The organism is Streptomyces xanthochromogenes, from assembly GCF_014650455.1.
Lineage (GTDB): Bacteria > Actinomycetota > Actinomycetes > Streptomycetales > Streptomycetaceae > Streptomyces > Streptomyces xanthochromogenes.
Genome location: NZ_BMUZ01000003.1, coordinates 171535 through 400247, shown reverse-complemented (window position 1 = coordinate 400247; position 228713 = coordinate 171535). Strand labels below are relative to the sequence as shown.

Sequence of the window (228713 nt, the reverse complement as noted above, 5' to 3'; positions counted from 1 at the left end):
GCAGCGCCCTGGCCCCGCCCTCACGGCCGAGGGCGACGAGAGTTCCGGGCGGAACCGGCCCGCTGCCCGGAGTGGTGCTGGTGTGGAGGACGCGCCCGTGACGGATGGTCACCTCGAAGACCTCGTGGGTGCAGGGGGCCGCCCGGTTGTGGTCGGTTCCACAGACGGCTCGGGCACGTGAGGCGCTGCCCCACTGCGAGGTGAACAGGCCGATCGCCCCCTCGGGGAGCGCGTACTGGTTGAGACCTCGCACGGGCAGGGTTGTCCGGACGGTACGGAGATGACCGCGCAGGGTGAGGCGCGCGGTGCGGGCCCTGCCGTCCGTACCGACACCGAGCACGTCCTCAGCACTGTCGCCGGCGGGCAATGCCCCGCCGAAGCGCTGGCCTTCGGGGACGGCTGCCTTCAACGCCCGGCCGTCGAGCACGGATGCTCCGGAAGCGGCGCCGGTGGCGGGGACACCGGGGTGCTGGTCCTCGGTGATGTTGAAGAAGTCCCCGTTGACCGCGGCGACGGCTCCTTGGCGCTCGGCCATGACGGACACGGGCGCCCGGTCGGCGACCGCCCCCGGATACAGCAGACCGGCCCGTACCCCGGGCCGGCGAAGGTCGGCGGTCAGTAGATGGATGCGGATCGGGCCGTGGGCAGTGGCCAGGGAAAACGCCCGGTACTCGACCCCCGGGGCGATGCGCTCGACGACGCTCGCGTCAGGGGGAGCGGTCGCCTGTGCGGGGCGACCGGCACACAGGGAAAGGGTGAGAAGAAGGACGGCGACGACGACGCGGACCCGGTTCATGCGCCCAACATCCCGCCGGCCGGGGCCCCATGACTACAGGCGTGATGTAGGGCTGGCCGATACCACCCGCATGGCACGGCCCTACCACGCGTTCGGGCCGACCCGTGCCCGAGAGGCACGGCACGCGGCTCGGCCCCCGAGCCCAATCAGGCTGTGCGCTAGGGGCTTTGCTGACGCGCACTGTCCGGGGCGCGGGCCGGGCCCGTAAAGGAAGGGCGTGGCAGGGGCCGGTTGGCGAGCCTCGGCACGACAGCCGGCGCGGCCGCTCGACAAGTCCTGGGCGGTCGGCCGACGGCTCGCCGATACCTCCGGCGCCGGTCCCTTCCGCGCTTGGCCGGGGCGCGTGTGCGGCCGAGGTGCGGGGGGTGTGAAAATGGCCCCATGCAAGAGGCTTCCGATGGCAATATCCACGTCATCCGGCATGGAGAGGTCTTCGTGATCACACTGAGAGGAGAGGTGGACCATGACGACGCCCCGACGTTCCAGCAGGCCTGGGACGCGGCCGACCGCGCGATGCTGCCCACCACCGCCGTGGACCTCTCCCAACTGGTCTTCGGCGACAGCCTGCTCCTGAGCGCTCTCCTCAAAGCCAAGCATCGCCATGAAGCCGACGGCCGCGACCTCATTCTCGTGGGCCCCTTGCAGCCGGCCGTCCACCGTCTCCTCGACATCAGCGGCACGCTCGAGTACTTCACGATCGCCGACACCGGCCCCGCCCCGAACAGCTAGCTGATGGCTCTCATGGACGGCGCGGTAGGGGGTAGGCGAATGCATGCGAGAGACGACAGCTTGTGATGAAACATCGATCAAGGATTTACGGAAAGAGCTCCATGGTCGCTGCCCTCGAAAACCGCGCATCAACCGAACAGGACTCCGCGGTGCCCCTGCGATACAGCGCCGCCTGGCAGACGACCGAGTTCTCCATCGCCGACGCCAGAACAGCCGTGCGTACGCTGCTCGTCCAGGCCGGTCACCGGCCTGACGGCCAACCCTGCCAGGATGCCCAGCTCGTGGTGAGCGAACTGGTCACCAACGCGCTGCGCCACGCACCGGGGCCGGGGAGCCTCCTGCTGGAAGTGAGCGCGGGCGCGGACCTGTTGGAGATCGTCGTGCGCGACGGCTCTCCGAATCCGCCTCGACCGCAGGCGGCCGATGCCAGGCGGATCGGTGGACACGGCCTGCTGCTGGTGACCAGGCTGTGCAACCAGCTGCACACCAGGACCCTGACGTCCGGCAAGCAGATCATTGCCCGGCTGCATTTGGGCAAGTCCGCCGCAGACGACCCGACAGTGAAGAGCTGATTCGTTTCGGCCTGTCCACTGCTCGTCCTGGGGATGCCCTGGGGATGAACCGGTGCGCGGGCGCGTAAGGAGTCCGTCAGGACTGACAGCACCGGGCAGCCGTCTTCCCCGCGCGGGAGCATCGTGGAAGACGAAGCAATGGAGGTGGCCATGTCCGCGTTCACGCTGCCGAGAGTCCCCGGGCGGAGTTCTGGGCCCGCGACGATCTCGTACCGAGGGCGCGACCGGTTGGCGCTGATGGCGGCCGTGGCCGTGCCCTTCGTCGTCGCGGTGGCCCTCATCCCTCTGCGCGCGCATGTGGCCGGTACCAATCTGGCGCTGGTCCTGGTAGTGGCTGTGGTGGGGGTGGCGGCGAACGGCCACCGCGGTGCCGGTGCTCTCGCAGCCCTCTCCTCGGCCGCTTGGTTCGACTTCTTCCTCACCCGCCCCTACGAGCGCTTCGCGATCTCCAGTGGCGACGAGATCACCACAGCCCTACTGCTGCTCCTTGTCGGACTCGCCGTTTCGCAACTTGCCGCACGGGCAAGGCGGTTGAAGGACATGACGATCACCGATGAGGGTCATCTCGCCCGCATCCACGAGACCGCGCGGATCGCTCAGCGGGCCACTTCCGCGGATGTCGTCGTGGTCCACGTCCGCGCACAGCTCACCGAGCTACTGGCCCTGGACAGCTGCCGCTTCGAGTACGGAACGCTGCTCGGCCACCCGCCGCAACTGGGCCAGGACGGAGCGGTCACCATGGCACGCGGCAGGCGGGACGAGGAGCGCCATGGCTGGCCGCAAGGCGAGGAGATCGAACTCCGGGCCTTCGGTAAGGGGCGCTACTACGGTCGGTACATGCTGAGGCCGGGTGGCGCCGAGGTCCCCCCGCTTCCGGCCCGGATGGTGGCGGTGACCCTCGCGGGCCAGGCCGGGGCGGCACTGGCTGAGGCGGCGGAAACGATGCCGCATAGGAGCCACTGAGCGTCGAGCGGCGTACAAGCGGCATGCATGCGCGCGCGGGTTCGTACGAGCGGCCCGTGCGCGAGGCGCAGTCGAGCCGCCGACCTAGCCGGGCCCTGCATCCTGGCCCTGCCGGCACTGGCAGCGACAGCCCCGCAATCGGGCGTACGAGAGAACGCATCGGAACGAGTGAGCTGCGGGCGCCGGCTCTCACATCAATGGTGCCCCGTCAACCCTGCTGTGCCGCAAGGCAGTTGAGCGATGTATCGCGCTCGCGAGAGTCCGCTTCTTCCCTCTCGAGCCCTTCGAGCCCATCGAGCCCGTCAAGCCCGCCGAGCCGGAACTGCTTCGGCCCGGCGTGCCTGGATCGGAGCAGCTCTGCGCACCTGCCGGGTGGGCGGCGGGGGAACCCCCTATGGCTTTTCGCGACTACCTGTCGTAATGTTTACGACAGGTAGTCGTGAAAAGCCGGGCAAGGGCAGGCGCGCCCCGCCGTGACGCAGGAGAAAGGGCTCTCGTGATGGACGCTGACGATCGTGCCGATGTCATCCAGCTGCTCGGCCTGTATGCCGACATCGCAGACATGAAGGAGTTCACCGAGCTGCCCGGCCGGGTCTTCACCGATCCGCTCACTCTCGACTTCTCGTCGATCGCAGGCATACCGCCGATGAAAACGTCGCTCGGCGACTACGTCGGGATTCTGCGCGGTACGTTCGCGGCCTTCACCGCCACGCACCATGTCATCACCGGGCACGTCGTCGAGGTCGACGGCGATCGTGCGACGGTCCACGCGCACGTCCGTGCCGAGCACTGGGTCCCGGACGAGGTCGCTGACGGTGGGCCCAACCGCTGGTTGGTCGTCGGCTTCTACGACAACGAGGCGGTGCGCACGGCGGAAGGGTGGCGACTCAATCGCGTGAAGCTCACCGCGACGCACCAGGAGAACGCGCATCTCGCGAACGCCGCCCTGCCCGCCGAGTAGGAGTCCCCCAACCACGGGTAGGCGGGCTCGGCGCGCACGCCTTGCACCGGCCTGCGGTGCCGCGCCGACCTGGGGCCCGGTACGTGCGGAAGCCGATGTGCACAACAGCGGCCCCGAGGGCTCAAGGCGGCCGTAGCCGAGGGAGAATGGCCGAATGCCACGGATCCGGGGAGCCAATATCGAGGAACACCACGAGATGGTGTGGACCGACATCGAAGAGGCGACGCGGCAACTGTTGTTGGAACGTGACTACGACTCGATCAACATGGGCCACATCGCGGCCCGAGCGGGCCTCGCGCGCAACACGCTGTACAACTACGCCCGGGACAAGAGCGCCCTGGTCCTGGCGCTGACGCAACGGGCGAGTCGGCCTGCGGTCGAGCGCGTCGCCACGATCGCCGCGCGATCCGCCGACTCGGCCACGGAACGGATGCGGGAGATCATCGACGCGGTCCTGGAGGCGTCCATGGATCAGGCCATGCAGCCGATGTTCCGGCCGGGTTCCGACAAGCTGGTCGCCGAGGTGCCGAAAGGACCCGACAACCCGTTCCAGGCGATCGTGGTCGAGGTCGAGAACGTGGTCCGGGAAGGCGTCGCGCGCGGTGAGTTCCGCGATGTCGGCGACGTGCGCCTGACGGTGGAGTTGCTGTCGGGTGTCATGCGGGCGGGAGCCGAACGCATCGGCAGGGACGCGTCCGCCCTCGCTGAAACGGGTGCCGAGGCGCGGGAGATCATCCTTGCGTCGCTGGTCCGCCGCCCGGGGTAGCCGAGCGGAGGCCGCCACCGGAGTCCGGGCGCGCGACGGGCGTCTGGTCGCTGCCTGTGAAAGGCGGGCAAGATCGTCCTCCGTCCGGCCTTGCCCGTTCTGCAACGGGGCGTCGTAGCAGGGCCGGACCCACCGCCGACGTGCTCCCGCTCCAGCACCGGGCGCCGGTCACACCTCTCGGGCGGTCACTTCGACGGCCCGCTCGCCCCCGTCCCCGTAGCGTTTTCCGTCCCCGTCCCCGTCCCCGTCCCCGTCCCCGTCCCCGTCCCGGTCCGCGTTTCCGCTTCGGTGAAGCCCTGCTCGACGAGTGCCGCCTCGTGTGCGATTCCAGTGAGCCAGGCTTCGACGTCGGCGATCAGGAGCAGCTCGGGGCCGCTGTGTGCCGACGGGTGACGTGCGCCGTAGCGCAGCGCCGCCGACTCGCCCGCGGCGTATTCGTCGGCGGCTCGTGCGCGGGCGGGCGGCCTGATCACCGAGGTGCCCGAGCCGGTCGCCGGCCGGCCGCGTCCGGCCCGCGCCTGCTGCCGACGCACCGTCTCGGCCGCACGGGCGAGGTCGGCGGCGACCCGGCGGGCCAGCGCGGTCAGTTCGGTGACCGCTGCCTCGGGCAGCGAAACACCGGAGGCGGTGTTGCGGCCGAGCAGGAGCTGACCTCCGCTGACCGTCGTGTGGCCCGGGGACATGGCCAGCTCCCAGGGCCACGACGGCGTGTGCGGGGCTGCCTTCTCCGTCCGGTGCTGGGTGTACGCGGCCTGGGCGAGCTGCATGGCCCGGACGGCGGGGCGCAGCGGCTCCTCGCCGGACGTGCGCTGTCCCAGTCGTTTCGTGACGGCCAGACATCCGTCCGCGCTGCGGTCGAGCAAGTCGGCCGCGCAGCGCCGCAGTTCGCCGCGAGCGCCCCGGGGCCAGGCGAGCATGCTGGCCACCGCACCGATCGATCCGCCGATCACGACGTCCATCAGCCGAACTGCGGGCAGTCGCACATCGGTGGGGATGACCTGCGCGAAAATGACCACCAGCGTCACGGTGAGGGCGGCTTGTGTCCAGGCGGGGCCGAGCAGGGGACCCACCGCGAAGCCCACGAGGAAGACCACGGGGGTGACGGCGATGTAGAAGGAGGGCACGTCGCCGACCAGCATGACGACGGCTGTGGCCACGGCCGCGCCCGCAGCCGTTCCGAGGAAGGCGGGCAGCAGGGCGCCGCGGGTGTCCGATGCGGAGGTCCGCATCAGGCTGAGCGTGGTGAGCAGGGCCCAGAAGCCGTGGGGAAGATCGAGGGCGCCGACGATGAGGCGCGCTCCGGCCAGGGCGATCGCGCCGCGCAGTGCGTTCTGGAACAGGACCGAGTGCGGGGTGAGATGCACGCGCAGCCTGCGCCACCAGCGCGCCGGGCCACTGATCACCGCGTAAGGGAAAGGACCTCCCGGCCTGCGCCAGTGCTCGTCGAGCGGGGCCCCGCAGGAGAGCCTGGCGCCTTCGGCCAGCAGCAGGGTCGCGCCTCCTGTGGCATGCACGACGGCGTCCCGCCGCAGGTTCCGGGGCGAGGTGGCGGCGAGGTCGCGGCCGCGTACCTCCCAGAAGCCGGTGAGGGCGGCGGACAGTTCGCTCTCGGGCTGTCCGGCCCTGCCGTCGGTCAGTGCCTGGGCCGCGCGACGCAGGGAGGCGGCGGACCGGTCCAGGATCATCGCGGCGTCCGCGTCGGTGCCGTGAGGGCGGGCGGCGAGCCGGTCGAGCTGACTGGCGATGTGCCGCAGCGCCGCGCGGGTGTCGATGAGGGCGCGGTCTCGGAGTGAGGCGGAGGTGGGGCGTTCCGTGGCGTCGACGCGCGACAGTCGGGTGGTGAGGAGGGCCTGCCCGGCGGCTGCCTTGCACCGGGCCACTTCGTCGCCAGGTGCCGCGCCCGCGGTGACGCGGGCCATGCTGTCCGAGTAGTCGGCCACGGTCACCACGGCGTTCGACAACAAGGACCGGTAGGTCACCGGCAGCGGTCCGGGCGGCAGCAGGCGGTCCACGAGCGCGGTGAACAGGATGCCGAAGGCGAGGCCGCTCAGGCGTTGGCCGAGGGTATCGGGCGCGTAGGGCGGGAAGCACGGCAGCAGGTAGTAGAGCTGGAAGGAGGTGGCCAGACCGCCGACGCCCGGGCCGCCGACCCCGAGGTAGGACACGGTGAACGCGACGACGAACAGGCCGACGGCCGCGCTCCAGGAGTGCGCGGCGAGCAGGGTGCCCGCGGTGACCAGCACGAGACCTGCCGGCAGGGCGGCCAGGAGAATGCGCGAGCGGTGCCACCCGCGTCCCGGGATCTGCGAGAACAGGACCAGGGGGAGGGCGCCGAAGAGGGCGTACAGGGCCATGACGTGCTGCTCGAAGCCGTATCGAACGACGGAGAAGCCACCGAGGCCCGCGATCGCGCCCCAGAGCGCCCGACGCCCATACTGCACCGCCTCCGGCTGCTGCCGGAGCGACTGCCACGGCCCCACCCGGTTCATCGGGACGCCCTCGCGCGGTGGCTGCGGCCTGAGTGCGGCCGGGGCGCGGCGGCACGGCGGGCACAGTGCCTGGTCATGCTGTCACCCTAGGTCGGCCGCGAAGCGACGCAACCGGAGCCTTCGGGTCTCGGCTTCGTTCGTGCGCGGTGCGGCGCGGGGCGGTGCGGCGCGGTGCGGGGCGGTGCGGCGCGGTCTAGCGCGGCGGGGCATGGCGTGGCGCGGTCGAGGCGGTGCAGGGGTGCTGCGCCGGCGGTGCCGAGGGGGCGGCGGGTCGGGGTCGCGTGACCCGTAACGCGTTCCCTTCGTGGATTCGCGGATACGCGGATACGTGGATTTTCTGCGGATTCGGGGACGCACACGACGCAGCGTCGCGGTCCGCGTACTGAGAAGGGTGCCGCGACAGCTGTGCCGGGACGCGGTGGACGGCCTTGGTGGCGGGTAGCCGGTGGAGGGTGGCGAGCGACGAGGGCCGGCACATGTGCTGGCTCCCGGCGGTAGCGCCGACGGTGCCGTCCGACAGAAAAGAGGGCAGCCATTGCGAGGGTCGGAATGCCATATTCGGGGGTGAGTTGATCGCCCGCGACCGCACAGCAGAGAGGTGGCACTGCATGTTCACGACCCGCCCCACCCTTCAGGGAACCTTCGGGATGGTGTCCTCCACGCACTGGCTGGCTTCTCAGTCGGCGATGGCCGTCCTGGAGGACGGGGGCAACGCGTTCGACGCTGCCGTCGCCGCCGGGTTCGTCCTGCACGTGGTCGAGCCGCACCTCAACGGTCCGGCGGGCGAGGTCCCGATTCTGCTCGCCCCGGCGGGCGGTGAGGTCAAGGTGCTGTGCGGGCAGGGCGTAGCTCCGGCCGGGGCCACGATCGCGCACTACAGGGCACTCGGCCTGGACCTCGTGCCGGGCACGGGCCCACTGGCGGCCGCGGTGCCGGGCGCGTTCGACGCGTGGATGCTTCTGCTGCGCGACCACGGGACGAAAACGCTCGCCGACGTGTTGAAGCACGCCATCGGCTACGCCGAACACGGGCACGCACCAGTGGAGCGGGTCGGGGAGACGGTCGAGACCGTGCGGGCCCTGTTCGAGACGGAGTGGCGGTCCTCCGCGGCGGTCTACCTGCCGGACGGGAGCCCGCCGAGGCCGGGCGAGTTGTTCCGCAACCCCGCCCTCGCCGCGACCTGGAAACGCTTGCTGGCCGAGGTTTCAGGAGCGGGGGACAGGGCGTCCCAGATCGAGAAGGCACGGGAGACATGGCGCTCGGGCTTCATCGCCGATGCACTCGTACGCCAGGCGCAGCAGCCCACCGTCGACACCAGCGGCGAGCACCACTCCGGAACCCTGACGGCCGCCGATCTCGCGGGCTGGTCCGCGACCTACGAGGCTCCCGCGACCTACGACTGGCAAGGGTGGACCATCTGCAAGCCCGGCCCGTGGAGCCAGGGCCCCGCTCTGCTGCAGCAACTCGCGCTCCTGCCAACAGAGTTGCCGCCTTACGGCTCTGCCGCTTACATCCATGTACTCATCGAGGGCTGCAAGCTGGCAATGGCCGACCGCGAGGCCTGGTACGGCGACGGAGCCGCGGTACCGCTGGACGACCTGCTGTCCTCCGCGTACAACGAACGGCGCCGGTCACTGATCGGGCCGGAGGCATCCAGCGAACTGCGTCCGGGACGTCCTGCTGGGCAGGCGCCCCGGCTGGCCCGGCACATACGCAACCCGGGGGCCGCGCCGTCGGGCTACAGCTCCCTCGGAGCGGGCGAACCCACCGTCAACGCCGGACTGCGTCGCCGAGACTCCGGTGAGGCGGCGGTTACGAGGGACGGCGTCACCTCCGGCGACACATGTCATCTCGACGTCGTGGACCGCTGGGGCAACATGGTCGCGGCCACGCCCAGCGGTGGGTGGCTCCAGTCCAACCCCGTGGTTCGCGAACTTGGCTTTCCGCTCGGCACGAGGCTTCAGATGGCCTGGCTCGACGAAGGACTGCCGAACTCCCTCGCCCCCGGCCGCCGCCCTCGAACCACGCTCAGCCCGACCATCGCGTTGCGCGACGGAGTACCCACGTTGGCCTTCGGAACGCCGGGCGGCGATCAACAGGACCAGTGGCAGCTGCACTTCTTCCTCGCGGTGGCGTTGCGCGGCGAGGTCAGGGGCGGCCTCGACCTCCAGGGCGCCATCGACGCCCCGAATTGGCACAACGAGAGTTTTCCGAGCTCCTTCCACCCCCGTGCGACGCATCCTGGCCTGGTGGCCGTCGAGTCACGGATGAAGCGGGAGGTGATCGAGGACCTGAAGCGACGCGGTCACGACGTGCTGGTGGGGGAGCCGTGGTCGGAGGGCCGACTGTGCGCCGTCGCCCGCGATGTGCGCGCGGGAGTCCTGTCGGCGGCGGCGAATCCACGCGGGATGCAGGGGTACGCGGTCGGTCGCTGACCGGCGTCGGGTGCGACGGGGCCGGGCCGTGAGGAGATGCGCGAGTCTCTCCGGGCTCGGCGCGTTCCCCCGAGGAGAGGGCGTCAGGATGCCCCCAGTTACGCGGCCCGTTCTCCGAGCGGTCGGATCGGATTGCCCGGTTGGAGCAGGCCGAAGCGACCGCAGGAGCAGACCACGCAGGCGTGGCGTGCAGTGAGCGGGTGCGGTGGACGAGGCTTGATCGGTGCGCCGAGCGCGGGCGTCAGCGGATGCCCAGGACCGTCAAGCACTCCTCGACGCCGCTCAGTTGGATGTCGTCCCGACGGACTCGTCGTTCCCAGGCGTCCCGAGTGAGTCGCCACTGCTGGATACGTGCGGGTTCTCCCCGACGGGTGTCCCAGTCCGTGCCGTTCGGTTCGTAACCCAGGCCGCGGGAAACGCGGTTGGACGCTTCGTTGTCAACGAAGGCGTCGCTGCCGGCCTCGCGTGCGTCAAGTCCCGCGAAGGCCAACTGCAGGATGGCCGAACGCATTTCCGTGCCGAGCCCCCGGCCGCGGCTGCCGGCGGCCAGCCACGAGAAGCTGGACACCGTGCCGAAGCGCGTGAAGTTCGTGCCGATGAGGTCCTGCATGCCGACCGGTTCGCCGTCCACGAGTACGGTGAAGTACAGCCGCCAACAGTCGGCACTCACACGGGAGCGACCGGCCCAAACGGCGCGAAGCCATTGCCATTCGCGTTCGGGGCTGTCCGCGTAGAACGAGCTCGGGTCGTCGAAAGGCCACGGCTCGGCATCGGCCACCCCGGCCCGGACGAGCGGCACGAGACGTTCCAGCAGTTCGTCGGTCGCGCCGGCCAACGTCAGGCGCGGCGTGCGGACTTCGACGTTCAGCGGGGGATAGGTGTGAGGCACGCCCGGACCCTAGCCAATCGGTCCGTGTGTCGCATCCCGTTTTCCTCCGGCCACTCCGCCGTGGCGTCCGGTCCGGGACCGACGGCCCGATCCGTGCCGTGTGCGCGTCGGTCGACGACGCACCCGGACCGACGCCGGCAGATCCAAACGAGAACGTCTAGTCGTGGAAGGCCGTGGTCGACGCGACTGGAGCCCGCTCGGTCCTGACTCGATTCACTGGTGCGGCCTCGTCGGCATGGCCGAAGGAGACGCCGACGAGCAACTTACCTCCCGTGACGCCGAGTTCGGCGCGGACGGTGTCGGCGTAGAAGCTCAACAGCCCCTGCGGGCAACTGTCCACGCCGTACGCGGTCATCGCCAGGAGCAGCGTCTGCAGGTAAGCGCCGGCATCTGCGGCCAGCCGCGCCTCCCCGTCGCCGTGGACGAAGAGGAACGCCGCGTGTGGCGCGCCGTAGAAGCGCAGGCTTTCCGCGTCGTAGGCCGCACGTGCCGCGTGATCGTCGGGGCCAATGTCCAGTGCCCCGTACAGCTCGGCACCGAACGCCGCCCGACGTGTCCGGTGCACCCGCGCGTACATCCCCTCGGAATAAGGGAAGTCCACCGAGGTGCGCATTGCCGCGTGGGCCACCTGCAAGGCGTCGGCCAGGCGCTGACGTGCTGCCCCGCTCACCACCTCCAGCTGCCACGGCTGGGCGTTGGAGTTGGACGGCGCGGTGCCGGCCAGCGCGAAGATCCTGCGCATCGTGTCCTCGGGTACGGCTTCCGGGCGGAACGCGCGGGTCGAGTGGCGACCGCGTATCAACTTCTCCGCGCAGCCGCTCAGTTCAGTGGGGCCGAGCTCGCTCATGTAATTCCTCGATGACGGAAAGCCACGTGATGTAAACGGAAACGTTTACATTGGCGTCACCCTAACCCGGGCACTGGATTAAGTAAACGAGTGCGTATACTTCAGTCATGGATACGACCGCGCGTGCGACGGCCGAGACATCCCAGCGCCGGGGGCGGGGAGGGCGGGAGCGCATTCTGGCTGCCGCCGGGGTGCTGTTCGCGGCCCAGGGCATCAACGCGACCGGCATGGAGCAGATCGCTGAGGAAGCACCGGTGTCCAAGCGGACGCTCTACGCGCACTTTCGAACCAAGAACGATCTTGTCATCGCCTACTTGCAGGGCCTCGCGCTGTCGGGCGCCACGTTGGAGGGCGTACTGACCCGCGAGGGCATTCCGCCGCGCGACCGGATTCGCGAGCTGTTCCACCCTTCGGTGCCGGACGCGGCTCCGGTGCGCGGGTGTCCGTTCATCGATGCCGCGGCGGAGTTCCCCGACCCGGAGAGCGCGGTGCACTCCTACGCCCGGGAGCAGAAGCTGCGCATGGTGGAACTGATCGTCCCTTTGGTGAGGGAGCTGGGCTGCCGCGAACCCCTGGCGCTGGCCCACCAGTTGGCCACCCTCGCGGACGGAGCGGCCAGCCGTGCCATGGTGCTGGACGAAGCGGACTATGGCCGACACGCGTGGGCGGCAGCGGAAGTCCTCCTCGATCGAGCGCTGCCCGGAGCGAGCTGACGCGGACGGGAGGAGCGGGCGCAAGCGCCGGTTCCACCTATCGACAGGGACCGAAGGGGCATGGCCTGGCCCTCGCGCAAGGCGCCGTGGCGCCGACACCGACGGGGTCCGCACGGCGAGATCGCTCAGCTGTAGGCGATGCGTTCGACTTCGATCAGCTGGGCGGCTCCGATGCGACCGTCCTCCAAGGAGAGGAGCCAGGGCAGCAATGGGGGTGTGGCGTGCAGCTCGTTGCGGAAGCCGAGACGGAGGTCGGCTAGTTCGTCCTGGAGGAGCCAGCGGTCGAGCGCATCGCTCAGGTGCAGGTCCGATGCGTCGGTGCGGACGTCTGCCCACACGGTCAGCCAGGGGGTGAGGGTGTTTGTGGTGACGGAGAGCGTTTCGAGTACGTCTGTGATGTGACCGTTGGTCGGATGAGTGTGCAGCGCCGCATACCACCAGGCGTGCCACAGCTCCTCCAGCGCTGCGCGCTCCGGCGCGGGCCAGGTGTGCCACTCGGCGGCGAGGAGTTGGGAGGCGATCCATGCGTGGTCGAGCTGGTCGGCGACCAGGAGACGAACGATGCCGGGGATCAACCGGCGGTACAGGCCGGGAAAGTCGTCCCAGTGATCGGGCGTCGAGTACGCCACGGACGAAAGTAGTGGTTCGGTCACCTGGCAGGCGGGACCTGCCAGGGCCTTGAGGTCCGCATCGGTGTAGCAATGAGTGCAGCCGTGCACGGGAGAGGGCAGCCCGGAGAGCGGTGCGAACGCAGCGTCCAAAGCATCGAGTGCGTCTCGGAGCCGCTGAGGTGAGTCGATCATGTGGTACCTGCCGTGCCTTTGTCCGGACATTCCCAAAAATATGACGACGCTACCACGGCGGGTTCGTGGGACGACCGCCCGAAGGTCCCGCCTCCAAGACCCCGCTGCAGCGGGCCTCGAAGGTGCACGACGACCATGGGAAATCGGTCCCCTTCGGCGTGAGCCGAGGCGTGCCGGTTCCCGCAGCGGCGCGAACTCCCTTTCCAAGGCGGGGGGTTGGGCGCAAGGGGCGGCGTCGTGACGGCCGGATCGCAGCCGATGGTCTACCTTTCACTGCCGGTCCGGGACGCGGCCGGTGACCTCGTTGGGCAGGTCCACGCCGGTTCAGCGTTTGATCAGGCAGAAGGGGTGCCCGGCCGGATCGGTGAGGACCCGTGCCTTGGCCTCGTCGTGCGGTTGGTGATCCGGCTTGCCCGCGCCCCACTCCAGCAATTGGGCCTCGGCCCCGTCCAGGTCGTCCTCGGTCTCCACGTTGAAGCAGATGTGGAGCTGTTGGGGAACGGTCTGGTCGGGCCAGGTGGGAGCCCGGTAGTGGTCGACCCGCTGGAAGCCGATGAAGAGTCCGTCCGCGCGGTTCAGCCCGGCGAAGTCCGCGTTCGACTTCGGATGCGGTTCGAGGCCGGTGGCCTTCTCGTAGAACTCCGCCAGGGACAGAGGATCGGGGCAATCGAGTGTTATCGCACCCAACTTCATCTGCAAGGACATGGCATCTTCGGGCCGATCGATGGATCTTCTCGCTGCATACCCTAGAGCTGCTGTACGGCTCGCCGAACTGTCGCCGCGAACCGTCCCCTTGAGGGCTGACGAGGCCAGTGCCGGCGGGGCGGGGAGCGGACGCTTGTGGCCCAGGGCCCCGCAGCCCCGGCGAACCGGCAAGGCGCCCTGACCGAAGGTGAGGAGCATACGGCAGGGCGCCGCATGGCAGATGCCGACGTCGAATAGGACCTGCTGCCGCCATATGCCGGTTAATGACATATGGTGGTGTCATGACTGACCGTGCAATGCAGGAACCGACCCTGCTTCTTCTCACCGCGCTCGCGGACGAGCCACGTCACGGCTACGCGATCGCACGTGAGGTGGAGGCTATTTCGAGCGGGCGGGTGAAGTTGCGGACCGGCACCTTGTACGGCGCGCTGGAGCGGCTGTTGCAGCAGGGGCTGATCGAGGTACACAGCGAGGAAGTAGTCGACAGTCGACTGCGCCGCACCTACACGCTGACCTCGCCCGGGCGCACCGCCCTGGCCGTCGAGGCGGAACGGATCGCGGCCACCGCACGCGAGGCCACTCGGCGCCTGGGGGCCGGTAAGGCGGCCACCGCGTGAACCCCGTACTGCTGCATCTGTACCCCGCCGGCTTCCGCCGGGCTTTCGGTGACGAGATAGCCGACTCCTATCGGGAGGCAACCGCGGGCGCAGGCCCGCGCGCCCGCCTTCGTGAAGCCGCTGACGTAGCCGCACACGCCCTGCGGCTGCGCCTCGGGATCGGCTCCGTACACGCGGGCGGTCGGCTCTTGGCCGCCGCGGCGCCTTTCGGCCTGGCCGCGACGGCCGGGTACGCCGCGTTCAACCTCGTCGGTAGCGTGAGCGACTGGTACGTCATCCGCTCCGCAGGAGTCGCCGCTGATGCCGGGACGCTCGCGACCCTCATGAACGCCGGCTATCTGCTGACCCTGATCGGCGCGGTCGTCGCACTGGCCGGACGTCATGTACCCGGTGTGCTGTGTGCGATCGTCGGGACCGTGGTCAGTTCGGTGAGCTTCCTCTACCCGATCTGGCGGATGCCGCCCGACCTGACGTCGGCACTCGTAGGCTTCCTCCTGATGCCGGTCCTGATCGCGGCACTTCCACTGGCCTGCCCGCCGGACCTGCGCCCTTCCCGGCGTGTGCGTGGGGCGGCGGGAGTGTTCGCGCTCGTGGCATGGGCCGCTCTGCTGGTGGTGGCCCTCTCCGTGATCGACCCGCTCGGAATCGGCTTGCTCACTCCCTGGCGTTTCGGCGTCCCCATGATCGCGGCCCTGGCCCTGGTGGGCCGCCGGGCCTTTGCCGAGATCCGTACCACGGCTCAACTCGCCTTTGCCGGTGCCCCGTTCATTGCGACGATGCATTTCTCCGGGTGGGTGCGTACCGAAGAGGTCGTCACCGTCGTCGGGGCCCTCGCTGTCACTGCCGTGGCCCTACGGATTCGGCGCCGTAGCGACTCCGATCGGATCAACCCCGCCTGAAAGTAGGCCTGTTGATGGCCTCCGGAGGTCTTGAGCGGACTTCGGAGGCCGTCGACGGCCGGCCTGCATGGCGCGAGTCATGTCGCGCAACGCAAGAGCTCCGGGGCCCGCGCTTGACGGGCTACGGAGCCAGTGCCTCAGGTTGTAGCAGTAGCAGTAGCAGTAGCAGTAGCAGTAGCAGTAGCAGTAGCAGTAGCAGTAGCAGTAGCAGTAGCAGTAGCTGTGGGGTTGCGTCGATCTGAGCAGGTAGGTCGTGAACCTCCCTGCCGATGCGCCCAGTTGGCGCGCCCAGCTCTCTCGATCGCGGCCGAGCGGGCCGCGTCGGCACCGAGCCGGACCACTGGCCCTGCACAGCCCACCGCCTCAGAACACACCCGCACTTCCACCCTTTCGGGCCGCTTTCCCTCCGCGGTCAGAAGCGGCATGCCCACATCTTCCCCCTACCCGCGGCCGCACTTTGTTCAGCCGCCCCGTCACAGGAGCCCTCGATGCCCGCGTCCGCGTCCGCGTCCGCCGCCGATTCTGCGTCCGTTCCCGTGCCCGTGTCTGATGCGGAACTCGGCGCAAAATCCGGGCGGATGAACCGTCTTCCCCGGGCCCTGAGGCATCGCGTGCCCAGTGCGCAGGGCCCGGCAGGGCGACTGGCCGCGGTCGATGGGCTGCGGCTGCTCGCCGCGGTAGGCGTGGCTGCCTACCACTACCTCGGCACCCCCACTCCCCGCTTCTGGGGCGAGAACCACGACCTGCCACGGGCGGCGCCGCTCCTGCATGTCATCAGTGGCTACGGCTGGCTTGGCGTCGAGGCGTTCTTCCTGATCAGCGGATTCGTCATCTGTATGAGCTGCTGGGGCCGCACCCCGGCACAGTTCGCCGTCTCCCGTATCGCCCGGCTCTTTCCGCTGTACTGGGCGGTCGTCCTGATCATCGTCGTGATGGGTACCGTCACCGTGTTCATTGGCCAGCGTTCGGGCGCACCCACCGACCTCCGCACCACACTCGGCAACCTCACGATGATTCCGCACCCGCTCGGCGTGGACTTCACCGCGGGTGTCGCCTGGACGCTCTGGGTCGAGGCACGCTTCTACCTGCTCATGGGTGCACTGCTCCTGGTCGGTCTGACGTACCGGCGAGTCGTGGCCTTCGGGTTCCTCTGGCTCGTGCTGGCATCCGTCGGCCGTGAACTGCACTCCACCGTGGTGGACGAGATCCTGCTCAGCCAGTACGCCGGGCTGTTCGTGGCGGGCATCGCGCTCTACCTGATACACCGCTTCGGCGCCAACCTGCTTCTCTGGCTGCTGCTGGGCTTCTCCTGGTGCTACACCCTGACCGTCCTCGAAGACCGTGTGGCCACCCACTCCACCTCCAACTGGGGCCTGAGTGCGGCTGTCCTCACGAGCTTCCTCGTCCTGCTCGGCCTGGCCTGCGGCCCGCTGCGTCATCTCCAATGGCGAAGCCTCGTCTACGCGGGCGCCCTGACCTACCCCTTCTACCTGGTCCATCAAAGCCTCGGCATACCCGTCACCCGCGGCATCCTCAAATCCGTGCCGGGACTCGGACTGCTGCCCTCGATCGGCCTCGGTCTCTCCTTCTCCTTACTGTTGGCCGCCGTACTGAACCGTCAGGTCGACCGGCGGTTCGGTCGTCTCTTCCGCCGCCATCTCACCCATGCTCTGGACCCTGCACCGGCCGAAGTGACCGGCCGAAGTGACCGGCCGAAGCGACTGCTGAAGTGACTAGTGGAGCGGGGCCTCGGAGTCCTCACCGAAGGCGGGCCATCACTCAGGCGGTGCACCACGGGACACGGCACAGGTGGGGTGCCATACCCTCCGGGCACAACGTCCTGAGGATTTCCTTGCGGATCGCTCGCCAGGTTCGCAGCGAACACACCAGACGGACGCGCAGCTCGACCGGCTCCCGCGCGCCGCTGTCCTCGCCCTCGTGCTCGATGACCCACTGCTCCGCCAGCAAGTCGTACATCTCGGCGGTCGCCAGGCGGCCCCCCTGAAGAAACCGCGCAATGTCCACTTCGAGGGTCCGCGGGCTCCGGGAACGATGAAGACGCCGAGTGCTCACGGCCTGATGGACGAGTCCCCTGACCCACACCAGCCCGGCCTCGTCCGCGTACAGGCCGATCCTCAACTTCCTTGTCCTCATGGCGGGGCAACCTAGCGTTCGTCGGCCTTCGGCGAAACGGATTATCCCGGTGCTGGTGGGTGTCACGGGCGAGAGCGGGCCGGTCGCTGTCGGCCGGCGAGGGACCGGACGCCCGTGTCGGCGCGCGAAGCCGACCCGCACCGCAGGCGAATGCCGACCCGCACCGCAGACGAGTCTCGTCGCACCCGGTCGACGCCGCGATAGCCCCGAAAGCGGGTCAGCTACGGCGGCAGTGGAAGATTCCCCAGCGCAACTGACCTCGGTCCGCGGCGTCCACCCACAAGGTCAGACTGGTCAGCAAGGCGGTGAGGTAGTCGGGGCTGATGACGGCGCGCAACTCCCGCTCATGTGCCCGTACCTCCTCGATGAGGCGCTCGTAGTGATGCCCCATCTGTTCGCTGAGATCGTCGAATTCGACCCGCGCCATGCCGGACGCGGCGAGGGAACGGAGGTAGAACTCGGGCGTTGCCAGGTCGTTCGTCCTCAGTCGGGACACAACGGCTTCCAACGTCTTGGCGGGAACGCCGTCGGCGGCCATCAAGTCCGTGAAGACGAGCGCTCCGCCCGGCCTCAGGATACGCACGGCCTCGGTCACGGTTCGTGCACGGTCCGGGCTGTGGCAGAAGGCTTCCTGGGACCAGACGACGTCGAAGTGGCCGTCTTCGTAGGGGACGTTCTGGAACGACCCCGTGACCACGTCGATGAGACTGGCCAAGCCCCGTTCGGCGTTGACGTCGCGGTGATGCCGGTTCTGGGCCTCGCTGATGTTCAGGGCGGTCACCGTACAGTCGAAGGTGGCAGCGAGGTAGCGTGCCGGTCCGCCATATCCGGAGCCCATGTCCAGCACGGCGGCCCCGGGCTTGAGGAGGTCCGCCACCTTCCCGGCCACCCGTTCCACGGTACGGCGGGAAGCGTTGGCGACGGCTTCGCCCGTCTCGGCATAGATGCCGTTGTGGATGTCCTCGCCGCCCCAGACGTGAGCGTAGAACGCGTCGACATCGCTCGTCTCGTAGTAGTCACGTGCCACGTCCTCGCCCCTCGACCCGCCCTTGAACGTCATGAGTCCGCCTCCCTGGGTGAGTTGTACAGGCCTGCCGGGAGATCAGTCTCGTGTCGCCGCCGGGCGCGTGCCTAGGGACCGAACGGGCCACAGGCGGATACGCGACCGAGGCACGGACGTCGCAATTCGGCCCAGGCCCGCCGCGGCGCTGGACGCTCCACCGGCAAGCCGCTGGGGCCCATCCCCGAGCAGCCCGCTCGCCCTGTCGTCACGGCGCAGGGGACCGCTGAGGGGAGCGGAGCACGAGAAGGGTGATCTCGCTGGGTGCGAAGACGCGGAACGGCGGGCCCCAGAAGCCGGTGCCGCGGCTGGTGTACAGGAGGGTGCGGGTGCCGTGGCGGCTGAGACCGGCCAGGGCGGGCTGGTCGAGGCGCACCAAGTGGTGGAAGGGCCAGATCTGTCCGCCGTGGGTGTGGCCCGAGAGCTGGAGGTCGACCCCGCCGGCTGCCGCCCGGTCGATGAACTTGGGCTGGTGGGCCAGGAGCAGGATGGGGTGGCGGGGGTCGGCGCCCTGCAGGGCGCCGGCGAGATGGGCGCGGTGGCCGACGAGACCGGAGGACTCGGCGGTGACGTCGTCCACCCCGGCGACCACGAGGGTGTCGCCGCCGCGTTCGAGCAGCAGATGACGGTTGCGCAGCGGCTCCCAGCCCAGTTCGTCCATCAGGTCGACCCAGCCCTGGGCCTCGCTGTAGTACTCGTGGTTGCCGGTGACGTAGACCCGAGCCCGGGTGGCCCGGACGGTGCCGAGAGGGGCGGCTTGGGCGCGGCGGCGTTCGGCCGTACCGTCCGCGATGTCCCCCGTGTGGCACACCAGGTCGGCCTCCAGGGTGTTGACCGTCTCGCAGACCCGCGTCGACCAGCGTGCGCGGTCGAGTGGGCCGTAGTGGGTGTCGGTGATGAGGACCACGCGCGTGCCGTCCAACCCGGCGCCCAGGCGCGGAAGTTGTACGTCCAGACTCCGGACCCGGGGGACCCGGCGGGCCTCGGCGTACCCCCAGGCGAGCAGCACCGTCGCTGTGCAGAGGACGGCCCAGGTGACGATCCGCGCCCGGTCCTCGCCGTCGCCGACGTCGGCCAGGACCAGGGCGAGCCGCAGCAGGACGCCGAGGACGACGGACCAGGTGAACAGGACCCAGATGCCACCCAGCAGGGTGTCCCCGACGATGGCCGCCCGGTCCTGCTGTCGGCGGCCGTGGCCGCGCACCATCGCGAGCGGCATGCCGACCAGGCCGAGGGCGAACAGTGCCGTGCCGGCCAGCGTGACCGGCAGGGGCCAGTGCTGTCCGGCGTGCAGGAGCAGCCAGCAGGGCACGGTCCACAGCAGGACGGGGGCGATCACGGGGAGCAGGCGCATCAGCCGGCGCAGCAGGCTCCGCCGAGTCCCGTGCGCTGCACCGTCGGCGGGTCGGGTCTCGCTGGTGTCGGTCACGCTTCCCCTCCGTAAGGAACCAGGCTGCCGTTGCGCGCACTGTAGCCGGTCGTCCTCGCCCGGTCGGACGGCCCGGGTACTACGCGTGGTCTGCGGGACCATGCGGCGAAGGGGGTGCCTGGGGGAGTCGGTTCGTTACGGCGCCGACGGACGCCTCGGATGCCCGGGGTCACGACCGCGGAGCGTCTCAGCCGTGCCGGGTGAGACGCTCCGGGCGGTTCGGGCCTGAACCGTTTCCCTCGTGCGTGGGTCGGCCGGGACTACCCGAGGGCCGACTCCAGCTGGGCGGCGAAGTCCAGCACCGCGGCGGCGCGGAGGGACCAGGCACGGGCGGTGGGGCGGTGCAGGGTCTGGACGAGCAGGACCGAGCCCTCGGGGCGCGGTTCGATCGTCATCCGGCTTGCGGCCTGCCAGGTGTGGTTCCGGTCGGGGCCCGCCGTGGCCGGCGTCAGAGTGCGGGCCGCGTCGACGAGGTGCGGGTGCCGGTTCAGGCGCACCGCGACCGTGGGGTCTCCGTCGAAACGGGCGGGGACGGACCCGCCGGGCGCGCTCAGTTCGAGGGGATCGGGAACCCGTGGTGCCAGGGGCACCGCATAGAGCAGGTGCCCCAAGCCCAGGCTCCGGCGGAGTCCCGAGCGGCCGGTCAAAACGGAGGCGCGGAGTTCGAAGGGCCTGGGGGACTGGGAGTCGACGTAGAGGAAGCAGTTGGTCGGGGCGGGCATTCCGCTGAACCGTGGGCGCTCCGGCAGAAGGCTTCCGGCCGGTGCACCAGTGCTTTCGGGTGGCAGGACCACGACCAACGGCGGTGCGGTGAGGCCGAGTTCACCCGTCAGTGTCGCGGTGAGGTCGGTTGCGGCCTGCTCCGCGGTTGCGTTCCGGCCGGTCCAGATCGCGGCGGGCATGGGAGGTCTCCTCTGCTCGGTCAGGAAAGGCCGGCGGCTTCCTGGCGGACCTGGGCCGCCTGCTGCCCCTGCCCCCCGGCGTCCAGGAGTTCGCCCAGCCGCCCCAGCGCTGCCCTGCGCTCTGCCCGGAACCGTCCCGGCCGAGCCTCGGTCAGCCTGCGCCACGCGGCGGCGGCCTCCCTTGCTCGGGCCAGCGCCTCGGGCATCCGGCCCTGCGCGGTCAAGTCGTTACGGCTGGCGTCGAGTTGCTGGGCCTGCCGCAGCAGAACCTGAGTCGGGTCCGCGACCGGGGCCGGCGCGGCGGCCTCCTCGCGGGCGACCCTGCGCCTTCGTACAGTCACGCTGATGTATCCGACCAGGGCGATCAGCGCGCCGGTGAGGACGGCGGAGACCAGCTTGTGCAGGAGATCGTTCATGGGGAGACCTGTTCACTCGATGAGGGTGCGCACCTGCCGACACGCACAGGCACGCGATGGGCACACGACCGGCTGTTCGGCGCCCCCGGCCCACTGTGCCGGGAAGCGTTGAAATGGCGGTGAAACCTCGCTGACGTGGGTCCCGCGCGAGGCTGCGGGGGATTCGACGAGCGAGCGGGTCCTGTTCGTGACCGCTCTGCTGCGACGACGTACGGGCTGCCCACATTGCCGGCGTCAACGGGCTTCCCCGCTGCGGCAGTGTTCGACTAGGGCCCAGAACACGAAGACGTTCGGGATCCTGGAGGCCGTCGGGCCGAGTCTGTGCTGCCGGCCGTCGGCCGTGACCGTGAGGAACCCCTCGGCCACGCCGATCCGTTGCACGCGTGGCCACGGCAACGACACCCTTGTGGAACCGACCAGCTCTGTGGTCAGCCAGATGTCACCGAACGAGATGCGCTCCCCGCGGTGGAGCGCCGCCAGGGCGCCGGGCAGCCGGGCACGGGTGACGGCCTGTCGGACCAAGCGTGCCCACGCCTGCGCGTCACCGCCTTCGGGCTCGTCGTACAGCACCAGGCGCTTCTGCTCGACGTCGGTGAGCGTGTGGATGTGGGTGGTACCGGATGGGGAGGAGCCGCGGGGTGCGGTGCTGTGCCGGAACACGGACGTGGTGTCGTAGCGGACGACGTGGATGCGGCCCTTCACGGCAACGGTCATCCCGTGCTCGTACAGGTCAAGTCGTGCGTTCGGGCTCGCCATCCGCAAAGGGGAGCGGCCGTGGTGGGATCGGACCGAGAGGCGACGGATCGCCCAGTACAGGCCGGCCCGGGTACGGGGGCGGTACGCGGTCGACGTACGGCTGGACAGTCTTCTGCCCAGGCGCGCGCGGCCCGCTGCTGCGGAGATCCGCGCCAGCAGCAGCTCTTCCTCACGGGTGCGCGGCACGGGACCGGTCACGGCGTCGCCGGGGGGCGGCCGACATCGGCCCCGTGCATGATCGCCCGGTGCGTCCGATGCAGGAGACGGCTCGGCGCCACCCCCAGCTCGTCGGCAAGTCGGCGACGGGTGCGCTCGAACACGCTCAGCGCGTCGGCCTGCCGTCCACTGAGGGACAGCGCGCGCATCAGCATCGCGCCGACCGGCTCGTCCAGCGGCCGGGCCGCGGCCAGTGCCGACAGCTCGCCGACCGCCTCGGAGTGCCGGCCGAGCCGCAGTTGCAGGTTCAGTTTGCGGAGGGTGAGGCCCGTCTTGTGCTCGGCGAGCCGCAGTCGCTCCAACTCCGCGAACGGGCCCGGAAGTCCGGCCAGCGGTTCGCCACGGAACAGGTCCTGTGCCTGGGCGCAGACGCGCACCGCCTCGGTCAGGTCCCCGGCCCGCTCGGCCGCACCGGCGGCGTCGGCCAGTTCTTCCAGGCGTGTCACGTCCACCTCGACCACGCCGGGGACCAGCCGGTAGCCGCACCGGTCGTGCCGGATCACCGACTCCGTACCGCTCTCCGCCTGGAGGACCTTGCGCAGCCGATAGATGTAGACCGGCACGACTTTGGTGAGGGGCGGCTCCATCCCCCAGATTCCGTCCAGGAGTTCGTCCTTGCTGACGGTCCGGTCCCGGCACAGCGCCAACCTCGCCAGCACGGCCTGTTGTCGGAGGTGACCCAGGTCCACCGGCCGGCCGCCGCGCCATGCCCGCAGCGGGCCGAGCAGGGAGATCCGCACCGGATGTTCGCGGACGGTCGCCCGTTGCGCGGGGAGGGCCGGCACGCGGGGGCCCCGGCCGGGAACGACCAGCCCGCTGTCGAAGGCGAGGACGATGGCAGCGGCCCGGTCGCGGAGCCCGAGCTTGGCGAGGAGCCCGGTCACGAGGACGTCGACCGCGCTCTCCGAGAGGGTCAGGGCGCAGGCGATCTCCCTGTCGGCCAGGCCGCAGCCGACCGCGCGGAGCAACTCGCGTTCTTGGCACGTGAGCTGGGGGTCGGCGGGACGGCCGAGGGCCACGGTCGTCGGCATGCGGGCTCTCCTGGGGTGAGGGGGCGGGCTGTTGCCGTCGACGCTGGTCGTGGGGTGGGGAAACGGACAGGCCGACCGACCGGCCGTATGCGGCCGGTGGCCGCGCTAGAGTCCCTCACCTGGGGAAATCGACATGCCGGGGGGAAGGCCGAGACCCGTGACCAATGAGTTCAGCGCGCTGTTGAAGAGGTTTCGGCGTGAGGCGAACCTGACACAGGAGGCACTGGCGGAGCGTGCCGGAGTGGGCGTCCGCACCATCCGCGGCCTGGAGACCGGCGAGCGCGCCGACCCGCGGATGACCACGGTGCGGCTCCTGGCCGACGCGCTGGAGCTGAGCTCCGAGGGACGCGAGCGGCTGTTGGCGTCCGCCGTCCGCGGGACCGCGGACGGCGACCACCGGGAGGAACCGCCCCCGCAGGCCGGCGCCCCCGGTCCGGTCGCGGGCGGCCTGCCCGTATCGCCGTTGCACCGGGCCCTTGCCGACGTCTGTGACCAGGTCGCGCAGACGGTGGCCGCCCGGTGGCAGCGCGAGGAGGAGCAGCGGCAGGTGCACGACCCCTATCCGCTGCCGGTGCGCTGGCGGCCGGTAGCGGAGGAACTGACCGACCACTGGGCCAACATCCGTCGTCTGCCCCCGGGCAGCAGCCACGGTCCCCTGGAACTGAGTGGGCACGTGGACACGATCGTGGACGTGTACCGGCGAATCCCTTCCGGACGGCTGGTGGTCCTTGGCCGTTCGGGCTCCGGCAAGACGGCTCTCGCCGTCCGGTTCGTCCTGGACCACCTGAAGTCCAAGGGCATCGACGATCCCCTACCGGTGATCTTCAGCGTCGGCTCGTGGGACCCGACCGCCGTCGCGTTCCGGGACTGGCTCGCCTCGCAGCTGATCCGTGATCACCCGGGCCTCGCCGCCTCCGGTCCCGGCGGGGGGAAGCTGGCGGACGCCCTCGTCGAGACCGGCCGAATACTTCCGGTCCTCGACGGCTTCGACGAGATCGCCGACGGCCTGCGCCGACCCGCACTGGAAGCCCTCAACGCCACCACGCTGCCGCTGCTCCTGACGAGCCGTCCGTCCGAGTACGCCGCCGCGGTGGCCGAAACCGATGTCCTCACCTCGGCCGCCGCGGTCGAGCTCTCCGACCTCACCCTGGACGATCTGGCTGCCTACCTGCCGCGCACCACCCGCAAGGCCCGCGCCGGCCATGGCGGTTCGACCGCCTGGGAGCCCGTCCTGAGCGAACTGCGCGAGCGGCCGCACGGCCGGGCCGGTGCCAACCTCGCCGCAGTGCTGACCACCCCGCTGATGGTCACCCTCGCCCGAGCCGTCTACAGCGACACCCCGGGCAGCGACCCGGCATCGCTGCTGGACACCTGTCGCTTCGGCACTCCCGAGGAGCTGGAGGACCACCTCCTCGACAACTTCGTCACGACCGCCTACCGCCCCCGTCCCGAGCAGCGCCTCAACAGCCTGCTCCGCAGCTGGGACCCGGAGCGCGCGCGGTACTGGCTCGGTTATCTGGCCCACCACTTGAACGGCCTCGACACGCCCGACCTGGAGTGGTGGCGCCTCGGCCACGGGGCGGGCCGCGGTACCCGCACCCTGGTGACCGCGCTGGTGATCGGCGTGGCCATCACCCTCGTCGACGGCGTCGCCGGCATCCCCTTCGACCCACTTGCGTACCAGCTTGTGGACGCCCCGGTGGCGGGGCTGTTGGCCGGGCTCCTGTTCGGGCTCGCGTACTGGTTCATGGTCGCGGCCAAGGACGCCGTCGTGGAGCCGTCGGTCGTCCGCGTGAAGCTGCGCGGCAGGCAACGGAGAGCGGGCCGGCGTCCCCTCCGTCGGCTGGTGACCGGGGGGCTCTGCGGCCTGGTGTTCGGCTTCGGATACGGCTTCGTGCGCGGGATGATCAACGGCGTCCTGTTCCACGCCGACCTCGCCGACATCCTGGCCGGCAGCGTGACCGACGGCGCCATCTACAGCCTGATATTCGCCCTCGCGGCCGGACCCACCCTGGGTCTGCTCAGCCTCTTCGAAGCACCTCTGGACATCCGTTCTGCCGTCAATCCACGCAGCCTGCTGCGGACCAACGGACGCACGGCCGTCACCCAACTCCTGTTCTGGGCACCCGCCTTCGGCCTCCTCGTGGGCCTCGGGTCCATGGTGGTGATCCGGCTGGCCGCGGCCGTCCTCGGACCGGTCGTCTGGAACCTCACGGCCGCGCTCAAGCTCGGAGTCATCAGTGGGCTCGGCGGCGCCTTCGGCTACCTGTTCAGTCTGACCTCCTGGGGCCAGTGGACGGTCTTCTCCCGGATCTGGCTGCCGATGACCGGGCGCCTACCCTGGCCGGTCGTCGCCTTCCTCGAAGACGCCTACCAACGAGGCGTACTGCGCCAAGCCGGCGCGGTCTACCAGTTCCGCCACGCCCGCCTCCAGCACCACCTGGCGGGCGCCTACCGCTCACCGCGCCCCGCCAGGGCGGAGCAGGAGTAGGCGACAGCCGCGTCGATCCTGAAGTCCACCCTGAAACCGGGACGTCGCGACGAGGACGCTGCCGGTCGCATGCCAAGCCGGGGGCGGGCGCCGGCGCCCGCCGGTGGCGGAGGCCGACTAGCGTCGTACGTTGAAGCGCAGGTGCAGCACCCTGTCGCCCTGGATCACCAAGTGGGGGTCCTCCAGCAGATGCTCCTCGGCGATGGCGCCGAAGAAGCGCCGGCCCGCCCCGAACACCACCGGGACCACGTCCATCGCCACCTCGTCCACAAGACCCGCCGCGAAGATCTGGGAGCCCGCGTCGCCGGCGTTCACCGCGACGATCCGGTCCCCGGCGAGTTCCTGTGCCTTCCCGATCGCGGCCGTCACATCGTCGACGAAGTGGTAGGACGCCTCGGGGTGCCAGCCCTCCGGCTTCGGCCGGTGCGACACCACCACCACATGATCGCCCGCGGGCGGCCTGCCCTCCCAGCCGTTGACCTGGTCGAACAGGTTGCGGCCCATCACAATGGTGCCGATCGACTCCCACGTCGACCGCACGTAGTCCGCCGAGGCGCGAGACACCTTGAACGGACTTCCCGACCCGGAGTGGTCGAACTCGTCGCCCTTGCCGACGACGATCGGCACGTCCCCGCTGAAGTACCACTCGTGCAGGGGGCCCACCTCGCCCTTCTCGTCGGCGATGAATCCGTCCACCGACACCACACTCTGCAGGATTACCGTGCCCACGGGGGCCTCCTCGTCATCTGCTCGCGATTGCACCGCAATTCTTGCGTGGCGCGGCGGCCGCGGCATGTAAGAAATCACTCGTCGGGTATCGGGCCGAAATCCTGTGGACCTTGCGGCTCGGTGGGAAATCTACGCCGCAGGGCCAGGTACTCGGTCGGCGTGTACCCGGTGAATTCCTTGAACTCCCTGCTGAAGTGCGCGTGGTCGAAGTACCCGGCGGACTGGGCGAGTTCCGACCAGTCGACGGGGCGCAGCGCGTCCACGGACACGATCAGGCGGGCGAACCGGTAGATCCGCGCCATGCGCTTCGGGGTGACGCCGGTATGGGCCTTGAACATGCCGGTCAGATGGTTGCCGCTGACCCCGGCCCGGTGGGCCAGCGCCCCGACGGGGAAGGCGCCGTGCGACGCCTCCAGCAGGGCGCCCGTGTGCTGGACCAGGTCGAGCCCGCGGGGCGGCGCCTCGGCGAGCAGCGAGCACAGTTCCTCCTCCACCATCCGCAAAGTCGCGGCGGCCGGAGCGACGTCCCCGGCCCGCTCGCGGATTCGGTTCACCGACCGCTGCCAGGGGGCGTCGACAGGTGCCCATCGATCGCGGAGTTCGGCTGCCGACATGCTGGTGAACGGGGACATTCCCCATGGTTTGAAATGCACCCCGAGGAGCCGAACCGACTCCGGGTACTCGAAGAAGAACGGCCGGGTCCACATGCCCATGAACCATCCGTCGGTGAGCACTGCCGGTGCCATCGAGAGGTCGGAGTCCCACAGGCGGACCGGCGCGCCCAGGTGAAGGAACAGATGTGCCGACGGCATCGGCGGTACGCGCATCAGCCGGTGGCTGGGCCGGCCGGTCAGGCAGTAGATGTCGTCGATGAACCGGTCGAGCGGCGCGGCGGGCGCCCGGCTCACGTATTCCATGGCTCCAGTGTCGCCGCCGGACAGGACGGCCGCCATGGTTCTGGTCGCCGGTACCTCGCTTCGATCAGCGACGACCGCCCGATGCCCAACCCCGCTCGGGCCCCGAGCGGCACCCTCAGCCCGATCTCGGGCTTCCGCGACGCGAGCGCCCCCACTCGGGCTGTCTGCAACGCACGCCCGGTCTTGCGGCGGGCTCAGGCATTCGATGAGCGCCGGGTAGCTGCGCACGTCGGCGTTCACAGCTCTCAGGGGCCTAGGGCGCCGCTCAGTGCTCGTGGTCCGCGGTCGCCCGACGGATGTGTGACGTGCGGGGCGGGTCGGCTGATCAGAGACGGGCGGCCCCGAGCCCGGCGGCCTGAAGGGCGTCAGGCGACCGGTGGAGCGCCTCGTTCCGTCCGCTCGATCAGGAGAGCCGCACGGAGCTGCCGGGCCGCGACAGCGGGTGTGAGGCCGATGAGGTTCGCGGCTTCCTGATACGTGTGTCCGCCGAGCAGCGTCAGGCCCAGGAGCGCCTCACGGGGTGCGGGTGGGCGTGTCGGCAGGGGCAGCACTGCTGGTGGCCGCGTGGCGGCGCGGGGCTCGGATGCGAGCGGAGTGCATGCCGCCCGCCACAGTCCGGCGGCCAGATGCCTGCGCTGGGCGCGCGGGTCCTCCTCTGCGGCGCCAGGGAGATTTCCAAGGCGGCTCATCGCGACGACGAACACGTCGTCCGCCGTGGAGGCGTCCTGACACAGAAGGTGGGCGAGCTCGTACAGGGGGTGAGCATGGCGGTCGTACAGAGCGCCGAGCTCGGTGGTCGTCCGCCGCCCCCGGTCGCCCCTGCGGGGGGCGGAACGGCTGTGCTCCCGAAGGGGCACCGTGTTCGGGAGGATGTGATTCATGATCTGCACCGCCTCGGGCCGTAAGAATCGGGCGGCCGGGGGCTGGGGCGCTTGACTCCACCCTAGACCTCCGTGTCCAACGCTGCCGGAACCCCGCTGCGAGCCTGATGGCTTGAACTGGCTAGGGCCGTCGCCTCCGCTCGATGTGACCACCCCCACCCGTCGTTCCCGTAGGGAGGGGGTGCGCGCATCGCGCCTTCTTCCGGAACCAGGAGTTGATTGCGGGTCCGCTGTGTCGGAGGTGTCCCGTACGACGTCAACGGCCGCCTTCGTGATCGTCAACTCGGCTTGCGGGGCGGCGTGTTGACGCCATCCGATACGTCGGCTCCTTGAAGGGTCCTGGCCGTGCCGACCATGCTCCCGCCGCATGAGAGCGCTCTCAGGCAGGGGGCGCCGCAACGGGAACGAGGCATCACCTCATGAGACTTGCGCGATGGAGTGGAGTCGTGACCGCCGCTGTGGTCGGTCTCGCGTTCGGCAGTGGTACGGCGCACGCGGACATACCCATCGGCCAGCCGATGTCGGGAAAGGCCACGTACTACAACGACAAGGGTTACGGAGCGTGCGGCACGCTCATCGACGCGTCGAATCAGGACCTGGTCGCCGTGTCGCCCGCCTGGTGGACCACCGCGAACCCGAACAACGACCCACTGTGCAAGGGTATTTCGGTCCAGGTGACCTACCAGGGCAAGACGATCAGGATTCCGGTCCGGGACAAGTGCCTGTCCTGCGACTCGACCCACATCGACCTCAGCCAGACCGCGTTCCGCAAGTTCGCGCCGCTGGACGTCGGTGTGATCAACGGGATCACCTGGAAGTTCGTCAAGTAGCCCTTTGCTCAACCCTGTTGATCCCCGCCGGGGCCGCCGGGCGTGCCGGCCCTGCTGTACGCGCACCTCGCACGCCGGATGCGACGCCCGTTACGCCGGAATCACGCGATAGCTGAGCATGGCCCACGGGAGGTCGGACTGTGCGAGGGATCCGCTGGCCCACGGGTAGGTGCCGGTGCAGTGGGCCCCGGAGTACAGCAGCAGGGACGCGGAGCCGTTGACGACCTGTACGGAGCGGGAGGGCTCCGACAGCGTGTGACACGTGCCGAGGTCGGTGAGGTCGACCGTCGACACCGTGCCGGTGCCGTGCGTGCCCGTATAGAGAAAGGCGCCCTCCTGCAGCGGAGGCCAGCCGGCCGCGTCCGCCGTCCCCGCCCCCAGACCGGCCAGGGCCGCGGCCAGGGTGGCGGCGGCCATGGCGCTACGGATCTTCGCCTTCGGGATGAACATGCGGCAGCCTTTCGGGTGGGGTACGAGACCGGCCGCGTCTTGGGTCGACCCGTTGATCGAGCGTGACCAGTGGCGCGCACTCTTGCATGTTCAACGATGTGTCGGTGAGAGCGAATTCAGTCACAGGTGCTGTGACGGAGCGGAGAGGCCGATGGTCGAGCGCGCTGAACTCGCTCTCCAGGCAGACCCCTCGCGTCGGAAGATGACGGAGGTGGAGCTCCCGGGATCGCAGGGATACGCGCCGCTACCTTTTCTGCGGTCAACTCTCAGGAAGGCAGGCTCCGTTCGGGCGCTCGGGCGCTCGGGCGTCGGCAGAAGCCAGGACGAACCACCGTGAGGGCACTTCGATGCGCAGCCCTTCGGCGGTGTGCTCCGTGGTGACGAGTGGGAGGGCGCCCTCGGCGAGCACGTCCAGGCCGGCGTTGCTGAGCAGCTCCACCAGGCCGGTGTCGGAGACCTCGCCCGGCGCGATGCCGTGCGCGAAGACGGGGCGGAGTTTGGGCGGCGGCCCCTGTGGATGCCGGGCCAGGTCGGTCAGTACGCGCTTGGCGCCCTCGGCGAGTTCCACCACGAATGCCCGGCCCCGCGCACCGAGGAGCGTTGCCACGGCGTCGGCGACCGGCTGGCGGTCGGCCGGGTCGCACTGGTGCAGGACGCCGCGTACGTACACGTTGGCATCACCGAGCCGGGCGTGCAGATCGTGGACGGCTCGCGTGTCGGTGGCGTCCAGTTGCTCGAAGCGGGCCGTACCGTCCGTGTCCTGGCTGCGGGCGCGCTCCACGGCGGTGTGCGAGAGGTCGACCCCGATGACGTCGGGATAGTGGGCCGCGAGGTAGCGGGTCTGGGTGCCGTTGCCGCAGCCGAGGTCCACCAGGGGCAGCTCGGGCCGGTCGATGCGGGCGGCGAAGCGGGTGAGGTGGGGAGCGACGGTGAGGGCCGGGTCCGCGTCCCAGAGGACCGCGCCCGTCTCGTCCGGCGCTTCGCGCCAGAAACCCTCCCACGAGTCCCGGTACTTGCTCGTCACGCTCATGGCGGCTCCCAGGGCAGTACGCAATGTCAAGATCGGTGTACCGCGCGCACGCATGCCGGACAAGCACCCGCCCGATACTTTCACCGGACGTTCGAGCAGGGTCCGCCGAACGGGGTGTGCCGGGCCGTGACGGGCGGACCGGGCCAGCCCCCTGCGCCGAATGACGACGCGGCCTTCTGCCGGGCAGTGCAGCCGTGCCGCGTGCGGGTGACGGACATGAGCTGTTCGTCCTCGCCATGCTGACGCCGAAGCGGCGATACCGGGAAGGTCATCGACACCGGTACTCGGAAACCGAGCGGTGATCCAACGCGTCCCGTGGCTCGTAGGATCGGTCGCTGTACTGCACGGACTAGGGGGATCGGGCCAAAGTGCTCTACACGGAACGGTCGTGGAATCCGCTCGCGCGGACCGTCGAGCTGACGGACGACGAACTGCGTCGCGGCGGCAGAATCACACCGCTGAGCGAGCTGAACCTCCCGGCCATGGCGGAGGCGTACCACCGCGGCCACTGGCTCGGCGGTGGCGGAGCGGAACGCCCACTGGAGCGGCTGGCAGCGGGCAGCGGAGTCGTCCCGGTCACCCGCGTGACCGGCACCACGGCCCTCGTCAAGGTGCGCCAGGCGGCCGACTTCGCCCAGGCACTGGGGGAGTTGGCGGTGCGGCAGTGTGGTGGACCGGCGCAGATGAACGCCCTGACGGAGCGGGCGCGGGCGGAGGGAGTGCCGCTGTGGATGGCCCGGAGATGCGCACAGGGGCCCGCGGGACCGGTGGCCGTGGCGGTGGACCGCCGGCTGGTGCGCGTGGACGTGTGGGGGCCGAGCGCTCCCGTCGTACGGATACGGGCGCCGCACGGATTCCTCGGCGCCACGGCCGACCAGGGGCCGGGACTGCGGATGACCGTCGGGGACGTACCCGCTGCCCTGGTCCTGAGGACGAAGCTGCGCAAGTCCAAGAGCTACGTGCAGGCCCGACTCCCAAGGGAGGTCTGGGAGTTGCGACGGGCGGACCACGAGAGCTCCTGGTTGCTGCGCGGCGAGCGCAGAGTCGCCCGCATACAGCGGCCGCCGCGACGCCCGCACCGCGATCCCGACGCGGTGCTCGTGCCTCTGGCACCTGTGCACTACGAAAGCCAGGACCCGCTGGACGCGGTCATGGCCCAGGCGTTCGCGGTGTCCTTCGCCGTAGGCGACACCACCGGCGCGGCTCGCTTCCGGCTGCCGGGCCGGCAAGCCCGATCCGGCGGCGAGCCGGTCGCCACCGACGAGGGCTGGGACCGCCCGTGGTTCAGCAACCTGGGCCACAGCGGCGACGACAACGAACCGGGAGGTTCGGACGGCTGGGGTTCGGACGGAGGAGACGGAGGCGATGGAGGTGGGGGAGACAGCGGGGGCGATGGGGGTGACTAGGGGCTGCGTGGCGGGTCGGTGACGAACCGAGCGGTGAACTCGCTCTCGGGCAGGTGGCACGCGGGGGTCTCAGTGACTACGACCGGCCCCTGGTCTGCCGCCCCGGGCACCCGGCGCGGCAGACCCGCCGCCTACGGGGCGATGATCACCTGGAAGGGCTCGCCGTCGAGGATGCGGTCGGACCGCACCGCCGCGCCGAATTCCTTACTGCCCGCATCCACGTTGTCCTTGTTGGTGACGTGGCCGCGTACACAGGGCGCGTTTGCTTTGACATTGCCGTTGCGCAGGACCTTGACGTTGCTCACGTCCCATACGTCGCCCACTTGTTGGGGGAGGATGTCCACGCACATGGTGCCCGCCTTGCCGCCCTCCTGAGTCGCGGCGAAGGGGAACTCGTCACAGGAGTCGTCCGGCACCGAAGGGTCTTTGACGAATTTGTCCGGCGCCCGATTGCAGGTGAGGTCTCTGCTGCGATTCTTTTCCTCTTCGGTCATTTTCTTGTAGTGCAGTGGTTTGCTTTTGGTGCCCATGCTGAGGGTGGTCAGGTTTTTCTGTGCCCACTCGTAGGTGATGGCGGCGGCCCGGTAGAGGGACCTGCGGACGGTCACATTGGCCATGTGCTCCGGGATGACGCAGCCCGTCCATTCGCCGGTCTTGCCGTCACAGCGTATCTGGGGGCCGACCCAGTCGGTGTTCTTGGGCGGCAGGACCTCCCCGGGGACCTGGAGGTTCATGACCACGTGGTATTGGATCTGGACGAGCGCTTCGGCGTCCGGGCCGACCGGAGAGTTGTAGTCGATGGTTCCGCCGACGTGTTCATCGACTTTCGACAGCTTCGCCACGAGGGGTGCCGACGCAGAGCACTGTCCGGTGCAGATGGTCTGCAATGCCAGTTCCACGGCGGGAATGTTGTCCGTCTTGCTGTCCAGGGTGACGATCACGCTCTCTTTCCAGTTGGAATGCGGCACGGCCTTGAGTTTGGAGTAGATGTAGAGCCTGCCCTTGGCGGAGCCGATCTCCTCCTTCTGGTCGGGGCCGTAGTAGGTCCACCTCAATTCTCTTTCAATGCAGTAGACGAGGCGGGTGGAGTTTTCGGGGGGCTCTTTGCCGCACAGGGCTTCCGGGCTTTCCGGGTCCGGTGGGTCGTCGAGGGGAGCGGGGGCGAGAGCATGTGCGGTGGCGGGGGCGGGGGCAGCCGCCCCGGGCTTGGCCTCGTAGCAGGCCCACGCCGCGCCCTTGGGAGCCTCGCTGCCGGAGGGGACGGCCGTGCAGGTGCCGTGGCCCTGGGGGGCGGGCCGGGCCGTGGTCCGGGCAGCGGCGGCCGAGGAGGTTCCCAAGGCCAGCAGGGCGGCGGTGAGGGCCAGTGAGGCTATCGTCGCCAGTAGTCGTCCGACGTGTTCGTGGTGGCGATGTAAACGCCGCAAGGGCATGTTCGTTTTCTCCTTGTGCTTCCGATTGGCGCGGTTTCGTGCCTGCGCTGGATGCGCTCGGGGCTCGTGCGGACGCTGCCGGGTCGAGCGCTGGGACCGCCGTTCCCGCTTCGGGCTCTTCGCCCGACGCCGTCCGGCTCGATTCGCTGAATCCCCTTCTGCTGACCCGACTTTGGCTGTGCCCAAACGTTCATAGGGTCGTTCACGCCGACGCGCAAATATTCAAGGCGCCCCGGCTGCCGGAGGTCATCGGTTTCAGAATGGGCAAGTTGACCGAATGTCGTGACGGCATGGTGGCAGTCGGCTGCATCGACGGATGAATGAGAGGCCGGTCCCGCGGTCCCTGGTCGTCGAGGTGACAGCAGCAGAATCACGACCGAAACCGTCAATATCCGCGGCGCCGAAGGGGGATCTTAGTCCCGCGGATGAAATCCTGATGAATCACGGGCACGTCAAGGCATCCCTACAGCCCATCAAGGGACATGCATTTCGCCTCGGACCGGCTGATTCCGTCATCGTCACCGCATCGCCGCCGACGCTAAATTCGCACTGATCGACCACCAGTCACCACCACACAACTGGCAGAGCTCCGGCTTGGGGTCGACATGACGCCCGGCCAGGGAAAGGGCATGATGAGCCACTTGAGATCTTCCGGCCGCTGGGCCAGAGGGCTGGTCGCCCTCACCGCGACCGCCGCATCGACGCTTGCCGCCATAACTGCCGTGGCCGGCCCCGCCGCCGCGGCAGGGCATCTGCAACCCGCCACAACCGCGGGCCAGCCGAAGGCCGGCGACGCCTGCACCTCCGCCGATCTCGGTACCCGCCACCCGATCATCAAGACCGCCGAAGTCACCCCCACCATCACGCACTTCAAGGGCTGGTACGTCACCCAGGGCTCGACCGGCAACCAGAGCGTCAGCACGAACACCACGGAGACCATCTCCGTCTCCGTCGGCCTCAACGGCACCGTGCAGGGCAGCTTCGCCGTCGAGACCCTCGGCTCTGTCGGTGCAAGCCTGGGCCTGAATGTCCAGGTCAACTACACCCAGACGTCCAGCACCAACAAGACGATCTCGTGGAACTTCTTCCAGCCCGGCTACTACGGCCTGTACGAGGGGACGAAGAAGGTCACCGGCACCTACGGCAGCCTCAACTGCAACCGCTCGAATGCGGGCGGCCTCAAGTGGACCGAGGGCCCCGACACCGGCAGCTACACCACCTTCACCACGCTCGAAGAAGGCGCGGTGCGCTGCGAGGACAAGGTCCCCGCCAACAGCATCATGGCCAAGGCCCAGGGCCTGCTGGACTGCGGATCCCCCGCCGCCGCAGCGAAGCACCCGGCAGGTCCCGTCCCCTCGGCCAAGGCCGACCAGGCCAAGCGCGACGCCGACAGCGCGGCCGCGGCGGCCAAGGCCGTCCAGAGCATGAAGGCCGCCCAGGCGGCCAAGCCCGCCATGCGGGCCGCCGCCCTGAACTGCCAATCCGCCGTCTACCGGATCGACGTTCCCGGCAAGCCGTTGAACTGGAGCGCACCGCTCCTGGCCAACGATGGCATCCGCCTGCGCGAATCGAACTTCTTCAGCGCCCACCTCGACAACTGGCGGCTGTGCAATGTGACGGAGAACAACGGAGTCATCGAAGCGTCGCTGTGGAACTGGGGCAACGGCGGTTGTGCGACGATCCCGGCTGACATCGCCAACCTGGAGCAGGCCTACCTGACGACGGCCACCTGCGGGGAGGACGACCTCCAGCGGTTCTACATCTACCGCGACGTGCCCGGCAGCACGAAGATCGGTCTGCAGAACAAGTACACCGGCTCCATGATGGGCCACGACCGGTACGCGGACGGTGAGTTGATCCGTCAGTACTCCAGCGGCAGGCAGGACGGCACCGGCACGTACACGCTGACCGCAGTCTGACGATCCCCACCGAGTGAGCGCGGCTCCGCACGTGAACCCCGGCCTACCCGGTTCCGTGCGGGGCCCTGCGCGTCTCCACCCCGAGCCCGGCCTCGGAAACCGCCGCCCGCGGCCGAACGTCCCCCCTCTTCATGCGGCGAACGCCTGCCAAGGTGGTTCGCGCTTCGACCCGACGACAGAAGCGAGCTCAACTCATGCGTATGCGGGGCCTGTTGGCGGTGGCCGACGAGTTCCCGACCCGGTTCGTCGCCTACCCATCAGGCAGGCACCCTGGGGGAGGGGAACTGCGTCCGGTCCTGAACGGTTCTCTTCCGGGACGCCGACCGGAAGCGCTGCCTCCGCAGGGGTGGTTCCTTGCGTGGCGGGCCATGCGCCCGATAGGTGTCCGGGGCGTGCTGGACCCGGCGCGGTCGCTGACGGAGACCGCGCCGAGCGCATCGTGTGGTCCGCCCGCCGCACCTGACCTGGAACCTTGCGCCCGGGATACGCGCGAGCGCCGGGGACGTCTGCCTTTCGGACGCCACGCGGCCCTGTGGTCCGCCCGCCCCCGGCACGAACGGACCCGGAGATGAATCGGAATAAGTGGGTATGAGTTCCAGCGCAGTGGTTCGCAGAAGCAATCGCGCTTCGGCGACCTGACACCGAAGACCTGGGAGCGATGTATCCATGGCCGAATTCCTGACCGACATCAAGACGATCCGGGACCGGGCGCGTCAGCAGATCGACCAGGGACCTGTGACCGATGCCTACGGGGCCGACCTCGAACGCGTACTGGTCGTGCTCAACGAGGCGCTCGCCACGGAAATCGTCTGCACCCTCCGCTACAAGCGGCACTACTACACGGCCTCCGGGCTCTACTCCGAGCCGGTCGCCGCCGAGTTCCTGGAGCACGCGCAGGAGGAACAGCAGCACGCGGACAAGCTCGCGGAGCGCATCGTGCAACTGGGCGGCGAACCCGACTTCAACCCGGACACGCTCACCTCGCGTTCCCACGCCGAGTACGACGCCAGCACCGACCTGATCGAGATGATCAAGGAGGATCTGATCGCGGAGCGCGTCGCCGTGGCGTCGTACACCGAGATCGTGCAGTGGCTCGGCAACGGGGACGTGACCACCCGTCGGGTCTTCGAGGAGCTGCTGGCACAGGAGGAGGAGCACGCGGACGACCTGCGCGGCCTCCTGGAGCGCATCCCCGGCGACCGCCGCTCCTGATGCTCGCCGGGCGGACCCGTCGTCGTACCCCGAAGCACCGCGGGCACGTCGAGGGTCCGCCCGCAGCCGAGCCCGCCCATCCGGCGGAGCTGCTGTAGCAGCGCGCGCAGGCGGGCCCGGGCGGGACGTGGATGGGGTGGCCGGGACGGGGCAGGTGCGGGGTATGGGCGACGAAGCCGCGACACGGCAACACGATGGACCGGGCACGGACTACCGCTGCGCATTCGTCCTGGGCGGAGGCGGGGCGCTCGGCGCCTACGAAGTCGGGATGCTCAGGGCGCTGATCGAGGCCGGAATCCGCCCGGACCTGGTGGTCGGGACGTCCGTGGGCGCGATCAACGGCGCGGCCATCGCGGCAGAGCCCACGATGCGGGCCGTGACCCAATTGGGTGAGCTGTGGGGGAGCCTGGGGCGCTCGGGCGTCTTCTCCGGCTCGGTGCTCCAGCGCCTCCGGCTCGCCGCCCGCAACCGGACCCACGTCTACTCCTCCGCACCCCTGCGCGAGCTCCTGGAGACCTGGCTTCCGGCGCGGCGCATCGAGGACCTCGATGTGCCCTTCCAGTGCGTCGCGGCCGGCATCGAGAGCGCCGCCGAGCACTGGTTCACCCAGGGTCCCCTGGTTCCCGCGGTGATGGCCTCGTGCGCGGTACCCGGCCTGTTGCCGCCGCTCGAAGTCGACGGCGAGCACTTCTTCGACGGCGGTCTGATCAACAGCATCCCCGTGGGCCGTGCCGTCGCCGCCGGAGCCCGCACCGTCTACGTGCTGCAGGTCGGGCGCATCGAGCAGCCGCTGCAAGTTCCCCGGGCACCCTGGGAGGTGGCCTCCGTGGCCTTCGAGATCGCCCGCCGCCACCGTTTCACCCGGGACATGACCGACCTGCCCGAAGGCGTCGAGGTGCACCTGCTGCCCACGGGGGCGGCGTCCGGCAAGGGGGAGGACCTCGCGGGCCGGAAGTTCCGGCACCGCGACTTCGGCCTCTCCGGGCGGCGCATGGATTTGGCGTACGAAGCGACGGCCGCCTACTTGGAAGCCGCCGGCAAGTCCGGCGCAGAGAGGAAGCCCCGTACGGACGAAGCGCGCGGAGGCGGCAGCGGAGTGGATGAACCGCGTACGCACGAATCGCGCGGGACCGGAAGCGGCCTGGTCGTACCGCGTACGGACGAAGCCCCGTGAGCGGCGCCGTCGGCCCACGTGATGTGGCCAGACGATGTGTCAGCGTGCCGGCGCTCGTCATCCTGATTCCCGTCGCCGCGGCCCTGCTGATCGTGACGGTGGTGCTCGCCCCGCTGTCTCTGCTTGCCGGACGTTCCGGACGCAGATGGCAGCCACAACGGCTGGCTCTCTACGCCCTGATGTACCTCGTAGCCGACCTTGCCGGAGTGCTCGCGGCAGGCGTGGTCCGGCTGCGCTGCCTGGGTGGCGGCCGGGAGCGGGACGAGCGGCTGACAACGCTCAACTACCGTGTACTGGAGCGGCTGTTGGCGTTCCTGGTCGCATGCTCGCGTCAGCTCTTCTCGCTGCGGGTGGAGGTCGACCCGCCGATCCCGTCGATGACGGACCGGCCGCGCGACGGCATAGTGGTCTTCGCGCGTCACGCCGGACCCGGGGACTCGATCCTGTTGGTGCACGGCCTTCTCTGCGGGGCCGGACTGCGCCCCCAGGTGGTCCTCAAGCAGTTCCTCCGCTGGGACCCGTGCCTGGACATCGTGCTCAGCCGGTTGCCGCACTGCTTCGTCCCGCGTCGGGCGGAAGCGGGAACCTCGGACGCCATCGGAGCGTTGGCGGCCGGGTTGCACCCGGGAGACGCGCTGGTGGTGTTCCCCGAGGGCGGCAACTTCACCGAGCGCCGCAGGCGGCGGGCCATCGGCTGGCTCAACCGCACCGGCCAGTTCCGCCGAGCGGCTCGTGCCCGGCGCCAGCAGCATGTGCTGCCGCCGCGGATGGAGGGCTCGCTGGCGGCGCTGTCCGGGGCGGGCGACGCCGGGGCCGCTGTCGTCTTCGTCGCGCACACGGGCCTCGACCACATCGACTCGCCGACCCGACTGTGGCAGTCGATCCCTCTGCGTGAGGCGGTAAAAGCCACTTGGTGGAGCGTGCCCGACCACGCGATACCGGCGGAACGGCCGGCCCGCGAGTCCTGGCTCACCGACCAGTGGTCGCGCGTGGACGCCTGGATCGCCCACGAGTGGAACGAACCCGCTCCGGCTCCGCCCGCCGTGCCCTAGCCGAGCGTCCGACAGAGAGTGCGCCGTGAAGTACGGGGCTGCCTCCCCTCGGCCGCTCCGGCCGAGGGGGTGGGCAGGCGTCAGATGCGCCGGGCTCCGTAGAAGCTGCCCAGGTAGCTCATCTTCTCGTAACGCACCGACGCTCCGGGCTTCGGTGCGTGCAGCACCATGCCGTTGCCCGCGTAGAACCCGACGTGCTGAAGGTTGTTGAAGAAGACCAGGTCGCCGGGGGCCAGTTGACTGAAGCCGACCGAACTGCCCTCGTTGATCTGTGTGAAGGTGACGCGCGATATGTGGACGTTCACCTGGCCGAAGGCCCACTGGGTCAGGCCCGAGCAGTCGTAGGAGTCGGGGCCCTCGTGGCCGGACTGGTACGGCTTGCCTATCTGCGTAGCGGCGGCCTGCAAGGCGGCGTAGCCGCGCCCGGAAGCGGGCTTCTCCTGGCCCAGGTCGACGCGCTCGCCGGCGCTGCGGCTGGCGCGCTTCTCCTCCTGCTGCAATTCGGTGCGCTCGGCGGCGGTGAGGCTGTTGAGGAGCTTCTGGGCCTCGGCGAGCTTGCCCTGGTACGCCTTCTTCCGCTCGCCGACCGTCTTGCGGACGTCGGAGAGTTCAGCCGTCTTTCGGGTGGCCTCGGCCCGCTTCTGCGCCAGGACCCGCTGCTTGGCCTGCAGCGTCCGCAGTGCTTCCGCCTGTCTGCCGCCCAACTGGTCCATCGAGGACGCCTTGTCGAGATAGGTGTCCGGGTTGGCGGAGAGGAAGAGGGCGACGGCCGGGTCGATGCCGCCCGTCCGGTACTGGGCACTGGCGAGTGAACCGATGCTGGTGCGCAGGGAGTTGAGATCGGCCTGTCGGCGTGCCGCCTCCTCCTGGAGCGAGGTCACTTCCTTCTGTAGAGCGGCCTGCTTCTCGTTGGCCCCGTTGTATTCGTCGGTGGCCTTCTCCGCCTGGTGGTAGAGCTCGTCGACCTTCGACTTCACTTCGTCCTTGCTCGGTTTGGCAGGCGCGGCCTCGGCGACCTGGGAACTGAGCGCGACGGCTGCGGCGGCCGTCGCCGTGAGAACGGTGACACGGGCGCGGCCGGCTTGTCTGGGACGGCGATGAGACCCCACGGGAGGCAGCTCCTTCTTCTCAGAGCCGCCGAACTACCCTGCCATGGCGGCCTCTTCGCCGACACCCCTGCTGGGTGGCTGGTCGCGCGAAGGTTCGAGACGTGACCTTAGTGACCAGGTTGTGATCTGTTCAATTTTTTGTGGGCAAAATTTGAACGGCGGACACGATTCTCACACGGCCCGCACGGGTAGTGACCGCCCGCAATCGCCAGGGCCTCAACGGCGTTGTACAGAAGTGCTGTTGAGGCGCTCGATGGCGTCCCGAAGGTCCCGTCGTTCAGTTCTGCCGCTCGAATCCCGCCAGCAGTCCGCGAGGGTCGAAGGTCACTCGGATCCGGGCGACCTTCCCGTCCCGGATGTGCATCCAGTTCGCCGTGGGGGTGGGCGGCGCGACGCTTGTGTGCAGGTCGAACCAGGTGATCGCCTCGTCGCCGTCCGCCACTCGCACCTTCACGTCGATCTTCTCCAGGACCTGGCCGAGCCCCTTCAGTCCGGCGAGCGCCTCCTCCACCCCGGACGCCGTCCCGAGCGTCCCGGCGAAGTCGACATCCTCGGCCAGCACCCCCCGCAAGGTCTCGAAGTCGCCCGCCTCCCAGGCGGTGAAATAGGCCTCGGCAAGCTCTCGTGCACTCTTCGTCGTGGTCATGGGTCCATCCTCCAGCCACCGCATCCATCCGTCCAACAGATACCTGATATGGCACCTATCATTATTGGTTATGGAGATACATCAGCTGCGCTACTTCGCCGCGATCATGGACGAGGGCACCTTCACCGCCGCCGCCCAGCGCCTGCACGTCAGCCAGTCCGGTATCAGCACCCAAGTGGCCAAGCTGGAGGCCGAGTTGGGGCAACAGCTCCTCGACCGCTCCGGCCGTCGAATCCGCCTCACCCCAGCAGGCGAGGCCGTACTGCCCCTCGCGAAGAACGCCCTCGCCACCCTCGAAGCCATCCAGCACACCGCCGCCGAGTTCGGCAACGCCGTCCGCGGCAGGATCAGGCTCGGAATGATCATGGGCTGCTCGATCTCGCCGTTCCTCGACACCGTCGCCGACCTCGGCCGCACCCACCCCGGTATCGAGCTCAGCCTCCACGAGGACCACTCCGACGAGCTCCAGACCCGGGTGCTCTCCAGCTCCCTCGATCTGGCCCTGATCGGCTACGCGGGCGACGTCGCCCCGGGTCTTGAGGTGAGCGTCGTCCTCGACGAGCCGATCACCACCCTCGTCCCGGTCGGCCACCCCCTCGACCGGGCGGAACTGCGCCTCGCCGACCTACGAGGTCACAAGATCCTCTCTCTGTCCTCCGGCACCGGCATCCGGTCCGCCTACGAGGACTCCTGTCGCAGAATCGGCCTCGACCCGCGCGTGGACATCGACGCCAGCTCCCCGGCCACCCTGCTCCACCTCGCCGAACGCGGTGCCGGTGTCGCCGTTCTCAGCTCGTCCTCCACGCAGGGCACCGGTCTGCGGAGCATCCCGCTCGCTGACGCCGCCACCCACGCCCGGCTCGGACTCATCGCCCGCCGGGGCCAGCACTTCCCAGCGGTACAACTCCTGCGCAGCAAGCTCCTCGCGGCGTTGCGGCCCGACTAGGAACGCACGCGTCGCGTCACGACCAACTGCTCGGACCCGCGCCCCAGTTGGAACCGATCGGATCTGATCCGCTACGCCGACGCCGCATCGGCGGGCATCCGCCGGCCGACACAGGGAGGCTCACTGCTACGGTGTCTTCAGATTCAATGGAACGCGCAAAAAATCGCTCCTGAATGGTGTTTCTGAGCGGCGCCCTCCCGGTGTTTGTTCCCTTCGCGGAACCCAGTGCTTCCTTCGTGACCACAACGAAGGCAGAAGACTGTGCACCAACACCGTGTCATCATCGTCGGCGCCGGACTCGGCGGCCTCACCCTCGCCCACGGTCTGCGCGCCCGCGGCTTCGACGTGGCCGTGTACGAGCGGGACCCACACCCGGACGCCCGACCGCAGGGCTACCGCGTGCAACTCGACGAGCCGGGGCTCGCGGGCCTGGAAAGCTGCCTGCCGGAGCACCTCTTCCGGCTGGGCCTCGCCACCGCGGCCGCGCCGCCCGCTCGCGTCTCCGTCCGCGACCGACACCTCGGCGTGCTCACCGACCGGCCCACCGGGCCGAGTTCCAACGCGTCCGACGGTACGGCGCGCCCCCACCGCTCGTACGCGTTCAACCGCCCGACTCTGCGCCAGATCCTGCTCTTCGGCCTGGCGGACACCGTGCACTGCGGCGCGGAACTGCTGAGCTGGGAGAGAAAACGGGACGGGACGGTCATCGCACGGTTCGCCGACGGCCACGAGGCGAGTGCCGATCTCCTGGTCGGCGCGGACGGGGTCGGTTCGAAGGTGCGTGAACTGCTGCTCCCACAGGCTGTGGTGGAGGACGCAGGGCTGCGCCTGATCTACGGGAAGATCTCGCTGGACACGCCGTCGGTAGCGACCGAGTCGCGTGCGCGGGGTCCCGAAGCCAACGGGAGCACGGCCGCACTGCCACCGTGGGTGTTCGACAGCATCTTCACCGTGGTGACCGGCGGGCAGGGGAACCCGCATGTGGGCTTCGGGCCCGTGCGGTTCGCGCACTCGCCGGGCCTGGCCGGTCCGGCACACACGCCGGCCGTCCCGCTCGACTCCGTCGGCGACTACATCGCCTGCCTGGTAGGAGCGCCGGCGGACCACCCCGACATGCCCTCCTTCCCGACGCTACGGGGTCTGGGCGGTGCTGCCCTGCGAGAACTGGCCGGACGTCTGGTGGGCGACGACTGGCACCCCGATGTGCACCGTCTTCTGGAGCGGTGGGACCCCGACTCGCTCTTCCCCTTGCGGATTTCCACGGCACGGCCCGTTCCGCCCTGGGAGGCGGGCCCCGTCACCCTCCTCGGTGACGCCATCCATGCCATGAGCCCGGTGCTGGCGATGGGCGCGAACACCGCGATCCGCGATGCCGCCGAGCTGACACGCACCCTGACCGAAGCCGCGGACTCCGAGTTGCCGCTCGTGGATGCCGTGCGTGTCTATGAGCTCCGCATGAGGGAGTACGCCTTTCCCGTCGTGGCCGCCTCCCGGCGAACGGGCCGACAGCGAATCGGGCAGAAATAGATGTCCGAACAGCTGGGACCGACTGGGCCGAGACCAGGAAATGCGGCCTCCGGCATGACCGCGGTGCCACAATCCTGGCCAGTCGCGGACTCGGCGATGAGTTTGCGCGGCCCCGGGAGTCATCTCGTCATCACCGCCCACGCAGGAGGAAACAGATGGCCCAGTTGTTGAGAGTCCAGAACTTCACCGTCTCAAGTGAAGGCATCGGTGCAGGTGAGGACCAGACCCTTGAGAACCCGTTCGGCCCTGGCATCGATCCCTCGAAGCTGTTCACGTGGGCCGGTGCCACGGCCAGCTGGCCCATGCGTACCGACGGCGGGGGCAGCCGGGGCCTCGACGACTATCTGACGCGGGACTACCCCCGCAACATCGGCGCCGAGATCATGGGCCGCAACAAGTTCGGGCCCCAGCGCGGGCCCTGGCAGAACCACGAGTGGCGCGGCTGGTGGGGCGACGAGCCTCCGTTCCACACTCCGGTGTTCGTCATGACTCACCACGAGCGTCCGTCGCTCACACTCTCCGACACCACGTTCCACTTCGTCTCCGGTGACCCGGCAACGATCCTCGAACAGGCGCGGGAGGCGGCTCAGGGCAAGGACGTCCGGCTCGGCGGCGGAGTCTCCACCGTCCGGCAGTTCCTCGACGCCGACCTCGTCGACACCATGCACGTGGTGGTGACACCCGTGAAGCTCGGTTCCGGACTGCGCCTCTGGGACGCGCCCGATGAGTTGCTCGACCGCTTCCACCTGGAGGTCGTGCCCAGCCCGAGCGGGGTGACGCACCACCTGTTCTGGCGCAAGTAACACGCTCGCACCACGAAGTGCCTTTATCGAGGGCGGCCGAACAGCACGGTCCGTCGCGCACCCGCGCGGCGGACCGTGCTGTATCGGCGGGGCGGCCCTACAGGTTCACGGTGAGTGTGAAGGGCTGGGTGGTGGTGCCCGCCGAGTTCTTGGCGGTGAGTGTGAGGTGGAAGGTGCCGGGAACCAGGGTGGTGCCGGTGATGGTCGCCGTTCCATTGCTCGCGGGGGTGAACTTGAAGCCCGCAGGCAGGGCGCCGCTCTCCGTGAGGGTCGCGGCCGGGCTGCCGGTAGTGGTCACCTTGAAGGTGAACGGGGTCAGGAATGTGGCGACGGCGCTGGACTTGCTCGTGAAGGCGGGCGACTCGGTGACGGTGAGCGTCAGCGCGCTGGTGGCCTTGCCCGCGCTGTTGGCAGCGTTGATGGTCAGCGGATAGCTGCCGCCGCTCCCGGCGCCAGGGGTGCCGGACACCGTGGCGGTCCCGTTGCCGTTGTCCTTGAAGGTGAGCCCGGACGGCAGAGCTCCGGTCTCCGTGAGTGTGGGAACGGGGGTGCCGGTGGTGGTGACGGTGGCGCTGAACGCGGTGCCCACCTTGGCGGACGCGGTGGCCGGGCTGGTGATCACGGGTGCGGTGCCGGGGGTGTTGCCGTCGGCGGGGACGGTGACCGTGACCGAACTCCCGGCGCCGACCGGCGTCCAGGCCGATCGGGTGCCGCCGTAGGACTCGCCGAAGTCCGCTCCGTTGACCGTGCTGCCCGCGGGGACGGTGACCGGCACCGACACCGCGGAGCCGCCGGCGTTGCTGATCACTACGGAGCCGTTCTGGACCGAGGCCGTGACGGTGGCGGCCTTCTTCGCGGTGGTCCAGGCCGCGGACTCGGCCAGCACCTGGGACTGCGTGGCATCGGTCATCTGGACCAGCGGTGCGGTGGACCAACTGCCGTACTGTGCCTGCATGTTGCTCAGCAGCGTAAGCAGCGTGTAGCCGTAGTCGGAGGTGACGCCGCCCACGGTCTTGGAGGCCGGTCCGATCAGGTTGGACTGGTGGGCATAGTTCATCCGCGGGTCGTCGGCCAGCACGTGGCCGAGCATGATCCGGGACTCGGAGGCGAGCACGGAGGCCTCGGTGGCGGGAGTCGTGGTGCAGGTGGTCGACGGCGTGTCGGAGCACTTGCCGGTCTCGGCCGGATACTGGCCGTCGCCGATCGAGGAGCCGGAAGCGACGTAGGCGGTGTTGTACTCGTTCAGCTCGTCGGCCCAGTTCGCCGCGTTGTAGTAGATGTTGCTGGGGTAACGGGGCGCCGAGGCCGCGCTGTTGGCGGTCCCGCCCGAGCTGGTGCCGTCGATCGTGTACGACTGGGGCTGGCGTGAGGCATCGGCGCCGAAGACGCCGACACCGGTATCGGCGAAGGCCTTCGGCATGTTGGGGTTCTCCAGGCCGGAGTGCTCGCCGGTGACGACGGAGTGGGGGGAGAAGCCGGTCAGGCCGTTGTTGGCGGCGAAGGCGTCGTTCAGCCCGATCTCCTGCTCGATGCTGGAGTCGGCCGTGGTGCCGACGGCGGGCACCCAGCCGGCGGCGTTCGCGCACCCGATACCCGGGTCGGTCGCGGTCGGGTAGGTGGCGGTGCTGCCGGGGCCGCCGCCCGGGCTCGTGGCTCCGGTGTCGGTGAAGGAGTAGGACGTGGCCGCGCCGGCCGGGTCCTCCTTCACCTGGCCGACCAGACCGAAGCCGGTCGATCCCGCGGGGGCGCGGTAGACGTTGTAGCCCCAGAAGCCGGTACCACCGGAGTACCGCGACTCCAGCTGTGCCAGGCTCGGGCCGCCGCCGTTGGGGGCGTCCGGCCAGGACAGCGCGACCGATCCGTTCGCCGCGACGGTGATCTGCTGCGGAGTCGACGGCTCCGATTCGCCGTAGGCGGTGGCGGCGGTGACCTCGTAGCTGTATCCGCCCGAGGTGAGTGAGCCGCCCGTTCCCGGGACCGGGACGTCCGCGGGCTGCGGGGCCGCGACCGTGCAGCCGAGGAACATGTGGGACCAGGTGTGGTTGATCCAGTTGAACGACGCCTGCTGCTTGAGGAGTTCGTTCACGAAGGCCGCGTCGTTGGGGTAGGCAGGGTCGACCGTCTGTCCCGGGTCGGTGTAGGTGGTGCCGTTCACGGCGGTGCTGCCCGAGCAGTTGGCGTTCGAGGCGTCAGCCGCCGTGGGCGTGGTGCACGCGCCGATCGCGTTGAACGCGAGCTCCAGCTTGATCCCCGTCTGCTTCTCCCAGTTGGCCACGTAGTCCACGTCCGCGGCGCTCATCTGGGTGTCGGGCGGAGCGTCGGCCGCGTTGCCGCCCACGCCCGGCGGGCACAGCACGTCGTTCGGGTCGGTCGCCGCCGGGGTGCACTGGTGCTTGTTGCTCCACTCGTTGTCGGCGATGAACACGTCGTCGACATCCTGGCCGAAGTAGTTCCGGTACAGGCCCAAGTGGGTGTTCTGCGTAACCCAGTTGATCAGCCCGGGGGCCAGGAGCAGCCACGGCAACTGGGTGGCGTTGTAGTTGAAGGCGAGCGCCAGCTCGGCGACGCCGGACTGGGCGTCCGTGGTCGGATGCTGGTAGACGGCGGCCAGCGTCTGACCTGCCGCGTTCTGCAGCCAGGGGGTGACGGGCGCACCGCTGACCGGGGCGGCCGGATAGCCGTAAGACCCGGCCTCGAACGGGACCGGCCCCTTCAACTGCGGCAGCGCCGTCAGGCCGGACGACGTCAACTGCGCGGTACCGCTCATCGCGCCCGAGCCGACGGGGGTCAGTCCTACCGAGGCCGAGGGATATACGTATCCGTCGACCTGGCGGACACCGAAGCTCGCTTCGTAGCCGTCCAGGGCCGTCAGCTGACCCGAGCTGAACCAGGCCGGCGAATCCGCGAACACCACGCCGTTGTAGTAGCCGTGCGTGCCACTGGACAGGGTGGGCAGCGAGACCGTTTCGCTCCCCACGTCGCCGTTGGCGCTCACCACGCTGTAGGCGACCCCTTCGGTGTCCAACGCGTTCTGCCACGCGAGTGTGGTCGGATCGCCCGGGCTGCCGCCGATCAGGAGGACCTTGAGATCCAGCTGCGGAGGCGTGTCCGCGAAAGCGGGCGCCGCCGATGCCTGCGTGGATATCGATAACGCGAACGCGGCTGCCCCGGCAACAGCCCATCGTGCTGCACGTCTTATCACTGTGTGTCTCCCCAAAGGCTCGTGTGCCCCGCCCGCCCCGTCAGTCCGACCGGGCGGCTAGCGCAGCATCCGGCGCTTTCGGTGCAGTGAGCATGGACATGGGGATATCCAGAGAAGAACTTCAGCTGCCCTTGCCGGACCGGAGTGCCTCCTGCCCGGTGCCGCGGCGCAGGCGAAGCCGGGGGTTGTCCTCCGATAGGTTCCGATATATCGTTAACGTGTCGGTTGAGATGAGCCGACATCCACCTCACGCATCCGAGAAGGAGTTCGATCATGAACACGCATCCCATGAACCCCGAATTCACCCGGTTCGGCAGTCGCGGCACGCGGCGCGCCGATGTCCGGACGGGCGACCGCCAGGACGCCCACTCCCGATTCCTCGCAGGCTTCGCCGACCAGGAATCCCCGTACGACCACCTCGAAGAGGGGCGCCCCGATCGATCGCGTCGGCGTCCTGGCCGGGGCCGTCGGCCCGAGGCTGAGGGCCACCGCCGCGATGGCCGACGGGTCGACTCCGACCCGCGGTTCGGCGGGCGGCCCGGGACCGATGGCTCCCGCGGCAGGGGCCGTGGCGCGGCGGTACCGCGCGGTATTCCGCGCGAAGGCGTCGGCCGCGGCCCTGGCCGTAGCTTCGACCCGTTCGGCCCGCAGGCCGGGCCGCTCGGCCGTCCGGGGGAGCGCCGGGAGCGCCCCGAGGGGCACTGGGCCCGCCCGGCGCGTCCCTCCTCCGGTCCCGAGCGCGGATACCGAGGCCGAGCCGCTGACGGTGGCGGTGGCGGGCGTGGTGAACGTCCGGCCGACCGCAGGGGACGACCCGCGCGCCGTCACCGTACGGACCGGTGGAGCCCCGCCTTCGCCGACGCACCCCTGAGCGCCGACCGCGCGCTCCAGAACGCGGCTCGCCAGGTATTCGCCGCCACCCGCTGGATCGCCAACACCGGAACCGAGGCGCAGCGCGCCCGAGCCGGACGACTGCTCGCGGACGTCGACAGGGACCTGTCCCAGCTCCTCGCCGACGGCGCGCGAGCTGCTGATGTGCGGTAACCCGGCATCGGCGAGGCGGGACACCGCATGACGCGGACGAGAAGCGGGACACCGCACAGCGCAGACGAAGGGTCCGGTGCAGCCGGGCCCTTCGTCGTGTCCCCTCACGGACAGCGGAAGCACGGCCCTTCTCGCCTCACCGACGTACCGCTGGGCACCCCGCAGTGGATGATGGAGCAATGCTCGTTCGCATCGAAGGATCGGATCTGCCCGGCCGGGGGTTCGGGCCCGCATGCCGCAATGTCCACGTCGCGGTGCAGCGCCGCGATCGCCCCACCGAGCTCCTGGGGCCGCGCCCGGCCGATGTGCCGTCGGTGGCATGGGAGTTGGAGGTGAAGGCCACGCCCGTCGAGGGCGGATGGGACCTGACGGGGCCGTATGTGCAGGGCCGTCCCGGTGGCCGGTTCGTGTATCTGTCCTGGGGAACGGTCGACGAGCAGGGGGAGTTCACGATGTTCCGGCGGGCGAAGCTGTGGTTCGACGGCATCGCGCCGGGGATTCTCGCGACGGCCGTCGAAGGCGGCCTGCTGGTAGGCAGGTTGGGGTTGACGGACGCACAGGGAAACCCTTTGTGTGCCGCAGTCCGACCACCTCTGATCGAGTGGTCCAACGCCTAGTTCCAGGTGCCGATCGGCGTCTGCAATGCGGCAATCCGCGTCGCTGCCCACGTGATCAACCCCGGCGGCGGTGGCGACGGCCGGGCCCTTCGACAGGGCGGGGCCGCCGCCGTCCCAATCCACCCCTCGGGCTCTCGGAACTCCACCTCGCCGCCCTCTCCAACGGGTCGGCGAGGTGGGCGGACCGAGCGACTTAAATGACGCCCTGGGCCAGCATCGCGTCGGCGACGCGCTCGAAGCCCGCGATGTTGGCGCCCGTCACGTAGTCGCCGGGGGCGCCGTAACGCTCGGCCGTCTCGTGGGAGACCGCGTGGATGGACCGCATGATGCCGGCGAGCTCGTCCTCCACCCGCTCGCGGCTCCATGCCACCCGGCTCGCGTTCTGAGCCATCTCCAGCGCGCTGACGGCGACACCGCCGGCGTTGGCGGCCTTGCCCGGGCCGAAGGCGACACCGCCCTCCTGGAAGAGGTGCACGGCCTCGGGGGTGGTGGGCATGTTCGCCCCCTCGGAGACCGCCTTGACGCCGTTCGCGATGAGCGTGCGAGCGTCCTCCACGTCCAGCTCGTTCTGCGTCGCCGACGGGAAGGCGACGTCCGCCGGTACCTCCCACACCCGGCCCTGGCGCACGAAGCGGGCGGACGGGCCGCGCCGGGTCGCGTACTCGCTGACGCGGCCCCGCTCGACCTCCTTGATCTGCTTGAGCAGCGCCAGGTCGATGCCCTTGTCGTCGACCACGTAGCCCGAGGAGTCGGAGGCGGTCAACGGGTTGGCGCCCAGCTGCTGGAGCTTCTCGATCGTGTAGAGGGCCACGTTGCCGGAGCCGGAGACGACCGCGCTGAGTCCGTCGAGGGCTTCCCCGCGCGCCTTCAGCATCTCGGCTGCGAACAGCACGGCACCGTAGCCGGTGGCCTCGGGACGGATCACGGACCCGCCCCAGCCCTGGCCCTTGCCGGTGAGGACGCCGGCCTCCCAGCGGTTGGTGATGCGGCGGTACTGGCCGAACAGGTAGCCGATCTCGCGGCCGCCGACACCGATGTCTCCCGCCGGAATGTCGGTGTGCTCACCGATGTGCCGGGCCAGCTCCGTCATGAACGACTGGCAGAACCGCATGACTTCGGCCGCCGACTTGCCGTGCGGGTCGAAGTCGCTGCCGCCCTTGCCGCCTCCGATGCCGAGGCCGGTCAGGGCGTTCTTGAAGATCTGCTCGAAGCCGAGGAACTTCACCACGCCGATGTCCACCGACGGGTGGAAGCGCAGCCCGCCCTTGTAGGGGCCCAGCGCGCTGTTGAACTCCACCCGGTAGCCGCGGTTGACGTGCACCCGGCCGTGGTCGTCCGTCCACGGCACCCGGAAGATGATCTGCCGCTCCGGCTCCAGGAGCCGCTCGACGAGGCCGGCCTCGGCGTACTCAGGCCGGGCGGCGAGGACGGGGCCCAGGGTATCCAGGACCTCCCGTACGGCCTGGTGGAACTCGGGCTGCCCGGGGTTGCGGCGCTCGATGTCTGCCCGCAGTGCGTCCAGCCTGTCCTTGGGGTCGGTCACAATCGGTTCCTTTCCGACGTCTGTTCCGGCGGGCGTGCGGGCCCAGATCACAGTGCCACACCTTGGTCGGCGCAAGGTCGCCGGTCCACCCTTTGGCACGACGCCGCCTTCGCGCTCAGGCGCGCCAAGTCCGCTGGTGGGCGGCCGATCCGTGCCGTCTCGGAACCTCGGCCGCGGTCAACGGGCTTTCCCGAGCCTTGAATCATCCGCCCCGATGCACGCAACAAGGCGTCGGGCAGGCAACACCCGGTGCGGGCCGGTCCGTTGCCGGGGCGTCTCGTCCTGACGGTTCAGGCTCCTGCCTGCAGGCGCAGGCCCGCCAGGGTCAGTTCCAGCGCGGAGCGGAACTGCTCGATGTCGTCGTGGCCGTCGAACTCGTCGACGATCTCGTGCACGAACGGGAAGTCCGCGGGGTCGAGCTCCCGCCAGGCCTGGGCGTAGCGGCCGAGGAACTCGTCGCGGCCCACCGCGCCGTCGAGCACCTCCTGGGGCGGCTCCTGCCCCAGGTCGACGGCGGAACCGACGACGACCCCAACGATCGCGGACACGGCGTGGAACCGCTGCCGCGCAGTGAGGTCGAGGCGGAGGGTCTGCTGTCCGAGCTTCTCGTAGAGGCGCAGCGCGTTGCCCTGTACGTCGGTGTTGCGCATGAAGTAGGCGCCCAGCCAGGGCCTTTCCATGATCGCGTCGAAGAGCGTGACAGCCATCGCGCGCAGCTCGTCGATCGGGTCCTCGTGGGCCGGGAGTGCTTCGACGTCGGCGAGCGCGGCCCCGATCACGTGGTCGGTGGCACGATCGAGCAGCTCGTCCTTGCTGGCCACGTACCAGTAGATGCTGGCGACGCCGCCTCCGAGGCGCTGGGCGAGTGCCCGGAAGGTCAGTGCCTGCTCTCCCGCCTCGTCGAGCAGGGCCACGGCCTCGGTGAGTACCGACTCCATCGAGTGCGAAGCCCGTCGACGTCCTCCGCGGGAGCGGTCCTGCTGCGGAGCCATGGCTTCATCCTCTCGTTTGCATCGTATCGAACGTTGTTCTATCTTAGCTCATCGTACGCCGTTCGATAACGGAACGCTGTTCGATGAGAAGGACTGCCATGACCACCGCCCCGCCTTTGACGCCGTCGCGCGCCTATCCGTCGCTGCGTGCGGCGTGGATCCCGCTGGCCGCCCTCTGCCTGGCCTTCTTCGTCGAGATGGTCGACAACACGCTGCTTTCGATCGCGCTGCCCACGATCGGCCGCGACCTCGGCAGCGGCACGACCGCACTGCAGTGGGTCACCGGCGCCTACTCCCTGACCTTCGGTGGGCTGCTGCTCACGGCGGGCTCGATGGCCGACCGGCTCGGCCGCCGCCGGGTGCTGCTGATCGGCCTCGCCGTGTTCGGCTCGCTGAGCCTGTGCGTCGTCCTGGTCACCACGGCCGGCCAACTCATCGCGCTGCGTGCCCTGCTCGGCATAGCCGCCGCCGCGATGGCCCCGATCACGAACTCACTGGTCTTCCGCCTGTTCGACGACAAAGCACTGCGGATGCGCGCCATGACCGTGATGATCGTCGTCGGCATGTCCGGCTTCGTTCTCGGACCGCTGCTCGGCGGCACCGCGCTGGCCCATGTGCGGTGGGAGTGGCTGCTGGTCGTCAACGCCCCGATCGCCCTGATCGCCTGCATCGGTGTCCGCCTCGGCGTTCCGGCGGACCGGCCGGAGGACCTCACCAAGGACGCACTCGACCTGCCCGGCGCCGTCCTGAGCGTCGCCACCATCGGACTCGCCTGCTACTCGCTGACCAGCGGTGTCGACCACGGCTGGCTCTCCGCCGTCACCCTCGCCTCGATCGCGGGCGCGGTCGTGGCCGCGATCGCGTTCGTCCGTCATGAGCGCGGCAGCGCGGCACCCATGCTGGACCTGCGCCTCTTCTCCAACGGAACCGTCCGCGGCGCCGCCATCGCGCAGATCGGTACGTCCATCGCGATGGCCAGCGTGATGTTCGGGCTCATCCTGCACTTCCAGTACGCCTACGGATGGAGCCCCGTGCGGGCCGGTCTGGCCAACCTGCCCATCATCGTGACGATGCTCGTCGCCACCCCTCTGTCCGAATGGCTCGCTCGCCGCTTCGGCCACCGCATCGCCTGCCTGGTGGGCGCCGCCTGCCTCGCCGGTGCGCTGGCCGGTCTCTCCTGGGGCGTCTACCACGGGTACACCGCCATCGCGGTCTGCATGGTCCTCATGACCGTGGGTCTGCGCACCGTCATGACGATCTGCGCGGTCGCCCTCGTCGACGCGATGCCGAGCAACCGCACCTCGATCGGTGCCGCGCTCAACGACACGGCGCAGGAGGTCGGGTCCAGCGTCGGCACCGCCGTGGTCGGCACCCTGATCGCGGCCCTCGTCACCACCCAGCTCCCGGCGGGGACTTGGAGCAGCGGCCTCGTCACGTCGTTCTTCCACGGCGAGCGGATCACCTACGCACTCCTCGCCGTGCTCGTCGGCCTGATCGCCGCCGGCGGAGCGCTGAGCCTGACCAACTCCCGCACCGTGGAAGAGCCCGCCGCGGAAGAGCTCGCCTGACGGCCACCGTCGCCGGACGCCACCGCCCGGCTCCGGGCTCGACGGCAGGCGGCTCGGGGCAGGCGGCTCGGCGGCGGTGCAATGGCTGGTGTGCGGGGCTGTCGGAACCGGGTAGTGTCTTTGTCATGTTCTTCCAGACGCCGATTTACGAGTGAGAGCGTGACGGGCCCCCGCTGACGTACTCGAACGTCACCGTCCGACCTCCACCGACGCATCCGTAGATCACCCCACATTCATTACCGGGAGAACCCGTGACCGTGAGCAAGAACATCAACAACCCCGTGGGCCAGGGCGGCGGCCAGCGCAAGAGGCTGTCCCGCGCCGAACGGCAGAACAACGGCCCGCACCGCAACCTCGACCGCCAGAGCGCCGCCGAGCAGAAGGCGGAGCTGGTGCGCAAGATGCGCGAGAAGGCGGGCGCGGCCGAGGACACCGCGCAGTCGGGCGACGAGACCGCACAGAGCTGAGGCACCGCCCGTCACAAGGCGGCACCGCACACCAGCAGGGCCCGGGCCACGCGTCGTGGTCCGGGCCCTGCTGCCGTGTTCGGGCTCTGCCGGCGTACCTGGTGTGGCAGAGGGCCGGCCCGCGACAATGATCGTCATGGCTTCCCTCCACTCCAACCCGCTCTTCGCCCGCCTCGCCGATGCCGAACGGATCCTCGTCGCGGGCGCGGGCGGCGGCTTCGACATCTATTCCGGCCTGCCATTGGCTCTCTCGCTCCTGCATCAGGGCAAGCAGGTGTATCTCGCGAACCTTTCCTTCAGCGCACTCGACGGTCTACCGCTCGATGACTGGGCCGCCCCCGACCTGGCCGCCGTCACTCCCGACTCCGCTGTCCACCAGAGCTACTTCCCCGAGCGGACCCTCGCCCAGTGGCTGCGCCGGCACGGCTACCCGTCCACGGTGTATGCCTTCCCTCAGACCGGAGTGCGCCCCCTGCGCGCCGCCTACCAGGCATTGACCGAACTGCACGACGTCGATGCCGTGGTGCTGGTCGACGGCGGCACCGACATTTTGCTGCGCGGTGACGAAGCCGGGCTCGGCACTCCGGAGGAGGACATGGCCAGCGTGGCGGCGCTGGCCGCGCTCGACGGCATCCCGACGCGGCTCGTCGTGTCGGTCGGATTCGGAGTGGACGCGTACCACGGCGTGAACCACGTGCAGGTACTGGAGAACATCGCGGCGCTGGAGCGCGACGGCGCGTACCTGGGTGCCTTCTCGATACCTCGGGCCACCCGGGAGGGCGCCCTCTACCTCGACGCGGTGACGCACGCCCAACAGCAGACCATCGAGCGTCCCAGCATCGTGAACGGCTCCATCGCGGCAGCCGTCGGCGGCTCATTCGGCGACGTTCAGTTCACTGATCGCACGCGGGGCAGCGAGTTGTTCGTTAACCCGCTGATGGCCCTGTACTTCGCCTTCGACCTGCGGGGCCTGGCAGCCCGCTGCCTCTACCTGGACCTGATCGAGGAGACCTATCTGATGCGTCAAGTGGGTTCACGGATCGCGGAGTTCCGCGAGTCCGTGGTGACCCGCCCTCCCCGCCGCTTCCCGCACTAGGCTCCGTCCGGGGAGCCGGGCACAGGCGGTGGGCTCGCCGCCCGGTGCGCGAGCCAGTGGCCGCCCGGTGCGCGAGCCGCTCGACGCTCCGTGGGCGGGTCAGCGGGCGATCGAGATCGCGAAGGGGGCGAACCCGCTGGAGCGGATGACGTGCGGCACGAACAGTATCGCCGCCTCCGTCGCGCGGGCGGTCTGGATACCGCCCAGATCGGTGATCCACTCCTTCTGCCAGCCGAGGTCGACGAGCAGTTCACGGACGGTCTGCTTGGCCTGCGGGTCCTCGCCGGAGAGGAACGCGTCGGGCGCCTGGGTGAGAATGGCCGGCGCGGTCATCACCGGGAAGAGCATGGTGTTGAGCGTCTTGACCACGCGGGTGTGGGGGAGCGCTTCCTGAAGTTGCTCGGCGAGACTTGAGCCGGGGTAGATCAATGCGCCGGGCAGGCCGTCCGGACCGTCGACGGTGGCGTTGGAGACGTCGACGAGGATCTTGTCGCGCAGTTCTTCGCGCAGGCCAACGAGCCGGTCAAGCGAGCCCTCGCCCGGGGTGGCGTTGATGACGATCCGGGCGTCCCGTGCGGCGCGGGCGGCGGCACCCGGTGTGCGGTCCACCGCGGTCACCTCGTGCCCTGCCCGAGTGAGGGCCGCGGCCAGGTTGCCGCCGACGCGGCCGTTTCCGAGAACAGCGATCGTGGTCATGAGGAGATCCGGTCCTTCCGTACCTACGGGATGTGGTGGTGTGCGGTCAGCGCGAGAGAGTGGCGGCGGCCTCGGCGTGGACGCCGGGCGCGGCGGCCAGGAAGCTCTCGCTCTGCGGGGTCCAGGGGCGGCCCTCGGCGTCGGAGATGCGTCCGCCGGCCTCGGTGACGAGCAGTGCCCCGGGCAGCAGGTCCGCGCGGGCGCCGGCGAACTGCCAGAAGGCGTCGATCCGGCCGGCGGCCACGTTCACCAGGTGCAGCGTGGCGGGCACGGAGGTGCGGACGACGAGCGCGTCGAAGAGCATCGCGGTGATCGAGGAGCCGACGCGCCGGACGACCTTCTCGTCCTCGTCCGGCCGGGCCTGGCTGGTGGCCACGATGCTCAGGCCGAGGTCCGCACTCGCGGAGACGCGCAGCGGCTCTCCGTCGAGGTGGGCGCCCGCGCCCTTGAGCGCGGTGTAGGTCTCGCCCGTCAACGGCAGGTGGACCACGGTGAGCACCGGCTGGTTCTCGCGCACCAGCGTGGCGGTCACCGCCCAATCAGGCAGGGCGTGCAGGTGGTTGACGTTGCCCTCGGCCGGGTCGACGACCCACCATTCGCCGGCCGGCAGCGCCCCGCCGTTCAACTCGTCCTCCACCCAGCCCGCTTCGGGGCGCAGCTTCGTGAGGCGGGGGCGCAGGATGTCGAGAGCGGCGTTGTCGTTGGCGGCGAGTGCGTCCATCAGCTCTTCGCGGGTCTGGTAGCCGACCACCTCGCCGAAGCGCTCGCGCAGCGCCGCACCGGCCGCGCGCACGGCGCTCGCGGTCTCGGCGAGCAGATCGGCGTCGGCGGCGGCGATGATGTCAGTGGTCTGAAGCGTTTCGGACATGGTCGAACTCCCTTGTATAGAGCGGTGGTTGAGGCCGTTGCGGTGAGCTGCGTGTTCCGTGCTGCGCTCTGATCTAAAAGGTATAGAGCCCATCGATTAACTTCAAATGCATGTTGGGCACGCGTAGGATTACTCGTATGCAATTGGATTTGAACCTGCTCGCCGCGCTCGACGCGCTGCTGGAAGAGGGAAGCGTGGCCGGGGCGGCCGCGCGGCTGCACGTCACCGCCCCGGCGATGAGCCGGAGCCTGGGGCGGATCCGGCGCACGACCGGGGACGAGATCCTGGTGCGCACGGGCCGCACGATGACTCCGACGCCGTACGCGATCGCCGTCCGTCAACAGGTGCACGAGCTGCTGCACGAGGTCCAGGGCGTACTGGCGCCGAGCCGCGAACTCGATCTGGCGACGCTGGAGCGCACTTTCACCCTCCGCTGGCACGACTCCCTGGTCGCCTTGAGCGGGCCCGCCCTGCTCGCCTCCGTGCGCGAACAGGCGCCCGGCGTCCGACTGCGATTCGTCGCGGAATCCAGCATCGACAGCCCCGAGTTGAGACGCGGAGAGGTCGACCTGGAGGCGAACGCCGGCCGTCCGAGCGCACCGGACATCCGTGCCGAGTCCGTGGGGGAGACTCGCCTCGTCGTCGTCGTGAGGCGCGGACATCCCCTCACCCGCGTCAAGACCGTCACCGCCAAGCGGTACGCCGCGGCTGAACACGTCACCGTCTCGCGCCGCGGAAACCTCAGCAACGGTCTCGACGACGCCCTCGCACGGCTCGGCCTCACGCGCAGCGTGGTGGCGACCGCGCCGACGGAAGCCGCCGCGCTGGAGTTCGCGCGCGGCTCCGATCTCCTGGTCAGCGTGCCGGAAGCGACCACGCGGTCGATCGCCGACCTCGGCCTCGTCGCCCTTCCGCTCCCGCTGGAGCTGCCGTCGGCGACGGTGTACCTGTCGTGGCATCAGCGCTACGACACCGACCAGGCCCACACCTGGCTGCGCGAGCTGGCGCGAACCGCGCTGGCCGTGAGCGGAGAGTCGTAGGCGCTGCTGTCCGACCACGCCACAGGGAGGCGGGCCGACCGCAGTCCGCCTCCCCGCACGTAGGGAGATGCCCCTACCCGCAGACAGGATGGGCGCACCCCCCCGCACGTAGGGTGGACGCATCTGACGAGGAGGGTCCGACCCGTGGTTTCGATTCCGCAGCAGGGGCAGGCAGTTCCGGATTTCCAGCTCCCCGGAGGTGTCCTCACTCAGGAACGCTTCGAACGGGGCGAGTACCGGCTGCGCGCCGACCGCAGCCGCCCCTTGGTGCTCGCCTTCTACCCGGGCGATGACACTTCGGTGTGCACCCGCCAACTGTGCTCGTACTCCAGTGGGTTGGAGGCGTTCGCCGACTGCGGCGCAGATGTATGGGCCATCAGCCCGCAGTCGCTGGACAGCCACGAGGCCTTCGCCCGCAAGCACCGGCTCGGCATGCCGCTGCTGGCCGACACCGACCGGACGGTGGCCCGTTCCTTCGGCATCGCCGCTCCCGGGATCGGCCTGCGCCGGGCCGTCTTCCTCGTTGCCCCCGACGGCACGCTCTTCTGGAAGCACGTCGCGCTGCTCGGCGCCACCTTCCAGAGCGTGGACACCCTGACGCGCGAGCTCACCCGGCTCCAGGCGAGCTGAGCCGGGCGCGGCCGCCCGAGTGGCTCCGACCGGGTGGCTGCTCGGTTCGGCGGCCGGGAGCGGGGACGACGCCGACCGTTTGTGTTGCCCGAAGGCAGGTACTCGGCCCCTGAACGCGTGCATGCGCCCTTTGTCCGGGTATGGGAAGAAAGAAACCATCACTGGGTAACTCGGGTAAGGAGCGTGACGCGATGTCCACGACGGTTCCGGCGCTGTCCACCAGCAAGGCCGGCTCTCCGTTCGAGAGGATCACTCTGGAGCGCAGGGACCTCCGGCCGAACGACGTGCGGATCGACATCCGCTACGCCGGTATCTGCCATTCGGACATTCACCAGGCCCGCGACGAATGGGGCGTCGCGCTCTTCCCGATGACCCCGGGCCACGAGATCATCGGCACCGTCGCCGAAGTCGGCCCGGACGTGACCGCCCACCGGGTCGGCGACGTGGTCGGTGTCGGATGCTTCGTCGACTCCTGCCTGGAGTGCGAGGCGTGCCGCGACGGCGAGGAGCAGTTCTGCTCCCGGGGTGTCGTCCAGACGTACGCCCAGAAGGACTACCAGGGAGACGTCACCTACGGCGGCTACAGCCGGGGGATCGTCGTACGCGACCATTTCGTCCTGAAGATCCCCGACGGGGCGGACCTGGCCGCGACCACCCCGCTGCTGTGCGCGGGGATCACCACGTACGCCCCTCTGAAGCGGTATGGCGTGGGGCCCGGCGTCAAGGTCGGGGTGATCGGGATGGGCGGCCTGGGGCACGTGGCCGTGAAGATCGCGGCGGCGCTCGGTGCCGAGGTGTCCGTGCTGAGCCGGACGGACTCCAAGAAGGAGGACGGCCTGGCCTTCGGTGCCGAGCACTACTACGCCACGGAGGACGGGAGCGCCTTCGACCGACTGGCGGGCCACTTCGACGTCCTGGTCAACACGGTCGGCGCCGGCATCCCGCTGGACAAGTTCCTCGGCACGCTCGGCCGGGGCGGCACCATGGTCAACCTCGGCGCCCCCAGCGACGCGCTGGAGATCCCGGCGTTCGCGCTGCTGGCCATGCGCAGGGCGGTGGCCGGTTCCATGGTGGGCGGTCTTGAACAGACGCAGGAAATGCTCGACTTCTGCGCCGAGCACGGCATCACCGCCACCATCGAGCTCATCTCCGCCGACCAGGTCGACGAGTACTACGAGAAGGTCGTCAGCGGCGCGGTCCGCTACCGCGCCGTCATCGACACCGACACGCTCGGCACCGCGGCGTCCTGACACCGCACGGAACCGCGGCCCGGCCCCGCTCCAGGGGCCGGGCCGCGACACGAGCCGAGGCCGTCGCATGGCCTCCAGGGCGAGGCGCGCGGCTTGCTTCGTGGACATCGTCGAGCAGAGGGCGACACCTTCCTCCTCCGCGGCACCCTCCTCCTCCACGGCGCCTCCTCCTCCGCGGCGAGCGGGACGAGTAGATTGCGGGGCCCTGACCGCCCTCGCCTCGTCCGCGGTCGAGCGCGCCTCGGGGCGACTGCCCGGAGCCTGCCTGCTCGGCCCCGCAGGACCTCGGCCCATTCGGCGGACGAAGCCGGGGTCAGCGAAGACGGGATCTGCTCAACCCCGTGCCGGAGGAGTACTTGGCGCGGGCCGGGGTGGCTTCAGACCCTCCGCACGCGACAAGATGTGCGGGTGCCCAGCCCCCGCACACAGGAGAGAACCGCATGTCCCAGACCCCTCGCAGTCCCGCCCTTCGCGTGCACCAGTACGCACGGAACGACAGTTGGGTGGTGGCGGCCGAGGGAGAACTGGACGCCGAGACACTGGCCCCCCTGCAACAAGCCCTGGAGGAAGCCGCAGCCACGCGGCCGGTCGTCGTGTTCGACGCTTCCGCAGTGCCTTTCGCCGACTCCTCCACTCTGAACCTCCTCCTGCGGATCCACCGCACCACCACGCTGCGGATCGCCGCCGCGCAGCCCCAACTCCTGCGGGTGCTGGAGATCACGGGCGCCGACATGGCCCTCGCCCTCTTTCCGAGCCTGACCGACGCCTGTAAGGCCGCCGCCTCGTGAACCGCTCCCGGCGCTGCCCGGCGAACTGCCGCCCGTAGTCGGGAATCAGGGAGCGACTCTGCGTCCGATCCTCTGCGGCACCGACTTCTTCCACTACTCGGTGATACCGTGTACTAGTACTCGGTATTACGTAGTACTGGGTGAGCGGCTGAGGAAGACCGAGGAGGACCGGCGATAGACGACCTGACGGAGATGTTGAAGGGCACGCTCGAAGGCTGCGTGCTCGAAATCATCGGCAACGAAGAAACCTACGGGTACGCCATCACCCGTCGGCTGAACGAGCTCGGATTCACCGATGTCGTCGAAGGAACGGTGTACACCATCCTGTTGCGGCTGGAGAGGAACCAATTCGTCCACGTGACGAAGCAGCCGTCCGGAGTCGGCCCGCCGCGCAAGTTCTACACACTCAACGACGCCGGCCGCGATGAGCTCGCGACGTTCTGGGCGAAATGGCAGTACGTCTCAGCACGTATCAACAGGCTCAAGGGGGGCGGGAGATGAACTTCTGGGAGACCATCACGGGCAGCGATCTCACCAGGGAGTGGAAGGCTTTCGAAGCCCGGGCCGAGGCTCTGCCGCCGGACCACCGGGCGGCGTGGGAAGAGATCAAGACCCACCTTCTTCCCCAGGGGAACTTCACCGGTCGCAACCTCATGCCGATCCTCGACGCGGCCCTGGGGCTGCTGGAGGAGACAGCAGCTGACGGCCAGAGCGCCCACGAGGTGCTCGGGGACGACGTCCAGGGCTTCAGCACGGCCCTGGCCGGTGGAGAAGGGGCTCGTACGTATCGCGACCGGTGGCGCGAGCAGCTGAACAGGAACGTGGCAAGGAAACTGAGCCGGCTGGGAGGCTGACATGGGCATCCAGGACATCATCGAGGGCAAGAAGCAGTGGCGGGCTCACACGGCCCGGGTCAAGGCGCTTCCGCCGGACTACCGGATCGTCTACAGGGAGATGCAGAAGTACTTCTTCAAGGTCGGGCCGATCGACCTGCCCGACGGCCCCCTGCTCCCCGGGATCGTCGACTTCTTCGAGACGGGTGCCGCCGCGGGCAAGGGGGTTCTGGAGCTCATCGGCAACGACGTCGCCGCGTTCTGCGACGACCTCGTCAAGGACGCTTCCACTCATGCGGACGCCTACCAGGCCTCCCTCGACGGGGGCCCCGGCACTGCCGTGTAGTAACGCGCGCGCCCCGTGCTCGCGGCACAGCCCGCACATCCGGTTTCGTTCACCCCGGCGCACGGCGCACGGCGCACGGCGCACGGCACCGGCACATGCACCGGTCGGCCGCCGTGCTGACTCATCGTCAGCGTCGCTTCAGGTCGCCGACGATGAGCACACGGCGGCTGCTAGCGTTCGGCCGTGTGAACGACAGCGTGTATGTGGGAAACGCGGGCAAGGACGCGGCACTCGACCGGGGCTGGCTTCTCGGACACTTCAAGGAACCCGGCGATCCGCGCCACAGTGAGGCACTGGAGATCAAATGGGGTGTCCACCCCCGTGCCGACGAGCGAGCGCAGTGGGTGAGGGGCGAGGAACGCACGGCTCTGCTGGTTCTGATCAGTGGTCGCTTCCGCGTCGAACTGCCGGGCCGCAGCGTTCTTCTGGCGGAACAGGGCGACTACGTCGTGTGGGGGCGCGGAGTCGACCACTCGTGGTTTGCCGAGGAGGAGTCGGTGGTGCTCACTGTCCGGTGGCCGTCCGTGCCCGGCTATGCGGTGGGGGAGACTGACTGAAGCGCCCCCGAGAGGTGTCTCGCAGGGCGCGGGCGAGGGGGGGCGGCGGATCCGGCGGAGGAGATCGAACGGAGCCGCCTGCTACGGTGCGCCGGTGTCGGAGATCAAGAAGTTCCAAGTCACCTTTGACTGCGCGGAACCTGAGCGGCTCGCTCGTTTCTGGTGCGAGGTGTTGGGGTACGTCGTACCGCCTCCGCCCGAGGGGTTTGCCACATGGCACGACTTCCAGCAGGCGCAGCCGCCCGAGGAGCGGGATTCGTGGTTCGCCTGCACAGATCCCTCGGGTGTGGGCCCGCGACTGTACTTCCAGCGCGTTCCCGAGGGGAAGGCCGTCAAAAACCGGGTGCATCTCGATGTGCGCGTCGGCACCGGTCTGGTGGGCAAGGAGCGTCTCGCCGCGCTGGAGGCGGAGTGTGCGCGGCTCATCGCTCTCGGCGCGGTACACGTGCGAACGCTGTATGACGGCCATGACGCGTGCATCCCGATGCTGGACATCGAAGGCAACGAGTTCTGCGTCGACTGAGAGCCCGCCGCTTCAGCGGCTCGTCCGCCAGTACCGCGACGGACGAGCCGCTGAACGCTCCCGAATCCCGGCGGGATCAGGTCCTGTCGCCGGTGCCTCCCTCGGTGGGAGCTGCCGCCTGCTGCTGCCCGCCGGGGCGCGGCGGCTGCCGGGTGTCGTGGATGCTGTCGTGAGCCGCTGCGGCGATGGCCGCGGGCGTGATCCCGAACTCGGTGTACAGCCGCACGTAGTCGGCGGACGCACCGTAGTGCTCCAAGGCGACGATCCGGCCCGCATCACCGACGACGTCGCGCCAGCCCTGCCCGACGGCGGCCTCCACGCTGACGCGTGCGCGTACGGTCGGCGGCAGGACCTGGTCCTGGTATCCCTGGGGCTGAGCGGCGAACCACTCCCGACACGGCATCGAGACCACCCGGACGGCGAGCCCGTCGGCGGTCAGCAACGAGCGTGCCTCCAGGGCGAGATGGACCTCCGAGCCTGTGGCGATCAGGATGACGTCGGGATCGCTTCCCTCCGCCGTGTCGGCCAGGACGTACCCGCCCCGGGCCGCTTCCCGCGCGGGTGCGTACTCGCCGCTTTCGCGGTCCAGGACCGGCAGGTTCTGCCGGCTCAGGATCAGACCCGCGGGCCGGTCGTGGTGTTCGAGGATGGCCTGCCAGCACGCGGTCGTCTCGTTCGCGTCCCCAGGACGTACTACGTCAAGGCCGGGGATGGCGCGCAGCGCGGCGAGGTGTTCGACGGGCTGGTGGGTGGGGCCGTCCTCGCCCAGGCCGATGGAGTCGTGGGTCCACACGTAGGTGGCCGGCAGTTGCATCAGGGCGGCCAGGCGCACGGCGGGCCGCATGTAGTCGGAGAAGGTCAGGAACGTGCCGCCGTAGGGCCGGGTGAGGCTCTGGAGGGCGATGCCGTTGAGGATCGCGCCCATCGCGTGCTCACGGATGCCGAAGTGCAGGGTGCGCCCGTACGGGCCGCCCTTCCAGTCCTTGGTCTGGCGGTCGGCCGGCACGAAGGACGGCTCCCCGTCCATGGTCGTGTTGTTGCTGCCGGCCAAGTCGGCGGAGCCGCCCCACAGCTCCGGAAGGACGGGTGCCAGCGCGCTGAGGACCTTGCCCGACGCGGCACGGGTGGCCATTCCCTTTTCGTCGGCGGGAAAGGCGGGCAGTGCGTTCTCCCAGCCTTCGGGCAGCCGCTGCGCCTGCAACCGGTCGAGCAGCGCCGCGCGCTGCGGGTTCGCGGTGCGCCAGGCGGCGAAGTCCTCGTCCCAGGCGGCGTGTGCCTCACGGCCGCGGTCGCGTGCCTGGCGGGTCCGGGCCAGGACGTCGTCGTCGACGGTGAAGTGCTGGTCGGGGTCGAAGCCCAGCACCTTCTTGGTGGCGGCGACCTCGTCCTCACCCAGCGCGGCGCCGTGCGCCTTGCCGGTGTTCTGCTTGGTGGGCGCCGGCCAGCCGATGAGGGTGCGCAGCATGATCAGGGAGGGGCGGCCCGTCTCGTCCCGGGCGGCGCGCACGGCGGCCAGGAGCGCGTCGACGTCCTCGACGTACTCGCCGGTGACCGTCCAGTCGACGGTCTGCACGTGCCACCCGTACGCGGCGTACCGGGCCGGGACGTCCTCGCTGAAGGCGACGTCCGTGTCGTCCTCGATCGAGATGTGGTTGGAGTCGTAGAACACGGTCAGATTGCCGAGCTCCTGATGCCCCGCCAGGGAGGAGGCTTCGGAGGTGACGCCTTCCATCATGTCGCCGTCGGAGGCGATGACGTAGACGTGGTGGTCGAAGGGGCTGGTGCCCGGCTCGGCGTCGGGATCGAGCAGTCCGCGCTCACGGCGTGCGGCCATCGCCATACCGACCGCGCTCGCCAGGCCCTGGCCCAGCGGACCGGTGGTGATCTCGACCCCGCGGGTGTGTCCGTGCTCGGGGTGCCCGGGGGTGGCGGATTCCCAGGTCCGGTACGCCTCGATGTCGGACAGTTCCAGGCCGAAGCCGGCCAGGTAGAGCTGGATGTAGAGGGTCAGGCTCGAATGTCCGCAGGAGAGTACGAAACGGTCCCGCCCGAGCCATGTGTCGTCGCTCGGGTCGTGACGCATCACGTTCTGGAACAGCAGGTATGCCAGGGGGGCCAGGCTCATCGCCGTGCCCGGGTGGCCGTTGCCGACCTTCTGGACCGCGTCGGCCGCCAACAGCCGTACGGTGTCCACGGCCCGCACATCCACTTCGTCCCAGCCGGCGCGCTCGGCAACGGGACTCGTCACGGACCTGGCGGTTCGTGCTCCGGGGGACTGCTCGTTCGTCATGGCGCTACTCCTTCGTCGAGCAGGCGAACGGGCTCTGTTGGCCGCTCGCCGACGGATGCAGCTTCGCTGCGGTGTGAGTCGTGGTGGGCGGAACTCCGGCCGGCCATCACCGCGTGTGGGAGGGCTGGGGGAGCAGTGCTCGGACCGCCGCGGTGGAGCGCAGTTCCTCCAGGGTGGCGCTCTGCTGCTCGGCGCGGTCCAGCAGTACGTCCAGGTCGTCGGCGCAGAGGCGGGCGTCGGACTCGGCCAGGACGCGCAGGGTTCGCCAGCAGGCCGCCTTGCCCAGGACTCCGAGCAGCATGGACTCGGCTTCCAGGACGTCGCTGAGCGGGGAACGGGTGAAGAGGTGGCCGTTGGTCTTGAGGCGGCCGGCCTTCTCGGCGAGCCAGCCGATGGCCGCCTTGGACTGACTCCTGGGCAGGTCGAGGTCCGCCATGATCCGGGCGAGCGACTCGCGGTCCTCGTCGACCTGCTGGGCGAGGTCGGTCAGCGCCGCTCGGCCTTCCGCGTCCGTACGCGCTTCGGCGGCCCGCCGGAACAGCTCCAGGCCGCCGGTGGCGCCGGTGTAGTGGTCGTCGAGGTAGGTCGCCAGCAGCGCGGCACTCTCGGAGTGGCCGTCGTCGCCACCGCCAGCGTCCGCGGGGCCGGTCTCGGGGTGCATTTCGCGCTGTACGGACGCTCCCAGCTCGGCCCAGCTGACCTCGAACTTGGTCAGCCCCTCGCGCTCCAGGGTTTCGGTGACGTCCGTGAAGTCGACGCCGACGTGTTGCAGTTGCTCCAGGTGGGCGGCGGCTGCCGCGAAGTCCTCCTCGGTCGGTGCGTGAGCGGGGAGGATGCCGTGGTCGGCGAACGCGTCCAGAGTCGCGGCGGGCATGGTGTTCACCGTGCCCGGGATGACGAGTTCGCTGACGTACATCGTGTCGGGATAGGACGGGTCCTTGACCCCGGTGGATGCCCACAACGGGCGCTGCACACGAGCTCCGGCCGAGGCGAGGCGCTGCCAGCGCGGCTGCGCGAGCATCTGCCCGGACGCCTGGTGGGCCAGTCGGGCGTTGGCGATCGCGGCCCGGCCCTTGAGTTCGGACATGCCGAGCGCCTCCAGCCTGCGGTCGACTTCGCTGTCGACGCGGGAGACGAAGAACGAGGCGACCGAGTGGATGTCCGCCAGATCGCGTCCGGCGGCCTGGGCCAACTCCAGGCCGGTCTGGTACGCGTCCATCACCTCGCGGTAGCGGTCGAGGGAGAAGATCAGCGTGACGTTGACGCTGATGCCCTCGGCGACGACTGCGGTGATCGCCTTCAGCCCCTTGCGGGTGGCGGGGATCTTGATGAACAGGTTGGGTCGGTCGACCGCGTCCCACAGCTTGCGGGCCAGCGCGGCGGTGGCGTCGGCGTCCTGGGCCAGCCGGGGGTCCACCTCGATGGACACGCGCCCGTCCACGCCCCCGGTCCGCTCGTGGACGGCGCGGAAGGCGTCGCAGCCGTTCCGCACGTCCTCTGTCGTCAGGGCGAAGACCGCGTCGTCGACGTTGCTGCCCTCGTCGCCCAGGCGCCGCAGCTGCTGGTTGTAACGGTCTCCCTTGGACAGCGCGGAGGCGAAGATGGTGGGGTTCGTGGTGACGCCCACTACGTGCTTGTCCGTGATCAGCTTCTCGAGTTCACCACCGGCCAGGAGCTCACGGGAAAGATCGTCGAGCCAGACCGACACTCCCGCAGCGGACAGAGCGGCAAGCGGGCCGGAGCCGGCGGGAACTGACATGCAAGACCTCCTGGACGACGCGGCGCCGCCCGCGCTGAGAGTGCTTCCCGCCCGGCGGGCAGGACTGCTGGCGGCGGCGCTCGACACGGTGCTTCCCCCATCGCGTGCCCGAATCGCCCCGCGACAAGCGCATTAACCGAAATGACAGCGCGTTGGTCTACTGAATGGCGCATCTTCGAAGGAAGCAGGCGGTGCCGGACGGACGCGGGACGGTGGGGGCGGCCGGGTGACAGGAGGGGGACGGTGGGGGCGGTCGGGCGACACGTACGGGACGGTAGGGATTACCGGGTGACAGGTGCGGCGCGGCAGGGGAGGGCCGGCCGGGCAGGGATGTGCCGGAACGCGGGTTCTCGTGCGGGCCGCTGTCGTGGACCGTGCACCTGTAGACGCAGGGGAGAACCTCTGCGCAAGCGGCGATCCGCGACGGGGCGGCGAGGCGCAGCCGTCACGCCTTGGCTCGGTTCCGGGGCCTGGCTAGCGCGTCACGCGGTAGCGGAGGTGGACGACTTGCGAGCTGAAGTTCCGGGTCTCGACGAGTTCGAGATCGACCCGGCGCTCACGCCGCGGGAAGAACGGGGTGCCACCTCCGAGCAGCACCGGGTGGACCCTGGCCCGGTATTCGTCGATCAGGCCCAGCGCGGCCGCCTCGGCGGCGAGAGTCGCGCCGCCGATCGCGATGTCGCCGTCGCCCGGTTCCGCTCGCAACCGCTCGATCTCCTCCGACAGGCTGCGGGAGGCCAGGCGGGCGTTGCCCTCCACGGCCGACAGCGTGGTGGAGAACACCACCTTGGGGAGCGGCTTCCAGAGCGCGGCGAATTCGAGCGTCGAGAAGTCGAGCGAGGGATTCTGGTCGGCCGTCTCCCAGTACAACATCGCCTCGTAGAGCCGTCGTCCCAACAGGTGGACGCCGACGCCTCGAATCTCCTCAGTGGCGAAGCGAAAGACCTCCTCGTCGGGCGTCGTCCAGTCGAAGCTGCCGTCCGGCCCGACGATGTAGCCGTCGAGTGAGACGTTCATCGAATAGGTCACGCTGCGCATCAGGCTCTCCTCGTTGATGGGTTCGCCAGTACGACCTCCGAACGCCACAGAAATGATCGTGGCCCGCCGGACGCACCGGCTAACGGAATGCCGCCGATTGGCCGTCCGGGACAACCATCGTGCCCCGCCGGTAGCTCATCGCACTCCGTCGTTCCAACTTCCCATGCCCCGGGGCGAGTTCTGGCAGTCCCCGCGGGTGCCTCATGCCGACCCGTAGCGGGCGGTGTTCCCCCAGGCTCACCCCGGCCCGGGTCCGCCCAGGGTTCCGACATCTGCACGCCAAGGACGCGGGCCGGTGGTGTCGAACCACTTCCGGCCCGGTCCCGGAATCCTACCAGGATCGAAGCACCGCCCGGTCGGACGCTACGACGTGGGCCTGCTCCTGGTCGCAGGCGCACGTCGTAGCGTCCGACCGGCCCACCACGAGATCGGTACCAGACGACCCGCACTGGAGGGACAGCAGGCCCAGGGAACATCCCATCGACGGGTTGAACCGCCGCGCACCCTAACGTCGGACGAAGACTCCCGGCGGGAACGCCCCCGCGGACAGGGCCTGGCCGGTCAGGCGGCCTCCGATCTCGGTGAGACGCTCAATCCCCGGCTCGCCGAGGTGTGCGTAGGGTGCCGCGGCCAGTCGATCGGTCATCTCCTCCACCTCGCGGCGCAGTTCCTCGCCCCGGGGGGTCAGGGCGCCCTCGGCGTCGAGCAGACCGCGGTCGGCCAGTCGCGCCTGTGCCGCCTCCCAGTCGGCCTTGCTCCAGCCGCGGCTGGAGCAGGCGAACTCCACCGTGAAGCCGTTGCCGGTCGCGGTGTGAGTCACCAGGGCCTCCAAGCCGTCGAGCCCTGCCGCAGCCAGGGCCACCAGGTGACCGTCGCCGCGGTGCTCGCGCAGCAGGGTGATGGAGTGCCACAGCGCCAGGTGGGGCCGCTCGGGCCTGGGCAGCGCGGCGTGCGACGCATACAGGGGACGCCCCGAGACCCCGCACGCCTCGGCAGCCGTGGCGGCCAGCTCGGCGGCTGCCGCTACGTCGGGATCGTCGGCGATGCTCTCGCCGAGAAGGCGCCGCAGGGAAGCGTCCGCTGTCGCCAGCCGGGCGCCGAGTACCGCCTCAGGTGAGGCCAGCTCCCAGGCGCGCGGCAGGTGGCGGGCCACGAGGGTCGGGCTGAAGTTGTAGAACGTTGCCGCCACCACGCCCGCTCCGACGGCGCCCATCGCCGCCGAGCGCCCCGCGAAGTACGACATGCGGCCCGGCTCAAGACCGACCGCGGTGAACTCCCTTTCCGCCTCGGGCGCGAAATAGATCTGGGAGTGCAACGGATTGAGGGAGTCGTGGCAACGCCTGCCCAGGCGGGGGAGTGAGGTCATCTTCGCAGCCTAGTCTCACGCCGCTCGCGTGGACGGTGCCGCGGTACGGGGAGCATCTCGAAGCCCTCGGAGCAGGGCGACCGCAGCACGGCACTCACCGGGTTTGATCACGCGCAGAACGGCAACCAGAAAGATGCATACTGCAAATAGTGGATGATCGCGACAGCGAGGCACTGTTCATGCCGCACCGCCACGAAATCCAGGCTCCGCCGCCTGCCTTGGGCGGCCTCCTGCGCGCCGCGCCCTGCCGCGAGCACGGCCAGTGCCACCAGTGACCGGTGACAGGTGCCACCCGTGACCGGTGGCCATTCCCATCATCGACCGAGAAGAGGACGCCTGATGACCCAGCAGACCGCTTCCGCAGACCACGGCGCTCGTCCCGTACGCGTTCACGCGGCGGACCCCGGCGCTGTGGAGGCCGATTTCTACGACATCAAGGACATGCTCGAACCGGACGACCGGAAGCGCTTGGACACGGTACGCGGCTGGCTGCTGGACCACGTCCGCCCTGTCGTCAACGACCAGTGGGCCAAGGCCGAGTTCCCCCACCACCTCATCGAGGGCCTGCGCGATCTGGACATTGCCGGGATCCAGTTCGACGGTTACGGCTGCGCAGGCCGGGGAGCCCTGGTCGCAGGCATGATCAGCATGGAAATCGCCCGCGTCGACCCTTCCTTCGCCACCTTCTTCGGGGTCCACAGCGGCCTTGGCATCGCCACGATCATGCTGTGCGGCTCGGAGGAGCAGAAGCAGCGCTGGATTCCCGAACTGGTCCAGTGGAAGAAGATCGCCGCCTTCGCCCTCACCGAACCCGATGTGGGCTCCGGTGCCTCCCAGGGGCTGACGACCACCGCCCGTCGTGAGGGAGACACCTGGATCCTCAACGGCCGCAAGAAGTGGATCGGCAACGCCACCTTCGCGGATCTCATCGTGGTCTGGGCCAAGGACGAGGCCGACGACCAGGTCAAGGGCTTCGTCGTACACAAGGAAGCGGACGGCTTCACACCCGAGAAGATCGAAGGCAAGGTGTCGCTGCGCATGGTGCAGAACGCCGAAATCGGCCTCGACGACGTCCGGGTCCCCGAGGCCGACCGTCTTCAGGAGGCGCACTCCTTCAGGGACACCGCCCAGGTGCTGCGCACCACCCGGCTGGGAGTGTCCTGGAACGCGCTGGGCTGTGCGATGGGTGCCTATGAGGCCGCGCGGCAGTACGCCCTGGACCGGGAGCAGTTCGGCAAGCCCATCGCAGCCTTCCAGCTAGTCCAGGACAAGCTCGCCCAGATGCTCGCCAACATCACCGCCTGCCAGACACTCAACGTACGGGCCGCGCAGCTTCAGAACGAAGGCCGGCTCACCGACCAACAGGCCTCGCTGGCAAAGATGTTCAGCACTACCCGCACCCGCGAGACGGTGTCCTGGGCCCGTGAACTCCTGGGCGGCAACGGCATTCTCCTCGACCATGACGTCGCCCGGTTCTGGGCGGATGCCGAGGCCCTCTACTCCTACGAGGGCACCCGCGAAATGAACTCGCTGATCGTCGGACGCGCCGCAACCGGTATCAGCGCCTTCGTCTGATACGCCCGCCGCGAAGCACGTCGTCCTGGCCGAGGTGTACGCACCGGGCCCGAGGCGTGTACTGGTCGAGGCTTACGAACCCGCCGAGACGCACGTGTCCGCCGAAACGCACTTACCGGCCAAGGCGTGCGAACCCGCCGAGACGCGAACGCCGGCCGGGACACACCCACCGGCACGGGACACACGCACCGGCACGAGACGCACCCACGAAGGGACGCTCCACATGTCCGACAGCACTCTCCGGCAGAGCGCCGGCCACACGGCGACCACGGACGACGCGACGCCGGGCCCCTTGGACGGCATCCGCGTCGTCGACCTGGCGAGCGTCGTCATGGGCCCTTACGCCGCACGCATCCTCGGTGACCTCGGCGCCGACGTCGTCAAAATCGAACCACCTGTGGGCGATGTGATGCGCCAGCTCCACAAGCGCCGGGAGAACGGCATCGGCGCCCTGATGCTCAACCTCAACCGCAACAAACGCTCGGCCGCCCTGAATCTGAAGAGCCCGGCAGGGCATCGGGCAGCGCTCGACATCATCGCCGACGCCGACGTGCTCATCACCAACATGCGCCCGCGCGCACTCAAGAAGCTCGGCCTGACATACGACGATCTGGCCGAGGCCAACCCCAGCCTGGTGTACTGCCAGGCCGCCGGCTTCCGCACCGACAGCCGCTACGCCGACCGGGCCGCCTACGACGAGGTGATCCAGTCCACTTCCGGCATGGTGGACCTGATGCGCCGCGCCACCGGCAAGCCCTCCTACGTCCCCACCGTCCTGGCGGACAAAGTCTGCGGCCTGGCCATCGTCCAGGGCGTCATGGCGGCGCTGCTGGCCCGAGTGCGCACCGGCCGCGGCCAGCAGGTCGAAGTACCCATGGCCGACACCATGTTCGCCTTCACCCTGCTGGAACACATCGGCGGACGCGCCTTCGAGCCGCCGCACGGCGATGTCGGATTCCCTCGCTCCCTGGCCCCGGGCCACGAGGCCCTGCCCACGAAGGACGGCTACGCCTGCATCCTGCCGTACTCCATCGCCAACGTGCGCGACTTCTTCGCCGAGGTCGGCCGGACGGATCTCGGCGACGACCCGCGCTTCGCCGACCGTGCCAGCATGAGCGAGCACATCGGCGAACTCTACGAACTCATCGGACGGCACACTCCCGAGCGCACCACACAGGAGTGGGAGAGCTTCTGCGCGGACGCCAGCATCCCCTTCGCCCCCGTCCTGGACCTCGACCGGGCCGGCGAGCACGAGTACTGGGCCGAGGGCGGAATGCTCGCCGTCAGCGAACACCCCACCGAGGGCCTGTACCGACTCATCGGCAGCCCGCTGGCCTTCTCGGACACGCCCACCTCACTACGGCGCCACTGCCCCGAGCTGGGCCAGCACACCGACGAGGTGCTGAAGGAACTCGGCTACACCGAAGCCCAGTTGGCCGCCGTGCACGCGACCTGATCCACGGACTGACGGCTCCCGGAGGTGCTGGGCATTCAGTCGCGTCGGCAGTGCAGGAAGAGGTGTGGTTCCGGTTCGGCACCGGGGCGGGACGGGGTGAACATGAGGGATCGCTCGGCCTGGACGGTCAGGCCCGCGCGGGTGATCATCGCGATGAAGTCGTCGCGGCCGAAGCTCGTCGCGCGTACGGGCTGATCCATGAAGACGACCTCAACCCCCTCGACGTCCACGGGGACGGTCGCCAGGACCATGTGGCCGCCGGGTCGCACCGCACGTACGAGCCGGGTCACGAGACGGGCCTGTTCCTCGCGCGACATCTGGAGCAGGGAGAAGTACAGGCATACGGCGTCGAAAGAAGCGTCGTCCAACGGAACGGCATGGATGTCCGCGCACCGGAATTCGGCTTCCGGTACGTGCCGGGTGGCGATCTTGACCATGACGGGGGAGATGTCGATGCCGAGCACATCGTGGCCGGCGGCCGAGAGCGTCTCCGCGGTGGGGCGGCCCGTCCCGCTCCCTACGTCCAGCACGCGGCTTCGGGGCGCCATCTCGCCGAGCAGCCATCGCAATGACGCGTGGTGCGCCTCCGATGCGGCAAACGCCTTCTCGTAGGAGAGGCCCAGCACATCGAACAGCGCCCGAGCAGGCTGGTGGGGGTTGTTGTCCTCGTTGGTCAAGTCGGCTCTCCCGGTCTGTCATCCATGCCTCGTGGCCCGTCCCTCACGTACATGGTCTCCGCCCTCAACGCTCCGGGACAGAGTCGGGCAGGCGTGAATCGGGGCGTGCAGGCGCGGGCGGACGGCGGCGAGGAGATCCTCGCCGCCGTCAGTCGGCGGCCGATCAGGGGATCACATGGCCGGCGGCGCTGAAGAGGCGGTACCACTCCTCGCGGGTGAGCGGGATGTCCGAGCCCGCCGCCGACTCGGCGACCCGGCCCGGATTGGTGGTGCCCAGTACCACCTGCATGTTCGCCGGGTGGCGGGTGATCCATGCGACGGCGATACCCGTCGGCGTCACACCGTAGGCCGCAGCCAGTTCGTCGAGAACGGAATTCAGCTCCGGGTAGTGCTCGACGTCGCCGATGAAGACTCCGTCGAAGAACCCCTTCTGGAACGGCGACCAGGCCTGCAGCGTCATGCCGTGCAGCCGTGCGTAGTCGAGCAGGCCGTTGTCGCGGTCGACCGACTGGTCGAGCCCGGCCATGTTCGCGGCGATCCCGGTGGCGATCAACGGGCAGTGCGTGATGCTCAGTTGCACCTGATTGGCCACCAGCGGCCGCTGCACCGCGGTCTTGAGCAGCTCGATCTGTCCGGGCGTGTGGTTGGAGACCCCGAAGTTCACGACCTTCCCGGCCGCGTGCAACTCGTCGAAGGCCTCGGCCACCTCCGCGGGCTCGACGAGGGTGTCGGGGCGGTGCAACATCAGGACGTCGAGGTAGTCGGTGCGCAGAGCCGCCAGCGACTCCTCGACGGTGCGCACGATGTGCTCCTTCGAGAAGTCGAAGTAGCCCGACCGGATGCCCACCTTGCTCTGGATGACGATCGACTCCCGCTCGGCGGCGGAGAGTTTGACGGCCTGTCCGAAGCGCTCCTCGCATGCGTGGCGAGAGGGTCCGTAGATGTCGGCGTGATCAAAGGTGTTGATACCGGCGTCCCGCGCGCTGCCGTAGAGGGTGCGGATGTCCTCGTCCTCGAGTTCGGCGATGCGCATCAGGCCCAGGATGACGTTGGAGGCCCGCAGCTCGGTCTGGGGGAAGGCGATGGTCTTCATGGAGGCCATCCTGTCCGATTCCGTCCGTCACCGCTCCCTGACCCGGCCGGCACGGCTGCGCGACCGGGCGCGGTGACGGACGGATGCCCGGTGCGTGCGTGCTGATCCTTGAGGTTCCGGAGAACGCCTTCGGTGGCAGAACCAGCCTGCCTCGTCAGGCAGTTGGGGTGGTGTGCCGCGTTCCCTCGGCGCGTGCCCCGCCGCCGTCCATCGCCATCAGACGCAACTGGAGCATCGCGGCGAACCGGGCGGAGGGGTCCTGCAGGTCGATCCGGCCCACCTCGGCCACCCGGCGGATGCGGTAGCGAAAGGTGTTGGGGTGGACGAACACACCGGCCGAAGCGGCGATGACGTCTCCGAAGGCGTCCAGCCAGGCGCCCAGGGTTTCGACGAGGTGGGCGTTGTGCTTGGCGTCGTACGCCGTGAGGCGGGCTAGCGGGCCGGAGAGCTCGTCGCGGTTGCTGATCGCCAGGTCCCGCATCTCCAGCATGAGGGCGTCGACGTACACATCGGCGATCGCCGCCACGCGCTGAGGGCTCTGGCCGCTGAAGAGCACCCGCAGGGTGCGGTCGGCGTTGGCCCGGGAGCGCGCGAGTGCCGCCGGTTCCAGGGCCACCGACCCGATCCCGATGACGGCTCCCGCCCGGTCGCCGGTGCGCTCAAGGAAGTTCGAGGCGACCCGTACGGCGCGTTCGCGCACGTGGGCACTGTCCCCGGCCACGGGGAACAGCGCGTAGGCCACGTCGCCGAGCAGGGCCACGGCGGATCGCGGCTGGACGGCACTGAGATGCACGGCCAGCGCCGCGGCCAGACGCTGGTGCTCGGCGGTGATGTGGGCGTGGTCCGTGCCCCGGCCCGGGGGCAGGCCCATGGCCATGACCAGGGTCGGTCCGTCGGCCAGTCCCAGGCGGCCGAGCGCCGCGATGGCTCCGGCACCGCCTTCCAGCGCGGTCGCCACCAGGTCGGCGCGCAGCCGGTACTCGGCGTCGGTTCCGGCGCGGAAGCGCAGCATGTGCAGCGCGGCGAGCTTGGCCGCCTCCAGGAAAGCCGCCTCCCGCTCGCGGGTCAGCGGCTGGCGCAACGCCGCCCACACCGAGCCGAGGACCTCGTCCCCGGCCCGGACCGCCACCGCGACGCGCGGCAACGCCACCTCGTCCGCCAGAGCCGGTGCCGGGACGTGCACCAGGCCCTCGCTGCGGTACAACTCCCTGAACACACCGTGCTCTTCGTGAAGGCGCAGATACCGCTCCGGCACCTGGCGCGCCAGGATGCTCTCCACACGGGCATCGTCGGCCTCGTCCTGGCCACCGGAGAAGGCAAGGATCCTGGAGCGGCGGTCCTCGATGGTGACGGGCGCGTCGAGCAGCGTGCCGATGGCGTTGGCCAAGGCGAACAGATCGCCGGACGGCACCCCGCCCAAGGTGTGTTCACCGGCCTCTCCGACGTCTCCCTCGGACAGCAGCGTGCGCAGCATCGCCGCCAACTGGGCCCACGACGCGCCGCGGGTCAGCGTCAGCAGCGCCACTCCGGTCTCGGCCACCGCCCGTTCGAGCCGGGCCGCGTCCTCGACCGGGCCCCTGACCACGAGGGCCGCGGCGCCATGGGACCGGAGGCCGAACAGGACCTCCGCGATGTCCTCGGCCCCACGGACGCCGGCGCCGAGGACGATGGCGTGCGGCGGGTAGTGCTGTTCGTCGTACGGATCGTGAATGCCGACGCCGCCGATCTCGACGGTCCCCCCGGTGCCGCCGTACAGCAGGTCGAGGAGCGTGGAGCCGAGGTCCTCGACCACCCGGCTGAGGCTCCTCGCGGGGTGCGCCGACATGTGGCTGATCATCTCCGCAGGGTAGGGCCCTGACAGCCCCGGGAATTCGTATGTGCGGACGAGGATACGTCAGCGAATCCGTCGGTCGGGACGAATCGAGCGGCCCGGTCTTCCACGGTCGGGACATGCCTGCGAGCACTGGAAGGTAGTTGACCCTTCTGCCCTCGCCGGTTGTCCTCCGCACCTGGGCGGCAGATCCAGGTCAACGGCGGCCGGCCGGACTGCCCCAGCTCGCGTGTGCTGCCGTGGGACCGGCCACCGGCCACCGGCTTGCCGAGCACGTCGAGGAGTAGGCGCAGGGCCGCGACGACGGCGCAACCGATCGCCGCCACCACGGAGGAAGAGCCGGCGGTGACCGCGGTGCCCAGCCGCGAGGGGGAGGGGGGACACGTGATCGTGCGCGGCCTTGGTGGTGGTTCAGGCGGTCGAACTGATCGCTCGGGTGACGGCCGTGATCGCCGGGGTGGGGTGGCCGGGGAGGCGCGCTACGAGCACCCGGCGGATCTCGGGGGGTGCGCCGTCGACGTGCAGCAGGCTCACCCCCGGTGGCAGCACCGGTGAGAGCCGGGACGGCACCGTCGTCAGACCGAAGCCGCCGGCGACCAGGTGGAGCTTCGTCAGCCAGTCGCGCGCGGAGTGGATGACGCGAGGCCGTCCGGGCAGTCCGGGCCAGACGCCGAGCAGCGCCTCAGAGCTGGATGACGGGGTGGCGATCCACGCGGCGTCGACCAGCTCGTCGACGTGCACCGTGGTGCGTCCGGCGAATTCTCCGGTCGAGGGCACCGCCACCACCAGTTCGGTGTCCGAGACGGTCTCGACGTGCAGGCGCGGTGAGTCGCCGTCGAAGGGCCGGTGGGGTGGGCGGGACGTCAGCACGGCGAGGTCGAGCGAGCCCGCGCGCAGCGCCCGGATCAGGGTGGGCGTGGTGCCCTCGCGGGTGGTGACCGTGATCTGCGGGCCGGCCGCCGCGAGTGCGGCGGGCAGGATCGCCGCGCCCGCGCTCAGGACTGCCCCGAGCCGCACCAGTTCGGTCTGCGGGACGGTGCCCGTGAGCTCACGCTCGGCCGCTGCGAGCGAGGCCAGGACCGTGTGGGCGTGCCGCAGCAGGGTCAAGCCGGAGGGGGTGAGCTGTACCCCGTCCGGGCGGCGTTCGAACAGGGTCGTGCCCACGCTGCGTTCGAGGGCCGCGGCCTGGCGTGAGATGGCCGACTGTGTGTAGCCGAGTCGGGCAGCTGCCGCGGTGAAGCTGCCGGACTCAGCGATCTGCCGCAGGACCCGCAGTCCCGCGCTGGAGATGTCCATGCGGCATACGCATACCACGAATGCGAGATCATCGCTTCCCGCATGCCCACCCAGCTCCTAGTTTCGATCCTACGAGCACGGACAAACACGGAGGTCATCACGTGCGAGCAGCAGTTCTGACGCAGTTCGGTGCCCCGCTCACAGTGCGGGAGGTACCCGACCCCGAGGCCGGGGGCGGTGAGGTGGTGGTCGAGGTTCTCGCCGCCGGCGTGGCGCCGTACGCCGCCGAAGTCTTCGGCGGCAAGCGGAACTACCCCCTTGTCCCTCCCGTCGTGCCCGGTGTCGGCGGCGTGGGGCGGATCATCCACGTCGGCCCGGACGCCACACGGCTGCGCGTCGGCGACCTGGTGTGGTGCGACTCGACGGTGCGTTCGCGGGACGACGCCCTGACACCCGACATCACGCTCCAGGGCTGGAGCTCGCGCGGCGAGGGCGGCGCGCGGCTCGCCCGGTACCTGCACGACGGTTCGTTCGCCGAGCTCATGCGGGTCCCGACGGAGAACGTCTTCCCGCTGCCCACCGTGGCAGGGGACGATCCGGCCCGCTGGGCCGCACTCACCGTGCACGCCATCTCCTACGGCGGGTTGCTGGCAGGCGGGCTCGCAGCCGGCGAGACGCTACTCGTCAGCGGGGCCACCGGCAACCTCGGCAGCAGCGCGGTCGCGGTCGCGTTCGCGATGGGAGCGGGCCGCGTGGTCGCCCCGGGCCGCAACCAGGCCGCGCTCGACCTCCTCGCCGACCGGTTCGGTCCGCATCTGCGCCCGGTCCCACTGACTGGAGACGAGGCCACCGACCGCGCGGCGATGTCAGCGGCGGCCGACGGTCCGATCGACATGGTGATCGACCTGCTCCCGCCGAGCGCACCCAGCTCGGCGTCGCGCGCGGCGGCCATGACCGTCCGCGAGTACGGCCGCGTCGTCCTCATGGGGGGCGTCGGCATGCTCGGTGGCGACGACCTCGCACTCCCGTACCCATGGATCATGCGCAACTCGATCACCGTGCGCGGGCAGTGGATGTACCCCCGCACAGCCAATGTCGGCATCATCCGGCTCCTCACCTCGGGCACTCTGGATCTCGCCCCCGAACGAGTCCGGTCCTTCGGCCTTGCGGACGTCAACGACGCCATCACGTACGCCGCCGCGCACGGCGGCCCGTTCGACCGCACCAGCCTCACCCCACCGGCTGGCTGACACGGCCCACTGATCGCCAGTGCACCATGCCCGGGTCCGCCCTGCAGGCCCACGAAATTCCGCGCGGCGGTCCAGATGGCCGAGCTCCACGACGATCACGACATCCCGCACCTGACACCCGAGTTGATCACCAAGTACGTCGCGGATCTTCGAGCCTGCACCTCCTGTGACACTTCCTGCGACGGAGTCATGGCAGGACTGACGAGGAGGGCGCGTCTCCCGTGTGCGCGGAGAGGCGCTCGGGAGGGGCCCGGCGCGAGAGCGCCCACGGTGGTCAGTGGCCGGCGCGCACGTTCGACGGTAAGAACGTCAGGGGGTGCGACAGCGTCAGGAGGAATCACCGGCGGCGGCCAGAACGGCCGCGAGACCCTCCTGCAAGTCCTCGACGAACGACTCCGGAACCTCCAGCGACGGGAAGTGCCCTCCGCTTTGGGGCGTGCTCCACCGGACGATCCGACGGAATCGCTCCTGCGCCCAGAGACGCGGACACTTTTCGATGTCGCGGGGATACACGCTGATCGCCGACGGGACGTCGACCCGAAGTTCAGGGTCGAGGGAGTCGTGGCTCTCGAAGTAGATGCGGGCCGCCGACGCGCCGGTCCGCGTGAGCCAATACAGGGTGACGTCGTCAAGGACCCGGTCCATGGACATCCTCTCGAACGGGCTGTCCTCGGTGTCCGACCACTCGGCGAACTTGTCGAGGATCCAGGCAAGCAGCCCGACCGGTGAGTCGACGAGTGAGTAGCCGATGGTCTGGGGCCGGGCAGCCTGCTGTTTCGCGTACGCCGCGCGATGGCGCCAGAAACCACTGGTCTCCTCCGCCCACTCGCGCTCCGCCGGCGTCAGTCCGTCCGTCGTGAGCCCGGGCGGTGCCTGCGCGGTCGTGGTGTGGATACCGAGCACCTGCTCCGGGAAGCTGCCGCCGAGGATCGTGGTGATCACGCCTCCCCAGTCGCCGCCGTGGGCCACGAACTTGTCGTATCCGAGCCTTCCCATCAGCTCCACCCAGGCCGCCGCGATCCTTTCCGTTCCCCACCCGGTGGTGGACGGCTTGTCGCTGTATCCAAATCCTGGCAGCGACGGAACCACGACGTGGAACGCGGGCGCCGCCGCGCTTTTCGGATCTGCCAGTTCGTCCACTACATCAATGAACTCGGCGACGCTGCCCGGCCAGCCGTGCGTCAAGACCAGTGGAGTGGCATCCGTACGCGCGGACCGGCGGTGCAGGAAGTGGATGCCCAGTCCGTCAATGGTCGTGCGGAACTGGCCGATCTGGTTGAGGCGTGCTTCGAATCGCCGCCAGTCGTACCCGGTCCGCCAGTAGGTCACGACGTCCACGAGGTCGGCGAGGGGAACGCCCTGATCCCATCGGCGCGGGTCGGGCGCGACGCGACGGACCGTCTCGGCCTCGGGCAGCCGCGCCGCGGACAGTCGGGCCCGCAGATCGTCGAGATCGGCGTCAGTCGCGCGGGCTTCAAAGACTTGCAGGTCGCCGTTTCGACGGTTCATGAGACGCCCCCGCCGGTGCTGACACCGGGGTGCGTCGGCGGGAGGACGCCGCGGTCGACGGCACCTGCGGGGTCGATGACGCGCCTGAATGTGGACATGGGGCCTCCCGTTCATCGTTGGCAGCGGCCTGCGGCATGCTGGAACCGGCAATGACGGTTCTAGCAGCCGTCGACATGCGCATGCAACCGGCTATGGTGGTTCCATGCGTCCTCAGTTCCCTGAATTCCGTCTCGGCAAGGTGCTGGCGACCAGCTTCACGGCAACCCTGACGGAGCGGTGTGGCGATGCCGTGGAACGTATTCCCGTGCCGCGTCGACTCGTGGACTGGCTGTCGGTGAGCGGTCTCGCCGTGGAGTCCTGCAACGCCCAGCAGCTCGAACGTGCTTGGGAGTTGAGGGAATCGATCCATGCCGCCGCGACGGCGGCCGCGCGCCGAGAACCGCTCCCCGCCTCTGCTGTCCAGGTCATCAATGAACACAGCACTGAGGGTCGCGCCGCGGCCATCTTGACGCCCGAACGCAATCGGCAATGGCGACTCGGCTCGGCATCCCCCGTGGAGGACGCCCTGGGTGTTGTCGCCGCGGACGCGATCGACATCATCACCGGCGAACGAGACGGACGACTGGCCTTGTGCGCCTCGCCGACATGCCAAGCAGCGTTCTTCGACACCAGCCGGAGCCGCACGCGCAGATGGTGCGAGATGAACACGTGCGGGAATCGCGAGAAGAAGGCGCGATTCAATGCCGCCAAGCGTGAGGGCTCCGGATCGGCAGCGTAGTCGTTGCTGCGAGTCCATCCAGAGCTCGAACGTCCGCGGCGGCACGGGCCGACCCCCCAACTGCCGCCCCGAATGGGAGCACAACGCCGCGCGTGCCTGAGCCCCGGCCGTCTTCACGGCCGGGGCTCAGGCATGCCCGGCCGGTCAGCCGGTGCGGAACTGCCACTTGCTGGCGACGCGGTCGTTCTTCTCACACCATGCCGTCGAGCCCCGGCGATCCCCCTGCCAGACCCACGCTCCCTGGTGCGCGCCGCCGTGTCGACACGTGATGGTGGCGCGGTAACTCGCCGGCCCGTGACCATCACACCAACCGGAGAACCTGGTGGTGTTCTGCTCCCACACATGACACTTCGGGGACGCTTCCGCCTGAGCGGCCGTTCCCACGGTCGCTGCGCCCGATCCGATCAGTACGGCGGCCGCTGACAACGCGGCGATCCTGAGTTTCAGCACACCCAACTCCTGTCTCTTCGCGAGTGGTTCTCTCGTCACACGACGCTAGAGACCGGACAGGGCAACCCGAATCGTGCCGACGGAGGACCGCCACTTCCACTCCACGCGTCAGTGGGTAAACCCTGGCGGTATCCGGGAGCCGCCCCTCCACTGCGGGTTTGAGCATCTTCCGGCCACGGTGGCACCGGCGCGTCCTGCTTCCCCGGCCACTACTCATCCGGTTGGCCGGCTTGGTTCCCTTCGTGCACTCCTCACTGATCCCCACGGCCGGAAGGCCCTTGAGCCGACGGGAGATCTGGAGCGCCCTGCTGACGTCCTCACCGAGTGCGCGCGGGATCGAGGCGTGCGGTGGCGCGCCGGGGCGAACGCGGCGTTTCCCGGACGGGTGAACTCGGGAATGTGGCCGCTTCCCCGTCCCGGTACGGCAGTTGGGCCGGACGGACGTCTGGATCATCTCTCCCGGCCGTCCCCTGCTCATCACCGTGCACGTGCTCGAGGAGACGTTCCCTTGGTTACCGCCGATCTTCCTGGTCCTGAATCGCTGCTGCGCCGCACCTTGGGGGAGTGGCGGATCGGGCTCGTGGCATGGCGGCTGCTGGTTCTGCAGAACGCGGACCCGGCGGTCGCCGCGGGCGTGACCAGCTTCTCCACCTACCGCGCCCACCCGTGGCGGCGCATCGAGCACACCATGGACAGCGGCAAGCGGCTGTTCTTCTCCGACCGTGAAGGGCTGCGCCGTGAAGTCGCCCGCCTGGAGCGCACACACCGCCGCCTGGCAGGTACCGACGAGCAGGGCAGGCCGTTCAGCGCATCGGATCCGGTGGTGCGGGTGTGGGTACTGGTCACCTTGTACGAGTCCATGACGACCATGCGTGAACTGTCGGGACATCCACTGACGGCGCCCGAACTGGACCGCATGTACGGGGAGTTCCGGGCGGTGTGTGCCGAGTTCGAGCTGCCCGACGACCTGTTCCCGGCCACGGCTGCCGACGTGCCGGCATATGTGGACCGTACGATCCGCGAGCGCCTGGAGTACGGCGAACCCGTGCGCTACCTGCTCTTCGACATGCTCCGCGAAGCCCCCGCACCCCGCCGTCTTGGCCGCCTGGCACCGGCGTGGCCGCTGCTGCGCACGGTGGCCGCGCACGTGATCGAGGCGCTGACCGTTGCGGACCTGCCGGAGGCGTTCCGTGAACGCTTCGGCCTGGTCCGCACCCGCCGCGCGGCCCTGCTGTCCTTCACCCTGCACCGCGGAATGCGGGTGCTGATGAACGTGCTGCCGGAGCACCGCCGCTACCGCACCCCGCTGACGGGGAATGCCGCGGCTCCGCTCCCGCACATCGCGTCCGGCGATCCGTCTTCCGTGCCGGAGACGGGCCCCGTCCGGCTCCCCGCACCTCGCCGCCGCAAGGGCGCCGATGCCCGTCCGGTGCGTCTGCGGGCCTTCTTCAGCCAGATCCTGGACCAGACCGGCGACGGCCACATCAACTCGGCCGATCTCCAGGCCATGGCGCACAACGTGTGCTGGCCACTCGAACTCGGCCCGGAGCAGGAAGCTCAGGTCTATGCCGCCTTCGAGGTCTGGTGGCAACAGCTGCGGACGGGTATGGACGCCGACGAGGACGGTCGGGTGAGCTGCGAGGAGTTCGTCACGGCCGTGCTCGCCGGCATCGACGAGGGGCCGGCCTACCTTGAGCAGGGACTGCACGTCGCGATGCGGGCCGTCTTCCACGCGGTGGACACCGACGGCAGCGGACACCTGTGCGCCGACGAGTACCGCACGGTCTTCGGCGGCTCCCGAGTCCATCCCGCCGAACTCAACCACGGCTTCCGCCAGGTCGACCACGATGGAGACGGCCGCATCACCGAAGACGAGTTCGTCCAGGCCTTCACCGACTTCTTCACCGCCCGCTCCGACAGTACAGCCGGAAGCCAACTCCTCGGGCGTGCCTAGGGGCGCCCGGTGAGCCTCCCAGGGTGAGCCCGCGTCGTCTCGCGCGGACGTAGCGCCTCGGAAGCTCAGGAGCCCTTCTACGTCAACGCGTGCGCAAATCAAGACAGTTGAGGGCGATGCGGCCATACGGGCTGCCGCGAAGGGCGAGAGTCGTATCGCACCCGCAGGGGGCGGGCATCGCCCTCGGGCGGCGCCCGGCCGGTCGCGGGCGCAGCCCGAAGTGCCCGGCGGATGCGCGGACCGGCGGCTCTGCGGCCGGTCCAGTCCGGATGCGTCACTCTTCATCGACAAGGGGACCACGGTGAGCGACAAGGAACCGCAGCTGATCTACGGTCGGGGGGCCGAGGCGTGTCCCGAGGGGAGCTTCTGCCTCTACCGGGCCGTCTCGTTGAACGGCGGCACCAATGACAAGATTCTGGCAATCCCGCTGGGCGTGTACGTCAACGACTTCTCGGTGTACGGGTTCGACCACAGCGGCGACGGAGTGAGCAGCGTCGTCAACAACACGGACGAGGACAACGCGCTCTTCTCGGTCGCCGGTCAGCAGGGGCATTCGCTGCCTGTGGGCGCAAGGTCCTCGATCACGGACCTGCGGCGCATCGGGATGGCCGGCAGTCCGAACGGCACATGGAACGACCAGGCGCAATCGGCACAGTCGGCCCCGTTCACGGGAAACCTGCGCGTCGACCAAGAGCTGCGGGGCCAGTGGGCGGAGGGCGGGGGCCGGATCTACTCCTACCGGCTGACCGTCCACGCGGAGGACACCCGTGTCGTGAAGTGGGCCGTGGGCTTCGGCGACCTGCCCGAGGGCACATCCCTGCCCAAGACCTTCACCGACGTCTTCTGGGGCGAGGTCCTCCGGGACGGCTCCGAGGGAAGTGTTCTGCTCGGCTCCCCCGAAGGCGGTGGCCACTCGGTCGATCCCGGGACGGACCTCCTCATCGACATCCAGGTCCTCTACCCGAATCATGACCCCGCCCACGAACACCTCACGGGCCTGCAGGCACAGCAGTTGGACTGACCCGCATCCGTCCGGCTGACCCGCACCCATTCGGCTCGAACGCAGCATGCACCGAGGGCGGGGTCAGGTGCACCGGCCTTGGCTGTCGCGGCCGGTGCACGGGTACGTCCAACGCGGTTGACGACGGAGGCCGTACCTCGCCCCAATGACCGGGCCATCGAGCCGTGCCATCTCCGAACCGGCTCGCTATGGCGAGCACATGCACGGCCGCCGCCCGATCCGAACAGGCCGCATCGGAACGCCCGTTATGGCATCCCCAGAATTGCCGCCTTGGGCCGCTCAGTTGGCCGGCGCCAGCGCCCGCCCACCGGGCGACATGGCCGAAGTGCCACGGGCAGAACGTAAATTGACTCTGTGGAAATGGTCCTAGGTCCCGTGTGTCCATGCCTTTCGGGCTGTTCAAATCCTCTTGCTTTGCTGGTTCTTGGGCTTCGACGTGAATATGTGGGCCTTTTCGTGGCCTGTTGTTGCCTCGCTGGTTGAATTGTTTGTACGGCGCCCTTATGTTGCTCCTGTCTCACAGGAAGCGACGCCCCGTCAGGTACCGCTTCGCCGGACGCTGTTGGCTGCCAGAATTCGGCGCTCCATCGGCTGCCCGGGTTGGGACCACCTCTGCGCCTGCATTCATCCAGTTCTTTCGGTGGATCAGTAGTCGGCCGAAAGGACCAGAGAGGAGACATGATGGATCGACGAGGCTTTCTCTGGAGGTCGGCCGCCGTCACCGCCGGTGCCGCCATCGGTGCGAGCGGGATGCCGGCCCTTGCCAGGGCGGCCGCGCCGACGGGCCTGGTTGCTCAGGGTGGTGCGATCACGCGCAGCACCTGGATGTCCGCCATCGCGGACGACACCCCCATGCAGAGCATCACGATCCCCGGCACCCATGAATCGGGGGCCCGCTTCCCAGGGCTCTCGGCCGGATTCGCCCAGTGCCAGAACGACTCGTACACCATCGCCGCCCAACTGCGCGACGGCATACGCTACTTGGACATCCGCTGCCGCAACTACGGGCATTCCCTGCTGATCCATCACGGGCAGGTGTACCAGCATGCGAGTTTCGAGGACTGCGTCCGGGACTGCCACGACTTCCTGGCGGGCAACCCGAGCGAGACGCTCTTCATGCGACTCAAGCACGAATACCACAATGATGACGAGGGTGACGACGGGAGTGACTCCGGATTCGTCGAACGGTTCGAGGAGATCCGACAGAAGTATCCGATCTTCCACGTCGACGGAATCCCGACGCTCGGCAGGGCGCGGGGGAAAATCATTCTTCTGGGAAATGTCAGCGGTCTTCCGGGCACCGATTGGGGGAGTGGCGCCCTCCGTATCCAGGACGACTACGACCTCTCGTCCCTCTACCCCGTCGACAACAAACTGGAGGCGGTGCGGACGCACTTCGACACGGCCCAGGGCGACAGCAGCGGGCGCACCCTGTACGTCAACCACCTCAGTGGCTACAGCAAGATGCCGGTGCGCACACCCCATCAGATCGCCGTGGACGTACTGCCCGCAGTCGACAAGGAGCTGACGGAGCGGTCCCGCCGAAGGCCGGGCGGGTGTCTGGGAATCGTCCCGATGGACTACGCGGACGAGGCGGGCAACCTCACCTGGCGTCTCATCCAGTGGAACCTCTTCGTCCCCGACCGCAGCACCCGCACCCTGACGATCGAGAAGGCCGAACTCCTCAGCTTCGACGACGGCATGACCGATCCAGCCGTCTACGGCACCATCACGCTCACCGGCTCGACGGGTTCGAAGAAGGTCTGGGACCGCAGCAGCAAGGCCGGAAGCCGGGCCGTATTTCCGGGTTCACGTGGGGAGTTCACCCTCGTCGACCCCGTCGTCACGTCCACCGACGGCTTCACCATCGATGCCGATCTGTGGGACTACGACGTCAGCGGCGACGACCAAGTCGCTCAGGGCCGGATCGTGTGGCGGCCGGCCGAGGGCACCGGACGCTTCACCTGCACCCTGTACGGCGAGGACGACGGCCAAGTGGCCATCACCTACCGCGTCGGCTGAGTCCGTGGGACCGATTCCCGCTTCCGTCGGCCACACACCCCGAGCCGCCGACCGACAGCTTCTCACCGCCTATCGACACCTCGCACCGCCCAACTCCAAGGACGCACCATGAAGTCACTCTGTTCACTGGGGCAAGCCGCCATCGCGCTCACCGCTGTGGTCGCGACGCTCGCTGCCGCCGGGCCGGCAGCCGCAGCGCCCGCGCAACCGGCGCCTGACGCGATGACACACGACTCCCCGGACACGCTGCGCGTGGTCAACTACAACGCCATGCTCCTGTCGAAGTGGATGACCCTGGACAACAGCCAGTTCGCCAACCAGGACCGGGTTCGGGCGATGCTCGACAACGGCTTCCTCGACGGGCAGGACGTGGTGGTCCTGGAGGAGCTGTTCAACGTGGACACCTCGAAGCAACTCCTCGACGGACTGTACGAGAAGGGGTACCGCTACCAGACCCGGGTCGTCGGCGCGTCCAAGTGGAGCGGCACCCACGGCCGCGACTGGGACGCCGAGCACATCAACGGCGGTGGCCTGGAGAACGGCGGAGTGGCCGTCGTCAGCCGCTACCCCATCGACGTCGCCGAACAGCAGGTGTTCGCAAAGGGATGCGCCGCCGACAAGCATGCGCAGAAGGGCTTCGCGTACGCCAAGATCAACAAGGGCGGCCAAGTCTTCCACGTCGTCGGCACCCACCCCCAGGCCACCGACAGTGGATGCGGCACCCGCAAGGACGCCGCCGCAGTACGCGCCACGCAGTTCAAGGAGATCGACGGCTTCCTGTCGGGCAAGGAGCAGCGCGGCGAGGCCGGCTCCACCGAACCGGTCTTGCTGGTAGGGGACTTCAACGTGGACCGTGCCACATCCGAGTACCGCGAGATGCTCACCCAACTCCACGCCACCGACGGCCGACGCAGCGGTGAACCCCACTCGTTCGACCCCAAGAACAACGAACTGGCCAGGATCCGTTACCCCGACGACCCGCCCGAGGACCTCGACTTCGCCCTCCAGAGGCAGGGGCACGCGCAACTTCGGGAGTGGGCCGGCGAGGTGGTCCGGCCCCGCGCCGGCTCGGTCCTCACCGTGGAGGGCCGAACGGGACCCGGCGGAATCTTCGTCAAGGACCAGGTGCGCGATCTCAGCGACCACTACGCCCTCGCCGCTTCCGGCCGGTTCCCCAAGCCCGTAGGGCAGACCTGGAAACTCCGGGTCGACAACGTTCGGATGACCAAGGGCGACGAACAGGACGGCACCGGCGACGACCTCTACGGCGACGTGACGGTCAACGGGCACTACGTCTGGTCCGTCGCACGGAGCCGCTCCCTGGACGACAAGAAGTTCCCGTACGACCTGCCCTCGGTCGCCCACGCATACCTGACCAGCGGCGACGGCCGCTTCAGCCTCCACGCACACATCGTCGACAACGACGGAGCCGGTGACGACGACCTGGTGGATCAGACCGTCTCCTGGGACGCGGCCAAGGACACTCCCGGTACCCACACCACCACCCTGACCGGCCGCTACGGAGCAGCCGAGGTCACCTACACCGTCGAACGGGCTTGAGCGCGCTGCCCGTTGACCCGGAAAGGGAGCCGGCCGCCTACGGGCTCTGCGCTTCCGAAGCGTTCCCGGGCCACGGCCATCGCCATCCCCGCGACCGCGTACCCCACGGCGGCCGGGCCCCACCCGGCCGGCATTCCGCGCTCCCACCCCTGTTCTTCCACCGCCCGCGCTGCTCTTCTCGTCCCAGTCCGCCAGATCCTCCGATTTCCTCAACTCCCGTCGTCTGAAAGGGAAAATTCGATGACCCGCTGCGATTCCGTCTCCAGGGCCGCGCGCCGATACTCCACGCTGGTCGCCGTCACGGCCGTGGCCGCGTCCTTCCTCCCGGCGGCGACCGCCTCCGCCGCCTCCCAAGGACCACGGGACATCGTGCTGGTGCACGGGATGAACGACGGGCCTGGCGCGTGGAACAGCATGGTCGACATGCTGAAGCGCCAGGGCTACACGGACGGCCAGATCCACCGGTTCAGCTATGACACCAACTACGGCTCCCGCGTCGCGGACGTCTCCAAGGACTTCGACGCCTTCCTTCAGAAGGGGGTGAAGGGGAAGAAGTTCGACATCGTGGCCCACTCGCTGGGGAGCGTGATATCTCGTTACTGGATGACCGACCACGCCGGTGACGCGGCGAACGTGGTCAACTGGATCTCCCTGGCCGGCCCCAATCACGGCACCATGGCGGCGTACTGGTGGGGTGATGCGGCCGGTGCGTTCTGGAAGAAGTTCGTGTGGGACCTCGAACCCTCCAGCGACGCACTGCGCAAGGCCAACAACAACAAGCAGTACGACTGGTGGGGTGAGACGGGCGGCGGGCCCACCCGGTACGCCACCTTCCGCAGCGGCTGCGACGAGGGCATGGGCGGGGTCCCGCTCGATTCGGCGGTCATGATGGACAAGGAGGACTTCGACTCCACCAGTCTCGGCGGGGCCATCAACTACAAGGTGACCGACACGGACCAGGACTTCGCGGGACATTGCCCGTCGCACCCTGGATTCCCGCAGGACTCCGAGGTCCAGAAGAAGGTGTACGAACTCCTCGCGGACGGCGGCGAGGGCGGCAGCGACTACCGCTTGAAGATCGACAAGGTCCGCATGTTCGACGAGACGGGCGACGGCGGGGTCAAGGGCAACGCCGACCGCTTCGGATACATCCGCGTCAACTCCGCCGGCGGTGGATCCGCCAACCTGTCCAACGTGTACTGGCGCAACGACCGCGGCGACACCGACGACTCGGGACACGAGTGGCTGAACGTGCCCAACAGCGGCTTCAACCGCGGCACATGGACGGACTGCACCAACGGACGCTGCGGGATCGACGTCATGGTCGTGGACGAGGATTACGGAAGTGTCGTCGACCCCGACGACGTGGAGGTGAACGGCAGCATCGTGTGGGACGTCCGTCACGACGGAGCGGGCCGGCACTCCAAGGTCGTTCAGGGGCGGTACGGGAAGGCGGAGGTCTTCTACACCGTCGAACGCAAGTAACCGCGCGGGGCGATGCCGCACGCCTGGCGTTCAGGACGGCTGGACTTGGTCGAAGAGGGCGATGGCTTCCGCGGGATTCGCGCTCACCAGGCGGTCAAGTCCAGCCGTCGTGATTTTCGCCCACCTCTCGGCCCGTGCCCACATGCGGGCCTCGAAGGCGCGGACCGCCTCGTCCAGGTCCACGGGGTTCGAGGCGATGGATTCGGCGAGTTCGGCGCCTTCCAGCATCGCCAGGTTGGCGCCCGCTCCCAACGGGGGCATCAGATGGGCGGCGTCGCCCAGGAGCGTCACCCCCGGGACGTGGGTCCAGGTGTGGGAGACGGGCAGGACGTGGAGTGGACGGTGGACGAAGGTGTCGCCGTGGCGGAGGAGGTCGAGGAGGGGAGCGGTCCAGCCGTCGAAGAGGGCCAGCAGGCCGGATCGCACGGCTTCGGGATCCGTCAGGTCCAGGTCCGTGTGCCAGTCCGACGGCGCGCGGAACTTGGCGTACACCTTGACGTGGCCGCCGCTGTTGCGCTGGGCGACGAGGGAACGCTTCACGCCGTACACGGCCATGGAGCCGTCGCCGATCAGCCGGGCGAGGTCGGGGTGGCGGGTGTCGACGTCGTCGATGAAGGTCTCGACGTAGGTGACGCCGGTGTAGTGCGGGGTCACGGGTGAGACCGCCGGGCGGACCCGGGACCAGGCGCCGTCCGCGCCGACGACGAGGTCGAAGGTCTCCTGGCTCCCGTCCGCGCATTCGACCAGTACGCCGTCCCCGGTCCCCGGCACCACCTCTGTGACACCCCGCCCCCACTGGACGTCGAGCGGGCCGAGCAGCAGGTCACGGAGTTGGCCCCGGTCGATTTCCGGATTGGCGCGGTCGTCCGGAGCGGGTTGCCAGTCCCGCAGCACGGTCCCGTCGGTGGCCAGGATGCGCATGGCCTGCCCTTCGGGGCGGGCCAGCACCTGGAATTGCGCCATCAGGCCCGCCTTCTCAAGGGCGAGTTGGCCCAGCCCTTCGTGCAGGTCCAGGGTTCCGCCCGCGGGCCGTGCGCCGGGCGAGCGATCGCGTTCGAGTACGGCGACCGAGTGGCCATGGCGGTGCAGTACGCGGGCGAAGGTGAGGCCGGAGGGGCCGCCACCGACCACTGCGATAGGTCGTCTCATGTCGATACACTGTATTTCCCGCTGATGATGCATCGCAAGAGAACGGTGTGACCATGACTGTGTGGGACCGGCCGGAACCACCGACTCCGCCCGTGCCGCTCGACCGTGAGCGGATCGTCGCCGCCGCTGTCGCACTCGCCGACGAGGGCGGGCTCGAGGCGGTGTCGTTGCGCAAGGTCGCGGCCCGACTGAGCGCCGGCCCGATGCGGCTCTACGGATACATCGCTACCAAGGAGCAGCTGCTCGACCTCATGTTGGACGAGGTGCACGCCGAGATCCTCCCCGAGGAGCAGCCCGGTGACTGGCGTGCGGCGCTGGGCGCCCTCGCCCACCGCACCAGGCAGGCCGCGCTCCGTCACCTATGGCTGGCCGACCTGCTCGGAGGGAGGCCGACCCTGGGCCCGAACGGCCTTGCCGTGACGGAGGCTCGGCTGGCCGCCCTCCACGGCCTCGCCGACATCGACACCGTCATGCGCGCCGTGGAGACGGTCAGCGCCTACTGCACCGGCGCGGTCCGACGGGAGGTCGCGAACCTGCGGGCCGAGCGCGCCACGGGCCTGTCCAAGCGCGATTGGCAGCGTGCCCACGGCCCGCATGTGACGCGCATGTTGGCCACCGGCCGCTTCCCGGCGCTGGCCGAAGCGGTGCACGACGGCTCGGATGTGGATGCCGAGGCATCGTTCACGACCGGCCTTGACTGGGTGCTCGACGCCGTGGCCGCCAAGATCGCCCCACCACCGGTGTGACGCCTCGGACTGAGTGAAGGGGGCCCGAGCTTCGGGAGGCTACGGCTGTGCGGGAACCGCTGGCGCCGCACTGTCGGAATCGGAGCGTTGGGCCGCCACCGCCATCGCGGCCGCGGCCAGGATGCGGCGCAGGACGGGGACGGGGATCGCTGGGTTGGTGATCGCCGCGCTTGCCGTGTCGCGGTCGTGCAGCAGATCCGCGAGGACGCGGGCCGGCAGCTGCGGATTGCGTATCGCTGCGCTGCGGACTTCGGCGGCGGGGTCGTTCAGCAGCCGCACCGCGTCCGCCGGTGCCAGCCGGAGGTCCTCGGCGGCACGGCGGCGTACCTCCGCCTCGGGGTCACGGACGAGACGTCCGACATCGTCAGGTGTCGACTCCGGATCGTCCAGGACCAGGCGGCGCATCCGTCCGCTGGGATCGTCGGCGTGGCGCAGCAGGCCGGTGCGGGGGAAGTTGGGGTGGCCGCGGGGGCGGTCGGGGTGGCTGAAGCTGCCGTCCCACCAGCGCCAGACCTCCAGCAGCATCTCGGCCGGTGCGTCCTCGCACGACTCGGCGAGGAACAGGCGGACCGTTCGGTCCTCGTCCCGGGCCAGACGCTCCACGACGTCCGCCGGAAGATGCCGGGCACGGGCCACGCCGCGCCGGATGAGCGGGTGTGACGACTGGGCGAGGCGGCGCATCGCGCCCGCGTCACCGTGCAGGTCGTGGATCCAGCGGAGGGGGCGCGACATCGCGGACGGGTCGAACTCGTAGTGCACCGCCGCCCGTTGTTCCTCGCTGAGGTCGGACCGCAGCGCCACCAGCGAGCGGATGTCGCCTGCCGGGTCCTCCGTCAGGACGGCGACGCCGTGTGGGCCGAGCAGGGGGTTGGCGGCGAGCGCCCGGCGTTCCTCCAGATCCCCGTCCCGAACGAGCTCTGCCTCCAACTCGGGCGTGAAACGGCATTGTTCGAGCGCGCGCCGAGGCCCGGGCAGTGTTGCGAAGACCTCGGGTGGCATGGGGACGCCGGTGTGGTGGGCGAGCAGGGCGGCCGTACGCACCGTGGCGTCGGTGTCGGCCAGCAGCCGCTCGCGCACGGGCGAGGGGAGGTCTTCCCACCGGGTGCAGGCCGTTGCCCTCACCTGAGGATCGGCGTCGGCCGCGAGGCCGGGGAGGTGGTGTGCGGGAAGCCCCGGGAGTTCGGCGGCCTCAGCCCGGCACGGGCCGGCGAGGAGGTCGTCGTACAGCGATTCGGGGAGTTCGGCGCCCCAGGCGCAGGCCCGCTCGGCCCACAGCACGCGACGGCTCGCTGACGGCTCGGCACGCACCAGGCGCACCCACTGATCGGATGTCAGCTTGGGCCGGAAGGCGTCGGCGGTTGTCGACCGGACCGCCGGATTCGGATGCGTAATGGCCGCGTCGAGCACGGCGGCACGGTCGCAGCCGAGCAGGAAGCCGTCGGCCACATCCAGCAACTGGATCAGCAGGTCGTCCGGCGCTGCGGGATTGAAGCCGATCCCCTCCGCCCAATGCAGAGGCCACGGATGCGGGCCGGGCACGGCTGCCCACACCTCGGCACGCTCGATCTCCGTCTCGCGCCCGGCGACCTCGGCGACCTCGGCAAGCCGCTCCGGCAGCCGGTCCAGTGCCGTCACCCGAGTCCCGTCCGCGCCGGGCGCCTCCGCGAGCAGCACCTGGCCGTCGAGGGACAGCGCCACGAACCCGGGGTCGTCGGTCAGCCCTGGCACGCCCTCGCCGGAGTAGCGGACCCGGGTCCACCAGGAGTCGTTCCCGCCGATGCGGTGTCCGCGGACGGCCACCAGGAACTCGCCGTCGGCATCCGCGAGACGGCCCCACCACGGGGCGTCGAGTGTCGGCAGGTCCGCGCTGTGCGGCGCCGCGATCCCCCGAGCGATGCGCCAGCCGGCTTCCGGCGGGATGAGGCCGCCCGGGTAGACGTCCTCGATGACCGTCAGCCCAACGCGTTGGAGCAGCTCGTGAAGATTCTCTCGGTGTGGCACGCGGTCATGATCCGCGCCGACTCACGGTGGGACAAGGCTCTGACCCCGGCACGGCCGGCGAGTGTACGTGGCGCTGTGGTCAGAGGGCGGTGGAGTGGCCGACGGGGAGGATCTCCAACGGGGTCTCGGTCAAGCCGTCTTCGCTGAGGAACCTGGCGGTCGAGTTCTGCCCCAGTTCGCTGAGCATCAGTTCGTGGATCTGGATGGTGCGGCCGGGGCGCACGGCTCGTACGAAGTCCGCCGCTTCCCCGAGCTTGGTCCACGGACCGCTGGTCGGTACCAGCAGGGTCTCCACGTTTCCCTCGGGTACGGAGTACGAGTCGCCCGGGTGGAAGAGGTGGTCGTCCACCAGGAAGCCGACGTTCTGGGCTTGCGGGACGTCCGCGTGGATGAGTGCGTGCCGTTCTCCGTGCACGCTCACGTCGAAGCCTGCGACCTCGATGCGGTCCCCGGCGGCCACGGCCAGTGCCTGCTTGCCCAGTTTCGCGGCCACTTCGGCGGTCGAGTGGACTCGCAGGCCCGGACGCCTGGCCAACTCCGCCCTCAGAGCCGCCTCGTCGACGTGGTCGAAGTGCTCATGGGTCACCAGGATTGCGTCGGCCTCCGCCATCAGCCGCGCGGAGTTGGGCGTGAAGGTGCCCGGATCGATCAGTAGGGTGCGGCCGTCTTTGGTGAGAGTGACACACGCGTGGGCGTGCTTGATGAGCTCCATGGGGTCCTCGTTCCTCGCACGAAAATGTACAGCAGCATTGTATATTTTGGAGATGGACGTCGATGACGAAGACATCGCGGAGAGGCTCCGGCTCTCGATCGGGCGGTTCGTGCGCGTGGTTCGCGCGCAGGCCGACACCGTGCCGCCGCTGCAAGCCTCCGCACTGGGAACCCTCGACCGCGAGGGCCCCTGCACTATCGCCACCATGGCTGCCGCGCACGGCGTGAAGCACCAGAGCATGAGCCGTACGATCGCCGATCTCGAGACGCTCGGCCTGGTCAGCCGGTCCCGCAGCCCGCACGACGGCCGCGCCTTCCTCATCGCGATCACGGCGGCGGGCACCGATGCCCTCAACGGCGACCGGGGCAGCCGACGTCGATGGGTGTCGCAGGCCATCACCACGCGATTGACCCCGGACGAGAGGCGCGCCCTGCTCACCGTGCCCGATCTGCTGGACCGTCTGTCGGGAAGCGCCTGATAGGCGGGCCGGCGCCATCGGAACCGCCCGGAGAGCCGCGGGCGAGGCGTCGCGCGGCGGTGTCCGTCGATGGGATGCCGGGGGAGTCTCGTTCAGGGGAACGCGCGCGGGGGCGCGCGTCCGACGCTGTGCGCTGGGTAACGGGTGCAGTGCGGGGGCCTGTCGGGCGATAGAGGAGATCCAGTGCTCAGTGATCAGGACTGTCTTGTCTGTGCGGGCCTGCGGCGGGAGGCCCAGGCCAATCGTGCCGATGTGGGAGACCTGCTGCTGCGGGTCCAGATCCACGAACTCGAAGCGCACCAGGACCAGTTCGCCGCGCACCTGGCGGCTGCGAACCGTCGTCCGCGCGTGGACTGGGGCACCGTCACGCCGTGAGGCCCATGGCCTGCTGCCGTGGCCGGCACCGGCCATCGCGCGCTGATCCGACCCGCATACGGTTCAGAACGATGGTCCGTACGGTGCTGCCCCTGGTCCGAGACCGGCCTTTCTCGGTCATGGTCGTCCCAACCCTCGGGTGGACCGGGTCCGCGGACCGGGGCGGAGGCCCCGTGCCCCGGGTCTCGGGCAGCCTGATCGGCGCGTACCGGCCGTGAGAGGTGCCCCGGGTCTCGGGAGCCTGACCGGCGCATACCGACCGTGAGGGCCGCCGCTGACGGGGCCCGTACGCGCGCAGCAGTTCCTCCGGGCGGGCTGGTCCCCTCGGGTATTGCTAAGTTTTTCGTGGATTCCCGCCGATGATGTCGAAATCCCCGGGCGTGCTTCTACCTACCCATGACAGCCCCTGCCCGGGGCGGCACGACGAACGAGGAGCGGAACCATGAAGTACATGCTGCTGATGCAGTTCAGCGAGAAGAATGTCGACTTCCCCAAGCTCGACGAGTGGAAGCCCGAGGAGATCCAGGCCCACATCCAGTTCATGAAGCAGACCAATGCCGGCCTGGCAGCCGCCGGTGAGCTGGTCGATGCCCAGGGCCTGGCCATGCCGGAGACCGCCCGGATCGTACGCTCCCACAGCGGCGGCGCTCCGGTCATCACCGAAGGTCCCTTCGCGGAGTCCAAGGAGTGGGTGGCCGGCTGGTGGATCGTGGACTGCGACAGCGAGCAGCGGGCCATCGAGATCGCCGCCGCCGTCTCCGCCGCCCCCGGCCCGGGCGGACGGCCGCTCAACATGCCGATCGAGGTGCGTCAGATCATGGCGGCCCCGCCCACCGAGCTGTGAACATCCCCCGATGACAGCCGGCGAACCGACCGTCGAGGACCTGCTGCGCACGCTCGCGCCGCAGGTCGTCGGCGTGCTCACCCGTCGCTGGGGGGACTTCGCCGCGGCCGAGGACGCCGTCCAGGAGGCGCTGCTGGACGCCGCCACGCAGTGGCCGGCCGAAGGCGTGCCGCGCAACCCGCGCGGGTGGCTGGTACAGGTCGCCGGCCGCCGGATGACCGAGCAGGTCCGCAGCGAGCAGGCCCGCCGCCGGCGCGAGGAGTTGGTGGCCGGCCAGGTCCCGGCCGACCGGCGGTCCGCGCCCGGGGCCGACACCACGGACGAGGGTGCGGACGACGACACCCTGGCACTGCTGTTCCTGTGCTGCCACCCCGTGCTGTCGTCGGCCTCGGCGATCGCGCTCACTCTTCGCTCGGTCGGCGGGCTGACCACGGGCGAGATCGCCGCGGCGTTCCTCGTTCCCGAGGCGACCATGGGGCAGCGGATCAGCCGTGCCAAGCAGCGGATCAAGGCGTCCGGAGTGCCGTTCCGGATGCCGGACGCCACCCACTGGCCGGCCCGTCTTGACGCGGTCCTGCACGTCCTCTACCTGATCTTCAACGAGGGCTACGTCACCAGCACCGGCCCCGAGCTGCGCCGCGTCGAACTCTCCCGGGAGGCCATCCGCCTCACCCGGGCCGTCCACGCGCTGCTCCCGGACGACGCCGAGGTGACCGGTCTGCTCGCCCTGATGCTGCTCACCGAGGCGCGCGGACCCGCCCGTACCGGCCCGGACGGCGAACTCGTCCCGCTCGCCGAGCAGGACCGCAGCCGATGGGACACCGGCGCGATCGCCGAGGGCATCGGGCTGATCACCGCCGCCCTGCCCCGCGGCCCGGTCGGCCCCTACCAGGTGCAGGCCGCGATCGCGGCCGTCCACGACGAGGCGCCGACCGCCGCCGCGACCGACTGGCCGCAGATCCTCGCCCTGTACGGGGTGCTCTCCCGCACCTCCGACAATCCGCTGATCACGCTGAACCGGGCGGTCGCCACCGCCATGGTGCACGGCCCCGCCGCCGGCCTCGCCCTGCTCGCCGACCCGCCGCCCGCACTTGTCGGCCATCACCGGCTTCACGCGGTCCGCGCCCATCTGCACGAGCTCGCCGGGGACCGGGAGGCCGCCGTCGCCGACTACCGCGCCGCGGCCCACCGCACCGCCAGCCTCCCCGAGCGACACCACCTCAGCCTGTGCGCCGCCCGGCTGGCCGCGCGAGCCGGAGGGGGAGAACCCGATGACCGGGAGGCAGGACAGTGCTGACGCCGGCGGATTGTGCGCTCCGCGTGCGCGCCCCGGGACAGTCAGCGGAGCAGGCGGAAGAAGCCGCGCACCTGCTCGACCAGTGACTCCGGTTGCTCCAGCGCGGCGAAGTGGCCGCCGTGCGGCAGTTCCTCGAACCAGCGCAGGTCGGTGAACCGCAGCTCGGCCTCCCGCCTCGACGGGCGGGTTATGTCACGCGGATAGATCGACAGGCCGGATGGCGCGGTCACCTTGTCCCGGAAGTTGGCGAAGCTCTCCCAGTACAGGCGCGCCGACGACGTGGCCGACGCGGTGAACCAGTAGACCGAGATCTCGTCGAGGATCGTCTGCCGTGACACCGCATCCTCGGGGTGGCCTTCGTTGTCCGTCCACGCCCAGAACTTCTCGGCGATCCAGGCGGCCTGCCCCGCCGGAGAGTCGGTGAGGCCGTAGCCGAGCGTCTGCGGCCGGGTCGCCTGGATCGCCGAGTATCCCCGGCCGGTGCGCCGCATCTCCTGCTCGGCTTCCAGATTGGCCAGCTCCGTGGGCGTCGGGTCGTCGAACGTGCCCGCCGCCACGGATCCCAGGTTCAGGTGCACGCCGGCGACCCGCTCGGGGGCCACCTCGCCCAGTGCCCCGGACACCGCCGAACCCCAGTCGCCGCCCTGCGCGCCGTACCGTTCGTAGCCCAGCGAGACCATCAACGTGTCCCAGGCGCGCGCGATGCGGGTGATGCCCCACCCGGTCGTCGAGGGCTTGTCGCTCCAGCCGTATCCGGGCAGTGAGGGCGCGACCACGTGGAACGCGTCCGCCGGGTCACCGCCGTGCGCGCGCGGGTCGGTGAGCGGGCCGAGGACCTCCAGGAACTCCAGCACCGAGCCCGGCCACCCGTGGGTGAGCACGAGCGGGAACGCGTCCGGCTCCGGCGAGCGGACGTGCACGAAGTGGATGCCCAGCCCGTCGATCGTGTCGCGGTACTGCGGGAACGCGTTCAGCCGCTCGGCGAACCCGAAGTCGTAGTCCTCGGCCCAGCTGCGGCAGAGCTCCTGCGCATACGCCAGCGGCAGACCTTGTGCCCAGTCGTCCACCGGCTCGCGCTCGGGCCACCGGGTCCGTCGCAATCGTTCACGCAGATCCGCGATCTCGGCTTCGGTGATGCTGACCTCGAATGGCTCGGCCGACATGGCAAGGCTCCTTACTGGTCAAGGCGTTGTCGGATCACTGGAGAGTCCCGCTGCCTTCTGCCCGGCAACCTCCGGTCTCGTCCTTCCGTGCTGCTTGCCGGTCACCCGCGGCCTCCCGTCATCATCATCCACCTCAGGTTCCGCCCTGTGCTGCGCGCGGTGCACCGCTTGGCACGAAGCCGAAGGGGCAGGACGTTTCCCTGCCGTCCTTGCCCAGCGAGGGCTTCCCGAGTGGCCCCGCCGCTACCGTGTGGGCGAGCACTGTGCCTGTTCTGCTCGAACCAAGTGGGGGCGGTTTCCATGACCACGCAGGAGCGGGACGGCTCCGGGGGCCGGCTGGGCGGACTGCGGCCGGACGAACTGCTCGACGAGCCCCAAGTACGGATCGATGCCGTGCGCGGCACTCGTGACCGGCTGCACAGCCTGTTGGAGGCCGTGCTGTCGGTGGGGCGTGGACTCGACCTGCCGCAGGTGCTGCGGGGCATCGTCGAGGCGGCCGTGGTGCTGGTCGACGCCGAGTACGGGGCGCTGGGTGTGATCGGGCAGGGCGAGATGCTGTCGGAGTTCCTTCCGGTGGGCATCGGCGACGAGTTGCGGACACGGATTGGTGAACTGCCTTCGGGACACGGCCTGTTGGGGGAGCTGATCCGGCACCCCGACCCGCTCCGCTTGGCGGAGCTGTCCGAGCACCCGGCGTCATCGGGCTTTCCGGCACATCATCCGCCCATGCACTCCTTCCTCGGCGTCCCGATCCGGGTACGGGAGGAGGTGTTCGGCAACCTCTACCTGACGGAGAAGCGCGGGGGTGCCGAGTTCGACGACGCGGACGAGTCGTTGCTCGCCACGCTCGCCGTGGCGGCGGGAGTGGCGATCGAGAACGCCCGGCTCTATGCGGAGGCGCGGCTTCGGGAGCAATGGCTGGCGGCCAGCGCGGAGTTCACCGCCGGGCTGTTGTCCGGAATGCCGGAGGCAATGGTCGAGCGGGCCAAGGAGATCACCTCGGCCGAGCTGGGCGTCGTCGAACTGGTGGAGGACGGGGCGGACCAGCTGCGCGGCGTGCTGGCACTTGGACGGCGGGCGGAGGCCCACCGGGGGCTGCGGGTGCCGCGTGACGGGACCATGGCGGGAGCCGCACTGGCCGAGCGGGGGCTCGTCGCCACCGTGGACGTCAGCATCGATCCCCGGATGACGTATCAGCCCGAACGCTGGAAGGGGATGGGGCCCGCGGTCGCGGTGCCGATGGGGGAGCGAGGGGTGCTGCTCCTGGCGCGCGAGTCGGGCCGGCCGCCTTTCGCCAGGGCCGAGACGGCTCCGCTCCCCGCGTTCGCCGGGCAGGCCGCGCTGGCCCTTGAGTTGGCCGACCGCCGCCGCGACGCCGAACAGGTCAGCCTGCTTGAGGACCGGGACCGGATCGCCCGCGACCTGCACGATCTGGCCATTCAGCGCCTGTTCGCGACCGGCATGACCCTGCAGAGCGCACAGCGGTTCGTCGACCACCCGGAAGCGGGCGAGCGGTTGAGCCGGGCGATCGACGATCTGGACGACACCATCAAGATCATTCGCTCGACCATCTTCGGGCTACGGGCGCACGAGGCGAAAGGGCCCGCAGCCGGTCTGCGGGTGCGGGCCGTGCGGGTGCTGGAGGGAGCGGTGGCCTCGCTCGGGTTCACCCCGGCCCTCCTGATGGAGGGACTGCTGGACACCGACGTTCCACAAGCGCTGGCGGACGAGGTGGTCGCGGTACTCGGAGAGGCGCTGACCAACACGGCTCGTCATGCGCGGGCTTCGCGGGCCGACGTCTCCCTTGTGGTGCGCAAGGGGAAGCTGACGGTCGACGTCGTGGACGACGGCGTGGGCATCGCGGAGGGCGGGCGGCGCAGCGGGCTGCGCAACCTCGCCGAGCGTGCGGAGCGGCTGGGAGGGAAGTTCACGACGGGGGCCGGCCCCGAGGGCGGCACCCGCCTGGAATGGAAGGTTCCGTTGTCCGGACCCAAATGATCCCGTGCGTCAACGGTGCTCGTCCGCGGCGTGGTTGAACTGTGTGGCGAGTACCGCCGCCTGGATACGGCGCTCGACTCCGAGCTTCGCCAGCAGCCGGGAAATGTGGTTCTTGACGGTCTTCTCGGAGAGGTAGAGCCGCTGGCCGATCTGCCGGTTGGTCATTCCCTCACCGATCAGGGCGAGGATTTCGCGCTCGCGGTCGGACAGGCCCGCAAGGCGGGGATCTTCGGTCCTGGCCTCCTTGTCCGGTCCGCGCAGGCTGCTCATCAGCCGGGCGGTGGTGGCCGGGTCCAGCATGGACTGGCCGCAGGCCACGGTCCGTACGGCCTCGACGAGGTCCGAGCCCTTGATCAGCTTGAGGACGTACCCGGCCGCCCCCGCCATGATCGCGTCCAGCAGCGCATCGTCGTCGTCGAACGACGTGAGCATCAGACAGGCCAGTTCCGGCACCCGGGAGCGCAGTTCGCGGCAGACGGTGATGCCGTCGCCGTCGGGCAGTCGGATGTCGAGTATGGCGACGTCCGGGCGCAGCGCGGGCCCGCGTACCAGCGCCTGCTCGCCTGTGCCGGCCTCGCCGACCACTTCGATGTCCGGCTCGGCGTCGAGCAGGTCGTGCACTCCGCGCCGCACCACCTCGTGGTCGTCGAGGAGGAAGACCCGGATCGGGTGCTGCGGAGAGAAGGCCCGTGCGTCGCTCACGTCGATGTCCCCTGACTGTCGATGGCCTCGGCCTGAGCGTGCCCGTTCCGGGGCCGGTGCGACAGGGGCCGAACGGCCCCATCGATCGCCCTGGAGCCGGTGTACCACGCGGGGGCGACCGGTTACGGATGGCTATCGCCTCTCCCTGAGCCGACCCCGCACCCGCCCCGCGGACCACGCGCGCCGACCGGCAGGGGCCGAACGTCCCCCAGTGGGGCCGGTTCGCCCCTGCCAGCCCGCCCCCGGCAGTGGAAACGTCCCTCATGACGCCCCGGACGCGGGCGAGCCCGGAAGGGGAGTGGCACCGTGGACAAGCCAGTGATCGGGTTCGGTGGGTCTCGCGGTCGCCGCCCGGGCGCGATCCCCGGTGATCGTCGTACGCGGCAACGAGCGACACCTGCGCCGTGGCTACGGCCGGATCGCCGTCGGCGTCGACGCACCCGAACAAGGCGGCCCGGTGGTGGAGTTCGCGTTCGGGGAAGCGGAGGCGTGGGGCGCCGCCTTGGTCGCGGTGCACGCCTGGCGCCGTCCGGCCCGGGACGTCGCCGATCACCCGGACCATCGGGGGGACGTGGAGCGGCACCGCGTGCTGGCGCAGGATGTGCTGACCGAAGCCCTGCGTCCGATTACGCGAGTGGCGGGCAAGGTGGAGGTGCGGCCTCAGGTGATCGAGGGCCATGCGCGCAAGGCACTCCTGGACACGGCGCTCACGGCCGATCTGCTCGTCGTCGGCGTCCGCCGTCGCAAGAGCCACCTCGGGATACAGCTCGGCCCGGTCAACCATGCCGTGCTGCACCAGGCGGCCTGCCCGGTGGCCGTGATTCCGCACGCGTGAGCCCTTCCCGTACGCGGTACACATCCCTACCCGATCCCACCGAGACGACGGACCACGGGACCACGGACCACAGGCGGGCCCACAGGTCATGGATCGCGGACGACCGACCACTGAGACCGAGGACAGACCATGACGAAGGACCGACCGATTGACCTGGCCGCACTGGACGCCCATTGGAGGGCGGCGAACTACCTGTCCGCCGGGCAGATCTACCTGATGAGCAACCCGCTGCTGACCGAACCGCTCGCGCCCGAGCACATCAAGCCGCGCCTCCTCGGTCACTGGGGGACCTCACCCGGCCTCAACCTGGTCCACACCCACCTCAACAGGCTCATCAAGGATCGCGAGCTGGATGCCGTGTGCATCTGGGGGCCGGGCCACGGCGGGCCCGCCGTGCTGGCCAACTCCTGGCTGGACGGCTCTTACAGCCAGGTCTATCCGGATGTGGGCCGGGACGCCGCGGGCATGGCCGAGTTGTTCCGGCAGTTCTCCTTCCCCGGTGGCGTGCCCAGCCATGTGGCGCCGGAGACGCCGGGCTCGATCCACGAGGGCGGCGAACTCGGCTACTCCCTCGCGCACGCCTACGGCGCCGCCTTCGACAACCCCGGCCTGCTGGTCACCTGCGTGATCGGCGACGGAGAGGCGGAAACCGGGCCGCTGGCCGCGTCCTGGCACGCCAACAAGTTCCTCGACCCGGTCCACGACGGCGCGGTGCTGCCGATCCTGCACCTGAACGGGTACAAGATCGCCAACCCGACGGTCCTGTCCCGCATCCCCGAGGCCGAACTCGACTCCCTGCTGACGGGCTACGGCTACGAGCCCCTGCACGTGACCGGGTCCGACCCCGACCAGGTGCATCGCAGCATGACGCGGGCGATGGACCACGCGCTGGAGCGGATCGCGGAGTGCAAGCGGTCGAAGGGCCGCCCACGGTGGCCGATGATCGTCCTGCGCACCCCCAAGGGCTGGACGGGCCCTGCGGAGGTGGACGGCCTACCGGTGGAGGGAACTTGGCGCGCCCATCAGGTGCCGCTGGCAGGCGTCCGCGAGAACCCGGAGCACCTGCGGCAGTTGGAGGCATGGCTCCGCTCGTACCGGCCAGATGAGCTGTTCGACGCCGAGGGGCGACCGGCCGATCAGGTTCTGGCCTGCGTGCCGCGCGGCGAGCTGCGCCTCGGCGCGAACCCGCACGCCAACGGCGGCCTGCTCACCCGCGCACTGCCCGTTCCGCCCCTTGAGCACTTCGCCGTGCCGGTCGACAAGCCGGGCGCGACCCTGCACGAACCGACCCGGGTCCTCGGCGGCTTGCTCGCCCAGGTCATGGCCGACTCGGCCGAGCAACGCAACTTCCGGGTGGTCGGACCGGACGAGACCGAATCCAACCGCCTGGGCGCGCTGTTCGAGGTCACTGGCAAGGCGTGGCAGGCAGAGGTCCTGAAGACCGACGAACACCTCAGTTCCGACGGACGCGTGATGGAGATCCTCTCCGAGCACGTCTGCCAGGGCTGGCTGGAGGGCTACAACCTCACCGGCCGCCACGGACTGTTCTCCTGCTACGAGGCGTTCGTCCACATCGTCGACTCCATGGTCAACCAGCACATCAAGTGGCTGAAGACAGCGCGCCAACTGCCGTGGCGCGCTCCCGTGCCGTCCCTCAACTATCTGCTGACCTCGCACGTCTGGCGCCAGGACCACAACGGCTTCTCGCACCAGGATCCCGGCTTCGTGGACCACGTGCTCAACAAGAGTCCGGACGTCGTGCGCGTGTACCTGCCGCCGGACGCCAACACACTGCTCTCGGTGGCCGACCACGTCCTGCGCTCCCGGGACTACGTGAACGTGATCGTTGCGGGGAAGCAGCCCTGCTTCGACTGGCTCACGCTGGAGGAGGCCCGCGCCCACTGCGCCCGCGGCGCCGGGATCTGGGACTGGGCCGGCACCGAGGACGGAACCCGGGAGCCCGATGTGGTCCTCGCCTGTGCCGGCGACGTACCCACCCAGGAAGTGCTCGCCGCGGCGGCGCTGCTGCGAAGCCATCTGCCCGACCTCGCGGTGCGGGTGGTCAACATCGTCGACCTGGCCAAACTGCTCCCGCACGAGGAACACCCGCACGGAATGGCCGACTTGGAGTACGACGCGCTGTTCACCCGCGACCAGCCGGTGATCTTCGCCTACCACGGTTACCCCTGGCTGATCCACCGTCTCGCCTACCGCCGGGCCGGACACGCGAACCTCCACGTCCGGGGCTACAAGGAGTCCGGCACCACGACCACACCCTTCGACATGGTCGTACGCAACGATCTCGACCGGTACCGCCTGGTCATGGACGTCATCGACCGCGTCCCCGGCCTCGCCACCCGCGCGGCCTCCGTCCGCCAGACGATGGCCGACAGCCGCACCCGCCACCACGCCTGGATCCGCGAACACGGCACCGACCTGCCGGAGATCGCCGACTGGACCTGGACGGGATAACCCCTTCGCACCAAGGAGGTGCGTCATGGATCGCATCATCATCGCCGGGATCGACGGCTCCGCCGAGAGCCTGGACGCGGCCGACTGGGCAGCCCGGGAAGCCCTTCGCCGAGGACTGCCGCTCCTCCTGCTGCACGCAGGGGACGAACCCCGGTCCCACACCGGCCTGCCCGAGCTGGACGCCCCGGCCGAGCGTACGGGGCACGCGCTGGACCGAGCGGCCCGAGCGCTGGCCTCCGCCCATCCCGCCCTCGAGATCAGCCGCCGCCAGGCAGCAGGGCCGCCGGACGCGGCCCTGCTGGACGCGGCCGCCTCCAGCGGGTGTGTCGTCCTGGGATCGCGCGGATTCGCGGGCTTCGCCGGGTTCCTCGTCGGATCGGTCGCCCTCGCGGTCGCAGCAGGGGCGAACTGTCCGGTGGTCCTCGTCCGGGCGGGGGCGCGGGCCGAGGACGAGCACTGGGACTCGGCGGCCGGGCCGTACCGCCCGGTCGTCCTCGGCATCGATCTGGACCACCCGTGCGACGAGCTCATCGAGTACGCCTTCGAAGCTGCCAGGGCACGCCGGGCGCCACTGCACGTCCTGCACACCTGGGCGTTTCCGCTGGCTCCGTCCGGTTCCGCGGTGGATCCCGAGGAGGAGCAGCTGCACCACTTGGCCGCCATGCTGAACCCCTGGAGGCACAAGTACGCGGACACGGAGGTGTCGGAGCGGACGGTCCACGGCCGCGCGGCCCATCATCTACTGCTGGCGTCGACCGGGGCGAGCCTGCTGATCGTCGGCCGCCGCATCCCAAGTGGCCCCAGGCTGGGGCCAGTTGCCCACTCGATGATCCATCACAGCGTCTGTCCGTTGGCGGTGATGCCGCACGTGTAGTGGCCGAGCCGTTGTCCGGGCGGGGCTGTGGCGTTCGCGACGGCTCCGCCCGGACACGGCCGGTGAGCGAGCAGTTCACGGCGACCATGCCTTCGAAGGTGTAGGTGAGGCGTTCGGCGACCGGGATGAGACTGCTGTCCCGTACGGCTTCCCGAAGCGTGACGACCCCGTTCCAGCGCCGCCTCACCGACTACCGTCGCCCCACTTGGCCGGACCCCTCCCAGGAGAAGCAGGCGCATAGAGAAGTTGGCGCCGACGACTTGGACCCCGCTGAGGCTCGCCTGCTCGCTCCGGCGGCCGTCAAGCCCGATTCTTTGTGGAGAACGAGGCTGCCTCCTCCGATGAGTTTCAGTCAGCGGCATGGTCCAACTTGCAAAACAACTGGTCGGGGTGATCCGAGTGGACCTGTACAGCGTCCTGTGTGTGAGGGACCGGGCCAAGGCAGTGGAGTGGTTCGAGGTGTTCTTCGGGCGCCCGGCGGACGAGATCATCGGCGAGGAGTATCTGTGGCAGGTCGGTGAGAACGCATGGGTCGTCGTCGACGATCGGGACGTGCGTGCCGAGCATGTAGGGGGAGCCATGATCACGCTCGGCGTGAACGACCTCGACGACATCCTGGCCCGACTCGCCGCACACGGGATCGGCCACGAACCGGTCGAGACCTACCGCAATGGCGTACGCCATGTCGTCCTGCTGGACCCCGACGGGAACAGCCTTTCGCTCGCCGAGGCACCCGCCCAATGAGCCTGATTCAACGTGTGCGCGGCGGAATCACCTCGCGTCTTGCCTGCTGAAGTCGAGGTTGAAAAAGCTGCCCTCTTGCGCTGATCGAAAGGGAAGTGAGCCAGGGGCGTGCCGACCGGCTGCCGCTCCGGAGGCAGAGGCGTTGGTGTCTTCACCCGTGTTGCTCTCGACGGTCGCATTGGTGATGTGGCCGGCCAGGCCGAGGAGGAGGAAGAGCACGACGAGGACCTTGGCCGCCGTGTCGAGGATGAGGGGCCGGGTGCCGGAGTGGACTTCGTCTGCGGCCGCGGGCTCGTCGCCGAACAGGCGCTTGGGGTAGGCGGGGCTGAGCAGCGAGGCGTAGGCGTTGAACCGCATGGTGTAGCGGGTGACGGCGGCGGTAGCCGCGTACAGGGGAGCGGGCAGGCGTCCCAACACCAGAGCGATGAGCCAGAGCACCCAGCACATCGCGTACCAGCCGCTCTGGAGGAGGCTGCTGACGATCATCGCCGGGATCATCAGGATCAGCCGGAAGAACACCGCGGCACGGTTGAGCGGGGTGGGACGGACCTCGATCTGTACGGGGTACGTGGGCGCCGACAACGCGAACGGCGGGTAGCTGTCGACGAGGAGCATGGCACTCGCGTCGACCCGGGTCGAGTAGGCGAGTACGGAGCTCAGGAACCTGAACATCCCGTCGGGCAGGCGTCCCGTGAACAGGGCGGCGAACCAGCCTGCGATCGTGACGAAGAAGGCCGCGACGCCCAGGAACACGACCACCACGAACTGTGGGAGCAGCAGCAGCCACCGCAGCAGTACGGTCCAGCGCCTTTGCCGTCCCGGAGCGGGAATGTCCAGCACCGGCAGCCACTCGCCGTGTTCAGCACTGGTCACGGGCCGTTGGTTCCACTCTGCCGTCATGAGCGCTCCCGACCGTTTTGGTGCGGCCAACACCGTCATGCTGCTCCTGATCGGCCGCTTCCGCGCGGCTGAGGGGGCCAGTGGGGGACTGCGGGATACGGGTATCCGAGTGATGCGGGGGAAGTTTTCTGCTCTGTTCACGGCGTCGGCCCTCGGCCGGTGTCCACTGCCTCGGCTCACGGCAGCGGCTCGCGGCCTCGGCTCACGGCGGCGTTCCGCGAGAGCTTGGAAGCCTGCGGTGAGCGTCCTCTGCGGGAGGACTGCCCAGCAAGCGTGCTCTTCGCTGTACGTGCTGATCGGGATCGATCCCGATCAGACGGCCCAGCCATCCGCCGCCGGCCGGAACCTGAACTGATGGAAGCACCGCGCTGGGTGAGGCACCCCCTTCGGTATGACCGGCGGCTCATTGCGCTGGCGTAGGCCTGAAGTCGATTTCCCGTGATTCCCGCCGTCCGGGGAGGGCAGAGATGCGCAGGGCGCTCCAACGTCTGGCTCTTGCTCTGTGATCGGCGCAGCGTCCGCCGCGCCCCCAGCCCCCGGGTGTCTTGGCGGATCCGCTTGCGTGCCGGGGGTCGAAGTTGCCCCGGCTCCGCAGCCCCGCTCTGGTCATGACGGGAATTCGAGGGGAGCCATCGATGCGGTGGACCGGCGGCATGTGCGTCCTGCACGGCCTGCCCCATACGAGGGATGAGTACACGACTCCCCCTGCTGCCCGGAGCCCGACATAGCGCGCGGTGCTCCTCTGGGAGCTGCCCGCACTGGGTTCCCGGCACTCCATGTCGGATACCTGACCTACCTCGTCTACCTGACCTCGTCGCACCTGCACAGCCGCGCATCGGTGCACTCCGCGGCCAGGGCCTTCGAGGCGAGTGGCCGCTGTTGGGGGGCGTATGAGCGGCTACGCGCCCGGGGTGTGCTGTGCGGCGTGAGCCCGCCGCACAGCACACCACCGCGACATCGGGCCATGCTGGCTTTGCCGCCGCCTACTCAAGGCCCGAGACCTTGAACACGGTGCGGTCGGTCTCCTTGCCGACGCGGGCAGCAAGCCGGCTCAACGCCGTCTCACCACAGCACTAGTGCGCGCGATGCCGACCTGGAGCCCGACGAGCGCCACGATCAGGGTCACCCCCACCCCACGAATGCCGGCCATCATGACAAGGCCATCGCCATGGCGCGGAACGCCATTGACGTACAGGGCCCGCCACCCTCTGCGCGCTGCTCCTCGGGGCCGGGCTGCTCGTGCTTGGGTCGCGGCCACGACTGGCCGAGTTCAGTTGAGGGGGCCGTGAGTGGCCGGGACGGCAGACCGGGCGGCGAGAAGGTGAAGGGTGGAATCCCGGGAGCGGGCGTCCTCCGAGGTGGCCTCGGCAACGAAACGGGGGCCCGTGAGGCTCCCCGTGGACATCGAGCCCGTCGCATAGTGGACGTACTCCCGCTCCAGGCGGAACCCGGCGTTCCAGGCGAGCAGACGACTCGCACGGTTGTGGCGAGAGCACGTCCAACTCGCCTTGCGGCCGCGGGCCTCGACATCCGCGCAGAGCGCGACGACACAGCTGAGTGCGAGCTGCTCACGGCGGTGACCGGGGGCCGTGACCACGGCGAGGTCCTCGTAACGGCTACCCACGAAGTACGTACAGGCGACGGCGAGCAGCCGGCCCTTGAGGAAGGCACCCCAAGCGTGTCCCGAGCCCGAGATGCCGGTCGCGCCGCCCCAACTGGCATGGATCCAGGCGCTGTCGGAGCCGAGCAGCGCCAGCGCACGGGCGTCCGTGACGACCAGCCGGCGCAGTGTCACACCTCGTGGCGGACGCGGTGAGAGCGGTTGCGCTCGCCGGACGTAGGCCATGCGCTCCCAGGGCGTGACCCGCTCAAGCCCCGAGGAGAGCGCCGGCAGGAACCGGGACGGGGCCAGGACGTACTGACCTGCCAGGGGTGCCATCGCGGACGGGCCGAGGGCCTCGGGGTCGCCGCCGAGGAGCAGATAGCCGCCGCAGCCGACGGCGATGGCGCGCGGCCGGTCCGCTCGGTCCGCCCACAGGCGGCCGCGGCGGGTGGCCATCACGTGCTCGACGAGCGCCATCTGCCCGGCTGATGCCTGAGGGAACCAGCCGAGGTACGAGGCCAGTTGGTGCAGGGGAAGCTCGATCATGGCAAGTCACCTGATTCGGAGTGATGCGGGGTGAGGGAACGAGGGAGGGGGCGGACTGTCCGCCGGGCCGGTCCGCCCCCTCGGGGCCGTAGTGGAGCTAGCCGCAGGCTCTGCTGCCGTGATTGGCGTTCTTCTTGCGCCGAGCCTTCTTCTTGCGGGCACGCTTGGACATGGGGGTGCTCTCCGTGGCTTTGAGGGGGAGGACGAGTCAGGCGGTGTGGCCGACGAGCAGGGCGGCCAGCTTGTCGAGACGTTGTACCGAGCGGTTCTCTGTCGCTGCCGGGGCCGGGTCGACGCGCTGGTCGCGGTCGTAGTAGGCGCCGTTGACGATCTCGAAGGCGGGGTCACAGAGGCGTACCACGTGTGCCGCGCCCTCGGCAGGAGTGGCACCCTCGTGTGCGTAGAGCGGGAGCAGAGCCGTGTCGCAGATGCCGGGGTGCACGGAGACGGCGGCCACGCGCGGATCGGCCGCGAACACGGTGAGGGCGAGCTGTGCCTGGGCGTAGGCGGCGAGCCGGGAATAGCGCCGTGAGCGGTTGGGGTCGCTCCACTGGATGCTGCCGGTGCGGTGCAACGAGGAGGAGACGTTGACGACGCGCCCGCCGGGGCCGCTGGTCAACGCCTGCTCCAGGAGGCAGGTCAGCAGGTAGTGGGCGAGGAAGTTGACCTGGAAGGCGATCTCGTTGCCGTCGGCGGTGACGGTGTGACGCTCGGGGGCCGCCATCCCCGCATTGTTGACGAGGACATCGAGGCCGGGGTGGGTCTCGATGACCCTGTGGGCCATTGCCTCGACTTCGTCCAGGCGGGTGAAGTCGGCTGAGACGGGGCAGAGTTGGCCTGCTTCGACGGTGGCGGTGGTCGCGATGAGCGCGTCCACCGCCGCCTGGGCGTCGTCGGCGGTGCGGCCGTGGACGAGGACGGTGGCGCCGCGCTGGGCCAGCTGCCGTGCGGCTTCGAAACCGATTCCTGCGGTGGCTCCGGTCACCAGAACGGTGCTGCCGGTGAACGAGTTGGAGGTCATGGTGGATTCCCGAGTGACGGCACGACGAGGCTGCGCCTGAAGGCGCGGCCCGACGTGTGGAGTGAAGCGCACGTACGCCGCCGGCGTGGGCGCGGCGGCGGCGTACGGCGCAGGGAGGCGCGGCTCAGAGAGCCGACGCGGGAACAGCGGGCGCTACCGGGTCACACCTGATGAGGTGGCCGGTCGTCATGGCGCGGACTGCTGTTCACGGCTCTTATACAACTGCCTCGCGAGGGGTTGCTCAAGAGAGGCCGGATGTCTTTGACGATGCTCTGATGCGGGTCGCCAGTGAAAGCCGCTGACGACGTCAGCCGAGCCCCGGAATCATGGAGACGGGGAGGTCGATGAGCTTGATGCCGACGAACGGCAGGACGAGCCCGCCCAGACCGTAGAGGCCGAGGTTGCGGCGCAACAGGTCGTGGGCGGAGGCGGGGGTGTAGCGCACGCCGCGCAGGGCGAGCGGGATCAGCGCCACGATGATCAGTGCGTTGAAGATGATCGCCGAGGTGATCGCGGAGGTCGGGCTGTGCAGGCCCATGATGTTGAGTGCTTCCAGACCGGGGTAGGACCCCGCGAACATGGCAGGGATGATCGCGAAGTACTTCGCGACGTCGTTGGTGATGGAGAAGGTGGTCAACGCCCCGCGTGTGATGAGGAGTTGCTTGCCGATCTCGACGATCTCGATGAGCTTGGTCGGGTTGGAGTCGAGGTCGACCATGTTGCCGGCCTCCTTCGCGGCCGACGTACCGGTGTTCATCGCCACGCCCACATCGGCCTGGGCGAGGGCGGGGGCGTCGTTCGTGCCGTCACCCGTCATCGCGACCAGTTTGCCGCCGGCCTGCTCACGCTGGATGAGGTCGAGCTTGTCCTCGGGGGTGGCCTCCGCCAAGTAGTCGTCCACCCCCGCCTCCTGGGCGATGGCTCGCGCGGTGAGCGGATTGTCACCGGTGATCATGACGGTCTTGATGCCCATGCGGCGCAGCTCGGCGAACCGTTCGGCGATGCCGTCCTTGACGACGTCCTTGAGATGGATGACGCCGAGCACCCGGGGGCCGTTCCAGTCGTTCACGCCCACCAGGAGCGGGGTGCCCCCGGCGGCGGAGATCGCGTCGGTGAACTGGCGTGCCTGGGGCGGCACTTGGCCCCCGTACATCTGCACCCACTCGACGACTTGCGCGGTGGCACCCTTGCGGATGTGGGATACGGCGCCGTTGTCCCAGCGCAGGTCGACCCCGCTCATCCGGGTCTGTGCGCTGAACTCGACGAAGCGCGAACCCGCGAGGTCACCCTCGTCCGGCTCGCGCAGTCCGTATTTCTCCTTGGCCAGCACCACTACCGATCGCCCTTCGGGGGTCTCGTCGGCGAGCGAGGCCAGCTGGGCGGCGTCCGCCAGATGGTGCTCCTGGACGCCGGGCATGGGCAGGAACGCGGCGGCTTCACGATTGCCCAGGGTGATGGTGCCGGTCTTGTCGAGGAGCAGGGTGTTCACATCGCCCGCCGCCTCGACGGCCCGGCCGGACATGGCCAGGACGTTGCGCTGCACCAGGCGGTCCATTCCCGCTATGCCGATCGCGGAGAGCAGCGCCCCGATGGTGGTCGGGATCAGGGTCACGAGCAGGGCGACCAGGACGGTGGTGGACTGCGCGGCGTTGGCGTACTGGGCCATGGGCTGGAGCGTGACCACCACGAGCACGAACACGATGGTGAGTGCCGCGAGCAGGATGTTGAGCGCGATCTCGTTGGGCGTCTTCTGCCGGGACGCGCCCTCGACGAGCGCGATCATCCGGTCGAGGAAGGAGTGTCCGGGGCGGGAGGTGACGCGCACGACGATCCGGTCCGACAGGACGCTGGTGCCCCCGGTGACGCCCGAGCGGTCTCCGCCCGACTCGCGGATCACGGGCGCGGATTCGCCGGTCACCGCCGACTCGTCCACGGCCGCGACTCCGTCCACCACATCTCCGTCGGCCGGGATCAGCTCGCCGGCCTCCACGAGAACGAAGTCGAAGGGCTTGAGGTCGGTCGCCGCCACGGCCTCGGTCCGTGCCCGGCGCAGGTCGGTGCCGACCCGCCAGTTGTCGCGCAGGCGCAGCGCCACCGTGTCGGTGCGGGCCCGGCGCAGCGACTCGGCCTGCGCCTTCCCGCGGCCCTCGGCAACAGCCTCCGCGAGGTTCGCGAAGATCACCGTGAGCCAGAGCCAGACGCTGATCACCCAGGTGAAGACGGACGGATGGACGAGTGCGGAGAGCGTGGTGAGCACGGCTCCGATGGAGACGACGAAGAGCACGGGGGTGCGGAGCAGGGCGCGTGGATGCAGTTTGCGCAGGGCGTCGGGGAACGACCGCACCAACTGCACGGGTTCGAAGAACCCGGCGCGCCGGGGACTGCGGTGATGTGGGGGGATCGGTGGATTCCTCGGCGGTGGACCGGTGGGAGCCGGAACGGCAGGGGCCTGCTGCTGCGCTGCGGAAGACATCGAGGAATGACCTTCTGGTGGGATGCCGGTTCTTGCTTGTGCGCTCTTGCCTCTGCCCGAGGACCGGCCGGGTCGGTTGTGGCATGAAGGAGGGGCGAGAGGAGGTGCCTTGGGCTCTCCGTCGGCGCTGGGGTCCCAGCGCCGACGAAGAGCGGGCGGGGCGCACTGCGACTGGGGTGTCGCCTCCCCTGGCCGGTGGACGGCCGGCCACGGGGTCGCGCCTCTGTTGAGCGGCAACACAGAAACTTAGGCGACAGGAACCCCGTGTTCTCCCCGTTACGCGGGGTATTGACGCACCCCTGACAGCTCGGCTGCGCGGGACGCCAAGGAGGCGTCAAAGATCCTTGACGGTCGGCGCAATCGGCGCCACCGAGGGGCTCGGGCGCGAGGGGTGACCGGTGTGCAGCCCGGCCGTGCGGGGCGGACGTGCAGCCCGGCCGTGCGGGGCGGACGTGCAGCCCGGCCGTGCGGGGCGGACGTGCGGGTCGGTTCGTGTGGCGTGCCTCGGCGACGCCGTCGAGTCGCGCACCGGCACCCGGCGGGACCCTCAGTCGGCCAGTTCCCGGAGGTCGACGGGCATCCGCCAGGTGTTCCTCCAGTGCACGGTGGCGAGTTCGTCCTGGAGCGGAGAGGGCGGCACGGCGAGCACCGCACAGGACGCGTGCGCCAGGCAGTAGCGGGCGGTCGAGGGCCGCAGCGCGCGCCGAAACCACCCACGCGTACCGGCTCCGACCACGAGGAGGTCGTCGGGCCGGTCGGCCACCGACAGCAGGGCGGACCCCGGGGTGCCGAGTACGACGAGGCCCTCCATCGCCACGCCCGGCCCGGCGATCCCGAAGGCGTCGTCGATGGTCTCCAAGAGCCGCTCACCCGCCCGGCGTCGGCACTCGGCGAGCAGCGGCCGGCAGGCGGGTCCACGGTGTCCGAGGTCACCGCCGGGCAACTCCCACGCGAGTACGGCCCACAAGGTGGCGCCGGTCCGGTGCGACTCGTCCGCGGCCCGGTGAAGAGCCGTCACACTCCCCAACGAACCGCTCACGCCGACCACGACCCGGCGCCTCTGGGGCATGCTCATCGGCCGTCACTGTCCCTCGACATCCACGCGTACATGGGTTCATGAGACAGAGCAAATCGACTGAGCGGTCCCGCTGTTGGCGCCTTTCTGACGGCCCGGGGGCGAAACCTGACGGCATCATGACGGGGCAACGAGGTGGGAGGTGCGTCGTGGCCCATCGACCGAAGGCGACGATGTCGTCCTCGTCGTCTTCCCGTCGACCCGCACACGCCACGCTCCGCCGACCGCCTCGTCGACGCAATAGGTGCCGGTGGCCAGGGTGGTGCCGTCGCGTCGGGCGGGCAACGCGTGGCGGTGACGGTCCAGTACCTGGAGAGCGGGGTCGATGACAGCGGCGCGGGTGAGCCGGGCACGCGTGCGGCTCATCAGCCCGCAGCTACGTGACGCCCTTACCGGCGCGTTGGGCACCGTCCCGCCTCGGGCCCTGCGTGGTGTTCCATGCTCAGTGTGAGGTCGGTGACTCTGCCGTGGTTTTTTGCCGCCGCCAGACGCGCGGCCGCCCCCCATCCGCAGCCGATGTCGAGGACGCGGTTCGACGGCTGTATCCGGCAACTCCGCACTATCTCCGCGTTTTTGAGGAGTTGGGCGTCGTCCAGCGGCATGTCGGCGTCCTTGAAATATCCCGAGCTGTGATTCAGCCCGGAATCCAGTACAACTTGGCGTATTCGGTCCTGATCATCATCGGGAACGTCTCCGTTCGGAAGCCTGGGCGTCGGGAGGTTCGCGTCGGGAGCCTACCCATCGCCACCATCCTGCTTGCAGATCATCAACACATCGTCTTGATCTTGCCGCCGGGCTCGTCGGCCAGGGCGAGGACCCTGGTTTGGAGGATTGCGGGTAGGCCCTCGCGCGCGTAATGGCAACTCCGTGGCCTCCATCCTGGGTACGGCCGCGCTCGTCATGGGCTCAGTGGCGGTCTGGGTGGGCTGTGCTTCACCACGGGCGGCCAAGGGCGTCAGGGGTGGTGCTGTCAGGCCCTATCGAGTCGAGCCCAGGGTCGGATTCGCCTTCAGTAAACTGCCGACGTCCAGGGAGACGCGCTACACATGGCCGGATCGGTGAAGATCATGTTCTCACTGCAGCAGGAGCTCCAGAGCGCCGTGGACGAACTCGTCGACAGTGGAGCCGAAACCGGCTTGCAGGTCGCCGTCTACCACGAGGGCGGCCTTGTCGCCGACGCCGTCGCCGGTCTCGCCGACACCCGAAGCGGGCGCAGGGTGTCTTCGGGGACCCCGTTCTTCAGCTTCTCCGCGGGCAAGGTCATGACGTCACTGATCGCGCACCTGCTCGTGAAGAGGGGTGCGGTCGGATACGACGCACCCCTGGTTGAGCTGTGGCCGGAGTTCGGTGTCCATGGGAAGGAGACCGCGACTCTCCGGCACGTGCTCACACACTCCGTCGGTGTTCCGGCCATGCCCCGATGCATCGGCCCCGACGCTCTCTCTGACTGGCCACGGGTGTGTGACGCGATCGCCGACGCCGAGCCGCGGTGGGCCCCCGGGACCAAGACCGGGTACCACTCGTTCACCTTCGGCTTCCTGGTCGGCGAACTCGCACGCCGAGCCACCGGCAAACCGATGCGACAGCTACTGCGCGAGTGGGTCACCGTACCCCTGGGTATCGAGGGTGAGCTGTATTTCGGGGTGCCCGGTGCCGACCTGCCCCGTCTCGCCCGGCTTGAGGACGCCACAACCTCGCCGGCCACCCCGCCAGGAGACGCGGTCCTCGCGCCCTGGGAGATGCGACCGAGCGCGGCGATGGGCAACAGTCACCGGATCCTGCGGGCAGACATTCCATCGGTCGGTACCTTCACCGCGCGTGGAGCCGCCGCCATGAACGCGGCAGTGCTCAATGGTCGACTCATCGGCTCACACCAGCTGGACGAGCTGACAGCGGTGGCCTTCGAAGGCACCGACCAGGTCTTCGGCAACCACGCGCGACTGGCCATGGGCTATCCGCTGGGGCGCATCGGTGAGCAACAGCAGGAAGTCTCCACCACGTTCGGCTGGGTCGGTGGCGGCGGCAGTTACGTCTATGCCGACCCGGCCACGAACGTCTCCTTCGCCCTGACCAAGACCCGGCTCACCCCTCACTTCAACACCGCTCAACGGCTCGCGGACATCACCACGGCCCAGATCAACGCGGACGCTTGAATCCCGCGATACTGGTGGTTCGCATGGAGCGCGAACTATCCAGAGCGGGCCATCTCGCTTACGGAGCAGGCCACTTGGGCCTGTTTGATTCCATCGGCACATGGGCCCCCAAGCGCGGCGATGCGGTGCTGGCAGCCGCGTCGTGCTGGGCTTTGCTCGCGACGGCGTGACGGGCACACGTTCCCGTCCACAAGACTGGGCAAGGTCTGCGAGCAACTCGACTACTCAGCGTTCTCCAGCCTTGGGCTGACGAAGCGGGGAACCCGTGTGGGGTCTGGCGAAGACGGGCGCGAGCAGCCGGGAGGTGGCACTGGCCGTGGCCCAAGCCCACAGCTGTTTGGGACAGGAACTGACCTAGCTCATGCCTATCGTGGCTGTCCGTCACCAACCCCAGTGAAAGGACTGCGATGATGGAGCAGAGCACCGCATCGCCGGAGGGCTACACCACCGTTGCGCCTTGGGTCGTTACGGACGATACGGGGGCCTTCCTCGACTTTGTGGCCCAGGTGTTCGGGGGCGAGGAGCTCGGGCGGGTACCGACTGAGGACGGCTTGATCGGGCACGGTGAGATCCGGGTCGGTGACACGGTCGTGTTGGCCTTCGACCGGCACGCGGACTGGCCGGCCATGCCGAGCCTGCTGCGCGTGTTCGTCGCCGACGCGGACGAGGCGTTCTCGCAAGCCGTGGCGGCCGGCGGCCGTGTCGTCACCGCTTTGGCCGACGACGCCTTTGGGCAGCGCGGAGGACGCATCAAGGACCCCTTCGGCAACATCTGGTGGGTGGTCAGCCGCATTGAGGACGTCTCTGAGGGCGCCATGTGGAAGCGGCTGCAGGATCCCGTATACGCCGAGGTCATGCGTACCGCTCAGGAGACACTCGACGCCGAGCTGAGCGGTCAGTCCCGTGGACGCAGCAGCGCACCCGTCAGAACAGCCAACTGACCGAGGTGTCAGCGCCGGCATGCCCCGACGGGTAGCCAAGCAGCACGGTCATCCTGTCGCATCCGGCGAGGAGCGTTGGGCGGATGGGTTGTGCAGGTATCCGGCCGCTGCGAGCCGACCACCGGCATCGATCCGTTCATGAGCCTGGTCGCCCAAGTCATGGGCCAGGATCCCTACGCGAGTGCGAAGCGAGTGTTCTGGGTCGTCGACAACGGTGCCTCTCACCGCGGCAAACAGGCCGCTGATCGACTGTCGGCAGCCTTCCCGTAGGCCCACCTCGGGCCCGGTGTGACCGGTTGAACCGTCAGATGCGCAAGGGAAGTTGGTCCGCGCCGGTCAGCACCTTGGCCGGTCTCACTGTCGAGCGGGGCTCCGGACTGTCGAGCGGGGCTCCGGACGTCGCTCAGGTCGCGGAACCGGCCGCGGCGCCCGTTTTCAGGTCGGGCCCCCAACGCCTGAGCGCCTCCTCGAGGTCGAGGGCGGCCGGGCTGGCCGCCCCGGCTGCGGACGGCCAGTCCTCGCGCGGCACGCGCCACATGATCTCGAACTCGTTGCCGTCGGGGTCCTTGGCGTAAAGGGACTTCGACACGACGTGGTCCGTCGACCCGACCAGGGCTCCGCGTTCGTTGATCTTGGCAGCGATGTCCGCGAGCTCGCCAAGGGTGCCCACTTCCCACGCCAAGTGGTAGAGGCCGACGCGGCCTTGCTCGGGGCCGGGCGCCGCCGGCCCGACCGAGAAGAGGCCGAGATCGTGATCGTTGAGGGTGTCCTCGGCGCTGAGGAAGGCCGCGCGGCCGGGGAGGTCGACGTCGACCTTGAACCCGAAGACGTCCGTGTAGAACTCGACGGCTCGTGCGACGTCTCGTACGTAGAGCACCGCGTGGTTGAGGCGGCGTACTGGCATGGGGTCTCCCTCGACTGCGAAGCGCGAGGCGGCGGCCTCGCTTGCGACGTTAAACAATGTGAGACTTCAAGTAAATTCCCCAATCCGCGATCTCAGCGTCACGTATCGCAGAGGGAGGGGCCAGGGCGCCTCTTGGACAATTCTCGCGGCGCCGCTGCGTGAGAGAGCGGCAAGCGGCAGGGGGTGGTCGGCGGCCGGACGCCATTGGATTCGGAGGGTCACCTCGGCATCGGCCGTCGGGGCGGCCGAGGGCGCGCTGCTCGGCTTGCGGGGCCCCATCGCTGCCGTCGCGGCTTCGGGCCTCGGTTGTGGCATGCGCATGGCTTCGGCCGCCAAAGGTGTACGACTCAAAAAGGTGAACCGTTGCACTTAGGGAGTCGGTGTGCTTTTCTTGAGGGGCGGTCGACGCAATCCGTCCCGCCTCGTCCACCTCCTTCTCCTTCATGCCCGAAAGGAGTGATCAGTCATGTCCACTGCATCCCTCCCCTCCACCGCCGCCGAGCCGACCGTGCCGAAGAACGTCCGGTGGGTGCTGCTCGGCGTCATGCTCGCGATGCTGCTGTCGATGCTCGACAACATGGTCGTCAGCACCGCGATGCCCACGATCGTGGGTGACCTCGGCGGCCTGGACCACATCTCCTGGGTCGTTACCGCCTACACGCTGATCACCGCCGTCACCACCCCGGTCTGGGGCAAGTTCGGTGACTTGTTCGGCCGCAAGCCCATGTACCTCGCTTCCATCGCCGTGTTCATCGCCGGGTCCGCCCTGTGCGGGGCGGCCCAGTCCATGGGCGAACTGATCGCGTTCCGCGTCGTGCAGGGCATCGGAGCCGGCGGCATCGGCGCGGGTGCCTTCGCGCTGATCGGCGCCCTCGTACCGCCCCGAGAGCGGGGCAGGTACCAGGGCATGACGGCCTCCGTCATGGCGATCGGCACCATTGGTGGCCCGCTGCTCGGCGGGTTCGTCACCGGCCACTTCGACTGGCGCTGGGCCTTCTACATCAATCTCCCCATCGGCCTGGTCGCCCTGGTGTGGCTGGCGTCGAAGCTGCACGTGCCCACCAAGCGCATCAAGGCGAAGATCGACTGGGCGGGCATCACCCTGCTGACCCTCTCCATCAGCGCGATCGTCCTGGCCGCCACCTGGGCGGGCAGCACCTATGCCTGGGGCTCCTGGCAGATCCTGTCCCTGGGTGTGGTCGCGATCGCGGGCCTGGCCCTGTTCATCCTGGTGGAGAAGCGCGTGAGTGAGCCGCTGCTGCCGCTGTCGGTGTTCACCGGTCACCGCAACTACCCACTGGCGATGGCCTTGACCCTTGCCGGTGGTGTGGTCACGTTCGGGGCGGGCCTGTACCTGCCGTTGTTCCAGCAGAGTGTTCAGGGCGCTTCTGCCACCAATTCCGGTCTGCTGATGCTGCCGATGATGATCCCTGTCGTGATCGTGTCGACCATCGCAGGCAAGGTCATGTCCGCCACGGGCAAATACAAGATCTTCCCTGTTCTCGGGACCGTGTTCCTCGCGGCAGGGCTCGGACTCCTGGCCACCATGGACGCCGGTACGTCATTCACGCTGACCGGTCTGTACATGGTCCTCGTCGGCATCGGCCTAGGTTTCACGATGCAGATGGCAGGCACCATCGCGCAGAACAGCGTCTCCCTGCGCGACATGGGCGCCGCGATGAGCTCGGCCAACCTCTTCCGCACGCTGGGCGGCTCCCTCGGCGTCGCCGTCTTCGGCTCGCTGTTCACTCGCGCCGTCCAGGCCGATCTGCCCGCCGGGCGTGAGGTCGACCCGAGCGCCCTGCCCGCCGGCGCCAAGGACGCCTACCTCACCGCGGTCACGAGCGGCACCAGCCACATCTTCCTCACCGCCGCGATCGTCTGCGCTCTCGCCTTCGTCGCCGCGCTCTTCGTCGTGGAAGTACCGCTCAAGAAGGCCGGCCCGCCCACGTCCGTCGAAGCCCCCGGGAACGCGGCTGTCGCCACGGCCAACTGACGCCGCCTCACCTACGGCAGGCAGCGGCTCAGTGCCGCGCGAATAGAACGGAGCACCCACGATGAGCACGACCCCCGCCCCCAGCACCGCCCTCATCAACGCGCGGGTTTTCGACGGCGACCTGACCCTGGAGGCGACCACCGTCGTCTTCGACAACACCGGCATCCTCGCGGTGGGCGGAAACGCTCCAGCAAGTGCACAGGTGGTCGACGCCAAGGGCGGAACCCTGCTGCCCGGCCTGATCGACGCCCACGTCCACACCAACGTCGAATCTCTCGCCCTGGCACTGCGCTTCGGAGTGACCACCGAGCTGGAGATGCAAGGAACGTACACCGCCGACAACCGCGCGCACATCACCGCGGACGACACCGTGGCCGACGTGCGCTCCTCCGGGTTCGGTATCACCCCGCCGGGCGGCCACCCCAGTGAGCTGTTCCCCGAGGGCTTCCGTCCCGGACCGCCGTCCGGGGCGTCCGGGCCAACACCGCTCATGCCGTTCTCGACCACCCCCGAGGAGGCCGTCGCCTTCATTCCGCAGCTCATCGAACGCGGCTCGGACTACATCAAGTTCATGGTCGACGACGGTTCTGTCGAGGGCCATCCCGGCCTGCCCATGCTCGATCGGGCGACGTTGAACGCAGGTGTCGCCGAAGCCAAGAGGCACGGCAAGCTGACCGTCGCCCACGCCCTGACGATCGAAGCCACTCGGATGGCGATCGAGGCCGGCATCGACGGGCTGGTCCACCTGTTCATGGACGGCCCCCACACGGACGAGATCATCACCCTGATCCGGGACTCCGGTGCCTTCGTCGTGCCCTGCGTCGTCCTGAACGCGTCCATGATGGGCATCACCGGAGACCAACTGGCCGACGATCCACGCGTGGCCGCGCGGCTCGACGAGGCATGGACGAAGACCCTGCGCAGCAGCTTCAACCACTACCCCCAGGGCAAAATCGCCGACGTGCTGGGCTCCGTACGCGCCCTGTACGACGCGGGCGTCGACATCCTGACGGGCACCGACGCATCCATGCCGATGCCGTTCCTGGGCGGCCTTGCCCACGGTGCCAGCGTCCACCACGAACTGCAGTACCTCGTGCAAGCGGGCCTGACTCCGGCCCAGGCACTGCGCGCGGCCACCGCCACCACCGCCCGGCGCTTCGGCCTGGCCGACCGCGGCCGCATCGCCGAAGGGCTGCGCGCCGACCTGCTCCTGGTCGACGGCGACCCCACGACCACCATCTCCGACACCCTGAACACCCGTGCCGTGTGGCGTCGCGGAACACGGCTCACTGTGGTCTGAACCGTCGGGCGTCCGGACGTTGGGCGGGATCGGGCCCAACCCATCCGTCTCGGCGAGCCGGGCCTGCACCTCTGCGCCGAGACGGCCAGGCCCCCTGCCGTGGTACTCATCGCCCTTCTCGGCCTGCCTCTAGGCCGGACCGGGGCATGACCGCTACTCGTCCGGGCCGGGAACGGCGCCGGTAGACATGTCCGCGTCGCGTGACGCGGACCGCTTACCGGTCAGGGGCCCAACGGTACGTACGTGGCCGGGCCGGGCCGGGCCGGTCCGGGCTCGGCCGACGTCGTGACCGGCGGAGGTCGCTGCCTACAACCGGGTTCAAGAGGCGGCGCTGGGCGGCTCCCCACAGGGAAGAATCCGGCGGATGGATCAGGGGTGCGTCTCCTGTTGGCCATCGTCGCCAACCAACCTGGTGCCGGGCGGATTTGAGTTGTCGTCACATCACCAAGTCCCGCAATCCGGGGCACGGTGGGCTGCCCGACGTCGCGAGGGTCGCCGCCGTGCGTACCCGCCGCCAACGCGACGTAGCGCGCTGTCACCCCGAGGAAGCTGAAACCGCAGCAGTAACTCGCCGGTAACAAGCTGGGGTTGACGCAATGGCCGCTGCGGAGTTGACTGCCGGGCGTGAGGTAGGGCCATGCAGCTCCGGCAACCGGGGCAAGGCTTCCGCCCTGCCGTTTCGCCCGGACCCCGCGGAATCGACAACATCCTTTCCGATCCGGAGGCCCGGCCGTGGCGCATTGGACTCTTTCTAGTCGTGCTCGCTCCGATCCTCTTCGATGGCGGCCCGACCCGGCGTATCCGGCTCTGGCCCCCAGCGGGTCTCGTCGCCCTGTGGACCTTTTCGAGGCACACAGGCCACATCTTCGGCTGACGCGCCAGAAGCATGAAATCGCTTGCCCGTAAGCAACATGACCAATCGTCAGCTCACTCCGGCCACGGGCAAGCGCCACAATCGCACGTCGCCGGGGCCATCAAGCATCACCCGCGCCATTCCCCCTCCGCACCCGGGGACCGTAGAGGCCGGTCCGGCCGCCACCCGCGTGTCGGACACCGGTTGTGAACCCCATAGAGGAGTAGCCAATGACCACCAGCCCGAATGCCCCGCAGCAGGCGCAGGAGGAAGGGCGCGATGACGCACTTCCGATATCCGGTATGCGGCTGGCGTCAGCCGTGTTGTACGTGTCGGACCTCGGTGAATCGATCGGGTTCTACCGCGAACTCCTGGGCCTTGAGGTCGTCATGGGCACACGGGACGCGGTCCTCCTGGTGAGCGACGCGGGCTCTGAGCTGTACCTGCGGTCCCTCGGCAAGGGCGACCCGTGCGAGCACGATGGCATCGGCGTGCAGTCTCTGATCTGGACTGCGCCGGACATCTCCGCCCTGCACCACTGCGAACAGGTACTCAAGGACCGCGACGGTTACCTCGGCACGGAGAGCGACGACGGGTTCACCTGGGCGGAGGGCCGCGACCCCAGCGACATCCCTGTGGTGGTGACTTATCTGCAATTGGACGAGACGGCCCGCAGGCGCATCATCGCGCGGCTTTCCACCCAATAGTCGCGGACCCGGAGGACCGGACCACCACCATGGGCCTGGTGGCCGAGCCCTGGATCTGCCGCAGGTGCCACTGACGTCGCGTCTCGTCCTCGATGTGTTGCTCGGCGAAGGTCCAAACGCGTGCGGTGTCCGCTGTGAGGCTGCCCCCAAGAAGGCAGAGCCGAATGGTCGGACATGGCAGGGCGGAGGGGCCGGGCAGGGGGCCGGACGGGCACGGGAAGACTGCGCAGTCCGTGGCCAGCTGGCTGGCGGGCCACCGTGTCGGCGAAGCCGGTCGCTTCGTAGTCGTAGCGGACTGCGTCCGGTGGGGCCGGTCGCAACGCAGCCGTTGACAACGGACGCGGACGGCCGTTCACTGGCGGGTGGGCGCTGGGCCATGACGTACCGGGATTTCCGGGACGCGACCTCCCGCCACTCGCTTCGCCGGGACCCCGCGGAACGCAGAGTGCACTCCTGCGAACGGGAGGTTCGGCCATGCTTCTCTGGATCGTTCTGATCGTGCTGGTCCTGGCACTGTTCGGGTTCGGCTTCACTCTGCACCTCCTGTGGTACGTAGCCGCAGTGCTGCTGGTCCTGTGGGTCATCGGCTTCCTCATGCGTGGCCGCATGGGCTCGGGCCGCTCCGCCGGCAGCCACAGGTAGCCGCCGGCCGGCCCGCCGGTAAACAGGCACCTCACGCGCGAAGGACGTCGCGAACAGGCCGGTAGGAACCTCAAGCAGGCCGACGAGACGACCAAGGGCGCCTTCCGGAACCAACACCCACGCACAGCGAACTCCCGCGCGACCGAGGGACAGCCGCGTGGAACAAGGCACATCTCCCTCCCCGCTCAAACCCCGACGAGAAGGAGCACTTCCGTGGACGAGAACGTGTGGGGCTACCGGTCGATGGCCGCCTACCAGACGGGCATGGACCTGACCGGATACAAGGTCGAGGCCAGTGACGGCAGCATCGGCAAGGTCGACAAGCACTCCGAGGACGTCGGTGCCGCGTACATCGTCGTCGACACCGGAACCTGGATCTTCGGCAAGGAGGTCCTGCTGCCCGCCGGGGTCGTGGTGCGTGTGGACCCCGAGGAGAAGAAGATCTACGTCGACCGCAGCAAGGACCAGATCAAGGGTGCCCCGGAGTTCAACAAGGAGAAGCACCTGGGTGACCCGGACTACCGTCAGGAGGTGGGAAGTTACTACGGCCGCCCGCGACCGCCCCAGATGATGTGAGCCAATCCCGGCCTCCCCGCCGGAACAAGGACCGGGTGCCGGGTTCCCAACCGGCCGGGCACCCGGTCTCCGGCACCCGGTCTTCGGCCCCCGGCCTCTGGGACCCTCCGGCACCCGGTCTCCGGTACCCGGCCACCGGCCGGTCCGTTCGAACCGCCCCCGTTCGCGCGACAGAGAGGCGTGTCATGTTGATGTTCGTGCTCGTGATGGTGGCCGTGGTCGTCGTGATCGTGGCTGCCGTCCTCGTCATCGGCTTCGGGCAACGCGGCGGGCGGGGGCTGGAAAAGCGCTTCGGACCCGAGTACGGCCATGCCGTCCAGCTCCACGGCGGCGACGCCAAGGCGGCCGAAGCGGAACTCGGCGAGCGGGTGCGGCGGCACGGCTCCCTCGAGGAAAGGTCCTTGACGCCCGACCTGCGCGAGCGATACCGCGCCCAGTGGGCCCGTATCCAGGAGAATTTCGTCGAATCGCCGGACAAGGCCGTCGCCGAAGCGGACATGCTGCTCTCGCGGCTCGCCGAGGACCGTGGCTTCCCGCCGGGCGACCAGTTCGACGACCAGATGGCCGCGCTCTCCGTCCACCACAGCGAACACGTCCGCGGCTACCGCGACCTGCACGCCACGGCACAAGGCCGCGGCAGCACCGAAGAAATGCGCGAGGCCATGATCCGGGCCCGCGGCCTCGTGACCGCGCTGACCACTGGGCAACCCGCCCCCTCCGCCCGGCACCGCCCGCACCACCGCGAAGGCCGTGACGCGGCACCCCAGGCCCCCGGCGGGCACCACGCGAAGGGAAGCACCCTCTGATGACGTACGACGCCGAACGCGCACAGCAGCCCGCGGCCCCCGGCTCGAAACCCCTCAAGCAGCACGCTCCGCATGCTCCCGCGCCCGGTCCCGCCCCCGACCCGCGCGCACCCTTCACCGGATCCGACGGCCTGCCTCGCAGCGCGGGTTTCGAGCCGCAGCTGCTCCCGGCCGGTGAACGGGACAAGCTTTCCGTCCGCCTCCAGCAAGCCGTCAACAACTTCATCGACAGCCCGCGCCACGCCGTCGAGGAGGCCGACGGCACCTTCGACGAGGTCGTCAGCCGTCTGAATGCTGCGCTCGGGGAACGCCAATGCGCCCTCCGCGCGAACTGGCAGAGCCAGGACACCCAGGCCGAAACGGAGGACCTGCGGGTCGCTCTGCAGCAGTACCGGGAGATCACGGAACATCTGCTCCAGCTGTAGAGGCGAAGCACACCGTGCCTCCAGCGGCCTGCTCCGAGCGGGGTCGCCGCCCTGTCGGAGTGCGGAAGTCATGAACGTTCAGGGGGATCGGCCGCCGGGGCGCGCAGGGCCACCGTGCCGGGGCGGGCATCAGCTCCCCGGTGTCAGCGGAACTCACGGTGAGGCGGACTGCATGGATCGGACGGTCACCACGCATGGGGAGCGGCAGGAGTGGTGGAAGCTGACGGTCGAGTTGTCGGGACCGGATGCCGCAGCCGGTCGCGAACTGGCCGAACTCCGCGCGGAGAACGAGAAGTTGCGGCGCACGGCCGCGGGCCGGATGGTGATCGAGCGTGCGCTCGGCATGGTGAGCGCCCTGGTGCCCTGCACCGGGCGGCGAGCTCGAACCCTGTTGGTCGACGTCGCGCAGCACTGCGATGTCAGTCTGCGCGTGGTGGCCGCGGCTTTGGTGGCCGGCGGCGAGGGCGAGGCACTGCCCGACGGAATGCGGCACGAGCTCAGCCGCGCTCTGCGCAGGTTCCACGCCACGGAGCGACACTGACAGGTCATCGGCACGATCGGTGGTCCGTCCGTCGGCGGCACGACGGAAGCCGTGTCCCACCGGAAGATCCGGGCCCTGTCCAGGAGGCCGCCGAGGGCCAGCGGGCGCCGAGCTTTGCGGCCCTCGGTTGCTCACGCTCGTCCCTGTCGTTTGGATCAGTCGGTCGTTGGACCGGGTGCGCCCGCACCTTCCTTTGGGCCGCCCGGTGATCCAAACGAAACTGCCTGGTGCCAAGTCGCGGCAAGACTGGGGCACGGTGCGGGCGCCGTCGGGCGCCGGTCTCCGCCGGCGTGGCTGAGCGGGACCGGATGGCCGGCACGCGACCTCAGCCGCCCGAAGTGGCAGGCTGTGCAAGGCAGTTCAGACTGGAAGATGGCTCCGCGAAAGCGTCGCTGCTACCGTTCGATCCATGATGGTCAACATGCCCACCGGGCTCGGCAGGCCAGCGCGGGACGACTGGCTCATGCTGCTGTCGTCGGTCGACACATCGGAGAGCGGCAGGCGAGCCTTCGACGGCTTGTACGCCAACTTCGGTACCCGCATGGACCTTTCGCCCGGCGATTGGGTTCTTTCGGTCATCGGCGAATCGGACCCCGTCGTCCAGGTCCGCCTGTACGAGGTGTCCGCCAGTGGTCGTCTCGCGGAGCGTGGTTCCTGGGCCGCGTCCGCCCAGCCCAACTGGGTCCTTGAGGTGCGGGACAGCATCGCGGCCCTCGTCAATCCGAGCTATGAGGCGCTCATGCGGGCATACGAGAGCCCTGAAGGACGGGCGGCGATGGAGCAGGTCCGCAAGCGCCTCAACCCCTAGGCGAGTTGGTTTGGACCACTCGGTCGTTGGTCCGGGTGTGCCGTTGACTGATGCGCAGTGGGCGCGGATTGAGCCGTTGCTCTCGGACCGGACGTCGAAGTGGGTTGGCCGGTGGCGGGGCCATCGTGAGGCGATCGACGAGATCGCCTTCAAGTTCCAGACCGGTACCCAGTGGGTGCACCTGCCGGAGAAGTACAGCAACTGGCGGGGTATCCACAACCGGCTGCGGATGTGGGCCGTCGACGGCACGTGGGAGCGGGTGTTCACCGCCCTGGTGGCGCAGGCCGACGCGGACGAAGACGTCAGCTGGGCCGTTGTCCGTGGACTCCACGATCGTGCGCGCTCACCAGCACGCTGCCGGAGCCCGCAAAAAGGGGCCCCGGCCGGAGAGCCGGGCCATCATGCCGTCGGCCGGTCCCGGGGCGGCCTGACCACGATGATCCACTTCGCGGCCGACGGCCACTGCCGGCCGCTGGTGTTCGTCCTCGGCCCCGGTCAGGCCGAGGCGCACCGGCCTTCACGGATGTCATGGCCCGTCTGTGCGTTCCCCGCTCTTTGGGACGGCCCTGCACCAGGCCGGACCTGATCCTGGCTGACAAGGCGTACTCGTCCCGCGTGATCCGCGACCATCTGCGCAGACGCGACATCCGGGACGTGATTCCGGAACGGGCCGACCAGCAGGCCAACCGCCGACGGCGCGGACCGGCTGGCGGCAGACCACCGGCCTGCTTCCGCAGGTGCCGACGCCGTCAGCGGGCTGACCTCGCGGACCGGAGAGGCCTGACGGCCTCGACGCGTTGACCGCCAGGCGGGATGGGCGGATAGCGGACTGCTATCCGGCTGCTTGTTCGCCGGCCTCGCCCGGCGCCGCGTCCTTGGCCCACTTCACCGAGCCGGTGTTGCTCACGTATCGGGCCGCGATCCATGCGTTGCGGTCCCGCAGCAGGTACCAGATGTTGTTGCCGTCGATGTCCTGGGCCCGCACCTTCGATCGCAAACCGACCTTGGCACCGTTGGTCAGGGAGCCGACGATGGAGGAGTCGGTGCTGGGGAACTCCCTTACATGCGCGCCGACTTCACTCACAACCGTCCCGTAGGGCTCGGCAGGCGTAGAGGTCATCTCTTCCTCGCGTTTCCTTGGTCAATGAAACTGGGCCGCCATGAGGCAGGCTGAGACGAGCAGATGGTGAAGACCCCCGTGTGCCGCGAGCCTAGAAGAGCCGCCAGCGCATACGGACGCTTCGCAACAACTCGGCAATCGGAAGGCGCAGATCAGGCCAGCTGCGGCGCTCCGCTCGACGGTAGTCCGCAACCCGCAACCCGCAACCCGCAACCCGCGACCAGTTGTCCGCAGCCCGCATTCCGCAGCACTGGAACGCGTCATTCGTCTGCGTGCCCGACACCAGCACCTTCAACCACCGTCAACGGCCCACGGTGATTCGTCGCTGCTGGGGGAGGGGGATTTGGGCGCCCACCGGTCGAGGCCCGGACCGCCGGGGATCCGGGCCGTGTCGTCAGAAGTTGACGATCTGGAGGAACGCTCCGGGATCGTTGGCGTAGTTCACGCCGGTGACGTACATCGATTCGCCGTCCGGCCCCAGGGTCAGACCCGTTCCCCGCTCCATGTCGAAGCCGGTGACCGTCTCGCGGGCCACGCGGGTGTTGGTCGCCGTCTTGTAGGACAGCACCTTCGGCACGCTGCGGTGGTCGTCCTCGAGAACGTAGAACCGGCTGCCGTCACGGCTCACGGCCGGGCTCAGGACCGGTTGGTAGTTCGACTGGAAGTCGATGGTGGTCAGTACCCGGTCGTTGTCGAGGTCGACCAGGACCGCGTGACCGTCGGGCTTGCTCAGGGCGTACAGGCGGCGACCGTCGGGAGTGAGGGCCAGTTCGTCGACGAAGCCGGTGTCCGACAGGGTGCGCAACAGGGTCGGGGTGCCGGTCGAGACGTCCAGGTGGATCAGCCCGACGTCGCCGCTGACATAGATGTCCTTGCCGTTCGGCCGGGCGACGACGGCGCGCGGGCTCTCGCCGGGCAGCGGCACCGTCGTGGTGAACGCCTGCCGCACCGTGGAGAACACCAGCAGCCGGGACGGCCCCGTGCTCTGGGCCCCGTTGTCCGGACCGGTCTGGCTCAGATAGATCGAGGCCCCGTCCGGGCTGATGGCCGCGCGCGACAGCGAACCGGGGTTCGAGCCCTCGGGCCGCGGCTGATCCGGCACGGGGAAGCTGCCGCGCAGGGTGTTGGTGGCCGTGTCGAACACATTGAGGGTGCCCTCGGTGAGCAGATAGATCTGCTTGCCCCCGGCACCGAACAACAGAGGACCGGCCCACCGTCCGCTGCTCGTGGCCACATGCGCGGCGATCTTCCCGGTCCGGGTACTGACGACGTCGAGCGAGGTGCCGACTTCGTCGATCGACGCGACGTACGCCCTGGAGCCGTCCGCGCTGACGAGCGGCGGCACCGCGTACTGGGACCCAGGCAGGCGCGTGACGCTCTCGGCATCCGGGTGCGGGTGCGCTTGCGCCACGCCGGCACCGGAGGCCATCAGCAGTCCGGCGGATAACAGCACGGCCCACCAACGGGCTCTGAAACCAAGGGACTTCATGCATCCTCCCCCACGCTTCCACCGCGTTGTCGCGATGGCGGGGGTCAGGCTACGCCGGGTACCCGGTGTTGGTGCCGTCGCGGAGGCCGGAGAAGACGGCAACCGGTCAATGTGGCCGGGGGAAGGGAAGGCAGCCGGCAGGTGACATCGATGCGGCTGCCGGCGGGTGACATCGATGCGGCTGCCGGCGGGTGGCATCGCTGAGTGATCGGCGGACCGACCCTGCCGGAGCGTGCGATGGGCGCACCGGTCAAGACGCGGGCGCGAACGCGGTGATCGCGTCGACGAGATCGGCCGGAGCTTCCAGGGGAATCAGGTGACCCGATTCCGGGATCACCACGAGGGCGGCATCGGACAGACAGGGCATCAAGTTGTCGCGGAGGACGTCGGCGGGCTCGACGTGGTCGTTCTCCCCGGCAACGATGAGCGCTGGCACGCCGATCATGCGGGTGTGCTCCGTGATGTCCTCCGCGATGCCGTGCAGCGGCCACTCTACGCGGGCCGCATCGCTGCTGGAACGCGAGTCGGCCACGATCTGCGACTTGACCTCATCCGGCAGTTCGGTGGCGGTGAGAATGGCGTCCCGCGCGGCGGCGACGGACTCGTCCGAGTCGTAGGCGTGGGAGAGGGCTTCGCGGTATTCGAGGGTGATTCCCGCTGCGGGCTTTGCCGGGGCGGGGCCGACGAGGACGATCCCTCGCAGACCGGCAGGTCGCGTCGCTGCGATCAGCTGCGCGACCTTGCCGCCCATGGAATGTCCGACGAGGACGTAGTCGCAGACGCCTGCATCGGCGATGACGGCGAGCGTGTCCTCCGTGAGCCGGCGGAGTGTGCAGGGGCCGGACAGGCTGCTTGAGCGACCCCACCCCCGGAAGTCGAGCGTAAGGACGTCACGGCCCGCGAGGCGGTCCACGACGAGGTCCCAGGTGCGGGCGGAACCACCCCAATAGTGCAGGAACACCAAGGTCGGTCCGGTCCCCGGCCGGTGGTCATAAGCGGGCAGTAGCTGCTGCTGTGCCGTCGTCATCGTCATTCCCTCGTTCGACTCTCCTGGGCGGAGGCGGGTTCCTCCACCTGGCAATTGAATCTCCGCGGGGCTTCCCGGGGCATCGGCACGACTGGTCGGCCGATGGTGGAAACTGGACATGTGAGCGTGATCCGTCAGATGACCTACCAGCCCGTGGGGCGCGCTGCCGCTGCTGTGGAGGCCATGTCCTTCGACCGCCTTCGCGAGCTGAACGACGGCGGCACACAGCGCGCCGACTTCCACGTTCTGGCCGTCGTCGACGCGGGGCGAGGGTGCGTCACCGTCGATTTTCTCCGGCACCCGCTCCGGGCGCGGTCCGCGGTGTGGGTCGCGCCCGGAGCGGTGCACCGGTGGGATGACATCGCCAACGTGACGGGGCACATCGTGCTGTTCGTCCCGACCGCACCGGTGACCCCTGCCACCCGAGAGCTCGCCGCGTTCCCGGACCTGACCGCGCAGTGGAACATCGGCGATGCGGACTGGCCGTTCGTCGACGCCGCGCTGACCCATCTCCTGCTCGAAGCATCAGCCCCGCCCGCAGCCGCGATGATGGAGTTGCCCGAGATCCTGCTCTCCGCGCTCATCGCCCGGCTCGGTCCGCTGCCCGGCGAAGCGGGGCCGACGAACCCGGTGTTCCGGCTGTTTCGGTCCAGCGTCGAAGCGCACTTCCGGGAACACCACGACGCCGGCTACTACGCCCGGGCTCTGGGATACGCGCCCCGCACCCTGTCCAGAGCGGTGCAGCGGGTCACCGGCCGCACTGCCAAGGCATACATCGTCGATCGGATCGTCCTGGAAGCCAAACGGCTCCTGGCGCACGAGCGCCTCACCGCGGCCGACTGCGCCCGCACGCTGGGCTTCCCGGACGCGTCCAACTTCTCGGTGTTCTTTCAGAAGGCGACAGGCATGCGGCCGGGCGCGTGGCAGACAGCAGCAACCGTGGAGCGAGGTCGCACGAGCCCGCACGATGACGGACACGGACCCATGTCCTGACCACACAGGGCGTGCCTCACCGGTCGTCCCGGCCGACCCCTCCCGTGCCCGGTCCACCCGGGTGCGCGAGCACGGGACGAGGCGGCAGCCGTCGAGATCGGTGATCGTCACCCCGCGCTCATCCCCATGCGGCTTGTGCGGCAACTCGGCGGGCCCCCGCAGTGATCAGTCGACCGATGAGTGCCTCGTCCAGGGACGAGCCACGCGAACATGGGTCGTGGCGTTGATCATGCCGTGTCCGCCAGCGCGGCGCGCCATACGGGGCTGTCGACGTAGTGGTTGTCGAAGCGCTCCGAGGATTCGGCGATCTCCTTGGGGTCGGCTTCGCCCCGCATCACACGGCTCAACAGGCGCAGGTAGTCGAACCGGCCCATGCCGGGGGTGAAGACGAACACGACGTCCGCCTCGGAGCCCGGAGCCGCGGCGAAAGCGTGCGGGGTGTGTGGTGGGACCGCCAGGAAGTCCCCCGCGTTCAGGACGGTGACGTCCTCGCCCACCAGGACTCGCAAGGATCCGCTGATCACGAAGAACAGTTCCGTCGCCTTGGTGTGGAAGTGGGCCGGTGCGCCGACGGCACCCTTGGCGAACGTGGAGCGGTAGCTCGTGAACCCACCGTTGTGGCTGTCCGACTCACCCAGGAGTGTCATCACACTGCTCGGATCGGAGCAGGTCTCGGCCTCCTCGGAGCGGGTCAGCAACGCCTGGGCGGGCACGGAGGGATGGGCGGCTGTGCATGTGTCTTCGGTCATGATCATGACTCTATGGGTCGAACTGGCAGTCCAGCCAGGCCATTTGAGCGTAGAAACCTTGGGCCAATTGGTCTCACGACTGCTGTGGTGCGGCCCGCAGTCCTTCGGAGAGTGTGGCCAGGTAGCGGTGCGCGGTGGCGATGCGATCGGCAGGCTTGCCTCCGCGGATGTCTACCGCGTGGGCGATGCCGCACATGAGCGGGACGAGGTCCGCGGCGGTGAGGTCAGAGCGGACCGCCCCGGCGTCGCGGGCCCTGTCCAAGAGAGCGGTGCCGGTCGACGCAAGGTCCCTTTTGAGCTCTGTGGTATGCGTCAGGGCGTCGCTGGTGGCGGCGACGACCGGGGCCAGGGACGCGTCGGTGACCTGGGCTTCGACCGTGCGGAACAGGAAGCCTTCGAGCGCCCGCCATGGGTCGCTGTCGGCCAGTGCCTGCCGGCCGCAGGCTGTCAGCGCTTCCAGGCAGGGGGCGGCGACTGCTTCCAGTAGCGCCTCGGGGGTGGCGAAGTGCCGGTAGACGGTGCCGACTCCGAGCCCGGCGCGGCCCGCGACGTCGTTCAGTTGCAGGGGGACACCCTGATCGACCAGGGCACGGGCGACGGCGACGATCCGTTCCCAGTTGCGGGCCGCGTCTTTGCGTAGGGGAGTCGTCATGGGGGCCCATGCTAATCGGATGACTCATCCGTCTGGCGCCGCCACCGCGCGCACCGACCGTCGGGTCAGGCGGTCGTGAGCGGTGCGTGGCGTTCGCTCAGTCGGCGGACGTCCCGGGCGATGCGGGGGTCGGTCGCGGCGCGCGGTGCCGGAACCGGTTGGGCCCGGGCTCCGATGACGATGCCGGTCCGGCCTTCGAGGCTGTCGTCGATGGCGGCAACGATCGAGGATCGTGCGGCCGCGGATGCCGGGCCCGAGGTGGAGCGTTCGAATCTGCGGCGCACCAGTGGCCAGAGCAGCCGCAGGGCCGGCGAGACGATCCTCGGATCGGTGAGGGTGCCGTTGGTCATGTCGGTCGCGGCGCCTCCGGGATCGGCGGCGAAGACGGAGACTCCGGTGCCGTCCAGCCGCGCGGCCAGGTCGAGCGTGTACGCGAGGTTGGCGAGCTTGGCGCGGCCGTACCGGTGGAAGCCGTAGTAGCCGCCTGGCGGGTCCACGGCGTCGAAGACGCGCTTGCCGAGTGCGACGGCGCTCGACGTCACGTTCACGATCCTGCTGGGCGCCCCGTGCGTCAGCGTGGGCAGAAGCAGTTCCGTCAGCAGGTAGGGCGAGAGGTGGTTGACGACGAACGACGCTTCGATGCCGTCGCGCGTCCGTCGCTCCGGATACATCGCCCCGACGTTGTTGACCAGTACGGTCAACTGTCCGCCGGGGGAGGCGTGTTCAGCGGCTATCCGGCCGGCGAGTTCGCGGACCTGCCCGAGGGAGCCGAGGTCGGCGGCCAGGAAGCGTGCGGGATGCGCGGGATTCGCCCCGTTGATTCGGTCAACCGCTCGCGCGCCCCGGTCGGCGTCGCGTCCGACCACAGTGACCGACAACCCGGCGCCCGCCAGCCCCAGGGCCGTTTCGAGCCCGATGCCGGCCGTCCCCGCTGTGACCACGGCTGCTCTTGCCATGTGCTGCCCCTCCATCGGAAAAGCGGATAGATAATCCGCTTGGCCTGGACAGTAGCATGGAAGCGGATGACGTATCCGTTTGTTGCGGCGGCGGCGGCGGCGGCGGTGACGGTGACGGCTGACCGGTCCGTCCCGGAAGCCGTGTTCGACGTGGTCGTGCGGGACGTGGTCGGCGCCAAGCAGACGCCCCCGCAAGGGTTTTGAGGAGGCGTGGGATTCGGCCCTGGTGCCGGCTTGGGGCACCTGATCGGGGCGCCGAACAGGCGGCGGGGAGGAGCGTGAGGTATGCAGGCGGGATGGATACCGAACGTCTGACCTTCGATGGATGGATCGCTGCTGTGGGAACGGCTTCCGGCACGCGCGTGGTGGTGGGCCACTGGCCCCGGTCCCCGTTCGGTGCGTTCAGCGACGTCATGCTGGAGCGCGCCGACGGCTGGCGGTTGCTCCTCGCGCCGAGCGCCGCGACGGCCGAGTACGTCTCCGCCGTCTACCACTTCGACGAGGTCCGACGCGTTGAGGTGAAGGTGGACGTCCGCGAGGGCGTATGGGACGTGACGGCGGGCTCGCTCGACCTGCGGTTCGCCGTAGGGCGTCGGGGAGTTCTGGGAACTGCCCTGCGCGCGGTGCCGCGCCCGCTGGCCAGAAGGCCGCTGTGGGCCGCGCTTGCGGACGGGCCCGCCCGGCTGATGGCCGGTGTCCGGACCCGGGGCAGCTCCCGTCCGGGGTGCCGTCAGTGGTACGCGGCCTGCGACCTGTTGCCGATCGTCACGGCCCGGGCCCGGTTCGACGGAGGCGACCTCGGCCCGCTGGCCCCCGTCTCCCCGCCCGTGCGTTTCGGTTTCGGCTCGGCCCCTGCCGCCCCGGCCCTCGTACGGGTCGTCTCCACCGTCGAGCGCACGGGCCCGGCGTGATCGGCGGGTCGGTATGGGTCTCCATGGCCATGTATCCGCCCTGCGGGTCGTCAGCCCGGCTCGTCGTTGTGACTCGGCCGGGTGGGTCCGAGCGCCACGAAAACCGTTCGGCCGTGCGACTGGGATCCGGGATCATCGGCTCATGGACATCTGTCTGGAGACCGACCGTCTGGCGCTACGCCGTTTCACCGCCGACGACGCGGACTTGTTGATCGAGTTGGACAGCGACCCGGCGGTGATGCGCTTCCTGAGCGGCGGGGTGCCGACCGCACCGCAGGTCATTCGCGAGCAGCACCTTCCGGCGATTCTCGCGGGTTACGAGAAGTGGGGCGGCGATCTGGGGCTGTTCGCGGCGCACGCGAAGGAGGACGGCGCCTTCATCGGCTGGTTCATCCTGCGTCCCGGGAGGGAGGGCCCACGGGACGAGGTCGAACTCGGTTACCGGCTGCGGCAGTTGGCCTGGGGCCGGGGTTTCGCCACCGAGGGCTCGCGGGCCCTGCTGCACAAGGCATTTAGCGCGCTCGGTGTGCGGCGGGTCTGGGCCGAGACGATGTACGTGAACCGTGGCTCGCGCAACGTCATGGAAAAGCTCGCCATGACGCTCGTAAAAGTCATCCCGACCCCCTCCGACATGGAGGGGGTCGAAGGGGCCGAGCAGGGCGGGGTGCGGTACGAGATCACCCAGGAGCAGTGGGAGCAGCGGCAGTAGCCAAGGTAGGAACGCGATGCGCTCCGCAAGGGCGAGCGGCAACTCGTCGACGCCGTAGCGGACTTCGGGAGTGGCGCCGCCCGTGATCTGTCAGGCCGGTCCGCGGGCACGCTCGGTGGCGGGGACGGGGCTCCTGCCGAACCGGCTGAAGATCGCGGCGGCCGCTGCTTGCGGAAGGGTACGGAGTCCGAGGGGGCGCAACCACCGCCATCCGGAACTCACGGGCACTGCGCTGCTCTTTGACCGCCCGAGGCGGTCTATGGGCGGACCGCCGAGACCAGTCCGCCGGGGCCTTCATCATGCTGCGGCGGCGTGCTGATCGGGCGGCCGTACGCGGCTGCGCGTTCACGCAGGGTGTGGCTGGAGGCGTCCCAGCCGTGCTCGGCCAGCCAGGCCACCGGATCGTCGGGCATCTCCGAGACCCACATGGATGCGGCCGATCCCGGAGTGGCGTCCGCGCCGAAGCGTTCGATCACGCCTCGGGAGCCCAATGTCAGCCCCAGCCGACTGCCCGCCGCCGACTGCGCGCCGATCCGGGCGAGCAGGAGCTCGACTGCGTCCTCGGGCAGGTAGATCAGCAGCCCTTCGGCGATCCACACGGTCGGCGCGGTCGGATCGTGCCCTGCGGCGGCCAGCGCGCCTGGCCAGTCCTCACGCAGATCCACTGCGACGGTGATCCGCTCGCAGCGTGCGACGGCCCGCTCCTGGCGCAGCACCGAAGTCTTGAAGGCCAGTGGCGCGGCGGTGTCGACCTCGAACAGCCTGGTGCCGTCGGGCCAGTCCATCCGGAAGGCCCGGCTGTCCATGCCGGCGCCGAGCAGCACGACCTGGCGGACGCCGGATGCGGCGGCCTGCTGCAACAGGTCGTCGAGGAACTTCGTCCTGATGACGATGGAGAACGCCACGGCCAGTCGGCGGCGTCGCGCGGCCTCGTCCGCGGGGAGCGGCGACGAGGCGGGCCACAGTCCACCGGCGGTGGCGAACGCCCGGGCCAGTGGGTCGCGGAACAACGCGTTCTCCCGCTCGCTCTCCAGCGCCCGCACCCTGGCCACCCCGACCGCGGTGGCCCACACGCCCGATGGCCGCACCCGCTCCTCTTCATCAGTCACCACGCCAGCCTAGATGACCGATTTCAGGGGCCTCATGAGGGGAGTGGGTTGAGTGAATCCCACCGAAAACCGACGATTCGCAGCCGGCCTCAAAGGAGGTCGGGGCGCGCAGGCCGGCGACTTCCGCAGTGTGTCGAGAGCCTTTCCGGACACCGTTTCGCCCATCGGCCGAGGTTCGGACCTCTTGTCGCGACCATCAGGCGTGGGATGTACACGGGCGATCTACGAATGCCATCGGTGACATGGGCAGAGGGTGCGCGGGCCCCTCCGCTGGGCGCGGGCCGGACAGCGTACTCACGGTCCGAGCAAGTGGGGGCCGTTGTCACCCGCGCTGTGCGTCACGGCCGTTGGGGCCCAGCGGTCAGCACCAGCCGACCTTCTTGTAGCCGACCCAGAACTCGCCCTTGTTGTTGACACTGGCGCTGGTGCCCATGTGGGCGTAGTTGTGCGCACCCATGACCCGGCCGATCTTCCCCCTGGAGACGCTGTTGATCTGGATGTAGGGCGGTCCGGCCACGGTCATGTTGTACGTGGCCGAGGCGTCAGGCGCGCGGGTGCCGCTGGCCCAGCAGGCGCTGCCGTTGGAGCGTCGCAGCACGAGATCGCCGTTGTCCTGCATCGTCACGGTGTAGCCGCTGTGACAGATCGCCATGTTGATGTTCAGGGTCGCCGAGAACGAGCTGCCGACGCAGGTGATGCCCGCAGCCATCGCGCCAGGTGCGGTCGCTGTCGTGGTGGCGAAGGCGACCGTGGTCAGCGTCGTGGTCGCCAATGTGAGGGAGAGGGCTCGGGCAATGCGGGTCATCGTTCTGCTCCTTGGCGTTCGAGCGGAGGATAAGTGGCCGTGTCGACAGCCGGGTTGGCCCGCGGCTGAGCAACTGCCATCTGTGTTTCTCCGCGCGCCGCCGCCTGCCGTCCGCCGACCAGCCTGCCTCGGCCACTTCGACCCACGAAGAACCGTTATGGCGCGCCGTGGTGACCCCGCAGGCGCGCGGGAGCGGACCGAGCGCGCGCCGAGCTGACTGCGCGCCCCCATGAGAACGGCAGCCTCCTGCCGGTGCCTGCGGGAAACACCGCGCCAAGTGGGGGCCCACGCCGCGTCACCGTGCGGGCAACCGCCGCACCACCTTGCCCTGGCTGTCCGCCTCCAGGGACGCCGTTCCCTCGGGCCCGGTCACCACGACCCTGATGACGACGGGGCCGGCGAGACGGTCGGTGACGATCTGCCAGGATCGAGGATCGCGGACACCGAGGGTGGTGCCGGCCTCCGTGACCAGGGCCGGGAAACGGTCGTAGGGCAGCGCCTTGAGGTCGAGCCCCGGGACCTGTGCACCCGTCGGCGCGAACACGACCGACAGGAGGCGTTCCTGCACGACGACGGTGAGTGCCTGACGTGAGTCCTCACCTCTGGTGAGCGAGCCGACAGCCCGCTCCAGCTCACCCTTGTCGAGAAAGGACTGGCCCGGCCCCAGGGCAACCGTTCCGGACGCCGACGACACCACCGTGGTCGACGACGTGGAGGACACGGACGGCTTGATGGCCGAAGGCGGCTCTGCGGTGTCGTCCCGGTCGAAGAGGTCCGAGCGGAACAGCAGGACCACGGCGGCCGCACCGGCCAACAGACCGAGGAACAGGATGAAGCCGAACGCACAGCCCTCCGGGGGCGCGGCCACCTTGGCCGCCTCAGGCACCGCGTCCAGGCGGGCGGAGGCGGCCCGGTCCTCCCACTCGGGCGTCGGCCGCCTGACGATCCGTAGGCGCCACGGCCGGTCGGCCGGGTACTGGACCACCACGACGTCGCGCGGACGGTAGTCCCCCAGGTCCACGAGGTTGATGTCCTGCGTGGCTTCCACCCGGAACGCGGGACCGTCGTCCGGAACGACGGTGAGGTCGAACCGCACGGGTATGTCGCTCGACTCGCCCCCGATGGCTTTCAGGCCTTCGATCGTCGCGAGTGCCGTGCGGGGCACGACCGCCGCCTCCCGGGCACGCCTGGGCCTGCCGGCGAGGAAGTACAGAAGTCCGTAGACCACGGGCAGCACGAGTCCGGTGGTGAACAGCGGTGCGTTGGCGGTGATCCCGCCCACGACGAGTGCGGCCAGCGACGTGCCGACCACGCCGCCGGTCAGGAACCCTCGTGCGAGCGCGAGGGGAGTGTGGCGCGTGGGCGCAGGCACACCGGTGGTGATCGTCATGCCGGAGATTGTGCTGGGCCCAGGTGACGTCCGGTAGACCTCAGCATGATCTCCCGTGCCGGGATCGCAAACGGTGCGCCCACCCCGGTTCCGTGACCGTTGCGCAAGCACTCGTCGGGCGGGTCAGTGGTGATCGGAGGCCGCCGCGTCCAGGGCCGACGAACATCGGCCTTCACGGCGTCTCGGATCGGGACGGTACCGGTGTTGAGTTCGAGGATCTGCCGACCGATGCGGGGTTCGTGCAGCAACTCGGCCAGCGTTTCCGCGACATCGGCACGAGACATCTGTCCGAGGAACTCAGCCGGTCCGAGCGAAACGGTGCCCGTTCCGGGATCGTCGACGAGCAGTGACGGGCGCAGGACGAGCCAATCCAGGTCGCTGCGGGTGAGCGCGATGTCCGTTTCCTTCTTCACGGCGAAGTAGTACTCGACTTCGCTGCCGAGGTCGCGTTCCCGCCAGGACTCCGGGAGCACTGAAACCAGGACAAACTGCGACACTCCTGCGTGGTGGGCCGCCTCGATCGCTTTCGTGACGCCATTGCCGTCGATCGCCTTTGTGTCCTCCACGCTGCCGCCATTGGACCCTGCAGTGAACACGATGGCGTCCACGCTGCCAAAGGCGGTCGCCAACTCTTCCGTTGCCTCTGCCAGGATCGGGGGGCGACCCTGAACTCCGTCGGGCGATCCCCTCGCGTGATGGTTTGGGAAGCGAGCGCCGGCCGGTCGGGTCCCAACCGATGGCGCTGTAGGGCGAGGTGTGAGATGCCGCATGATTCGTCACGAGATTCGTGACGGGCGAGGAGACAAGATGTTGATCACCGGTGCACGAGTGCTGGTCGGGACGGGAACGTATCTGGAGAACGGTGCCGTTCTCGTCGAGGGCGATTCCATCGCCGCTGTCGGGACGTGCGAGGAGGTCCAGCAGCAGGCGGGCCCCGAGGTACCGCGCTTCGCCTTCGACGGAGCGGTCCTGCCGGGGCTGATCGATGCGCACGTCCACCTGATCTTCGACGCCGGCGCCGACCCCGTGTCAACCCTCCAGGGCTCGACGGATGAGGTCCTGCTCGAAGACATGCGACGTCGGGCGGAACAGCTCCTGCTCAGCGGTGTCACGACGGTCCGAGATCTCGGCGACCGGGACGGGCTCGTACTTCGTCTGGCCGCGGAGATCCGCGGCTGTCGCACGCCGGGGCCGAGGATCGTGTCGGCCGGCACACCCGCGACCACCGTGGGCGGGCACTGCCACTTCCTCGGCGGTGCGGTCTCCGGCGAAGTTCAGATCCGCGACCTCGTCCGACGCAACCTCGCAGCGGGCGCCGGGGTCATCAAGGCCATGGTCACGGGCGGCGGACTCACGAAGGACGGCCCCAAGAGCCACGAGTCCCAGTTCACCGTCGAGGAACTGGCCGCCCTCGTGGACGAGGCCCACGAGGCGGGTGTCCCCGTCGCGGCTCACGCGCACGGTGCCGACGGAATCGCCACGGCCGTATCGGCAGGCGTGGACACGATCGAGCACTGCACGTGGTTGACGGGCGACGGCCTCGACTTTCGCCCGGATGTGGTGCGGCAGATCGTCGACCAGGACATCGCGGTCTGTCCGGCGGTCAGCCCCCACTGGCGAATGCTGCCCCGTTTCTTCGGTGAGGAGCGGGCGAGCGCGATGTTCGATCAGGTTCGGCGGATGGCTGAAGCGGGCGTTCGGCTGGTGGCCGGAACGGACGCGGGGGTGCAGCGGTCCGGCTTCGACGGCTTCGTCCAAGCCCTGTCGTTCTACTCCCACCTGGGTCTGGCGAATGCTTCGATCATCGACATGGCGACGTCCGGGGCGGCCAAGGCGCTGGGGCTCGGCGCCTCGACGGGGCGGATCGCGCCCGGCTACAGCGCGGACCTCGTCCTGGTCGACGGCGATCCGCTCTCGGACCTCGACGCGCTGAAGAACGTCAGGGCCGTGTTCGCGTCCGGCCGCTGCCACGAGACCACGACAGCGCCCGAACGGAAGTAACTCGCTTCAACAGAAGCGAAGTTGGCCGGGCAGCCTATTCGGGGCGGCTCCCATCGGACGGTCAGATGCCGCCGACCGGGACGGGGGGCCGCTGGATGTCCTCCGGGTGTGCCGTGCACAGCACGGCCTCCTCATAGGCGATGGTGCCTGCCGCGACCAAGGCGTTGATGTTGGTCTCAAGGGTCTGCATTCCGTCACGGTGGCCGGTCGCGATCATGTTGCGGATCTGACGGGTCTTGCCTTCGCGGATGAGGTTGCGGATCGCCGACGTGCCTACCATCACCTCGAAGGCGGCCACTCGGCCCCCGCCGATCCGGGGGATGAGCGTCTGGTTGAGGATGCCGACCAGAGTGTGCGCCAATTGCAGCCGGATTTGCGGCTGTTGCTCGGCCGGGAACACGTCGACGATCCGGTCCAGCGTCTGCGACGTATCGTTGGTGTGCAGGGTGGCGAACACGAGGTGCCCGGTCTCGGCGATGGTCAGGGCCGCGGAGATGCTCTCCGGGTCGCGCATCTCGCCGAGGAGCAGGACGTCGGGATCCTCGCGCAGGGCCGAGCGCAACGCGGCGGGGAACGAGTCGGTGTCCGTGCCGACCTCGCGCTGGTTGACCGCCGAGCGCTTGTGCTGGTGCAGATACTCGATCGGGTCCTCGATGGTGAGGATGTGCACCGACCGGTGTGTGTTGACGTAATCGAGGAGCGCCGCCAGGCTCGTCGACTTGCCCGACCCGGTCGGCCCGGTGACCAGCACGAACCCGCGCGGCAGGCCTGCCCACCCGATGGCGGCCGGGGGGAGCCCGAGCTGCGTGGACGACGGCACGTCGAACGGGATGATCCGCAGAGCCAGCGCCGACGCGCCGCGCTGCACGAAAGCGTTCCCACGCAACCTGGCCTTCTGCCCCCAGCTGAAGGCGAAGTCGACCTGCTTCTCGCGGCGGAACCGTTCCGTGAGTTCCTCGCCCAGCACCCCGGTAACCAGGCGATCTACCTCCGGCTCGGTGAGAGGCGCCCCCTCGACCGGTCGCAGAGCGCCGTCGATGCGGAGGAACGGCGCCGATCCGGTGGTGAGCAGCAGGTCGCTGCCGCCCCGCTTCCACAGCTCGACGAGCAGGTGGTCAATGGTCGCGGCACTTGGCCCGGACATGGTTGCCTCCAACGGGGTGTGCTTCCTCATGGCAGGACCGTCCACTCCTTGACGGTGCCGGCGTGGCCGTCGAAGGACACGGCGGCCCGGACGAGCGGGCCGGACAACAGGTCGATCCGGGTGCCGTCGAGGTGCTCGGTCGCGCCGCCGCTCCCGGCGCCGACGGTGTAGGTCACCGTCAGCCCGGCCAACTGGGAGGCCTTGGTCAGGCCACACGCGGCCAGGTCGAACCGGTCGGTCACCGGGCCGCTCGATCCGAGATGGACCGGGACGTCCAGTGAGTGGTCGACACCGGTGCAGCTGCTGCCGGTGAAGTCCACGGACAGCTTCACCGACTGCACGTCGCCGTCGTCGCGGTGTGCCACCTCCAGGACGACGTGGTCGAGCGGGCCGGTCGCGACCGGTGCCTGCTGGGAGTAGCCGCCGAGAGTGAGGGACGCCCGGCCACCGCCGGGGATGGTGGCGTCCGTGACGTCGACGGGTGCGCCGGAAGCGGGGGTGGTGAACCCGGTGACCGCGGTGACCGACGCGGGTTTCGCGATCACGGCAGGGTAGGTCGTGAACAGCACCGGCTCGGGTGGGATTCCGATCACCGGGCGGAGGTATCCGGCGGCCGGGCTGATGCCGAGATCCATGGTCCGGGCGATGATGCCGCGGGTGACGACCTGCGAACCGACCTGGCTCATCGACAGGTCGACGGCAGCAGTCGGGGCGTAGACGGTGCCGTTGATCACCAGGCGACTGTGATCGGTGGTCGTGTCTGAGTCGTCGGTCGACTTCAGCACCGCGCAACCGGAGACCGCGGTTAGGCAGCCGGACAGGGCCCTGATGGACGGAGACCGGAAGACGATGTCCAGCTCTACGCCGTCGAGTTGGTCGACGGCGGCGGTACTGCCCGCGCCCAGCCTCGCCGCATAGTCGACAGCGAGCTTGGACAACTGGTCGTCGTTCGTGACCCCGCAGGCGCCGAGATCGACCACATCGACGCCGGGCGTCCGTTGATGGGCGGTCAGGGGATGGCTCGCGTCGCAGGCGGTGCCGGTGCCGGAGACGTTCAGCTCGGCCGCGGGTGGCTCCGCCGGGGAGGGAGGTGCCGGGGTGGTGTCGTCGTCCTGGTGCGCTACGCGCAGCACGACCTTGTCGATCACGGCCCCCGCAGGCAGGGGCAGCATCGCGAACGCGCCGAGCCGGATCGACGCCGACGAAGTGGCCGAGGTGAGCGTCGCGGTCGAGGCGGCGGAGTCGATCGCCTGAGCGTTCTTCGGGTCGCGGAAGGCCGAGGCCGTGGGCGTCGTGGTGCTGATCGCCGTGGTGGGCCGTACCGGGACGGGGGGTCGGTAGGCCAGTTCCAGGGTGGTGCCGTCCAGCTGATCGGTGGCGGTGGTGCTGCCGGCGCCGAGGGTGGCGGTGTAGGTCACGACCAGGCCGGTCAGCTGGGCGGGGTCGGTCAGCCCGCAGGTGGCGGCCAGGTCCAGGGTGTCGGTGGCCAGGGCGTTCTGGTGTACGGCGAGGTTCTGCGAGGTGGTGCAGGAGCGGGGTATGCCGGGCCCGGTCAGGGTGACCGAGACCGTCGGCGGCGGTCCGCCGGGTGCCCCGGGGTCGTCGCGGTGCGCGATGTGCAACAGTGCCCCGTCCAGGACCGAGCCGGGTGCCACCGCGGGGGAGTCGTAACCGCCGAGGGCGATGGTGGCGGTCGGTGTTGTGACCGGGTCGAGTGTGGCGTGGGCTGTTTTGACGCCGTCGATCGCCTCGGCGTTCGTCGCGGCGACGAACGCCGTCGACTCCGCGGTCGTCGCCGGCCGGGGCGGCGGCGGATCGTAGACGACTTCGAGCCAGATGCCGTCCAGCGAATCGGCTCCTGCCGTGCCGTCCTCGTCCAGCCCGGCGGCGTAGGTCGCGGTCAGGCCGGTCAGCTGTGCGGGGTCGGTGATGCCGCAGGCCATCAGGTCGACCCGGTCGTCGCCCGGGACGGCCCGCGCGGTGAGCGGCAGATTGGTACAACTGGCGCCCCCAGCAGCGGGGTTGACGTCGATCCGGGGCGCCGCCGCGTCGCCGGTCTCCTGATGGGCCACCCGCAGCACGGCAGAGTGGATCGTCGACCCGGGCGGCAGGGGCGGCCGGCCGAACCCGGCCAGGGTGATCGAGGCGGACGGGGCCGCAGTGGTGAGGTCGGCACCGGCCACCAACGATGTCGGCTGTTCGCCGATCTCCAGGGCGTTGTCGGAAGCGGCGAATCCGGTCGATGCGGTCACGGCGGTCGGCTTGAACGTGGTCGGTGTGCGGTAGGCGACCTCCAGCCAGATGCCGTCCAGGCGTTCCGTGGCGGTGGTGCCGTCGCTGTCCAGGGTGGCGGCGTAGGTCACGGTCAGCCCGGTGAGCCGAGCCGGGTCGGTGAGCCCGCACGCGTCCAGCAGGTCGATGGGGGCGTCCGTGGCGAGCACCGTGTGCCGGGCCGGACTGTCGGTGTGGCAGGTGTCCCCGCCGACGGCGGTGGTGACTTTCAACGCGTCGGGGGCGGTCAGGCTGCCGTCGTCCTCGTGCCTGACATGCAGCGTCGCGCCGGTGATGACGGAACCGGGCGGCACCTGCGGGGTGAAGCCGGCCAGCTGCAGGGAGGCCGATCGGCGTTTCGTCCGGTCGAGGACGGCGTCGGCCGTGCAGTTCGCGGTGCCCGTTGGCTGCGAACACCCGGGCAGGGTCGGCCGTTCACCACTGGTCAGGGCATGGCCCGGGTTGGCGAAGCCGGTGTTCGCGACCACCGCTGTCGGCTTCAGTGGGCGGTTCGGCTTCGGCGGCTGGACTCCGTACACCGCGATCTGCTGCGCGCCCGGGGTCACCGGGGCGCACAGTTCGACGTGTCCGCGGTCGACCTGGAGTCGGCTGCCGCCGCCCATCATGACCTCGACGCCTTCGGGCCGCGTCTTGTCGCATGCGCCCGGGTTGGGGACGGTCGGGCGGGCGGGGGCACCGGGATCCCAGCCGGCCTGCGTACCGCCGACCACACTGACCGTGGGGTCGGCGACTGTCCAGATGGCGCTGCCGCCGGTGAAGGTGAAGTCGAAGTAGTAGAGGCCGGGCCGCAGCCACACGACGATGTCGGGACAATCACCACCGGTGAGCCGGTTGAGGGCGCGGGCGTCGTCGTAGTAGCCGGGCTGCAACCGCACCAGCCAGGAACCGGACCTGGGGCACGCGGGCACCGTCCGCCGGACCGGGACGGCCGGGGCGGGCGGGGTGTAGTCCGGGTCGGCGCCCAGGACCTCGTCGGCGGGAGCCGACGGGGTGTCGTTGGCGCAGGCGTGCGCATACGGCGTCTGAGTCGGGGGAAGCTGGGTCTGCGACACCGCACTGGAGCAGTCGCCGACGGCGGACACGTCGCCCGACACCACGCCTGAGGCGCCCGCGCCGGTGGTGATGTTCGTGCGGGAGAACACGCCGCCCTGCACGCGCAGGCCGTGCGTGGTCACGTTGATGCCGTCCTTCGCCGCCTTGCCCAGACTCGTCAGCGCGTCCTGCGGTTGGGCCGCACGCGTGGTTGCGGGAGACGCGTTGAGGGGGTCGCAATGGACGATCATCTGCTGGCCGTTGATCGGCGGGGCGGTGTAGTCGGCGCACGGGTTGCCCTGCGAGAAGTTCTTGATCGCGAGCTGGGTGGCACCGTCCGCGCTGTAGCTCCGCTTGCCCTGGTCCACGTACGCGCCCGCGGCTTTGAGTCCCGTGCCGGCGAAAGACAGGACCGAGACGGTGACCAGGCCGAAGACGACGACGAAGGCCAGCGCGAGGATCAGCGTCGCGCCCTGCTCGTCGTCGCGCAGGCGGCGCGGATGCGGGCGGCCGGTCATGACGCGCTCGATCGTCGGACGGCGGTGAGGGCCGTTGGGGCCACGGCGGGGTCGCTCTGCACGGTCAGCGTTACCTCCGTGGGCGAGGCGCACGAGGTCTCGGCACCACAGCTCAGAGTCACCGGATGGGTCGATGTGGCGTTGTCGAGCCTGCCGAGGAACGTGGTGACGGCGCCTGTGTCGGTGCACTTCACCCGGTTGAGAGCGCCAGTCGGCCGGTCGAAGGTGTAGACGACGTCGGTGCCGGGCCGGCTCAGGTGCACGATCACGTCGGCGACGCCACACGCGGGATCGGTCGTGACGCTGTCCGCGCTTTGCACGTCGCCGTAGAAGTAGCGGTTGAGCGTGCCCACGGCGCTGGTGGCGGCCACCCGCTTCTCGGTGCCCGCTGTGAACCGCAGCCCGAGGACGATCGCCTCGGGCAGCAGCACCCCGATCATGCCCACGATGACGATCGTGACCAGCAGCTCGGTCAGAGTGAACCCCGACTCGGGTCGCCGGCTTGCCCGTTGGCTGCTCATGACGGCATCGACTCCCGCTTGACCACCTCAAGCGTGGCGTTCCTCACGGAGTGCGGGCCGGTCTGCTGCACGGTGAGCGTCACCTTCTGTACTCCGGTATCGGCCGTCGGGCAGGACTGGATGAACGCGCCGACCCCGTCCCAGTACTCGATCTTGAGGGTCACGGTGTACGCGGTAGGGGGCGTCGAGGTCTCGTAGTCATCGGCGCAGGAGACGTACGGGTCGCTGACGACCTTCTCGGCGGCGCTGCGGATGACCGAGTCCGTGCTGGTCACCTTCTGCTGGGTGACCGAGCTGATGATCGCGGTGCCGATGCCCCCGAGGATGGTCACGAAGGCGACGCCCATGAGCACGACGGCGACGAGAACCTCCACCAGGGTTTCGCCCTCTTCGCCGCGGCGGAGGCGGCGTGCCGGGCCGGTCATTGGACGTTGACCTGGTTGTAGACGCCGTAGATCGCCGAAATCAGGGCGACGGCCACGAACCCCACGACGACCCCGACCATGATCACCACGGTCGGCTCGAACAGGCTGGTCATCCGCTTGAGTTTGTGCTGCAGTTCCTTCTCGTAGAACTCCGACACGTTCTCGAGCTGGTCGTCGAGGGTGCCGGTCTCTTCCCCCACGCGCATCATCTGGGTGACCGCCCCGGGGAACAGCTTGGTGCGGGCCATCGGCCGGGAGATGCCGCCGCCTTCGAGCATCTCCGTCCGGGCCGTCCCGATGGACCGCTCGTACACCAGGTTGTTGGTGCCCGAGCCGGCCAGACTGAGCGCCTCGGGGATGGGCACCCCGGCCTTGATCATCGAGGTCAGGATGCGGCAGAACCGTTCGATGACCATGAAGCGGACCACATCGCCGACCACCGGCGTCGCCAGCAGGAAGCGGTCGCGCAGGACTCGCCCCCGGTCGGTCCGCAAGCCGGCGATCAGTGCCGCGACGAGCGCGACGAGCACGCCGACGATGAGCGGATACCAGACGGTGACGAAGTCGGTGAAGCCCAACAAGATCCGGGTGGGCAGCGGGAGTTCCGCGTGGAAGGAGTCGAAGAACACCTTGAAGCGGGGCAGCACGAAGATGACGAGGACGAGAACGACGGCGAGGGCCAGACCCATCACCAGGCCCGGATAGGTGAGGGCGGAGCGGATGCTGCGCCGGCCCTCGACGTCGCGCTCGATGTACCGGGCCAACTGGGCCATCACGACGTCGAGTTCACCGGTCGCCTCCGCCGAGCGGAGGACGGACATGTAGAACGGCGGGAGCGCCGTGGTGTGGGCGGCCATCGCGACGGCGAAGCTTTCGCCGAATCGCAGCGAGTCCATGACGTCGACGAGCACCTTGACCAGCTTCTTGTCCTTGGTCTCGGCGCGGATGATCTCCAAGGCGTCGAGGATGGGCACTCCGGCCTTGATGAAGGCGCCCATCTGGCGGGAGAAGTTGCTCAGCTCGACCAAGTCGACCTTTTCCGCGGTGAGTTCGAGTTGCAGCAGGTTGCGGCCCGAGGCCTTGACCGACTGCACGTCGTAGCCCTGCCGGGTCAGGTTGTCGGTCACGCCGTCGACACTGGAGCCCGTGAGCACGCCGGAGGCCCGCTTCCCGTCCGGGGCGAGCGCGACGTACTTGAAGGTGGCCATGCCGATGCCCTCCTGGTTTCCGGTGTCAGAGGTTCGTGTCGTCAGTGCTGGGGGAGTGGTGTTCAGCGAGCCGGGAACTAGACCACGTAGACGCTGGACATGATCTCGGCGATGGTCGTGATCCCCTCTTCCACCAGCCGGACGCCTCCGTCCAGGAGGCTGTCCATCTGCTGCTCGCGGGCGGCCTTGCGCAGGCTGCCGATCGGCGCCTTCTCGACGAGCAACCCCTTGACGGCGTCGCTCATCACGAGCAGTTCGAAGACCCCGATCCGCTCCTGATAGCCCGTTCGGGAGCAGAAGTTGCAGCCCCGGCCCTGCCAGAACCCGGTGTCGGTGGACCCGCCGGCCTTGGCGAAGAAGGCCAGTTCGTCCACGCCCGGCCGGTAGGGCTCGCGGCACTGGTCGCAGATCCGCCGTACCAGTCGCTGGCTGACCACACCGGCGACCGTCGAGGTGATCAGGAACGGCTCGATGCCCATGTCAGTGAACCGGTGCAGCGCGGAACAGGCGTCGGCGGCGTGGATGGACGACAGCACGAAGTGGCCGGTGAGAGCGGACTCGACCGCGATCCGGGCCGTCTCGGCGTCCCGGATCTCGCCGACCAGGATCACGTCGGGGTCCTGCCGCAGGATCGAGCGCAACCCGGTCGCGAAGGTGATGCCCGCCTGGTCGTTGATCTGGATCTGGTTGACCGAAGGGAACACGTACTCCACCGGGTCTTCGATGGTGGTGATGTTGCGCTCGCTCTGGTTCAGCTCGCCGAGCGTGGCGTACAGGGTGGTCGTCTTGCCGCTGCCCGTCGGTCCGCCGCAGGCGACCATGCCGTACGGGGAGCGCAGCAGGGAGGAGAACCGTTCGTAGGTCGCGGCGGGCATGCCGAGCTCGGCGAGGCGGAACAGTGTGCGGTTGCTGTCGAGCAGCCGCAGGACCGCCTTCTCGCCCCAGATGGTGGGGCTGGTGGCGACCCGGATGTCGACGGCCCTGCCGTCGATCTCGGTGGAGATCTGCCCGTCCTGCGGGCGCCGTCGGTCGACGATGTTCATGTTGGCCATGATCTTGATCCGGCTGACCACGGACGGGCCCATGTTCTCCGGCAGGCTCAGCACGTCGTGCAGCGCGCCGTCGATGCGGTACCGGACCCGGACCCGGTCGGCGTGCGGTTCGATGTGGATGTCCGAGGCCCGGTCGCGCAGGCCCTGGGTCAGCATGAGGTTGACCAGGTGCACGACCGGCGCGTCCTCGCTCACCACCCTGGTCCCGGAGTCGGCGTTACGGCCGGTCTCGGTCGCCTCGAAGGCCTCGACCAGGCTGCTGACACCGGCCAACGCCCGGTAGGCGCTGTCGATCGAGCGCCGGATGTCCGCGGGGACCGCGATCGCCAACTGCACCCGATCCGGCGCGACGGCCCGGCCGACTTCCTCCAGCACGCGCGGGTCGCCCGGGTCGCCCGCGGCGATCAGCAGCGTTCCTTCAACCCGCCGCACCGCGACGACGCCCAGCTTGCGGGCCAGCGACTCCGGCACCCGGGCGGCCGCCTCGGGATCGGGTTCGCTCTGGCGCAGATCGGCGACGGGGACGCCGAGTTGAACCGACAGCGCCTCGATCAGTGACCGCTCCTCGACCATGCCGAGTTCGACCAGCAGGGCGCCGAGCCGCTTGCCCGACGCCGGCTGCTGCAGGAGCACCTCGTCCACCTGCGCCGGGGTGAGCAGCCCGCGCTGCACCAGCAACTCCCCAATACGCGGCTGCTTCTGCCCCACGGGCGACGGCTGCGCCGCGCCGGATGTCGCGTCCCGGACCGGTTCGTCTGCCGGGACCGGAGACGGTGCCGCGCCCCGCGTCCCGTGGAGCAGGGTGGCGTCCTCGCCGGAAGGGTCCGTCGTCGCCGCACGGCGCCGGAGAAGTCGGCGGTTCGCCAAGGAACCCACCCCTTTCGCGCATCCAGAACACGGCCGATGGTTCGCCGCGAGTGCATCCGAAGTACTGTCAGTCGCTGATTAGTCAGCGGGATACTACCTCACGGCACGGTGCGTTCAGGCCTGCCATCTCCGTGCGGCTGCCCCTTGTGGGCCCATCGCGCGCTGCGTAGTCTACGGCTGATTAATCAAGCACTTACTATCGATCGATTTCACTTGAACCGGTCGCTGTAGATGGAGAAAGATGTTCAGATACCTGCCAGGCAAGTTGCGCCGGCGAATGCGTGTACCGAACGAGACGGCGGAAGCCGGATTCACGCTCATCGAGCTTCTCGTGGTCATCGTGATCCTCGGCGTCCTGTCCGCCATCGTCGTCTTCTCCGTCCGCGGCATCAACGACAAGGGCCAGACGTCGGCGTGCAAGACCGACAAATCCACGATCCAGACTGCGGAAGAGGCGTACTTCGCCAGCGACAACCGCGGCGCCTACGGCACCATGGACGACCTGGTGAAACAAGGGTTCCTGTCTGCCGCTTCCTCTTGGTACGACGCCAAGCCTAACGGTGCCACCTACGACATCACCCCGGCCGTACTCCCGGGCGGTCAGTCGAACCCCTGCTCCTGATGGGTCGAACCCCCGCTCCCGCCAGGGGGATACGGGGGAGTCCTCACCGGACGTCGTCGGCCGCGGGTGCCAGACGGTCGAGTTGGCCAGGTGGCACCGGAAGCGTCACCTGGCGAACCGCGATCGGCGGCCCGCGGCATCACCGGAATCGCCGTGTGCCTGAACCGCCTTGCGGACGCCGAGATCGCCCGTGGCGAGCGCCGCTGAGGCCCCCAGGACTGGTCCGGAACTGTCGCTTCGTACTTGTAGCGACCTATACGAGCGGTACGGAACCACTACGCCCATGTCATCCGCATTTGGCTTCATCATCGCTCTGTTGGGACTCGCGGTGGGGTCGTTCCTCAACGTCGCCGTCTCCCGGGTGCCGGAAGGCCGCTCGGTGGTGCGGCCCCGCTCCGCCTGCCCGAGATGCGCCGTACAGATCGCGGCCCGGGACAACATCCCCATAGCGTCCTGGCTCCTGCTGGGCGGACGCTGTCGCGCCTGCCGCGCTCCCATCCCCGTGCGCTACCCGCTCGTCGAAGCGCTCACCGCGGTTCTGTTCCTGGCCGAGGCGCTGCGCTTCGGCCGGTCGGAGACGCTGCCGGCCGAACTGGTCTTCACCGCGGGGCTGTTGGCCCTGGCAGCCTGTGACGCCGAACGGTTCCTGCTCCCTCGGCGGCTGATCTACCCGACCCTCGGGCTCACCGCCGCCTGTCTGCTCGCCGCCGCCGCGGCCACCGGCCAATGGCATCGGCTCGGCGTGACCGCGGCATGCGGAGTAGGTGCATTCGCCGTCTTCTTCACCCTGCACTGGGTACGCCCGGCCTGGCTCGGATTCGGCGACGTGCGCCTGGCCGGCCTGCTCGGCACCGGCCTTGGCTGGCTCGGACCGTCGTACCTCGTCTTCGCGCTGCTGGCCGGCAGCTTCGCCGGGTTGCTGGTGGGCATCGCGCTCATGGTGGCGGGGCGGGCGACCCGCCAAACCCGTCTCCCGTTCGGTGTGTTCCTCGCCGCCGGCGCCATCGCCGCCATCCTCGTCGGTGCTCCGGTCGTCCACTGGTACGCGAGCCTCAACGACCTGTCCGCGATGGGTGCGCCGCTCTCAGCGGTCCGCCGCTGAACATGGTCACGCGGTCCGGAGACCGGCTGCGGGCCGACAGGCGGAAGATCGCTTTCGGCCGACGCGGGACCCGAGACGCCACTTCCAGGTGTCTCTACAGGGTCGCGAGCCAGTGCGCGCCGAAGGCTGTTCCATCGCACAATCGCCCGCCGTACCAGTTGGTATTCTGGTTACCATGGCGAAACCCGACCGACCTGATCTGCCGCTGGCCGAGTGGATTGTGCTCGCACTCGTGGCCGAACGACCGAGCCACGGCTTCGCCATCGCGTCCCTCACCGCGGAGGGGACGGAGATCGGTGAGTTCTGGTACATCTCGCGCCCCATGGTCTACCGGTCGATCACGCGGCTGGTGGAGCGCGGACTGATTACGCCGGTCGGCGCCGAGGAAAGCGATCGCGGACCGCAGCGCATGATCTATGCCACCACCCGCTCGGCGAAGACGGCCGTCAGCCGCTGGCTCAGCGAACCCGTGGCCCACCTGCGCGACATCCGCGCCGATTTCACCAGCAAACTCCTGCTGCTCCAGCGTCGCGACATCAGCCCGGCCCGCCTGGTCGAGCGGCAACGGCTCGTCCTCGACGAGATCGAGGAGTCGCTGCGTACCAAGGAGCACACGGGCGACCACCTGGCCCGCGCGATCTACGCCTGGCGGCTGGATCTCGTCAGCGCCGCTCGCCGGCTTCTCGACGCCGTCGATGTCGACTCGCCGCAACCGGCCGTGAAGACCGGCTGACGCCCCGCTCGTGGGCGCCCCTTCCTGGGCATCCACGTCACTGGCACACCGCATGCCAGGAATCGACCGAGCCGCCAACCACCCGAGCGGGCAAGGGAGTTGGCATCCGCGGCAACGCCCCAGAGCCGTCATGTACGCGCCGACGCATCCCAGTGGCCTCGGACGGTGCATCAACGATCCGCGCGGGCCGACGAGAGAGGCTCGGCGATCGCGTCAGCGCGACCACCGAGCCCCGCAACGCACGTCGGCGTCTCGTAGCCGGCCGCCCAAAGCGGCTCGCAGGCTACGGCACCTCGACGACGCCGGTCGTGTCGGCGGCGGCCGCGGAGGCCGGGCTGCCGGTCATCACGACGGTCGCCACCGCGAAGAGGAGCGTCGGGACTCGGCGTGACCGGCCGCGCGTGACCGCGGCCCGGTGGCCGCCCGGCGTGGGGTTCCGACGGGGTGATCTGCTCATTCGTGAGGCCCCTCCTCAGGGCCTGGTGAACAACGGTAGGTAACGCACTTCGGCAGTCTTCGGCGGACCGGCCGCCGACCGATGGGGGGACCCGCCGGTGGGGGCCGGCGGGCCGGGACCGTCGGCGGGCGGTGTGCGTGCCTGGCCGACGGTCCGTTGTCCAGTGCTCCGGAGCGCCTAGTAGCCGTAGGCGGCGAGAGTCGACTGGATGGTGGTGTCGTTGTCCCACTTGGTGTTGAACAGGTTGTCCCACGCGGCCTCCGCGCCGGCGTTGCCGCCGTTCAGGGCGACGCCGTACTGCTCGATGTCGCCGTAGGCGGAGTACGCGCTCGGATCGACGTCGACCCACGTGTTGGGATCATTGCCCGTGGTGCCGTTCAGCGAGCTCGACGTCCAGTTCACGTGCATGATGTTCGACTTCGCAACCAGACCCAGCTGGGTGTTCCCGCCGGCGTTCGCCGTCACCGCACCGCGCACCTGACTGATCCCGGATTCCAGGCGCACCTTGCATGCCGTACCCGCGCTGTCGCACGCGCTTCCGGTGAACACGTTCTGCCCCGCGCCGCTGGCGACCCACGAGAACCCGTTCTGGATCAACGCCTGCTTGGACGCCGCGCCGAACGGCGCGGAAGCCGGGTCGGCGACCGCGATCCGGTGCCCACTCGTCGCGAGCCAGCTGACCACCCCCGGGATCGTCGTGGGCGCACCGCCCGAGACCGGCGATGCGTCACAACGCGGGGACTGCGCCTTGCCGTTGCCGCTGCCGTTGGCGTCCGCGCCGAACGCCAACGGGGGACTACCGGCGTTGGACGGGTCGTCGCCGTGCGTCGAGCCCGCCCAACTGCCGCTGCAGCTGTAGATCGCCAGGTGCCCGATGGCCACAGCGTGCTTGCTGGAGAGGGCACCGTTGCACTCGACGCTGCCGCTCGCCGTACACGTCCCACCGTCCGCGGTCGGGATGACCGCGTCCACGTTGGTTTCGTCCGCCGACAGGAAAGCGTCAATGTGCAAAGGCCCGTTGACGCAGTTGTTCGACGAAGACGGATCACAGGTGGTGTAAGGGCCGGCGCTCTTCAGCTGCTGACGCAGGCTTCCCGACGTGATCCCGCGCATCGTCGACGTGTCGATCGCGGGCTTGTTCCAGAACCCGCCGACCTGCGATGCGGTGTTCGCCGAGAACGTCGTGAACGACCCGAGCGACTCGATCGTGCCCTTCATGTCCTTCACCGCGGGATACATGTTGTTCGCGATGCCGACCTGCGAACCCGTGGTGGCGAACCCTGACGGGGCCGCGGCGGCGATCAGTGCCGTCGCGAGGGCACCCACCGCGAGCGCCTTCCGTACCCGGCGCAGCGCGGTGAAGCCGGAGTTCGGAGCGCTCCGGGTGTGTCTGGGCCTTGATTGCATCTGCTACTCCTCGTTGATTCGCTTGGCGGCGGCTGCCGCACGGGCACGCCGCTGGTGGGAGGGCGCATGTCCCAGAACTCCTGGGCATCTGCGGGGTTTCCCGACATGGCGGTGCCTTGCAAGCCCTAGATGGTGCTCACTTGGAGGCCTAGTAGTCAATGATTGACAACCGACCTTGCTGTGGATGTAATGCACGTGTATCCAGCCTGCTGCGGGCCGGCGGCGAGCGCCGCCGGCCCGCAGCAGGACGTATGGGAGGGCTGGCGGCATGATGGGCAGAGGCGTGCAATGGCAGAGTTGAGCAGACCGTCGCCCTCGCGCGCGATCAGGTGGGGTGGGCTGGTCGTCGCCGTGATCGCGGTGGCGCTGGTCGTCGTGACGCTTGCGCGCGGAGGGTCGGATGTGGCCGCCTCGGCCGAGAGGTCCGACCCCGCATGGTGCACACCGGGCACCCAGCGCACCGCACTCTGCCCCCACAGCAAGGTGTTCGAGGCGAAGGAATACGCCGTCCACGGCAACGCCTTCGAGTGCATCAGTTTCGCCAGTCAGGCGGACGCCCAGGCGGTGCTGCGGGCCAACCCCGGCGATCCGAACCACCTCGACGACGGAGGCGGCGTCGCATGCCGTGGACTACCGGGACCGCGCGACACCAAACCGGTTGCCGGCATCGCGCAGCACTTCAAGTGCGGCCCTGGCGACACGCGCAGTGCGCTCTGCCCGCAGTCGAAGCGGTCCTTCGACCCCCGCTACTTCCTGCGCTACGGCAATGACGCTTACGACTGCCCGGACTTCGCCAGCCAGGCGGACGCGCAGGCCGTCCTGCGTTTCGAGCCGACCGACCCGAATCACCTTGACGACGACGGGAAGGGCATCGCGTGCCCGGACCTGGCGGGAGCCAAGGACGTCAAGCCCGTGCGGCGGGCAGCACCGTGACGCGACAAGGGCTCGCGCGTGCGCTCGGGCTGTATGCGGACCATCGATTGAAGGAAGCCCCGACTGCCATGCCATCGGACCATCAGCCGTTCTCACTGCGCGCCAGACGCCAGGACGGCTTCACGCTCATCGAGTTGCTCGTGGTCATTGTGATCCTCGGCGTCCTTGCCGCCATCGTGATGTTCTCCGTCAGGGGCATCGGCGACAAGGGCCACAAGAGTGCGATCGCGGCGGACGCGGCCACGCTGCGCACAGCGGAGGAGTCCTACTGCGCACGGCACGGCCACTACGGGACAGCCGATGACCTGAAGGTCGACGGGCTGTTGGCCGGCGATCCGGTCTACAACACGGTGGTGGTCGGCGAGGAGAACAAGTGCGGTCGAGGCGAAAAGTCGTCGTTCGCGCTGCACGACACGTCCACGCCGACGGAGAGCGGAGCGGACGCGATCCAGGCGGGCACGAATCCGGCCGACCTCGCGGTCGACGAGAAGGCCAATCGCCTGTACGTCGTGGCCAGCGGTAGCAACAACGTGACCGTGATCGACGGCAGGACCGACACCCCGATCGGCACTCCGATCGACGTTTCCAGCGCTGTTTCGAGCCCCACCCGCATCGCGGTCGGCGGCCCCGGCACGGGGAAGGTCTACGTCGGGGGTACGGGCGGCGTCGCGATCATCGACACGGCCAACGCCAATCAGGTCACCCGCGTCAGCGGCTTCACGACGACAGTCACCGGCCTGGCCGTCTCTCCCGAGAACGGCGACGTCTACATCGGCGGCGGTACGGCGAGCACCTCGACGGTCGCCTACATCGTGGCCGGCAGCTCGTCGGCGACGCCGATCCCACTGCCCGCTCCGGGAGTCGTGGGCGCGAGCAACGGCATGGACTTCTCCTTCGACTCCGTGCACCACGCGGTGTACCTGGCAAAGGCGGGGATCGGCACCGGTACGAGCCTCGCCGCCGGCATCGGCCTATTCGCCATCTCGTCGCAGACCCACGGCGCCGCCGTCGTAGCGCAGTTCCCGACGAAGTCGTCCTGCGGCACCAACGCCGGGGACGTTCTCGTGGCGAACTCCGCTCGTGGCAGCACGGCCGTCGATCCGGGCCGCAACCTCGTCTACCTCCTCGCCAAGAGATGCGTCGTGAACCCGGCGAATCCCACGGGCCCGTGGAAGGCCGTCGCGACAACGATCGCCATCAACCCCGGCGACGGCAGTTCAACCGCGGTGAACGACCTGGTGGGAACGCCCTATGGACCCAACTCGGCGGTCTACAACGTCACGGCGGGGTCGGTCTACGTCTACTTGGACGGTGGAGCGAGCTGCGGCGGCGCCGGGGGCCGCATCGACCGAATAGTCGGAACGACCGTCACGGGGCAAGCGGCGGTCTGCGGGGTGTCGACGGCCCCCGGGAACCAGGGCCACAAGCTGACCGTGCTGAGGGACTTCAACAGGGTCTTCGTCGCGCAACAGAACGTACTCGGCGCTCCGGGCGGCCTGGGGGTGGCCGACGGCGGCACGCTGCTGCCGCAAGCTCCGATCGGCACGCCTCGGCAGTTCGGTGCGCTGGCCACGAACAACACGACGGGGAAGGTGTACGCGGTCGATCCGGCGAACGGAACCGTCGCGGTGTTCCGGACGGGATCGGTCTAGGGCGATGCCGGACCAGCCACGCAACATCCACAAGGGGCCGCAGGAGCCGGAGGGTTCGCAGGGTCCGGATCGCCGGCTACGACCGGGGCGTCGTGCCTCGCTCGCGGCCATCACGGTGATCGCCGCGACCACGCTGACCGGGTGCGGCGACAACGGACCTCCGGTGCGCGCGTTCGATGTCGCTCCTTATGTGCACAAGGGGCACGTTGCCAACTGTGACGCCTTCAAGGCCCAGGCAGACGCGCAAGCGGTGCTGCGGGCGGACGCACTCGACCCGAACGAACTGGACCGGGACGGCGACGGGATCGCGTGCCCGAGCCTGCCGAAGCCGACGGACAAGAAGCCGGTTCACCGCGACTTCATGACCGACAAGGACGGCGCGCCGGTCGTCGCGCCGGCCAAGCCGCCGCCGACGTAGGAACGGCGGAAGCGGTCGTGCCTCCCGGCAATGGTGTCCATCCAGGGCGCACGGTGGGCCGGTTGGACAGCTTGCCGGGCGCAGCACAGCTGGTCATAGCGCATCTCCCTTCCGCCTGCGGAAGGGAGATGCGGAGACCCGTGTCTCGACCGTAGCCGGTGCCCTGTGCCCGGGCCCTCAAGTGGAAGCGGCATCCTGGCCGGGGCCGAGTTCCGGGTGGGCTTCGAGCAGTGGCTCGGGGGCGGCTTGGCGCCAGGAGTCCTCAAGGACGTCGCGCAGCTCGTCCAGTCCTTCCAGTGCGGCAAGGCGTACGCGTACCCAGTTCGACCCTGCCTCGTGGGCGGGCACCCAGAACTTTTCCGGTTCGGCCGCGATCAGTTCGGCCCGCTCATGGCGGGGGCAGCGCACGGCGAACGAGGTCTGCTCATCGGGAACGGTGATGAACATCTTCCCGGACACCCGGAAGGTGGGCATGCTCCAGGCCTCCTTCTCCACGGTCTCGGGAAGGGAGAGGGCAATGCGCCGAACGTCCTGGGCGGTGGGTCTAGGCATCATGAGCACCACCGTAATGAACCGTCGGTGCCCAAAGCACGGAGGGCGATAAGCTCTCGACCATGGTGCCTGCGTGTGGTCAGGCCTGCTTCTTGGCGAAGGCGCGGGCGTGGGCGTCGGCGGCGACCAGCGCGTCCGCGACCGTGTCGGGGGTCACTGAGAACGGCATGTTGTGGGTGGTCTCGCCCTCGGCGGTCGAGGCTCGGCCGATGGCGAGGAGTTCCGCGCGGTCCGGGTCGATGAGGCCTATCTCGGCGAGGGTGGTGGGCAGGCCGACCTCGTAGCCGAAGCGGAGGAAGGTGTCCAGCTCGTCGGTGGAGGATCCCTCCAGGACCAGCTGGGCCAGGGTGCCTATGTTGACCTTCTCGCCGTGCATCTTGCCGTGCACACGCGGAGACACGGTCAGGCCGTTGTGGATTCCGTGCGCCGCGGCCAGGCCGCAGCTCTCGAACCCGAGGCCGGAGAGCAGGGTGTTGGCCTCGGTGATCTTCTCGAGCGCCGGGGTGACGACGTGCTGCTCGGCGGCGAGCCTGGCCTGGGGGCCGTACTCCATGAGGGTCTCCCAGCACAGCCGGGCCAGTGCCAGCGACGCCTCGGTGGCGAGGCCCCCGGCCATCGCGGTTCGGCTCGACGCGACGCAGACCCGTGCCTCGTACCAGGTGGCGAGGGCGTCTCCCATGCCGGAGACGATGAACCTGCTCGGGGCCGCTGCCACCAGCGCGGTGTCGACCAGGACGAGGTCGGGGTTGCGGGTGAAGAAGGAGTAGCGCTCGAACGCACCCTCCTCGGTGTAGATGACGGAGAGCGCGCTGGTGGGGGCGTCGGTGGAGGCGACGGTCGGGGTGCTGACGACGGAGATGTCGCCGCAGGCGTGACCGACGGCCTTGGCGGTGTCGACGGCGGTGCCGCCGCCGACGCCCACGACCACATCCGCACCCGCCTCCCGGGTGAGTGCAGTGATCCTGTGGATCTCCCGTTGTGTGCACAGGCCGCCGAAGACCACCTTGGTGAGCTTCACGCCGGCCGCGGCCGATGACCGGGTCACGGCCTCGTCGACGAAGCCCCACACGCTCTTGTCCGCGAGGACCACGGCGTTCTCGCCGAGCCGCGAGAGATGCTCGCCCAACTGCCTTACGGCGCCGGCGCCCTGGACGTACTTGGGCGGGCTGATCAGCATTCGGATGCCGACAGAATTCATGGAGGGACCTCCTGGAACGACCGGATGCCGGTCTATTTCTGCTGCGTCGGAGAAATAAAGGGGAGACCGCAGCGCGGCCTTCGGGCGGATTTCCGAAGCCGCTGATTGGAGTGTGCCACAGCTGTCACCGAGTTCTGAAGCGAATGAAATGGAGAGCCCGTTCCGCGAACTGGTCGGTGGCACTTTTATGGTGGTCGACACGCCAGGGGTGGCGGTTGATCGGGCCTTTCTCCTGCCTCACCCGGGACCAATGACCCATGCGGGATTCCATGGTTGGGGTTTGAATCGGACCCAGGGCCTACAAGTCCCAGAATTCTGTAAATTCGCCGCGAGATAGTAATTGACTCGTTCTTGCTTCTGGTTTCTGTAGTCATTTCAGGCTCCGCTTGTGACGTTTTGGGCGCGCAGAGTCGCACGAGGAAGAGGTCTGCCTTGAAGAAGCTCATCAACACCCCGGAGAGCGTGGTCGCCGACGCCCTGCGCGGTATGGCTGCCGCCCATCGGGAGCTGGCCGTCGACGTGGAGTCCGGCATCGTCACCCGGGCCGCCGGGACGGTGGCGGGCAAGGTCGGGCTTCTCTCCGGCGGCGGCAGCGGACACGAGCCCTTGCACGCGGGCTTCGTCGGTCCGGGAATGCTGGACGCCGCCGTCGCGGGCCCGGTCTTCACCTCGCCGGTCCCGGACCGCATCGGCCGGGCCACCGCCGCCGTCGACACAGGGGCAGGGGTGCTGCACATCGTCAAGAACTACACCGGGGACGTCCTCAACTTCGGCATGGCCGCCGAGGATGCCGTCGATGACGGCATCCAGGTGGAGACGGTGGTGGTCGACGACGACGTGGCGGTCGCCCGCGGTGAAGGAGCGGGCCGCCGCGGTACCGGTGCCACCCTGTTCGTGGAAAAGCTCGCCGGCGCGCTGGCCGACAGCGGCGGCACGCTCGCCGAGGTGACGGCGCTCGCCCGCCGGACCAACGAACGCAGCCGTAGCTTCGGGGTCGCCCTGTCCTCGTGCACCACCCCCGCCAACGGCGCTCCCAACTTCCGCCTCGGTGAGCGGGAGATGGAGATCGGCGTCGGCATCCACGGCGAGCCCGGCCGGCGCCGGGCGGAGCTGACCACTGCGGCGGAGACGGCCGAAGTCATGCTCGACGCCATCCTGGAGGACCTTCCGCAGGCCGACGGTGATCCGGTGATCCTCCTGGTCAACGGGCTGGGCGCGACTCCGCCGATCGAGCTCTACGTCGTTCGGGCCGAGGTCGAGCGCATCCTCGCCGAGCGCGGCATCGCCATCGCCCGCTGTTTGGTCGGCAACTACGTCACCAGCCTCGACATGGCGGGCTGCACCCTGACGCTGTGTCGTGCCGACGAGCAGATGCTGCGTATGTGGGACGCCCCGGTGCACACGCCCTCGCTGCGCTGGGGCGCCTGACCCAGGCCTCCGCCGCACCGCGTGCACCACACGACCCGCTTCGCCCTCCCTCCATTCCTCCCTCCCTCCCTCCCTCCATTCCTCCCTCCCGTCAGGAAGAACAAGCGCGTGACTGTGAACCCCGACTGCGAACTCGTCCTGGACACCGCCTACTTCAGCCGCTGGCTGGCCGCGGCGCACCGGCTTTTCGAGCGTGACAGCGCCCGGCTCACCGCGCTGGACGCGGCGATCGGCGACGGTGACCACGGCGCCAACATGGTGCGTGGCTTCCAAGCGGTGACTGCCGTGGTCGAGCAGACCCCGCAGGCTTGCCCAGGCGACCTCCTGACACAGGCAGGCAGCACTCTGACCAACTCCGTCGGCGGCGCTTCCGGCCCCCTCTTCGGTATGGCCCTGCGCCGTACCGGCAAGCGTCTCGGCGCCGAACCTGCCGTCTCCGCCGAGCAGTTCGCCGCCGCGCTGCGGGCCGGAGCCCAGGCCGTCGGCAAGCTCGGCGGAGCCGTCCCGGGCGATGCGACGCTGCTCGACGCACTGCTGCCGGCGCTGGATGCGCTGGACCGTGAACTCGCCGCGGGGACAACGGTGTGGGACGCCCTCGAAGCTGCCCGTGCCGCGGCCCTGGACGGAGCGGATGCCACCGGGCCCATGCAGGCGTCCAAGGGCAGGGCCAGTTACCTCGGTGAGCGTTCCATCGGCCACCAGGACGCGGGTGCGAACTCCGTCGTCCTGCTCTTCGAGGCACTCACCATGGCGGCCGACCCCCAAGGGCAGCCGGAACCGGTCGTCACGCCGGAGCAGGGCGAGGACACGAGGTCCGCCGGCGCTCCGGCCGTGCGGGCAGGCGGGCGCGTCGGCGTCGTCCTCGTATCGCACAGCAGCGAGGTCGCCGAGTCCACCGCCGCGCTGGCCGCGGCCATGGTCGGCTCCGGCGACCTCGCGCCGGTCCGCGCGGCCGGCGGTACCGACGACGGCCGGATCGGCACCAGCGCCGAACTCATTCACGCCGCCGCCCTGGAGGTGGACCAGGGGCGGGGCGTCGCGGTGCTGTGCGACATGGGCAGCGCCGTCCTCACCGTCCGGGCGCTGCTCGGCGAGACCGATGGGCGCACCATGCCCGCCGATACCCGGATCGTGGACGCGCCGTTCGTCGAAGGCGCGGTCGGCGTCGTCGTCACCGCATCCGCCGGAGCCGATCTGGACATGGTCCTCGCCGCGGGCGAGGACGCCCGCACCTACCGCAAGGGCTGACCTCGCTCCGCATCCGCGGCGTCGACCCATGCGTCGGTCCGGCCGGGCCCCGCACTCAAGTGCGGTGTGCATAGCGGCAGTTGGCCGGACAGCACCCCGCACAGGCCGTCGTGGCCGTGGTCGTTACTCCTGGATGAGTGCCCGGACGCGCGGTGTCGCCACGGCCATCGCGCAACCGGCGAGCACGGCGAGCGAGCCGAGCGCCAGGTAGAGCGTCGTGCCGGTCAGATGGCTCGCGACCTGGCTGCCGATCGCGTCGCCGGTCGAGGCCGACAGGAAGAACAGGCCGGCGAGCTGGGAGCCCATGCCCGCAGGGGCCAGCTTGTGGCTGATGGACAGGCCGGTGGGGCTGAGGAACAGCTCGCCCAGCGTCTGCAGGAAGTACAGGCCGACCAGCCACAGGATCGAGATGCGGAGCGTTCCCGTGGTCTGCGTGGCGGCGACCGCGAGCAGCAGGAACGAGGCGCCGCACAGCACCAGACCAATGGAGAACTTGGCCGGCGCCGAAACGCTGACCCGCTTCCACACCGCGGCGAGCACGCCGGCGAACAGCACGATCATGATCGGGTTGAGGGCCGCCTGCCAGGTGGACGGCATGCCGAGCATGTCGACGTGGTCGTTGGCGAAGAGCTGGACGTTGGACGCGGCCAGATCGAAGATCGCCCAGAAGACCACCGCCGACGCGAAGAGCCACACGTACGCCCGGATGCCGGCCCGGCCCCGGTCGTCGATGTCCCGGTTGCGCAGGAGCCGGGTGAAGTACCAGACGGGCGCGAGGACGGCGAGCACCGAGAACGCGGTCAGGCAGTGCGCCAGGGTCAAGCCGCCGGTCAACGCGGAAGCGACGACTGCCACGGCGATGGCGGCCACCGTGACGGCGGTGTACTTGAGGACCCGTACGCGTTCGGCGGGCGAGAGCGGATTGCCCGGCCGGTCGTCCGCTTCGCGCAGGCCGCCCGAGGTGAGGAACACGACGAGGCTCGCGGCCATGCCGATGGCGGCCGCGCCGAAGGCCACCGGCCAGCCGAAGTGCACGCCGAGCCAGCCGACGAGGAGCGTCGCAAGGAGGCCGCCGATGTTGATGCTGGCGTAGAACTTGCTGTACGCCGCGTCACGCTCCTGGTCGCTGCGGCTGCCGAAGAGCTTGCCGACCAGGGCGGTCATGTTGGGCTTCTGCAGACCGGTGCCGAGCGCGATCAGGACCAGGCCGGTGTAGACGGTCCACGTGCCGAGGTCGATCGCGAGGGAGACGTGGCCGAGCAGGATGACGACGCCGCCGATGAGGGCGGCCCGTCGGGCGCCGAGCACGCGGTCGGCGAGCCAGCCGCCCGGCAGCGCGGTGAAGTAGCACGCGGACAGGTAGGCGCCGACGAGAGCCGTCGCCATGCCCGCGCTCATGCCGAGCCCGTTGGCGGTGTCGACGAGGAAGAGGGCGAGCACGGCCCTCATGCCGTAGAAGGACCGCTAAGGAGAACCGCTCCGCCGCCTCACTCAAACACAACGGCAGCAGACCCCTGACCGGGGCGCGATTCTCTGCGATCACCTCCGATCCGGTGCGGGAAGGGGTGGCCGTGGGGGACATGGACGAGTGCTCCTCGTGGTGGCCCGGAACAGGGCGACAGCAGTGCCCATCCGGTACGGAACAGAAATATGTTCCACGTTAGGTGGGCTCGCCCGGCTCTCCCCAGGGGCTGTCGGCGCGATGACACGGGCCGTAGGTCACCGGTCCGCGGGGGCGCACGGCCCGGACGAAATCCCCCTCCCGACCTGGACGTGGCCGTCGCCCACCGCGACCACCGTCCACCCGCAGCTTGGGGTGCGGCGCCTTTGGGCAGATGCCCGGACCACGCCCGTACGCAGGCACCCCCGCTGTCCTGGTGCCGAGCGCGAGTGTCCGGCGTGGGGAGATGGCCCGGGGCCCCTGGCACAGCGTGACCGCACCCACCCCTGCTGCCGCCGCAATGACCACCAGGCCCACTACGTTGACGACCATGTCCTGCTTCCATGAACGGCGTTCGGCCTCGATGTCCAGGACGAAGTTGGCCGGGTCGTCGAGAGCGTAGTGGACCGTCACGTCCCGGCCCTTTGTCCGGCCGGGTCCGGCAGCCCCGACTCAAGTCGGAGCGGCCGGAGATCCCCGTTGAGGCGATGGCCAAACCCGGATCGTCGTCGAGCAGCGCAAGCCGCTTCCGGTGCGCTGCTTAGCGCCAGGCACACCTGTGCGCCCGGCCCTTCCACATCGACAGGCGAACTTGTGAGCGTTTCTGGTCAACCACTCTGTGCAGCCCTCACACCCCACGAGTGCTGAAGTAGACCTCGGTCCCGGGGGACAGCTTCCTGTGCACTCTGTGGGTGGGCGAGGTTGTCCCCAACAACCTCATCGACCTGAAAGCCGGCACCAGTGAGGACTGCTCAGGGAGTTTCCGAACCCAATGGACCCAAGGGCAGTTCGCCAACGACAAGGGAGGATGGGGACGGATCACCAACTCGTTGATAGGCCCGCAGACGAGTGGCCAACACAACGATACGACGTTCTTCCTCAACTGCTCTGGCTCGGGCGGTCGCCACAACTACCGCCTGGAGGCCCGCAGTTATGCTATGGCCCAGGACGATACCCAGGTGCGGGGGACCCTGCTGTACGGGAAGGCGTCCTCGTGGACGTGCATCTGAACCGTCAACGAAGGGCGTCAAAGTGAATCAGCCGGGAACCTTCGGATACCCCCCGCCGAGCCAGGGCAACGCCGAGGGGGACGCCTTCTGCGAGGCGACGGATCCAGCCGAACCCACCGAGCCCGGCATCGAGGGCGTCCCCCTCTCCGCGACGGGGTGGGCTCGGCGTACGGAGCCCGGCGACTTCCCGCCCGACTACTGGGTGCACAAGCAGTAGTCCCGTTCACCGTCCGTGGCCGCCTTCGAGCGCGGCCACGGACATCCGCTTGTGCTGTTGGCTACCTGGCGATTTCTCGCCCTACAGGTAGGCGTAGGTGTCTCGCCACGCGACCGTCATGTGTGAGGTGCCGGATGCATCCCTGCCGCGCAGCAGCAGGTCTTGGCGTCCCGACGGGAGCCTCATGTTCTCCATCCGTGAAGCGCCGCGGTTCAACTGACCGGCCGACGGAGCCACCGTTACCCCAGAAGCACCATTCGTTGCCAGGCTCGTCGCGGGTGCCTGGCAAGGCAGCCTGGCCCGGCACCCGCGACGAGCTAGGCCCAGCCATCGTCAATGGGGCAGCCAACGGCCCCACCAACCCAAGCTGATGCAGGGGGCCCGAGATGAAGGTGAGGAGGACTTGGTCGTAGGCCGCACTGCCGACAGTCGCTGGCTTCCGTTCGCCCAGAACCTATGTGGTGACTGCTCTTCGTGGACCACGCCACCCGTGCGCGGAAGCTGGAGCTGAGCTGTGGGGCAGTTCGCCCAGTGGCTTGTATGGGCCTGCGCACAGTTGCATCCCGTTGCGGACCGCGGAACACCTCTCGCCACTACCGCCCGCGCCAGCAAGTGTCTTGGCGGACTTCGGCATGTGGCCCCTCCCGGAGGTGACGGGACCGGTGACTCATCGAACCCAGCGGGTTACGTCGTCGTTCCTCCGGAGGTTCAGACCCCGCACGCCCGTTCGGTTAGGCTGAACGTGCCTGGCGTGCGGGCGCACAAGATCGTGTGCCGGTTCCGAGGGCGGGCTCCATTGGACGGAACGGGTAGAGGCAGGGCGCAGGTGAGAGACGGTGACCGGGCTTGCGTCCACCGGGGGCGGGACGCCATGCGGGTGGGGCACGTGATGCGTTGCGGGGCTGAGCCCGGGGCGAGGTGCCATGGGTAAGGTCCTGCTCACTGCCGCAGCCTTGTACGTGATCGTGCTGTTCCGTGCCGGAGGGACCTTCGCGGTCGGATGGCTCGCCGGCGCCGGTGCCCGGCGCAGCAGGTTTTCCGGGCCGATTTCCTCGGCGAAGTTCCGCCGCGTCGAGCGGGCGATCCAGCGCTGGGGCGCGCTGGCCGTGGCCGTGTCCTTCTTGACCGTCGGCTTCCAGACCGTCGCGAACTTCCTCGCGGGCAGCATGCGCATGCCGCTGTCGCGCTACCTCCCTGCCTTGTTCGTCGGCGGGGCGGCCTGGGCGCTGATCTACGCGACGGCGGGGCTCGCGGTGTTCAAGGGACTGGGGCGGCTTTTCGCCGAGCAGACGGCCCTGGGCGTGTCCGCCATAGCGGTCCTGTGCCTCGCGGCGTGCGGGGCGGTGGTGTACCGCCGCAGGCGGGCGGCGGCCCTGTCCGCCGGTGACGTCGCGGCCGAGGAATCCTGAGCCCATCGCGCACGGGCCGCAGGACGCGCCGCCACAGACCGCCACCGGACGGTGGCACATCGCACCGCGGTCGAATGCCATCGAGGTCGTCCCGGAACGCCTCCTCCGGGAGCACCGGAGTTGCCTTCGAGTCCACTCGAAGGTGTTGTCTGGTGGGAGAAACACCGCGACGTGCTGTCCGTACGGACGACGAGTTTCCATGAGGAGCGCACCATGACGCAGAAGATCTGGTTCATCACCGGCGCCTCGCGCGGCTTCGGCAGGGAGTGGGCCATCGCCGCCCTCGACCGCGGCGATTCGGTGGCCGCGACCGCGCGCGACCTTTCCACACTGGATGACCTACGGGAGAAGTACGGAGAACGCCTGCTGCCCCTGCGTCTCGACGTGACGGACCGTGAGGCGGGCTTCGCCGCCGTACAGCAGGCGCACGAGCGGTTCGGGCGTCTCGACGTGGTGGTCAACAACGCCGGTTACGGCCACTTCGGCCTGATCGAGGAACTCACCGAGGCCGAGGCGCGCGCACAACTGGACACCAACCTGTTCGGCGCTCTCTGGATCACGCAGGCGGCGCTGCCGTTCCTGCGTGAGCAGGGCAGTGGTCACATTCTCCAGGTCTCCTCCATCGGAGGCATCAGCGCCTTCCCGCTGGTCGGGATCTACCACGCGTCGAAGTGGGCGCTCGAAGGCATGAGCCAGGCGCTGGCCCAGGAAGTGGCGCCGTTCGGCATCAAGGTCACGCTGATCGAGCCCGGCGGGTTCGCCACCGACTGGGCGGGTTCCTCGTCGAGCACGTCCGAGCCGTTGCCGGCATACGCCGACTTCCACCAGCAGGTGCAGGAGCAGCGCCGCAAGCGCGTCGGCACGCCGGGCGACCCGACCGCGTCCGCCGCTGCCGTACTGAAGATCGTCGACGCCGACGAGCCGCCGCTGCGCTGCTTCTTCGGTTCGGCCCCGCTGGGCATTGCCAAGGCGGACTACGAGCAGCGTCTCGCGGTGTGGGAGAAGTGGCAGCCGGTGGCGGAGCTGGCGCAGGGCTGAGCCAGGCTGGGAGACCGGCGCGAGTCAGCGGGCAGCCGCACGCGGAAAGCAGCGGGCAGGCGCGCGCGGAAACAAGCCAAGCCCGCACGCGAAGAATGGGGCCGACCGGAAAGTGAATCCGGTCGGCCCCATTCCGCGAGGGCACACCTGCTGACTCCCTCGCACCCTCAACTGCCTTATCCGGAGCGGCAGTTATGCGTATCGGCACAGACGCATCCCGCCTTTGTCGACGATTGCCTCGCCGGCACGGACTTGATCACCGGGTGCATGTCCGTGGGCCCCTCCACCCTCTTGGGATCCGCACCAACCCAAGCCAGAGCCATGTCAGTGGAAGGTGTGAACCGGTGCTTCGGCGGGGAGGGCATTGGCATGCCGAGGGGGACCGTCGAAGATGGGGGCTGCGGTGGGGGACGGGCGCGACGAGTTACAGGGAGCGCCAGCAGGCGGCGGCCGGCCGTTGAAGGTCTTCGTCAGCTACTCGCGGCGCGACTTCCACTCGGCGGAGGCGGTGACCGCGGCGCTTTGGGCGCACGAACCGTTGAATCCCTGGTTCGATCTGCAACGGCTGCGTCCGGGGATGGACTGGGAGGCCGCGTGGGACGACGCGCTGGAGACGGCCGATGCGCTCCTGCTGCTGGCCTCGCCCGCGGCGATTGCCTCGGAGTACGTTCGCCTGGAGTGGAGCAGGGCGCTGGAGCGCGGGATTCCGGTGTACGTAGGCGTGATCGCAGGCACGGAGGTGCCGCCCGAGCTGGCGGGTTATCCGGTGCACGACCTGCGCGTCCGCTTCTGGCAGCGGAATCACGTGCTCGGCGAGGAGATCGTCGGGACCGGGGCACGGCTTGGCAGCGAGCCGGACGGTGAGGAGCCCAGGACCGGTCGCCTGGTGCCGCAGCGCCTGCCGTGGCCTCGCGTGCCCGCCTCCATCGTCGCGTTCGTGGTCTGTGCCGCGATCATGGGCGCCGCGTTGGTCTGGGCGAGCGTGCTCCTGGTGAGGCTGGACATCTCGGTGGGGCATCTCGCCGAGAGGAGCCCATTCGAGGCGTCCCGTGTGTGGCGGGGCAATGCGCTGAACGGGGTTCGACTGGGGCGTTGGCACGTCGCGCAGTTCTCCTTTCTCACGATGACCGTGATGGCGGCCCCGTTCGGGCCGGCGGTGCTGGCTGTGGCGGTCGGCCTCGCGCGACGGAGCTGCGGCTGGCTCTCGCTCGTGGTCGCGGTCGGTGCCGCCGGGGGCGTGTCGGCGGTGTGCGGTTACGGCGTCAGGGCGGTGCTGGCCCTGCCTGACATCGGCGATCCCACCGTGGCGAGGGAGGTCTGGCCCACTCCGCCGGCGGTGACCGAGGAGGGGGCCGCCGCGGTCCGGGTCCTGGCCGTCGCCGCCGTGGCCGCAGTGGTTTGCCTGGGTTGCGCGTTGTGGTCCCGATGGTTCTATCTGTGGCTGCCCGCCGGGATGGGCGTCGCCTACCAGCGTCGCCGCGTCACCGAGGTCCCGCATGTGGCTTCGGGACCGAGGCGGCGTGCCGTCCGCCCCAGCCGGAGCCCGGGACTACGGGCGGGGTGGCGGGAGATGTGGCAGTTGGCTCATGAGCCCCGGCCCGATGCGGGGCAGCCGGAGGCGCGGCGGCGGGACATGGACCAGCGGTTTCTGCGGGAGTGGCGACTGCTGTGCAAGCGGAACGGGGTCGGTCAGGGTCGACCGGTTGGGAACGTCCGCCTGCAGGTGCGGTGCCCGGCGGGGGCCGACGAGTCCATGGCCGAACTCCTGCGTACGGCCTTTCGACTGGCGGGTGTTGGGGCGAGCTCCGCACCGGACACGGAGGCTGTCGCGCCGAACGCGGGCTGGACGTTTGTTCTCGTCAGCTCGCATGTGGATTGGGCGGATGTGGCTGAGGCCATCGAGGAAGGGGCGCCGCGGACGATCTGCGTGCTGCTGGACCAGGTGGCCATACCCGCCGACACCGGGGCGCTGAGGCGCTATCAGTGGCTGGACTTCCGTGAACAGCGCCCGGAGCATCTCTTCGCCCTGGTCGAGGCGGTGTGCCGGCCCGACTCCGCACCGGGTCTGGCGGACCCCGTACCCGTCCCGGTCGTCGCCGACCGGTTCCGCGCTCCGCTCGCGCCGCGTGTGCTCGTTTCCACATTCCGGGTGACCGCGGCGTTCCCTCCGGGTTTCGCCCTGGCGCGACTGATCTTCGCACCGACCAGTTCCCAGAGCACGGCCCTCGCGGTCCTGGCCGTGGCTTCGACGGCGGCACTTCTCCGGATGGCCGACCGATTGGCCGCCCGGCGCCTGACGCCCGCCCAGCTCACCCGTTCCTATGCGGTCGCCTTGGCGTTGACAGTGCTCTGGTGCGCAACGGGTGCCTCGATGCTGTGGACCCCGGTGCGGCCCCCAGGAGTCGTCGAGGCCTTTCTGCCCAAAGACCTGCCCGGTGCGGACCTGTTCGTCGCCTACCTCTTCGCAGGGCTGGGGTGGTACGTGGCCGCCCTTGTCCTGGCACCGCTCCCGGTCTTTTCTCCCGCTCGCCGCTCCTGGCTTCCCAGGGCCAAGAGGCCGTGGCCCCGGCGACCGCGCCGTGCGGCGCTCTCTTCCTGGGATGGTTACACCCTGCTGCTGGCCTGGCTGCTCTTTGCGATCGGCCTGTTCCTCTACATGAACTGCGTCCAGGTCTTCATCGATTGGTAGGGCGAGACGCAGAGTGGTCCTGCCGGGTCTCCAGGTCTCGGCCGCCAATGGGAAGACGGAGAGCCGGCCGCGTGCGCGGCGATGAACTCCTTTGGTGGCTTGGCCAGTTGGATACCGACGTTGTACCGGGACAGCAGGATCGCGACACCGAGCGGGCAAGCAAAACTGAAACGGAATGACTTGACGCGGAAGCGACTAGGGCCACGTTGCCGAGTAGTCAGAAGTGCTGGCAGACGAGCTCAATCCGACAGGAGTCGTACGCAAGCTTTGGCGAGCCCGGCAGGGCGCCGCCGACGAGGGGCCCGCGCGCTAAACTCCGCGCACCATGCGGTTTCAGGGGGGTCAGTCACGGCGTCCCGCCGCCAGCGAAGGAGACCTGCCCGTGCTGCGCCGACCTCCCGTTCTCACCCTCCTCACGGCGGCGTTCATGGCCGCGTCCACGGCGCTGGCCGCGCCGTCGGTAGCCGCCGCTCCCGCCGCTCTGCCCCCCTCTGCCGTGTACGTGTCCGACGGGGCCGGGAGCTTCATCAAGGGCACCCTGCACTGGTACAATCGCTCGGCCACGTTCACCGGGACTCTGACGTCCAAGGGCTGCCGACGCGCCTGGTACAGCGTGTTCGACGGTTTCGCCAACCCCCTGGGAGCCAGGAGCAGCAGCACTCACTGCAACACGGTGACATCGGTCCCCGCCACGCTGCACGCGGACGTCGTCGGGGGCGGCTCCTACGCCGGCGTTTGCCTCGACGACGCGAAAGGTAAGCCGATCACCTCGTGCGGCGTCTACCCCCGTCCGCACTGATCCCGTCCCGTACGTACGGGGCAAGGGCCTTGACGGTGCATCAGGCAGCTCGGGAGATGGTGCGCTCGGTCTGAGGGTGGCCCAGAGCGGGGTTGCCTATGCCCATCCCTCGTCGAGGTGGATCGTCCAGGTGTCTCCCACTGCCCTGTTGAGTTCGACCAAGGTCGCGACGTCTGCGATGGCTGCCGGTGTGTCCGACAGTCGCAATGGGGAGGCCGGGACGCCGTTCCGGGTGTAGGTCGGCAATTCGCCGTTACAGACGAACGCGTGGAGCGGCAGGGGATCACGGTCGAACCACCCGGAGCGGTTTACCTCCGCCCATGAGGCGGCGGCGTCGACGCGGTCCACGTGCGCCAGCAGGTGCTCGGGGGCGGCCCCGTCGTTGAACTGCACGAGGAAACCCTTGGTGTCGACGGCCCACCAGTTCCACGTGAATCCAGGTCGAGGGTGCCGCAGGAGCGTCGCCATGCCGCCAACATATCCAGGCCGACGCGAGGCTGGTGACGATGTCCCGCGGGGCAAGACCTCTCGGCGCGGAGTGCGCAAGGCCGTGCGAATGCCGCACGAGAGGAATGACGCTCCCCGCCGCCTGGGTCCCTCCAATGGACCGCGCGTGAGCGCGAAGCCTGCGCGGGCCAACTCGGCGATCGCTGATGCCTGGTGGCCGTCGCCGAAAGATCTTCACCTTGGGATGGCGGCCGAGCTGGAGGGGGAGGTGTTCCTCGCATTCGCGATCTCGGAGCACGGCTCTTGAGACAGTGCGGGGCGCGCACGGCCGCTCCGGTGAGGTCGCGCGAGAAGCGTCGTCCAGGGTGACCGGCCACGGCTACCTGCCCGAGTTCCCGCAGGCGACCATTTGCCGGGTTGCCCCAGATCTGGCGAGCACCGCTCCGCGCCCGGTACGCGTAGTGCCGGCGGGAGAGAATCTCTGGCTCCGGCACCACATCGGGCCGCCAACTAGAGCAGATTGATCACAGAATGGTTCGGCAGGCGTGCATGAGCCGGGTCATAACGGGCACATGATCAACGCCTCACGGTTGGATGCCCCCATCCGGCCGGGTGTTGCGGCCCCGCTCACTCAACCCCGAGACGAGTGGCGCGGGGCCGCGACACTGCTTCGCTGAGCCGTCGTGACGCGTGCTGCGGGTAGCTTGCCGCAACTGACCGACAGCTCGGCGACGCTTACCTGGCCTTCGAAGCCGGACACCTACTGCGACCGCAGTGCCTACCCTGTCCCGGTGATGACCTCGCGAGTACTCTCGATCGCCCTCCAGGACATAGACCGGCCCCCGCTTCGTCCGCTGCCGATCGCAATAGCCGAACTGCTCGACAAGGTCGACGCTCCGCCGCGCCTGGTAGCTCATCTGCGAGCAGTCCACGACGTTGCAGCGCAGCTCCTTGAATGGATCGCGATACGCAATCTCGATCTGGGCATCAATCCGAAGGCCGTTCTGTTCGGCGCGGCGACCCACGACATCGGCAAGACTTTGCACCCTGGCGAGTTGTCTGGTCCCGGTTCCCAGCACGAAGAAGCCGGTCGTGAGCTACTGATGGCTCAGGGCGTCGATTCGGTCATGGCACGCTTCGCCGCGACACACGCCGCCTGGAATGTCGAAGGTGCCGGGATGGAAGACCTCCTGGTCAGCCTGGCCGACAAGGTTTGGAAGAACAAGCGGGTACCTGCACTCGAAGACCTTGTGGTGACCAGACTCGCAGTGGCGAGCGGACGGTCGGTCTGGGAGGAGTTCCTCGACCTGGACACTGTGCTCGCTCACATCGGTGACCAGGCCGATGAGCGCCTCGCCTTCCAGATGTCCTACCCGACAGTGGGAAGCGGTCATCAACCGCCGAACCTCCCACGCGCGCTCACGACATGGTTCGGTGAGAACGAAGCGGCTCTTCGTGCGCGCGGAATCACCGCCGAGATGGGCCACTCCCCAGAAGACGGACGCCCCAAGAGCAGTGCATGGCTGGCTGGCTCAGCCGCGAACCGAGGTATTCAGGTCACCGTCTGGGACAGCGGTGAAGCCGAACTCGACTTCGTGGACTTCGGCACCGGTGACCACCGTTCCGAACACCGAGACCTCCGAACCGAGCAGGAACTCCTTGCCCTTCTCGGCCCCACACTCGACTTGATCTTCCCTGGTGCGGACGGCTGATCACGAGGATTGGACCCGGCCCTGCGGACAGACGTAGACGACATCTGACGCGAACACGAGCGACAGCCCCGAGCTGCCAAGGCCGCCCTGGCCGAGTGTTCACGCGCACCCCCTGGGGGCCGAACTCCTCAGCCAGGGATTTGCCGAGTGCCATATGGGAGGATTTCGAAGGCTTCGGTGGCAAGGTGGCGGCCGGGGCCGGAGCGGAGCACGCTGCGTTCCTCCAGCAGATCCCGCGAGCCTTCGACACCACGACCGGCCGCATCAGCGAACCCGATGAGGTAGCGGCCCTGATGGCGTTCCCCCTCTCCGACGTCGCCGGCAACATCACCGGTGCCGACCACGTCATCGACGGCGGCACCATCAAGACGCTCTGATCTACGAAGTCCCTTGCTGCTGGGGCTGGTTACCTCGGTTCCGGGCGAGGGCCGCCCTGACCCGGAGCCGGAGGAAGGGCTGGACCGTGCGCAGTTCCGGTATGCCTTCGGCGACGCCGTAACCGGGGGAGTGGCGGCCGAAGTGTTCGTGCCGGGGGGCCGTCCGTAGCCCGGCACGCTCCCTGTTTCAACTCGCCCTGGGTGACTTCACCCAGTACTGCACGGTCGAGGTCCACTTCGGCAACTCATCGCGCGGACCGCTGTTACGGAATGCGGAGCCGAGGCCCGTGGGCCAGGACTGGCCATCGGCCAGGCCGCCGACAACCGGGGCGAGGTGTCCGGCAGCGCGTTTCACGTCCGGTGGGACTTCTGGGTGAATCCGTCCATGCCCGATCTCTTTTCGCCCGCCGCCGCGATGGCTACAGTGGATTCTCCTGCGGCATCCGTAGTCCTCGTGTTCGAGGGCTCTCGGGGGCGTCGGAAGGCTTCGGTCTTCCGGCCCGTCATCACGACACCCTCGGAGGGCATATGGAAGTGGCGGGTTGGGCGGCAGTGGCTGTCGGCTCGATCACAGGAGGGGTATCCGTCCTCGGCTACCTCGCAGATCAAGTCCCAGGACTGTCAACCAAGGTGATCAAGGCCGTGCGGTCCCTTCGTGCCGTCAAGGACGAGGTGATGCGCAGGCGTTGATCAGGGGCGGGTCCCTGGTGCGTCCCCCGTCGCCAGGGAACGCTTCCTCTCGACGTGCTGATGGGCGCCAAGTCCTGCTGCATTCGCCGGAGTTGACGCAACCCGAGTGCTCAACGCCACCCAGCGGCAACGCGCGTCACCGGCGCGATGGCGATCGGTCGGAGGGGACATCTGCGCGGAGAATGGCTGTCCGGCCGACATTCGCATCATTCCTGCACACCGGTGCCGTCGGCTCCGGACTGGGCGCTTGCCCCATGTCGAGGAGGGTCAGAGGGGGATTTGCTCGCCCATGCTGATGGAGCGGCTGATGGGCAGCCCGAAGTAGGTGACTGGGTGGGCGGAGTTGTGAGAGATGGTGAGGAACAGTTTCTTGCGCCAGGACGCCATGTTCCGTTGTTTGGACTGCACGAGTGTGATCCGGGACAGGAAGTAGGTGACTTCTTCGAGGTCCTGGGCGGTGAGGTGCCCGGTTTTGACGGCCAGGTGCAGGGCGGCGGGGACGTTGGGTTCGTCCTGGAATCCGAAGCTGGCGTCGAGGCCGCTGATGCCGTCGTCGTCGAAACCCAGGTTGCTGCTGGTGAGACGGTCACCGGCGGGCACGTGGGGGACGTTGCGGACCTGGATGTGCATGATGATCACGCGTTGTTGCAGGACATGGTTGTGTTCGACGTTGGCCCGCAGCGCCAGGGGAGTGGTGTCGGGATTGGCGTTGAGGAACACGGCGGTGCCCGGCACGCGGTGGACTGGCGGTTCCAAGGTGCGCAGGCGTTCCACGAACTCCAGGAGCGGGCCCTCTTCCCTGGTGCGGTTGCGGGTCACGATGATGCGGCCGCGCCGCCAGGTGAGCAGCACGGTGAAGACTGCGCCGGCTACGAGCAGTGGCAGCCATCCGCCGTGCGTGATCTTGGTGAGGTTGGCGAGGAAGAACGCGACCTCGACCGTCAGGAAGACGGTTCCGCCCAGGGCCACCAGCCATCGGGGCTTTTCCCACAGACTGCGGGCCACTGCCAGGAACAGGACGCTGTTCAGGACGAAGGTGCCGGTGACGGCCACCCCGTAGGCGGACGCCAGCCCGGCTGACGATCCGAAACCCAGGACCAGGGCCACCACCGCGACGTACAGGATCCAGTTAATCGCGGGGGAGTACACCTGCCCGACTTCCCGCTCGGAGGTGTGGCGGATCGTCATCCGCGGCAGGAAGCCGAGTTGGACGGCCTGACGGGTCACGCTGAACGCACCGGAGATCACCGACTGGGAGGCGATGATGGTGGCCACCGTGGCGAGGAGCACCATCGGAATCCGCGCCCAGCCGGGGACGATCAGGAAGAAGGGATTCTCCGCGGCTGAGGGGGTGCGCAGGATCACCGCACCCTGGCCGAGGTAGTTGAGGGTCAGTGCGGGAAAGACCACCAGGAACCAGGCGCGGGTGATCGGCGGGCGGCCGAAGTGGCCCATGTCCGCGTACAGCGCCTCCGCACCGGTCACCGCCAGTACTACGGCTCCCAGAGCGACGAACGCGACCGTCCCGTGTTCGGCGATGAAGGCGACGGCGTAGGTGGGCGAAAGGGCCCTGAGTATGGCGGGGTTCTTGCTGATCCCGTTGATCCCGGCGGCTGCCAGGACCGTGAACCACAGAGCCATCACCGGACCGAAGAGTTTTCCGACCAGGCCCGTGCCGTACCGCTGGATGACGAACAGGGCGGTCAGCACTGTGAGGGTGATCGGGACGACGAGGTGGCTGAGAGCCGGGGTGGCGACCTTGACGCCTTCGACCGCGGACAGCACCGAGATCGCCGGGGTGATGATGCCGTCGCCGTAGAAGAGGGACGCCCCGAAGATGCCGAGCGCGATCAGGACGGCCTTGCCCCGCCGGGTTTTGAAGGAGTGGTTCTGCAGCAGCGCGGTCAGGGCCATGATGCCGCCCTCGCCGTCGTTGTCCGCGCGCAGGATGAACGTCACGTACTTGACCGAGACGATCACGGTGATGGCCCAGAACACGAGCGAGATTACCCCGTACACCTCGACCGGATGGGTCTGTACCCGGTGGTTGTCGGCGGTGAACACGGTCTGGACGGAGTACAGCGGGCTCGTGCCGATGTCGCCGAAGACCACCCCCAGCGCGCCGAGCGCCAGGGCCGCCGGCCCGGTGCGGTGCCGATCGGGACGGCTGCCGTCGTAGCGGCCTGCTTTCTGTGGCGGTTCAGCGGCGGGGGCCGAGGGAGAGGAGGGCGCCGGCACGCCAGGTTCGTCTGTCAACGCCGAATCCAATCAACGGGAGCAGCGAGCCGATCCTAGCGTTGTGTACGGACGTGATGGTCGACTCCGCGTAGCGCGAACTGTGCGCCGATGCGCAGCGAGAATGTCGTCAACGCCCCTCATGCGTAGCCGAGTTCGTATTCCCCGCTCGTCCGATGAATACCTGGCGAGGGAAGATGCACCATGGACCCCCGCGTACCCCGCCTCCGTCGCAAGCTGGCAGCGATACCGTTCCAGCCTCTGCGCAGCCACTCCTTCGGAGAAGAGCAGCACCAGTTCTGTCTCGGCCCGAAGCTGGCGGAAACGCGCATCACTGCGTTTGAGGCCGAACACGACACCGCCCTCCCCGAAGCCCATCGGCAATTCCTCATGCACATCGGTGGCTCAGGCGCGGCCCCCTTCTACGGCCTCATGCCGCTGGAGCGATGTTCCCTGCTGGTCATGAACCCGCGCGGAGAACCGGGAACACCCCGAGGCTTCGAGGGCGCAAGACCCGGGGACCGTGGAGGCGACCTCTTCCTGCACGTCATCGAGATGGGCTGCACCGACGTATGCCTCATCGCAGTGACCGGTCCCCTCGCCGGCCGCGTCCTGACGGGCAACAGCGACGGGTGTTGGGGCCCGAAGGTCTCCTCCGCCAACGACTTCCTCGACTGGTACGAACGCTGGCTCAACCACATGAGCGCCGGACGTGACAACCGGGCTCTCGAACTCACTTCACCTCGACTCCGTGCCCATCCAGGCCGTCATCGCATGGCCCCCAGACTCTGACTCGCCGTGACATTCCATGGAAAGCACGCTCGGGCCCCACTCGGTTCTGGCACGGTACGTGGGGCGCGGCTCCGCCGTGAGCCAGGTCCGCGGCAGCGACGCGTCGGTCTGCTCTCCAGGCTCATGGTGCCCCGCACCCCGCAGGGCCTCGCGGTACGCAACGCGGCCGCCCGCGCCGTCGGTTACAGGAACGGGATCGCCCCTCGCGAAGCCGCGAACCGATGGGCCCGAGCTGCACATCGACCGTCGCCGGTCGGTGCGCAGCTCTGCGGCCACTCTCAGCCGAGACGGCGCCGCCAGCCCGACGAGCCCGGGCTCGGCCGCGCTAGGCCCTGTTGTGAGAGTGGATCCTGGTCGCCGAGCCCGGGCTCGTGCCGGTTCACAGGCTGATCACGATCTTGCCGTGAACGTGCCTCTCGGCCTGTGTCGTCACGGCTTCGCGGATCCGCTCTACCGGGAAGGTCGCCGCGATCGGAACCGTGATCTCGCCGGCGTGGATCGCGTCGACGATCCGTTCCAGGGAGCCCGGACCCGCGTCGAGTGCGCCCGCCTTGCTGACACCGGGTGGCGGGGCGGGCCCGTCGGCCACGACGGAGATCCGCTTGGGTGCCACGCCGAGCTTGAGGGCGGTCTCGGCCGCCTCCCTTCCGAACAGGTCGGTTGCGGCGGTGATCCCCTCGGGCGCCAGGGCCCGCACCCGGTCCGCCAAGCCAGGGCCGTACGCCACAGGTTCGGCGCCGAGCCCGCGCAGGAATCCGAACGTACCCTCGGATGCGGTGCCGATCACCCGGGCGCCCGCAAGCTTCGCCAGTTGCACGGCGAAGATGCCCACGCCCCCTGCCGCTCCACCGATCAAAACGGTGTCCCCGGCGCGGAGTTCGATCGCGGCGAGCGCGGCGGAGGCCGTCAGACCGGACACCGGAAGCGTAGCCGCCACCTCGTCGCCGATGCCGTCAGGGGTGGGCCACAGACCTGCGGCCGACGTCTTGACCAGCACGAAATCCGCGACGGACCGGCCGATCGCCGCCCCGAACACCCGGTCGCCGGCCGTGAATCCGGTGGCTTCGGCGCCGACCTCGTCCACCACGCCGGCGAAGTCGCTGCCGAACCCGGCCGGCAGCGAGAGGCCGAACTGTGCTGCCATGTCGGGCTTGCTGGCGATCTGCCAGTCCATCGGATTCAGCCCGGCGGCCGTGACCCGGACGCGGACCTCGTCCGGGGCGGCGTGCGGCTCGGGTATCTCCTGCAGTTCGAGTACTTCGGGACCGCCGAACCGCTGGTAACGCACAGCTCTACTCATCGGTGACTCCTGGCCAGTGATGGGACTTGGTCTTATCGACCGTACACCAGTGATGGGACCAAGTCCCGTACACTGTTCCCATGGCTCGCTGGCAACCCGACGCACCTGGACGACTCGCCGCCGCTGCCCTCGATCTCTTCGAGGAGCAGGGCTACGAGAACACGACCGTGATCGAGATCGCGGAGCACGCCGGTCTCACCAAAAGCACGTTCTTCCGGTACTTCCCCGACAAGCGCGAGGTGCTCTTCGGCGGGGGCACGGTGGCCGGTCTGCTCGTCGAAGGGATCGCTTCGGCGCCACCGGAGTCCGGGCCGCTCGACTCGGTGGCCGAGGCCCTCGACGCGCTCGGCCGGACGTTCTTCACCGCGGACCGCCGCGAATTCAGCGGCCGGCGCCAGGCCGTGCTGAACGCCACCACGGAACTGCGCGAACGCGAAGCCTTGAAGAGAATCGAGCTCACCGCCTCGATGATCGACGCCCTCAATCGCCGCGGAATCCCGAGCCTGACCGCGCGTGTGGCCGCGCAACTGGGCTCGCTTGCCTGGGAGATCGCCTACGACCAGTGGATCGACACCGACAACAGCGAGGGCTTCGGCCCGCTGGCACGGCAGGCGCTCGCCGATGTGTGCGCGGCCGGAGTCGTCCACTGATCCCGTATCCCCGACCGCTGATCGCTGATCAGGGAAATGGCTTGAGCTGCTTCGGAAGGGGCCGTAGTGCTGGGTGTCGCGGTTAGCCTGCGACAGCCCGCGGCTGCCTCGCTCCCCGGGCTGCCGAGATCAGCGGAGATGTCAGGAGCGTTCCGTTCAAGCCATGCGCCTCGGCAGCCTTGGGGTCCACGCGCAATTCGGCTTCGTAGACATTGCGGCAGTGGCTGCTGGCAAGCGACCTCGATGCCGATCAGCTGCCCCACACCGGATCGAGTCTGGTGTCACGGGGGTGCCCAGGCGTCATCCCCAACGGGGACTCGGGAGACAACGGATTCATCGAAGGAGCGAACCCAGCATGACCATCACCTCGGAACCAGGCCACCTGCTCGTCCGTGCCACAGGGCAGTCGTCACCGCTCTACGTACTGGACGGCGCCAACGTTGCGGGCTTCGATGGTCCCAAACGCAATATTGCACTCAATGACCCGGAATTGGCACTCTCCGACCGACTGGTACAGGAGTTGACCGAATGGTCCGGGGCTCGTGCTGCTCAAGGGACCGCTTCCCCACAGGAATTGCGCGCGCGTCAGAAACGAGGGCTGGAGCTCGCACGATCCGTGGCCGTTCATCTCGGCTCCCTGTGGGTCGTGTGCTACTGGGACGAAGGCCACAGCACAACGAAGTTCGTGTGCTGGCAGTGCCCGCGCCTGCACTGGTCCGCCTACGCGCACACCAGCCCGCCGGTTCCGCTGTACCTCACTGTCGAAGGCGAATATGGGTGGCATCCGCTGCGTGCGGAGGGAGTTGAAGACTTTGCTCCGGATGACCCTGCCTTCGGCCTCGACCTTTCTGACGAACTCGTCGCCGACCTGTACCAGTGGTCCGGCGACATCGACGCCAACATGGAGCTCTACCTGCGGGAGCGAGACGAGGACAGCGACAGCGCGAGGCGGGCGGAGCTCGACCAACGAGGTGGGAGGCTGGCCGAGCGCATCGCCTATGAGCTGGGCCCCGAAAAAACCGTCACCTATCGAGGGTTGGCCTAGCGATGCGGCCAAGTTGCTGCAAGAGAGAAGCAGTTGGGGAAGCGCTGGCCGGGAACCGTGTCCTGGGCCGGCTGACGGATGAAGATCTGTGGCTGTATTTCGAGGCCGATGACGGAGGCTGGGCCGCTCGGCAGGTTGAGGTCCGGGGGCGGGACTCGCGTCCGGTGACGGCGGCCGCCTTGGAAGAGGTGCTGCACTTGCGTGATCAGGGCGATCTCGCGGCGATGGTCCGTTATGAGCGGCAGTACGGCGTTCTCGCCGAAGGTTCCACGGACGGCTGGCAGGACCAGAGCCAGGCGGCCGAGATCTCCGCGGAGGAGTTCGACCGGCTGTGGGCCGAAGCGCGGCGGGCTCTCGGCGATGCAGCCTGACTTGGCGGGTTGAGGTTGGTAGCAGGTTCCGTCGCGGCGCATCGTGAAGAGGGCGTCAGTCCGGCGTCTGGCGAGGCAGAGCAGGGCCTGGGTGGTGCTTGCCCTGGGCGATCGTCTTCTCGTGGCAGCCCCCCTGCCCGGTCACTCAGGGTTGCGAACAGGGAGCGGGAGAAGGCCCTGTTCCGTTGCCTGTCTCCTTCCTTGAGGGCTGTTACCCGCGGATTGAAGAGCCGGAGCTGGGGGTCGCGCAGGCGGGTCCGTCTGGGCGGAGGGGCGTAGCGTGAGACGTCCGGCGTAGTTGAAGGCCCCAGCGTCAACTCGGGATGTGAGCCGAAAGAGCCCACCCCGTCCCATAGCCACTGCAGTCGGGGGAGCGTCGCACGCACCGGCCGCCGGGACGCGTCGGCGTGCTGCTCGTCTCACTCCCAGCGGACCTCGTCGTCGCCCTGGGCCGCGACCTTGTGCAGGGCCTCCGCGATGACCATCGCGTCCTCATCCGACAGGTGCGCGGAGAAGTGCCGACGGATGCTGCGCATGTAGACGGGCGCGGTCGCGCGCAAAGCCTGCGCGCCCTGGTCCGTGATCGCCGCCCAGGACACCCGCTTGTCCTGGGCGTCGGCGGACTTGGTCACCAGACCGGCCCGCACCATCTCGTCGACCAGGCGGCTCACCCGCGTACGGCTCAGTACGACGCGGCTCGCCACCTCCTGCATGCGCAGGCCGCGCTCGCCTGCGCCCTTGAGCTCCAGGAGGACGTCGTACCACGTCAGGGGGACGCGGCCGTCGCGCTGGACGTCGCTTTCGATGGCGCGCACCGCACTGCTGTGCGCGAGGAGCAGCGCCCGCCAGGCCTCAAGTTGATAATCCCGCTCAGTCACGGCTCCAGTCTAATGCCTGTTGCATGTGTGCGCACGCACTTGTTAAGGTGTGTGCGTACGCACTCATTAGAGGTGCGGCGCCCTCGGTGTTCGCACCGATCACTTGGAGGTTGGCGACATGGCGGTTCAGAATCTCGGCCGTGACGAGGTCAAGCGCAAGATCGAGGCCGGCGGGGTCACGGTGGTCGAGGCCCTTCCCGAGTCGTACTACAAGGAGGCGCACCTGCCGGGCGCGCTCCTGCTGCCGCACGACGAGGTGGACGAGCGTGCCCCGGGCGTGCTGCCCGACAAGCAGGCGGAAGTGATCGTCTACTGCGCGAGCAGCACCTGCGCGAACTCGGGGATCGCGGCCAGGCGCCTCGACGAGCTGGGCTATGCACACGTCTACACGTACGAGGACGGCAAGGAAGACTGGCAGGCCGCGGGTCTGCCCACCGAGTCCGGCGTCTGAGCTTCGCGGCCCGACGCACGCCTCGCAGTCAAGGGATAGGGACGGGACAGGGACGATGACCAGTAACGCAGCAGCGCCGACGCGTATCGTGGATGGCGTTGAACTCCCCGCCGCCGGGGCCTGGAAGATAGACCCCGGGCACGCCGAAGTCGGCTTCATGGGGCGGCACTTCATGCTCACCAAGGTGCGAGGCCGGTTCACGGGCGTCGACGCCACGGTGTACATCGGTGAGCGGCCCGAAGACAGCAAGGTGACCGCGGAAATCGACATGGCCTCCGTGGACAGCGGCGACAAGACGCGGGACGACCACCTGCGCTCCGGCGACTTCTTCGACGTGGAGAGCCACCCGAAGGGTGTCTTCACCTCGACGGCAGTGAGTTGGAACGGCAAGGCCGGCAAGCTCACCGGAGACTTGACGATCAAGGGCGTGACGCGCTCCGTCACGCTCGACGTCGATTACCTCGGCTATGCGCGCGACCCGTGGAACAACGACCGCACGGTGTTCTCGGCCCGCGGCAAGATCAACCGCGAGGACTGGGGCCTGACGTGGAACATGGCCCTGGAGACCGGCGGCATCCTCGTCTCCAAGGAGATCGAGCTCTCGCTGGAGATCGAGGCGATCAGGGAGGTCTGAGCCGCTGAGTCGACCTCTGGCGGCCGGGCCTGAAGCGACCGGACCTCGGATGCGCTGATCGCGCCGGGGTCCGGTCGGCGTGCCCCCGGTGCGACCGGCGAACGGGGGTTCACCCCGCGAGTACCCGCCGTATCGTCTCGGTGAGAGCCCCCCTGGCCCTTCCGGGGCTGAACTCGCCCTCGCGCAGCGCGTGATGGAGATCGGCGTCCAGCATGCCGAGCAGGAGATGGGCCGTGCACTCGGCGTCGAGGCCGGGCTGCGCTTCGGCGAGCAGCAGGCTCAAGTGCTGCTGCCAGAAGCGGTAGGAGCCCACTTGGTACCGAACGCCGGGGGCCGTGGTCTCCGACAGGCGCACCAGCTCCAGGTTGGCGTCGAGCAGGTCGAAATAGCCGTCGAAGAACGCGGCGACGCGCTCCGACGCGCCGGCGCCGGGCCCCAGCGGAGGCGGTCCGAAGAGGATCTTCTCCTGCAACTCCCGGTCCTGCGCGTCGAGAAGGGCCACGGCGAGCCCGGCCTTGCTGCCGAATCTGCGGTAGAGCGTGCCCTTCCCGACCCCGGCGCGCGCGGCGATCGCGTCCAGGGAGACCGAGTCGACGCCTTCCTCGCTGAACAGCTCGGCGGCGACGGTCAGAATCCTGCTGCGGTTCCGCGCGGCGTCGGCCCGCTCGCGGGGTGGGCCATGCGATATGTCGGTCAGTCTGCTGACCTGCTGGTCGCGCAATGGGATGTGTCCGAGACGTCGGAGGCTGTTTCCCGAGGAGTGTACAGATACGAGTCAACGCCCATGCGGCTTGGTAACAGTGGGAGCAACTCCCTGATCCTGCTTGCCTGTTGAGGCTTCGGTGTGTCAGGGTGAAATGCGGACCACGGTCCGTTTACGGGGGATGTACGGAGGACACATGACTGGACTCAGGGGCCGTCCACGTTCCGTGCTGTATGCCGGAGTGGGCCGCCGTCGACCGCGCACAGCGCTCTCGGTCAGGCCAGGAAGAGGCTGACGCCGCCGTTACCGCGCGCACTCGGAAGTACCTCGCGATGCCCGTCCCGGAGCCCGGCCGACCTGTATGACCATGGCCGACCGGGGTTCGGGGGCATCTTCGGGGAGGACGCGGCGCCCGGACCATCGCGTACCAGCGCGGCAGGTCCGTGGTCGCACGACGGGCTCTGCCTGCCTTCGCCGACTTCCGCCCAGGAGCGCCGGCGTCCCCGCACGGGGCGCCGGTGAGGTTCTGCGCGCGCATTCCCCATGGCACCTCTGCATCTGATCTGCATCTGACCGGAGGAAGCATGAACCCGCACAGCACCGCGACCGGCTTGGACGGCTCCGAGCTGCTCGATCTGACCCAGCACGAGATCCAGGCACTGCGCACCAGGTTCAATCTCGCCGACGCCCACACCCACCAGCGGCAGTCGGCCGCCCAGCGCAAGATCGTCGCCCGCCTGCCCGAGCTCTGGTACGAGGCGGAGGAGGGGCTCCAGGCGACGTACGAACAGCGGTTCACCGAGGCGTTCTTCCGCCTGCACCGCCAGCCCACGGCGCTCGCGAAGAACAAGACCCTCCTCTCGTACGCCGCGTCGATCTCGACGATGGTCGCCGGGATGTACCTCAAGCAGCACCGCAAGTCCGTCACGCTCGTCGAGCCCTGCTTCGACAACCTCTACGACGTCCTGGCGAACATGGGCGTACCGCTGTATCCCATCGAGGAATCCGCGCTCCACGACCCGGACCGCATCTACGCCGAGCTCAAGCGGAACGTCCGCACCGACGCGCTGTTCCTCGTCGACCCGAACAACCCGACCGGCTTCACCCTGCTCCAGTACGGGCGCAAGGGCTTCGAAGAGGTCGTCAGGTTCTGCAAGGACCACAACAAGCTCCTCATCATCGACTTCTGCTTCGCGTCCTTCACGCTCTTCGACCCGGACCTCGCGCGCTTCGACATCTACGAACTCCTCGAGTCCTCCGGCGTCTCCTACCTCGCCATCGAGGACACCGGCAAGACCTGGCCCGTGCAGGACGCCAAGTGCGCCATGATCACCGCCAGCGACGACATCCGCGAGGACGTCTACAACCTGCACACGAGTGTCCTGCTCAACGTCTCGCCGTTCGTTCTGAACATGCTCACGCAGTACATCGAGGAAGCCGACCAGAACCACCTCGCCTCCGTGCGCGAGGTGCTCACCCTGAACCGCGAGTCCATCCGCAAGGCGCTCGACGGCACCATCTTGGAGTACCAGGAGCCGGTCGCGCCGGTGAGCGTCGCCTGGGCGAAGATCAACCATCCCGAGATGACGGCCAGCGAACTGCAGCAGATCCTCAGCAAGGAGGAGGTGTACATCCTGCCGGGGCGGTTCTTCTACTGGAGCCAGCCCGACAAGGGCGAGGCCTACGCCCGGTTCGCCCTCGCGCGCGAGCCCCGGCTGTTCGCCGAGGCGATGGTGCGGATGCGCGAGGTGGTCGAGCGCCATGGGCGATGACGGCTCCTTCGCCGCGGAGTACGCGGATGCCGCGCTGTTCCTCGGGATGAACAGTGCGGCCGAAGAAGTGCGCCGCGCCTGCAAAGCCTTCTTCGTCACCCGCTGCGCGGGGCGTCTGGTGATGAGCCTGGAGCAGGTCGGACGCTGCGACGACGTCATCTGGGGCTACAGCCGTGAACTCCAGGACGCCTACTACCCGTTCATGGACCACCTGCACACGGTCATGGACATCGAACGTGTGGGATACGACGAGGCCGACGTGCGGCGCGGCACGGACGCCGCCACGCCCCGCCATCTCCCCATGCACGAGCGGCTGTTGCTGGGCATGGTCCACAATCGCGAGGGTCTCCTGCACACGGTGAGCGAGCGACTCCTCGGGCACGTCGAGCTGCCGGTGCGTGCTCCCGACCCGGTCGTCGGGCCGGAGCCGTCGTTCCCGGAGCCCCTTGAGGCGCTCTATCGGGACTCCCTGGCCCTGCGCATCCCGGCCGGCGCCCTGTGAGCGGCCCGAGGCTCCTCGCCGGCGTGACCGCGCCCCTGGTGACGCCGGTCACCGACGAGGGCGGGGTGGACGGGGAGAGCGTGGCGCGCCTCGTCGTCTCGCTGGGGCCGGGCGTCGACGCCCTGCTTCCCGCCCTCAGTACGGGGGAGGGCGGAAAGCTGACGGACCCTCAGTGGTGCGCCGTGGTGGGGGCCGTCGTCGACGGTGCGAACGGCCTCCCGGTGCTCGCGGGCATCCTGCGGCCCACCACGGACGAGGTCGTCGCCCGTGCACGTGTCGCCGAAGACCTGGGCGCCGACGCGGTGGTGGCGGCGACTCCGTACGGCGCGGAGGTGTCCCAGGACGACATGTACGGGCACTACGAGCGCATCGCGGGGGCCACCGGACTGCCGGTGATCGTCTACCACGAGCACGCCGTCTCGCGGAACGTCATCGAGCTCGACACCCTGCTGCGCGTCTGCCGCATCCCAGGGGTGGCAGGCGTCAAGGATTCGGCGGGCGCGGCGAGTTTCACCCGGGAGCTGATCGCGGCCCGGCCCGGCGTGCCCGTGGCACAGGGCCTTGAGCGTCTGCTTTTGGACTCGGGTCCCGTCGACGGGTGCGTACTCGCCCTCGCCAACGTCGAACCCGCCCTCTGCGCAGCCCTGTTCGCCGATCCCGGCGAGCTGGGCGCCGCCGAACTCAAGGACGCGTGCGAAAAGTACGGTCTGGACCGTGACGACTGGTTCCGGGCGCTCAAAACCGAACTGAAGCAGCGCGGAGTGCTCCGGTCGGACAGGGAAGTGCTCCCCATGGCCGGCCCGGCGCTCCGACCGGAAAGGAGGACACCGTCATGATGCCCGCACCGCAGCCCACGGACAGCGCGCCCAAGCGCCTGTTCCTGCTCAACCGCTGCCGGCCGACCAGTGCGGCCGTCGCAGCGATCGAAGAACTGGAAGCGGACTGGATCCACCTGCTCGTAGCCCGGATCACCGCGGCCGCCCCGCACGTCGCCTCGCGCGCCGACTGGCGGCGGCGGCTCGATGGGCTGCTCGCCGAGGAGCGCGCGGGCAGCCTCGCGGGAACCTACCTCGCCGAAAAGGCAACCCATGCACAACTCGCCCACGTGGTGCGGGAGTTCGCCCTGGACGGGCTCACCGAGGCGCAGAACTTCTTCCCGGCGATCCCGCGCCTGCCCATCAAGGCGCAGATGGCGGTGATGCGCGTCCTCATCGACGAGTTCGGTTGCGGCAACCTCAAGCAGGCCCACTCCCAGCTGTATCTGGACCTCCTCTCCGAACTCGGGCTGCCTCAGGACCTGGAGAGTTTCCTCGACACCACCGGCGACGAGACGTACCACTTCCTGAACGTCTTCTACTGGCTCACCCAGCGCGCCGAGCACGTCGAGTACTTCCTCGGCGGCCTCGCCTACCTGGAGGCCAGCATCCCCCATGCCTTCACCGTCCAGGCCAGGGCCTGCGCACGTCTAGGCGTCACCAACGGGCGCTACTACACCGAGCACCTGCACATCGACACGTTCCACATGGAGGAGATGCAGCTGGCCATCAAGGAGTACGAGGCGGCGCGCGGGCTCGACCCCGACAAGGTGTGGGTCGGTGCGGTGCTCGTGTCCGAGCTCGTCGGCGGCGCGTTCGACGCGGCCGTCGAGCGCGCGAAGGAGGCGGCGTGAACGAGGCGGAGCTCCAAGAGCTGCCCGGAGACCGGCTCCGGGCCCGCGTCGCGGGCAAGGAGTTCGTGATCGACGCGGCCTGCACCCATCGCAAGGGCCGCCTCGTCCATGGCTTCGTCAACTCCCGTACGCTGCGCATCACGTGCCCGCTGCACCGCACCGGCTTCGACCTGGCGACCGGCTGCCCGGTCGCCGGGCCCGCGGCCGACGCGCTGACCGTGCACCGGGCCGGCGTACTCGGCCAGTTCTACGAGCGGGAGCAGGTCTGGCTTCCCGCTTCCGAGCAGCTCCTCGACTGGGACGACGGTTTCCACGACCTGATGCTCGGCGACCGCCTCCGCATGGACGCCTACCGGGCCGCGATCACCGAGGCCGTGCGCCCCGGCGACACCGTCCTCGACCTCGGGACCGGCACCGGCATCCTCGCCCAGTGGGCGCTGGAGGCCGGTGCCGCCCGCGTGTACGGCATCGACCTGAACGAGAAGGTCCTGGACACCGCGGCCCAGCGCCTGCGCGACGCCGGATTCGGGGACCGCTTCCGGCCGCTCGCCGGGCACTCCTTCGACCTCCGCCTGCCCGAGCCTGCGGACATCGTCATCTCGGAGATCCTGGGCAACCTCGCGGACAACGAGAACTGCGTCGCGATTCTCGACGACGCCCGCCGCCGCTTCCTGCGACCCGGCGGTGCGATGCTCCCGAGGACCGTGGAGAGCTACCTCGTCCCGGTGGCCGCCGAGAGCGCCCACGCGCAGCTGCGCGACGGGGCACCCCAGGACTCGGGAGGGCGGGCCGCGTTCGCGGCGATGTTGCTCGCACGCGGCGCGCGCGATGCCTTCGACCTCTACTACGACACGGTCATCCCGGCCTCGACGCGCCTGGCCGCGCCGCGCCTCCTTCGCCGGTACGGATTCCAGGACCCGGACGGCGTTCGCGAGCAAGACGTGCAGTACGCCTGCGAGTTGGTGTACACGGTCCAGCGCGACGGTCTCTTCACGGGATTCCAGGGATACTTCGTCGCCACGCTGTCCGACAACGTCGCCCTGGACATCTCCGGCGACGACATCGCGGACGACGGCGTCGAGGGCGGCGATGCGGAGGGCGGCGACGGCCGCACGCGCACGACGTCGGACAGCTGGAAGCACGCCTACGTGCCGGTCGGGGAGCCCGTGCCGGTGCGCCGCGGCGACCGGATCGCGGTCACCTTCAGCAGACGGCACCTGCGGGACACGGCCGCCGGAACCTTCGGGCAGGTCTACCGCTGGAAGGGCGAGGTGGTCTCCGGAGACCTCGCGATCGCCCGCTTCGATCACACCACCCGGCCCTGAGCCGACCTTTGACACCGACGGGGGACTACACCACATGAGCACGGAACTCACCCCAGCCGAGGAGACACGGGACGGGCGCCCGGTCCGCACCTACCATGTCGTTGCCCTCCAAGTGCCCATCGCCTACAACGAGTTCGGGGACCACGACCGCAACGGCGCGCTGTTCGTCCTGGAGCAGGACGCCGACGAACTGCGCGAAGTGCGGGCGAGCTGGCCCGCAGTCTTCCCCAGCTATCTGGAAGATCCCGACCTGGTTCCCAAGCCGCACCCCCTCGCCCGGCCGCTCGTCCTGCGGGTGCGCCGCGGCGAGCGCCTGCGGGTGCGCCTGAGCAACGAGCTGCAGCGCCCCGCGGGGATCACCATGCAGGGCGTGCGCTACGACGCCCGCGCCATGGACGGCCTCGCCGCGGGAGCCAACCCCGACAGCAGTGTGCCGCCCGGCAGGAGCCGTGTGTACGAGTGGGTCGCCGAGCACGAGGGCGTCTTCCACTTCGGCGACCTGGCCGACGCGCGCGGCGAAGGGACACAGAGCCACGGCATGATCGGTGCGCTCGTCGTCGAGCCGCCCGGCGCCACCTGGACCGACCCGGAGACCGGAGGCCGGCTCGACGCGGGCCTGTACGCGGACGTGCACCTGGAGCACCGCAGCTTCCGCGAGTACGTCGTCGTGATGATGGAGTACCCGAGCAACGACAACCCGGTGATGCCCCCGATGTCGAGCATGCCGATGCCGGGAATGCCTGGGATGCCGGGCCACGCCGGTGAAGGAGACGGCCAGGACCGGCACACGATGCCGATGGTCCGACGCTTCGCGGGACCCGGCTCGCCCGCCGTCGCGCCGGACGAGTCCGACACCCTGGACGACCTGACGCCCCCCAACAACGCGATGCTGCCCGTGAATCTGCGCATCGAGCCCATGGACTGGCGGATGTACCGCTACCAGAAGATGCTCGACGCGGGCGAACTCGACCCGGTGCGCGACAAGGTGTACGGCGAGGAAGTGCACCACAGCTCGTGGATGTTCGGCGACCCGTCGACGCCGGTCCTGCCCGGCTACTCGGGCGACCCGGCAGTCATCAGGCTGCTGCACGGCGGCATGCGCGACACCCACGTCTTCCACACGCACCTGCATCAGTGGCACGTCGACCCGGACGACCAGAACTCGCCGATCGTGGACTCCGTCAGCATCAGCCCGCAGGAGGGGCGAACGTTGAACCTGATCGGCGGACTCGGCTCCAAGCAGGGTGCCGTCGGCGACTCCATCTGGCACTGTCACATGTACGTCCACTTCATGATGGGCATGTGGGGAATGTTCCGGATCTTCGACACCCTCCAGGACGGCAGCGGGAGTTACCCCGACGGCCGCCGCATCCGCCCCCTCGCGCCGCTTCCGCACCGCGCGCCGCCGCCGCGGCCCACGCCCCAGCACCCGGGATTCCCGGGCTTCATGGCGGACGCGGCGCACTACCCGCAGAAGAACCCCCGTCCGCCGCGGACCCCGCTGCAGCCGCCGGGCATGGGCCGCGAGCCCACCGCCCTGGAGGCCGCCGCGTTCGTGGACGACCCGCAGCCGGGCGAGGCGTTCACCAAGGTCGGACCGGCCGGCGCGCCCGTACGCCGCTACCACGTCGTCGTGACGAACGGCACGCTCTACTACGCGGGCGACCCCAAGGACGAGCACGCCGTCACCTGGCACGACCACAACGGCATGTTCTACACGCTCGCCGAGGAGATCGAAGAGGCGGGCGGGCTGGCCGAGTTCAAGCGGCAGATCACCGCGGGGGAGCGCACCGTCGAGCCCCTGGTGATCCGCGCCAACAAGGGCGACATCGTGGAGATGACGCTCACCAACGCCCTGCCGGCCGGCCCTCACAAGGGTTCCGCGTTCGATCCCGAGCTGCCCTTCCAGCCCGAACTCGGTCTGCACACCCACCTGGTGAAGTACGACCCGCTGGTCGCCGACGGCTCCGCGATCGGCTGGAACTACCTGTCGGGGACCACCACGATCGACCAGGGCGACGAGGCGTTCGCCCAGTACAACTCCTGGACGTACCGCTGGCACGTCGACGAGGCGTTCGGCACGGTTCTCTTCCACGACCACCTGATGGCCAACTTCCGGCAGCGGCACGGCCTGTTCGGCGCGATGATCGCCGAACCGCAGGGCGCCACCTGGGTGTCGCCCACCGACCACAGCAAGCCCCTGCGGCGCGGCAGCCAGGCCGTCATCACCCATCCCGACGGGCACAAGCACCGTGAATTCGTCCTGGCCATAGGTGACTTCGTGCCCATGGTGCAGCACACGGGGGAGGGCGACCATCACGGCGGACCCATCAACCCGCCGCCCGCGCCCGGAGCTCCCGACGACCAGGGCGTCATGGGCGTCAACTACCGTTCCGTGCCGCTGCCCCTGCGTGGCGGCGACCCCGCCGACTGGTTCTCCAGCACCGTCCACGGCGACCCAGGCACCCCGCTCCTGCGTGCCTACCCGGGCGAGGACGTCCGGGTGCACCTGGTGCAGGGCTCCCAGGACCTGCAGCACAGCTTCACGCTGCACGGATCGCGCTGGCGCGAGTGGGCGCGGCGCCCCGACACCGCCTGGCGCAACCAGCAGACCCTCGGCATCTCGAACGTCGCCGAACTCGCTCTGGCCCATGGGCTCGGCCCGGGCGACCACCTCTGGTCCTTCGCCGCGAGCAACGACCTGTGGCTCGGCTGCTGGGGCCTCTTGAGGCTCCACGACGAGCGGTGCCAGGACCTGCCCGCGTTGCCCGGTGCCCACACGGCGACCGCACTGCCCGCCGCGCACGCCACCCGCCGGTACACCGTGCGTGCCCGCTCCCGCCTCATCGAGTACAGCGACCGGCGCACCGATCCGTACGGACTCGTTTACACCGTCGACGGTGACGACGGCGAGGACGGGCCCCTGGTCCTGCGCTGCCGGGCCGGCGAATGGGTCGAGGTGACCTTGATCAACGAGCTCGACGGGCCACCTCCGGCCAACCCCGACGACCCGAAAGTGATGGCCGAGGACGACCCAGGCGCCCGGGTCGTGTCCGGCCGTGTCTCGCTGCACCCCACGCTGCTCGCCTACGACGTGCGCACCGACGACGGCACGCACGTCGGCCGCAACGAGGACAGCACCGTGAAGCCGGGCGGCGCCCGCACCTACCGCTGGTATGCGGGCGAGCCGGGTGTGGTGCTCCTCCGTTCGTACGCCGATGTGCTCTCACACATGCGCCGGGGTCTGGTCGGCGCTCTCGTCGTCGAGGAGCGCGAGGCGACGCCGTACGATCCCGGGACGGGCCGCGAGCGCTGGACCGGCGCGCGCAGCGTGGTGCGCCGCCCGGACGCCGAGACGGTACGGGAACTGGTCCTGGTCAGCCAGGACGGCCTGCGCCTCTACCACGACGGCGATCTGACCCAACCGGTCACGGACCTGTTCTCGGACAGTCCTGACGACGCGGGCCAGAAGGCCTTCAACTACCGCACGGCGGCGCTGCATCCGCTCGACCCGGTCCTCGCCGACCCCGAGCCGCCGACCCCGCGCCTGGACTGCCGCCCCGGCGACCGGATCGCCCTGCACCTGGCGATCGGTGCGTCCAGGATGCGGAACCAGTGCATCACCGTGCACGGCCAGCTGTGGGACGCCTCCGAGACGGGGCTCGGCCACTACGTCTCGACGGTCGGAGCCCTCGCCTGCGGCAGCACGCGGACGCTCCGCTTCCGGGCCCAGCACCCCGGCGACTACCTCTACCGCACCGGCAACCTGCACTGGGGAGTCAGCGAGGGCTGGTGGGGCCTGATCCGCGTACAGGAGACGCCATGACGCAGGACGCGACAGGAGGCACGGTGACCCAGGATTCCGCCCACACGCCCCCGGACCCGAGACTGCCCGAAACCCCCGACACCATCGCCGTTTTCACCGACCTGAACTGCTCGTTCGCGCACGTCGCCGTGTACCGGCTGCACCAGACGCGGCGCGCGCTCGGCCTGGAGGACCGCATCCGGTTCGACTTCCGGGCGTTTCCGCTGGAGTTGTTCAACCGAGAGGTGAACGCGCGCCCCGGCGTCGACTCGGAGATCTCCGTGCTCGGTGCGGTGGAGCCGGCTGCGGGCTGGCGGCTGTGGCAGGGGCCCGACTGGACGTACCCGGTCACGACCCTGGCCGCCCTCGAAGCCGTACAGGCGGCGAAGGCGCAGAGCTGGCACGCCAGCGAACAGCTCGACCTGGCCCTGCGCCGCGCCTTCTGGGCGCAGGGCCGCTGCATCTCCCTGCGCCACGTCATCCTCGACATCGCCGAGGAAACGGGCGCGGTGGACGTCGACGCGCTCGCCGGTGCGCTGGACAGCGGGTCGGCGCGGGCGGCGATCATGGCGCAGTACGAGGCGGCCCGCGAGGGCCGAGTCACCTGTAGCCCGCACGTGTTCCTGCACGACGGCACGAACAGTGCCAATCCCGGAATCGAGGCGCACTGGGAGAACGGCGGCTTCGGCACGGGCTATCCCGTCATCGACAAGGACGGTCCGGAGATCTACGCGGATCTCCTGAACCACGCGGCGAGCCTGGCCGCCGAGGGGCGGTAGCGGTCGGAGGAGGCCGACTGATCTTTTGTCGTCTTGGCGCCGCTCACCTGGGGTGTTGGGGTGCGTAAGCGCGCGCGTCGACGGAACTTGAATCTACCCTCAACTTGTAACTAAAGTTGAGGGTGGATTCAAGTTGTCCGCCGAACCCGTCCCGCCGTCCGTCGGCGGGAGGTCGCGCGCGCCCCCATACCCCATTCGGAGTTGCATCATGGCGACACTGCTGCACATCGACTCGTCCGCGTTCCCGGGCGAGGCGTCCACATCCCGGGCCGTCACCGAGGCCTTCCGCCGTGCGTGGCTGGAGGAGCACCCGGGTGGCCAGGTGATCTACCGGGACCTTGCCGTCGAGCCGGTCCCGCACATCACCGCGGACGCCCATGGCGCCGGGTTGCTCGACCCGGCGGAGCACACCGAGGAGCAGGCTCGGGCCTTCGCCGAGCGCCTGGTCCTGATAGCGGAACTGGAGGCGGCCGACGCGGTGGTGATCGGCGCGCCGATGTACAACTTCACGGTTCCCTCCACCCTCAAGGCGTGGCTGGACCAGGTGATCCTGATGGGCCGCACCGCCGGCTCGCCGGAGTCGAGGGTGAAGGGCACGCCGGTGACGGTGGTGACCAGCCGCGGCGGCTCCTACGCCCCCGGCACGCCCCGGGCGCCGCACGAACACGTGCTGAACTACCTGGAGTCGGTCCTGTCGGTGATCTTCGAGATGGAGGCGACCTTCATCGTCGCGGACCTGACACTGGCCGCTCAGATCCCGGCCCTGCAGCACCTTGCCCCGCTCGGCGAGCAGTCGCGGGCCGACGCGTTCGAGGCAGCCGAGAAGGCGGCTCGCGCCGCGTAGTGCGCGACGACGGTGTCGGCCCCGCCTCGGCAGGACCGACACCGTCGTCGTTCCCGGCCGCGCGTGCCCAGGTCCTCGTTCCCGGCCGGGCTCAGTCGGGCAGGGGGCGACTGCCGGTACGGGCGCGCAGGCCCTCGAAGAGCAGGGCGAGGACACGGCGGCGCCCCGCGTCGTCGCCGGCCCGCACGAGGTCACCGTTGACCTGGAAGAAGCGGGCGATGTCGTCCATCTGGGCATCCTCGCGCAGTGCCCCCTCGGCGCGGGCGCCGGCGGCCAGCTCGGTGGCGAAGACGAGGGACCGGTCGCAGACCGCCTTGAGGGCCGGCGCATTGGGGTGGCGGCGGGAGAACGCGTCGTTGAACGCCGGGTCGTCGGCCTGCGACTGACAGATGGCCTCGATGTAGGCCAGCAACCTGTCCCACGCGCTACCCGTAGTGCCGTCCGCGACGGCCATCGCCGCGCGCACCTGCCGGTCGGCGAGTTCGTTGACGACCTGGTCCATCAGCGCGTCGCGGTTGCCGAAGCGGTTGTAGATCGTGCCGACGCTCACCCCTGCCAACTTCGCGATCGTCTCCAGCGGCGTGTCGAGCCCGTGCTCGGAGAAGGCGTCCGCCGCGGCCTTGCGCAGCTTCTCGACATTGCGGCGGGCATCGGCGCGCAGCGCCGGCTGCTGGGGTGCCTCGGGCACCGTTCTCACCTCTCCCTGACTTGACGAATCCCTCGTGCTCTGGGCGCGTAGGGGCTGTGAATTTGAGACTACCTTCACCTTGCGATCCACCGTCCCACGGCCCAGGCCGCACTGCCTCCACCGGGACGAGCACCCCCTCGTCCAGGGCTACGGCGACCTCGACGACGCGGATCGCCACGCGGTGGCACACCCCGTACGTGGACGCGGATGCCGTCCCCGCCTGCCGGGTGGGCGAGCCCGCGGCCGCTTCCGGCCCAGGCGGGAAACTGGGCTAATAGGTAGAATTCGGGGCATGGGAGAGCGGCGGCCTCGTGCGGCGACTGCGCCCGAACTCGTACTGGAGACGGACAGCGGCTCCACGGTGATGAGTCCGAGCCGGGAGTACCACGTGGGGCGCGACCCCCTGAGCGACATCGTCTTCGACGACGCCCGCGTCTCCTGGCATCACGCCGTCCTGCACACCGAACTCGATCACTGGACGATCGAGGACGAGCACAGCACCAACGGCACGTACGCCGACGGACGGCGCATCCAGGAGTGGGACATCGGGCCGGGCAGCGTCATCCGCTTCGGCAACGTCACCGACGGCCCCTGTGCCGTGCTCGTCGGCCGCGCTCATCCCGAACCGGTCGCGGCCGAGCGCCCATCCTCCGTCAGCATGCCCTCGGCCACGGGCACGTTCCGGCAGCCGACGACCGTACGCCCGTTGCCCGCCCGCACGGTCCGTATCGGCCGCGCCGACGACAACGACGTGGTCATCGACGACCTGGTCGTCTCCCGTCGGCACGCCGAGCTGAGGGTCCTTGCGGACGGCACGTACGAAATCGTCGACCTCGGCAGCCACAACGGCACCTACCTCAACGGTCAGCCGGTGGCCCGCGCCCCGGTGGCGCCGGGCGACATCGTCGGCGTCGGCCACCGCGCCTACTGCCTCGTCGGTGACGAACTGCAGGAGTACGTCGACACGGGCGAGGTGTCGCTCGACGTACAGGGCCTGACGGTCACCGTCGACCAGGGCCGTAAGACACTGCTCGACCAAATCTCCTTCCCCGTGGGAGAGAAGTGCCTGCTGGCCGTCGTCGGGCCCAGTGGCGCCGGGAAGTCCACCCTGCTCAACGCCCTCACCGGGCTGCGCCCCGCGGACGGCGGCACGGTCCTCTACGACGGCCGCGACCTCTACCGCGACTACGCGGAACTCCGCCAGCGCATCGGGCTCGTACCGCAGGACGACATCCTGCATGCCCAGCTGACCGTCCGCCGCGCACTCGGGTACGCCGCCGAACTCCGCTTCCCCCAGGACACCGAGAAGACGGAACGCCGGGCCAGGGTCGACGAGGTCATCCGCGAACTAGGCCTGGAACAACGCGTCGACCAGCCCATCCACAGCCTCTCCGGCGGCCAGCGCAAGCGCGTCAGCGTCGCGCTTGAACTGCTGACCAAACCATCGTTGCTCTTCCTCGACGAGCCCACGTCCGGGCTCGATCCCGGCATGGACCGCTCGGTGATGCACATGCTGCGCGGCCTCGCCGACGACGGCCGCACGGTCATCGTCGTCACGCACAGCGTGCTCAGTCTCGACGTCTGCGACCGGCTCCTGGTACTCGCCGCGGGCGGCAGGATCGCCTACTACGGCCCGCCACGGGACGCCCTTCCGTTCTTCGGCTTCACGCAGTGGCCGGAGGCGTTCGAAGCCTTCGAGGGGGACCGCGACCGGGACTGGGCCCGGGACTACCGGGAATCGCCGTTCCATCAGCAGTACATCGCCAACTCCTCCGTGCAGCCGTTCCCCGGACCCCTCGCACGGACCGGCGCGGGCGCGCCAGCATCCTTCGCGCCGCCGCCGAAGCCGCAGAGCTGGGGGTCCCAACTCCGCACACTGGTACGGCGATACGCGGCCGCGCTCGGCGCGGACCGGACGTTCCTCGCGATCATGATCGCGCTGCCGTTCGTGATGGGCGCCATGGCGCGTGCCCTCGCAGGGAGCAGGCTGACGCAGGAGACGGCGATGAACGCGCTGCTCATCCTCTGCGTGGGCGGAGTCCTGACCGGTGCCGCCAATGCCGTCCGTGAACTGGTCAAGGAGCGCGTCATCTACCGGCGGGAACGGGCGGTGGGACTCTCCAGATCGGCGTACCTGATGTCGAAGGTCGTCGTTCTGGGAGTGATCACCGTGCTGCAGGCCGTCGTCCTGACCCTGGTCGCCCTGCTCGGTGTCGACCTCAACGCACCCGGCGGCAAAGGCGTGCTCCTGCCACCACTGGTCGAAGTCACCTTGGCGGTGGCCCTGCTGGCCTTCACCGCGATGATGCTCGGGCTCCTCGTATCGGCGCTGGTGCGCAAGGAGGAGGTGACGATGCCGCTGCTCGTGCTCCTCGCCATCGTCCAAGTGGTGTTCTGCGGCGCACTCCTCAAGCTGAACGGGGTGCCCGGCGTCGAGCAGCTCGCGTGGCTGGTGCCGTCGCGCTGGGCGCTGGGCGCCATGGCGGGGACCATCGGCCTCGGCAGGATCGTCCCGGGAGACCTGACCACCGACCCGCTGTTCGGGCACTCCGCGGGTGTCTGGCTGCTGAACATGGGCATGCTCGTAGCCCTCTCGGTCGTCTTCGGCTACGCGGTCGCGAGGCTGCTGCGCCGCCACGAACCCGCCGTCATGCGGAAGTAGGAGCGCCGGCGATGACCACTGCGGACTTCCGCCCCACACATGTCGTCCCCCAGGACGGACTGCCCGCCTGGGAGGCACCGGACGTGAACCGTCCGACGACGCCGCTGGACGCGCTGCTGCCCGTGCAACTGGTCGACCGGCTCGGCGACTGGGGCCGGATCGTCTGCGCCAACGGCTGGTCGGCGTGGGTCGACGGACGGCTCCTGGTCGCGGTGCCGCAGGATCCGCCGGGCGCGAGCGGCCCGCTGACCCGGACGGCCGACCCGCGCCCTCTCCTGGCCAGGACCGAGGAGGCGCTCGCCGGCTACCGGCGCGCGGCGGAGGAGCTGGCGGGCGGTGGCGCCGACGGGGAGTCCTTCCGGCGCCGGACGCGCGGACTGCGGGTGGGGGTGGTCGTGGACGGCGAATCGGTGTGGCTGTACGACGCCGAACACGAGCGGTGGGTGTACTGCGACGGGACGCGGCTCAGTACCTATGCGGCAGGGGAGAGGCCGAGCGTCGACGGGCATGGTGGCGGGAACGGGACGGCGCCGGTTGTGGCGGATGGCGCTGTCGCTGGGGCCGGGGCTCGGCCAGGGGCAGGCGAGGGCGTAGGTGGTGGGGCAGAGCCGCAAGCGACGCAGGCGGTCCAGTCGGGCGCGCCCTCGCCCGACGACGAACCCACCGCGGTTGTCCCGGCCGTGCCGAGCGGTCCCGACGGTGCCGAGGGTGGGACGGGGCCGGGGGAGACGCGAGTGGTGGAGGCGGCCGGGTCGGGGACGGGGCGTCCTCCGGTCGGGGATGCACCGGATCGGCATGTGCCCGGTGCCGGTACGGCGCCGGAGCCCGAGCCGACGCAGGTGGTCGCGGCCGTGGCCGACCGGGGGGTGGCTCCCGCCCCCCACGGACGACGGCCCACCACGCTCCTCCCACCCGAGGCGGCCGACCCCGATCCACCTCGCGGGCCCGGTGAGGACTGATGGCACCCGCACCGGGGGAGCCGGGCCCGAGCCCGCACTCCGGGCGGCCCTCCGAGCTGATCGGGCAGCAGATCGCGGGATACCGGATCGAGGACGAGATCGGCAGGGGAGGCATGGCCGTCGTCTACCGCGCCAAGGATCTGCGCCTCGACCGGACTGTCGCCCTCAAGCTGCTCGCCCCCGAGCTGGCACGCAACGACACCTTCCGGCAGCGCTTCACGCACGAGTCACGCGTGGCCGCAGCGATCGAGCACCCGCACATCGTGCCGGTCTTCGAGGCGGGGGAGACGGACGGGGTGCTCTACATCGCCATGCGGTACGTCCCCGGGCGCGATCTGCGCCACCTGCTCGACCACGCGGGCCCGCTCTCCGTCGGAGCCGCCCTCCGCATCGCCACGCAGGTCGCGTCCGCGCTCGACGCGGCACACGACCATGGTCTCGTCCATCGCGACGTCAAGCCCGGCAACATCCTCGTGGCCAAGGGTACGGACAGCGACCACCCGGAGCACGCCTACCTCACGGACTTCGGCCTCACGAAGAAGTCGCTCTCGCTGACCGGATTCACGACCGTGGGCCAGTTCGTCGGGACCCTCGACTACGTGGCCCCGGAGCAGATATCGGGCCGCCCGGTGGACGGCCGATGCGATGTGTACAGCCTCGCCTGTGTCGTGTACGAGACCCTGGCGGGCGGCCCGCCGTTCCAGCGCGACGACGACATCGCCCTCCTCTGGGCCCATCAGTACGACGAGCCGCCCCGCCTGACGGAGAAGCGGCCCGGTGTCGCCGCACTCGACGGGGTTCTCGCGCAGGCGCTGGCCAAGAGCCCCGACGACCGGTACGGCTCCTGCCTCCAATTCACCGCCGCGCTGCGGGCCGCGGCCACGGGGAGCGCCGCGCCGGGCCACGCTCCGACGCGGGTGGACCGCCATGTCGTGGGAGCGCCGGTTGCTCCCGGCGCGCCTCCCGGGCCGCCCCGCTGGGCCCGGCCGGTGTTCCGGGGCCTGGCCGGCTGACCCGCGTTCGGCTCAGGCGGAGCTTGCCTCCACCTCGCCCCGCCGGTGCACCCGCCGTGCGAACAGGCCGCCGAGGAACCCCGAGACCAGGCCCCAGGTCACGGCCAGGACCAGAGCCCGCCACAGCTGGGGCCGCAGCTCGACGAGGCCGGACAGGCCGCCGCCGAGATCCCCGATGCCGAGGAGCGAGAGGCCGTAGTGGGCGGAGACACCGGCGATGAGGCAGACGGCGAGAACCGTGAGGGTCAGCGCCACCGCCATGTGCACGGCGTGCTGCCAGGCCCGCATCCGCACCGGGGACCGGGCCGCCATCAGGAACGCGGCGCCCAGCACCAGGGCCGCCGTGATGACAAGGAGCCACCACACCCGGCCATCGTGGGCGGCGAGCGTGTTCAGGCTGAGGGTGGTGTTGTGCGGAGTGCGCAGCACGGCGTCGAGGACCTGCGGCATGGGCAGCCCGAACGGACCGTCCACCCGGCCCTCCCAGGACGCGCCGAGGCCGAGGGTGAAGGCGAGCCAGACGAGGTTGGGGAGCCCGAGCAGTAGTACGGCAAGCGTCTCGGCGGCATGTCCCCGCGTCACCGCCACGACGAGGCCGATGACGAACCCCAGGGCGACGTACGACAGCAGCAGGACCAGCATGGCGAAGGCCGCCGGGCGTACGGACTCCTGGAAGCGCAGCAGTCGCGGGGGGAGCGGAGCCCGGCGCGAGGCGAGGACGGCCAGGACGAGGACGCCCGCGAGCCACAGCAGCCCGAAGACCAGGGTCAGCGGCACATCGGTTTCGAACCCGACCTTGGGTGAGGAGTCCAGGGAATTCGTGATGTCGCCGACGGGGCCGTCCCCGACCGCGATCGTGAAGCGGTGCCGGGCCAGCAGGCCGAGGCCGACGAGGAGCAGGAGCCAGAACGCCGCGATCCGGGCGGACCATCCGGCGAGTTCCTTCGTATCGGCGACGGCCCGGTGCCGCAGCGGCCGGAGGAATCCGGCGGCGATCGCCAGGGCCCCCGCGAGGCTGACGGAAAGCGGCAGCACGGAGAGCCCGGCATTCGTCTCGGCGATCATTCCGGCATCACCGGTGAGCCCCACGGAACCGCCGACCGCCATCACGACGACGGCCGCCACGACACTCGGGAACGCCCCGCCGGGCAGATCGGCGGCGCCTGCGGCCCACAGGCCGAGCCCGGCGACGACGGCCATGGCCGCCAAGGAGGCGAGCACGGCCACCAGGGCGTGGGTCCAGCCGTGTGGTGCCCGTCGGCCCTGCTCCGCGCGTTGCGCCGCTGTCCGCCGAGGCGGTGTCTGCTCGCTCACGTTGTCACGCTAAGCAGCGTCGGACCGGCTCGCCCGTCAGGAGGGCCGACGGCGTCAGCTTGCAGGCCCCCGGGAGCCGATGCGCACAATAGGTGCGTAAAGCAAAAAACGTACGCCGCAGACCTACGCCAGATCCCCCTACGCAGGGAAGAAGTGTTCGTGAGCGTCGAGCCGCCGTCGTCAGGACGCCCCACAGGACCGCCTTCGGGCCCGCTCTCGGGTCCCTCGCAGCCGAGCCCCTCCGGGCCGGGCGACACCGAGGCGGGTGCGACCCGTGCCGGCACGCCGCCTCCGGAGGCGGAGCGGCCGTCGGGGCCGCCGAGCAGCGGCCCGCCGAGTGGTCCGGTGGGCGGTGGTGGGCACGGCGACGGGCCCGGTGAGCCGGGCCCGGGCTCCGGTGCGAGCCCCGGGCCGGGCCGTCCGTGGTGGAAGTCGGCACCCCGCGTCGCGGCGATCTCCGCTGTCGTGGTGGCGGCGGTGGTGCTGGCCGTCGTCCTCACTCGCCCCGGCGGCTCGTCGCAGGCCGGTGGCGAGGTCTTCCTTCAGCCGGCGGGAAAGTCGGGGCCCGACCCCTTCACCGCGTCGACGGCCCGCGTCGCCTCCTCGCCGCCTTCCCCGAGCGCGCTGCCGAGCTCGTCGGCCTCGGCCAATGTGACGCGCGGTGTCAACGGCGCCGCGCCCGGCCTCTATGGCGGAACGCGGAAGGTCGGGAGCTGCGACGTGGAGAAACAGGCCGGCGCGCTCCTGAAGGACCCGGCCAAGAACAAGGCGTTCGCCTCCGTCCTCGGCATCGAACCGTCCGGCGTCCCCGCCTATCTGCGCGCGCTGACGCCCGTGCAGCTGCGGTTTGACACTCGGGTGACCAACCACGGCTACCGCGACGGCGCCCCCACCAGCTACCAGGCCGTGTTGCAGGCCGGCACCGCGGTACTCGTCGATGACCGCGGTGTGCCGCGGGTGCGCTGCGCGTGCGGCAACCCGCTGCTGCCGCCCGTCGCGCAGAAGAGCACACCCAAGCGGACGGGGGAGGCGTGGCCCGGCTACCGGCCGTCGAACGTCGTGGTGGTGGCCCCCGCCACGCAGACGGTGAAGAAGTTCGTCGTCTACGACCCGGACAGCGGTGCCTGGTTCGAACGGCGCAAGGGCGACACGGGCACAGGGGACACGAAGACGAACCCGCCGCCGGTGATCGCCCCCTCCTTGCACCCGTCCGACTCGCCGTCCGCCAATGAGTCGTCCTCGACGGGTAGTCAGCCGCCCTGCGATTCGCGCTCCGCCGACACGTCCTCGGTGAGTTCTTGCCCGCCCGAGTCGGTCCCGCCGTCCGCCCCTTCCTCCTCGACCGTCACGCAGCCCCCCGCCTCGACCGCCACGCAGACCCCGCCCCCTTCCTCGGATGCCACGCGGACTCCTTCTTCGACCGCCACACGGTCGTCCTCTTCGTCCGCGACAAGGTCCTCCTCTTCGTCCGCCACGCGGCCCCCCGCCTCGGCCTCGGAGGAGTCGCCCGCGTCGTCCGAGCCCGCACAACCGCCCTCGTCCCCCGGGCCGGGGGGAGCCTCGTGACCCGGGAAGGTGCCGACAGGCGCCGTCGTAATCACGCGGTGCCCTTCGGCGTCGGACGGGGACCGATCACCCAGGACAGTTGAAGACCTCGCGCAGTCGGGGTGCCTCGACCCAACCACCCATGGCGTCCGGTCCGTGCGCGCAGGTCATGGCGCTGAAGACCCGGCCGACGCAACGCTCCCGCGGGCCTGACCCTGACCCTGACCCTGACCCTGACCCTGACCCTGACCCTGACCCTGACCTTGAGCTCGGACGTCCTGGAAAGCCACGTCACCCGCGTCCTCCTGTGGTCCGCGCGGTCCGAGCCGGTGGTCGAGCGCGGCACCGACATCGGAACAGTTCGTGCGGATGACGTCGAGGAAGGCGTTCAGTGCCGGGGAACGGTCCCGGGAGCCGAAGGACAGGACCAGATCGGGCAGAGACATGCGCGGAGTGACCTCGCAGAACCAAGTGCCCCGTCGTGGAGCCGCCAGCATGCGGGAGGGGCCCAGGCCGACGCCCACGCCGCACGCTGCGAGTCCGATGATGGTGTGGATATCCCTGGCGACGGTCGCGCCGGAGAGCGCCGGGGAGTCCTTGCCCAGCAGGTTCCGCAGCCCAGTGGCGACGGCGGGCTCGTCCTCGCCCGGCGCCAAGATCAATGGCTGTCGCTGCAACTGGCCCACGTCCACCGAAGACTGACCCGCGTATGGGTGCGTGTTGCTCACGACCGCGACGAGGTAGTCGTGCCCGATCGGCACCGATACGAGCGTCTCGGCCCCGACACCCTGTGGCCGGCCGAGGCCGATCGTGACGTCCAGTTCGCCGGCGATGAGCGCGGCCGTGCTGCGGGTGGTCGCCATCTCGTGCAGTTCTAGCCGCACATCGGGCCGTTCACGGCCGAACCGGCCAAGGACGTCCGGCAAGGGGTCGAGCAGTGCCGAAGCGATGAAACCCAGGCGCAGCCGACCCGTCTCGCCGCGCGCTGCCCTGGCCGCGTCGACCGAGGCACCCGCGATCTCGTCGAGCGCCCTGCGCGCCCGGGCGAGGAAGGCCGCGCCCGCAGCCGTCGGAAACACCCCTTGGCGAGTGCGATCGAACAGGCGGGTGCCCACCTCCCGTTCGAGGTCGGCGATCTGCTTGGACAGCGGAGGCTGTGCGATGCCCAGCGCACGGGCCGCCCGGCCGAAGTGTGCGTGCTCGGCGAGGGCAAGTGCATACCTCAGGTGCCGCGCCTCCATGCCAGCCTCCCGCCATATCCCACATATATCGTCGGCCAGCTTGTCAGATCTTTCACTGGATGATCGTGGCCGGGGCACGTGGAATGCGGTCATGACTGACTCATCTTCCCCAGGCACCGTCTTCGTCTTCGTGCACGGCGCCTGGCACGGCTCCGGGCAGTGGGCGGCGACGCAGCGCGCACTCGCCGGACTCGGTGCCGCGAGCATGGCCGTCGACCTCCCGGGACACGGCTTCGACGCGCCATTGCCCAGCGGATACCTCCAGCCGGGCCAGCCGGGCCTGCTGACGGAGAAGTCCGCGCTCGCCACCGTGACGATGGACGACTGTGCCGAGGCCGTCCTGGACACGCTGCGCCAGGCCTGCCGCCACCCTCGTGTCGTGCTCGTCGCTCACAGCGCGGGCGGCGGGCCCGCGTCACTGGCTGCCGAGCGCGCCCCCGAACTCGTCGACGAGATCGTCTACCTCTCGGCCTTCGTGCCCGCCGGACGGCCCCGGTTCTTCGACTTTCTCGGTTCGCCCGAGAACGCCGCGGCACGGGGCCAGAGCCTCAACCTCGGCGACCCCGGGGAACTGGGCGCCGTGCGGATCAACCCGCTGTCACAGGACCCCGCCTACGTCGAGGAACTGCGACAGACCCACTACCACGACATCCCGCTGGACCGCTTCGACCGCTGGCGCTCGGCCCTGAGCCCCGATCTGCCGCTGGCGATCCCCGCCACCCCGGTCAACGTGACCCCGCAACGCTGGGGCCGCGTCCCACGGACCTTCCTGCGCTGCGCCGACGATCGGGCGCTGCCGGCGGCCGTGCAAGATCTCATGATCGCGGAGGCTGACCAGGCCATGCCCTTCAACCCGTTCACCGTACGCACCCTCCCGGGCAGCCACAGCCCGTTCGCGGCCCGGCCCCGTGAGCTCGCCGCGGCTCTGCTGCCGTGAGCGGCGGACGCATCGTGCCGACGGTGGTGCTCAGCGCCCCCATCGGGCGGCCGGCACCGTCACCGTCGCCCAAGTGGCTGCGCCGACGAGCCGGACCGGCCTGAGCGCCGGTCCGAGCACCGTGCAAGTCGACCTCATACAGCGACCTCGTACAGCGACCTCTTATGGCTGTACCTGCGTGGGCAGGGTGAGAATCTCAGCTCCGTCGTCGGTGATGGCGATGGTGTGCTCGGTGTGCGCGGTCCGGCACCCTGTCGCGCTGCGCAGCGTCCAACCGTCGGCGTCGGTGACGAGCGTGGCAGTGTCTTCCATGATCCAGGGCTCCAGGGCGAGCAGCAGTCCGGGGCGGAGCTTGTATCCGCGGCCGGGCCGTCCGGTGTTCGCGACGTGAGGGTCCTGGTGCATGGTCGAGCCGATGCCGTGGCCTCCGAACTCGGTGTTGATCCGGTAGCCCGCCTCACTGAGAACCGTGCCGATGGCGTACGAGAGATCACCGATGCGCGCCCCGGGTTTGGCGGCGGCGATGCCGGCGGCGAGTGCCCGTTCAGTCGCCTCGATCATCGCGACGCTCGCCGCAGGTCTGGCCTTCCCCACCAGGAAGCTGATCGCGGCGTCGGCGGCCACCCCGCCCTTGGCCACGGCGAGGTCGAGGGTCAGCAGATCCCCGTCCGCCAGCGTGTAGTTGTGAGGCAGTCCGTGGAGCACTCCGTCGTTGACGGCCGTGCAGATGTAGTGCCCGAACGGGCCGCGCCCGAAGGAAGGCGCGTAGTCGACGTAGCAGGACTGCGCTCCCGCCTCGGTGATCATCTCTTTGGCCCACTGGTCGATGTCCAGCAGGTTCGTCCCGACCGCGGTGCGCTGCTTCAGCGTGTGCAGGATGTTTCCGACCAGGGCGCCGGTGTCCTTCGCCCGCTCCAGGCGCGCGGAGTTCAGGATCTCAATCATGGGAGACCTCGCATGTGTGTCCAATAACTATACCGGTCTAACTATACCGGTATTAGAATGGGGTCATGGTCAGGTTGCCGCTCACCCCCGCCGAGGTCGAACGAGGACAGCGCCTCGGTGCTCTGCTCCGCCGATCCCGGGGCTGCCGCTCGATGCTGGACGTGGCGCTCGCTGCGCGCATCTCGCCGGAAACCCTGCGGAAGATCGAATCGGGCCGTGTGGCCACCCCTGCCTTCCCGACCATCGCGGCACTCGCCGACACCCTCGGTCTGTCTCTCGATGACATCTGGGCCGAGATCGAGACCGGTCGGGCGGAGCGAACCGTCGAGATGCAGCCGGTGCTGCCTGTCGTACGGCGTCCATCGCTGGTGTTGTAACGGCCAATCCATGTCGAGTACGCGTGCCTCGGCGAGCTTGGCCGTCGCCTCGCCAGGATGACGGGTGCGGCGATCACCGGTGCGGCGCTGCCGGCGAGCGGCGACGGGTGGGCCCCAGCAAGATCAAAACGGCCTGCCCACCACAGATCTCGTGTGGGTGATGGCTCTCGACGCCAGCGCCCGCACCGCCGGACTCGATGTCGCCGCGGTCATGACTGAGGGATACGGGGATGCGGCCCTTGCGGAAGTGGATCGCCTGTCATACCTGTCTGGGAGGCTCCGGGCATGGAACTGACGATGCAGCTGGCGATCGACTGCTCCGACCCGTAGAGAATGGTGACTTTCTGAGCCCTGGCTCTGGGCTACGTGCCCGAGCCCGCACCGGGCGGGCACGACACGTGGCGCGCCTACTGGGAGGCGACAGGGGTGCCCGTGGAGGAGCTGCCGACCGGGGCCGGCGACATTCCGGAGTCGATCGTCGATCAGGCGGGTCGTGGACCGCGTGTGGTTCCAGCAGGTCCCGGAGCCGAAGACCGCCGAGAAACGGTGGCACTTCGACCTGAAGTCGATGGCGGCCGTGACGTCCCGCTGGACGTCCGCGCAGGGCGGGTCAGGGCCGCGGTGGACCGGCTGGTGGAGGCCGGCGCCATCGTGCTGAAGATCAAGGGTGAGCCCAACGCAGAGCTCTACGCCGCGGCCATGCAGGACCCCGAGGGCAACGAGTTCGATGTCGTCTGAGGGCCGTCGCGATGGCGCTTGTCACAGCCGCTCGATCATGTAGCGAGTCCCGACAAGTGCCGTCCCGGCGCTTGCAACCACCGGAGGGCGATACGCGATGTCGGCCTGGGTGTTGTCCGTATCGTCAGCAGTACGGCGGTTGGTTGGTCAGTGACGCTGCCACCCGCATCCACACTCCGAACAGTCGATAGAGGCTGGGCAGAGTGCCCTGTGCCTGAACGGTTCGTGTGTCTGCCGAGGTGACTCCCGGAATTCCCAGGAGCGTTGAGGCAACTGAAGCGGACTGCCAGCGGACCGTAAGAGTGGACGGGGCCTCAGCAGCGGCCACTGAAGCCTTCGGTGGCGCGGAGAGACTGGCCGCGACCGCCTCCTCGATGGCCGCACGTGCTTCTTCCGCCGGCCGCAGATCAGCTGCGAACCGGTCCCGCGCGTACTTCACCGCTACCGTCCTCACCGAGGCGTCCCATGCGGCCATCTCCGTGCAGGCACAGTCGTCACCGGTGAGGACCGTCAAGGCAACGCCGATGGCGGCCGCTGTCGCGTGGGCCAGACCGATCTCACCGACGGGCCGTCCGTCAAGCCACATGTCCTCGATCTCGTGGCCCATGAAACTGTGGCTCAGCACGCCGAGCGCACCGGCACGGGAGTGGTAGCCGACGCAGATCATGGCGTCGTGTTCGGGGGAGAGGCCTTCGAGCATGCCCATGTGTTTGGGCTTGCCGCGGATGAGACGGGCTGCCGGGTGCAGGGACTCCGGCAAAATGTTGCGCATCGGTCCGTGTGCATCGTTGACGGTGATGTCGGTGGCGCCGGCCGTGATGGCCCCACGCACGGCTGCGTTGACGTCCTCCGCCATCATCAGCCGTCCGCGCTCGTAGTCCCGGCCACCGGGCTGGACATCCTCGGCGTCGACGAGCCCCGTGACGCCTTCCATGTCCGCACTGATGTAGATCCGCACTGTCCAGTCTCCTCAAGCTTGATCGCTCAGGAGACGTCCGCCGCTCTCCTTCTGGTTCCTTCACCAGCTTGCGAGAGCGGCGGCGTCGCGAGTCATGTCGACGGCCGAAGCGGCATCCAGGTCGGTCTCTGCGTACAGCTTGACCACGGTCACCCTGCACACCGGACGGGTGCGCGCACCGTCGCACATCAGCGGGATGTGCGCCGCCCTGAGATGAGCGGGATCCGGCAAGCCTGGCCGAACAGGGGGGTTCCGTAGCAGTTTCCGCCCCAATTGCTTCACGAATATGGGCAGTTGACGCTCGTAAGGTGGAGCCGCCCGGGCGGAGGTGAGACCCGTGGGGACGGGACGCGTCGTCGGCCGGAGCGGGTCTTCGAGTGCTTCCTCAGGCGGGAAGCCCGGTGATGCCGAGGGCGAAGTCCAGGTTCCCCACGCCGTGGTTGGCGAGGCCCACCGTGACCACGCCGGCACCTTCCAGCCAGTGCGCCATTTTCAGTCCGCCGACGTCCAGCGGGCGCATCCCGAGACTCGTGATGAAGGCTTCCACACCTGCCTTGGCCTGCGCACTGTCGCCGGCGATGAAGACGTCGGGCCGGCCCTTCTCCAGGATGTGTCGGAAGACGGTGTTGAACGCCTTCACCACGCTGGAGCCGGCCGGGGCCACCTTGGCGGCCTCCTGCGCGATCGAGGTCTGCTCAGTGTGGGCCAGCCCGTCGAAAGTGGAGTTGAAGGGGTTGCTGATGTCGACGATGACCTTGCCCGCAAGAGCGTCGCCGTACTGGGCGATGACCGGCACGACGCCGTCGTACAGCAGGGCCACGATGACGATGTCCCCGGCCGGGGCAGTGCCCCACTCGCCCGTCGTGGTGCCACCGCCGAGAGTCTTGGCGAGGTCAGCGGCCTTGGAATGATCGCGGCCCATGACCTCGACGGTGTTGCCGCCCGCTATCGCCCGCGCGCCGAGGGTGCGGGCCATGTTGCCGGTGCCGATGATGCTGATGCTGCTCATGAGATGTCCTGCCCTGGTGGTGTGTTGTCCGGTTCAGATGGCGGTGGTGCCGCCGTCGGCGACAAGTTCCATGCCGTTGACGTAGCTGGAGTCGTCGGAGGCGAGGAAGAGGGCGGCGGTGGCGATTTCGTCGGGGCGGCCCATCTGGCCGCGAGGGATGAGGGACTCGAACTGGCGCTGGGTGGCCTCGTCGAAGAGTTCTGCCTGCTTGGCGGTGGCGACCTGGCCGGGGGTCAGGACGTTGACGCGGATGCGGCGGTCCTTGAGCTCGTTGAGCCAGACGCGGGCCCAGGCCTGCTGGACGGCCTTGCTGCCGGCGTAGACGCTCCAGCCGGGGAAGGCGCCGAGGGAGGCATTGGAGCCGGTCATGAGGATGGAGCCGCCGTCGTTGAAGAGCGGCAGTGCCTTCTGGACGGTGAACAGGGTGCCGCGGGCGTTGAGCCCGAACCAGGTGTCGAACTGGGCCTCGGTGATCTCGCCGAGCGGGGCGGGCTCACCCCCTCCGGCGCTGGCCCACAGAACGTCGATGCTGCCCTTCTCCCGCTTGACGGTGTCGTACAGGCGGTCCAGGTCGTCCAGGCTGGCGGCGTCGCCCTGAACCCCGGTGACGTTGCGGCCGATCTGCTTCACGGCCTCGTCCAGGGCCTCCTGGCGGCGGCCGGTGATGAAGACGTGCGCGCCTTCGTCGACGAACAGCTTCGCGCCTGCCAGCGCCATGCCGGTGGTGCCGCCGGTGATGACCGCGACCTTGCCGTCCAGCTTTCCCATGGTCGTTCCCCTTGAGCCGGTGGTGCCGTGTGTGCCCGGGGCGATGGTGTTATGTATACCGCCCTGTGTGCTTAACGTACGCCGCAGGCCGCCGGGCGCAACTATGTAAACCGCTCGTTACCCATCTGCGGTAGGATGGAGTCATGACGGAGTTGGAGAAGGGCCCCACCGGTCGCCGCCGCGGCCGGGGAGCGCGCGAGCGCATCCTCAGCACGGCCCAGCAGTTGTTCCGCGAGCAGGGCATCAACCGCACCGGCATGAACGAGCTCTGCGCGGCGGCCGAGGTCTCCAAGCGCACGGCCTACCAGCACTTCGGCGGCAAGGACGAACTCGTCGCCGAGTACCTGCGCGGATTCGACCCCTCCGTCCTGTCGGGCGTCTTCGACCGTACCGACCTCACACCCCGCGAGCGGCTTCTCGCCGCTTTCGACATCCCCCCTACCACCCCCCTGTGCCCCTACATCGGCGCCGCTGTGGAACTCCACGACCCCCAGCACCCCGCATCCCAGTACGCACGCGACTACAAGAAGGCGGTCGCCGCGCGGCTCGCCGACACCGCCCGCGAAGCCGGCGCCGCCGACCCCGAACAGCTCGGCGAGCAGCTTGCGTTGCTCATCGACGGCGCTGCGGCCCGCACCCGGGTCCTCGACGCCGATGCCTTCCCCACCGCTGCCGCCATCGCCGCCGTCCTCATCGACAACGCCATTCCCGCCTCAGTGGGCGGTGACCGGTGACGGCGGCAGATGGACATGTTGAGCTGACGCGCTAGTCGGCGCTCGGGCTGGGCGCGTGGGCATGGGGAGTACGGTCAACTGAGTTGCCCGGCCTGGGAATGTGCAGACCCGCCCGCGGTGACGGTAGTGCAGCATCGGACGGAGTTCCTCTGAAGGGCAGTTCACGGATGCCGAAGCCGCGATTGCGGATCGGCGCGCCGAGCACGGCGGCGACCCCGGTCTCGGCGGGTCGGCGTCCCGGCTACGTCGGCTGCACGAATGGTCCTGAAGCAGCGATGCGGGGCAGCGAGCGGAGGAATGCCTCCAGCGCGGCGAACTGTGAGTGGCGCAGTAACTGACGCGGTAGGCGAACTGCCTCATGGCCCCGGCGTCGCGCCGCGGGGGAAGGAGCTTCGCCGGCACCGGCCGACCTACGACGGCGAGAAGGTCGGTGGCCGGTGTATCGAGTTCGGCGGAAAGCTCGGTGAGCCGCTCCGGGGCGTTGCCCGTACCGCCCGCGGCAAGAGCTTCTCAGGATGGTGGCCCTCGCCATAGGAGGAGAGTCGAGGGCGGGCTGCGAGGACGGCCCGGGCCGCTTGCGTTCACGGCCAAGGCCCACGGCGTGGGCACCGCGAACGTCACCGCCGCGGCGTCCAGGACAAGCACCGGATGCGCCGCGGCGGCCTCCGCTGTCCAATGCTTCTCAGTCGCGGCTGGAGTCGAGCACCTGGTCCTCGATCGCCTTGCGGCCGATTTCGTGTGTGTGGGTGGCCTGGATCTCAATGCTGCCGGCGATGCCCAACGCGTCTTTGAGAGCTTCCCTGCTGGAGGCGAGGAGCATCTTCTCTTTAAGAGGGGCGCTGTCCGGGGTCCAGGCGATGAGGACGATCTTCGCGATGCTGCGGTCGTCGGCAGTGGTGGTCTCGAAGTCGTAGAGGGCGAAGCGCACTTGGTCCTGCGGGAGGGCTGCGACGAAGGCGTCGTACGTAACCTCCCTCTCGCCCTTCTCCTCGACGACGATCTGCTCTAGGTCGTCGGTGAACTTGAAAGTCACGAAGCGGTAGGCATGCTCTGTTTTGATGCCTCGGCCCGCCTCGGGGACGCCCTCATGAATGCTCGCGCTGCTGGACATAGTGCTCCTTGTCGGGATCCCGACCGCGAGCCTGTCTCGCTGTCCCTGGGATTGTCGCGGAGGCGGCGGGGGAGGTGCCGGATCTTCTCGGTTTCCGCCCGTGGATCACGCGCACCCCAGTGCTCATTCCCGATGCTGGGGGCGCCGGGCATTGCGGACTTGAGGGGCATGCGCGAGGGAGCGGCGGGCGTGGTCTGTCAAATGGTCCCGGGTCCGCGGTACTTGGTAGTCCGCTGGCATCTGCCGGGCCTCCTGTTTAGGAGACTGCAGTGCCAACCCGCTTACTCGTCTGCTTTGGCGGCGAAGATCCCTGCCAGTACGTACGGAACTCGGTGCCTTTTCCCGACCGAATAGTCGCGCAAGTCGCATCTGCCCTGGAGGGTTTGAAGGCGCGGAGGGCCGTCGGTGCAACGAAGGACGCGCCTGATCGTCTTTCGCAGGTCAGGCGGGCCTTGGTGGTCAGGTCTTCTCGGGTTCGGTCGACGGCGTAATCGTCCAGTGCGTCCGGGCCTGTGTCCCTCCTTCTTTGCTCCCGTGACGGCGGCGTGCTGGTGGGCAGGGATCACGGTGGAGTCGATCTGAGCGAGCCAGTCGATGCCCCGACCTCGTCGGGCCGGACTGGGTCGCCTGCAGGGCTGGGATGAACCCGGCGTCCAGTACGTAGCGGCGGAGGCGGATGTAGACCGTCGTCCCTGGCCTATAGGGTCCCGGCAGTTCGCACCGGGGGACCACGGTTAGGAGCGCATGGACCAATTGGAGTTCACGCGGGTTCCCCGAGACGTACTGCGGCTACATCAGCGCAAGTAGGCGCGCGAGCAGTCTGCACCGGGGGAATCAGCGAGCGTGCGAGGTTCTCGCATTCACGGGCAGATTCCGCAAGCCGAGTCGGGAACCGGCCCGCGAGTGCGGGGCTTCAGAGTCGCGCGTCAGGCAATCCACGCCTCACCGTGTCGATGCTGGTCCAACCCCACCGCTGAGAACTCGTCCTCGCCGGTGCCTGCCACTACGCCCAACCGTCGCAGCGCTTGAGAGATCGGACTGCCGGCAGGCGGGAAGGGCTGCCGCTCCTGCACGTGGACCGGTCCCAGCACGATGTCGCCGCCGTTCCACACGGCAGCCCGCTGCTCGCCGACACCCCCGAAGTACTCCGCCTCCACGTAGGCCACCGGCCCACCGGCTGACCAAGCAGCAAGAGTCTTCTCGAATCCTCCTGGCAGCGCCCAGAACCCCAACGTGCCGGCACCGCTGCCGTCTTCGACTGAATCGATCAGCGCGTCTGTCATCGGCATCAGCGCGAGGCCCTGCCCGATCGATGCCACTCGGGCGGCAGCCAGGTCTCGCGTCGCGTCGCGCAACGCCTTCCCTTCAGCGATCACTGCTCTCAGGTCGTAACTCATCCCAATGCTCCCTCCAGATCGGAGGTCCATCCTTTCCTACACTGCGAAGCGGAACCCGCGCGGGACCCATCCCCAGCACCACCAGTCCCCAGCGCGTTCTCACCTGAGCACCATTGGGACCCTCCGAACCCGCTGCGTTCAACCCCTACCAGTCTGTTGGGCCTTCACGCAGGGAAGGCCCGTCGCTGACTACCTACCGTACGAGAGGGACGAGAGGGACGAGCAGGATTGGAGGGACGAGAGGGACGAGTAACTCCCTCGCGTGAGCGGTGTGTTCACCGCGGCGTGCTCGGGGTGGCCGAGCGGTGTGCGGGGTGGCGGGGCGGGTCTGCTCGGCATGCCCCGCGAGCTGTGTGGAAACAGGGACTACCCGCGGAAGTCCGTCCCGTAGAACTGCTGGTTCGGATGGGACTCTCTCGACCTCCACACCTGAAGCCCGCGTTCTGGCACCGGAGAGGTCGTAGCCCAGCGACAGCTCGTCGTTGCCGTCGAGGTTACCGGCGTCGTTGCCCAGTAGTACGGGTACCGGAACCCGTCCACGCGAGACGGAAGTTGACAGTGCGTCTGGGCAGCACCTTCCACCAGCCGCTGTGGCCGTCGCTAACCACGGCGTCCGTGAGTGCCGGCCCGGTGCCAGACGTCGCCCATGTTGCCGACGCTCCCGCCGACGGCGGGTTCGCCCCAGCCCTCCAGGCGATCCGGGCGCGTCATCGCCACCCCCCACCCATTCCTGCGAGGCAGCCGTCGGTCCCGCGTCACTCAAACTCTGGGCAAGATCCGTCCGAACAAGAACCGTTTGAAGAGGGCCTGGCACTCCAACCGCGGATCGCTGGTGCGATGTCTGCTCCGCCGCGCCTACGGGTGCGTGTCGGTGACCGCGATGAGCTCGTCGAGGCGGTCCAGGGCGGCCTGCAGGTCGTCGGCCTTGGCCTGGATGCGGTCGCGTTCGGCGCGCAGCATGGCTCGTTGCTCGGCGTCGGTGTGCCCGGAGTCCCAGCACGGAAGGAGTTCCGTGATCCTTCGGCTGTTCAGGCCGGCGGCGAACATCTGCTGGAAGAAGCGGACCAGGGGGATGGCGTCTGGCCGGTAGAGGCGCTGGCCGGACGGGCTGCGCTCCGCGACGAGCAGTCCCTGCTGCTCGTAGTAGCGCACGGCGCGTACCGAGACGCCAGCACCCCGTGCCACTTCGCCGATACGGATCAGTCGCTCGGCCGCGGCCTCTGTGACGGTCATGGCGATTCCTCTCATCCCGGCCCTGCTGATCAGCGCTTGCCCCTGACGCCAACGTCAGGTTTTAGCGTACGGGGCATGGACATCAACAACTCAGTTGCCCTTGTCACCGGAGCCAACCGCGGCCTGGGCCGCGCCTTCGCCCAGCGTTTGCTCGAACGGGGTGCCCGCAAGGTCTATGCGACGGCCCGGCGGCCGGAGACCGTGGACCTGCCCGGGGTCGAGGTGCTGCCCCTCGACATCGCCGATCCCGCGGCCGTGAGGGCTGCCGCCGAGGCCGCCCCGGACGTCTCGCTGCTCGTCAACAACGCGGGGATACAGACAGGTACCGACCTGGTGACCGGTTCGCTGGAGGCGGTGCGGCACGAGCTGGAGACCAACGTGTTCGGCCACCTGGGCATGATCCGGGAGTTCGCGCCGGCGCTCGCCGGGAACGGTGGGGGCGCGATCGTCAACGTGCTCTCCGCCATGTCGTGGTTCGGGGGCAAGGGTGCCAATGCCTACCACCTGACCAAGGCCGCCGCCTGGGCCATGACCAACGGCGTGCGCCTGGAGCTCGCCGAACAGGGCACGCTCGTGACGGCGGTGCACCTCGGCCTGGCCGACACCGACATGGCTGCGGGCTGGCCCGTGGACAAGCTCGCGCCGTCGGACTTGGCCGACGCGGCGCTCGACGGCGTCGAGGCGGGATCAGCCGAAGTCCTCGCCGACCAGTGGAGTCGGGACGTCAAGTCCCGGCTGCTGCTGACACCGGAAGAGTTCAACGCCGCGATGGACCGCGCCCTGGCGGCGCTGACGGCGGCCTGAGGGTGCCTTGTCGGTCACTCGGACTTCGGTCGTCTCCTCCTGCCGCGCCGGGTGACCCACGTTCCGTCATGGTCATGTCCCTGCAGGAATGGCGGAACACCCCCGCGACCGTGAGGGGAACATGTTGCACGGGGCGCCGAGAGTGCCCAGGAACGGAACGCTGCCGCAGCAGATCGTGCACCTGTTCGGCGGTGCTGTCGGCTTCCCGCTTGACGACGTAGACGTGGACCGTCGTGTGCGGCCGGAAGCCGTGCGGCAGGTACTCCCGCGGAATTCCGTTGCGGACAGCGAGCGTTCATGCCCCGGGGGAGAAGTGACTCTCCCAGTCCAAGCAGTCATAAAACGTCCCGAACGGCCAACTGCCCATGTCGACTGGGCTCGTAGCAGCACATCGAAGGCCCAGCCCTCCACGGTCGACCACGTCGATGACCGCCGCCCCCCGGTTGGCCAGCGTGCGGGGCACGGCCCGGTCAACTCAGAAGGCGTTTCCGGATGGTGGCCATGACGTCTGCTCGGCTCCGGATGCCGTCGTCCGCGGCGTGGAAGTGGTTCCCGATGCGTACGGTGACGGCCAGCAGACAACGGACCTCGACCTCGTCCGTGTCGGTGCAGAACTCGGAGAACAGTGAACGCAGGTAGTGCATACGGCGGTTGTCCACTCGTCGCAGCCGTTCGGCCACGCCCGCGTCGTGACGAGCCCAGGCGCGGACGGCCAGGTCGGCGGTGATTCCGCGCACCGGTCCGTCCGCGGCCTCGGCCACGAGGAGGAACAGTCGCTCCAGCCGCGCCCGGGCGTCGCCGCCCGCACGATCGACCTGCGCGATGATGCCGTCCGACACCTCGTACTCCCAGGTGTCGAGCATCTCGGTGAGCAGGGCGTCGCGGTTGCGGAAGTATCCGTAGAAGCCGCCCTTGGTCACGCCGAGAGACTGGGCAAGGTTCTCGATGCGGACGGCGTCGGGTCCACCGGTCGCCAGTGCTCGCAGTCCCTGCTCGATCCAACTGGCCCGCGGCGTGCGCGTCGTCCCCATGGCGTATGCCTCCTCACATCGCAGCCGAGTATACGCTGCCGTATATAAGGGGCTAGGCTCTTCTGTACGCCACCGTATGGAAGGGGGCTAGGCTCATGCGCCTTCCCCGGACTGCTCACACCGGCCGCCCCTGGCGGATCCACGAGATAGCAGGTGACTTCACGGTCGAGGACGTGTGGGCACTGCCCACTCCCGGGGGTCCTGACGACCTCGCCAAGCTTGTGGACCAGATCGCCGGCGGAATGCACGACGGTGTCAACGGAGATACCCCCGTCACCCGGCTGCTCTTCGCTGTCCGGTGGAGGCTGGGGAGACTGCTCGGGTGGGACAGGCCGGAAGCCGGCATCGACAGCCGCACCCCGTCACTGCTCGACCGACTGCCCGCCGACCTGAAAGAAGGGCCGAGACGCCCCGTCGATCTCGGCTCGTCACCCTTCACCTCGCTCTACGAAACGCACGACGAGTGGGCCGCCGAGATGGCCAACAAGACCGTGCACGCCGTACTGCATCTCGCCTGGGTCGAGGCCGGACCGCCGGGCCGCTACCGCGGACAGATGGCCGTACTGGTCAAGCCCAACGGGCGCCTCGGCCGCCTGTACATGTTCGCCATCAAGCCGATCCGATACTTCTGGGTATATCCCGCGCTGATACGCACCATCGGACGCACCTGGAGGGCCCAGGCGCGCATGCGTGAAGGATGAAACCGGGGGCCGAGCTCTGAGCTCTGAGCTCGCCTCCCTCACTCGGGAGGCGGCCGGGGGGTGCCGTGAGGGGGCGGGGAACAATCCCGACTGGTTGACCGTTCATCAATGTGTGTGGGCGGGCGCGGATCATCTGGGGCGATGTTCCGGGGGCCGGTCGTTCTCCTGTAGGGGAGATCGTTCGGCTGAAGTCCGGCAGAGCTTTGCGCCGCGAGGTGACCACCCCGGTGGTGCCATCCGCACACCCCCAAGACGCCCGGGCCGTCGCTTTCCCCCGAAGCCGGCCCGGGCCCTGGCCCCAGCCGGATCCCCCGCCGGCTGGGGCCGTCGTCGTACCGTCGGTGGGGATCCGGTCTCCGCTGCCACCTCCCCGCCGGGGCAGCCAACAGGGTTGCCCATCGCGTGGGATGAGTACCGCCCGACCAGGACATCCCGTGGCCGAACCCGCGCGTGCGGCACACTGCCAAGGTCCTGCCGGCGCAGTGTCGCGGCTCTCTCGGGCACCTGTCCCTCTTACGGCTCGGTCCGGGATTGATGGCGGGTGCAGATCCGTCTTGGGGGCAGCTGATCTGGTGTGTGCCTCGACCGTTGATCGGCCCGGACATGTTGTGATGTGTGCGGTGCCAGGTCGCGATATTCGCTGGTCACCGCCTGCTGATGGTTGCCATACTGCCGTGATGGATCCGGTGACTCTTGAGACCGACCGTCTAGTGCTGCGGGCCTTCACACCTGCCGATGTGGATGCAGTGCATGAAGCCTGCCAGGACGAGGACATCCAGTTCTACACCCCGGTACCGGTGCCGTACCGGCGTACGGACGCGGAGAAGCTCGTCGGCGAGACGCTGCCCGCTCAGTGGGCCGAGGACAGGGACTACACCCTCGGCGCGTTCCGCAAGGACACCGGTGTCCTGGTCGGCTCGTACTGCCTGACCCTCATCAGCCGCGGCGTCTGGGAGCTCGGTTACTGGGCGGTGAGGGGGCAGCGCGGACGCGGGTACTCGGTGGAAGCCGCTCGGGCCCTGTGCGACTGGGGCTGGGCCACGCTCGACGTGCACCGCATCGAGTGGTGGGCCATGGCCGGGAACACCGGCTCGCGTGCCGTCGCCGAGCACCTTGGCTTCACCGTCGAAGGGACGCTGCGCAATCGTGGCATCGCCAACGATGGCAAGCCGCATGACTGGTGGGTAGGCGGCCTGCTGAGGCCCTGAGGCCCTGAGGCCCTGAGGCCCTGATGCCCTGAGGCCCGGGCCGGTGGATGGCTGGCTGCGTTTGCTCTTCTGCGGGGGAGTTCCCCGCTCCGCGCCATCGGGGCAACGCCCGTTGCCCGCCATGTGCGGCTTCGCAGGGCCCGGTAGGCCGCCTGCTGATCAGCCATCAGCCGACCCGTCAGGCCAGCACGCTCAAACCTCGATCGCGGACCAAGTCGTCAGACGCCCAGCGTCTTCGCGGGTGCGTCGGGCGCGGCCCAGCGTTCCTCTGCCAGCGCGGTCAGTGTCCGCAGGGCGGCGGTGGGCTGCCGGTCCTTGTGGAGAACCAGGTGGACGCCGAGGACCGGGCGGGACGTCCACGCCAGGGGCGCGAGCTCGCCGCGCCGGATCTCGTCCGCGACCGCGGCCGCGGGCAGCAGTGCGATCCCGAGCCCGGCCGCGGCGCACCGCTTGAGCGCCTCGGTGCTGACGAACTCCATGCGGGCCGGGTGGATGCCGGCCGACGCCAACTCGCTTTCCATCACCTCGCGTTGAGCACAGCCCTTCTCGATGAGGAGCAGCGTCTCCTCGGCCAGGTCCGCGGTGGGTACCCGAGCGCGTCCCGCGATCGGGTGGTCCGGATGCGATACCAGCCGCAGCTCCTCCTTGCCGAGCACCTTCGACGTCAGCATGGGGCCGCTGACCTCCTCCTCCAGGAGGAATCCGGCGTCCAGGGTGCCTTCGCCGAGAGCCGCCAGGAGAACTCCGCGGCTGGCCGGGCCGAAGATGACCTGGAGCAGCGGAAAGCGGTCCTTGAGGGCGCGCAGGACGGGCGGCAGCCGGTGGGCGCACAGGCTTTCCGGCGCGGCGATCCGCAGGGTCCCGCGGACGTTCTCCGGGCTGCCGCAGGCCGCTCTCACCGCGTCGGCGGCCTGCTCGGCGTCGTTCAGGAGGGTCTGCGCGTGGGGGAGCAGCGCGCGACCCGCGTCGGTGAGCGCCACCCTGCGGCCCAGCCGTTCGAAGAGCGGTGCGTCCAGGTCGCGCTCCAGGCCCTTGATGTGAGCGGTGACGCTCGACTGCACATAGCCCAGTTCTTCCGCCGCCCGGGTGAAACTCATGTGCCGGGCCACAGCGGTGAAGGTCGTCAGGTGCTTCAGCTCCACTGTGTGATCGTAGAACTCGATCGTTCGGATCGCAATTGTTCGTTGGACGTGATGGATGCCAGGCTCCTAGAACTGGAGGCATGGGCCCCTCCACACAGCAGCGAATCCGCCGTGCCGGTACCGGACGAGCGGCCGGCATGGGCGGAAGAAGCTTCCTTCTGCTGCTCGCCGCGACGTTCGGCACGTTCTCCAACTACGCGCCCCTGCTCTCCGTGACCCCTTTGTGGTCGGCCGAGGGCGGTTCGGGCTTCACCGGGGTGGGTGCCGCGACCGGAATGACGATGGCCACCACGGTCGGTGTCCAGCTGTGCATGCGACGGCTCTTCGCCCGGTTCACGCTGCGCCAGATCCTCATCCAGGGCGCTCTGCTCCTCGGCCTGCCGACCTTCGCCTATCCCGTGTCCGGAGATCTGGGCTGGGTGCTGACGATCTGTGCCGTGCGCGGCGTGGGCTTCGGCATGGTCGCCGTCGCCGGGAGCGCGCTGGTGGCCGAGCTGGTCCCGCCGGAAAGGCGCGGGCGCGGGGTCGGCCTCTACGGCATCGCCGTGGGCCTGCCACAGGTGCTGTGTCTTCCGCTGGGCGTCTGGGGCGCCCAGCACTTCGGCTTCACGGCGGTCTTCGTCGCCGCGGGTGCGCTGAGCGTCCTCGCGGCTCCGCTGGCAGCGGGCATCAGCGTGCGGGAAGACCCGGCCGGTACGCAGGCACGGGCCGATGACGCGTCGGGGGAGGAGTTGGCAGGGGGCGGCTCCTCGCGCCTGGCCGGCCCGTTCGTCCTCCTGATCGTCGCCGCCTGCGCACTCGGCGGCGTCACGTCCTTCCTGCCCCTGGCGCTCGAACGGCCCTCCGCCGCGCCGTGGGCCCTGTTCCTGCTGTCGGCCGCCGCGGTCGCCGGGCGGTGGGCCGCGGGTGTCGTCAACGACCGGGTGGGCCTGGGGCGTCTGCTGGTGCCCGGCATGCTGGCGTGCGCGGTGGGCATGGGCGGCTTCGGGGCGGCGGCAGCGCTCGACCGTGGCGCCGTCGTGGTCGCCGCGTTGGCCGCGACGGTGTACGGCGCCGGCTTCGGGGCGCTGCAGAACGACACCCTGGTCGTCATGTTCCGGCGGGCGCGGCAGGGCGGGCACGGACGGGCGAGCACGCTGTGGAACATGGCGTACGACGGGGGCACCGGCATCGGTGCGCTGGCCGTCGGTGTCTGCTCCCAACTCATCGGCCTGGACGGGGCGTTCACCGGTTGCGCCGTCCTGATCCTGCTCGCCGTACATCTCGCGCTGCGGGACGCGCGGTTCGAGCGGCGGGCCGACCGTGCAGCCGCGGGGGAGCGGCGGAAAGGTATGGGACAGGGTACGGAGGACATCTAGCCAATTCGTACCGACCGGGGTTGTGCGTGGCACTCCCGCGCAGTGATCCTTACATTCGATGGACGGGAAAGGCAGCCTTCATGGTGAACAGCTCCTCTTCGCCCCGCACACGGACGGCTTCGCGCCACACCGGCTCCGGCGCGGTGTTCGTGGACCTGAGCCACGAGATAGTGCCGGGCGCGACCGCCTACCCCGGACTGCCCCAGCCGGTGCTCACCGACCACATCTCACGGGAGCAGTCCCGTGAGAACTATGCGCCGGGCACCGAGTTCCACCTGGGCATGGTCTGCATGATGGGGCAGACCGGTACGTACATGGACGTGCCCCATCACCGCTACGCCGACGGCTACGACCTCGCCGCGCTGGACCTGGCCCGTGTCGCCCACGTGCCGGTGACGGTCGTCGACACCGACCAGCGGGCGATCCAGCCGGAGGCCTTCGCGGGAGCGGAGCTGACCGGCCGCGCGGTGCTCATCAGGACCGGCTGGTCCGACCACTGGGGCACCGACACGTACGGCGGCGGACGACACCCCCATCTGTCCGCCGCCTCGGCCGCACTGCTGGCCGAGGCCGAACCGGCCGTGGGCTGAGCTCGGAGTGCGGATTCGCCTTGGTGGAGCCGGAGGGCCGGGGCATCCGGCTGACCGACGAAGGCTCGATCATCGCTGAAGTCGCCGCCCGGATAGCCGATTTGTGGCAGACCTCGGTCGCCAGACACCAGACGCCGTCCACGCAGCCGCAGCGCAGACCGACCATCGCCCTCGGCGCCTTCCCCTCCGCGATGGGCACCTGTGTGCTCCCGGCACTGCGCGGCGAGGACCAACTGCCCTTCCATCTCCAGCTGTTCGAGACGGCGCCGTGCGAGGGCCGGGACCTGGTGAAGGCCGGGATCCTGCAGGCCGCGGTGTCGGTGAAGGAGACGCACGGCCTCCCGGTGGCCGAGCTCGACGGGCTGCACACCGTTCCGCTGCGCCACGAGCCGTTCGTGCTGGTGGGTCCGCCGGGCCTGGTGTCGATGGCCATCCGTTGCGGCCCGGAGTCGCTCTCGGGATTCCCCTGGGTGCTGCCGCGGGTCGGTTCCGACTGCGACCGGCTGATCAGTGCGCACCTGGCCCGGCACGGCGTGATGGTGCGCCCGGTGGGGCGTACGGACGACTGGAATCTGGCCCAGGACATGGCACTCGCCCTGAGCGCGGTGACCTATGTGCCGGCGTCCGCGCTGATCCGGCGCGAGGGGCTCAGCCGTTCGGTGGACGGCGCGGGCATCCCGGCGCCCTCCCGCACCGTCGTCCTGGTCGCCGAGGAGGCGGCTGCCGTATCGAGCTGGTTCATTGTTCTGGAGCAGCGGTTCAAACGGGCCTGCGCCCGCACGGCGGGTGCGGTGCACGCCGGTTGAGGCGGCGTCGCGGCAGGGCGTGACCGGTGGCCCGTCCACGCCCCGAACCCCCCTCCGGCCCGGGACGCGGAAGGTCAGCCGTTGCGAAGCCGCACCAGCCCGTCGTACTCGGGCTTGAGTTTCCACTGCGGGTCCGGCGGTGTCCGGTGTGGGCGCGGGACGTAGTCCGAGTAGCGCTCGCACCGCATGTCGTGCAGATAGCGCGGACAGTTCTCGAAGACCTGCCGCACCTGGACCTCCACCACGGCGTCCGCGTCGGGGAACGCGTCGAGCAGCGCGCCCTCCGTGGAAAGCTGTGCGATGCCGTTCACGCGGAGCTTGATGGGTTTGGCGTAGTCGATGAACAGCATGCCGATCCGGGGATTCTCCAGAATGTTGCCCAGGCTGCGGAACATCCCGTTGCCGTCGTAGCTGGGAAAGCGCAGCAGATCCGGCGTCACGACGTGGACGAAACCGGGTAGCCCGCCCTTGTACGAGCAGTCGGGGAATCCCTGTGCGTCCGCCGTCGCGAGGTAGAAGCACGGGGCGGCGGCGATAATCCCTGCGGCCGATTCGTCGAGGTCCTCGGTCACGTACTTGCCCGCTATGTGATCGGCAAGGGGCCGGGTTTCCAGTGCGTCCTGAACACGTCGTGCTCCCTGATTGTAGAAATCTCGCTCGGGCATGAGGTCGTCCCGTCCCTGATAGCCGGCGTCGTAGAAACCGTCTTGCCCTGGGTGTGCTGCCTACAACAACTGTGCGTGGTTGGTGAACGTTCTTTTTTCGGGGGAGTGTGATCTTCCCGGACCGCCACGGACCGGATGATGCCTCCCATTCGCGCAGATCCTCCGCGCACGGTCGCCGCTTCCGTCCCGTGGATGATGCATTGCGTTGGAATCTGACTGTTTCGACCTTCTTAAGTGTGCGGGATCTTGCGTTCACCGGCGGAACACTCTTGTACGAGGCCGCAAACCTGACCGGGAACACCTGACCGGGAACAGAGGCGTACGCGCGGCGCCGCCCAGGCCCCAAGGCCCCGCCCGAGCCCCGGTCCGTCCCGATGTGACAGCCGATCAACCTTCGATGGAAAGGCAATTCCCGTGACCGCACCCGCCGTTACCACGATCCCCCTCGACAGCTGGTCCGACAGCATTTCCCGCGCTTTCCCCCGCACCGGGGAGACCCCCGACGCGAAAGCACGCGAAACGCTGCTGAGCCGCCTGCACCGCCACTACGTCGCCTACATGGCGGGCCCCGCCGACTTCGCGCGCATACCCCGACTCAACACCGACCCCGCCATCACCGCGATCGAGGAGGCCTGGCTCGCCTGGGAGGACAGCCAGGTCGACCCCTTACAACTCCCCTCCAGCGGAGCCGAGTTCCGGACCTGGTTCCTCGACGTCGCCGACCGGCACACCCAGCCGGAATTCTGTGACTACCTCGCCAACGATGCGACCCTTGAACAGATGGCGCTGTTCTTCATGGGCGAGGAGCTCGTCGACAGCAAATTCGACGACCTCATGGCGATGGTCCAGATCGGCACCCAGGGACACACCAAACTCACCATCGCCGAGAACTACTGGGACGAGATGGGCGAAGGCGACATCGACCAGGTCCACACCCGGATGTTCGAGCACTCCGCCGTCTACATGCGGGCCCGGCTCGCCGACGCCGGCATCGGCCAGGAGGCGCTCTTCTGCCCCGAAGCCTTCGAGAACGCGTGCCTGCTCCTCATGTACGGCATCCACCGCCACCTCAACCCGCGCGCCCTCGGCGCCATGGGCGTACTCGAACAGAGCGCGTCCCCGCGGTTCCAGGCCATGGTCGACGGCTGCAACCGCCTCCGTGTGCCCGCCGACGTCATCGACTACCAGCGCATCCACGTCCACGTCGACGCGGACCACGGAGCCGAGTGGTTCGAAGGGGTCTTCGTCCCGCTGGTCGACGAGTCGCCGGAACTCCTGCGCGAGATCTCCCTGGGCGTCGCCACCCGGGTCCGGGTCGCCAACGCCTACTACCGCCGCATCTGGGAGGCCATGCTCCGGCTGCCGCACTGACCCGTGCCGTCCGTCGAGAAGAACCGCCTCACCGAGGAAGGAATCACGATGGCCGTCACGGCCTCCCCCCGCCCCCCGCAGGAACTCTTTCGCAAAAGCCGGGTCCTGGCCTGGGACCAGACCGTCTTCATCTTCAAACTCGCCCTGGCCGTTGCCCTGGCCGCAGGCGGTGGCTACCTCGCCCTGCGGCCCAGCCCGGTCCTCGCCCTGGCCGGCGTGCTGATCCTGGGCGCCGTCTACACGCACATGGTGGAGCTCCAGCACCAGTGCCTGCACCACTCCGCCTTCCGCACCGCCCGCCCCCACCGCCTCGTCGGCGTCCCCCTCGGCGTCCCCCTGCTCGTCTCGTACAGCCACTACCGAGTGCGCCACCTGCAGCACCACCGCTTCCTCGGGACCCCGCAGGACTCCGAGTTCTTCGGATTCGACAGCCGCAAGCCCATCACGCCCGGCCTTCTGCTGCGCGGCATGTTCGACTACGCCCGCCTGCTCCTCGTCGTACGCGACGTGGCGGCGAGCTGCACCGGCACCTGGACCTACGACGCCGGACAGATAGCCGAACGCAGGCGGCGCGAGGTCGTCAACGAATACCGTCTGTTCGGCCTGCTCATGGTGGCCGCCGGAACCGCCGTCGCGTTCGGACATGGTGAGACCCTGCTACGCCTGTGGCTGCTGCCGCTCCTGGTCGCCGTACCGATGCACTTCCTGGTGGAACTTCCCGAACACCTCCTGTGCGAGACCGAGACCACCGACGTACTGCGCAACACCCGCTCCATCAGCGGGAGTTGGCTCACAACCTGGTTCACCAACGGAAACAATCTGCACATCGAGCACCATGCCGCGATGGTCGTCCCGATCAACCGGCTGCGCGAGCGCCACCCGGAGGCCGAACGGCACGCGGTGCACGTCGAGCGCAGCTACGCCGCCTTCTACCGCAAGGCCGCCCACGCCGCGTGGCGCAACCGCGCCGGCGCGGCCCGGCAGCCGGGACGGAGCATCCGGTGAGTGCGGCGGGGCGTCGCCCGGCGGTGGTGAGCGGCAGTGCCATCCGGCACGCGAACCGCCTGTGCGAAGAAGCGGTCCCGGACGCCAGCCGGATGTCCTGCGTGGGGGAGACCATCCGGATCGAGGTCCCCGAGGCGGAATTCCTCATCCGGCTGGCCCGGCCGTCCGCCGCCACGACCCGCCTCCGCATTCAGGCGGTCTTCCGCGAGAACCGGCCTGCCGGGGGCACCTGGTGGTCGAGCTGGGAGGTCGACGTCGCGGCCCTGCCGGGCTCCGCGGAGGTGGGCCGCGCCCTGGTCGCGGAACTCACCCACAGCCGTGCGTCGTTCACGGCGGCCCTCGCCGATGCCCGCTGGACGGAGGCGGCCTGAACCGAGAAGCACGGGAGGGGGTGGCACCACCTCGCAAGGTAGGCAGAGGCGTCCTGTGGCGGCCAAGAGGTCCAGGGCGGTAGCGTCAGCGCAGGTCAGGTCCTTGTGATCTGTGCGTCGATGGTGTTGCCGACATCTGTGTGACAGGACGCAACAGTTCAGGAGCCCCCGGCAGGCATGTACCGGGGGCTCCTGTGTTCGGTGAAGGCCGGAGTGGGTCGGAGGAGATCCCCACCGGCGGCCAGGTCTTGGGGTCCATCGCGACTGTCGCGGAGGCGTGTCGTGCGCGCTGTCAAGCGGTGCCGAAGATCCCTCTGATCGATATGTGGTGGCCAGCTGGCCCGCAGGCCGGGAGACTCTGGTGCTGTGGTGATGGGGATCTCTGGTTTCGAGCCGTCGTTCCTGGTGGGGGCTGACGCGATTCTGCGGGCGCACGGATCGCGCCTGGCGGCGCTGACCGGTAGGCGGCTGACGGGGTTCGCATTGGTGCGGTTCGTCGAGGACGGGGACTGGTTCGCCGACTGCCCGGTGGTGCTGGACTTCGACGGTATTCAGGTGGAGCTCTGCCACTGGAGGCTCGATGAACTCTCGATCGGCTGGGACACGATCGACACCACGGCGACCATCACCGGATGGGAGTGGTTCGAGCTCACGCCGCAGTGGTCTCACAGCGACGAGCGCTTCGAACCGTTCGTAGGCCAGGAACTGCGGGAGGCCGCGCTCCTTGAGTGGCGCACAGCGGAACGCGACCTGGCGGCCGGAACGGTGACGGTGGAGTTCGTCTTCGGCGGCGGTCGCGTGCGGATCGTCAACGGCCTGGACGAGAACGGCATCGAGGTCGGAGAGGCCCGCTCGGGGTACGTCCGACACGGGCTGGGCCGCTGAGCCCTACTGCCCGGTCGGTGTCCGGTTGATCTCGATGAACGGCAGCGAGGTGGACTGCGCTGGGACGCCGATCTGCCAGGGCATGGGCCCGGCGGGGGTGGGGGCGTCGATGAGTCGCGTCAGTAGCTGATCGAGGCGGTTTGTCCGTCGTCGACGGCGGCGCGTTTTTACTCCGTGCCCATTGTCCTCCGTGGCATCGCGGCGGGGCGATGGGAGTAGACGTGCAAAGGTGGTGCATGACATCAGAACGATTCGAGGTCACGCGCCAGATCGCCGCGGCCCCCTCCGTGATCTTCGATGTGCTGCGGTCCCCGCAGGGGCACGTGAGCATCGACAGCTCAGGAATGCTGCAGTCCGCCGAGGGGCGGCCGGTGGACGCGGTGGGGGACGAATTCCTTGTTCACATGGACCGCGAGGCTCTGGGGGACCTCCCCATGGGCCGCTACGACGTAACCGTGATCATCACGCGCTACGAGCGCGACGCCGTCCTGGAGTGGACGATTTCGGGCACCATCCAGCCCCCCATCCGCCATCTGTACGGCTATCGGCTTGAACCCAATGAGTCCGGCACCGCAGTCACGTCGTACTACGACTGGAGCGAGATCGACGACCGGTACCGCGAGGCCGGCATCTTTCCCGTGATCCCCGAGGCCGGCCTGCGTGCCACGCTCGGCATCCTTGCCCGCACCGTCGAGTAGATCACCTTCTCGCGCCACTGGGCTCAACTCGCCTGTCCTGGAGGCGAGTTGAGCGCTTCCCAGTGAACTTCAGGGATGCCGCCCCGGCCGCAGGGGTATCGACCCATTCGCGAAGAAACCAGCAGCCGACCCGGCCGGCCACCAGGTCCGGCGGTGTCCCTACCACTGGTATTCGGTGACGCTGCCCCCGGTGAGGGTGGTGGTGCCGTGGGGGGTGTTGTCGTCCTTCCAGACGGTGTAGTCCCCGGCCGGCAGGGGCTGGATGAGGACGCAGTGGATGGTGCGGTCGGCGAGGTGGCGGGGCCGCACGGCGGCGTGGGTGCGGTGTTGGGGCCGATGGGTGGGGCTGACGTGGATTTCGAGTCCTTCGTGCTCGGGTGCGGTGTGGATGATGAGGGCCGCGGTGGTCTCGCCGATGTTCAGCACGACGCTGCCGGGGGTGGAGGGGTGAGAGGTGTGGGCGTCCATGGAGCCTCTTCCGGGTCGGGGTGGCGGGGCCGCGTTCGTCGCGATCGCGGCCCCGCTGCTGGGGCATGGGGCATGGGTCAGGAGGCGGGGTGGTGGTAGCCGTCGTAGGGCACGCCCAGGTAGGGGAACGTGTCGAGGTAGGGGTTGGTGACGTCGGCGGGGGTGAGGCCGTCGGTCACCTTCGAGGACGCCGCGTCGGGGGTGTAGCTCTTGTCGACGAGCGGGAGCGTTGCTCCGGCGAGGGCGCGCAGCTCGACGGTGACGACGTCGTCGAAGACGCGGCGGCCGTTCGGGAAGCCGGCCGGGTCACCGCCGATGAGACCGAGGATGTTGGGGCTCTTGGCCGGAGGGATGGCGGTGTTGAGACGGATCATGTCCGCCTGGGTGGGCCCGGTGTAGTTCTGGAATCCCGGGACGACACCCTTGGGAATGCCGGTCAGGAGGATGGCGAGCAGGTCCGCGCGGGGCTTGCCGGACTTGTTGTACGCGTCCAGCGAGGGGAAGACGCCGGGGTAGAGCGTCGGCAGGAGTTTGGCCAGCTCCGGATGCGCGACGTAGGTGGCGAAGCGCTTGTCGTCGGCCGGTGGGACCGCGTTCCACTCGTCCTTGTGGCCGAGGGGGACGAGGACTTCGTTGAACAGCGGGTTGCCCAGACGGGAGACCTGCGTGTACGGACCGGTCTCCAGGTCCTTGCCCTGCCGGGGCTCGATGACCCGGGCCCTGCGGCGGCTGGCGCTCGTCCACACACCGACCGTGGCGTGGGGGTCCGTGGGGTCCTTGACCTGGCGTCCGTGGAACGTGAGGTCGGTGGCGGGGACCTGGACCGCGAGTGAGTGGACGTTCAGTTCCTTGGTCGTGTTGACCCCATCGGCGGGCTCGCTGAACGCGCTGGTGCCGAACTGGTTGTGCAGGTTCTGGAAGGGGCGCAGGTTGCCGAGGTCGAAGATGGACCCCAGGTCGACGTAGAAGCCCTCCGCGCGCTGGCCGGCGAACACCTTGCGGTTCTTGCCGAGCGTGTGGATGGCCTGCTGGGCCAGCTTCGCGTACGTCGGGGTGGACAGGGGCCCGATGTTGCAGGGCGGGCAGGTCAGGTTCCGGCCGAGGACCGAACGCCGGCCGCTGCTCTCGGAGCGGGTCAGGGTGTAGGTCTGGTAGCGGTTCCAGTTCGGTGAGTCCAGCGTGAGGATGGGCCCGGTGTTGTAGAGGAAGCTGTCGGGCCGGCGCATCCTGGTGGTGAACTCGAACTGGTAGGTGACGTCCGCGCGGCCGTCGCCGTCGTTGTCGATGTGGATCTCGTAAAGCACGTCGTCGCCGAACTCGTAGAAGTTCGGCCCGCCCGCCGGGTTCTGCAGCGGGATGTAGTTGGCGATCAGCGTGACGGTCCCTTGGGCGTCGGGGCTGACGAAGGCGTAGACGTCGGTGCTGTCGGCGACCGGGTCCTTGGAGATCTCCGGGGCTTCGCGGTGGGAGGACATCAAACCTCATCCGGGTTGGTCGAAGGCGACGCGGCAGGAGTTGCCGTGGTCGGGGGCGTTCGGGTCAGCGGGCGTGACGCAGCAGTGCCGCGGCCAACTCCCGGTCGTGCACCGGGCGGTGCTGGTCGCCGTGGTAGAAGTCCATCTCGCCGGTCGACGCGTCGCGTACGTGCACCACCAGCGGCTCGTGCGGCCCGACCGCTCCAGCGTGCTCCTCGGCCATCGGTACGACGCCGTGCGAAGGGGCCGCCTGGGCCGGCTCGGCCACGCTCAGGACCGCACCGGCGGCCAAGGCCGCGAGGCCCACCTGGGTCGCGCCGCGCATCACTCCTCGGCGATCGATACCGGAGGGTTCCCGCTGCTGCGGCTCTGACCGGGATTCATTCATGATCACTCCTATGACTGGGCTGCACGGCGTGGCGAATCGGCAATCGGATCCGGGCAAGGCGTGCGTCGAAGGCCGTGAGAGAACGGCACACGCGCAGACATGGCGTCCGGACGCGGTTGCTTCCGCGTTCCGCGTGACAGGGATCGAAGGCGTCGACGACGCGTCTGACGACAGACGCTGGGCCCGAGGCAGAAGAGGGCCCGACGCTCAGCCACGTATGAAACGCCCCGCCTCACGCCGCGTCAAGGAGGCCCACAGATAAGGGACTTGGCGAAGAGCACTACCCGGCTGTCTTTCCGCAGTTCAGACCTCACTCGATGGACCGAACGAGGGAATACAGCTTTTTCTTCCCAGCGGACCAAACCGGCAGCGGACCTGAACCGAACCAATACCGGCAGAGAAGAAAGAAGGAAGGTGATCACCACAGGGGTGACGACGCACGCCGCGGGCAGTCGCGCTGATCCGGCCGATCCATGCCGGTCACACCTGCCCCAACCAGCGATGTCCCTTTCCCTGAGCTCCTCTCGGGATTAAAGAAAGATCGCTCCCAAGGTGGTTTCGCCATGCGTGAATCCCTGCCACGCGGTACGGATGCACCGAGAATGCTCAGCACACTGAAGATCGCCGACCAAGCTCTTTTCGGACTTCCGGTTCTTGATGAAATTGCGTCTCGAGTAGCTTCGCCGCTCTCCTGGACTCGTCTCGCCAGAGGTGGCGCCCCGTGCCGGTTCCGGCAGATATCCGCTGACGGCCGCTTCGGTGCCGTTCCGCTCCGACGAGCGGCCTGCCGACGCTTCGGCCCGGCCGCCGAATCGCAGCGCAGGAACGGTTCCCGGTCACAGCGCCACCGTTTGTCGAGCTCGCGGCTGCCACCTGAGCCCGGCCGGAACCTGCGTGCGAAGACCGGAGACCGGTGTGCGAAAGGGGGCCCACGAGTGTGGGCCCCCTTTCGCAGCGTTCCCCGCGGCGTCCGCCCCCGGCCGGCGATCTCGGCTAGGCGGTGGTTGCCTCGTCGAGCATGCCGGTGCGGAGCTTGGCGAGAATTCGGTTGAGGAGGCGCGAGACCTGCATCTGGGAGACGCCGATCTCGGTGCCGATCTTGCGCCTGCGTGAGCTCCTGCTCGAAGCGCATGCTGACGATGAGGCGTTCGCGTTCGTCGAGCTGATCCATCAGGGGCGCCAGGGCGTGGAGGTTCTCGACCTGTTCCATGCCGGGGTCGTCCTCGCCGATGAAATCGGCGTACGTGCGGGACTTGACGGTGGCCTTCTGGCCCGAGTCTTCCGCGTTCGCGGACACGTCGAGGGAGTCGGCGGTGTAGCCGTTGGCCGCGACGATCCCGTCGATGACATCGTCCTCGTCCAGCTTGGGTGGGCGGCCGGTTCCCTCACCGACGGGGCGCGGTCAAGCTGGAGCGCGAGATGTTCCTTGGCTTTGGCGATCTCGGTGCGCAGTTCCTCTGACCGCCGTGCTGTCGATACCCCCGGCACGTGGACGGTTGGCTCCAGCAGCCCGGCAGAGAGTGGCGTGCCCGGCCTTCACCGCGTGCCAGAGGCGGGTCATTTCGGCCGGGTCGGAAGGCCGACGAGGTTCTCCTTCGCCGGTCCGGTCACAACGCTCGTCTCTCCGGCCCGCTCCCTCTGCCGGGGGTGGGTCGTCGGGTGTGTTTTTTGCTGGTAGGAGGGCCCCGGAGCGGGTACCCACTCTGTGTGATCACACTTGGGGTTGAAGAGGAGTACCTGCTGCTGGACCCGGAGACCGGACACCCGGTCGCCCGGTCGGAGGAGGTGCGCCGCGCCGCGGGTCTTGACGATGTCGCGGGCGAGGACGAGGTACAGCCCGAGCTGCTGCAGGCACAGGTGGAGACCGCCACGCCGGTGTGCCAGGAGCTGACCGAGGTGGCCGGGCATCTGCTGCGGCTGCGCCACGCGCTGAGTGAGGCAGCCGAAGCCTCGGGCTGCCGGCTGGCCGCGACCGCGTCGGCTCCCGTCATGGGCGAGGGGCAGGTGCCGGTCACCAGCGGGCGCCGGTACGTGCGGTTGCACGACCAGGGCGGCCGCATCGCGGAGGAACTCCTGGTCAACGGGATGCATGTGCATGTCGGGATGCCGGACCGGGAAACGGGCGTCGCGGTCCTGAACCGTATCCGCGTGTGGCTGCCCACGCTGCTGGCGATGTCGGCGAACTCCCCCTTCTGGAAGGGCCAGGACACGCTGTTCGCGAGCTGGCGCACCCTTGCCTTCACCCGCTGGCCCGTCTGCGGCCCGCCGCCGCGCTTCGACGGCCTCGCCGACTACGAAGAGAGCCTCGACGCACTGGTGTCATCCACCGTCATCGGCGACACGGGCCAGCTGTACTGGCAGGCACGCCTGTCCGAGCACTATCCCACGGTGGAAGTCCGCTGCATGGACGTCCAACTCAGGGTCGACGACGCGGCCATGCTCGCCGGGATCGTGCGCGCCCTGGCAGCCACCGCACTGCGCGAGCACAAGGACGACGTCCCCGAACCGGCCTGCCGCCCAGAGGTTTTGCAGGCCAGCATGTGGCACGCGGCCCGCCACGGCCTCACCTCCACCCTCCTGGACCCGGGCGGCCGTCCCCACGCCGCGGGCGACGTGCTGTACCGGCTCGTCGAACACATCACTCCGGCCCTGGAGGAGCACGGCGACATGCGACACGTCGAACCCCTCCTGCACCGCCTCCTGCGCGAGGGCACAGGCGCCGACCATCAGCGCCACATCGTGGAAGAGGGGGGCATCCCGGCGCTGATCGACTTCATCACCCAGGAGACTGTCCTCGGCGCACCAGAGGCGCACTGACCCGCCGG

General features: G+C 69.3%; 211 protein-coding genes and 4 pseudogenes (1 of these 215 running past the window's edge). 123 read left to right on the top strand and 92 right to left on the bottom strand.

Features of this window, described 5'->3' with window-relative positions:
• Positions 1-796, bottom strand: the 5' portion of a protein-coding gene (locus tag IE267_RS09115; protein WP_189762771.1) for a phosphodiester glycosidase family protein. The gene continues 443 nt to the left of window position 1, outside the view; 796 of the gene's 1239 nt are visible here — the first part of the coding sequence; the start codon lies at positions 794-796; its stop codon lies off the left edge, out of view.
• A gap of 381 nt (positions 797-1177) precedes the next feature.
• On the opposite strand from IE267_RS09115, the gene IE267_RS09110 reads away from it, so the two are divergent.
• From IE267_RS09110 to IE267_RS09090, 5 genes are all read left to right on the top strand, one after another.
• Positions 1178-1525, top strand: a complete 348-nt coding sequence (locus IE267_RS09110) for an STAS domain-containing protein (RefSeq protein WP_167160974.1) — start codon at positions 1178-1180, stop codon at positions 1523-1525.
• Positions 1526-1626: 101 nt separating this feature from the next.
• Positions 1627-2097, top strand: a complete 471-nt coding sequence (locus tag IE267_RS09105; protein WP_189762770.1) for an ATP-binding protein — start codon at positions 1627-1629, stop codon at positions 2095-2097.
• A gap of 123 nt (positions 2098-2220) precedes the next feature.
• Positions 2221-3060: a DUF4118 domain-containing protein gene (locus IE267_RS09100; protein WP_308428733.1), complete on the top strand. Its 840-nt coding sequence runs from the start codon at positions 2221-2223 to the stop codon at positions 3058-3060.
• 499 nt (positions 3061-3559) lie between these two features.
• Positions 3560-4021, top strand: a complete 462-nt coding sequence (locus IE267_RS09095) for a nuclear transport factor 2 family protein (RefSeq protein WP_189762769.1) — start codon at positions 3560-3562, stop codon at positions 4019-4021.
• Between the two features lie 154 nt (positions 4022-4175).
• Positions 4176-4787: a TetR/AcrR family transcriptional regulator gene (locus tag IE267_RS09090; protein WP_167160978.1), complete on the top strand. Its 612-nt coding sequence runs from the start codon at positions 4176-4178 to the stop codon at positions 4785-4787.
• Between the two features lie 185 nt (positions 4788-4972).
• On the opposite strand, the gene IE267_RS09085 is transcribed toward IE267_RS09090, so the two are convergent.
• Positions 4973-7228, bottom strand: a complete 2256-nt coding sequence (locus tag IE267_RS09085) for an FUSC family protein (protein WP_189762768.1) — start codon at positions 7226-7228, stop codon at positions 4973-4975.
• Positions 7229-7884: 656 nt separating this feature from the next.
• On the opposite strand from IE267_RS09085, the gene IE267_RS09080 reads away from it, so the two are divergent.
• Positions 7885-9711 (top strand): gamma-glutamyltransferase family protein, encoded by a 1827-nt coding sequence (locus tag IE267_RS09080; RefSeq protein WP_189762767.1) that lies wholly within the window; start codon positions 7885-7887, stop codon positions 9709-9711.
• A gap of 241 nt (positions 9712-9952) precedes the next feature.
• On the opposite strand, the gene IE267_RS09075 is transcribed toward IE267_RS09080, so the two are convergent.
• Positions 9953-10600 carry a GNAT family N-acetyltransferase gene (locus IE267_RS09075; protein ID WP_189762766.1) on the bottom strand — a complete coding sequence of 216 codons (648 nt, stop codon included), beginning with the start codon at positions 10598-10600 and terminating at the stop codon, positions 9953-9955.
• Between the two features lie 157 nt (positions 10601-10757).
• A complete protein-coding gene (locus IE267_RS09070) occupies positions 10758-11447 on the bottom strand; it encodes a nitroreductase (protein WP_189762765.1) in 690 nt (229 codons plus the stop codon).
• A gap of 107 nt (positions 11448-11554) precedes the next feature.
• Here IE267_RS09070 and IE267_RS09065 point away from each other — a divergent pair, with 107 nt between their 5' ends.
• Positions 11555-12160, top strand: a complete 606-nt coding sequence (locus IE267_RS09065; protein ID WP_189762764.1) for a TetR/AcrR family transcriptional regulator — start codon at positions 11555-11557, stop codon at positions 12158-12160.
• A gap of 125 nt (positions 12161-12285) precedes the next feature.
• On the opposite strand, the gene IE267_RS09060 is transcribed toward IE267_RS09065, so the two are convergent.
• On the bottom strand, positions 12286-12921 hold the full coding sequence (locus tag IE267_RS09060; RefSeq protein ID WP_189762763.1) for a hypothetical protein: 636 nt from the start codon (positions 12919-12921) through the stop codon (positions 12286-12288).
• 366 nt (positions 12922-13287) lie between these two features.
• Complete coding sequence (locus IE267_RS09055; protein ID WP_189762762.1) at positions 13288-13668, bottom strand: VOC family protein; 381 nt, start codon at positions 13666-13668, stop codon at positions 13288-13290.
• A gap of 281 nt (positions 13669-13949) precedes the next feature.
• On the opposite strand from IE267_RS09055, the gene IE267_RS09050 reads away from it, so the two are divergent.
• The 3 genes from IE267_RS09050 to IE267_RS09040 all read left to right on the top strand — a co-directional run bounded on the left by IE267_RS09050 (position 13950) and on the right by IE267_RS09040 (position 16917).
• The gene (locus tag IE267_RS09050) at positions 13950-14285 is read left to right on the top strand and encodes a PadR family transcriptional regulator (RefSeq protein WP_161247290.1); all 336 of its coding nucleotides are present in this window, start codon (positions 13950-13952) and stop codon (positions 14283-14285) included.
• Entirely contained in the window at positions 14282-15184 is a 903-nt protein-coding gene (locus tag IE267_RS09045) for a hypothetical protein (protein ID WP_189762761.1), read from the top strand. Before IE267_RS09050 ends, IE267_RS09045 begins: the two co-directional genes overlap by 4 nt.
• Positions 15185-15762: 578 nt before the next feature.
• Positions 15763-16917, top strand: a complete 1155-nt coding sequence (locus IE267_RS09040; RefSeq protein WP_189762760.1) for an acyltransferase family protein — start codon at positions 15763-15765, stop codon at positions 16915-16917.
• Positions 16918-16963: 46 nt separating this feature from the next.
• Here IE267_RS09040 and IE267_RS09035 read toward each other — a convergent pair whose 3' ends face one another.
• The 7 genes from IE267_RS09035 to IE267_RS09005 form a co-directional block, all read right to left on the bottom strand.
• Positions 16964-17323: a hypothetical protein gene (locus tag IE267_RS09035; protein WP_229860888.1), complete on the bottom strand. Its 360-nt coding sequence runs from the start codon at positions 17321-17323 to the stop codon at positions 16964-16966.
• A 232-nt stretch (positions 17324-17555) separates the two neighbouring features.
• Positions 17556-18398 (bottom strand): SAM-dependent methyltransferase, encoded by an 843-nt coding sequence (locus IE267_RS09030; protein WP_189762758.1) that lies wholly within the window; start codon positions 18396-18398, stop codon positions 17556-17558.
• Positions 18399-18606: 208 nt separating this feature from the next.
• Positions 18607-19827: a metallophosphoesterase gene (locus IE267_RS09025; RefSeq protein ID WP_189762757.1), complete on the bottom strand. Its 1221-nt coding sequence runs from the start codon at positions 19825-19827 to the stop codon at positions 18607-18609.
• A 260-nt stretch (positions 19828-20087) separates the two neighbouring features.
• Positions 20088-20729, bottom strand: a complete 642-nt coding sequence (locus tag IE267_RS09020; RefSeq protein ID WP_189762756.1) for a hypothetical protein — start codon at positions 20727-20729, stop codon at positions 20088-20090.
• Between the two features lie 20 nt (positions 20730-20749).
• Positions 20750-21145 (bottom strand): hypothetical protein, encoded by a 396-nt coding sequence (locus IE267_RS09015; protein WP_189762755.1) that lies wholly within the window; start codon positions 21143-21145, stop codon positions 20750-20752.
• A gap of 234 nt (positions 21146-21379) precedes the next feature.
• Positions 21380-22099 (bottom strand): DUF6585 family protein, encoded by a 720-nt coding sequence (locus tag IE267_RS09010; protein ID WP_189762754.1) that lies wholly within the window; start codon positions 22097-22099, stop codon positions 21380-21382.
• Positions 22096-23148, bottom strand: a complete 1053-nt coding sequence (locus tag IE267_RS09005; protein ID WP_189762753.1) for a BTAD domain-containing putative transcriptional regulator — start codon at positions 23146-23148, stop codon at positions 22096-22098. The genes IE267_RS09010 and IE267_RS09005 overlap by 4 nt, the downstream gene beginning before the upstream one ends.
• 157 nt (positions 23149-23305) lie before the next feature.
• Between IE267_RS09005 and IE267_RS09000 the strand changes: the two genes are divergently transcribed.
• Complete coding sequence (locus IE267_RS09000) at positions 23306-25639, top strand: NACHT domain-containing protein (RefSeq protein WP_189762752.1); 2334 nt, start codon at positions 23306-23308, stop codon at positions 25637-25639.
• Between the two features lie 117 nt (positions 25640-25756).
• Here the strand turns inward: IE267_RS09000 and IE267_RS08995 are convergent, their stop codons facing one another.
• The 3 genes from IE267_RS08995 to IE267_RS08985 all read right to left on the bottom strand — a co-directional run bounded on the left by IE267_RS08995 (position 25757) and on the right by IE267_RS08985 (position 28166).
• On the bottom strand, positions 25757-26368 hold the full coding sequence (locus IE267_RS08995; protein ID WP_189762751.1) for a dihydrofolate reductase family protein: 612 nt from the start codon (positions 26366-26368) through the stop codon (positions 25757-25759).
• 74 nt (positions 26369-26442) lie between these two features.
• On the bottom strand, positions 26443-27285 hold the full coding sequence (locus IE267_RS08990; protein ID WP_189762750.1) for a helix-turn-helix domain-containing protein: 843 nt from the start codon (positions 27283-27285) through the stop codon (positions 26443-26445).
• Between the two features lie 365 nt (positions 27286-27650).
• Positions 27651-28166 (bottom strand): hypothetical protein, encoded by a 516-nt coding sequence (locus IE267_RS08985; protein WP_189762749.1) that lies wholly within the window; start codon positions 28164-28166, stop codon positions 27651-27653.
• Between the two features lie 419 nt (positions 28167-28585).
• On the opposite strand from IE267_RS08985, the gene IE267_RS08980 reads away from it, so the two are divergent.
• Positions 28586-28996 carry a cysteine/serine endopeptidase inhibitor gene (locus IE267_RS08980; protein ID WP_167161016.1) on the top strand — a complete coding sequence of 137 codons (411 nt, stop codon included), beginning with the start codon at positions 28586-28588 and terminating at the stop codon, positions 28994-28996.
• A 90-nt stretch (positions 28997-29086) separates the two neighbouring features.
• Here the strand turns inward: IE267_RS08980 and IE267_RS08975 are convergent, their stop codons facing one another.
• Both IE267_RS08975 and IE267_RS08970 read right to left on the bottom strand, forming a co-directional pair.
• Positions 29087-29446, bottom strand: a complete 360-nt coding sequence (locus IE267_RS08975) for a hypothetical protein (RefSeq protein ID WP_189762748.1) — start codon at positions 29444-29446, stop codon at positions 29087-29089.
• A gap of 259 nt (positions 29447-29705) precedes the next feature.
• Positions 29706-30476, bottom strand: coding sequence for a class I SAM-dependent methyltransferase (locus IE267_RS08970; RefSeq protein ID WP_189762747.1), 771 nt, complete (start codon positions 30474-30476; stop codon positions 29706-29708).
• Positions 30477-30844: 368 nt separating this feature from the next.
• On the opposite strand from IE267_RS08970, the gene IE267_RS08965 reads away from it, so the two are divergent.
• Positions 30845-31882 (top strand): hypothetical protein, encoded by a 1038-nt coding sequence (locus tag IE267_RS08965; RefSeq protein ID WP_189762746.1) that lies wholly within the window; start codon positions 30845-30847, stop codon positions 31880-31882.
• Positions 31883-32013: 131 nt separating this feature from the next.
• Here the strand turns inward: IE267_RS08965 and IE267_RS08960 are convergent, their stop codons facing one another.
• Entirely contained in the window at positions 32014-33312 is a 1299-nt protein-coding gene (locus tag IE267_RS08960; protein ID WP_189762745.1) for a NucA/NucB deoxyribonuclease domain-containing protein, read from the bottom strand.
• A gap of 632 nt (positions 33313-33944) precedes the next feature.
• Here IE267_RS08960 and IE267_RS08955 point away from each other — a divergent pair.
• The 4 genes from IE267_RS08955 (at position 33945) to IE267_RS08940 (ending at position 38669) form a co-directional block, all read left to right on the top strand.
• On the top strand, positions 33945-35231 hold the full coding sequence (locus IE267_RS08955) for a hypothetical protein (RefSeq protein WP_240361785.1): 1287 nt from the start codon (positions 33945-33947) through the stop codon (positions 35229-35231).
• Between the two features lie 666 nt (positions 35232-35897).
• Positions 35898-36443, top strand: a complete 546-nt coding sequence (locus IE267_RS08950; protein WP_161253871.1) for a ferritin-like domain-containing protein — start codon at positions 35898-35900, stop codon at positions 36441-36443.
• 163 nt (positions 36444-36606) lie between these two features.
• Positions 36607-37617 (top strand): patatin-like phospholipase family protein, encoded by a 1011-nt coding sequence (locus tag IE267_RS08945; protein ID WP_189762744.1) that lies wholly within the window; start codon positions 36607-36609, stop codon positions 37615-37617.
• Between the two features lie 44 nt (positions 37618-37661).
• A complete protein-coding gene (locus IE267_RS08940) occupies positions 37662-38669 on the top strand; it encodes a 1-acyl-sn-glycerol-3-phosphate acyltransferase (protein ID WP_229860885.1) in 1008 nt (335 codons plus the stop codon).
• A gap of 80 nt (positions 38670-38749) precedes the next feature.
• Here the strand turns inward: IE267_RS08940 and IE267_RS08935 are convergent, their stop codons facing one another.
• Together IE267_RS08935 and IE267_RS08930 are read right to left on the bottom strand one after the other, a co-directional pair.
• Positions 38750-39778 carry a C40 family peptidase gene (locus IE267_RS08935; protein ID WP_189762743.1) on the bottom strand — a complete coding sequence of 343 codons (1029 nt, stop codon included), beginning with the start codon at positions 39776-39778 and terminating at the stop codon, positions 38750-38752.
• 277 nt (positions 39779-40055) lie between these two features.
• On the bottom strand, positions 40056-40424 hold the full coding sequence (locus tag IE267_RS08930) for a nuclear transport factor 2 family protein (protein ID WP_189762742.1): 369 nt from the start codon (positions 40422-40424) through the stop codon (positions 40056-40058).
• 70 nt (positions 40425-40494) lie between these two features.
• On the opposite strand from IE267_RS08930, the gene IE267_RS08925 reads away from it, so the two are divergent.
• The 3 genes from IE267_RS08925 (at position 40495) to IE267_RS08915 (ending at position 43700) form a co-directional block, all read left to right on the top strand.
• A complete protein-coding gene (locus IE267_RS08925) occupies positions 40495-41370 on the top strand; it encodes a LysR family transcriptional regulator (RefSeq protein ID WP_189762741.1) in 876 nt (291 codons plus the stop codon).
• Positions 41371-41631: 261 nt separating this feature from the next.
• Positions 41632-42897 (top strand): FAD-dependent oxidoreductase, encoded by a 1266-nt coding sequence (locus tag IE267_RS08920; RefSeq protein WP_189762740.1) that lies wholly within the window; start codon positions 41632-41634, stop codon positions 42895-42897.
• Positions 42898-43052: 155 nt separating this feature from the next.
• A complete protein-coding gene (locus IE267_RS08915; RefSeq protein ID WP_189762739.1) occupies positions 43053-43700 on the top strand; it encodes a dihydrofolate reductase family protein in 648 nt (215 codons plus the stop codon).
• 97 nt (positions 43701-43797) lie between these two features.
• Here IE267_RS08915 and IE267_RS40105 read toward each other — a convergent pair whose 3' ends face one another.
• Positions 43798-46902: an Ig domain-containing protein gene (locus IE267_RS40105; protein WP_189762738.1), complete on the bottom strand. Its 3105-nt coding sequence runs from the start codon at positions 46900-46902 to the stop codon at positions 43798-43800.
• A gap of 273 nt (positions 46903-47175) precedes the next feature.
• On the opposite strand from IE267_RS40105, the gene IE267_RS40100 reads away from it, so the two are divergent.
• Positions 47176-47946 carry a hypothetical protein gene (locus IE267_RS40100; RefSeq protein ID WP_189762737.1) on the top strand — a complete coding sequence of 257 codons (771 nt, stop codon included), beginning with the start codon at positions 47176-47178 and terminating at the stop codon, positions 47944-47946.
• Between the two features lie 179 nt (positions 47947-48125).
• Positions 48126-48563: a DUF5990 family protein gene (locus IE267_RS08900; protein WP_189762736.1), complete on the top strand. Its 438-nt coding sequence runs from the start codon at positions 48126-48128 to the stop codon at positions 48561-48563.
• A 193-nt stretch (positions 48564-48756) separates the two neighbouring features.
• Here IE267_RS08900 and gdhA read toward each other — a convergent pair whose 3' ends face one another.
• Positions 48757-50106, bottom strand: a complete 1350-nt coding sequence (gene gdhA / locus IE267_RS08895) for an NADP-specific glutamate dehydrogenase (RefSeq protein WP_189762735.1) — start codon at positions 50104-50106, stop codon at positions 48757-48759.
• 290 nt (positions 50107-50396) lie between these two features.
• A complete protein-coding gene (locus IE267_RS08890; RefSeq protein ID WP_189763007.1) occupies positions 50397-51044 on the bottom strand; it encodes a TetR/AcrR family transcriptional regulator in 648 nt (215 codons plus the stop codon).
• A 152-nt stretch (positions 51045-51196) separates the two neighbouring features.
• On the opposite strand from IE267_RS08890, the gene IE267_RS08885 reads away from it, so the two are divergent.
• From IE267_RS08885 to IE267_RS08875, 3 genes are all read left to right on the top strand, one after another.
• The gene (locus IE267_RS08885) at positions 51197-52666 is read left to right on the top strand and encodes an MFS transporter (protein ID WP_167161065.1); all 1470 of its coding nucleotides are present in this window, start codon (positions 51197-51199) and stop codon (positions 52664-52666) included.
• 251 nt (positions 52667-52917) lie between these two features.
• On the top strand, positions 52918-53133 hold the full coding sequence (locus tag IE267_RS08880) for a DUF6243 family protein (RefSeq protein WP_189762734.1): 216 nt from the start codon (positions 52918-52920) through the stop codon (positions 53131-53133).
• 136 nt (positions 53134-53269) lie between these two features.
• Positions 53270-54229 (top strand): DUF1152 domain-containing protein, encoded by a 960-nt coding sequence (locus tag IE267_RS08875; protein ID WP_189762733.1) that lies wholly within the window; start codon positions 53270-53272, stop codon positions 54227-54229.
• A 99-nt stretch (positions 54230-54328) separates the two neighbouring features.
• Here IE267_RS08875 and IE267_RS08870 read toward each other — a convergent pair whose 3' ends face one another.
• Both IE267_RS08870 and IE267_RS08865 read right to left on the bottom strand, forming a co-directional pair.
• Positions 54329-54925 (bottom strand): NADPH-dependent F420 reductase, encoded by a 597-nt coding sequence (locus IE267_RS08870; protein ID WP_189762732.1) that lies wholly within the window; start codon positions 54923-54925, stop codon positions 54329-54331.
• 46 nt (positions 54926-54971) lie between these two features.
• Complete coding sequence (locus IE267_RS08865; protein WP_167161071.1) at positions 54972-55793, bottom strand: inositol monophosphatase family protein; 822 nt, start codon at positions 55791-55793, stop codon at positions 54972-54974.
• A gap of 137 nt (positions 55794-55930) precedes the next feature.
• Here IE267_RS08865 and IE267_RS08860 point away from each other — a divergent pair, with 137 nt between their 5' ends.
• The 9 genes from IE267_RS08860 to IE267_RS08820 all read left to right on the top strand — a co-directional run bounded on the left by IE267_RS08860 (position 55931) and on the right by IE267_RS08820 (position 61760).
• Positions 55931-56833: a LysR family transcriptional regulator gene (locus IE267_RS08860; RefSeq protein WP_167161073.1), complete on the top strand. Its 903-nt coding sequence runs from the start codon at positions 55931-55933 to the stop codon at positions 56831-56833.
• A gap of 144 nt (positions 56834-56977) precedes the next feature.
• Positions 56978-57463, top strand: a complete 486-nt coding sequence (locus tag IE267_RS08855; protein WP_167161075.1) for a peroxiredoxin — start codon at positions 56978-56980, stop codon at positions 57461-57463.
• A 191-nt stretch (positions 57464-57654) separates the two neighbouring features.
• A complete protein-coding gene (locus IE267_RS08850) occupies positions 57655-58713 on the top strand; it encodes an NAD(P)-dependent alcohol dehydrogenase (RefSeq protein ID WP_167161077.1) in 1059 nt (352 codons plus the stop codon).
• Between the two features lie 440 nt (positions 58714-59153).
• Positions 59154-59501, top strand: coding sequence for an STAS domain-containing protein (locus tag IE267_RS08845; RefSeq protein WP_167161079.1), 348 nt, complete (start codon positions 59154-59156; stop codon positions 59499-59501).
• A gap of 174 nt (positions 59502-59675) precedes the next feature.
• Positions 59676-60002, top strand: a complete 327-nt coding sequence (locus IE267_RS08840; RefSeq protein WP_189763006.1) for a PadR family transcriptional regulator — start codon at positions 59676-59678, stop codon at positions 60000-60002.
• Positions 59999-60355, top strand: a complete 357-nt coding sequence (locus IE267_RS08835; protein WP_189762731.1) for a DUF1048 domain-containing protein — start codon at positions 59999-60001, stop codon at positions 60353-60355. The genes IE267_RS08840 and IE267_RS08835 overlap by 4 nt, the downstream gene beginning before the upstream one ends.
• 1 nt (position 60356) lies before the next feature.
• Entirely contained in the window at positions 60357-60680 is a 324-nt protein-coding gene (locus tag IE267_RS08830) for a DUF1048 domain-containing protein (RefSeq protein WP_189762730.1), read from the top strand.
• Positions 60681-60865: 185 nt separating this feature from the next.
• Positions 60866-61237, top strand: coding sequence for a cupin domain-containing protein (locus IE267_RS08825; protein WP_189762729.1), 372 nt, complete (start codon positions 60866-60868; stop codon positions 61235-61237).
• Between the two features lie 94 nt (positions 61238-61331).
• Complete coding sequence (locus tag IE267_RS08820) at positions 61332-61760, top strand: VOC family protein (protein ID WP_189762728.1); 429 nt, start codon at positions 61332-61334, stop codon at positions 61758-61760.
• 76 nt (positions 61761-61836) lie between these two features.
• On the opposite strand, the gene tkt is transcribed toward IE267_RS08820, so the two are convergent.
• The 5 genes and pseudogenes from tkt to IE267_RS08795 all read right to left on the bottom strand — a co-directional run bounded on the left by tkt (position 61837) and on the right by IE267_RS08795 (position 68482).
• A complete protein-coding gene (tkt, locus tag IE267_RS08815) occupies positions 61837-64050 on the bottom strand; it encodes a transketolase (RefSeq protein WP_189762727.1) in 2214 nt (737 codons plus the stop codon).
• A gap of 658 nt (positions 64051-64708) precedes the next feature.
• Positions 64709-65809 (bottom strand): annotated as a pseudogene (tal, locus tag IE267_RS08810) (transaldolase); the annotation flags it as partial.
• Between the two features lie 474 nt (positions 65810-66283).
• Positions 66284-66847, bottom strand: a complete 564-nt coding sequence (locus IE267_RS08805; RefSeq protein ID WP_189762725.1) for a dihydrofolate reductase family protein — start codon at positions 66845-66847, stop codon at positions 66284-66286.
• A 505-nt stretch (positions 66848-67352) separates the two neighbouring features.
• Positions 67353-68213, bottom strand: a complete 861-nt coding sequence (locus IE267_RS08800; protein WP_189762724.1) for an SCO6745 family protein — start codon at positions 68211-68213, stop codon at positions 67353-67355.
• Between the two features lie 107 nt (positions 68214-68320).
• A complete protein-coding gene (locus tag IE267_RS08795) occupies positions 68321-68482 on the bottom strand; it encodes a hypothetical protein (RefSeq protein ID WP_189762723.1) in 162 nt (53 codons plus the stop codon).
• Positions 68483-68552: 70 nt separating this feature from the next.
• Between IE267_RS08795 and IE267_RS08790 the strand changes: the two genes are divergently transcribed.
• Positions 68553-69788 (top strand): acyl-CoA dehydrogenase family protein, encoded by a 1236-nt coding sequence (locus tag IE267_RS08790; RefSeq protein WP_189762722.1) that lies wholly within the window; start codon positions 68553-68555, stop codon positions 69786-69788.
• Positions 69789-70011: 223 nt separating this feature from the next.
• Positions 70012-71244 (top strand): CaiB/BaiF CoA transferase family protein, encoded by a 1233-nt coding sequence (locus IE267_RS08785; protein WP_189762721.1) that lies wholly within the window; start codon positions 70012-70014, stop codon positions 71242-71244.
• A 35-nt stretch (positions 71245-71279) separates the two neighbouring features.
• Here the strand turns inward: IE267_RS08785 and IE267_RS08780 are convergent, their stop codons facing one another.
• The 4 genes from IE267_RS08780 to IE267_RS08765 all read right to left on the bottom strand — a co-directional run bounded on the left by IE267_RS08780 (position 71280) and on the right by IE267_RS08765 (position 76141).
• Positions 71280-71921, bottom strand: coding sequence for a class I SAM-dependent methyltransferase (locus IE267_RS08780; RefSeq protein WP_189762720.1), 642 nt, complete (start codon positions 71919-71921; stop codon positions 71280-71282).
• A gap of 163 nt (positions 71922-72084) precedes the next feature.
• Positions 72085-73014, bottom strand: coding sequence for an aldo/keto reductase (locus tag IE267_RS08775; protein ID WP_189762719.1), 930 nt, complete (start codon positions 73012-73014; stop codon positions 72085-72087).
• A gap of 154 nt (positions 73015-73168) precedes the next feature.
• Positions 73169-74851, bottom strand: coding sequence for a PucR family transcriptional regulator (locus IE267_RS08770; RefSeq protein ID WP_308428728.1), 1683 nt, complete (start codon positions 74849-74851; stop codon positions 73169-73171).
• A gap of 405 nt (positions 74852-75256) precedes the next feature.
• Complete coding sequence (locus IE267_RS08765; RefSeq protein ID WP_189762718.1) at positions 75257-76141, bottom strand: LysR family transcriptional regulator; 885 nt, start codon at positions 76139-76141, stop codon at positions 75257-75259.
• A gap of 101 nt (positions 76142-76242) precedes the next feature.
• On the opposite strand from IE267_RS08765, the gene IE267_RS08760 reads away from it, so the two are divergent.
• Entirely contained in the window at positions 76243-77331 is a 1089-nt protein-coding gene (locus IE267_RS08760) for an alcohol dehydrogenase catalytic domain-containing protein (RefSeq protein WP_189762717.1), read from the top strand.
• 327 nt (positions 77332-77658) lie between these two features.
• Here IE267_RS08760 and IE267_RS08755 read toward each other — a convergent pair whose 3' ends face one another.
• On the bottom strand, positions 77659-78840 hold the full coding sequence (locus IE267_RS08755) for an epoxide hydrolase family protein (protein ID WP_189762716.1): 1182 nt from the start codon (positions 78838-78840) through the stop codon (positions 77659-77661).
• Between the two features lie 202 nt (positions 78841-79042).
• On the opposite strand from IE267_RS08755, the gene IE267_RS08750 reads away from it, so the two are divergent.
• From IE267_RS08750 to IE267_RS08725, 6 genes are all read left to right on the top strand, one after another.
• Positions 79043-79618 carry a CGNR zinc finger domain-containing protein gene (locus IE267_RS08750; RefSeq protein ID WP_189762715.1) on the top strand — a complete coding sequence of 192 codons (576 nt, stop codon included), beginning with the start codon at positions 79043-79045 and terminating at the stop codon, positions 79616-79618.
• A gap of 958 nt (positions 79619-80576) precedes the next feature.
• Positions 80577-82022 carry an oxygenase MpaB family protein gene (locus tag IE267_RS08745; RefSeq protein ID WP_229860883.1) on the top strand — a complete coding sequence of 482 codons (1446 nt, stop codon included), beginning with the start codon at positions 80577-80579 and terminating at the stop codon, positions 82020-82022.
• 301 nt (positions 82023-82323) lie between these two features.
• Positions 82324-83043, top strand: coding sequence for a peptidase inhibitor family I36 protein (locus tag IE267_RS08740; protein ID WP_229860881.1), 720 nt, complete (start codon positions 82324-82326; stop codon positions 83041-83043).
• A gap of 678 nt (positions 83044-83721) precedes the next feature.
• Complete coding sequence (locus tag IE267_RS08735) at positions 83722-85065, top strand: phosphatidylinositol-specific phospholipase C (RefSeq protein ID WP_189762713.1); 1344 nt, start codon at positions 83722-83724, stop codon at positions 85063-85065.
• 222 nt (positions 85066-85287) lie between these two features.
• Complete coding sequence (locus IE267_RS08730) at positions 85288-86625, top strand: endonuclease/exonuclease/phosphatase family protein (RefSeq protein ID WP_189762712.1); 1338 nt, start codon at positions 85288-85290, stop codon at positions 86623-86625.
• A 240-nt stretch (positions 86626-86865) separates the two neighbouring features.
• Entirely contained in the window at positions 86866-88110 is a 1245-nt protein-coding gene (locus tag IE267_RS08725; RefSeq protein ID WP_189762711.1) for an esterase/lipase family protein, read from the top strand.
• A gap of 30 nt (positions 88111-88140) precedes the next feature.
• Here IE267_RS08725 and IE267_RS08720 read toward each other — a convergent pair whose 3' ends face one another.
• Entirely contained in the window at positions 88141-89259 is a 1119-nt protein-coding gene (locus tag IE267_RS08720; RefSeq protein ID WP_189762710.1) for an FAD-dependent oxidoreductase, read from the bottom strand.
• Positions 89260-89312: 53 nt separating this feature from the next.
• Between IE267_RS08720 and IE267_RS08715 the strand changes: the two genes are divergently transcribed.
• The gene (locus IE267_RS08715) at positions 89313-90005 is read left to right on the top strand and encodes a TetR/AcrR family transcriptional regulator (RefSeq protein WP_189762709.1); all 693 of its coding nucleotides are present in this window, start codon (positions 89313-89315) and stop codon (positions 90003-90005) included.
• Positions 90006-90044: 39 nt separating this feature from the next.
• On the opposite strand, the gene IE267_RS08710 is transcribed toward IE267_RS08715, so the two are convergent.
• Positions 90045-92006, bottom strand: coding sequence for a hypothetical protein (locus IE267_RS08710; RefSeq protein WP_189762708.1), 1962 nt, complete (start codon positions 92004-92006; stop codon positions 90045-90047).
• A gap of 79 nt (positions 92007-92085) precedes the next feature.
• Entirely contained in the window at positions 92086-92718 is a 633-nt protein-coding gene (locus IE267_RS08705) for an MBL fold metallo-hydrolase (RefSeq protein WP_189762707.1), read from the bottom strand.
• A gap of 52 nt (positions 92719-92770) precedes the next feature.
• Between IE267_RS08705 and IE267_RS08700 the strand changes: the two genes are divergently transcribed.
• The 4 genes from IE267_RS08700 to IE267_RS08685 all read left to right on the top strand — a co-directional run bounded on the left by IE267_RS08700 (position 92771) and on the right by IE267_RS08685 (position 95712).
• The gene (locus IE267_RS08700) at positions 92771-93196 is read left to right on the top strand and encodes a MarR family winged helix-turn-helix transcriptional regulator (protein WP_189762706.1); all 426 of its coding nucleotides are present in this window, start codon (positions 92771-92773) and stop codon (positions 93194-93196) included.
• A gap of 183 nt (positions 93197-93379) precedes the next feature.
• Positions 93380-93571, top strand: a complete 192-nt coding sequence (locus tag IE267_RS08695) for a hypothetical protein (protein WP_189762705.1) — start codon at positions 93380-93382, stop codon at positions 93569-93571.
• A 442-nt stretch (positions 93572-94013) separates the two neighbouring features.
• On the top strand, positions 94014-94415 hold the full coding sequence (locus IE267_RS08690) for a YciI family protein (RefSeq protein WP_189762704.1): 402 nt from the start codon (positions 94014-94016) through the stop codon (positions 94413-94415).
• Between the two features lie 10 nt (positions 94416-94425).
• On the top strand, positions 94426-95712 hold the full coding sequence (locus IE267_RS08685) for an RNA polymerase sigma factor (RefSeq protein WP_189762703.1): 1287 nt from the start codon (positions 94426-94428) through the stop codon (positions 95710-95712).
• 41 nt (positions 95713-95753) lie between these two features.
• Here the strand turns inward: IE267_RS08685 and IE267_RS08680 are convergent, their stop codons facing one another.
• The gene (locus tag IE267_RS08680; RefSeq protein WP_189762702.1) at positions 95754-96875 is read right to left on the bottom strand and encodes an epoxide hydrolase family protein; all 1122 of its coding nucleotides are present in this window, start codon (positions 96873-96875) and stop codon (positions 95754-95756) included.
• A gap of 300 nt (positions 96876-97175) precedes the next feature.
• Here IE267_RS08680 and IE267_RS08675 point away from each other — a divergent pair, with 300 nt between their 5' ends.
• Positions 97176-98873, top strand: coding sequence for a sensor histidine kinase (locus IE267_RS08675; RefSeq protein WP_189762701.1), 1698 nt, complete (start codon positions 97176-97178; stop codon positions 98871-98873).
• Positions 98874-98882: 9 nt separating this feature from the next.
• Here the strand turns inward: IE267_RS08675 and IE267_RS08670 are convergent, their stop codons facing one another.
• The gene (locus IE267_RS08670; protein WP_167161131.1) at positions 98883-99575 is read right to left on the bottom strand and encodes a response regulator; all 693 of its coding nucleotides are present in this window, start codon (positions 99573-99575) and stop codon (positions 98883-98885) included.
• Between the two features lie 331 nt (positions 99576-99906).
• Here IE267_RS08670 and IE267_RS08665 point away from each other — a divergent pair, with 331 nt between their 5' ends.
• The 4 genes from IE267_RS08665 (at position 99907) to IE267_RS08650 (ending at position 104500) form a co-directional block, all read left to right on the top strand.
• Positions 99907-100410, top strand: a complete 504-nt coding sequence (locus IE267_RS08665) for a universal stress protein (protein ID WP_189762700.1) — start codon at positions 99907-99909, stop codon at positions 100408-100410.
• A 129-nt stretch (positions 100411-100539) separates the two neighbouring features.
• The gene (locus tag IE267_RS08660; RefSeq protein WP_189762699.1) at positions 100540-102882 is read left to right on the top strand and encodes a phosphoketolase family protein; all 2343 of its coding nucleotides are present in this window, start codon (positions 100540-100542) and stop codon (positions 102880-102882) included.
• A 25-nt stretch (positions 102883-102907) separates the two neighbouring features.
• A complete protein-coding gene (locus tag IE267_RS08655; RefSeq protein WP_189762698.1) occupies positions 102908-103756 on the top strand; it encodes a universal stress protein in 849 nt (282 codons plus the stop codon).
• Positions 103757-104116: 360 nt separating this feature from the next.
• Positions 104117-104500 carry a VOC family protein gene (locus IE267_RS08650; RefSeq protein ID WP_189762697.1) on the top strand — a complete coding sequence of 128 codons (384 nt, stop codon included), beginning with the start codon at positions 104117-104119 and terminating at the stop codon, positions 104498-104500.
• A 27-nt stretch (positions 104501-104527) separates the two neighbouring features.
• Here IE267_RS08650 and IE267_RS08645 read toward each other — a convergent pair whose 3' ends face one another.
• The 7 genes from IE267_RS08645 to IE267_RS40400 form a co-directional block, all read right to left on the bottom strand.
• Positions 104528-105400: a DUF4389 domain-containing protein gene (locus IE267_RS08645; RefSeq protein ID WP_189762696.1), complete on the bottom strand. Its 873-nt coding sequence runs from the start codon at positions 105398-105400 to the stop codon at positions 104528-104530.
• Positions 105401-106670: 1270 nt separating this feature from the next.
• Positions 106671-107549: a GNAT family N-acetyltransferase gene (locus IE267_RS08640; protein ID WP_189762695.1), complete on the bottom strand. Its 879-nt coding sequence runs from the start codon at positions 107547-107549 to the stop codon at positions 106671-106673.
• 97 nt (positions 107550-107646) lie between these two features.
• Positions 107647-107721 carry a 50S ribosomal protein bL37 gene (locus IE267_RS40620; protein ID WP_494518713.1) on the bottom strand — a complete coding sequence of 25 codons (75 nt, stop codon included), beginning with the start codon at positions 107719-107721 and terminating at the stop codon, positions 107647-107649.
• A 36-nt stretch (positions 107722-107757) separates the two neighbouring features.
• Positions 107758-108570 carry an SDR family NAD(P)-dependent oxidoreductase gene (locus IE267_RS08635; protein ID WP_167161146.1) on the bottom strand — a complete coding sequence of 271 codons (813 nt, stop codon included), beginning with the start codon at positions 108568-108570 and terminating at the stop codon, positions 107758-107760.
• A 307-nt stretch (positions 108571-108877) separates the two neighbouring features.
• Positions 108878-111043: a potassium-transporting ATPase subunit KdpB gene (gene kdpB / locus IE267_RS08630; RefSeq protein WP_189762694.1), complete on the bottom strand. Its 2166-nt coding sequence runs from the start codon at positions 111041-111043 to the stop codon at positions 108878-108880.
• 547 nt (positions 111044-111590) lie between these two features.
• The gene (locus IE267_RS08625) at positions 111591-112118 is read right to left on the bottom strand and encodes a universal stress protein (protein ID WP_167161150.1); all 528 of its coding nucleotides are present in this window, start codon (positions 112116-112118) and stop codon (positions 111591-111593) included.
• 389 nt (positions 112119-112507) lie between these two features.
• Complete coding sequence (locus IE267_RS40400) at positions 112508-112783, bottom strand: SAM-dependent methyltransferase (protein WP_189763003.1); 276 nt, start codon at positions 112781-112783, stop codon at positions 112508-112510.
• 381 nt (positions 112784-113164) lie between these two features.
• On the opposite strand from IE267_RS40400, the gene IE267_RS08615 reads away from it, so the two are divergent.
• The gene (locus tag IE267_RS08615; RefSeq protein WP_229860879.1) at positions 113165-114271 is read left to right on the top strand and encodes a serine hydrolase domain-containing protein; all 1107 of its coding nucleotides are present in this window, start codon (positions 113165-113167) and stop codon (positions 114269-114271) included.
• A gap of 407 nt (positions 114272-114678) precedes the next feature.
• Positions 114679-115212, top strand: coding sequence for a VOC family protein (locus IE267_RS08610; RefSeq protein ID WP_189762693.1), 534 nt, complete (start codon positions 114679-114681; stop codon positions 115210-115212).
• Between the two features lie 403 nt (positions 115213-115615).
• Here the strand turns inward: IE267_RS08610 and IE267_RS08605 are convergent, their stop codons facing one another.
• Positions 115616-116116 (bottom strand): VOC family protein, encoded by a 501-nt coding sequence (locus tag IE267_RS08605; RefSeq protein ID WP_167161153.1) that lies wholly within the window; start codon positions 116114-116116, stop codon positions 115616-115618.
• 466 nt (positions 116117-116582) lie between these two features.
• On the opposite strand from IE267_RS08605, the gene IE267_RS08600 reads away from it, so the two are divergent.
• The 11 genes and pseudogenes from IE267_RS08600 to IE267_RS40575 form a co-directional block, all read left to right on the top strand.
• Positions 116583-118112, top strand: coding sequence for an MDR family MFS transporter (locus tag IE267_RS08600; RefSeq protein WP_189762692.1), 1530 nt, complete (start codon positions 116583-116585; stop codon positions 118110-118112).
• A 61-nt stretch (positions 118113-118173) separates the two neighbouring features.
• Positions 118174-119412: an amidohydrolase family protein gene (locus IE267_RS08595; protein WP_189762691.1), complete on the top strand. Its 1239-nt coding sequence runs from the start codon at positions 118174-118176 to the stop codon at positions 119410-119412.
• A 1083-nt stretch (positions 119413-120495) separates the two neighbouring features.
• Positions 120496-120972 carry a VOC family protein gene (locus tag IE267_RS08590; protein ID WP_189762690.1) on the top strand — a complete coding sequence of 159 codons (477 nt, stop codon included), beginning with the start codon at positions 120496-120498 and terminating at the stop codon, positions 120970-120972.
• A 474-nt stretch (positions 120973-121446) separates the two neighbouring features.
• Positions 121447-121614, top strand: a complete 168-nt coding sequence (locus tag IE267_RS08585; protein WP_189762689.1) for a hydrophobic protein — start codon at positions 121447-121449, stop codon at positions 121612-121614.
• 213 nt (positions 121615-121827) lie between these two features.
• The gene (locus tag IE267_RS08580) at positions 121828-122190 is read left to right on the top strand and encodes a PRC-barrel domain-containing protein (protein ID WP_189762688.1); all 363 of its coding nucleotides are present in this window, start codon (positions 121828-121830) and stop codon (positions 122188-122190) included.
• A gap of 185 nt (positions 122191-122375) precedes the next feature.
• Positions 122376-122996, top strand: a complete 621-nt coding sequence (locus IE267_RS08575) for a hypothetical protein (RefSeq protein ID WP_189762687.1) — start codon at positions 122376-122378, stop codon at positions 122994-122996.
• The gene (locus IE267_RS08570) at positions 122996-123421 is read left to right on the top strand and encodes a hypothetical protein (RefSeq protein ID WP_229860878.1); all 426 of its coding nucleotides are present in this window, start codon (positions 122996-122998) and stop codon (positions 123419-123421) included. Before IE267_RS08575 ends, IE267_RS08570 begins: the two co-directional genes overlap by 1 nt.
• 172 nt (positions 123422-123593) lie before the next feature.
• A complete protein-coding gene (locus IE267_RS08565) occupies positions 123594-123962 on the top strand; it encodes an ANTAR domain-containing protein (RefSeq protein WP_189762686.1) in 369 nt (122 codons plus the stop codon).
• Positions 123963-124371: 409 nt separating this feature from the next.
• Complete coding sequence (locus tag IE267_RS08560) at positions 124372-124770, top strand: hypothetical protein (RefSeq protein ID WP_167161161.1); 399 nt, start codon at positions 124372-124374, stop codon at positions 124768-124770.
• The gene (locus IE267_RS08555) at positions 124691-125356 is read left to right on the top strand and encodes an IS5 family transposase (RefSeq protein ID WP_444545456.1); all 666 of its coding nucleotides are present in this window, start codon (positions 124691-124693) and stop codon (positions 125354-125356) included. The genes IE267_RS08560 and IE267_RS08555 overlap by 80 nt, the downstream gene beginning before the upstream one ends.
• Positions 125314-125517 (top strand): annotated as a pseudogene (locus tag IE267_RS40575) (IS5/IS1182 family transposase); the annotation flags it as partial. The gene IE267_RS08555 and the pseudogene IE267_RS40575, both read left to right, overlap by 43 nt.
• Positions 125518-125602: 85 nt before the next feature.
• Here the strand turns inward: IE267_RS40575 and IE267_RS08550 are convergent.
• The 3 genes from IE267_RS08550 to IE267_RS08540 form a co-directional block, all read right to left on the bottom strand.
• On the bottom strand, positions 125603-125890 hold the full coding sequence (locus IE267_RS08550) for an SH3 domain-containing protein (protein WP_189762684.1): 288 nt from the start codon (positions 125888-125890) through the stop codon (positions 125603-125605).
• Between the two features lie 394 nt (positions 125891-126284).
• The gene (locus tag IE267_RS08545) at positions 126285-127301 is read right to left on the bottom strand and encodes a WD40 repeat domain-containing protein (protein ID WP_189762683.1); all 1017 of its coding nucleotides are present in this window, start codon (positions 127299-127301) and stop codon (positions 126285-126287) included.
• A gap of 328 nt (positions 127302-127629) precedes the next feature.
• Positions 127630-128406 (bottom strand): alpha/beta fold hydrolase, encoded by a 777-nt coding sequence (locus IE267_RS08540; RefSeq protein WP_189762682.1) that lies wholly within the window; start codon positions 128404-128406, stop codon positions 127630-127632.
• A 120-nt stretch (positions 128407-128526) separates the two neighbouring features.
• Between IE267_RS08540 and IE267_RS08535 the strand changes: the two genes are divergently transcribed.
• Positions 128527-129399: a helix-turn-helix domain-containing protein gene (locus tag IE267_RS08535; protein ID WP_229860876.1), complete on the top strand. Its 873-nt coding sequence runs from the start codon at positions 128527-128529 to the stop codon at positions 129397-129399.
• A 227-nt stretch (positions 129400-129626) separates the two neighbouring features.
• Here the strand turns inward: IE267_RS08535 and IE267_RS08530 are convergent, their stop codons facing one another.
• The 3 genes from IE267_RS08530 to IE267_RS08520 form a co-directional block, all read right to left on the bottom strand.
• Entirely contained in the window at positions 129627-130148 is a 522-nt protein-coding gene (locus IE267_RS08530) for a cupin domain-containing protein (protein ID WP_189762680.1), read from the bottom strand.
• Between the two features lie 73 nt (positions 130149-130221).
• A complete protein-coding gene (locus tag IE267_RS08525) occupies positions 130222-130800 on the bottom strand; it encodes a TetR/AcrR family transcriptional regulator (protein ID WP_189762679.1) in 579 nt (192 codons plus the stop codon).
• A gap of 65 nt (positions 130801-130865) precedes the next feature.
• A complete protein-coding gene (locus IE267_RS08520; protein WP_189762678.1) occupies positions 130866-131756 on the bottom strand; it encodes an SDR family NAD(P)-dependent oxidoreductase in 891 nt (296 codons plus the stop codon).
• Positions 131757-131822: 66 nt separating this feature from the next.
• On the opposite strand from IE267_RS08520, the gene IE267_RS08515 reads away from it, so the two are divergent.
• The 3 genes from IE267_RS08515 (at position 131823) to IE267_RS08505 (ending at position 133376) form a co-directional block, all read left to right on the top strand.
• Entirely contained in the window at positions 131823-131960 is a 138-nt protein-coding gene (locus tag IE267_RS08515; protein WP_189762677.1) for a hypothetical protein, read from the top strand.
• A 92-nt stretch (positions 131961-132052) separates the two neighbouring features.
• Entirely contained in the window at positions 132053-132667 is a 615-nt protein-coding gene (locus IE267_RS08510) for a hypothetical protein (protein WP_189762676.1), read from the top strand.
• A gap of 142 nt (positions 132668-132809) precedes the next feature.
• Positions 132810-133376: a GNAT family N-acetyltransferase gene (locus tag IE267_RS08505; protein WP_189762675.1), complete on the top strand. Its 567-nt coding sequence runs from the start codon at positions 132810-132812 to the stop codon at positions 133374-133376.
• A 257-nt stretch (positions 133377-133633) separates the two neighbouring features.
• Here the strand turns inward: IE267_RS08505 and IE267_RS08500 are convergent, their stop codons facing one another.
• The 4 genes from IE267_RS08500 to IE267_RS08485 form a co-directional block, all read right to left on the bottom strand.
• Complete coding sequence (locus IE267_RS08500; RefSeq protein ID WP_167161817.1) at positions 133634-134449, bottom strand: class I SAM-dependent methyltransferase; 816 nt, start codon at positions 134447-134449, stop codon at positions 133634-133636.
• A 397-nt stretch (positions 134450-134846) separates the two neighbouring features.
• Entirely contained in the window at positions 134847-135290 is a 444-nt protein-coding gene (locus tag IE267_RS08495) for a hypothetical protein (protein WP_229860875.1), read from the bottom strand.
• Between the two features lie 295 nt (positions 135291-135585).
• Positions 135586-136680: a hypothetical protein gene (locus IE267_RS08490; protein ID WP_189762674.1), complete on the bottom strand. Its 1095-nt coding sequence runs from the start codon at positions 136678-136680 to the stop codon at positions 135586-135588.
• Positions 136677-137450, bottom strand: a complete 774-nt coding sequence (locus IE267_RS08485) for an NAD(P)H-binding protein (RefSeq protein WP_189762673.1) — start codon at positions 137448-137450, stop codon at positions 136677-136679. The genes IE267_RS08490 and IE267_RS08485 overlap by 4 nt, the downstream gene beginning before the upstream one ends.
• A gap of 37 nt (positions 137451-137487) precedes the next feature.
• Between IE267_RS08485 and IE267_RS08480 the strand changes: the two genes are divergently transcribed.
• Entirely contained in the window at positions 137488-138681 is a 1194-nt protein-coding gene (locus IE267_RS08480; RefSeq protein WP_189762672.1) for an amidohydrolase family protein, read from the top strand.
• Positions 138682-138742: 61 nt separating this feature from the next.
• Here the strand turns inward: IE267_RS08480 and IE267_RS08475 are convergent, their stop codons facing one another.
• The 6 genes from IE267_RS08475 to IE267_RS08450 form a co-directional block, all read right to left on the bottom strand.
• Positions 138743-139855 carry a type IV pilus twitching motility protein PilT gene (locus IE267_RS08475; RefSeq protein WP_229860871.1) on the bottom strand — a complete coding sequence of 371 codons (1113 nt, stop codon included), beginning with the start codon at positions 139853-139855 and terminating at the stop codon, positions 138743-138745.
• Positions 139852-143667 carry a hypothetical protein gene (locus IE267_RS08470; protein WP_189762671.1) on the bottom strand — a complete coding sequence of 1272 codons (3816 nt, stop codon included), beginning with the start codon at positions 143665-143667 and terminating at the stop codon, positions 139852-139854. Before IE267_RS08470 ends, IE267_RS08475 begins: the two co-directional genes overlap by 4 nt.
• Positions 143664-144188, bottom strand: a complete 525-nt coding sequence (locus tag IE267_RS08465) for a type II secretion system protein (RefSeq protein WP_189762670.1) — start codon at positions 144186-144188, stop codon at positions 143664-143666. Before IE267_RS08465 ends, IE267_RS08470 begins: the two co-directional genes overlap by 4 nt.
• Entirely contained in the window at positions 144185-144613 is a 429-nt protein-coding gene (locus IE267_RS08460) for a type II secretion system protein (protein WP_167161173.1), read from the bottom strand. The genes IE267_RS08465 and IE267_RS08460 overlap by 4 nt, the downstream gene beginning before the upstream one ends.
• A complete protein-coding gene (locus IE267_RS08455) occupies positions 144610-145821 on the bottom strand; it encodes a type II secretion system F family protein (RefSeq protein ID WP_189762669.1) in 1212 nt (403 codons plus the stop codon). The genes IE267_RS08460 and IE267_RS08455 overlap by 4 nt, the downstream gene beginning before the upstream one ends.
• 77 nt (positions 145822-145898) lie before the next feature.
• The gene (locus IE267_RS08450; RefSeq protein ID WP_229860868.1) at positions 145899-147581 is read right to left on the bottom strand and encodes a GspE/PulE family protein; all 1683 of its coding nucleotides are present in this window, start codon (positions 147579-147581) and stop codon (positions 145899-145901) included.
• A 436-nt stretch (positions 147582-148017) separates the two neighbouring features.
• Here IE267_RS08450 and IE267_RS08445 point away from each other — a divergent pair, with 436 nt between their 5' ends.
• The 3 genes from IE267_RS08445 (at position 148018) to IE267_RS08435 (ending at position 150197) form a co-directional block, all read left to right on the top strand.
• Entirely contained in the window at positions 148018-148362 is a 345-nt protein-coding gene (locus tag IE267_RS08445; RefSeq protein WP_229860866.1) for a competence type IV pilus major pilin ComGC, read from the top strand.
• A gap of 283 nt (positions 148363-148645) precedes the next feature.
• Positions 148646-149464: a prepilin peptidase gene (locus IE267_RS08440; RefSeq protein ID WP_189762667.1), complete on the top strand. Its 819-nt coding sequence runs from the start codon at positions 148646-148648 to the stop codon at positions 149462-149464.
• 175 nt (positions 149465-149639) lie between these two features.
• Positions 149640-150197 (top strand): PadR family transcriptional regulator, encoded by a 558-nt coding sequence (locus IE267_RS08435; protein ID WP_229860864.1) that lies wholly within the window; start codon positions 149640-149642, stop codon positions 150195-150197.
• Positions 150198-150480: 283 nt separating this feature from the next.
• On the opposite strand, the gene IE267_RS08430 is transcribed toward IE267_RS08435, so the two are convergent.
• Positions 150481-150654, bottom strand: coding sequence for a hypothetical protein (locus IE267_RS08430; RefSeq protein ID WP_189762666.1), 174 nt, complete (start codon positions 150652-150654; stop codon positions 150481-150483).
• A 177-nt stretch (positions 150655-150831) separates the two neighbouring features.
• Entirely contained in the window at positions 150832-152061 is a 1230-nt protein-coding gene (locus IE267_RS08425) for a type 2 periplasmic-binding domain-containing protein (protein WP_229860861.1), read from the bottom strand.
• A 288-nt stretch (positions 152062-152349) separates the two neighbouring features.
• Between IE267_RS08425 and IE267_RS08420 the strand changes: the two genes are divergently transcribed.
• The 3 genes from IE267_RS08420 (at position 152350) to IE267_RS08410 (ending at position 155064) form a co-directional block, all read left to right on the top strand.
• Positions 152350-152994, top strand: coding sequence for a hypothetical protein (locus tag IE267_RS08420; RefSeq protein WP_189762665.1), 645 nt, complete (start codon positions 152350-152352; stop codon positions 152992-152994).
• Positions 152995-153062: 68 nt separating this feature from the next.
• Entirely contained in the window at positions 153063-154646 is a 1584-nt protein-coding gene (locus IE267_RS08415) for a prepilin-type N-terminal cleavage/methylation domain-containing protein (RefSeq protein WP_189762664.1), read from the top strand.
• 4 nt (positions 154647-154650) lie between these two features.
• On the top strand, positions 154651-155064 hold the full coding sequence (locus IE267_RS08410) for an excalibur calcium-binding domain-containing protein (protein ID WP_167161181.1): 414 nt from the start codon (positions 154651-154653) through the stop codon (positions 155062-155064).
• Positions 155065-155241: 177 nt separating this feature from the next.
• On the opposite strand, the gene IE267_RS08405 is transcribed toward IE267_RS08410, so the two are convergent.
• Positions 155242-155619 carry an MmcQ/YjbR family DNA-binding protein gene (locus IE267_RS08405; RefSeq protein ID WP_229860860.1) on the bottom strand — a complete coding sequence of 126 codons (378 nt, stop codon included), beginning with the start codon at positions 155617-155619 and terminating at the stop codon, positions 155242-155244.
• Positions 155620-155695: 76 nt separating this feature from the next.
• Positions 155696-156814: a glycerol dehydrogenase gene (locus tag IE267_RS08400; protein WP_189762663.1), complete on the bottom strand. Its 1119-nt coding sequence runs from the start codon at positions 156812-156814 to the stop codon at positions 155696-155698.
• A 432-nt stretch (positions 156815-157246) separates the two neighbouring features.
• Between IE267_RS08400 and dhaK the strand changes: the two genes are divergently transcribed.
• From dhaK to IE267_RS39490, 3 genes and pseudogenes are all read left to right on the top strand, one after another.
• Positions 157247-158242 (top strand): dihydroxyacetone kinase subunit DhaK, encoded by a 996-nt coding sequence (gene dhaK / locus IE267_RS08395; protein ID WP_189762662.1) that lies wholly within the window; start codon positions 157247-157249, stop codon positions 158240-158242.
• 114 nt (positions 158243-158356) lie between these two features.
• Positions 158357-158998: pseudogene (gene dhaL / locus IE267_RS39495) on the top strand (dihydroxyacetone kinase subunit DhaL); the annotation flags it as partial.
• Entirely contained in the window at positions 158990-159490 is a 501-nt protein-coding gene (locus tag IE267_RS39490; RefSeq protein ID WP_229860975.1) for a PTS-dependent dihydroxyacetone kinase phosphotransferase subunit DhaM, read from the top strand. The pseudogene dhaL and the gene IE267_RS39490, both read left to right, overlap by 9 nt.
• Before the next feature lie 123 nt (positions 159491-159613).
• Here the strand turns inward: IE267_RS39490 and IE267_RS08385 are convergent, their stop codons facing one another.
• Positions 159614-160939, bottom strand: a complete 1326-nt coding sequence (locus IE267_RS08385) for a peptide MFS transporter (protein ID WP_189762660.1) — start codon at positions 160937-160939, stop codon at positions 159614-159616.
• A gap of 903 nt (positions 160940-161842) precedes the next feature.
• Here IE267_RS08385 and IE267_RS08380 point away from each other — a divergent pair.
• The 6 genes from IE267_RS08380 (at position 161843) to IE267_RS08355 (ending at position 168312) form a co-directional block, all read left to right on the top strand.
• The gene (locus IE267_RS08380) at positions 161843-162160 is read left to right on the top strand and encodes a hypothetical protein (protein ID WP_189762659.1); all 318 of its coding nucleotides are present in this window, start codon (positions 161843-161845) and stop codon (positions 162158-162160) included.
• 22 nt (positions 162161-162182) lie between these two features.
• Positions 162183-162377, top strand: a complete 195-nt coding sequence (locus IE267_RS08375; RefSeq protein WP_167161191.1) for a hypothetical protein — start codon at positions 162183-162185, stop codon at positions 162375-162377.
• Between the two features lie 923 nt (positions 162378-163300).
• Positions 163301-163786 (top strand): DedA family protein, encoded by a 486-nt coding sequence (locus IE267_RS08370; protein ID WP_189762658.1) that lies wholly within the window; start codon positions 163301-163303, stop codon positions 163784-163786.
• 213 nt (positions 163787-163999) lie between these two features.
• On the top strand, positions 164000-164824 hold the full coding sequence (locus IE267_RS08365) for an SDR family oxidoreductase (protein ID WP_167161195.1): 825 nt from the start codon (positions 164000-164002) through the stop codon (positions 164822-164824).
• Positions 164825-165281: 457 nt separating this feature from the next.
• Positions 165282-167513: a TIR domain-containing protein gene (locus tag IE267_RS08360; RefSeq protein WP_189762657.1), complete on the top strand. Its 2232-nt coding sequence runs from the start codon at positions 165282-165284 to the stop codon at positions 167511-167513.
• A 382-nt stretch (positions 167514-167895) separates the two neighbouring features.
• Positions 167896-168312 carry a hypothetical protein gene (locus IE267_RS08355; RefSeq protein WP_189762656.1) on the top strand — a complete coding sequence of 139 codons (417 nt, stop codon included), beginning with the start codon at positions 167896-167898 and terminating at the stop codon, positions 168310-168312.
• 96 nt (positions 168313-168408) lie between these two features.
• Here the strand turns inward: IE267_RS08355 and IE267_RS08350 are convergent, their stop codons facing one another.
• Positions 168409-168780: a hypothetical protein gene (locus IE267_RS08350; protein WP_189762655.1), complete on the bottom strand. Its 372-nt coding sequence runs from the start codon at positions 168778-168780 to the stop codon at positions 168409-168411.
• A 145-nt stretch (positions 168781-168925) separates the two neighbouring features.
• Here IE267_RS08350 and IE267_RS08345 point away from each other — a divergent pair, with 145 nt between their 5' ends.
• The 3 genes from IE267_RS08345 to IE267_RS40255 all read left to right on the top strand — a co-directional run bounded on the left by IE267_RS08345 (position 168926) and on the right by IE267_RS40255 (position 170848).
• A complete protein-coding gene (locus tag IE267_RS08345; RefSeq protein WP_189762654.1) occupies positions 168926-169066 on the top strand; it encodes a hypothetical protein in 141 nt (46 codons plus the stop codon).
• A gap of 376 nt (positions 169067-169442) precedes the next feature.
• The gene (locus IE267_RS40260; RefSeq protein ID WP_308428722.1) at positions 169443-170471 is read left to right on the top strand and encodes an immunity protein TriTu family protein; all 1029 of its coding nucleotides are present in this window, start codon (positions 169443-169445) and stop codon (positions 170469-170471) included.
• A gap of 140 nt (positions 170472-170611) precedes the next feature.
• A complete protein-coding gene (locus IE267_RS40255) occupies positions 170612-170848 on the top strand; it encodes a hypothetical protein (RefSeq protein ID WP_373304495.1) in 237 nt (78 codons plus the stop codon).
• Between the two features lie 957 nt (positions 170849-171805).
• Here the strand turns inward: IE267_RS40255 and IE267_RS08325 are convergent.
• Positions 171806-173794 carry a potassium transporter Kup gene (locus IE267_RS08325; protein ID WP_229860857.1) on the bottom strand — a complete coding sequence of 663 codons (1989 nt, stop codon included), beginning with the start codon at positions 173792-173794 and terminating at the stop codon, positions 171806-171808.
• Positions 173795-173977: 183 nt separating this feature from the next.
• On the opposite strand from IE267_RS08325, the gene IE267_RS08320 reads away from it, so the two are divergent.
• The gene (locus IE267_RS08320) at positions 173978-174565 is read left to right on the top strand and encodes an SMI1/KNR4 family protein (protein WP_189762653.1); all 588 of its coding nucleotides are present in this window, start codon (positions 173978-173980) and stop codon (positions 174563-174565) included.
• Positions 174566-174944: 379 nt separating this feature from the next.
• Here IE267_RS08320 and IE267_RS08315 read toward each other — a convergent pair whose 3' ends face one another.
• Positions 174945-175865, bottom strand: coding sequence for an NADP-dependent oxidoreductase (locus IE267_RS08315; RefSeq protein ID WP_189762652.1), 921 nt, complete (start codon positions 175863-175865; stop codon positions 174945-174947).
• 80 nt (positions 175866-175945) lie between these two features.
• Here IE267_RS08315 and IE267_RS08310 point away from each other — a divergent pair, with 80 nt between their 5' ends.
• From IE267_RS08310 to IE267_RS08300, 3 genes are all read left to right on the top strand, one after another.
• Complete coding sequence (locus IE267_RS08310) at positions 175946-176515, top strand: TetR/AcrR family transcriptional regulator (protein WP_189762651.1); 570 nt, start codon at positions 175946-175948, stop codon at positions 176513-176515.
• A 355-nt stretch (positions 176516-176870) separates the two neighbouring features.
• Positions 176871-177560: an immunity protein CdiI family protein gene (locus IE267_RS08305; RefSeq protein WP_189762650.1), complete on the top strand. Its 690-nt coding sequence runs from the start codon at positions 176871-176873 to the stop codon at positions 177558-177560.
• 164 nt (positions 177561-177724) lie between these two features.
• Positions 177725-177931, top strand: a complete 207-nt coding sequence (locus IE267_RS08300) for a hypothetical protein (RefSeq protein WP_229860855.1) — start codon at positions 177725-177727, stop codon at positions 177929-177931.
• A 419-nt stretch (positions 177932-178350) separates the two neighbouring features.
• Here IE267_RS08300 and IE267_RS08295 read toward each other — a convergent pair whose 3' ends face one another.
• Positions 178351-178809 carry a MarR family winged helix-turn-helix transcriptional regulator gene (locus IE267_RS08295; RefSeq protein ID WP_161249381.1) on the bottom strand — a complete coding sequence of 153 codons (459 nt, stop codon included), beginning with the start codon at positions 178807-178809 and terminating at the stop codon, positions 178351-178353.
• Positions 178810-178927: 118 nt separating this feature from the next.
• On the opposite strand from IE267_RS08295, the gene IE267_RS08290 reads away from it, so the two are divergent.
• Both IE267_RS08290 and IE267_RS08285 read left to right on the top strand, forming a co-directional pair.
• Positions 178928-179260: a rhodanese-like domain-containing protein gene (locus IE267_RS08290; protein WP_161249383.1), complete on the top strand. Its 333-nt coding sequence runs from the start codon at positions 178928-178930 to the stop codon at positions 179258-179260.
• 55 nt (positions 179261-179315) lie between these two features.
• Positions 179316-179894, top strand: coding sequence for a YceI family protein (locus IE267_RS08285; protein ID WP_161252486.1), 579 nt, complete (start codon positions 179316-179318; stop codon positions 179892-179894).
• Between the two features lie 109 nt (positions 179895-180003).
• Here IE267_RS08285 and IE267_RS08280 read toward each other — a convergent pair whose 3' ends face one another.
• Positions 180004-180615: a TetR/AcrR family transcriptional regulator gene (locus IE267_RS08280; protein ID WP_229860853.1), complete on the bottom strand. Its 612-nt coding sequence runs from the start codon at positions 180613-180615 to the stop codon at positions 180004-180006.
• A gap of 566 nt (positions 180616-181181) precedes the next feature.
• Between IE267_RS08280 and IE267_RS08275 the strand changes: the two genes are divergently transcribed.
• From IE267_RS08275 to IE267_RS08235, 8 genes are all read left to right on the top strand, one after another.
• Positions 181182-182369, top strand: coding sequence for an aminotransferase class I/II-fold pyridoxal phosphate-dependent enzyme (locus IE267_RS08275; protein ID WP_189762649.1), 1188 nt, complete (start codon positions 181182-181184; stop codon positions 182367-182369).
• Positions 182359-182871 carry a DUF6190 family protein gene (locus IE267_RS08270; protein WP_189762648.1) on the top strand — a complete coding sequence of 171 codons (513 nt, stop codon included), beginning with the start codon at positions 182359-182361 and terminating at the stop codon, positions 182869-182871. The genes IE267_RS08275 and IE267_RS08270 overlap by 11 nt, the downstream gene beginning before the upstream one ends.
• Positions 182872-182894: 23 nt before the next feature.
• Positions 182895-183707: a dihydrodipicolinate synthase family protein gene (locus tag IE267_RS08265; protein WP_229860851.1), complete on the top strand. Its 813-nt coding sequence runs from the start codon at positions 182895-182897 to the stop codon at positions 183705-183707.
• On the top strand, positions 183704-184540 hold the full coding sequence (locus IE267_RS08260; protein WP_189762646.1) for an iron-containing redox enzyme family protein: 837 nt from the start codon (positions 183704-183706) through the stop codon (positions 184538-184540). The genes IE267_RS08265 and IE267_RS08260 overlap by 4 nt, the downstream gene beginning before the upstream one ends.
• A complete protein-coding gene (locus IE267_RS08250; protein WP_229860849.1) occupies positions 184537-185865 on the top strand; it encodes a methyltransferase domain-containing protein in 1329 nt (442 codons plus the stop codon). The genes IE267_RS08260 and IE267_RS08250 overlap by 4 nt, the downstream gene beginning before the upstream one ends.
• 34 nt (positions 185866-185899) lie before the next feature.
• Positions 185900-189691 (top strand): multicopper oxidase domain-containing protein, encoded by a 3792-nt coding sequence (locus tag IE267_RS08245; RefSeq protein WP_189762645.1) that lies wholly within the window; start codon positions 185900-185902, stop codon positions 189689-189691.
• Positions 189688-190449: a DsbA family oxidoreductase gene (locus IE267_RS08240; RefSeq protein WP_167161221.1), complete on the top strand. Its 762-nt coding sequence runs from the start codon at positions 189688-189690 to the stop codon at positions 190447-190449. The genes IE267_RS08245 and IE267_RS08240 overlap by 4 nt, the downstream gene beginning before the upstream one ends.
• A 208-nt stretch (positions 190450-190657) precedes the next feature.
• Positions 190658-191293: an FMN-dependent NADH-azoreductase gene (locus IE267_RS08235; RefSeq protein ID WP_189762644.1), complete on the top strand. Its 636-nt coding sequence runs from the start codon at positions 190658-190660 to the stop codon at positions 191291-191293.
• 91 nt (positions 191294-191384) lie between these two features.
• On the opposite strand, the gene IE267_RS08230 is transcribed toward IE267_RS08235, so the two are convergent.
• Positions 191385-191981 carry a TetR/AcrR family transcriptional regulator gene (locus tag IE267_RS08230; RefSeq protein WP_189762643.1) on the bottom strand — a complete coding sequence of 199 codons (597 nt, stop codon included), beginning with the start codon at positions 191979-191981 and terminating at the stop codon, positions 191385-191387.
• 292 nt (positions 191982-192273) lie between these two features.
• Between IE267_RS08230 and IE267_RS08225 the strand changes: the two genes are divergently transcribed.
• The 3 genes from IE267_RS08225 to IE267_RS08215 are packed head-to-tail and all read left to right on the top strand — an operon-like array spanning position 192274 to position 196615.
• Positions 192274-194643, top strand: coding sequence for an ABC transporter ATP-binding protein/permease (locus IE267_RS08225; RefSeq protein WP_189762642.1), 2370 nt, complete (start codon positions 192274-192276; stop codon positions 194641-194643).
• An 11-nt stretch (positions 194644-194654) separates the two neighbouring features.
• Entirely contained in the window at positions 194655-195602 is a 948-nt protein-coding gene (locus IE267_RS40395) for a hypothetical protein (RefSeq protein ID WP_373304494.1), read from the top strand.
• A complete protein-coding gene (locus IE267_RS08215; protein ID WP_189762641.1) occupies positions 195602-196615 on the top strand; it encodes a serine/threonine-protein kinase in 1014 nt (337 codons plus the stop codon). Before IE267_RS40395 ends, IE267_RS08215 begins: the two co-directional genes overlap by 1 nt.
• 12 nt (positions 196616-196627) lie before the next feature.
• Here IE267_RS08215 and IE267_RS08210 read toward each other — a convergent pair whose 3' ends face one another.
• Positions 196628-197929, bottom strand: a complete 1302-nt coding sequence (locus tag IE267_RS08210; RefSeq protein WP_189762640.1) for a streptophobe family protein — start codon at positions 197927-197929, stop codon at positions 196628-196630.
• Between the two features lie 159 nt (positions 197930-198088).
• Here IE267_RS08210 and IE267_RS08205 point away from each other — a divergent pair, with 159 nt between their 5' ends.
• Positions 198089-199495: a DUF6777 domain-containing protein gene (locus IE267_RS08205; RefSeq protein WP_189762639.1), complete on the top strand. Its 1407-nt coding sequence runs from the start codon at positions 198089-198091 to the stop codon at positions 199493-199495.
• 146 nt (positions 199496-199641) lie between these two features.
• Here IE267_RS08205 and IE267_RS08200 read toward each other — a convergent pair whose 3' ends face one another.
• Positions 199642-200715: a LysR family transcriptional regulator gene (locus IE267_RS08200; RefSeq protein WP_189762992.1), complete on the bottom strand. Its 1074-nt coding sequence runs from the start codon at positions 200713-200715 to the stop codon at positions 199642-199644.
• Between the two features lie 91 nt (positions 200716-200806).
• Here IE267_RS08200 and IE267_RS08195 point away from each other — a divergent pair, with 91 nt between their 5' ends.
• Positions 200807-201652 carry an alpha/beta hydrolase gene (locus tag IE267_RS08195; RefSeq protein WP_189762638.1) on the top strand — a complete coding sequence of 282 codons (846 nt, stop codon included), beginning with the start codon at positions 200807-200809 and terminating at the stop codon, positions 201650-201652.
• Positions 201653-201814: 162 nt separating this feature from the next.
• Here the strand turns inward: IE267_RS08195 and map are convergent, their stop codons facing one another.
• Positions 201815-202597 carry a type I methionyl aminopeptidase gene (gene map / locus IE267_RS08190; protein WP_189762637.1) on the bottom strand — a complete coding sequence of 261 codons (783 nt, stop codon included), beginning with the start codon at positions 202595-202597 and terminating at the stop codon, positions 201815-201817.
• Between the two features lie 65 nt (positions 202598-202662).
• Here map and IE267_RS08185 point away from each other — a divergent pair, with 65 nt between their 5' ends.
• The gene (locus tag IE267_RS08185) at positions 202663-202974 is read left to right on the top strand and encodes a helix-turn-helix domain-containing protein (protein WP_189762636.1); all 312 of its coding nucleotides are present in this window, start codon (positions 202663-202665) and stop codon (positions 202972-202974) included.
• Between the two features lie 366 nt (positions 202975-203340).
• Positions 203341-203712, top strand: coding sequence for a VOC family protein (locus IE267_RS08180; RefSeq protein ID WP_268251531.1), 372 nt, complete (start codon positions 203341-203343; stop codon positions 203710-203712).
• A gap of 124 nt (positions 203713-203836) precedes the next feature.
• On the opposite strand, the gene IE267_RS08175 is transcribed toward IE267_RS08180, so the two are convergent.
• The 3 genes from IE267_RS08175 to IE267_RS08165 form a co-directional block, all read right to left on the bottom strand.
• The gene (locus IE267_RS08175; protein WP_189762634.1) at positions 203837-204670 is read right to left on the bottom strand and encodes a M55 family metallopeptidase; all 834 of its coding nucleotides are present in this window, start codon (positions 204668-204670) and stop codon (positions 203837-203839) included.
• 385 nt (positions 204671-205055) lie between these two features.
• Positions 205056-205679 (bottom strand): NADPH-dependent F420 reductase, encoded by a 624-nt coding sequence (locus IE267_RS08170; protein WP_189762633.1) that lies wholly within the window; start codon positions 205677-205679, stop codon positions 205056-205058.
• Positions 205680-205712: 33 nt separating this feature from the next.
• On the bottom strand, positions 205713-206447 hold the full coding sequence (locus tag IE267_RS08165; RefSeq protein ID WP_189762632.1) for an SDR family NAD(P)-dependent oxidoreductase: 735 nt from the start codon (positions 206445-206447) through the stop codon (positions 205713-205715).
• A 143-nt stretch (positions 206448-206590) separates the two neighbouring features.
• On the opposite strand from IE267_RS08165, the gene IE267_RS08160 reads away from it, so the two are divergent.
• Positions 206591-207181 (top strand): TetR/AcrR family transcriptional regulator, encoded by a 591-nt coding sequence (locus IE267_RS08160; protein WP_189762631.1) that lies wholly within the window; start codon positions 206591-206593, stop codon positions 207179-207181.
• A 682-nt stretch (positions 207182-207863) separates the two neighbouring features.
• Here the strand turns inward: IE267_RS08160 and IE267_RS08155 are convergent.
• The 3 genes from IE267_RS08155 to IE267_RS08145 form a co-directional block, all read right to left on the bottom strand.
• A complete protein-coding gene (locus tag IE267_RS08155; RefSeq protein ID WP_189762630.1) occupies positions 207864-208292 on the bottom strand; it encodes an actin-binding ADF family protein in 429 nt (142 codons plus the stop codon).
• A gap of 926 nt (positions 208293-209218) precedes the next feature.
• Positions 209219-209689 carry a hypothetical protein gene (locus IE267_RS08150; RefSeq protein ID WP_189762629.1) on the bottom strand — a complete coding sequence of 157 codons (471 nt, stop codon included), beginning with the start codon at positions 209687-209689 and terminating at the stop codon, positions 209219-209221.
• 855 nt (positions 209690-210544) lie between these two features.
• The gene (locus IE267_RS08145; protein WP_167161248.1) at positions 210545-210922 is read right to left on the bottom strand and encodes a MerR family DNA-binding transcriptional regulator; all 378 of its coding nucleotides are present in this window, start codon (positions 210920-210922) and stop codon (positions 210545-210547) included.
• Between the two features lie 75 nt (positions 210923-210997).
• On the opposite strand from IE267_RS08145, the gene IE267_RS08140 reads away from it, so the two are divergent.
• Positions 210998-211726 (top strand): SDR family oxidoreductase, encoded by a 729-nt coding sequence (locus IE267_RS08140; protein ID WP_189762628.1) that lies wholly within the window; start codon positions 210998-211000, stop codon positions 211724-211726.
• A 470-nt stretch (positions 211727-212196) separates the two neighbouring features.
• On the opposite strand, the gene IE267_RS08135 is transcribed toward IE267_RS08140, so the two are convergent.
• The gene (locus tag IE267_RS08135) at positions 212197-212757 is read right to left on the bottom strand and encodes a TetR/AcrR family transcriptional regulator (protein ID WP_189762627.1); all 561 of its coding nucleotides are present in this window, start codon (positions 212755-212757) and stop codon (positions 212197-212199) included.
• Between the two features lie 95 nt (positions 212758-212852).
• Between IE267_RS08135 and IE267_RS08130 the strand changes: the two genes are divergently transcribed.
• Both IE267_RS08130 and IE267_RS08125 read left to right on the top strand, forming a co-directional pair.
• Positions 212853-213458, top strand: a complete 606-nt coding sequence (locus tag IE267_RS08130; protein WP_189762626.1) for a DUF2867 domain-containing protein — start codon at positions 212853-212855, stop codon at positions 213456-213458.
• Between the two features lie 611 nt (positions 213459-214069).
• The gene (locus IE267_RS08125; protein WP_205380450.1) at positions 214070-214666 is read left to right on the top strand and encodes a GNAT family N-acetyltransferase; all 597 of its coding nucleotides are present in this window, start codon (positions 214070-214072) and stop codon (positions 214664-214666) included.
• A gap of 218 nt (positions 214667-214884) precedes the next feature.
• Here IE267_RS08125 and IE267_RS08120 read toward each other — a convergent pair whose 3' ends face one another.
• Positions 214885-215808, bottom strand: a complete 924-nt coding sequence (locus IE267_RS08120; RefSeq protein WP_189762625.1) for a LysR family transcriptional regulator — start codon at positions 215806-215808, stop codon at positions 214885-214887.
• A 137-nt stretch (positions 215809-215945) separates the two neighbouring features.
• On the opposite strand from IE267_RS08120, the gene IE267_RS08115 reads away from it, so the two are divergent.
• The 3 genes from IE267_RS08115 to IE267_RS08105 all read left to right on the top strand — a co-directional run bounded on the left by IE267_RS08115 (position 215946) and on the right by IE267_RS08105 (position 218562).
• On the top strand, positions 215946-217166 hold the full coding sequence (locus IE267_RS08115; RefSeq protein ID WP_229860847.1) for an MFS transporter: 1221 nt from the start codon (positions 215946-215948) through the stop codon (positions 217164-217166).
• Between the two features lie 80 nt (positions 217167-217246).
• Complete coding sequence (locus IE267_RS08110; RefSeq protein WP_189762623.1) at positions 217247-217756, top strand: cyclase family protein; 510 nt, start codon at positions 217247-217249, stop codon at positions 217754-217756.
• 23 nt (positions 217757-217779) lie between these two features.
• Positions 217780-218562 carry a LysR family transcriptional regulator substrate-binding protein gene (locus IE267_RS08105; protein WP_229860971.1) on the top strand — a complete coding sequence of 261 codons (783 nt, stop codon included), beginning with the start codon at positions 217780-217782 and terminating at the stop codon, positions 218560-218562.
• Positions 218563-218636: 74 nt separating this feature from the next.
• On the opposite strand, the gene IE267_RS08100 is transcribed toward IE267_RS08105, so the two are convergent.
• Complete coding sequence (locus IE267_RS08100) at positions 218637-219227, bottom strand: pyridoxamine 5'-phosphate oxidase family protein (RefSeq protein ID WP_167161267.1); 591 nt, start codon at positions 219225-219227, stop codon at positions 218637-218639.
• Positions 219228-219641: 414 nt separating this feature from the next.
• Between IE267_RS08100 and IE267_RS08095 the strand changes: the two genes are divergently transcribed.
• From IE267_RS08095 to IE267_RS08075, 5 genes are all read left to right on the top strand, one after another.
• Positions 219642-220598 carry an iron-containing redox enzyme family protein gene (locus IE267_RS08095; RefSeq protein ID WP_229860845.1) on the top strand — a complete coding sequence of 319 codons (957 nt, stop codon included), beginning with the start codon at positions 219642-219644 and terminating at the stop codon, positions 220596-220598.
• Positions 220599-220646: 48 nt separating this feature from the next.
• Entirely contained in the window at positions 220647-221603 is a 957-nt protein-coding gene (locus IE267_RS08090) for a fatty acid desaturase family protein (protein WP_189762621.1), read from the top strand.
• Positions 221600-221974, top strand: a complete 375-nt coding sequence (locus IE267_RS08085) for a hypothetical protein (RefSeq protein WP_189762620.1) — start codon at positions 221600-221602, stop codon at positions 221972-221974. Before IE267_RS08090 ends, IE267_RS08085 begins: the two co-directional genes overlap by 4 nt.
• 372 nt (positions 221975-222346) lie before the next feature.
• Positions 222347-222859, top strand: coding sequence for a hypothetical protein (locus tag IE267_RS08080; RefSeq protein ID WP_229860842.1), 513 nt, complete (start codon positions 222347-222349; stop codon positions 222857-222859).
• 236 nt (positions 222860-223095) lie between these two features.
• Positions 223096-223557 (top strand): SRPBCC family protein, encoded by a 462-nt coding sequence (locus IE267_RS08075; protein ID WP_189762618.1) that lies wholly within the window; start codon positions 223096-223098, stop codon positions 223555-223557.
• Between the two features lie 159 nt (positions 223558-223716).
• Here IE267_RS08075 and IE267_RS08070 read toward each other — a convergent pair whose 3' ends face one another.
• The 4 genes and pseudogenes from IE267_RS08070 to IE267_RS39480 form a co-directional block, all read right to left on the bottom strand.
• Complete coding sequence (locus tag IE267_RS08070; RefSeq protein WP_189762617.1) at positions 223717-224025, bottom strand: phospholipase; 309 nt, start codon at positions 224023-224025, stop codon at positions 223717-223719.
• 77 nt (positions 224026-224102) lie between these two features.
• Positions 224103-225500, bottom strand: coding sequence for a DUF4331 domain-containing protein (locus tag IE267_RS08065; protein WP_189762616.1), 1398 nt, complete (start codon positions 225498-225500; stop codon positions 224103-224105).
• A gap of 64 nt (positions 225501-225564) precedes the next feature.
• The gene (locus tag IE267_RS08060) at positions 225565-225825 is read right to left on the bottom strand and encodes a hypothetical protein (RefSeq protein WP_189762615.1); all 261 of its coding nucleotides are present in this window, start codon (positions 225823-225825) and stop codon (positions 225565-225567) included.
• A 1056-nt stretch (positions 225826-226881) separates the two neighbouring features.
• Positions 226882-227385: pseudogene (locus IE267_RS39480) on the bottom strand (sigma-70 family RNA polymerase sigma factor); the annotation flags it as partial.
• A 210-nt stretch (positions 227386-227595) separates the two neighbouring features.
• On the opposite strand from IE267_RS39480, the gene IE267_RS08050 reads away from it, so the two are divergent.
• Complete coding sequence (locus tag IE267_RS08050; protein WP_189762613.1) at positions 227596-228705, top strand: carboxylate-amine ligase; 1110 nt, start codon at positions 227596-227598, stop codon at positions 228703-228705.
• Positions 228706-228713 lie beyond the last annotated feature (8 nt).

Coding starts and splice junctions, on each gene's coding strand:
- IE267_RS08990 (WP_189762750.1), bottom strand. CDS start 27,285: ATGGAATACGTGAGCCGGGCGCCCGCCGCGCCGCTCGACCGGTTCATC.
- IE267_RS08475 (WP_229860871.1), bottom strand. CDS start 139,855: ATGAGGAAGCACACCCCGTTGGAGGCAACCATGTCCGGGCCAAGTGCC.
- IE267_RS08865 (WP_167161071.1), bottom strand. CDS start 55,793: ATGTCCGAAACGCTTCAGACCACTGACATCATCGCCGCCGCCGACGCC.
- IE267_RS08065 (WP_189762616.1), bottom strand. CDS start 225,500: ATGTCCTCCCACCGCGAAGCCCCGGAGATCTCCAAGGACCCGGTCGCC.
- IE267_RS08110 (WP_189762623.1), top strand. CDS start 217,247: ATGGTGAACAGCTCCTCTTCGCCCCGCACACGGACGGCTTCGCGCCAC.
- IE267_RS08590 (WP_189762690.1), top strand. CDS start 120,496: ATGACCACCAGCCCGAATGCCCCGCAGCAGGCGCAGGAGGAAGGGCGC.
- IE267_RS08365 (WP_167161195.1), top strand. CDS start 164,000: ATGACGCAGAAGATCTGGTTCATCACCGGCGCCTCGCGCGGCTTCGGC.
- IE267_RS08225 (WP_189762642.1), top strand. CDS start 192,274: ATGGGAGAGCGGCGGCCTCGTGCGGCGACTGCGCCCGAACTCGTACTG.
- IE267_RS08775 (WP_189762719.1), bottom strand. CDS start 73,014: ATGAAGACCATCGCCTTCCCCCAGACCGAGCTGCGGGCCTCCAACGTC.
- IE267_RS08060 (WP_189762615.1), bottom strand. CDS start 225,825: ATGCGCGGCGCGACCCAGGTGGGCCTCGCGGCCTTGGCCGCCGGTGCG.
- IE267_RS09040 (WP_189762760.1), top strand. CDS start 15,763: ATGAACCGTCTTCCCCGGGCCCTGAGGCATCGCGTGCCCAGTGCGCAG.
- IE267_RS09050 (WP_161247290.1), top strand. CDS start 13,950: ATGACTGACCGTGCAATGCAGGAACCGACCCTGCTTCTTCTCACCGCG.
- IE267_RS08765 (WP_189762718.1), bottom strand. CDS start 76,141: ATGGACATCTCCAGCGCGGGACTGCGGGTCCTGCGGCAGATCGCTGAG.
- IE267_RS08290 (WP_161249383.1), top strand. CDS start 178,928: ATGGCGGTTCAGAATCTCGGCCGTGACGAGGTCAAGCGCAAGATCGAG.
- IE267_RS08370 (WP_189762658.1), top strand. CDS start 163,301: ATGGGTAAGGTCCTGCTCACTGCCGCAGCCTTGTACGTGATCGTGCTG.
- IE267_RS08685 (WP_189762703.1), top strand. CDS start 94,426: ATGACAGCCGGCGAACCGACCGTCGAGGACCTGCTGCGCACGCTCGCG.
- IE267_RS08150 (WP_189762629.1), bottom strand. CDS start 209,689: ATGAGTTACGACCTGAGAGCAGTGATCGCTGAAGGGAAGGCGTTGCGC.
- IE267_RS08540 (WP_189762682.1), bottom strand. CDS start 128,406: ATGACGACGGCACAGCAGCAGCTACTGCCCGCTTATGACCACCGGCCG.
- IE267_RS09055 (WP_189762762.1), bottom strand. CDS start 13,668: ATGTCCTTGCAGATGAAGTTGGGTGCGATAACACTCGATTGCCCCGAT.
- IE267_RS08550 (WP_189762684.1), bottom strand. CDS start 125,890: ATGACCTCTACGCCTGCCGAGCCCTACGGGACGGTTGTGAGTGAAGTC.
- IE267_RS08125 (WP_205380450.1), top strand. CDS start 214,070: ATGTGTGCGGTGCCAGGTCGCGATATTCGCTGGTCACCGCCTGCTGAT.
- IE267_RS08075 (WP_189762618.1), top strand. CDS start 223,096: ATGACATCAGAACGATTCGAGGTCACGCGCCAGATCGCCGCGGCCCCC.
- IE267_RS08195 (WP_189762638.1), top strand. CDS start 200,807: ATGACTGACTCATCTTCCCCAGGCACCGTCTTCGTCTTCGTGCACGGC.
- IE267_RS08565 (WP_189762686.1), top strand. CDS start 123,594: ATGGATCGGACGGTCACCACGCATGGGGAGCGGCAGGAGTGGTGGAAG.
- IE267_RS08625 (WP_167161150.1), bottom strand. CDS start 112,118: ATGAGCATGCCCCAGAGGCGCCGGGTCGTGGTCGGCGTGAGCGGTTCG.
- IE267_RS08470 (WP_189762671.1), bottom strand. CDS start 143,667: ATGACCGGCCGCCCGCATCCGCGCCGCCTGCGCGACGACGAGCAGGGC.
- IE267_RS08425 (WP_229860861.1), bottom strand. CDS start 152,061: ATGCAATCAAGGCCCAGACACACCCGGAGCGCTCCGAACTCCGGCTTC.
- IE267_RS08485 (WP_189762673.1), bottom strand. CDS start 137,450: ATGCGGCATCTCACACCTCGCCCTACAGCGCCATCGGTTGGGACCCGA.
- IE267_RS39490 (WP_229860975.1), top strand. CDS start 158,990: ATGGCGGCCGACCCCCAAGGGCAGCCGGAACCGGTCGTCACGCCGGAG.
- IE267_RS09110 (WP_167160974.1), top strand. CDS start 1,178: ATGCAAGAGGCTTCCGATGGCAATATCCACGTCATCCGGCATGGAGAG.
- IE267_RS08955 (WP_240361785.1), top strand. CDS start 33,945: ATGAGCCACTTGAGATCTTCCGGCCGCTGGGCCAGAGGGCTGGTCGCC.
- IE267_RS08200 (WP_189762992.1), bottom strand. CDS start 200,715: ATGGAGGCGCGGCACCTGAGGTATGCACTTGCCCTCGCCGAGCACGCA.
- IE267_RS08785 (WP_189762721.1), top strand. CDS start 70,012: ATGTCCGACAGCACTCTCCGGCAGAGCGCCGGCCACACGGCGACCACG.
- IE267_RS08100 (WP_167161267.1), bottom strand. CDS start 219,227: ATGCCCGAGCGAGATTTCTACAATCAGGGAGCACGACGTGTTCAGGAC.
- IE267_RS08655 (WP_189762698.1), top strand. CDS start 102,908: ATGGATCGCATCATCATCGCCGGGATCGACGGCTCCGCCGAGAGCCTG.
- IE267_RS08385 (WP_189762660.1), bottom strand. CDS start 160,939: ATGAGGGCCGTGCTCGCCCTCTTCCTCGTCGACACCGCCAACGGGCTC.
- IE267_RS08495 (WP_229860875.1), bottom strand. CDS start 135,290: ATGACCCGCATTGCCCGAGCCCTCTCCCTCACATTGGCGACCACGACG.
- IE267_RS08465 (WP_189762670.1), bottom strand. CDS start 144,188: ATGAGCAGCCAACGGGCAAGCCGGCGACCCGAGTCGGGGTTCACTCTG.
- IE267_RS08595 (WP_189762691.1), top strand. CDS start 118,174: ATGAGCACGACCCCCGCCCCCAGCACCGCCCTCATCAACGCGCGGGTT.
- IE267_RS08975 (WP_189762748.1), bottom strand. CDS start 29,446: ATGTTCATCCCGAAGGCGAAGATCCGTAGCGCCATGGCCGCCGCCACC.
- IE267_RS08640 (WP_189762695.1), bottom strand. CDS start 107,549: ATGATCGAGCTTCCCCTGCACCAACTGGCCTCGTACCTCGGCTGGTTC.
- IE267_RS08790 (WP_189762722.1), top strand. CDS start 68,553: ATGACCCAGCAGACCGCTTCCGCAGACCACGGCGCTCGTCCCGTACGC.
- IE267_RS08260 (WP_189762646.1), top strand. CDS start 183,704: ATGATGCCCGCACCGCAGCCCACGGACAGCGCGCCCAAGCGCCTGTTC.
- IE267_RS09080 (WP_189762767.1), top strand. CDS start 7,885: ATGTTCACGACCCGCCCCACCCTTCAGGGAACCTTCGGGATGGTGTCC.
- IE267_RS08155 (WP_189762630.1), bottom strand. CDS start 208,292: ATGTCCAGCAGCGCGAGCATTCATGAGGGCGTCCCCGAGGCGGGCCGA.
- IE267_RS08145 (WP_167161248.1), bottom strand. CDS start 210,922: ATGACCGTCACAGAGGCCGCGGCCGAGCGACTGATCCGTATCGGCGAA.
- IE267_RS09105 (WP_189762770.1), top strand. CDS start 1,627: ATGGTCGCTGCCCTCGAAAACCGCGCATCAACCGAACAGGACTCCGCG.
- IE267_RS08610 (WP_189762693.1), top strand. CDS start 114,679: ATGATGGAGCAGAGCACCGCATCGCCGGAGGGCTACACCACCGTTGCG.
- IE267_RS08950 (WP_161253871.1), top strand. CDS start 35,898: ATGGCCGAATTCCTGACCGACATCAAGACGATCCGGGACCGGGCGCGT.
- IE267_RS08875 (WP_189762733.1), top strand. CDS start 53,270: ATGGCTTCCCTCCACTCCAACCCGCTCTTCGCCCGCCTCGCCGATGCC.
- IE267_RS08605 (WP_167161153.1), bottom strand. CDS start 116,116: ATGCCAGTACGCCGCCTCAACCACGCGGTGCTCTACGTACGAGACGTC.
- IE267_RS08730 (WP_189762712.1), top strand. CDS start 85,288: ATGACACACGACTCCCCGGACACGCTGCGCGTGGTCAACTACAACGCC.
- tkt (WP_189762727.1), bottom strand. CDS start 64,050: ATGACGAACGAGCAGTCCCCCGGAGCACGAACCGCCAGGTCCGTGACG.
- IE267_RS08585 (WP_189762689.1), top strand. CDS start 121,447: ATGCTTCTCTGGATCGTTCTGATCGTGCTGGTCCTGGCACTGTTCGGG.
- IE267_RS08245 (WP_189762645.1), top strand. CDS start 185,900: ATGAGCACGGAACTCACCCCAGCCGAGGAGACACGGGACGGGCGCCCG.
- IE267_RS08170 (WP_189762633.1), bottom strand. CDS start 205,679: ATGAGCAGCATCAGCATCATCGGCACCGGCAACATGGCCCGCACCCTC.
- IE267_RS08660 (WP_189762699.1), top strand. CDS start 100,540: ATGACGAAGGACCGACCGATTGACCTGGCCGCACTGGACGCCCATTGG.
- IE267_RS08925 (WP_189762741.1), top strand. CDS start 40,495: ATGGAGATACATCAGCTGCGCTACTTCGCCGCGATCATGGACGAGGGC.
- IE267_RS08510 (WP_189762676.1), top strand. CDS start 132,053: ATGGATACCGAACGTCTGACCTTCGATGGATGGATCGCTGCTGTGGGA.
- IE267_RS09065 (WP_189762764.1), top strand. CDS start 11,555: ATGGATACGACCGCGCGTGCGACGGCCGAGACATCCCAGCGCCGGGGG.
- IE267_RS08735 (WP_189762713.1), top strand. CDS start 83,722: ATGATGGATCGACGAGGCTTTCTCTGGAGGTCGGCCGCCGTCACCGCC.
- IE267_RS08860 (WP_167161073.1), top strand. CDS start 55,931: ATGCAATTGGATTTGAACCTGCTCGCCGCGCTCGACGCGCTGCTGGAA.
- IE267_RS08135 (WP_189762627.1), bottom strand. CDS start 212,757: ATGGGGACGACGCGCACGCCGCGGGCCAGTTGGATCGAGCAGGGACTG.
- IE267_RS09070 (WP_189762765.1), bottom strand. CDS start 11,447: ATGAGCGAGCTCGGCCCCACTGAACTGAGCGGCTGCGCGGAGAAGTTG.
- IE267_RS08440 (WP_189762667.1), top strand. CDS start 148,646: ATGTCATCCGCATTTGGCTTCATCATCGCTCTGTTGGGACTCGCGGTG.
- IE267_RS08435 (WP_229860864.1), top strand. CDS start 149,640: ATGGCGAAACCCGACCGACCTGATCTGCCGCTGGCCGAGTGGATTGTG.
- IE267_RS08960 (WP_189762745.1), bottom strand. CDS start 33,312: ATGCCCTTGCGGCGTTTACATCGCCACCACGAACACGTCGGACGACTA.
- IE267_RS08460 (WP_167161173.1), bottom strand. CDS start 144,613: ATGACCGGCCCGGCACGCCGCCTCCGCCGCGGCGAAGAGGGCGAAACC.
- IE267_RS08645 (WP_189762696.1), bottom strand. CDS start 105,400: ATGACGGCAGAGTGGAACCAACGGCCCGTGACCAGTGCTGAACACGGC.
- IE267_RS08315 (WP_189762652.1), bottom strand. CDS start 175,865: ATGAGTAGAGCTGTGCGTTACCAGCGGTTCGGCGGTCCCGAAGTACTC.
- IE267_RS40395 (WP_373304494.1), top strand. CDS start 194,655: ATGACCACTGCGGACTTCCGCCCCACACATGTCGTCCCCCAGGACGGA.
- IE267_RS08575 (WP_189762687.1), top strand. CDS start 122,376: ATGTTGATGTTCGTGCTCGTGATGGTGGCCGTGGTCGTCGTGATCGTG.
- IE267_RS08835 (WP_189762731.1), top strand. CDS start 59,999: ATGAACTTCTGGGAGACCATCACGGGCAGCGATCTCACCAGGGAGTGG.
- IE267_RS09015 (WP_189762755.1), bottom strand. CDS start 21,145: ATGAACGATCTCCTGCACAAGCTGGTCTCCGCCGTCCTCACCGGCGCG.
- IE267_RS08800 (WP_189762724.1), bottom strand. CDS start 68,213: ATGACCTCACTCCCCCGCCTGGGCAGGCGTTGCCACGACTCCCTCAAT.
- IE267_RS08970 (WP_189762747.1), bottom strand. CDS start 30,476: ATGAGCGTGACGAGCAAGTACCGGGACTCGTGGGAGGGTTTCTGGCGC.
- IE267_RS08525 (WP_189762679.1), bottom strand. CDS start 130,800: ATGACGACTCCCCTACGCAAAGACGCGGCCCGCAACTGGGAACGGATC.
- IE267_RS08555 (WP_444545456.1), top strand. CDS start 124,691: ATGAGGCGCTCATGCGGGCATACGAGAGCCCTGAAGGACGGGCGGCGA.
- IE267_RS08130 (WP_189762626.1), top strand. CDS start 212,853: ATGCGCCTTCCCCGGACTGCTCACACCGGCCGCCCCTGGCGGATCCAC.
- IE267_RS08985 (WP_189762749.1), bottom strand. CDS start 28,166: ATGAATCACATCCTCCCGAACACGGTGCCCCTTCGGGAGCACAGCCGT.
- IE267_RS08405 (WP_229860860.1), bottom strand. CDS start 155,619: ATGATGCCTAGACCCACCGCCCAGGACGTTCGGCGCATTGCCCTCTCC.
- IE267_RS08490 (WP_189762674.1), bottom strand. CDS start 136,680: ATGACGATCACCACCGGTGTGCCTGCGCCCACGCGCCACACTCCCCTC.
- IE267_RS08160 (WP_189762631.1), top strand. CDS start 206,591: ATGACGGAGTTGGAGAAGGGCCCCACCGGTCGCCGCCGCGGCCGGGGA.
- IE267_RS08515 (WP_189762677.1), top strand. CDS start 131,823: ATGACGTATCCGTTTGTTGCGGCGGCGGCGGCGGCGGCGGTGACGGTG.
- IE267_RS08615 (WP_229860879.1), top strand. CDS start 113,165: ATGGCCGGATCGGTGAAGATCATGTTCTCACTGCAGCAGGAGCTCCAG.
- IE267_RS08270 (WP_189762648.1), top strand. CDS start 182,359: ATGGGCGATGACGGCTCCTTCGCCGCGGAGTACGCGGATGCCGCGCTG.
- IE267_RS09005 (WP_189762753.1), bottom strand. CDS start 23,148: ATGCCGACGACCGTGGCCCTCGGCCGTCCCGCCGACCCCCAGCTCACG.
- IE267_RS08890 (WP_189763007.1), bottom strand. CDS start 51,044: ATGGAGTCGGTACTCACCGAGGCCGTGGCCCTGCTCGACGAGGCGGGA.
- IE267_RS08900 (WP_189762736.1), top strand. CDS start 48,126: ATGCTCGTTCGCATCGAAGGATCGGATCTGCCCGGCCGGGGGTTCGGG.
- IE267_RS08445 (WP_229860866.1), top strand. CDS start 148,018: ATGCGTGTACCGAACGAGACGGCGGAAGCCGGATTCACGCTCATCGAG.
- IE267_RS08505 (WP_189762675.1), top strand. CDS start 132,810: ATGGACATCTGTCTGGAGACCGACCGTCTGGCGCTACGCCGTTTCACC.
- IE267_RS08635 (WP_167161146.1), bottom strand. CDS start 108,570: ATGACCTCCAACTCGTTCACCGGCAGCACCGTTCTGGTGACCGGAGCC.
- IE267_RS08600 (WP_189762692.1), top strand. CDS start 116,583: ATGTCCACTGCATCCCTCCCCTCCACCGCCGCCGAGCCGACCGTGCCG.
- IE267_RS08560 (WP_167161161.1), top strand. CDS start 124,372: ATGATGGTCAACATGCCCACCGGGCTCGGCAGGCCAGCGCGGGACGAC.
- IE267_RS08930 (WP_189762742.1), bottom strand. CDS start 40,424: ATGACCACGACGAAGAGTGCACGAGAGCTTGCCGAGGCCTATTTCACC.
- IE267_RS08140 (WP_189762628.1), top strand. CDS start 210,998: ATGGACATCAACAACTCAGTTGCCCTTGTCACCGGAGCCAACCGCGGC.
- IE267_RS08410 (WP_167161181.1), top strand. CDS start 154,651: ATGCCGGACCAGCCACGCAACATCCACAAGGGGCCGCAGGAGCCGGAG.
- IE267_RS08415 (WP_189762664.1), top strand. CDS start 153,063: ATGCCATCGGACCATCAGCCGTTCTCACTGCGCGCCAGACGCCAGGAC.
- map (WP_189762637.1), bottom strand. CDS start 202,597: ATGATTGAGATCCTGAACTCCGCGCGCCTGGAGCGGGCGAAGGACACC.
- IE267_RS08530 (WP_189762680.1), bottom strand. CDS start 130,148: ATGACCGAAGACACATGCACAGCCGCCCATCCCTCCGTGCCCGCCCAG.
- IE267_RS08750 (WP_189762715.1), top strand. CDS start 79,043: ATGCGTCCTCAGTTCCCTGAATTCCGTCTCGGCAAGGTGCTGGCGACC.
- IE267_RS40100 (WP_189762737.1), top strand. CDS start 47,176: ATGAACACGCATCCCATGAACCCCGAATTCACCCGGTTCGGCAGTCGC.
- IE267_RS08320 (WP_189762653.1), top strand. CDS start 173,978: ATGGACCCCCGCGTACCCCGCCTCCGTCGCAAGCTGGCAGCGATACCG.
- IE267_RS08720 (WP_189762710.1), bottom strand. CDS start 89,259: ATGAGACGACCTATCGCAGTGGTCGGTGGCGGCCCCTCCGGCCTCACC.
- IE267_RS08455 (WP_189762669.1), bottom strand. CDS start 145,821: ATGGCCACCTTCAAGTACGTCGCGCTCGCCCCGGACGGGAAGCGGGCC.
- IE267_RS08090 (WP_189762621.1), top strand. CDS start 220,647: ATGGCCGTCACGGCCTCCCCCCGCCCCCCGCAGGAACTCTTTCGCAAA.
- IE267_RS08115 (WP_229860847.1), top strand. CDS start 215,946: ATGGGCGGAAGAAGCTTCCTTCTGCTGCTCGCCGCGACGTTCGGCACG.
- IE267_RS08480 (WP_189762672.1), top strand. CDS start 137,488: ATGTTGATCACCGGTGCACGAGTGCTGGTCGGGACGGGAACGTATCTG.
- kdpB (WP_189762694.1), bottom strand. CDS start 111,043: ATGTCTTCCGCAGCGCAGCAGCAGGCCCCTGCCGTTCCGGCTCCCACC.
- IE267_RS08805 (WP_189762725.1), bottom strand. CDS start 66,847: ATGCGCAGCGTGACCTATTCGATGAACGTCTCACTCGACGGCTACATC.
- IE267_RS08520 (WP_189762678.1), bottom strand. CDS start 131,756: ATGGCAAGAGCAGCCGTGGTCACAGCGGGGACGGCCGGCATCGGGCTC.
- IE267_RS08400 (WP_189762663.1), bottom strand. CDS start 156,814: ATGAATTCTGTCGGCATCCGAATGCTGATCAGCCCGCCCAAGTACGTC.
- IE267_RS08310 (WP_189762651.1), top strand. CDS start 175,946: ATGGCTCGCTGGCAACCCGACGCACCTGGACGACTCGCCGCCGCTGCC.
- IE267_RS08080 (WP_229860842.1), top strand. CDS start 222,347: ATGGGGATCTCTGGTTTCGAGCCGTCGTTCCTGGTGGGGGCTGACGCG.
- IE267_RS08770 (WP_308428728.1), bottom strand. CDS start 74,851: ATGATCAGCCACATGTCGGCGCACCCCGCGAGGAGCCTCAGCCGGGTG.
- IE267_RS08725 (WP_189762711.1), top strand. CDS start 86,866: ATGACCCGCTGCGATTCCGTCTCCAGGGCCGCGCGCCGATACTCCACG.
- IE267_RS08915 (WP_189762739.1), top strand. CDS start 43,053: ATGGCCCAGTTGTTGAGAGTCCAGAACTTCACCGTCTCAAGTGAAGGC.
- IE267_RS08680 (WP_189762702.1), bottom strand. CDS start 96,875: ATGTCGGCCGAGCCATTCGAGGTCAGCATCACCGAAGCCGAGATCGCG.
- IE267_RS08215 (WP_189762641.1), top strand. CDS start 195,602: ATGGCACCCGCACCGGGGGAGCCGGGCCCGAGCCCGCACTCCGGGCGG.
- IE267_RS08570 (WP_229860878.1), top strand. CDS start 122,996: ATGACGTACGACGCCGAACGCGCACAGCAGCCCGCGGCCCCCGGCTCG.
- IE267_RS08070 (WP_189762617.1), bottom strand. CDS start 224,025: ATGGACGCCCACACCTCTCACCCCTCCACCCCCGGCAGCGTCGTGCTG.
- IE267_RS08885 (WP_167161065.1), top strand. CDS start 51,197: ATGACCACCGCCCCGCCTTTGACGCCGTCGCGCGCCTATCCGTCGCTG.
- IE267_RS08690 (WP_189762704.1), top strand. CDS start 94,014: ATGAAGTACATGCTGCTGATGCAGTTCAGCGAGAAGAATGTCGACTTC.
- IE267_RS08980 (WP_167161016.1), top strand. CDS start 28,586: ATGAGACTTGCGCGATGGAGTGGAGTCGTGACCGCCGCTGTGGTCGGT.
- IE267_RS08430 (WP_189762666.1), bottom strand. CDS start 150,654: ATGAGCAGATCACCCCGTCGGAACCCCACGCCGGGCGGCCACCGGGCC.
- IE267_RS08165 (WP_189762632.1), bottom strand. CDS start 206,447: ATGGGAAAGCTGGACGGCAAGGTCGCGGTCATCACCGGCGGCACCACC.
- IE267_RS09030 (WP_189762758.1), bottom strand. CDS start 18,398: ATGACGTTCAAGGGCGGGTCGAGGGGCGAGGACGTGGCACGTGACTAC.
- IE267_RS08420 (WP_189762665.1), top strand. CDS start 152,350: ATGGCAGAGTTGAGCAGACCGTCGCCCTCGCGCGCGATCAGGTGGGGT.
- IE267_RS08850 (WP_167161077.1), top strand. CDS start 57,655: ATGTCCACGACGGTTCCGGCGCTGTCCACCAGCAAGGCCGGCTCTCCG.
- IE267_RS08870 (WP_189762732.1), bottom strand. CDS start 54,925: ATGACCACGATCGCTGTTCTCGGAAACGGCCGCGTCGGCGGCAACCTG.
- IE267_RS08700 (WP_189762706.1), top strand. CDS start 92,771: ATGGACGTCGATGACGAAGACATCGCGGAGAGGCTCCGGCTCTCGATC.
- IE267_RS08305 (WP_189762650.1), top strand. CDS start 176,871: ATGACCATCACCTCGGAACCAGGCCACCTGCTCGTCCGTGCCACAGGG.
- IE267_RS08755 (WP_189762716.1), bottom strand. CDS start 78,840: ATGAACCGTCGAAACGGCGACCTGCAAGTCTTTGAAGCCCGCGCGACT.
- IE267_RS08705 (WP_189762707.1), bottom strand. CDS start 92,718: ATGGAGCTCATCAAGCACGCCCACGCGTGTGTCACTCTCACCAAAGAC.
- IE267_RS08240 (WP_167161221.1), top strand. CDS start 189,688: ATGACGCAGGACGCGACAGGAGGCACGGTGACCCAGGATTCCGCCCAC.
- IE267_RS08350 (WP_189762655.1), bottom strand. CDS start 168,780: ATGGCGACGCTCCTGCGGCACCCTCGACCTGGATTCACGTGGAACTGG.
- IE267_RS08945 (WP_189762744.1), top strand. CDS start 36,607: ATGGGCGACGAAGCCGCGACACGGCAACACGATGGACCGGGCACGGAC.
- IE267_RS08830 (WP_189762730.1), top strand. CDS start 60,357: ATGGGCATCCAGGACATCATCGAGGGCAAGAAGCAGTGGCGGGCTCAC.
- IE267_RS09095 (WP_189762769.1), top strand. CDS start 3,560: ATGGACGCTGACGATCGTGCCGATGTCATCCAGCTGCTCGGCCTGTAT.
- IE267_RS08675 (WP_189762701.1), top strand. CDS start 97,176: ATGACCACGCAGGAGCGGGACGGCTCCGGGGGCCGGCTGGGCGGACTG.
- IE267_RS08650 (WP_189762697.1), top strand. CDS start 104,117: ATGGTCCAACTTGCAAAACAACTGGTCGGGGTGATCCGAGTGGACCTG.
- IE267_RS08285 (WP_161252486.1), top strand. CDS start 179,316: ATGACCAGTAACGCAGCAGCGCCGACGCGTATCGTGGATGGCGTTGAA.
- IE267_RS09090 (WP_167160978.1), top strand. CDS start 4,176: ATGCCACGGATCCGGGGAGCCAATATCGAGGAACACCACGAGATGGTG.
- IE267_RS08845 (WP_167161079.1), top strand. CDS start 59,154: ATGTCCCAGACCCCTCGCAGTCCCGCCCTTCGCGTGCACCAGTACGCA.
- IE267_RS09020 (WP_189762756.1), bottom strand. CDS start 20,729: ATGCCCGCCGCGATCTGGACCGGCCGGAACGCAACCGCGGAGCAGGCC.
- IE267_RS08715 (WP_189762709.1), top strand. CDS start 89,313: ATGACTGTGTGGGACCGGCCGGAACCACCGACTCCGCCCGTGCCGCTC.
- IE267_RS08185 (WP_189762636.1), top strand. CDS start 202,663: ATGGTCAGGTTGCCGCTCACCCCCGCCGAGGTCGAACGAGGACAGCGC.
- IE267_RS08235 (WP_189762644.1), top strand. CDS start 190,658: ATGGCGACACTGCTGCACATCGACTCGTCCGCGTTCCCGGGCGAGGCG.
- IE267_RS08275 (WP_189762649.1), top strand. CDS start 181,182: ATGAACCCGCACAGCACCGCGACCGGCTTGGACGGCTCCGAGCTGCTC.